The organism is Pelagerythrobacter aerophilus (genome assembly GCF_003581645.1).
In the GTDB taxonomy this organism is placed as follows: Bacteria; Pseudomonadota; Alphaproteobacteria; order Sphingomonadales; family Sphingomonadaceae; genus Pelagerythrobacter; species Pelagerythrobacter aerophilus.
On record NZ_QXFK01000018.1, the window covers coordinates 57,672 to 227,500 of the forward strand.

The 169,829-nt window shown below is 66.7% G+C and carries 152 protein-coding genes, 1 tRNA gene, 2 rRNA genes and 1 other RNA gene (1 of these 156 only partly in view); 83 read left to right on the top strand and 73 right to left on the bottom strand.

The genetic code is table 11. The features are described 5' to 3' along the window. The first annotated feature begins 64 nt into the window (after positions 1 to 64). The 8 genes from D2V04_RS11090 to D2V04_RS11125 all read left to right on the top strand — a co-directional run bounded on the left by D2V04_RS11090 (position 65) and on the right by D2V04_RS11125 (position 6,783). Positions 65 to 505 carry a MucR family transcriptional regulator gene (locus tag D2V04_RS11090; RefSeq protein ID WP_119513766.1) on the top strand — a complete coding sequence of 147 codons (441 nt, stop codon included), beginning with the start codon at positions 65 to 67 and terminating at the stop codon, positions 503 to 505. Positions 506 to 581: 76 nt separating this feature from the next. Beyond that, positions 582 to 1,013, top strand: a complete 432-nt coding sequence (locus D2V04_RS11095; protein ID WP_119513767.1) for a Fur family transcriptional regulator — start codon at positions 582 to 584, stop codon at positions 1,011 to 1,013. Then, positions 1,013 to 1,876, top strand: coding sequence for a lysophospholipid acyltransferase family protein (locus D2V04_RS11100; protein ID WP_119513768.1), 864 nt, complete (start codon positions 1,013 to 1,015; stop codon positions 1,874 to 1,876). The genes D2V04_RS11095 and D2V04_RS11100 overlap by 1 nt, the downstream gene beginning before the upstream one ends. Positions 1,877 to 1,914: 38 nt before the next feature. Continuing rightward, entirely contained in the window at positions 1,915 to 3,258 is a 1,344-nt protein-coding gene (miaB, locus tag D2V04_RS11105) for a tRNA (N6-isopentenyl adenosine(37)-C2)-methylthiotransferase MiaB (protein ID WP_119513769.1), read from the top strand. 117 nt (positions 3,259 to 3,375) lie between these two features. After that, positions 3,376 to 4,404: a PhoH family protein gene (locus D2V04_RS11110; protein WP_119513770.1), complete on the top strand. Its 1,029-nt coding sequence runs from the start codon at positions 3,376 to 3,378 to the stop codon at positions 4,402 to 4,404. A gap of 65 nt (positions 4,405 to 4,469) precedes the next feature. Then, positions 4,470 to 4,967, top strand: a complete 498-nt coding sequence (gene ybeY, locus D2V04_RS11115) for an rRNA maturation RNase YbeY (protein WP_119513771.1) — start codon at positions 4,470 to 4,472, stop codon at positions 4,965 to 4,967. Positions 4,968 to 4,978: 11 nt separating this feature from the next. Beyond that, on the top strand, positions 4,979 to 5,893 hold the full coding sequence (locus D2V04_RS11120; protein ID WP_119513772.1) for a hemolysin family protein: 915 nt from the start codon (positions 4,979 to 4,981) through the stop codon (positions 5,891 to 5,893). Then, a complete protein-coding gene (locus D2V04_RS11125) occupies positions 5,893 to 6,783 on the top strand; it encodes a LysR substrate-binding domain-containing protein (RefSeq protein WP_119513773.1) in 891 nt (296 codons plus the stop codon). Before D2V04_RS11120 ends, D2V04_RS11125 begins: the two co-directional genes overlap by 1 nt. Before the next feature lies 1 nt (position 6,784). Here the strand turns inward: D2V04_RS11125 and D2V04_RS11130 are convergent, their stop codons facing one another. Then, positions 6,785 to 7,681: an alpha/beta hydrolase family protein gene (locus tag D2V04_RS11130; RefSeq protein WP_147391816.1), complete on the bottom strand. Its 897-nt coding sequence runs from the start codon at positions 7,679 to 7,681 to the stop codon at positions 6,785 to 6,787. Positions 7,682 to 7,698: 17 nt separating this feature from the next. After that, positions 7,699 to 8,163 (bottom strand): peptidylprolyl isomerase, encoded by a 465-nt coding sequence (locus tag D2V04_RS11135; RefSeq protein ID WP_119513775.1) that lies wholly within the window; start codon positions 8,161 to 8,163, stop codon positions 7,699 to 7,701. 105 nt (positions 8,164 to 8,268) lie between these two features. On the opposite strand from D2V04_RS11135, the gene mgtE reads away from it, so the two are divergent. The 4 genes from mgtE (at position 8,269) to D2V04_RS11155 (ending at position 12,313) form a co-directional block, all read left to right on the top strand. Next, positions 8,269 to 9,717, top strand: coding sequence for a magnesium transporter (gene mgtE, locus D2V04_RS11140; protein ID WP_119513776.1), 1,449 nt, complete (start codon positions 8,269 to 8,271; stop codon positions 9,715 to 9,717). A 36-nt stretch (positions 9,718 to 9,753) separates the two neighbouring features. Beyond that, complete coding sequence (locus tag D2V04_RS11145) at positions 9,754 to 10,149, top strand: DUF1489 family protein (RefSeq protein ID WP_119513777.1); 396 nt, start codon at positions 9,754 to 9,756, stop codon at positions 10,147 to 10,149. Between the two features lie 148 nt (positions 10,150 to 10,297). After that, entirely contained in the window at positions 10,298 to 12,010 is a 1,713-nt protein-coding gene (locus D2V04_RS11150) for a methyl-accepting chemotaxis protein (RefSeq protein WP_119513778.1), read from the top strand. Between the two features lie 57 nt (positions 12,011 to 12,067). Continuing rightward, positions 12,068 to 12,313 carry a hypothetical protein gene (locus D2V04_RS11155; protein WP_119513779.1) on the top strand — a complete coding sequence of 82 codons (246 nt, stop codon included), beginning with the start codon at positions 12,068 to 12,070 and terminating at the stop codon, positions 12,311 to 12,313. Positions 12,314 to 12,325: 12 nt separating this feature from the next. On the opposite strand, the gene D2V04_RS11160 is transcribed toward D2V04_RS11155, so the two are convergent. From D2V04_RS11160 to D2V04_RS11170, 3 genes are read right to left on the bottom strand one after another with little or no spacing between them, the layout of a single operon-like run. Continuing rightward, positions 12,326 to 13,000, bottom strand: coding sequence for a DsbA family oxidoreductase (locus D2V04_RS11160; RefSeq protein ID WP_119513780.1), 675 nt, complete (start codon positions 12,998 to 13,000; stop codon positions 12,326 to 12,328). Beyond that, positions 12,997 to 13,872: an NAD(+) diphosphatase gene (nudC, locus tag D2V04_RS11165; RefSeq protein WP_119513781.1), complete on the bottom strand. Its 876-nt coding sequence runs from the start codon at positions 13,870 to 13,872 to the stop codon at positions 12,997 to 12,999. The genes D2V04_RS11160 and nudC overlap by 4 nt, the downstream gene beginning before the upstream one ends. Then, entirely contained in the window at positions 13,869 to 15,185 is a 1,317-nt protein-coding gene (locus D2V04_RS11170; RefSeq protein ID WP_228766389.1) for a serine hydrolase domain-containing protein, read from the bottom strand. Before D2V04_RS11170 ends, nudC begins: the two co-directional genes overlap by 4 nt. 100 nt (positions 15,186 to 15,285) lie before the next feature. Here D2V04_RS11170 and D2V04_RS11175 point away from each other — a divergent pair, with 100 nt between their 5' ends. Further along, complete coding sequence (locus D2V04_RS11175) at positions 15,286 to 15,507, top strand: hypothetical protein (RefSeq protein WP_119513783.1); 222 nt, start codon at positions 15,286 to 15,288, stop codon at positions 15,505 to 15,507. Here the strand turns inward: D2V04_RS11175 and D2V04_RS11180 are convergent. Further along, entirely contained in the window at positions 15,500 to 16,546 is a 1,047-nt protein-coding gene (locus D2V04_RS11180; RefSeq protein ID WP_119513784.1) for an A/G-specific adenine glycosylase, read from the bottom strand. The genes D2V04_RS11175 and D2V04_RS11180 overlap by 8 nt on opposite strands. A 29-nt stretch (positions 16,547 to 16,575) precedes the next feature. Between D2V04_RS11180 and D2V04_RS11185 the strand changes: the two genes are divergently transcribed. The 5 genes from D2V04_RS11185 to D2V04_RS11205 all read left to right on the top strand — a co-directional run bounded on the left by D2V04_RS11185 (position 16,576) and on the right by D2V04_RS11205 (position 22,679). Further along, positions 16,576 to 17,115 carry a DUF721 domain-containing protein gene (locus D2V04_RS11185; protein ID WP_119513785.1) on the top strand — a complete coding sequence of 180 codons (540 nt, stop codon included), beginning with the start codon at positions 16,576 to 16,578 and terminating at the stop codon, positions 17,113 to 17,115. Positions 17,116 to 17,120: 5 nt separating this feature from the next. Next, entirely contained in the window at positions 17,121 to 17,816 is a 696-nt protein-coding gene (locus tag D2V04_RS11190) for a thioredoxin domain-containing protein (protein WP_119513786.1), read from the top strand. A 113-nt stretch (positions 17,817 to 17,929) separates the two neighbouring features. After that, positions 17,930 to 18,682 carry a thioredoxin domain-containing protein gene (locus tag D2V04_RS11195; RefSeq protein WP_119513787.1) on the top strand — a complete coding sequence of 251 codons (753 nt, stop codon included), beginning with the start codon at positions 17,930 to 17,932 and terminating at the stop codon, positions 18,680 to 18,682. Between the two features lie 33 nt (positions 18,683 to 18,715). Beyond that, positions 18,716 to 22,135 (top strand): chromosome segregation SMC family protein, encoded by a 3,420-nt coding sequence (locus D2V04_RS11200; protein ID WP_119513788.1) that lies wholly within the window; start codon positions 18,716 to 18,718, stop codon positions 22,133 to 22,135. A 1-nt stretch (position 22,136) separates the two neighbouring features. Next, the gene (locus tag D2V04_RS11205; protein WP_228766390.1) at positions 22,137 to 22,679 is read left to right on the top strand and encodes a demethoxyubiquinone hydroxylase family protein; all 543 of its coding nucleotides are present in this window, start codon (positions 22,137 to 22,139) and stop codon (positions 22,677 to 22,679) included. Positions 22,680 to 22,730: 51 nt separating this feature from the next. On the opposite strand, the gene D2V04_RS11210 is transcribed toward D2V04_RS11205, so the two are convergent. The 5 genes from D2V04_RS11210 to rpmF all read right to left on the bottom strand — a co-directional run bounded on the left by D2V04_RS11210 (position 22,731) and on the right by rpmF (position 25,716). Next, on the bottom strand, positions 22,731 to 23,102 hold the full coding sequence (locus tag D2V04_RS11210) for a MerR family transcriptional regulator (RefSeq protein WP_119514245.1): 372 nt from the start codon (positions 23,100 to 23,102) through the stop codon (positions 22,731 to 22,733). 7 nt (positions 23,103 to 23,109) lie between these two features. After that, the gene (locus tag D2V04_RS11215; RefSeq protein ID WP_182849742.1) at positions 23,110 to 23,409 is read right to left on the bottom strand and encodes an integration host factor subunit alpha; all 300 of its coding nucleotides are present in this window, start codon (positions 23,407 to 23,409) and stop codon (positions 23,110 to 23,112) included. An 84-nt stretch (positions 23,410 to 23,493) separates the two neighbouring features. Then, positions 23,494 to 24,459 (bottom strand): beta-ketoacyl-ACP synthase III, encoded by a 966-nt coding sequence (locus tag D2V04_RS11220; protein ID WP_119513789.1) that lies wholly within the window; start codon positions 24,457 to 24,459, stop codon positions 23,494 to 23,496. Next, positions 24,456 to 25,514 (bottom strand): phosphate acyltransferase PlsX, encoded by a 1,059-nt coding sequence (gene plsX / locus D2V04_RS11225; RefSeq protein ID WP_119513790.1) that lies wholly within the window; start codon positions 25,512 to 25,514, stop codon positions 24,456 to 24,458. Before plsX ends, D2V04_RS11220 begins: the two co-directional genes overlap by 4 nt. Positions 25,515 to 25,536: 22 nt before the next feature. Next, complete coding sequence (gene rpmF / locus D2V04_RS11230) at positions 25,537 to 25,716, bottom strand: 50S ribosomal protein L32 (protein WP_119513791.1); 180 nt, start codon at positions 25,714 to 25,716, stop codon at positions 25,537 to 25,539. A 191-nt stretch (positions 25,717 to 25,907) separates the two neighbouring features. Here rpmF and D2V04_RS11235 point away from each other — a divergent pair, with 191 nt between their 5' ends. Then, complete coding sequence (locus D2V04_RS11235) at positions 25,908 to 26,300, top strand: MAPEG family protein (RefSeq protein ID WP_119513792.1); 393 nt, start codon at positions 25,908 to 25,910, stop codon at positions 26,298 to 26,300. Between the two features lie 10 nt (positions 26,301 to 26,310). On the opposite strand, the gene D2V04_RS11240 is transcribed toward D2V04_RS11235, so the two are convergent. Together D2V04_RS11240 and D2V04_RS11245 are read right to left on the bottom strand one after the other, a co-directional pair. Further along, entirely contained in the window at positions 26,311 to 26,976 is a 666-nt protein-coding gene (locus tag D2V04_RS11240) for an MBL fold metallo-hydrolase (protein ID WP_324186882.1), read from the bottom strand. A gap of 89 nt (positions 26,977 to 27,065) precedes the next feature. Further along, positions 27,066 to 27,695, bottom strand: coding sequence for a S24 family peptidase (locus D2V04_RS11245; protein WP_228766391.1), 630 nt, complete (start codon positions 27,693 to 27,695; stop codon positions 27,066 to 27,068). A gap of 130 nt (positions 27,696 to 27,825) precedes the next feature. Here D2V04_RS11245 and D2V04_RS11250 point away from each other — a divergent pair, with 130 nt between their 5' ends. Then, positions 27,826 to 28,023, top strand: coding sequence for a hypothetical protein (locus D2V04_RS11250; RefSeq protein WP_119513794.1), 198 nt, complete (start codon positions 27,826 to 27,828; stop codon positions 28,021 to 28,023). After that, positions 28,013 to 28,351: a hypothetical protein gene (locus D2V04_RS11255; protein WP_119513795.1), complete on the top strand. Its 339-nt coding sequence runs from the start codon at positions 28,013 to 28,015 to the stop codon at positions 28,349 to 28,351. Before D2V04_RS11250 ends, D2V04_RS11255 begins: the two co-directional genes overlap by 11 nt. Positions 28,352 to 28,467: 116 nt before the next feature. Here the strand turns inward: D2V04_RS11255 and D2V04_RS11260 are convergent, their stop codons facing one another. From D2V04_RS11260 to fsa, 7 genes are all read right to left on the bottom strand, one after another. Then, positions 28,468 to 29,913 carry an aldehyde dehydrogenase family protein gene (locus tag D2V04_RS11260; protein WP_119513796.1) on the bottom strand — a complete coding sequence of 482 codons (1,446 nt, stop codon included), beginning with the start codon at positions 29,911 to 29,913 and terminating at the stop codon, positions 28,468 to 28,470. Positions 29,914 to 29,961: 48 nt separating this feature from the next. Next, a complete protein-coding gene (locus D2V04_RS11265; RefSeq protein WP_119513797.1) occupies positions 29,962 to 30,900 on the bottom strand; it encodes a D-2-hydroxyacid dehydrogenase in 939 nt (312 codons plus the stop codon). A 13-nt stretch (positions 30,901 to 30,913) separates the two neighbouring features. After that, the gene (locus tag D2V04_RS18365) at positions 30,914 to 31,438 is read right to left on the bottom strand and encodes an endonuclease domain-containing protein (protein WP_324186883.1); all 525 of its coding nucleotides are present in this window, start codon (positions 31,436 to 31,438) and stop codon (positions 30,914 to 30,916) included. A 144-nt stretch (positions 31,439 to 31,582) separates the two neighbouring features. Next, a complete protein-coding gene (gene cysS / locus D2V04_RS11275; protein ID WP_119513799.1) occupies positions 31,583 to 33,058 on the bottom strand; it encodes a cysteine--tRNA ligase in 1,476 nt (491 codons plus the stop codon). 34 nt (positions 33,059 to 33,092) lie between these two features. Further along, the gene (locus D2V04_RS11280; protein WP_119513800.1) at positions 33,093 to 33,770 is read right to left on the bottom strand and encodes a nitroreductase; all 678 of its coding nucleotides are present in this window, start codon (positions 33,768 to 33,770) and stop codon (positions 33,093 to 33,095) included. Between the two features lie 7 nt (positions 33,771 to 33,777). After that, the gene (gene cobT, locus D2V04_RS11285) at positions 33,778 to 35,598 is read right to left on the bottom strand and encodes a cobaltochelatase subunit CobT (RefSeq protein ID WP_119513801.1); all 1,821 of its coding nucleotides are present in this window, start codon (positions 35,596 to 35,598) and stop codon (positions 33,778 to 33,780) included. A gap of 19 nt (positions 35,599 to 35,617) precedes the next feature. Beyond that, positions 35,618 to 36,274: a fructose-6-phosphate aldolase gene (fsa, locus tag D2V04_RS11290; RefSeq protein ID WP_119513802.1), complete on the bottom strand. Its 657-nt coding sequence runs from the start codon at positions 36,272 to 36,274 to the stop codon at positions 35,618 to 35,620. 154 nt (positions 36,275 to 36,428) lie between these two features. Here fsa and D2V04_RS11295 point away from each other — a divergent pair, with 154 nt between their 5' ends. Beyond that, positions 36,429 to 38,594, top strand: coding sequence for a primosomal protein N' (locus tag D2V04_RS11295; RefSeq protein WP_119513803.1), 2,166 nt, complete (start codon positions 36,429 to 36,431; stop codon positions 38,592 to 38,594). A gap of 1 nt (position 38,595) precedes the next feature. On the opposite strand, the gene D2V04_RS11300 is transcribed toward D2V04_RS11295, so the two are convergent. Genes D2V04_RS11300 through D2V04_RS11310 form a run of 3 tightly spaced genes read right to left on the bottom strand, consistent with a single transcriptional unit; the run spans position 38,596 to position 40,854 of the window. Then, entirely contained in the window at positions 38,596 to 39,345 is a 750-nt protein-coding gene (locus D2V04_RS11300; protein WP_119513804.1) for an isocitrate lyase/PEP mutase family protein, read from the bottom strand. Next, entirely contained in the window at positions 39,342 to 40,376 is a 1,035-nt protein-coding gene (gene ada / locus D2V04_RS11305; protein ID WP_119513805.1) for a bifunctional DNA-binding transcriptional regulator/O6-methylguanine-DNA methyltransferase Ada, read from the bottom strand. Before ada ends, D2V04_RS11300 begins: the two co-directional genes overlap by 4 nt. Position 40,377: 1 nt before the next feature. Further along, positions 40,378 to 40,854 (bottom strand): DUF1203 domain-containing protein, encoded by a 477-nt coding sequence (locus tag D2V04_RS11310; RefSeq protein ID WP_119513806.1) that lies wholly within the window; start codon positions 40,852 to 40,854, stop codon positions 40,378 to 40,380. A gap of 106 nt (positions 40,855 to 40,960) precedes the next feature. On the opposite strand from D2V04_RS11310, the gene D2V04_RS11315 reads away from it, so the two are divergent. From D2V04_RS11315 to D2V04_RS11350, 8 genes are all read left to right on the top strand, one after another. Continuing rightward, positions 40,961 to 42,502 carry a trypsin-like peptidase domain-containing protein gene (locus D2V04_RS11315; protein WP_119513807.1) on the top strand — a complete coding sequence of 514 codons (1,542 nt, stop codon included), beginning with the start codon at positions 40,961 to 40,963 and terminating at the stop codon, positions 42,500 to 42,502. A 145-nt stretch (positions 42,503 to 42,647) separates the two neighbouring features. Further along, entirely contained in the window at positions 42,648 to 43,202 is a 555-nt protein-coding gene (locus D2V04_RS11320; RefSeq protein ID WP_119513808.1) for a F0F1 ATP synthase subunit delta, read from the top strand. A gap of 30 nt (positions 43,203 to 43,232) precedes the next feature. Next, positions 43,233 to 44,762, top strand: a complete 1,530-nt coding sequence (gene atpA, locus D2V04_RS11325; protein WP_119513809.1) for a F0F1 ATP synthase subunit alpha — start codon at positions 43,233 to 43,235, stop codon at positions 44,760 to 44,762. A 99-nt stretch (positions 44,763 to 44,861) separates the two neighbouring features. After that, positions 44,862 to 45,743 (top strand): F0F1 ATP synthase subunit gamma, encoded by an 882-nt coding sequence (locus tag D2V04_RS11330; RefSeq protein ID WP_119513810.1) that lies wholly within the window; start codon positions 44,862 to 44,864, stop codon positions 45,741 to 45,743. A gap of 22 nt (positions 45,744 to 45,765) precedes the next feature. After that, a complete protein-coding gene (locus tag D2V04_RS11335; protein ID WP_228766392.1) occupies positions 45,766 to 46,101 on the top strand; it encodes a hypothetical protein in 336 nt (111 codons plus the stop codon). Between the two features lie 22 nt (positions 46,102 to 46,123). After that, entirely contained in the window at positions 46,124 to 47,581 is a 1,458-nt protein-coding gene (gene atpD, locus D2V04_RS11340; protein ID WP_119513812.1) for a F0F1 ATP synthase subunit beta, read from the top strand. Positions 47,582 to 47,702: 121 nt separating this feature from the next. Then, positions 47,703 to 47,960 (top strand): ATP synthase F1 subunit epsilon, encoded by a 258-nt coding sequence (locus tag D2V04_RS11345; RefSeq protein WP_119513813.1) that lies wholly within the window; start codon positions 47,703 to 47,705, stop codon positions 47,958 to 47,960. 152 nt (positions 47,961 to 48,112) lie between these two features. Continuing rightward, positions 48,113 to 48,670, top strand: coding sequence for an SAM-dependent methyltransferase (locus D2V04_RS11350; protein WP_228766393.1), 558 nt, complete (start codon positions 48,113 to 48,115; stop codon positions 48,668 to 48,670). On the opposite strand, the gene D2V04_RS11355 is transcribed toward D2V04_RS11350, so the two are convergent. Beyond that, a complete protein-coding gene (locus D2V04_RS11355) occupies positions 48,667 to 48,873 on the bottom strand; it encodes a hypothetical protein (protein WP_324186884.1) in 207 nt (68 codons plus the stop codon). The genes D2V04_RS11350 and D2V04_RS11355 overlap by 4 nt on opposite strands. Before the next feature lie 102 nt (positions 48,874 to 48,975). Beyond that, entirely contained in the window at positions 48,976 to 50,331 is a 1,356-nt protein-coding gene (gene glmU / locus D2V04_RS11360) for a bifunctional UDP-N-acetylglucosamine diphosphorylase/glucosamine-1-phosphate N-acetyltransferase GlmU (protein WP_119514248.1), read from the bottom strand. Between the two features lie 53 nt (positions 50,332 to 50,384). Between glmU and D2V04_RS11365 the strand changes: the two genes are divergently transcribed. From D2V04_RS11365 to D2V04_RS11375, 3 genes are all read left to right on the top strand, one after another. Beyond that, positions 50,385 to 51,044 (top strand): HAD family hydrolase, encoded by a 660-nt coding sequence (locus D2V04_RS11365; protein ID WP_228766394.1) that lies wholly within the window; start codon positions 50,385 to 50,387, stop codon positions 51,042 to 51,044. 124 nt (positions 51,045 to 51,168) lie between these two features. Then, a complete protein-coding gene (locus tag D2V04_RS11370; RefSeq protein ID WP_119513815.1) occupies positions 51,169 to 52,104 on the top strand; it encodes an SDR family NAD(P)-dependent oxidoreductase in 936 nt (311 codons plus the stop codon). A 69-nt stretch (positions 52,105 to 52,173) separates the two neighbouring features. Further along, positions 52,174 to 53,247 (top strand): hypothetical protein, encoded by a 1,074-nt coding sequence (locus D2V04_RS11375; protein ID WP_119513816.1) that lies wholly within the window; start codon positions 52,174 to 52,176, stop codon positions 53,245 to 53,247. Between the two features lie 18 nt (positions 53,248 to 53,265). Here the strand turns inward: D2V04_RS11375 and D2V04_RS11380 are convergent, their stop codons facing one another. From D2V04_RS11380 to D2V04_RS11395, 4 genes are read right to left on the bottom strand one after another with little or no spacing between them, the layout of a single operon-like run. Beyond that, complete coding sequence (locus tag D2V04_RS11380; protein ID WP_119513817.1) at positions 53,266 to 53,631, bottom strand: DUF2794 domain-containing protein; 366 nt, start codon at positions 53,629 to 53,631, stop codon at positions 53,266 to 53,268. Beyond that, on the bottom strand, positions 53,631 to 54,335 hold the full coding sequence (epsC, locus tag D2V04_RS11385; protein ID WP_119513818.1) for a serine O-acetyltransferase EpsC: 705 nt from the start codon (positions 54,333 to 54,335) through the stop codon (positions 53,631 to 53,633). The genes D2V04_RS11380 and epsC overlap by 1 nt, the downstream gene beginning before the upstream one ends. A gap of 44 nt (positions 54,336 to 54,379) precedes the next feature. Then, the gene (locus D2V04_RS11390; protein WP_119513819.1) at positions 54,380 to 55,006 is read right to left on the bottom strand and encodes an HdaA/DnaA family protein; all 627 of its coding nucleotides are present in this window, start codon (positions 55,004 to 55,006) and stop codon (positions 54,380 to 54,382) included. Between the two features lie 14 nt (positions 55,007 to 55,020). After that, positions 55,021 to 56,289: a heavy-metal-associated domain-containing protein gene (locus D2V04_RS11395; protein WP_119514249.1), complete on the bottom strand. Its 1,269-nt coding sequence runs from the start codon at positions 56,287 to 56,289 to the stop codon at positions 55,021 to 55,023. A 71-nt stretch (positions 56,290 to 56,360) separates the two neighbouring features. Here D2V04_RS11395 and purM point away from each other — a divergent pair, with 71 nt between their 5' ends. After that, on the top strand, positions 56,361 to 57,467 hold the full coding sequence (gene purM, locus D2V04_RS11400; protein WP_119513820.1) for a phosphoribosylformylglycinamidine cyclo-ligase: 1,107 nt from the start codon (positions 56,361 to 56,363) through the stop codon (positions 57,465 to 57,467). A 126-nt stretch (positions 57,468 to 57,593) separates the two neighbouring features. Next, positions 57,594 to 58,544 (top strand): phosphoribosylglycinamide formyltransferase, encoded by a 951-nt coding sequence (purN, locus tag D2V04_RS11405; protein WP_119513821.1) that lies wholly within the window; start codon positions 57,594 to 57,596, stop codon positions 58,542 to 58,544. A gap of 26 nt (positions 58,545 to 58,570) precedes the next feature. Here the strand turns inward: purN and D2V04_RS11410 are convergent, their stop codons facing one another. The 5 genes from D2V04_RS11410 to D2V04_RS11430 all read right to left on the bottom strand — a co-directional run bounded on the left by D2V04_RS11410 (position 58,571) and on the right by D2V04_RS11430 (position 62,105). After that, positions 58,571 to 59,005, bottom strand: a complete 435-nt coding sequence (locus D2V04_RS11410) for a nuclear transport factor 2 family protein (RefSeq protein ID WP_119513822.1) — start codon at positions 59,003 to 59,005, stop codon at positions 58,571 to 58,573. Between the two features lie 122 nt (positions 59,006 to 59,127). Continuing rightward, positions 59,128 to 59,550, bottom strand: a complete 423-nt coding sequence (gene ndk, locus D2V04_RS11415; protein ID WP_119513823.1) for a nucleoside-diphosphate kinase — start codon at positions 59,548 to 59,550, stop codon at positions 59,128 to 59,130. A 134-nt stretch (positions 59,551 to 59,684) separates the two neighbouring features. After that, complete coding sequence (locus D2V04_RS11420) at positions 59,685 to 60,185, bottom strand: hypothetical protein (protein ID WP_147391817.1); 501 nt, start codon at positions 60,183 to 60,185, stop codon at positions 59,685 to 59,687. An 11-nt stretch (positions 60,186 to 60,196) separates the two neighbouring features. Continuing rightward, positions 60,197 to 60,634: a DNA polymerase III subunit chi gene (locus D2V04_RS11425; protein WP_119513825.1), complete on the bottom strand. Its 438-nt coding sequence runs from the start codon at positions 60,632 to 60,634 to the stop codon at positions 60,197 to 60,199. Between the two features lie 13 nt (positions 60,635 to 60,647). After that, the gene (locus D2V04_RS11430; RefSeq protein ID WP_119513826.1) at positions 60,648 to 62,105 is read right to left on the bottom strand and encodes a leucyl aminopeptidase; all 1,458 of its coding nucleotides are present in this window, start codon (positions 62,103 to 62,105) and stop codon (positions 60,648 to 60,650) included. 104 nt (positions 62,106 to 62,209) lie between these two features. On the opposite strand from D2V04_RS11430, the gene D2V04_RS11435 reads away from it, so the two are divergent. The 4 genes from D2V04_RS11435 (at position 62,210) to rsmA (ending at position 68,069) form a co-directional block, all read left to right on the top strand. Further along, positions 62,210 to 64,564 (top strand): LPS-assembly protein LptD, encoded by a 2,355-nt coding sequence (locus D2V04_RS11435; RefSeq protein ID WP_407672097.1) that lies wholly within the window; start codon positions 62,210 to 62,212, stop codon positions 64,562 to 64,564. Positions 64,565 to 64,709: 145 nt separating this feature from the next. Next, positions 64,710 to 66,038, top strand: a complete 1,329-nt coding sequence (locus tag D2V04_RS11440; RefSeq protein WP_228766395.1) for a peptidylprolyl isomerase — start codon at positions 64,710 to 64,712, stop codon at positions 66,036 to 66,038. Between the two features lie 26 nt (positions 66,039 to 66,064). Next, a complete protein-coding gene (pdxA, locus tag D2V04_RS11445) occupies positions 66,065 to 67,084 on the top strand; it encodes a 4-hydroxythreonine-4-phosphate dehydrogenase PdxA (RefSeq protein ID WP_228766396.1) in 1,020 nt (339 codons plus the stop codon). 151 nt (positions 67,085 to 67,235) lie between these two features. Continuing rightward, positions 67,236 to 68,069: a 16S rRNA (adenine(1518)-N(6)/adenine(1519)-N(6))-dimethyltransferase RsmA gene (rsmA, locus tag D2V04_RS11450; RefSeq protein WP_119513829.1), complete on the top strand. Its 834-nt coding sequence runs from the start codon at positions 67,236 to 67,238 to the stop codon at positions 68,067 to 68,069. A 103-nt stretch (positions 68,070 to 68,172) separates the two neighbouring features. Here the strand turns inward: rsmA and D2V04_RS11455 are convergent, their stop codons facing one another. Beyond that, on the bottom strand, positions 68,173 to 69,054 hold the full coding sequence (locus tag D2V04_RS11455) for an OmpA family protein (protein WP_119513830.1): 882 nt from the start codon (positions 69,052 to 69,054) through the stop codon (positions 68,173 to 68,175). A gap of 304 nt (positions 69,055 to 69,358) precedes the next feature. Beyond that, positions 69,359 to 71,458 (bottom strand): malate synthase G, encoded by a 2,100-nt coding sequence (locus tag D2V04_RS11460; RefSeq protein WP_119513831.1) that lies wholly within the window; start codon positions 71,456 to 71,458, stop codon positions 69,359 to 69,361. A gap of 149 nt (positions 71,459 to 71,607) precedes the next feature. Between D2V04_RS11460 and D2V04_RS11465 the strand changes: the two genes are divergently transcribed. The 4 genes from D2V04_RS11465 to D2V04_RS11480 all read left to right on the top strand — a co-directional run bounded on the left by D2V04_RS11465 (position 71,608) and on the right by D2V04_RS11480 (position 75,464). Further along, a complete protein-coding gene (locus D2V04_RS11465; protein ID WP_119513832.1) occupies positions 71,608 to 72,816 on the top strand; it encodes a hydrolase in 1,209 nt (402 codons plus the stop codon). After that, a complete protein-coding gene (locus tag D2V04_RS11470) occupies positions 72,813 to 73,829 on the top strand; it encodes an arginine N-succinyltransferase (RefSeq protein ID WP_119513833.1) in 1,017 nt (338 codons plus the stop codon). The genes D2V04_RS11465 and D2V04_RS11470 overlap by 4 nt, the downstream gene beginning before the upstream one ends. A 37-nt stretch (positions 73,830 to 73,866) precedes the next feature. Then, entirely contained in the window at positions 73,867 to 75,114 is a 1,248-nt protein-coding gene (locus tag D2V04_RS11475) for an N-succinylarginine dihydrolase (protein WP_119513834.1), read from the top strand. 95 nt (positions 75,115 to 75,209) lie between these two features. Further along, on the top strand, positions 75,210 to 75,464 hold the full coding sequence (locus D2V04_RS11480; protein ID WP_119513835.1) for a hypothetical protein: 255 nt from the start codon (positions 75,210 to 75,212) through the stop codon (positions 75,462 to 75,464). Positions 75,465 to 75,585: 121 nt separating this feature from the next. Here the strand turns inward: D2V04_RS11480 and ssrA are convergent. Beyond that, positions 75,586 to 75,933: a transfer-messenger RNA gene (gene ssrA / locus D2V04_RS11485) on the bottom strand. Between the two features lie 63 nt (positions 75,934 to 75,996). Next, complete coding sequence (gene mscL / locus D2V04_RS11490; RefSeq protein ID WP_119513836.1) at positions 75,997 to 76,434, bottom strand: large conductance mechanosensitive channel protein MscL; 438 nt, start codon at positions 76,432 to 76,434, stop codon at positions 75,997 to 75,999. 166 nt (positions 76,435 to 76,600) lie between these two features. Between mscL and D2V04_RS11495 the strand changes: the two genes are divergently transcribed. From D2V04_RS11495 to D2V04_RS11515, 5 genes are read left to right on the top strand one after another with little or no spacing between them, the layout of a single operon-like run. Next, the gene (locus D2V04_RS11495) at positions 76,601 to 77,263 is read left to right on the top strand and encodes a LemA family protein (RefSeq protein WP_119514251.1); all 663 of its coding nucleotides are present in this window, start codon (positions 76,601 to 76,603) and stop codon (positions 77,261 to 77,263) included. 20 nt (positions 77,264 to 77,283) lie between these two features. After that, positions 77,284 to 78,120, top strand: a complete 837-nt coding sequence (locus tag D2V04_RS11500; protein WP_119513837.1) for a TPM domain-containing protein — start codon at positions 77,284 to 77,286, stop codon at positions 78,118 to 78,120. A gap of 3 nt (positions 78,121 to 78,123) precedes the next feature. Continuing rightward, a complete protein-coding gene (locus D2V04_RS11505) occupies positions 78,124 to 78,798 on the top strand; it encodes a TPM domain-containing protein (protein ID WP_119513838.1) in 675 nt (224 codons plus the stop codon). Continuing rightward, on the top strand, positions 78,798 to 79,337 hold the full coding sequence (locus tag D2V04_RS11510; RefSeq protein ID WP_119513839.1) for an NUDIX hydrolase: 540 nt from the start codon (positions 78,798 to 78,800) through the stop codon (positions 79,335 to 79,337). The genes D2V04_RS11505 and D2V04_RS11510 overlap by 1 nt, the downstream gene beginning before the upstream one ends. A gap of 1 nt (position 79,338) precedes the next feature. Further along, a complete protein-coding gene (locus D2V04_RS11515) occupies positions 79,339 to 80,121 on the top strand; it encodes an SDR family oxidoreductase (RefSeq protein WP_119513840.1) in 783 nt (260 codons plus the stop codon). Between the two features lie 26 nt (positions 80,122 to 80,147). On the opposite strand, the gene D2V04_RS11520 is transcribed toward D2V04_RS11515, so the two are convergent. Then, positions 80,148 to 80,363, bottom strand: coding sequence for a PspC domain-containing protein (locus D2V04_RS11520; RefSeq protein WP_119513841.1), 216 nt, complete (start codon positions 80,361 to 80,363; stop codon positions 80,148 to 80,150). Further along, positions 80,360 to 80,479: a recombination protein F gene (locus D2V04_RS18045; protein ID WP_194956659.1), complete on the bottom strand. Its 120-nt coding sequence runs from the start codon at positions 80,477 to 80,479 to the stop codon at positions 80,360 to 80,362. The genes D2V04_RS11520 and D2V04_RS18045 overlap by 4 nt, the downstream gene beginning before the upstream one ends. Positions 80,480 to 80,703: 224 nt before the next feature. Between D2V04_RS18045 and recF the strand changes: the two genes are divergently transcribed. Beyond that, positions 80,704 to 81,789 (top strand): DNA replication/repair protein RecF, encoded by a 1,086-nt coding sequence (recF, locus tag D2V04_RS11530; protein WP_119513843.1) that lies wholly within the window; start codon positions 80,704 to 80,706, stop codon positions 81,787 to 81,789. Between the two features lie 19 nt (positions 81,790 to 81,808). On the opposite strand, the gene D2V04_RS11535 is transcribed toward recF, so the two are convergent. Further along, positions 81,809 to 82,504: an arylesterase gene (locus tag D2V04_RS11535; protein ID WP_119513844.1), complete on the bottom strand. Its 696-nt coding sequence runs from the start codon at positions 82,502 to 82,504 to the stop codon at positions 81,809 to 81,811. A gap of 47 nt (positions 82,505 to 82,551) precedes the next feature. Between D2V04_RS11535 and D2V04_RS11540 the strand changes: the two genes are divergently transcribed. Together D2V04_RS11540 and D2V04_RS11545 are read left to right on the top strand one after the other, a co-directional pair. After that, positions 82,552 to 83,241 carry an ABC transporter ATP-binding protein gene (locus D2V04_RS11540; RefSeq protein ID WP_119513845.1) on the top strand — a complete coding sequence of 230 codons (690 nt, stop codon included), beginning with the start codon at positions 82,552 to 82,554 and terminating at the stop codon, positions 83,239 to 83,241. Positions 83,242 to 83,265: 24 nt separating this feature from the next. Then, entirely contained in the window at positions 83,266 to 85,773 is a 2,508-nt protein-coding gene (locus D2V04_RS11545; RefSeq protein ID WP_119513846.1) for an ABC transporter permease, read from the top strand. 70 nt (positions 85,774 to 85,843) lie between these two features. Here the strand turns inward: D2V04_RS11545 and D2V04_RS11550 are convergent, their stop codons facing one another. Both D2V04_RS11550 and D2V04_RS11555 read right to left on the bottom strand, forming a co-directional pair. After that, a complete protein-coding gene (locus D2V04_RS11550) occupies positions 85,844 to 88,513 on the bottom strand; it encodes a TonB-dependent receptor (protein WP_119513847.1) in 2,670 nt (889 codons plus the stop codon). 172 nt (positions 88,514 to 88,685) lie between these two features. Beyond that, positions 88,686 to 89,150, bottom strand: coding sequence for a DUF805 domain-containing protein (locus D2V04_RS11555; protein WP_147391818.1), 465 nt, complete (start codon positions 89,148 to 89,150; stop codon positions 88,686 to 88,688). Between the two features lie 455 nt (positions 89,151 to 89,605). On the opposite strand from D2V04_RS11555, the gene typA reads away from it, so the two are divergent. After that, a complete protein-coding gene (typA, locus tag D2V04_RS11560; protein ID WP_119513849.1) occupies positions 89,606 to 91,420 on the top strand; it encodes a translational GTPase TypA in 1,815 nt (604 codons plus the stop codon). A 19-nt stretch (positions 91,421 to 91,439) separates the two neighbouring features. Here typA and D2V04_RS11565 read toward each other — a convergent pair whose 3' ends face one another. Further along, positions 91,440 to 92,195, bottom strand: coding sequence for a hypothetical protein (locus tag D2V04_RS11565; protein WP_119513850.1), 756 nt, complete (start codon positions 92,193 to 92,195; stop codon positions 91,440 to 91,442). Between the two features lie 301 nt (positions 92,196 to 92,496). Between D2V04_RS11565 and putP the strand changes: the two genes are divergently transcribed. Together putP and D2V04_RS11575 are read left to right on the top strand one after the other, a co-directional pair. Continuing rightward, positions 92,497 to 93,975, top strand: a complete 1,479-nt coding sequence (gene putP / locus D2V04_RS11570) for a sodium/proline symporter PutP (RefSeq protein WP_119513851.1) — start codon at positions 92,497 to 92,499, stop codon at positions 93,973 to 93,975. Between the two features lie 67 nt (positions 93,976 to 94,042). Continuing rightward, positions 94,043 to 94,711 carry an extensin family protein gene (locus tag D2V04_RS11575; protein ID WP_119513852.1) on the top strand — a complete coding sequence of 223 codons (669 nt, stop codon included), beginning with the start codon at positions 94,043 to 94,045 and terminating at the stop codon, positions 94,709 to 94,711. Between the two features lie 12 nt (positions 94,712 to 94,723). Here D2V04_RS11575 and D2V04_RS11580 read toward each other — a convergent pair whose 3' ends face one another. From D2V04_RS11580 to D2V04_RS11610, 7 genes are all read right to left on the bottom strand, one after another. Next, a complete protein-coding gene (locus tag D2V04_RS11580) occupies positions 94,724 to 95,326 on the bottom strand; it encodes a response regulator transcription factor (protein ID WP_119513853.1) in 603 nt (200 codons plus the stop codon). A 176-nt stretch (positions 95,327 to 95,502) separates the two neighbouring features. Then, complete coding sequence (locus D2V04_RS11585) at positions 95,503 to 96,252, bottom strand: proteasome-type protease (protein WP_119513854.1); 750 nt, start codon at positions 96,250 to 96,252, stop codon at positions 95,503 to 95,505. Beyond that, positions 96,252 to 97,070, bottom strand: a complete 819-nt coding sequence (locus D2V04_RS11590; protein ID WP_119513855.1) for a transglutaminase family protein — start codon at positions 97,068 to 97,070, stop codon at positions 96,252 to 96,254. Before D2V04_RS11590 ends, D2V04_RS11585 begins: the two co-directional genes overlap by 1 nt. Before the next feature lie 3 nt (positions 97,071 to 97,073). After that, on the bottom strand, positions 97,074 to 98,018 hold the full coding sequence (locus D2V04_RS11595; protein ID WP_119513856.1) for an alpha-E domain-containing protein: 945 nt from the start codon (positions 98,016 to 98,018) through the stop codon (positions 97,074 to 97,076). 16 nt (positions 98,019 to 98,034) lie between these two features. After that, entirely contained in the window at positions 98,035 to 99,462 is a 1,428-nt protein-coding gene (locus D2V04_RS11600) for a circularly permuted type 2 ATP-grasp protein (protein ID WP_119513857.1), read from the bottom strand. Between the two features lie 71 nt (positions 99,463 to 99,533). After that, on the bottom strand, positions 99,534 to 100,307 hold the full coding sequence (locus D2V04_RS11605; RefSeq protein ID WP_119513858.1) for an esterase/lipase family protein: 774 nt from the start codon (positions 100,305 to 100,307) through the stop codon (positions 99,534 to 99,536). 71 nt (positions 100,308 to 100,378) lie between these two features. Then, positions 100,379 to 100,921, bottom strand: a complete 543-nt coding sequence (locus D2V04_RS11610) for a DUF3617 domain-containing protein (RefSeq protein WP_119513859.1) — start codon at positions 100,919 to 100,921, stop codon at positions 100,379 to 100,381. 102 nt (positions 100,922 to 101,023) lie between these two features. On the opposite strand from D2V04_RS11610, the gene uvrB reads away from it, so the two are divergent. From uvrB to D2V04_RS11625, 3 genes are all read left to right on the top strand, one after another. After that, positions 101,024 to 103,210, top strand: a complete 2,187-nt coding sequence (gene uvrB / locus D2V04_RS11615; RefSeq protein ID WP_119513860.1) for an excinuclease ABC subunit UvrB — start codon at positions 101,024 to 101,026, stop codon at positions 103,208 to 103,210. Between the two features lie 113 nt (positions 103,211 to 103,323). Continuing rightward, positions 103,324 to 104,820 carry a S10 family peptidase gene (locus tag D2V04_RS11620; RefSeq protein ID WP_119513861.1) on the top strand — a complete coding sequence of 499 codons (1,497 nt, stop codon included), beginning with the start codon at positions 103,324 to 103,326 and terminating at the stop codon, positions 104,818 to 104,820. Positions 104,821 to 104,852: 32 nt separating this feature from the next. Next, complete coding sequence (locus D2V04_RS11625; RefSeq protein WP_119513862.1) at positions 104,853 to 105,383, top strand: hypothetical protein; 531 nt, start codon at positions 104,853 to 104,855, stop codon at positions 105,381 to 105,383. Here D2V04_RS11625 and D2V04_RS11630 read toward each other — a convergent pair. Next, positions 105,295 to 107,448, bottom strand: a complete 2,154-nt coding sequence (locus D2V04_RS11630; RefSeq protein WP_324186886.1) for a protein-disulfide reductase DsbD family protein — start codon at positions 107,446 to 107,448, stop codon at positions 105,295 to 105,297. The two genes, D2V04_RS11625 and D2V04_RS11630, sit on opposite strands and share 89 nt — an antisense overlap. Positions 107,449 to 107,494: 46 nt before the next feature. Here D2V04_RS11630 and D2V04_RS11635 point away from each other — a divergent pair, with 46 nt between their 5' ends. Continuing rightward, positions 107,495 to 108,709 (top strand): FAD-dependent monooxygenase, encoded by a 1,215-nt coding sequence (locus tag D2V04_RS11635; protein WP_119513864.1) that lies wholly within the window; start codon positions 107,495 to 107,497, stop codon positions 108,707 to 108,709. Positions 108,710 to 108,718: 9 nt separating this feature from the next. Here D2V04_RS11635 and D2V04_RS11640 read toward each other — a convergent pair whose 3' ends face one another. The 3 genes from D2V04_RS11640 to hemC are packed head-to-tail and all read right to left on the bottom strand — an operon-like array spanning position 108,719 to position 111,297. Then, positions 108,719 to 109,630, bottom strand: coding sequence for an MICOS complex subunit MIC60 (locus tag D2V04_RS11640; RefSeq protein ID WP_119513865.1), 912 nt, complete (start codon positions 109,628 to 109,630; stop codon positions 108,719 to 108,721). A 51-nt stretch (positions 109,631 to 109,681) separates the two neighbouring features. Continuing rightward, complete coding sequence (locus tag D2V04_RS11645) at positions 109,682 to 110,365, bottom strand: uroporphyrinogen-III synthase (protein ID WP_119513866.1); 684 nt, start codon at positions 110,363 to 110,365, stop codon at positions 109,682 to 109,684. Next, on the bottom strand, positions 110,362 to 111,297 hold the full coding sequence (gene hemC / locus D2V04_RS11650) for a hydroxymethylbilane synthase (RefSeq protein ID WP_119513867.1): 936 nt from the start codon (positions 111,295 to 111,297) through the stop codon (positions 110,362 to 110,364). The genes D2V04_RS11645 and hemC overlap by 4 nt, the downstream gene beginning before the upstream one ends. 45 nt (positions 111,298 to 111,342) lie before the next feature. Between hemC and tsaD the strand changes: the two genes are divergently transcribed. The 9 genes from tsaD (at position 111,343) to D2V04_RS11695 (ending at position 119,791) form a co-directional block, all read left to right on the top strand. Next, positions 111,343 to 112,371, top strand: coding sequence for a tRNA (adenosine(37)-N6)-threonylcarbamoyltransferase complex transferase subunit TsaD (gene tsaD / locus D2V04_RS11655; RefSeq protein WP_119513868.1), 1,029 nt, complete (start codon positions 111,343 to 111,345; stop codon positions 112,369 to 112,371). Beyond that, positions 112,368 to 113,369 (top strand): NAD(P)H-dependent glycerol-3-phosphate dehydrogenase, encoded by a 1,002-nt coding sequence (locus tag D2V04_RS11660; RefSeq protein WP_119513869.1) that lies wholly within the window; start codon positions 112,368 to 112,370, stop codon positions 113,367 to 113,369. The genes tsaD and D2V04_RS11660 overlap by 4 nt, the downstream gene beginning before the upstream one ends. Then, positions 113,366 to 114,862 carry a lipopolysaccharide biosynthesis protein gene (locus D2V04_RS11665; protein WP_228766397.1) on the top strand — a complete coding sequence of 499 codons (1,497 nt, stop codon included), beginning with the start codon at positions 113,366 to 113,368 and terminating at the stop codon, positions 114,860 to 114,862. The genes D2V04_RS11660 and D2V04_RS11665 overlap by 4 nt, the downstream gene beginning before the upstream one ends. A 58-nt stretch (positions 114,863 to 114,920) precedes the next feature. After that, complete coding sequence (locus tag D2V04_RS11670) at positions 114,921 to 115,661, top strand: OmpA family protein (protein WP_119513870.1); 741 nt, start codon at positions 114,921 to 114,923, stop codon at positions 115,659 to 115,661. A gap of 113 nt (positions 115,662 to 115,774) precedes the next feature. Further along, positions 115,775 to 116,356: a hypothetical protein gene (locus D2V04_RS11675; RefSeq protein ID WP_119513871.1), complete on the top strand. Its 582-nt coding sequence runs from the start codon at positions 115,775 to 115,777 to the stop codon at positions 116,354 to 116,356. Between the two features lie 87 nt (positions 116,357 to 116,443). Further along, on the top strand, positions 116,444 to 116,803 hold the full coding sequence (locus D2V04_RS11680) for a response regulator (RefSeq protein ID WP_119514253.1): 360 nt from the start codon (positions 116,444 to 116,446) through the stop codon (positions 116,801 to 116,803). Between the two features lie 142 nt (positions 116,804 to 116,945). Further along, a complete protein-coding gene (locus D2V04_RS11685) occupies positions 116,946 to 118,121 on the top strand; it encodes an acyl-CoA dehydrogenase (protein WP_119514254.1) in 1,176 nt (391 codons plus the stop codon). Further along, entirely contained in the window at positions 118,121 to 118,777 is a 657-nt protein-coding gene (maiA, locus tag D2V04_RS11690; RefSeq protein ID WP_119513872.1) for a maleylacetoacetate isomerase, read from the top strand. Before D2V04_RS11685 ends, maiA begins: the two co-directional genes overlap by 1 nt. A 3-nt stretch (positions 118,778 to 118,780) precedes the next feature. After that, on the top strand, positions 118,781 to 119,791 hold the full coding sequence (locus D2V04_RS11695) for a fumarylacetoacetate hydrolase family protein (RefSeq protein WP_119513873.1): 1,011 nt from the start codon (positions 118,781 to 118,783) through the stop codon (positions 119,789 to 119,791). 28 nt (positions 119,792 to 119,819) lie between these two features. Here the strand turns inward: D2V04_RS11695 and D2V04_RS11700 are convergent, their stop codons facing one another. From D2V04_RS11700 to D2V04_RS11720, 5 genes are all read right to left on the bottom strand, one after another. Then, positions 119,820 to 121,658, bottom strand: a complete 1,839-nt coding sequence (locus tag D2V04_RS11700) for a sensor domain-containing diguanylate cyclase (RefSeq protein WP_119513874.1) — start codon at positions 121,656 to 121,658, stop codon at positions 119,820 to 119,822. 156 nt (positions 121,659 to 121,814) lie between these two features. After that, complete coding sequence (locus D2V04_RS11705) at positions 121,815 to 125,018, bottom strand: autotransporter outer membrane beta-barrel domain-containing protein (RefSeq protein WP_119513875.1); 3,204 nt, start codon at positions 125,016 to 125,018, stop codon at positions 121,815 to 121,817. A gap of 75 nt (positions 125,019 to 125,093) precedes the next feature. Then, a complete protein-coding gene (locus D2V04_RS11710; RefSeq protein WP_119513876.1) occupies positions 125,094 to 127,448 on the bottom strand; it encodes a TonB-dependent receptor in 2,355 nt (784 codons plus the stop codon). Between the two features lie 2 nt (positions 127,449 to 127,450). Beyond that, positions 127,451 to 128,350, bottom strand: a complete 900-nt coding sequence (locus D2V04_RS11715) for a FecR family protein (RefSeq protein ID WP_228766398.1) — start codon at positions 128,348 to 128,350, stop codon at positions 127,451 to 127,453. 57 nt (positions 128,351 to 128,407) lie between these two features. Then, positions 128,408 to 128,932: an RNA polymerase sigma factor gene (locus tag D2V04_RS11720; RefSeq protein ID WP_119513878.1), complete on the bottom strand. Its 525-nt coding sequence runs from the start codon at positions 128,930 to 128,932 to the stop codon at positions 128,408 to 128,410. Positions 128,933 to 129,136: 204 nt separating this feature from the next. Here D2V04_RS11720 and D2V04_RS11725 point away from each other — a divergent pair, with 204 nt between their 5' ends. The 5 genes from D2V04_RS11725 to D2V04_RS11745 are packed head-to-tail and all read left to right on the top strand — an operon-like array spanning position 129,137 to position 135,594. Beyond that, positions 129,137 to 130,441 carry an acyl-CoA dehydrogenase family protein gene (locus D2V04_RS11725; RefSeq protein ID WP_119513879.1) on the top strand — a complete coding sequence of 435 codons (1,305 nt, stop codon included), beginning with the start codon at positions 129,137 to 129,139 and terminating at the stop codon, positions 130,439 to 130,441. Beyond that, positions 130,438 to 131,967 carry an MFS transporter gene (locus tag D2V04_RS11730; RefSeq protein ID WP_228766399.1) on the top strand — a complete coding sequence of 510 codons (1,530 nt, stop codon included), beginning with the start codon at positions 130,438 to 130,440 and terminating at the stop codon, positions 131,965 to 131,967. Before D2V04_RS11725 ends, D2V04_RS11730 begins: the two co-directional genes overlap by 4 nt. Before the next feature lie 14 nt (positions 131,968 to 131,981). Then, a complete protein-coding gene (locus D2V04_RS11735) occupies positions 131,982 to 133,193 on the top strand; it encodes an acyl-CoA dehydrogenase family protein (RefSeq protein WP_119513880.1) in 1,212 nt (403 codons plus the stop codon). A gap of 15 nt (positions 133,194 to 133,208) precedes the next feature. Beyond that, positions 133,209 to 134,279, top strand: coding sequence for an acyl-CoA dehydrogenase family protein (locus D2V04_RS11740; RefSeq protein WP_119513881.1), 1,071 nt, complete (start codon positions 133,209 to 133,211; stop codon positions 134,277 to 134,279). Between the two features lie 4 nt (positions 134,280 to 134,283). Next, positions 134,284 to 135,594, top strand: coding sequence for an MFS transporter (locus tag D2V04_RS11745; protein WP_119513882.1), 1,311 nt, complete (start codon positions 134,284 to 134,286; stop codon positions 135,592 to 135,594). On the opposite strand, the gene D2V04_RS11750 is transcribed toward D2V04_RS11745, so the two are convergent. The 3 genes from D2V04_RS11750 to D2V04_RS11760 all read right to left on the bottom strand — a co-directional run bounded on the left by D2V04_RS11750 (position 135,595) and on the right by D2V04_RS11760 (position 139,829). Continuing rightward, entirely contained in the window at positions 135,595 to 136,833 is a 1,239-nt protein-coding gene (locus D2V04_RS11750; RefSeq protein ID WP_228766400.1) for a TetR/AcrR family transcriptional regulator, read from the bottom strand. A 69-nt stretch (positions 136,834 to 136,902) separates the two neighbouring features. Beyond that, positions 136,903 to 138,648, bottom strand: coding sequence for a class I adenylate-forming enzyme family protein (locus D2V04_RS11755; RefSeq protein WP_119513884.1), 1,746 nt, complete (start codon positions 138,646 to 138,648; stop codon positions 136,903 to 136,905). A gap of 2 nt (positions 138,649 to 138,650) precedes the next feature. Continuing rightward, on the bottom strand, positions 138,651 to 139,829 hold the full coding sequence (locus tag D2V04_RS11760; protein ID WP_119513885.1) for an acetyl-CoA C-acyltransferase: 1,179 nt from the start codon (positions 139,827 to 139,829) through the stop codon (positions 138,651 to 138,653). 195 nt (positions 139,830 to 140,024) lie between these two features. On the opposite strand from D2V04_RS11760, the gene D2V04_RS11765 reads away from it, so the two are divergent. The 7 genes from D2V04_RS11765 (at position 140,025) to D2V04_RS11795 (ending at position 150,320) form a co-directional block, all read left to right on the top strand. Next, on the top strand, positions 140,025 to 141,260 hold the full coding sequence (locus D2V04_RS11765; protein WP_182849743.1) for a serine hydrolase domain-containing protein: 1,236 nt from the start codon (positions 140,025 to 140,027) through the stop codon (positions 141,258 to 141,260). An 11-nt stretch (positions 141,261 to 141,271) separates the two neighbouring features. Further along, entirely contained in the window at positions 141,272 to 143,311 is a 2,040-nt protein-coding gene (locus D2V04_RS11770) for a 3-hydroxyacyl-CoA dehydrogenase NAD-binding domain-containing protein (RefSeq protein WP_119514257.1), read from the top strand. A gap of 449 nt (positions 143,312 to 143,760) precedes the next feature. Further along, positions 143,761 to 146,748 (top strand): TonB-dependent receptor domain-containing protein, encoded by a 2,988-nt coding sequence (locus D2V04_RS11775; protein ID WP_182849744.1) that lies wholly within the window; start codon positions 143,761 to 143,763, stop codon positions 146,746 to 146,748. Positions 146,749 to 146,790: 42 nt separating this feature from the next. Continuing rightward, positions 146,791 to 147,696: an acyl-CoA thioesterase gene (locus tag D2V04_RS11780; protein ID WP_228766401.1), complete on the top strand. Its 906-nt coding sequence runs from the start codon at positions 146,791 to 146,793 to the stop codon at positions 147,694 to 147,696. Further along, positions 147,693 to 148,727 carry a phosphotransferase family protein gene (locus D2V04_RS11785; RefSeq protein ID WP_119513887.1) on the top strand — a complete coding sequence of 345 codons (1,035 nt, stop codon included), beginning with the start codon at positions 147,693 to 147,695 and terminating at the stop codon, positions 148,725 to 148,727. Before D2V04_RS11780 ends, D2V04_RS11785 begins: the two co-directional genes overlap by 4 nt. A 19-nt stretch (positions 148,728 to 148,746) precedes the next feature. Continuing rightward, positions 148,747 to 149,511: an SDR family NAD(P)-dependent oxidoreductase gene (locus D2V04_RS11790; RefSeq protein ID WP_119513888.1), complete on the top strand. Its 765-nt coding sequence runs from the start codon at positions 148,747 to 148,749 to the stop codon at positions 149,509 to 149,511. Next, positions 149,508 to 150,320: an SDR family NAD(P)-dependent oxidoreductase gene (locus D2V04_RS11795; protein WP_119513889.1), complete on the top strand. Its 813-nt coding sequence runs from the start codon at positions 149,508 to 149,510 to the stop codon at positions 150,318 to 150,320. The genes D2V04_RS11790 and D2V04_RS11795 overlap by 4 nt, the downstream gene beginning before the upstream one ends. A 13-nt stretch (positions 150,321 to 150,333) precedes the next feature. Here the strand turns inward: D2V04_RS11795 and D2V04_RS11800 are convergent, their stop codons facing one another. Beyond that, on the bottom strand, positions 150,334 to 152,043 hold the full coding sequence (locus D2V04_RS11800) for a M61 family metallopeptidase (protein WP_228766402.1): 1,710 nt from the start codon (positions 152,041 to 152,043) through the stop codon (positions 150,334 to 150,336). 105 nt (positions 152,044 to 152,148) lie between these two features. Beyond that, the gene (locus tag D2V04_RS11805) at positions 152,149 to 152,622 is read right to left on the bottom strand and encodes an Lrp/AsnC family transcriptional regulator (RefSeq protein WP_119513891.1); all 474 of its coding nucleotides are present in this window, start codon (positions 152,620 to 152,622) and stop codon (positions 152,149 to 152,151) included. A gap of 115 nt (positions 152,623 to 152,737) precedes the next feature. On the opposite strand from D2V04_RS11805, the gene D2V04_RS11810 reads away from it, so the two are divergent. Both D2V04_RS11810 and D2V04_RS11815 read left to right on the top strand, forming a co-directional pair. Next, positions 152,738 to 153,691, top strand: a complete 954-nt coding sequence (locus tag D2V04_RS11810) for an ornithine cyclodeaminase family protein (protein ID WP_119513892.1) — start codon at positions 152,738 to 152,740, stop codon at positions 153,689 to 153,691. After that, positions 153,691 to 155,706, top strand: a complete 2,016-nt coding sequence (locus D2V04_RS11815; protein WP_119513893.1) for an amidohydrolase family protein — start codon at positions 153,691 to 153,693, stop codon at positions 155,704 to 155,706. Before D2V04_RS11810 ends, D2V04_RS11815 begins: the two co-directional genes overlap by 1 nt. A gap of 13 nt (positions 155,707 to 155,719) precedes the next feature. Here D2V04_RS11815 and D2V04_RS11820 read toward each other — a convergent pair whose 3' ends face one another. From D2V04_RS11820 to D2V04_RS11840, 5 genes are all read right to left on the bottom strand, one after another. Next, on the bottom strand, positions 155,720 to 157,021 hold the full coding sequence (locus D2V04_RS11820; RefSeq protein WP_228766403.1) for an APC family permease: 1,302 nt from the start codon (positions 157,019 to 157,021) through the stop codon (positions 155,720 to 155,722). After that, positions 157,018 to 158,484 (bottom strand): S10 family serine carboxypeptidase-like protein, encoded by a 1,467-nt coding sequence (locus D2V04_RS11825; protein WP_119513894.1) that lies wholly within the window; start codon positions 158,482 to 158,484, stop codon positions 157,018 to 157,020. Before D2V04_RS11825 ends, D2V04_RS11820 begins: the two co-directional genes overlap by 4 nt. A 2-nt stretch (positions 158,485 to 158,486) precedes the next feature. Next, positions 158,487 to 159,695, bottom strand: a complete 1,209-nt coding sequence (locus D2V04_RS11830) for a pyridoxal phosphate-dependent aminotransferase (protein ID WP_119513895.1) — start codon at positions 159,693 to 159,695, stop codon at positions 158,487 to 158,489. A 67-nt stretch (positions 159,696 to 159,762) separates the two neighbouring features. After that, entirely contained in the window at positions 159,763 to 162,810 is a 3,048-nt protein-coding gene (locus D2V04_RS11835; RefSeq protein ID WP_119513896.1) for a TonB-dependent receptor domain-containing protein, read from the bottom strand. Between the two features lie 148 nt (positions 162,811 to 162,958). After that, entirely contained in the window at positions 162,959 to 164,386 is a 1,428-nt protein-coding gene (locus D2V04_RS11840; RefSeq protein WP_228766404.1) for a S10 family serine carboxypeptidase-like protein, read from the bottom strand. A 314-nt stretch (positions 164,387 to 164,700) separates the two neighbouring features. Between D2V04_RS11840 and D2V04_RS11845 the strand changes: the two genes are divergently transcribed. Both D2V04_RS11845 and D2V04_RS11850 read left to right on the top strand, forming a co-directional pair. Continuing rightward, on the top strand, positions 164,701 to 165,774 hold the full coding sequence (locus D2V04_RS11845; protein ID WP_228766405.1) for an aminotransferase class V-fold PLP-dependent enzyme: 1,074 nt from the start codon (positions 164,701 to 164,703) through the stop codon (positions 165,772 to 165,774). A gap of 30 nt (positions 165,775 to 165,804) precedes the next feature. Further along, on the top strand, positions 165,805 to 167,313 hold the full coding sequence (locus D2V04_RS11850; protein ID WP_228766406.1) for a S10 family serine carboxypeptidase-like protein: 1,509 nt from the start codon (positions 165,805 to 165,807) through the stop codon (positions 167,311 to 167,313). A gap of 297 nt (positions 167,314 to 167,610) precedes the next feature. Here D2V04_RS11850 and D2V04_RS11855 read toward each other — a convergent pair. The 3 genes from D2V04_RS11855 to D2V04_RS11865 all read right to left on the bottom strand — a co-directional run. Continuing rightward, positions 167,611 to 167,687, bottom strand: a tRNA-Met gene (locus D2V04_RS11855). Positions 167,688 to 167,852: 165 nt separating this feature from the next. Further along, positions 167,853 to 167,967: ribosomal RNA gene (rrf, locus tag D2V04_RS11860) — 5S ribosomal RNA — on the bottom strand. Positions 167,968 to 168,084: 117 nt separating this feature from the next. After that, a 23S ribosomal RNA gene (locus D2V04_RS11865) occupies positions 168,085 to 169,829 on the bottom strand; it runs 1,048 nt beyond the window's last position.

Below are 169,829 nucleotides of genomic sequence, written 5' to 3' on the forward strand. Positions count from 1 at the left end.
GTGAGCAATGGCTTGCGATTCATCGAATTTACAACAATGACAAAATGTCGCCTCCGAGGTAATAATGGAACAGCAAGAATTTGACATGACCGAAACGTTAATCACGTTGACGTCGGACATCGTCGCGGCCCACGTAAGCAACAACAACGTGGCTGTCGACGAAGTCCCGATGCTGATCAGTAACGTTTACGGTGCGCTTGCAGGGCTCGGTACCGATACTGCGCAAGAAGAACCAACCCCGGAACCTGCGGTTTCGCTTCGCGCGTCGGTCAAGAAAGACCACATCGTCTGCCTCGACTGCGGCAAGAAGATGAAGATGCTCAAGCGTCACCTGATGACCGAGCACGGCATGACGGTGGACGAGTACCGCCAGCGCTGGAACCTCGGCGCCGACTATCCGATGGTCGCGCCCGATTACGCGGAAACCCGCCGTGATCTCGCCAAGAAGATCGGCCTCGGCCGCAAGCCCGGCCAGAAGCGCGGGCGCCGCAAGAAGGCCGACTGAGCGCGGCACCTCGCGCTTGAGCAGAACGCCCTGCCCCGTTAAGGGTGCGGGGCGTTTCTACTTTTAAGGTGCCCTCTTGTCCCAGCGGATCGATCTCGAGCAACTTTGCGCCGACCGCGGCCTGCGCATCACCGAGCAGCGGCGGGTGATCGCCCGTGTCCTGTCGGAAAGCGAAGATCATCCGGACGTCGAACAGCTTCATCATCGCGCCTCCGCGATCGATCCGAAGATTTCGATTGCCACGGTCTACCGCACCGTGCGCCTGTTCGAGGAAGCGGGCATTCTCGACCGCCACGACTTCGGCGACGGCCGCGCGCGTTACGAAGCCGCACCCGAGGCGCATCACGACCATCTGATCGACGTCGAGAGCGGCAACGTGGTCGAATTCGTCGACCCGGAGCTCGAGGCGCTGCAGAAAGTGATCGCAGAACGGCTCGGCTACCGTCTGGTCGACCACAGGATGGAACTCTACGGCGTCAGGCTCGATCGCGGCGACAAGCCCGACTGATGGACCCCGCGCTGCGTGAGGCCGTGGCGCGCGGGGAAAGTGCGCCGCTGTCCATCGCAGGTCATCTTCGGTTGGCCTTTCGTACTCTTGCGATCGTCCTGCTGCTCGCAGCCTTCCTGCCGCTGCACTTCCTCTATCGCCTCTTCGCCTACGGTTCGCCTTTCCCGATGTGGTTTCTCGGCCTGACCGCGCGGATTGCCGGCGCGCGTGTCGAGAAGATCGGCGTGCCGCTGCGGCGCGACGTATTCTTCATCGCCAACCACGTCTCGTGGCTCGACATCCTCTCGCTCGCGGGGGCGAGCGGCACCGCGTTCGTCGCCAAGCACGAGCTCAGCGAAGTGCCGGCGGTCGGCTGGCTGTGCCGGCTCAATCGCACGGTATTCGTCAAGCGCGAGAACCGGCTTGGCGTGGCAGAGCAGATCAACGCGCTGCGCGAGGCGCTGCAGGACAACTGGTCGGTCACGGTCTTCCCTGAAGGAACCACGACCGACGGCCAGTCGCTCCTTCCGTTCAAGACCAGCATGCTGAGCGTGCTCGAACCGCCGCCGCCGAGCGTGCTCGTCCAGCCGGTGCTGGTCGATTACGGCCCGGTAGCCGAGGAGATCGGCTGGATCGGTGACGAAAGCGGCGTGCACAACGCGCGCCGTATCCTCGCGCGCAAGGGCAGCTTCCGCGTGCGTCTGCATTTCCTCGAGCCGTTCAGCCCCGAGGAGTTCCGCGGCCGCAAGGCGATCGGTGCACGTGCCCGCGCCGCGATCGAGGCGGCGCTGCTGACCACGCTCGGCAAGCCGCTGCGCGAATTCCGGCACGACGTCGTGCCGGTGCGCTACAACGCACCGGCCGATAGCAGACCGGACTCATGAGTTTCAAACCGCGCCCGCGTCCGCTATAGGCGCGCGCCATGCGACAGAGTGCCCCTCCGAAGACCTACCGGGTCAAGAGCTTCGGCTGCCAGATGAACGTCTACGACGGCGAGCGTATGGCCGAGCTACTGGCCGACAAGGGCATCGCGCCTGCCCCCGAGGGGGAGGACGCCGATCTCGTCGTGCTCAACACCTGCCATATCCGCGAGAAGGCGGCGGAGAAGGTCTATTCGGACATCGGCCGGCTGGTGAAGTCGGGCGAACAGGCTGGCAAGAAGCCGCTGATCGCCGTCGCCGGCTGCGTCGCGCAGGCCGAAGGCGAAGAGATCATGGCCCGCGCCCCCGCAGTCTCGATGGTCGTCGGCCCGCAGGCCTATCACCGCCTGCCCGAAATGCTCGACAAGGCCGTGCGCGGCGAGCGAGCGACCGATACGGACATGCCGCCGATCGCCAAGTTCGACGCCCTGCCTCAGCGCCGCAAGAGCCCGCCGGCGGCCTTCCTCACGGTGCAGGAAGGATGCGACAAGTTCTGCACTTACTGCGTCGTGCCTTACACCCGCGGCGCGGAAATCTCGCGTCCTTACAGCGATCTGGTGACCGAGGCGCGCAAACTGGTCGAGGCCGGCGCGCGCGAGATCACGCTGCTCGGCCAGAACGTTTCGGCCTGGTCGGGCGAGGACGATCGTGGCCGCGCGATCGGGCTGGCCGGCCTGATCCGGGACCTCGCCGATATCGATGGGCTGGCCCGCATCCGCTATACCACCAGCCACCCGGCCGACATGGATGACGCGCTGATCGCGGCCCATGGCGAGATCGACAAGCTGATGCCGTTCCTGCACCTGCCGGTGCAGTCGGGCAGCGACCGCGTCCTCAAGGCGATGAACCGCAGCCACACGGCGGAAAGCTACCTCCGCCTGCTCGAGCGTTTCCGGCAGGCACGACCGGACATCGCGCTCTCGGGCGATTTCATCGTCGGCTTCCCGGGCGAGACCGAGGCAGAGTTCGAGGATACCCTCGCGCTCGTCGACGCGGTCGGTTACGCGCAGGCGTTCAGCTTCAAGTATTCCCCCCGCCCCGGTACGCCGGCCGCAACGATGGACGGCCAGATCCCGCGCGAGGTCATGGACGAACGCCTCCAGCGCCTCCAGGCCGCGCTCAACCGCCACCAGCTCGCATTCAATCAGGCCTCGGTGGGCCGGGCCTGCGAAGTGCTGGTGGAACGGAAGGGCAAGCACGCCGGTCAGTGGCTCGGCAAGTCCCCCTGGTTGCAATCGGTCTGGTTCGAAGGTGAGACGGCGATCGGAGACCTGGTCCAGGCCGAGCTCGTCGAAGCCGGCCCCAACTCGCTTGCGGGCAAGCTGCGCGAACCGGCACTTGCCTGATGCGCGCGGCGCCTCGCGCCGTTGCAGTTCGATAACAATCCACCGCCGTGTTCAGGCACCAAGCTTGCCTCCCGCGCGTTGCGTTCTAGATTCGGGCCCGCACCACGAAAGGATTGCATGGGACGCAGACCGAACAGCGCCGATCCGGCCATCTCGCCGCCGCCCAGCCCGCAGCGCGAGATCAGGCGCGCCAGGGCCGAGCTGAGCTTCGACGACCAATCGCTGCTCGTCCCGCTGTTCGGCCAGTTCGACGCGAACCTCGTGCAGGTGGAGAACCGTCTCGGCGTGTTCATCTCGGCGCGCGGTGACAAGGTGTTGATCGAAGGGCCGGAAGACTCGGTCGCCCGTGCGCGCGACGTGCTCCAGGCGATGTACGGCCGGCTCGCGCGCGGGGAAGAGCTCGATTCGGGCGCGATCGAATCGCTGATCGCGATGTCGAACGAGCCGACGCTGGAAGGGATCATCTCGGGAGAGAGCGACGGCCCGCCGGTCATGATCCGCACCCGGCGCAAGACGATCGTGCCGCGTAGTGCCGGGCAGATCCCCTATATGCGCCAGCTCGCCCGCGACGAGCTCATCTTCGCACTCGGCCCGGCGGGTACCGGCAAGACCTACCTCGCCGTCGCGCAGGCGGTGAGCCAGCTCATCACCGGCAGCGTCCAGCGCCTGATCCTCAGCCGCCCTGCGGTCGAGGCAGGGGAGAAGATCGGCTTTCTCCCGGGAGATATGAAAGAGAAGGTCGATCCCTACCTGCGCCCGCTCTACGACGCGCTCTACGACTGCATGCCGCCCGAGCAGGTCGAGCGGCACCTGATCTCCGGCGTGATCGAGGTTGCGCCGATCGCCTTCATGCGCGGCCGGACTCTGGCCGACGCCTTCGTAATCCTCGACGAAGCACAGAACACCACGCGCGAGCAGATGAAGATGTTCCTCACCCGCTTCGGCCAGAACAGCCGGATGGTCGTGTGCGGCGACCCGAAGCAAGTCGACATCCCCGGCGGCGATACGATGAGCGGCCTTGCCGATGCCGTAGGCCGGCTGGAAGGGCTGGAAGGCATCGCCGTCAGCCGCTTCACCTCCGCCGACGTCGTCCGTCACCCCATCGTCGGGCGGATCGTCGAGGCTTACGAGGGCAAACCTGAGTGAGCGCCATCGCCAACCCTTTGCCCATCGCTACTCGGCATCGCCTCAACCAATCGGACCTGACCCATATGGACCTCGACATCGAAATCGACGGCTGGCCGAGTTCCTACGACTGGGCAGACCTCGCCTACCGTGCGACCGAGGCGGCGGAGAAAGTCGCGCCCGAGCTTGCCAACGGGCGGCTGACGGCAAGCGTGCTGTTCACCGTCGACGAGGATGTCCGCACGCTCAACCGCGAGTGGCGCACGAAGGACAAGCCGACCAACGTGCTCTCGTTCCCCATGCTGACGCGCGAGGAACTGCTCGGGCTTACCCCGGAGGGTGGGCCGGAGATGCTCGGCGATCTCGCGCTCGCATGGGAAACGTGCATGCGGGAAGCGGCAGAGAAGGGAATACCGCTGGAGAACCATGCGCTCCATCTGCTGGTCCATGGCCTGCTCCATCTGGCCGGATACGATCACGAGATTTCGGAGCAGGATGCCGAGGCAATGGAGGGCATGGAGATAAAGGCGCTTGCGCTTCTCGGCCTGCCGGACCCATATGGCGATCGAGACAACCAGGAGTGACATCCAGGGCCATGCCCGATTCCGATAACTCTGCCGGAGACGCGGACAGTAGACGCGGGCTTTGGCTCGCCATTCGCAGATTCTTCGACGGCGAAAGTGACCGGTCGCTGCGCGAGCAGCTCGAGGAAGCGATCGACGAGCACGAGGACGAACAGTCCGCCAATGGCGAGGAGTCCGGGCCCGGCGACGACCTTTCGCCGGTCGAACGGCAGATGCTCCGCAACATTCTCCACTTCCGCGAGCATGACGCGGACGACATTGCGGTTCCCCGCGGCGAAATCATCGCGATCGATGCAGCGCGGAGCTGGGACGAACTCGTCTCCAGCTTCTCGGAGAACGGCCACTCGCGCATGCCGGTCTATCGCGACACGCTCGACGACGTGATCGGGATGATCCACATCAAGGACGTGTTTCCTTACCTGGCGCAGGGCAAGCCCCCGCCGGAGGACTGGACCGTGCTGATGCGCCAGCCGCTCTACGTGCCGCAGGCGCGCGGCGCTCTCGACGTGCTCGCGGACATGCGCGCACAGCGCACGCACCTTGCCGTCGTGCTGGACGAGTTCTCGGGCACCGACGGGATCATCACGATCGAGGATCTGGTGGAAGAGATCGTCGGCGATATCGAGGACGAGCACGACGAGATGCCCGAGCAATGGATCGTGCCGATCGGCGAAGGCATGTGGGACTGCGATGCCCGCGCCGAGCTCGAGGACGTGGCCGAGCAGGTCGACCCGCGCCTCGCCGAAGTCGCGGAATCGGTCGACACGCTGGGCGGTCTCGCATTCGTTCTGGCCGAGCGGGTACCGCCGGTGGGCGCGGTCCTGCGGCATCCGAGCGGCTGGTGCATCGAGGTGACCGCAGGCGACGCGACGCACGTCACACGGCTGCGGCTGCATCCGCCCGAGGAAGCACCGGCAGTCGACTGATGGCAAAACCGACCCGTCGCCTGCCGCCCCTGCGTGCGCTTGAGGCATTCATGCGTACCGTTCGTCTCGGCTCTGCCCGCGCGGCGGCCGACGAGATCGGCCTCAGCCCCTCCGCGCTCTCGCGCCGGATCGGCAATCTCGAGGAATTCGTCGGCAAGAAGCTGTTCACCCGCGCGCGGCAAGCGATGCAGCTTACCGACGAGGGACACCATTTTTACGAGGCGGTGAGCCCGCACTTCGAAGCGCTTGCGCGTGCAGTGGAGGGGCAGTCGGAAAACCTCTCGTTGCTGCGCCTCCACCTTGGGGTGCTGCCGCTGTTCGGCAGTCAGCGCCTGTTCCCACGCCTGGCGGAGCTGCGCGAATTGCACCCGCGGTTGCACATCGACATCGACACCGGGCCGCATCTGGAAACGCGCGTCGGCGATACGCTGGATGCGGCGATCATCCTCTCACGGGGTCCCGACAGGTCGCTCCATGCGGTCCGGCTCGACTACAACAAGGTCCATGCGATCTGCCGGGTCGAAGTGGCCGAGGCGCTCGGCGAGAAACCCGATGCGGAGCTGCTCGCGAAACAGACCTTCCTGATCCACACCGAACTGCCGGCCAGCTTCGAGGCCTGGAAACGCGCGCACGGACTCGACGATCTCGAACCCGCCGCGATCGACCATTTCGACTCGGGCCAGTTGATTCTCGAAGCCGCCGCGCAGGGTCTCGGCATCGCGATCATGCACGACGACCACTTCCGCCGCGCGTCCGACCGCCGCCTGACGAGCCTCTACGACGTCGAAGTCGAAAGCCCGTACAGCTACTGGTTCGTGTGCAAGCCCACCGCCCTGGAAGAACGCCCGGTGCGCCTGTTCCACGACTGGCTGGTGAAGGCGGAGCTTTAGATCAGTCTTCCTCGATATGCGTCTTGTGGCGGCAGATGTCTTCCGGCAGCGCGGCGCCGGGATGCGGCTTGTCGGCGGGGCCGCATTCGACCGCGGGCTTGGGAATGGCATTCTCGTGGACTGAATCGAGCGCCTCGGGATCGCCGTAGGCCGCGATCCAGGTGAGGCATTCGGCGAGCTTGCGGACCGAGTGGTCCTTCCATGGAGCACCATTCGGACGGCAATTGACGACCAGCCGGTCCTGCAGGAACACGCTGTTGCCAGTCGGCAGGCCGCGCAGCGCCTCGCCGCGTTCCGAAACGGTGACGCGCCGGCTGCGGGTCGGTTGCTCCGGAGTCGAGAAGCGCGGCGACTGGTTGAAGGCGTAGGACGTGGCGCGCGGCTCGCGCAGGGCCACGTAAGCCGCGATCGCACCGCCGAGCGAGTGGCCGGTCAGCCGGATCGGCACCTCGTCGAGTCCCTGCTCGTCCAGCATCTTGCGATGGGTGGCGTAGGTATCCCACCCGCGATCATTGTGAAGCTCGCCGATATTGCCGAGCACCCAGTCGGCGAGGCTGTCCATCTCGGTGCCGCGAAAAGCGATGACGCGTTCGGCCAGCTTCGGCTCACCGGCCTCGCCGGCCGGCTCGTAACGGTCGTAGACGACGTAGGCGTAGCCCGATTCGAGCTCATGCGGCTCGCCAGCCTGCACGAAGCCGCCCGGCGGATGGGCGAATCCCTCTTCGTCCTTGTAGCTGTTGTTGGCGAGCTGGGCGTATTGCCAGCTCTCCTCCGCCAGTTCGCGCGTGAAACCGCACCAGCCACCCGGCTCGTAGAGACAGGGGCTGCGCGCCTGCGTCAGATCGGTGGCGCAGGCGGAGAGCAGCAACGCTGCCCCCGCCCCGACACAGGCCCGCAAAGCACGGGCCACGGCAATCAGGCGACGGTCGCCTTGACGATCTTGCCCGGCTCGCGCGGCGGCTCGCCCTTGGGCAGCGCATCGATGTGCTCCATGCCGCTCTCGACCTGGCCCCAGACGGTGTACTGGTTGTCGAGGAAGCGCGCGTCGTCGAAGCAGATGAAGAACTGGCTGTTGGCGCTGTCGGGCACCTGGGTGCGCGCCATCGAGCAGGTGCCGCGCACGTGCGGCTCGGAATTGAACTCGGCCTTCAGGTCGGGCTTGTCGCTGCCGCCCATGCCGGTGCCGGTCGGATCGCCGCCCTGCGCCATGAAGCCGGGGATCACGCGGTGGAACACCACGCCGTCGTAGAACCCTTCCTTGGCGAGTTCCGTGATCCGCTCGACATGACCCGGCGCGAGATCGGGCCGCAGCTTGATCACGACGTCGCCACCCTCCCCATTGCCGGTATCGAGTGTGAGGGTGAGCGTCTGGTCGGCCATGGAATCGTGTCTCCTAATTCGTGTCGGCGCCGGTATAGGCACTCGCGGCGCAAAGTCACCCCGGCGCGCGCTTGCTTTTGCGCGCTCGGGCCGTAGAGCGGGCGCATGGCGGACGAGACGCGCGAGGACGAGATCAGGCCGGCAGATCCGCCGCTGGCGGAGGACGGTGCGCGCCCCGACGACCGTGTCGACGACGAGCGCCACGACGAGGAAAACCGGCTGAAACCCGATTACGTCCGCGCCGTGCGCGAGGCGCTGGAGGATGGCGACAAGGGCGCCGTCTACGATCTGGTCGAGCCGCTGCACCCCGCCGACATCGCCGACCTCCTCGAGCTGTTCGAGCGTGACGAACGGCGCGAGCTCGCGGCTGCGATCACCGACCTGATGAGCTCCGAAGTCATTGCCGAGCTCAACGATTACGTCCGCGACGACATGATGGAGGCGCTGCCGGCCGGTGCGGTCGCAGCGATTGCCGAACAGCTCGAGACCGACGACGCCGTCCAGTTGATCGAAGACCTCGGGCCGGAGGAACAGCGCGCCGTCCTCGCCGCGCTCGATGCGGAAAACCGCGCGGCGATCGAAAGCGCGCTCTCCTACCCGGAGGAAACCGCCGGGCGCCTGATGAGCCGCGAGTTCGTGGCCGTGCCCGAGCACATGACCGTCGGCGACCTGATCGATTTCCTCCGCGAGGAACGCGATCTCGCGAACGATTTCTGGGAAGTCTACGTGGTCGACCATGCGCACCATCCGGTCGGCACCTGCGCGCTGAGCTGGATTCTGCGCACCCCGCGCAGCGTCGCACTGACCGACGTGATGAAGCGCGACCAGACCCTGATCCCGGTCACGATGGACCAGGAAGAAGTCGCACTGATGTTCCAGAAGTACGCGCTGATATCGGCCGCCGTGGTCGACGGAAACGGACGGCTGGTCGGCCAGATGACGGTGGACGACGTGGTCCACATCATCTCGGAAGAAGCGGGCGAGGACGTGCTGCTGCTCTCAGGCGCGGGCGACGGCGACATCAACGAGCCGATCCGCGACGCCTATACGGCGCGCGTGCGCTGGCTGATCGCCAATCTCGGCACCGCGCTGGTGGCGAGCCTGATCATCGCCATGTTCGGCGCCGCGATCGAACAGCTCGTCGCACTGGCCATACTCATGCCGATCGTCGCCAGCATCGGCGGCAATGCGGGGACCCAGACGATGGCGGTGACGGTGCGCGCGATCGCGATGAACCAGCTCACCCAAGCCAACACGGGCCGTATCCTGTGGCGCGAGATGCGCGTCGCCCTGCTCAACGGGGCGACGATCGCGGTGCTGATCGGGATCGCGACCGGGATCGTCTTCACGCCCATGCTCGGCGCGGTGATCGCAGCGGCGATGGTGATCAACATCGTCGTGGCCGGCCTCGCCGGAGTGCTCGTCCCAGTGATCTTCGACCGGCTGAAGCAGGACCCGGCCGTGGCGAGTTCGGTCTTCGTCACGATGATCACCGACTCGATGGGCTTCTTCGCCTTCCTCGGCCTTGCGGTGTCGAGCGGGCTGGTCGGCTGAGTTGCGCGAGCGGCCATCGCGCCTATCTCCATTATCATGCCGCTCCACATGACCAAGATCGCCTATCGCTCGAAGAGCCTCGACAGCTTGCGCGAGTGGGTCGAGCGCGGGCCCGAGGCGCACATGACCACCCGCTATCTGCCCAAGCGGCACGAGGAGATGGTCGGCGGCTCGCTTTTCTGGATCATGGACCACGCGCTCGTTGCGCGTAGCGAGATCCTCGGCTTCGAGAAACGCGACGACGACGGGCGCTGGACGATCCGCCTTGCGCCGAAGCTGATCCGGGTCGAGCCGCGCCCCAAGCGGGCGCATCAGGGCTGGCGCTATCTCGCCGATGCCGATGCGCCGCGGGACCTGCCCAAAGGCGAGGAGGCGGGCGACGTGCTGCCGGGCAAGATGATGAACCGGCTGATCCGGCTCGGGCTAGTCTGACCGATTAGTTAACGCCGGCGTCACACTGCGGCAAAGAACGCCGTCCATCCGCCCCGCTCCGGCCGCATCGGCCGGTCGCATAGGGGGACGTCACTTGCTCGAAACCACCGGTCGTTGGCCTGCGGAAGCGGGCCGAAGGCGCCTGCCCATGTTCGATGGTTCGCGCACGCTGTGGGCCCGGGCCGCAGGCACGATTGCAGGGCGCATCCGTCTGTTCGCTCTGTTCTTCGTGGGACTACTGCTGGCGCTCGGCATGGTGCTCGGCGCGGCGTTCTATCAGCTCACGATCCGCAACGACGAGGCCTCGGTCTTCTCCGGGGGATCGCTCGCGGCATCGGAGCTGACCACCGCGATCGCGGAAAGCCGCTACTACTCGTCGCGCTACGCCGTGACCGGCGATGCGAACGAGATCGCCCGCGCGCGCGAAACGCTCGCCAGCGCGCGCCACCGCCTGGGGGAAACGCGCGACGGGGCGGCGGACATCGATCCCGAGAGCATGGAGGCAATCGCCTGGCTCGACGTGCAGGTCGACGGCTTCGAGGCCGAGCTCGACGCGCTGGAAAGCTCGATCGACGCATACGGTCCGTCGCCCAGCGCGGTCGCCCTCGCAGATGCGATCGACGTGAGCGGCGAACTGCTGGCGGGGCAGGCGCGCGCGGTCGAGGCGACGCTCGCCGCACGCACCCGCGACGCGCGCGCGGATCTGACCGACCTCAACCGCACCCTCTCGGCCGTGATCGTCGGCCTGATCGCCGGCTGCGTGATCCTCGCGCTGATCGGTGCGGGCTTCATGGTGCGGCAGGTCGCGGCCGCGATCCGCGAAATCACCGCTTCGATGACCGCACTTGCAGCCGGCGACCAGTCGGTCACCATCCCCGGCACCGCCCGGAGCGACGAGATCGGTGAGATGGCGCGCGCGCTCACGGTGTTCCGGCAGAGCGCCCGCGAACTCGCCAAGCTGCAGGAGGATGCGGCGCGCCGCTCGGAAGAGAAACTCGCCGCACGCGACCGCCAAGCGGCCCTGCTGCGCGACCTCGCGACGCGGTTCGAGCAGACCGTCGGCGAAGTCGTCGGCGGGATCGGCGCCGCGTCCAAGCAGCTCCAGACGACCGCCGGCGACATGGCGCAATCCGCCGAGCAGGCCGCCGCGCACGTGGACCAGGTCGCGGGTTCGATGGACGAGACCAACCGCGGCGTCGCCATGGCCGCGGCAACCGGTGACCAGTTCGCATCCTCGGTCCGCGAGATCGGCGATCAGGCCGCGAGTTCCGCCGAACGCGCGCGCCACTCGCTTGCCTCCGTCGAAGCGATCGACGCGACCACGGGTGAACTGGCGGGCGCCGCGACGCAGATAGGCGAGATCGTGAGCGTGATCGATGCGATCGCCGAGCAGACCAACATCCTCGCGCTCAATGCCACGATCGAGGCGAGCCGGGCCGGCCAGGTCGGCGCCGGGTTCGCGGTCGTCGCCAACGAGATCAAGGAACTCGCCAAGCGGACCCGCGAATCGACCGAGGAGATCGAGGGCCAGATCGCAGCCGTCCAGCGCGCCAGCCACGCCAACATCCTCGCCCTGCGCGGGATCGGCGAGCATGTGCGCAACGTGGAGAGCAACGCCCGAACGATCGCGGAAGCGGTCGACGAGCAGGGCGTCGCCAGCCGCGAGCTAGCGCAGAGCCTCGATCTCGCGGCGAACGGCACGAACCGCGTGCGGGTCAGCATCGATCGGGTGCGCGGCATGGTGCGGACCACCGATCAATCGGCCGAGCAGGTCCTGAGCTCGGCGGACGAGCTGCACCGGCAGGCGGAAACCCTGCGCGGTCAGGTGGAGGACTTCCTCGCCTACGTGCGGCAGACGTAGGACGGTTTGCGGAACGCAGGCCCAGTCTCCCCCGTTGATCGGGCGAGGAGAAGTCCCATGACGGAACGCCAATCGCGCCACCCCGACAACGACCTGATCGACGAGCTGACAGACGAGCCGACCCCGCCGCAGTCGAGTTCATCGGGCGGCGAAGTCAATCGCACCGTCGGCAAGCGCGCCGAACTCAACCGCGCGACCGACCCGGAAGACCGCGAGCGAGCGGTCGGCTCCGATAATCCCGAGCAGGACGAGGCCAAGGGTGCCAAGACGATGAACGCGATCAAGAAAGGGCAGCAGGGCTAAGCCTGCCCGAGGTCAGCGCTGCGCTCGCTCCGCGACCCGCCTGAGCGCCGCCACGTAGGTTTCCGGCTGCTGCGCGCCCGGGATCAGGAAGCGCCCCTCGACGACCATCGCCGGAACGCCGGTGATGTTCATGTCCAGGGCCTGCCGCTCCTCGGCGCGGACCCTCGCGGCGAGTACCTCGTCGTCGAGCGCGGCCGCGGCGCCGGCGCGGTCCTGCCCGCATTCCTCCGCGATATCGAGCAGCACCGGCCGCTCGCCGATCCGTCGCCGTTCATTGAAATGCGCGCGGAACAGCACGAGCTTGAGCGCGGTCTGCTTCGCCGGTCCTTCGCTGTCGAGCGCCCAGGCGAGCAGCCTGTGCGCCTCGAAGGTGTTCCACATCATCCCAGGCGGCGCTTCGCCCTCGCCGGCGTAGTCGAGCGAGACCCCCGCCTCGCGCGCGATCGCCCGCATCCGCTCGCGCGTGTCGCGCATCTCGGCTTCGCTGCGCCCGTACTTGCGGCGGAGATGCGCCTGCTGGTCCTCGCCTTCGGGCGGCATGTCGGGATTGAGTTCGAACGGTCGCCAACGCACCTCGGCCTCGATCTCTCCCTCCAGCTCGGCCAGTGCATGCGAGAGCTGGCCCCAGCCGATCAGGCACCAGGGGCACATGACATCGGACCAGATATCGATCGACAGGCGCGTCATTGCTCGAGCCACCACTGGATCAGGTGATGCGCGATCGCATGCGGCGGAGGCGCCGTGAACGAGGCTTCGTCGGAGCCCGCCAATGCTGCGGCCACGTCCTCGCGCGTGAACCAGCGAACTTCGGCCATCTCGGTCGCGTCGATCGCGAGCTCGTCGTCGTCCGCATGCGAATGACAGCCGATCATGAGCTGGCTCGGGAACGGCCAGGGCTGGCTGGCGACGTAGGTCACGTCGCGCACGCGCACGCCCGATTCCTCGAACACTTCGCGCGCCACCGCCTCCTCGATGCTCTCGCCCGGCTCCACGAACCCGGCGAGCGCGGAGAAGCGCCCTTCCGGCCACCCGAGGCCACGGCCGAGCATCAGCCGGCCCTCGTGCTCCACCAGCATGATGGTGACCGGATCGGTGCGCGGGAAATGCTGCGCGCCGCAACCTTCGCAGTTGCGCTGCCAGCCGCCCTTGGCGAGCTTGGTCTGCCCCCCACAAGTGGCGCAGAAGCGGCTTCGAGCGTGCCAGTCGATGAGGCTGCGTGCGCCGCCGTAGAGCGCCAGGTCCTCCGGTGCGAGCGTCGCCATCAACGACCAGAGCTGCGGGTTCGCCATGCGCGGCGAGGCGTCGCCCTGCGCGGGAACCGCGGCGAAGCAGCCACGCCCTTCGTGCAGGCCGAGGAACACGAGCTCCGCGTCCTCCGCCGCATCGGCGAGGGTCCGCCATGCGAGCCGCCCTTCCTCGTCGACGGCCGGCATCATGCCCTCCAGCGCGAGCAACCGCGCGCGCCAGGTCATGTGGCCGGCGAGTGCGTCCGGATCGGCGCGGACGTGATCTGCCCGCTCGATGCGGCATCCGGTAAAGGCCAGCTGTCGTGCGGTCATCCGGCCGCGGCCATCGCCTTGAGGTCGGCGGCGACCGCCAGCGGGAACTCGCTCTGGATCGGCAGGGCGTCGGCCGGCATGTACTGCGTGAACAGGCCGGCGCGCAGGCCGCGCTTCAGGTCGGCGAACGCGACCGTGCCTGCCGCGCCGCCCCAGCCATAGGTGCCCGCTTGCTCGCCCAGTCCGACGCGGCCGCCCGCGCCGAAGCCGGCTCCGGCCGCCAGCGTGCCGGCGGTGTTCACGCCTTCGGGGAGGAGATTGGAGGTTCCGAGGCGCACCGCGGCCTCGCTCATCACCCGCTTGCCGTCGAGCTCGCCGTATCCCACCAGCATCCGCAGGAAGCGGTCGTAATCGCGCGGGCTGCTGACTAGCCCGGCGCCGCCGAACGGAAACGCCGGCGGATCGAGATAGACCGAGGCGCGCGCCGGATCGAGCGGCAGCGGCCTGCCGTCGATCAGACCGTAGTTCGTCGTGAGGCGGCCCACCTCGCTTGCCGGCACCTGGAACCAGGTGCTCGTCATCCCGAGCGGGTCGAACAGCCGTTCCTTCAGGAAAGCGTCGAAAGGCCGGCCCGAGACGACTTCGATCACGCGGCCGAGCAGGTCGAGCGCGACCGAATAGCTCCAGCGCGTCCCCGGCTGCGCAACCAGCGGCAGCTTCGCGAGGTTGTCGGCAAAGACCTTCAGGCTCGGCGCGGGCGTACCGCGGCCGAACATCTCGCCCAGCGGCAGCTTGGTCACCTGCCCCGGTATCGCGCCGGCGCGCTCGTAGGCGGCCCTGATCGGCCCCTTCTGGATGATCGAGTAGCCGAGCCCGGCCGTGTGCGTGAGCAGGTGGCGAATCGTGATCGGCCGCTCGGCCGGCTCGAGATCGGTGATCGAGCCGTCGTAGGTCTTCTGCACCTGCATGTCCGCGAAGGCGGGCAGGATCTCGGCGAGCGGCTGGTCGAGGTCGAGCTTGTCATCCTCGATCAGCAGCATGGTCGCCATGCCGGTGATCGGCTTGGTCATCGAATAGATGCGGTAGAGACTGTCGATTCCGGCGGGCGCAGTCTGGCCGATGGCGAGCGTGCCGCGGGCGATCACGTCGGGCTCGCGCTGCGCCCAGCCGAGCGTCGCGACCATGTTGGCGACCTTGCGCCCACTCACGTAGCGCTCGGCAAGCGCGATCACGGAAGGCCAATGCCCCGCGTGCGCCAGCGCCGCGCGGCCCAGCGGGAGGGTTCCCAGCGCCGCGCCTGCCCCGAGAAGCGCCCCGCCCCGCAGAAGCGCACGGCGCGACATCGCCGCTCCCTCCATCGTCCTCGATCCCATGCGAATGGTCCTCTTTTGCAATGCGTTGCGGGTTTGGGGCATCGGCGATGAACGGTCAATTGCCCTTGCACGGCCTCGCTGTGTTATCCATATAGAACACATGCTCAACCTGCTTTCCATCCTCGCCGGGATCGTCGCGCTGGTGATCGTGATCCCTTCCACCATCCCCTTCCTCGGCTGGGGCAACTGGTTTGCCTTGCCCGTAGTGGTGATCGGCATCGGCCTCGGCGCGCTGTCGTCGTCGAACGGCGGGCGCAATTTCTGCCTGATCGTGTTCGCGATCGCCGTGATCCGGCTGATGCTCGGCGGCGGGTTTATCTGACGCCCCGAGCGGTTGCCATCGCCCTGCGCGCCGCTTTCGCGAACAGGGTCGGCAAGCCCGCTGCATCCAGCTCCCCGATCGGCCACCACTCCCCCTCGTCCGAGGGCCTGGCGACACCGGAGAGCGCCATCACCCGCAGATCGAGGTCGAAGTGCGTGAAGCCGTGGCGCACCGCGCCCATGTCCCGCCACTCACCCGCGACCGGCGGCTCGCCGCTCCCGTCGCCCTTTGCCGACCAGCCATCGTCGGGCAGCGCGCGCATGCCGCCGAGCATCCCGCTGCCAGGACGACGGACGAGCCACACGCGCTCCTCGTGGACGATCCACCAGACGGTGCCGGTGCGCTGCGGCTTGGCCTTCTTCGGCGCCTTGACGGGAAAGCGCGCGGGTTCGCCGCTTCTGCGTGCCTCGCACCGGGCGGAAAGCGGGCACAGCAGGCAGCGCGGATCGCGTGCGGTGCAGATCGTCGCGCCGAGGTCCATCATGGCCTGCGCGAAGTCGCCGGCGCGCTGCTGAGGCGTGATTGCGTCCGCGGCCGCCCGGATCGCCTTGCGGCCGCCGGGCAACGGCTCCGCGATCGCGAACAAGCGCGCCACCACACGCTCGACATTGGCATCGACCACCACGGCGCGCCGCCCGAAGGCGATCGCGGCGACCGCGGCGGCGGTGTAGTCGCCCAACCCCGGCAATCCGCGCAGCTCACTCTCGGTCTCGGGGAACCCACCCCGCTCCGCAACGGCCCACGCGCATTTCACCAGATTGCGCGCCCGCGAGTAGTATCCGAGGCCCGCCCAGGCAGCCATGACCTCCTCCTCGGGCGCGGCGGCAAGCGCCTCGACGGTCGGCCAGCGGCGCGTGAACGCGGCGAAATAGGGCTTCACTGCGGTGACCGTGGTCTGCTGCAGCATGACTTCCGACAGCCAGACGCGATACGGATCGGGCGCCGGATCGCCGGGCCGCGCGCGCCACGGCAGGTCGCGCGCATGGGCGTCGTACCAGGCGAGCAGCAGGCTCGCGACATTCTCCCCGCTGGCAGTCACGCGCGGCCTATGGCATGGCCTTTCGGGCAATGGAACGGGACACACCGCCGAAACCGAAGCGCAACACGAAGCGCCCTGCCGGCCGCGAATACGAGCGTCCGCGCGGCGGCCCCGCGCGCCAGATCGCCGACCTGATGCCGCAGATCGGACGCACGGCCTTCCGCCGCTTCGGCTTCGTGCAGTCGAGCGTCGTGATCCGCTGGCCGGAGATCGTCGGCGACCATCACGCGCGGGTCTGCGCGCCCGAAGCGATCCGCTTCCCGCCGGGCGAGAAGAGCGACGGCATCCTGCAACTCGTGGTCGTGCCCGCGCATGCGCCGCTCATCCAGCACGTGATTCCCGAGATCATGGACCGGGTGAACCGCTTCTTCGGCTACAAGGCGGTCGCGCGGGTCAAGCTGCGGCAAGGCGAGGTTAAGCCTCCTGCTGCTGAAACGCGTGCCAAGGCGCCGCCGTCGCTCAAGCCGATCCCGATGGAACTGGGCGACAGCTTGCGCGATATCGGCGATCCGGAATTGCGCACGGTGCTCGAATCGCTCGCGCGCAGCCTGGGAACGAAGGAAGGATAGGGGCAATGACACTCGCGCGTTTCGCGAAAGCCGGGGCACTCGCCATCGCGGCAACGTTCGCGCTCGGCAGTTCGGGGGCAGTCGGCAAGTCCGGCAACTGGAACACCACCGTGGTCGAGGCCGACGGTGCGCACCGCATCGGCAATCCGGACGCGAAAGTCGAGCTGATCGCTTTCGTCAGCTATACCTGCCCGCACTGCGCGCACTTCACCACCGAGGGCGAGGCGCCGCTACAGATCGCCTATGTCGGCCCGGGGCGGGTCGAGCTGCAGATCCAGCCGATGATCCGCAATTCGGCCGATCTCGTCGCGACGATGCTGGCGAGCTGCGGTGCACCATCGAAATTCCTGCGCAACCACACGCTGTTCATGAACGAACAGAGCAAATGGCTCGGCCGCTATGCAGAGGCCAACGCCGCACAGCGCGCACGGTGGGAAAACGGCAGCCAGGCGGAGCGCCGCCGCGCGATCGCGTCCGACCTCGGCTTCTATCGCCTGATGGAAAGCCGCGGCTACAGCCGGAGCGAGATCGACCGCTGCCTGGCGAGCGATGCCGAGGCCCGCGCGCTGATCGCCAGCAGCCAGGCAGCGAGCGAAAAGCATGACATCCACGGCACACCGAGCTTCGTGCTCAACGGGGTGACGCTGGCGGGCACGCACGACTGGTCGATGCTCTCCCCGCAGCTCGCCGCACGCTTTTAGGGGATTTGCGGGGGTTTTCTCGGCCGACAAGCTGTGGAAAGCCCCCTCCCGCGCTTCACCACCCGGCTGGCTTCGACTAGCCTCGACCAATTCCGCAAAGGACAGGACCTGCCATGACGTCGCTTCGCCAGATCGCCCTTGCCACTCTCGCCGCGCCGCTCGCGCTCGGCCTTGCTGCATGCGGCTCGGAACCCGCCGCCGAAGGTGAGGCGCCCGCCGGCGACCCCGTCGCCCCGGTCGAGGCGCCCGCGGGAACCGAATGGGTCGATATGGTGCAGGTGACCGAGCAGGATGGCTATCTGCTCGGCAACCCCGACGCGCCGATCAAGCTGCTCGAATACGCCTCTCTCACCTGCCCCCACTGCGCCACGTTCGCGCAGCAGGGAATGGAGCCGCTGAAGGAGAAGTACATCAGCACCGGCGTGGTCAGCTACGAGCTGCGCAACCAGATCCACGGCCCGCACGACCTGGTGCTGGCGCGGCTCGTGCGCTGCGGCGCCAAGGAAGCCTACCACCCGCTCTCGGAGCAGGTCTGGGCCAATCTGCAAGCCGTGCTCCAGCCGGTGTTCGACAATCAGGACGCGGTGCAGCAGGCGATGTCGCTGCCGCCCGAGCAGCGCTTCGTCGCCTTCGCCGACGTCGCCGGCTTCTACGACTTCTTCGCCGCGCGCGGGCTCAGCCGCGATCAGGCGCGCCAGTGCCTGTCCGATCCGAAGGCGATGGAGACGATCGCGACCAATTCGGAAACCCAGTCCGAAGAGCTGAACGTCACCGGCACGCCGACCTTCTTCATCAACGGCCGCAACGTCGGCACGCAAAGCTGGCCGACATTGGAGCCGATGCTCCAGGCCGCCGGCGCCAGATAAGGCGCTGAGCGGGAGGGGGCTCGGCAAGCGACGATGCAGATCAGGCGGCTCAAGCTCAGCGGTTTCAAGAGCTTCGTCGAGCCCGCGACCCTGAGCATCGAGCCCGGCCTGACCGGCGTGGTCGGCCCCAACGGCTGCGGCAAGTCCAACCTGCTCGAAGCGATCCGCTGGGTCATGGGCGAGAATTCGCCCAAATCCATGCGCTCGGGCGGGATGGAGGACGTGATCTTCGCCGGCACCGCCAGCCGGCCGCCGCGCGACTTCGCCGAAGTCGTGCTCCAGGCCGAGGCTGACGACGGGAGCGAACTGGAAGTCCTGCGCCGGATCGAGCGGGGCGCGGGCAGCGCCTACCGCGTCAACGGGCGCGACGTGCGGGCGAAGGACGTCTCGCTCACTTTCGCCGATGCCGCGACCGGCGCGCATAGCCCGGCGCTCGTCAGCCAGGGCAAGATCGCCCAGGTGATCGCCGCCAAGCCGACCGAGCGGCGCCAGATGCTGGAGGAAGCGGCGGGCATCGCGGGCCTCCACGTCCGCCGGCGCGATGCCGAGAGCAAGCTGCGGCAGACCGAAGCCAACCTCGCGCGGCTCGAGGACCTGATGGCGGGTCTCGACTCGCAGATCGCCTCGCTCCGGCGGCAGGCCAAGCAGGCCGAGCGCTACACCAAGCTGTCCGACGAGATCCGCGTTTCCGAGGCGCGGCTGCTCTTCGCGCGCTGGCGCGATGCGGCGGCGGCTGCCGAGGCGGCGCGCGATGAAGCCAAGGCGGCCGAGGAACGGGTCGCGGCGTCCAAGGAAGCGGCCGACTCGGCGCAGAAGGCGCAGCACGCGGCCGCCAAGGCGCTCGCCGAGGCGCGGGACGAGCTCGCCGACCGGCGCGACGACTCCAGCGCGCACGGCCACCGGATGGCGGCGCTGACCAGCCAGCTCGAAGCGGCCGAACAGCGGCTTGCCGATCTCGACCGCCAGAAGGCGCGGCTGGAGGAGGACCGCAGCGAAGCCGACCGGCTGACGCGCGACGCAGCAGAGGCGCTCGCCCGGCTGGAGAAGGAGCTGGAGGCGAACGAGAAGGCCCTGGCCGAGGACGAGGCGCAGCGCCCCGCCCTCGTCTCGCGCCTGGAGAACAGCGAGCGCGCGGGCCGCGCAGCGGAGCTGGCGCTGGCCAAGGCGACCGCGGATCACGCCGGGGTCGAGGCCGAATGGCGCGTGGCCGAAGCCGCGATCGAACAGGCCGAGGCACGGCTCGCGCGATTGGACGGCGAGGCGCGCCGGCAGGAAGAGACTCGCCGTGCGCTATCGGAGGCCGGTGACCCCGATCTCGCTGTCGCTGAGGCCAAGGCCGCCGCGGAGGACGCAGCGCGCGAACTGGCGCGGCTGCGCGAGGAACTGGAGAGCGAGCGCGCCCGCAAGGATACGCTCCAGACCGCGCGCGACGAGGCGGCGAGCGCCCTCGCCTCCGCGCGCGCCGAGCTGGCGGGCGTCGAGCGCGAATGGAGCGCGCTCAAGCGCGACCGGGAGGCGCGCGAGCGGCAGATGGCCGGACGCAAGGGCCGGCCCGCGGCGCTCGACAAGGTGCGCGCGGCAAAGGGCTACGAACGCGCGCTGGCGGCGGTTCTCGGGCGCGATGCCAAGGCTCCGCTGGGCGCGGCCGACGGCGAAGGGCGGTTCTGGACCGGCAGCACGGCGCCCGCGGCGGTGCCGGACAGCCTCGCCGCGCACGTGCCCGGCTGCCCCCCCGAACTCGCCGCCCGGCTCGCGCTGGTCCACGTCGCCGAGGAGGACGACAGACGCACCCTCGGCCCCGGCGAATGGCTGGTGACCACCGGCGGCCATTTGCGCCGGTGGGACGGTTTCGTCGCGCGCGGCGAAGGCGCGGCGGAAGCGGCGCGGCTGGAGGCGGAAAACCGCTTCGCCGATCTCGAAAGCGAGCTGCCCGCACTGCGCTCTGCCGTCGAAGGCGCCGAGGCCGCGCAGACCGCGGCGCAGGAGGAACTGGCGGAGCTTCAGCGCGCGCTCGTCGCCGCCGAACGCGGGATCGCCGCAGCGAACGAGACCGAGCGGCAGGCGCTGCGCGCGCTCGATCAGGCCGAGGCGGCGCGCGAGCGGCTGGCGGCCCGCCTGGCCGAGCTCGATCGTGCCGCAGACGACCTGGCCGAGCAGCGCTCCCAGGCCGAAGCGGAGCTGAACGCGGCTCGGGAACGCAAGGCCGCCCTTCCCGATCCCGCCACCGGCCGTGCCACGCTCGAAGCCGCGCAGGCGAAGAACGAAGCGGCGAAATCCGCGCAGCAGGCCGCCGCTGCGGAACTCGCTGCGCACGACCAGTCCCTCGCCGTGGCGCGCGAGCGGGCGGCGGCGCAGCGTAGCGACATGGCCAACTGGCAGGCGCGTTCGGGCGAGGCGGCACAGCGGCTCTCGGGAATGGAGCGACGGTTCGAGGAAATTGCAGAGGAGCGCGCAGTCGTCGCGGCCAAGCCCGAAGGGCTGATGCGCGAGATCGAGCAGGGCGATGCGGTGCGCGAACGGCTCGGCACGGCTCTGGCGGAAGCCGAGGCGGCGGTCGCCGGGGCGCAGAGCGCCTCCGACGCCGCCGACCGCGCCTTCGCCGAAACCAACGAGGCGCTTGCCACCGCACGCGAGACCCGTGCCGGTCTTGCCGCACGGGCGGAGAACGAGGAAGCCCGGCGCGGCGAGATGGCCCGGATATCGGGTGAACGTTTCCAGTGCCCGCCGCCCCTGCTGGCTGGCCGGTTCGAATTCGACGAAGGCGCGGTCGGCGATTCGGCCGCCGAATCCGACGAAATGGACCGCCTCGTTGCCAGCCGCGAACGGATCGGGCCGGTCAACCTCGTCGCCGCCGAAGAACTCGCGAAGATCGAGGAGGAGCATGGCAGCAGCGCCGCCGAGCAGGCCGAGCTCGCCGAAGCGGTCAACCGCCTGCGCGGCTCGATCGGCAATCTCAACCGCGAGGGCCGCGAGCGGCTGCGCGCCGCGTTCGAGCAGGTCGACACCCACTTCCGCCACCTGTTCACCCGGCTGTTCGAGGGCGGGCAGGCGCATCTCGCACTGGTCGACAGCGACGATCCGCTGGAAGCGGGCCTCGAGATCTACGCCCAGCCGCCGGGCAAGCGCCTGCAGTCGCTCACCCTGCTTTCCGGCGGCGAGCAGGCGCTGACCGCGATCGCGCTGATCTTCGCGCTGTTCCTGACCAATCCGGCCCCGATCTGCGTGCTCGACGAAGTCGACGCGCCGCTCGACGACGCCAACATCGACCGCTTCTGCGACCTGCTCGACGCGATGGTGAAGGAAACCGCCACCCGTTACCTCATCGTCACCCACAATGCCGTGACCATGAGCCGCATGCACCGCCTGTTCGGCGTCACCATGATCGAGAAAGGCATCAGCCGCCTGGTGAGCGTCGACCTCGGCGGCGCGGAAGAGCTGCTGGCGGCGGAGTAGAGTGACGCTCTCCGCACGACTGAGGCCCGGCGAGACCATCGGCGACCGCGTTGTAAAGGTCGATCATGCCGGCGAGCATGGCGCCGTATCGATCTACACCGCCCAACGCTGGCTTGCACGCTGGCGAGCGCCGGATCTGGTTGAAGAACTCGACCTCTTCCTTGCACACGAACGCAGACACAGAAGTATTTTTGAAGCCGAGCTCAAGTCCCGCGGCAAATTGCGATGCAGGAGTTTCCATCTTTGTGGCCTCGGCGGGCTCGTCCTGGGCATTCTCACGGGTCTGATTGGACGACAGGCAATCGCGGCAACGACGGTGGCCGTCGAGCGAGTGGTCCTGCGCCATATTCAAGAGCAGGTTTCGGAACTCGCTGCGATAGATGTTCCGGCGGTCCGCGCGATCCGTGAAATCATCGCGGATGAGGAACAACATCATGACCTGGCGCACAATCGGGTGCACCAACGCTCACTCGCTGCGCGTCTTATCGATCCAGTTGTCACAGTTTCGACAGAGGCGGTGATCCGACTCGGGATGAAGCTCTAAATTATCATTCCGGTGGCTTGCCTGCGCCAACAGGCGCCTCGCCCCAGCCTTTCAGGCCGCGAGCGCTTGCGCCAGTTTTTCGCGGATGGCCTTGAGGCGGGGGAGGACGTCGGCGGGAACGTCGGGCGCGCCGGCGTTCTGGGGCGAGGTTTCGGGCTTCGATGACGTCTCGGTTCCCTTGAGCGCCGCCAGGGCGCCTTTCAGGGTGTAGCCCTCACGGTTGACCAGACGGTCGATGCGTTCGACCAGTGCAATGTCGCCGGCGCGGTAATAGCGGCGGCCGCCGCTGCGCTTGAGCGGCTGGAGCATGGGGAACTGCTGCTCCCAGTATCGCAGCACGTGAGGCTTGATGCCGAGCGCCTGGCTGACCTCGCCGATGGTTCTCAGGGCGCCCTGCTCCTTGCCATCGTCGAATTCGGTCACCATCGTCTCAGCCTCTCGCGATCCGGTCCTTGAGGAGCTGGCTGGCGCGGAAGGTGATTACGCGGCGCGGCGTGATCGGCACTTCGACGCCGGTCTTGGGATTGCGGCCGACGCGTTCCTTCTTGTCGCGCAGCACGAAGCTGCCGAACCCGGAGATCTTCACATTCTGCCCGTCGGCCATCGCACCGCACATGTGCGCGAGGATCGACTCGACCATATCGAGCGACTCCGCTCGCGACAGACCCATCTTGCGGTTAATCGTTTCCGCAAGATCCGCGCGAGTCAGGGTGCCCACAGAACGCATCATGCGCCTTTCTCCTCAATCGCGACCCGACTTAGGATAAGTGTCCGGACCTTAACGATTGTCGCCCTGCTCCGCAACGTCTGCCGCTCACAGCCGCACGAGGCTTGCGCCCCAGGTGAAGCCGCCGCCCATCGCTTCGAACATCACCAAGTCGCCCGGCTTGATCCGCCCGTCGCGCACGCCGGCATCGAATGCCAGCGGGACCGAGGCGGCCGAGGTGTTCGCGTGCCGATCGACCGTGACGATCACTTTCTCCGCCGGAAGGCCGAGCTTGCGCGCGGTCGCGTCGAGGATGCGGGCATTGGCCTGGTGCGGCACGACCCAGTCGATGTCGTCGGGCTTGAACCCGGCCTCGGCCAGCGTCTCCTCCAGCACGGCGGCGAGATTGACCACCGCGTGGCGGAACACCTCGCGGCCCTTCATGCGGAGCTTGCCGACCGTCTGCGTGGTCGAGGGGCCGCCGTCGACGTAGAGCAGCTCGTTGTGCGCGCCATCGGCGTGGAGCTTGCTGGCGAGCACGCCCGGCCCGTCCTCGGCAACGTCCTGCGCCTCGAGCACGAGCGCGCCGGCACCGTCGCCGAACAGGACGCAGGTGGTGCGGTCCTCCCAGTCGAGAATGCGGCTGAAGGTTTCCGAGCCGATCACCAGCGCGCGTTTCGCCATGCCGGTGCGGAGCATCGAGTCGGCGCTCGCCATCGCGTAGAGGAAGCCCGAGCACACGGCGCCCACGTCGAACGCGATGCCGCCGTTGCAGCCGAGCGCGTGCTGGACGAGGGTGGCGGTGGCGGGGAACGTCTGGTCGGGCGTGGCGGTCGCCAGCACGATCAGGTCGATGTCCTTCGCCTCGAGCCCCGCGGCCTCCAGCGCCTTGCGCGATGCCTCGACGGCGAGCGACGAGGTCGTCTCGTCGTCCTCCGCGATATAGCGCTGGCGGATGCCGGTGCGTTCGACGATCCACTCGTCGCTGGTATCGACGCGCTCCGCCAGTTCGGCATTGCTCACCGCGGTGCGCGGGAGCGCCGAGCCGCTGCCGCGGACGACCGAGCGGATCATTTCGCCCCTCCGTTGCCATTGGTGACGCGCAGGCGCGCTTCGCCGAGCGCGGCGAGATCGGCGCTGATCCGGTGGGTCAGATCGTCCTCCAGCAGACGCGCGGCGACGGCGACCGCGTTGGCGACCCCGGCTGCGCTCGCGCTGCCGTGGCTCTTCACCACGACACCGTTGAGGCCGAGAAAGACCGCGCCATTGTGATTGTTCGGGTCGAGGTGGTGGCGCAGCAGCTCGGTCGCCGGGCGCGAGACCAGGAACCCGATCTTCGAGCGCAGCGAGCTGGTGAAGGCATTGCGCAACAGGTCGGTGACGAAGCGCGCTGCGCCCTCGATCGCCTTGAGCGCGATATTACCGGAAAAGCCGTCGGTGACGACCACGTCGACTTCGCCGCGGTTGATCTTGTCGCTTTCGACGAAGCCGTCGAACGACAGCGCGAGCCCGGTCGCGGCCTGGAGCTGGGCGGCCGCGATGCGCAGTGCATCGGTGCCCTTGGTCTCCTCGGTCCCGATGTTGAGCAGCCGCACGCGCGGCTCGGCGAGGCCGGTGACGATGCGCGAGTAAGCCGCGCCCATGATCGCGAACTGGACGAGATTGCGGGCGTCCGCCTCGGTATTGGCGCCGAGGTCGAGCATGATGACGTCGTTGTCGCCGAGAGTCGGCATCAGCGCAGCGAGCGCCGGGCGGTCGATGCCGGGCAGCGTGCGCAGCGCAAGCTTGCTCATTGCCATCAGCGCGCCGGTATTGCCCGCGCTGACCGCGGCGCCGGCTTCGCCCTGCTTCACGGCATTGACCGCGAGGCCCATCGATGTGGTCTTGGCCCGGCGGAGGGCCTGGGTCGGCTTCTCGTCGCCGCCGACGACATCCTCGCAGTGGAGGATCTCGGACGCGCCGCGCATGCCCGGATGGGTATCGAGCGCGGCGGCGATCCGCTTCTCGTCGCCGACGAGGAGGAACTTGAACTGGTCGTGGCGCCGGCGCGCAAGCGCGGCCCCTTCGACCATCACGCGCACGCCTTCATCGCCGCCCATCGCGTCGACGGCGATACGCGGCAAACTCATAGCGCTCTCCGAACTTCGGCCGTCAGAGGCCGACGGCGATGACTTCGCGGCCGTTGTAGTGCCCGCACTGCGTGCAGAGGTTGTGCGGACGCTTCAGCTCGCCGCAGTTCGAGCATTCGTGGAATGCCTCGACCTTCAGCGAATCATGCGCACGGCGATTGCCGCGGCGATGGGGCGATACTTTTCTCTTGGGGACAGCCATTGCGGCACCTGTTCCAGTAAAATCCGAGTGTTGCGCGCCGCTCTAGGCCAAGGCCCGGCAACGCACAAGTGCGCGCCTGGCAGTGGACCCGACCATGGCGGGAAGGCGCGCCCTATAGCGCATATTTCCGCCGTTGCAAGCCGTGCGACCTGCCCCTAGCACATGGCGTTCTCGGGGAAAGGGAAACCTGCATGATACTCGCCGTCACACTGACCGCCGCCGCGGCCGCCGCGATCGTCAACATCTGGCTCTCGCTGCGGATCGGCGCCCTGCGCCGCGCGCACGGGATCAGCGTGGGCGACGGCGGGAACGAGGCGCTGCAGCGCCGGATGCGCGCGCAGCTCAATTTCGCGGAGAACGTGCCGATCGTGCTGGTGCTGATCGCGGCGCTGGAGATCGCCGGGATCGGCGAGACCTGGCTGGCCTACGTCGCCGGCGCCTTCATCCTCGGCCGCGTGGCACACGCCTTCGGAATGGACGGCGGCAAGGCGGAGATCGGGCGGGTGATCGGCGTGCTGGTGACGCTCGCCACGCAGCTGTTCCTCGCCGGAGTGGCCGTCGGCGCGGTGCTGCGGCTGATCTGAGAACCGCCCTTTACGACAGTGCGTAATCGCTCACGAACGCGTTGGTCTTGCGTTCGTGGCCGAAAGTGCTGGTCGGGCCGTGGCCGGGAATGAAGGTCACGTCCTCGCCCAGCGGCCAGAGCTTCTGGGTGATCGCGTCGATCAGGTCCTGATGGTTGCCGCGCGGGAAGTCGGTGCGGCCGATCGAGCCCTGGAACAGCACGTCGCCGACGATCGCGAACTTGCTCGGGCGGTGAAAGAACACGACGTGGCCCGGGGTGTGGCCGGGGCAATGGATGACCTCGAGCGTGAGTTCGCCGACCGTCACCGTGTCGCCATCCTCGAGCCAGCGGTCGGGCTCGAAGCTGCGCGCGGCCATGCCCCACTGGCGCCCGTCATCGTCGAGGCGCGCAATCCAGAACCGGTCCTCCTCCTGCGGTCCCTCGATCGGCAGGCCGAGTTCCTCGGCCAGCACGCCCGCCTGCCCGCAGTGGTCGAGATGGCCGTGGGTGACGAGGATCTTCTCCAGCGTCACGCCCGCCTTGGCCACGCCGGCCTTGAGTTTGTCGAGATCGCCGCCGGGATCGACCAGCGCGCCCTTCATCGTCTTCGTGCACCAGATCAGCGAGCAGTTCTGCTGCAGCGGTGTCACCGGCATGATCGCGGCGCGCATCGGGGGCTGTGTGGCTTCGGTCATGGCGGGGAGATGGCGGGGAACGGAGCGGGTTGCAAGCAGGGCCTCGGTCCGATGCTACCCTGGCTCATCACAGGCGGTGGGGCGACCCCTCACACCCGCCCGCCCTTCCACACCACGCGGCCGATCACCTCGACCTCCTCGCGGGCGAGGTCGATCGGGGCGTAGGCCTTGTTCAGGCTGATGAGCGCGATGCGGCCCGGGGCGCTGGCCTGGAGCTGCTTGACGTGGAGCGCGTCGCCGATGCGGACCACGTGGATGCCCTCGTGCCCGCGCTTGTTGCGGTCGACGAAGATCTCGTCGCCGCTGCGCAGGAGCGGTTCCATCGAATCGCCCTCGACCCGGATGGCCGTGAGATCGGCGCCCTCGAGCCCCATCTCGCGCAGCCAGCGAGGGGAGAAGCGGAAGGCGTCGAAGGGGATTTCCTGCGCGCCGAGCGCGCCCGGTCCGGCGGAAGCGTCGAGCGAAAGGCGCGGCACCTCGACCCAATCCACCAGCGGACCGACATAGGATTTATCCGCCGGTGCGCCGAGCTCCGATTCGGCGACACCGAAGAACTCAGCGAGTGTGCGCCGATCCTCTTCCTCTAGCTTCCGAGGGCTGCCCTTGCGGACGAATTGCTGAAGATACGTGGGGTTACGCCCGATGAGCTGCGACAGCCCGGCAAGGCTCGCCCCGCGCTCGCGGGCAAGTTCGATCAGGCGTTCCCGGGCATCGGTCATGCGAATATCCATCCTCGCAACATTTTTCCCGCATAGACGATGTATTTTTCCTAGACAAGTAGGATTTCAGGTGGAACGAATCAGGAACACACCGTTCCGAGTCGCCCACCATCACCCGTCGGGGAGAGCCATGCTGATTCGATCCATCGAGAAATTCCTCCGCGCCTACGACGTCTCCGCGACCACGTTCGGCCGCCTGACCGTGAAGGACCCACGCTTCGTGTATGACCTGAGAAACGGCCGCGAGCCGCGCCCCGACACCGAGGCGCGCGTGCAGGCCTTTATCGCCGGCTACAAGGCCGGGCGGGAGACCACCCATGCCGCGTGATCCCCTGCCCCCTCGCCGCACCACGGCCGACCGGCTGCGCGAGGCGCTGCTCGAGTTGGCCGAGAACAGGGCCGCAGTACGGACCCATCGCGAGAAAGCCTGGGCGAGCGTAACCTTCGAAGGCTCCCGCCACACGGTGACACTGCGCTTCGACGGACACCATGCCGTCGCGGCGGGCGAGCAGTTCATCGCCGCCCTGCCCGAGCACGAGTTCGCGATTCTCGGCCAACTCGTCGCCGACGCGACCGTCACCCGGGTCGATCACACCCTGCTGCCTCAGCCGCAAATGACGGTCGAGTGCGAGCTTCTGCTGCTGGTAGACGCATGATCATTCACTATCCCCCGCCGCCCAAGCCGGGCTGGATTCCCGCACACGTCGCCCGCGCCGGAGGGTCAGAGCACTTTTCGACCAGGCACGGCGGTCCGGAGCGGTCGAGAAGCGCTCTAACCCGCGCTCTCCCGTCGGATGACGAGGTTACGGATCTCGCTCATGTCTTCCATCGAGAAGCGGATGCCTTCGCGCCCGAGACCGGAGTCCTTGACCCCGCCATAGGGCATGTTGTCGACGCGGTAGCTGGGGACGTCGTTGACGATCACCCCGCCGACTTCGAGCCGGTCCCAGGCGTCGAGGACCTTGTGGATGTCGCGGGCGAAGACTCCGGCCTGGAGGCCGAAGCGCGAGTCGTTGACCCGGGCGAGTGCCTCGCCGAAGTCGGTGAAGCGGGAGAGGTTGGCGAGCGGGCCGAACGCCTCCTGCCGGTTGGCGTCGCAGTCTTCGGGGACGTTCTCGAGCAGCGTGGCTTCGAGCATGTTGCCCTCGCACCCGCCCCCGCACAGCAGCGTGGCACCGGCCTCGACGGCCTCGTCGATCCAGCCCTTGAGTCGACTCGCCTCCTTCTCCGAGATCATCGGGCCGATGAAGGTTTTCGGGTCTTTCGGATCACCCGCGACAAGGGCCTTGGTCTTCTCGACCAGCATCGCCTTGAACCGATCGTACACGCTCTCGTGGATCAGGATCCGCTGCACGCCAATGCAGCTCTGGCCCGACTGATAGAAGGCGCCGAAGACGATCCGCTCGAGCGCGTGATCGAGATCGGCATCGCGGTCGACGATCGCCGCCGCGTTGCCGCCGAGTTCGAGCACGACCTTCTTCTTGCCCGCTCTGGCCTTGAGCGCCCAGCCAACCTCGTCCGACCCGGTGAAGCTCAGCAGCTTGAGCCGTTCGTCGGTGGTGAACAGGTCGGCCCCATCGCGCCGCGCGGGCAGGATCGAAAAAGCGCCCTCGGGCAGCGCGTCGCACTCGGCCAGCACGTCGCCGATGATCAGCGCGCCGAGCGGCGTAAGGCTGGCGGGCTTCATCACGAACGGACACCCCATCGCGATCGCCGGAGCGATCTTGTGCGCGGCGAGGTTGAGCGGGAAGTTGAATGGCGAGATGAAGCTGCACGGCCCGATCGGCACGCGCTTCCACATGCCGAGATAGCCCTTCGCCCGCGCCGAGATATCGAGCGGCTGGATCTCGCCGTAGTTCCTGACCGCTTCTTCCGCCGCGATGCGGAAGGTATCGATCAGCCGCGTGACCTCGCCCTCGGCATCGTTGATCGGCTTGCCGGCCTCGACGCACAGGGCATAGGCGAGCTCGTCGAACCGTTCGCGGAACCGCTCGACGCAGTGCTGGAGCACCGCCTGCTTCTCGTAGCTCGCCAACCGCGCCATCGGCTCGGCCGCGCGCACGGCCCCGGCAATCGCCTCATCAATCACATCGGGCGTGGCGAGCGCGGTGCGGAAGGCGACCTTGCCGGTATATTTGTCGGTCACCTCGAGATCGGTATTGGGCTGCGCCGGCCGGTTGTTGAGGTAGAGCGGGTAAGTGTCCTTGAGCTTCGGCATGCGGTCCTCCTGCCGGATCAATCCCCGCCGCGGCCGAAGGGTCCGCGGTCAGTATCCGCGTGCGGGATCGAAGATCGGTTCGAGCGGTTCCCCGGCGACATAGCGGCGGCAGTTGGCAAGGAAGCGCTCGGCCGAGCGGATAAACATCCTGTCTTGAGCACGACCGGAAAGGTGCATGGTTACATGCGCGTTATCGAGCGACCACAGTTTGTCCTCGGCCGGCAACGGCTCCGGTGTCGTGACGTCGAGGAATGCGCCGCCGATGCGCTTCTCCTCCAGCGCGGCGACGAGCGCGTCCTGATCGACCACCGCGCCGCGGGCGATGTTCACCAGCACCGCATCGGCCTTCATCGCGGCCAGTTCCTCGGCGCCGATCATGCCGTCGGTCTCGGGCGTCGCGGGGACGGCGAGGATCACCCAGTCGAACTCGCCGAGCCGCGCCCGCCACTCGTCCGGTCCGAGCACGCCTTCTCCGCCCGAACGGCGCACGACCGAGACCTCGACCTCGAACGCCTCCAGCCGCGGCTTGATGAGCTTGCCGATCGCGCCGTAGCCGAGCAGCAGCGCCTTGCTGCCGGCGAGCTCGCGCTTGCCCGGCGAATCGGTCAGCCACTCGCGCCGCTCCTGCGCGCGGACGACCTCGCGATAGCCCTTGGCCACCGTCAGCATGCCCATCACGACATACTCCGCGATGGTGATGGCGTTGATGCCGGCGCCGTTGGTGATGGTAACCCCGCGCTGTTGCAGCAGGTCGAGCGGCAGGAAATCGAGCCCGGCGTAGATCGAGTTGAGCCAGCGCAGCTTCTCCGCCCGCCGCACCGCCTCGGCCATCGGCTCCTTCGCATCGAGATCGAACCACCCGATCTCCGCCTCGGGCGCGAGCGCGTGCAGTTCCTCGATCGAAGTGTACCAGCGCGGCTCGATCCCGGCCGGCAACTGCGCCTCCACCAGCGGGCGGATGAGGCCGGAAAGAACGGCGACGGTCATTGGGTTTTCCCTTTCAATTCCCTGCGGCCCCTGCACCACCCGCTTCGCGGGCGGTCCCCCTCCCCATCGCAAGACGATGGGGAGGATTGGCGGCGGTCGAGTCCTCCCCAACGACTTGCGTTGGGGAGGTGGCTGCCGCGCCAGCGGCTGACGGAGAGGCCTTCTTTCCCATCATCACCAGCCGTTCCTCCGCCAACGCCAGAATCCCTTCGGCGACTGCCGTCGCATCCGCAAGCACGTCGCTCGCAAGAATGCGGAGGGTTCCGATCCGGCGCTCGCGCAGCCAGGCATCCCGCTCTTCGTCGCGCGCAGGCCGGTCGCCCATGTCGTGCGCGAGGCCATCTATCTCGATCGCGAGATTGGCCCGAGCGCAGAAGAAATCGAGCACATAGCGACCGGCCGGGTGCTGCTTGCGGAAGCGGAGGCCACGTGGCGAACTGCGTAGCTGTTGCCACAGCAGCACCTCCGGCAGCGACATTTCGCGCCGCAGGCGCTTGGCGCGCTTTACGGTGCGAGTCGGCTTTGCCGGTCGGCTCAAGGGGCCCCTCCACCACTCGCTGCGCGAGCGGTCCCCCTCCCCAACGCAAGTCGTTGGGGAGGATTGGCTGCGGCAGTCGATCCTCCCCAACGACTTGCGTTGGGGAGGTGGCATCGCGAAGCGATGACGGAGGGGCTTCCGCCCCTACCCAAGCTTCCATTCCCAGCCCAGCGGATCGCCGTCCATCACTTCGACTCCCTTCGCCGCCAGCTCCTCCCGGATCGCGTCGGAGCGGGAGAAGTCGCGTGCCGCACGGGCGTCGCGGCGGCGTTCGAGGGCGTCTTCGACATCGTCCTCGTCCAGTTCGGCGTCCTTGGGCCGCAGCCGCAGGTCGGCACGGGTGAGGTCGAGCAGGCCGAGGCCGAGGATCGAGTCCATCTCCGCGATCGCCGCGCGCCGGGCGGCCGGGTCGATCTTCTTCGCCGCCAGCGCTTCCTCGAAGGCGGTCAGCGCGAGCGGGGTGTTGAGATCGTCGGACATCGCGGCGTCGAACCGGTCGAGGAACGGCGCGAGGCGCGGGTGGCGCGGGTCGCCGCCTTCGTCCGCATCGGCGAAGCGCTCGGCGGCCAGCACCATGCGCTTGAGGCGCGTCAGCGCGGCGCCGAGGCCGTCCCACGAGAACTCCAGCTCGCTGCGATAATGCGCCTGGAGGCACATCAAGCGGTAGGCGAGCGGGTGGTAGCCCTTCTCCGCCAGCAGCGGCAGGCGCAGGAACTCGCCGGCGCTCTTGCTCATCTTGCCCGACCGCTCGACCAGGAAGTTGTTGTGCATCCAGATGCGCGCGCCGCTGGCGAGCGGATCGTCGAGGCCGTTGGTGCAGCAGCGTGCCTGATTCTGGGCGATTTCGTTCGGATGGTGGATCTCGCGGTGGTCGATCCCGCCGGTGTGGATGTCGAACGGGAAGCCGAGCAGTGCTTCGCCCATGACAGAGCATTCGAGGTGCCAGCCCGGCGCGCCGCGGCCCCAGGGACTGTCCCACTCCATCTGGCGCGTCTCGCCGGGCGGGGTCTTGCGCCAGATGGCGAAGTCGGCGGCGTTGCGCTTGCCTTCGACCGCCTCGATCCGGCCTTCCCCGTCCTCGGTCTTCGCGCGGGCGAGCCGGCCATAGTCGGCAACGGTCGAGACGTCGAAATAGAGGCCGCTGTCGAGTTCGTAGCAATGCTTGTCCGCGATCGACTTCGCGAATTCGATCATCTGCGGCACGTAGTCGGTGGCGATCGACCAGTGTGCCGGGTCGGGCTTGCCCGCCTTCATCGGCCCCCGGATGTTCAACGCCTTGACGTCGGCCCAGTATGCCTCGGTGTAATGCTTCGCGATGTCCCAGATCGACTGGGCTCGTTCCGCTGCGGCTTTCTCCAGCTTGTCCTCGCCCGCGTCGGCATCGTCCGTCAGGTGACCGACATCGGTGATGTTGACGACATGGGTGAGCGCGTAGCCCTTCCAGCTCAGCGTACGGCCGAGCACGTCGGCAAAGACGTAGGCGCGCATATTGCCGATGTGCGGGTAGTTGTAGACGGTCGGCCCGCAGGAGTAGAGGCGCGCCTCACCGGGATGGACGGGCTCGAAGGTTTCGAGCTGGCGGGTCAGCGAGTTGAAGAGCTGAAGGGGCGTGCCGGTCATCGCCGCAAGCCTTGGCCCGCGCGCGGGCTCGCGGTCAAGCGCCGAAACCCTGCCAGCGGATCGCCTCTCCCAGCGGCGCGCGGGCGACGGGGAAGCCGTTCACCGGCGCCTCCGGATCGCGCCAGCCGATTGCGAGGCCGCAGAAGAAGGTGTGATCCTCCGGGATCTCGACCACTTCGCGGATCTGCGGCGAATAGACCGCCCAGGCCTCCTGCGGGCACGAATCGAGCCCCTCTTCGCGCAGGAGCAGCATGATGGTCTGCAGCCACATGCCGATGTCGGACCACTGCGGCGGCCCCATGTATCTCGGCGTGTGGACCAGCATCAGCACCGGCGCGCCGAATGCGCGGAAGTTGTTGGCGAACCACTGGAGGCGCTGCGCCTTGTCTTCCCGCGCGACACCGAGCGCGCCGTACATGTCCTCGCCCACGCCGAACCGGCGCTGCTCGTAGGCGCCGTCGAGTTCCGGCGGGTAGATGTGATACTCCGGCGCATGCGCCGCGCGGCCCCTGGGGAACTCCTCCGCAATCCGCGCGAACAGGCGCTGCAGCGGCTCGCCGGTGAGAACGAGCCCGTGCCACGGCTGCGTGTTCCCGCCCGACGGCGCCCGCTGCGCCTGCTCCAGAACCCGCGCCAGAACCGCGCGATCGACGGGCTTGTCGAGGAAGGCGCGGATCGAACGGCGGCTGGCGACCGCTTGGGACACGTTCACGATCGGCTCACTCCGCCTCGAACAGCCCGGCGAGCTGTTCGATGATGGTGCCGCCCAGTTGCTCGACGTCCATGATCGTCACCGCGCGCTTGTAGTAGCGGGTGACGTCATGGCCGATGCCAATGGCGACGAGCTGGACCGGGGATTGCTTCTCGATCCACTCGATCACGCGGCGCAGGTGGCTTTCGAGATAGCCGGCGCTGTTCACGCTCAGGGTCGAATCGTCGACCGGCGCGCCGTCCGAAATCACCATCAGGATACGGCGATCCTCCGAGCGGCCGAGCAGGCGCTGGTGCGCCCAGAGCAGCGCCTCGCCGTCGATGTTCTCCTTCAACAGCCCCTCGCGCATCATCAGGCCGAGATTGCGGCGCGCCCGACGCCATGGCTCGTCGGCCTGCTTGTAGACGATGTGCCGCAGGTCGTTGAGGCGGCCGGGATGCGGCGGCTTGCCGTCGGCGAGCCAGGCTTCGCGGCTCTGCCCGCCCTTCCATGCACGGGTGGTGAAGCCGAGGATCTCGGTCTTCACGCCGCACCGCTCGAGCGTGCGCGCGAGAATGTCCGCGCTGATCGCCGCGATCGAGATCGGCCGCCCGCGCATCGAACCGGAATTGTCGATCAGCAGGGTGACGACGGTGTCCTTGAACTCGGTATCGCGCTCGACCTTGTAGCTCAGCGAATGACCGGGGCTGATGACGACGCGTGCGAGGCGCGCGGCATCGAGCAGCCCTTCTTCCTGGTCGAAGTCCCAACTCCGGTTCTGCTGCGCCATCAGGCGCCGCTGGAGGCGATTGGCAAGCTTGGTGACGACCGACTGGAGCCCGGCGAGCTGGCTGTCGAGATAGGCGCGAAGCCGGTCGAGTTCCTCGGCGTCGCACAGCTCGCCGGCCTCGACGATCTCGTCGAACTTGTCCGTGAAGTAGGTGTATTCGAAATCGTTCGGGATGTCGGTCCACGGGCGGTTGGGGCGGACGGGCAGCATGCCCTCGTCGCCTTCTTCCGAAGGCTCGCCGTCGGCCATTTCCTCGCTCGACTCGGTATCGCCGTCGGTCTCGCTGTCGCCTTCGCCCTCGCTCGGCTCGCCCGCGATCTCGGTCGTCTGCGGCTCGGCCTCACCGGTGTCCTCGCCCTCGTCCTGATCCTCGTCCTGATCGAGGCCGTCCTCTTCGTCGCCTTCCTCGTTGTCGCCGCTCTCGTTCTCCTCCGGCCGGGTGAGTTCGAGGTGGCGCAACATGTCCAGCGCAAGTGACTGGAATGCCTTCTGATCGTCCAGCGAGAGCGCGAGCGCTTCCAGATCGGGCTCGGCTCGCGCCTCGATGAACTCGCGCACCATTTCGACACCGGCGCGCGCGCGTTCGGGGATCGGCGCCCCGGTCAGCCGCTCGCGCAGGATCAGGCCCAGCGCGGTCTGCAGCGGAACGTCGTTCTCGCTCTGCGCCCGCGCAATCGGATCGCTCGCCGTGCGCAGCTCCACCGCGGCATCAAGGTTCTCGCGTATGCCGCTGAAATTGTTCGCTCCGAGCGCCTCGTAGCGGACCTGTTCGGCCACATCGTAGCAGGCGCGCGCGACCGGTTCCGACGGCGCCCCGCGCGCGTGCAGCGCGGCGTTGTGATGACGCAACTTGAGCGCGAAGCTGTCGGCGAAGCCGCGCGCCTCGCGGGCCTGCTCCGACGGCAGGGTACGTCCGGGGAGCGGGACGCGGAAATTCTTGCCGTTGGCCGCAGGCGCGTCGGCGCTCCAGGCGACCTCGACCTCGGGCTCGCGCGCGAGGGCGCGCGCCGTTCCGGTCAGCGCCTGCTTGAAGCGGTCGAGGGGAGTCTGGTCGGCCAAGATTACGTCCGCGTCCGTCTCACTTCAGGATCGTCTGCCCGGTCTTCGCCCAGTCGGCGAGGAACCCTTCGATGCCCTTGTCGGTCAGCACGTGCTTGAACAGCCCCCGGATCACGCTCGGCGGCATGGTCGCGACGTCGGCGCCGATCTTTGCGCTCTGGAGCACATGCGTCGCGTGCCGCACCGAGGCCACGAGTATCTCCGTATCGAACAGATAATTGTCATAGATCAGGCGGATATCGCTGATAAGCTCCATCCCGTCGAACCCGTTGTCGTCATGACGTCCGACGAACGGCGAAACGAAGGTCGCCCCGGCCTTGGCCGCGAGCAGCGCCTGGTTGGCCGAGAAGCACAGCGTGACGTTGACCATCGTTCCGTCACTGGTCAGCGCCTTGCAGGTCTTCAGGCCGTCGATCGTCAGCGGCACCTTGATGCAGACGTTGTCGGCGATCTTGCGGAGGACTTCGGCCTCCTTCATCATCGTCTCGTGGTCGAGGGCGACGACCTCGGCGCTCACCGGTCCGTCGACGAGGCTGGATATTTCCTTGGTCACTTCCATGAAGTCGCGACCCGACTTTGCGATCAGCGAGGGGTTGGTGGTGACGCCGTCGAGCAGGCCGGTCGTGGCCAGGTCCTCGATCTCGGCGGTGTCGGCGGTGTCGACGAAGAATTTCATGTTCGGCTCCGATTGGCGATTCCCGTCCGCCTTAGCCAAGCCACCCAATGACGGCTAGGCCTTCCGGGCCCCCTCCGGCGAGCAACAAACCGGACATTTCGCCCGGCCCCGTCTTGCCGCCGGCGCCCCGCCGCTCTCATATGGGCGCGATCCGATGAACCGCGTCCGTCTCCTCGTCTTCAATGCCGCGCTCGGCGCGCTCGACTACTCGGTGCCGCCGGGGATGACGGTCGGGCCGGGCTCGGTCGTGGCCGCGCCGCTCGGCCCGCGCCAGATCGTCGGGGTGGTATGGGACGAAGAGCGCCTGCCGGCCAATCCCGTTCCCGACGCCAAGCTGCGCCCGCTGATCGAAGTGCTGCCGGTCCCGCCGCTCAGCCCCGAGCTTCGCCGGCTGATCGAGTGGACGGCAGACTACTACTGCGCCCTCCTCTCCTCCGTTGCACGCATGGTGATCGCCAGCGGCGGGGCGCTGCGCGGACCTGCCACCGTCACCGAATACCGCCTCACCGGCGGCATGCCCGAACGCATGACGCCGCAGCGCGAGCGGGCGATGGAACTGCTCGAAGGCGAGCAGGCGACGATCCGCGAGCTGGCCGAACTCGCCGGCGTGTCGGACGGCGTGTTGCGCGGCCTGGTGAACCAGGGCGTGCTGGAACCGGTCGTCGTCGATTGCGACCGCCCCTACCCGCGCGGCGATCCCGACCACGCCCTGCCAGAGCTGACCGCGGACCAGCGCGCAGTCGCCGACCGGCTGGTCGAGGCCGTCGGCGCCGATGCGTTCGCGCCCTTCCTGCTCGACGGCGTGACCGGCTCCGGCAAGACCGAGACTTATTTCGAGCCGCTCGCCGCCGCGCTGCGCCTGGGCCGGCAGGTCCTCGTCCTCCTGCCCGAGATCGCGCTGACCGAGGCGTTCCTGCGCCGGTTCGAGGACCGGTTCGGTGCGCCGCCGGTGGTCTGGCATTCCTCACTCAAGTCGACCGAGCGCCGCCGCGCCTGGCGCGCGATCGCGAGCGGGGACGCGCAAGTCGTCGTCGGCGCGCGGTCGGCGCTGTTCCTTCCTTATGCGCGGCTGGGCCTGATCGTGGTCGACGAGGCGCACGAGGTCAGCTTCAAGCAGGACGAAGGGGTCCGCTACAACGCGCGCGACGTGGCGGTGATGCGCGGGCATTTCGAGCGCATTCCGGTGATCCTCGCCAGCGCCACACCGGCACTCGAGAGCCTGCAAATGGCCGAGAGCGGAACCTACGAACGCCTCGAACTGCCCAGCCGCTTCGGCGCGGCCGAGCTGCCGGCGATCGAGACCCTGAACCTGACGGAGGAACCGCCGGAGCGCGGCCGCTGGCTCGCCCCGCGGCTGGCGGAGGAACTGGCGATGCGGCTGGAGCGCGGTGAGCAGTCGCTGCTGTTTCTCAACCGCCGCGGCTATGCTCCGCTGACGCTATGCCGCAACTGCGGGTTCCGCTTCCAGTGCCCCAACTGCACCGCGTGGCTGGTCGAGCATCGTTTCAGCCGCCGGCTCGCCTGCCACCACTGCGGTCACGAGACCCCCCCGCCCGCGACCTGCCCCGAGTGCGGCGAGCCCGACTGCCTGGTCGCCTGCGGCCCGGGCGTCGAGCGGATCGCGGACGAAGTCGCCGAAATCCTGCCCGAGGCACGCGTCGCGGTCGCGACCAGCGACACGCTCAACTCACCGGAGAAAGCGGCGGAGTTCGTTTCGCAAGTCGAAGCCGGAGCGATCGACGTGATCGTCGGCACGCAGCTCGTGACCAAGGGCTTCCATTTTCCCGAGCTGACGCTGGTCGGTGTCGTCGACGCCGATCTCGGCCTCGAGGGCGGCGACTTGCGCGCGGCGGAGCGCACCTATCAGCAGATCGCGCAAGTGGCCGGCCGTGCCGGTCGCGGCGACAAGCCGGGGCAGGTCCTGATCCAGACGCGCCATCCCGAAGCCGCTGTCATCGCCGCTCTCGCGGCCGGCGACCGCGACGCCTTCTACGCAGCCGAGACCGAGGCGCGCCGCCACGCGGGCGCCCCGCCGTTCGGCCGCTGGGCCGCGATCATCGTTTCGAGCGAGGACGAGGCCGAAGCCAAGGAAGCCGCCCGCGCGATCGGCGGGACGCGCCCCGACCACCAGGACATCGCCATCCTCGGCCCAGCACCCGCGCCGCTGTCGCTGCTGCGCGGCCGCTACCGCTACCGCCTGCTCATCAACGCCCGCCGCAGCGCGCAAGTACAGGACGTGATCCGCCAGTGGCTCGGTGCCCTCGACTTCCCCCGCGGCGTGCGGGTGAGCGTGGATGTGGATCCATACAGCTTCGTGTAGCTCAGGCGTAGAGCGCCCGCGCTTCCTCGGTGAGGCGCGCCATGGCCTCGCTCCACGGGACGGGTCCCCAACTGACGCGAGCAACGCCAGCTTCGGTCAGCGTCGCGAGGTCGGGCATGCCGGCGCGCATCATCACGTTGACGGGCAGCGGAGCGCGCTGACAAGTCTCCGCGATGAGCTCCGGATCGCTCATGCCGGGGACGAAGAAGCATTGGGCGCCAGCTTCCTTGTAGGCAGCGGCCCGCTCGAGCGCTTCGCTCAACAGGGTGCGGTCGTTGGGGTTGCCGCCGGCGAACAGCGGCTTGAGGAACAGATCGGTGCGCGCGTTGACATAAAGCCCGCTGGCCGCGACGGCGGCCACCCGGCGGGCTTGCCCTTCCACGGAGTGCAGGCCTGCACCGCCGACCGTCTGATCCTCGAAGTTGCAACCGACGACGCCCGTTTCAGCTAGCAGCTTCGCATGCTCGGTGAGATGCACCGGATCGACCGCGAAGCCGCCTTCGAAATCGGCCGAAACCGGCACGTCTACCGCGCGAGCGATGCGGCGCAGGCAATCGAGGAACAAGTTGAACGGGATTCCCTCTCCGTCGGGAAAGCCGTTGGCTTCCGCGAGCGAATAGCTGCCGGTAGCGAGTGCGGGGGCGCCCCCTGCGGCCACGGCGCGCGCGCTGCCGGCGTCCCAGATGTTGTAAAGCAGCACCGGGGCGCCGGGGCGGTGGAGTGCTGCGAACTGGTCCTTCAAAGCATTCATCCTTGTTTCTCCCGCGCGAGAAGTTCTCGCTTGATGTCGAGGCCGTAGGCATAGCCGCCGAGGTCGCCGTCGCTGCGGATCACGCGGTGGCAGGGGATCAGCACGGCGACGTTGTTGCGCGCGTTGGCGCTGCCCGCGGCGCGAACCGCTTTGGGGTTGCCGGCAGCGGCTGCGATGTCGGCGTAGCTGCGGGTTTCGCCCGGCGGGATTTCCCGCAGCGCCTTCCAGCATGCTTCCTGAAAAGCCGTGCCCTTCACGTCGAGCGGGATGTGCGCGAAATCGCCCGGCGATTCGACCGAGGCGACGACCTCGGCCAACAGCTTCTCGAATTCGGCGCCGCCCTGAACCAGATCGGCCTTGGGGAAACGGCGGCGCAATTCGGCCTCGTCCTCGTCGAACGAGAGGCGGCATACGCCTTTATCCGTGGCAGCGACGAGCATCGGCCCGATCGTCGTCGGGACGACGGCCCAATGAATCGTGACTCCTTGGCCTCCATCGGCCCATGCGCTCGGCGCCATGCCCAGCCTCCCTCTCGCATCGTCGTAGAATCGCGACGGCCCCGAATAGCCCGCCTCGTAGATCGCTTCGGTTACGCTCGCCCCGCCGCTCAGCGCGTCGCGGGCACGCTCGGCGCGCAAAGCGCGGGCGTAGGCGGCGGGCGAGAGGCCCGTCGCGCGCTTGAACACGCGCTGGAAATGGCTCGGCGAATAGCCGGTGAGCTGCGCCAGCTCGTCGAGCGAGGGCGCGCTGTCGGCTCCGTCGACGCCCTGCTTGATCTCGTCGATCGCGGCGAGCACCGCCGCTTCATCGCGGGCGACGTCGTCGGGCAGGCAGCGCTTGCACGGTCGCAGCCCTGCGGCGCGCGCGTCGGCGCCGCTGGCGAAGAAGCGCACGTTCTCGCGGCTCGGATGGCGTGCCGCGCACGAAGGGCGGCAATAGATGCCGGTGGTGAGCACCCCGGTCACAAAACGGCCGTCGAAGCTGCGGTCGCGCCGCTGGACCGCGGCCCAGGCAAGATCGTCGTTAAGCATGTCAGTGCTCCTCATACCGTTCGATCCGCGCGGCGAAACAGCCATGCTTCGCGTTGTGCGCATCGATATAGGCAATGTCTTCCTCTTTCAGGAGGTCGCGGATGACAGTGTCCACGTCGTCCTCCAGCGCCAGCGAGGCGCGGTGCAGCAGGCCTGCCGCGGTGTAGCCGCGTAGCGCGATCGGCCTCGCGCGCAGCACCGGCGGCAGGCTGTCGACGAATTCGGCAGCACGATCCGCCGTCCGCCGCACATAAATGGCGAAAGTGTTGCGGTAGGGCGTGTCAGCCGCGTGATTGGTAAAGTTCGTGAGCAGGATTTCCTCGCCCGGCGCAGCGTCCTCGAGACTGACGCGGCAGGGGTAGTAACCGTCCGGCCCCACCGTCAGGCACTGCGAGAGCGAAGCGGCCAGTGCGCCGGGCTCCATCGCAAAACGGTCTGCGAACTGCGCGGGGTCGAGCCCGCGGATGCGATAGGTCATGACAAGCGATCCTTTCGTGCTGTCTGTCACTGACATGCGCGCACTTGAGGACGGCTGCATCCCGGACCTTGCGGTCAAAACGGAGACTCCCCTAGAAGCCGTGTAGATGATGCGTCTGCTCACCCTGGCCGCCGCGCTGCTTGCGCTGTTCCTTCCCGCCGCGGCACAGGCCGATCCGGCCGACGTCGACGCGGCCGCGCGCGGCGTGGTGCGGGTGGTGATCATCGGCACCGACGGGCAGGAAGTCTTCCCGGTCAGCCACGGGACCGGCTTTGCCGTGGCGCCAAAGAAGATCGTCACCAATGCGCATGTCGTGCGCGAAGCCCTGCAGGACGATACGCTGCGCATCGGCATCGTGCCGAGCGAAGGTGGCGAAGCGGCGGCCTATGCCCGGCCGGTCGCCGTCTCCCCCAGCAACGATCTGGCACTGGTTGAGATCACGGGCGAGTTGCGCCTGCCGCCGCTAACCGTCGCAGCCGGTCCGGTGCGCGACGGCGAGGTCTCGGCGGTCGGGTATCCGATGAACGTCGACCGCGCGCAGGGGCTCGACATGCGCGATATCTTCCAGTCGCAGCCGCCGGTTAAGAGCCGCGGGTTCATTTCCGGCCAGCGGCCGAGCCGCCTGTTCGACACCATCCTCCACACCGCGCCCATCGCGCGTGGCAACTCAGGCGGGCCGCTGCTCGACGGATGCGGGCGGGTAATCGGCGTCAACAGCTTCGGCACCGATTCGGACGGCTCCGACGGAGAGTTCTATTTCGCGGTCTCGACGCGCGAACTGCTGCCTTTCCTCCAGGCGAACGATGTCGAGCCGCGGGTGACCGAACTGCCCTGCCGCAGCCTCGACGACCTGAACGAGGCCGAGCGCGCGCGGGTCGAGCACGAACAGGCGGAAGCGCGCCAGCAGCTCGCGGCGCGCACCGCCGAAGCCCGCGAAGAGCGGCAACGTGTCGAGGACGAGGCGCGCGAATCGGTCCAGACCGACCGTGAGAACGCGATGGCCCTTGCCTTCCTTCTTACCCTGATCGCCACCGGCGCAGCCTTTGCCGCGTGGCAGGCGCGGCAGGAGGGCGAAGGCGGCGAGCGCAAGCTGATGATCGCCGGCACGATCTGCGCGATCGCGGCGATCGCGGCGCTGGCGCTCTGGTTCACCCGCCCCGGCCTCGAGGAGATCAACCGCCGCGTCGCCGCCGTGGCGAACGAGGGCGGCGACACGCCCGACGCCCCGGGCGCCAGCGCGACCGGTGACGGCATGCTGGTTTGCACCCTCGACCTTTCGCGCAGCCGTATCGTCGGCGCGCCCGATCGTGAGCTCGAATTCTCCTGGCGCGAGGACGGCTGCGTCAACGGCCGCACGCAATACGGCTTCTCCGGCGGGACCTGGTCGCGCGTGTTCGTGCCGGACGAGGAGGATACCGTTTCGGTCAATCAGTTCGATCCGGCGACCGGCACGTTCCGCAACGATCGCTATCTTCTTGGCCGCAGCGCAATGACAGAGGCTCGCACCGCGCGCGACGCCTATACGCCGCCCAAGTGCGGCGCGCCCGAAGCCGCGAGCAACGTCGCCGACCTGCAGTCGGGCGTGACCGGTCTGCTCCCCGCCGCGCCGAACGAACGGCTGGTCTATTCCTGCGAGGCAAAGCGATAGGGTACTGCGGCCGGTGGCCGAGTCGGGTTGCATCGCAGCAAGGCCGGTGCTAGGCGCGCGCCAGCTTTGCCGGGTGCGGTTCATCCGCTCATGTCGGCATGGCCATGCACCGCTATTTTCCGGACCTTCAAAGGACGAGAGACGCGTGGAGATTTCCGCCGGTATTCAGGCTAGCCTGTCAGGGCGTTATGCCTCGGCATTGTTCGACCTTGCCGCTGAGCAGGGCACGGTTACGGCCGTCGAATCGGACCTTGCCAAGCTGTCCGAGGCGCTCGCCGAATCGAGCGATCTGCGCGCCGCGACCACCAACCCCGAACTCAGCCGCAAGGCGCAGGGCGCGGCCATGGCCGGTGTTGCCAAGCTGCTCGGCCTCAGCGAACTGGCCGGCAACTTCCTCGGCGTGCTCGCCGCCAACCGCCGGCTCGGCGAACTGCCCGCGATTATCCGCGCCTTCCGCGCGATCGCCGCCGCGCAGCGCGGAGAGGTTTCGGCCGAAGTCACCAGTGCCCACGCGCTCACCGACGCGCAGCTCGCCGCGCTCAAGGACAAGCTGACCGCACGCGAAGGCCGCACCGTGAAGCTGGAAACGAGCGTCGACCCCGACCTCCTCGGCGGGCTCGTCGTCACCATCGGTTCGAAGCGGATCGACGGTTCGATCCGCACCCGCCTCAATTCTCTTGCCCACGCCATGAAGGGCTGACGCCACAAGGCTTCGAAGGAAGACACGAACATGGAAATCCGCGCCGCAGAAATCTCCAAGGTCATCAAGGACCAGATCGCCAACTTCGGCACCGAAGCCGAAGTGAGCGAAGTCGGCTCCGTCCTTTCGGTCGGTGACGGCATCGCCCGCATCCACGGCCTCGACAAAGTCCAGGCCGGCGAGATGGTCGAATTCGCCAACGGCATTCAGGGCATGGCGCTCAACCTCGAGGCCGACAACGTCGGCGTCGTGATCTTCGGCTCCGACGCCGAGATCAAGGAAGGCGACACCGTCAAGCGCACCGGCACGATCGTGGACGTTCCGGTCGGCAAGGGCCTGCTCGGCCGCGTGGTCGACGCGCTCGGCAACCCGATCGACGGCAAGGGCCCGATCGAGAGCACGGAGCGCCGCCGCGTCGAGGTCAAGGCCCCCGGCATCATCCCGCGCGAATCGGTTTCCGAACCCGTCCAGACCGGCCTCAAGGCGATCGACGCGCTCGTGCCCGTCGGCCGCGGCCAGCGCGAGCTGATCATCGGCGACCGCCAGACCGGCAAGTCCGCCGTCGCGATCGACACCTTCATCAACCAGAAGGAAGTCAATCAGGGCGACGACGAGGGCAAGAAGCTCTACTGCATCTACGTCGCCGTCGGCCAGAAGCGCTCGACCGTGGCGCAGATCGTCCGCCAGCTCGAAGAGAACGGCGCGATGGAATACTCCATCGTCGTCGCGGCGACCGCTTCCGAGCCGGCCCCGCTGCAGTACCTCGCGCCCTACACCGGCTGCGCGATGGGCGAGTTCTTCCGCGACAACGGCATGCACGCCGTGATCGTCTACGACGACCTTTCCAAGCAGGCCGTCGCCTACCGCCAGATGTCGCTGCTGCTGCGCCGCCCGCCGGGTCGCGAAGCCTATCCGGGCGACGTGTTCTACCTCCACAGCCGTCTGCTCGAGCGTGCGGCGAAGATGAGCACGGCCAACGGCGGCGGCTCACTGACCGCGCTGCCGATCATCGAGACGCAGGCGGGCGACGTGTCGGCCTACATCCCGACCAACGTGATCTCGATCACCGACGGGCAGATCTTCCTCGAGACCGGCCTGTTCTACCAGGGCATCCGTCCGGCGATTAACGTGGGCCTGTCCGTGAGCCGCGTCGGCGGCGCCGCGCAGACCAAGGCGATGAAGAAGGTGTCCGGCTCGATCAAGCTGGAGCTCGCGCAGTACCGCGAGATGGCCGCCTTCGCGCAGTTCGGCTCGGATCTCGATGCCGCGACGCAGAAGCTGCTCAACCGCGGTGCGCGCCTGACCGAGCTTCTCAAGCAGGCCCAGTTCAGCCCGATGCCGTTCGAGGAGCAGACCGTGTCGATCTTCGCCGGCACCAACGGCTATCTCGATGCGATCCCGACGAACCGGGTGACCGAGTACGAAGCGGCGATGCTCAGCTACATGCGCAGCGAACACGCCGACGTGCTCGAGGACATCCGCGAGAGCGGCAAGTTCGAAGACGATGTGAAGAGCCGCACGGTGAAAGCGCTCGATACCTTCGCCAAGCAGTTCGCTTAACGGCCGTCGCCCCGGCGAAAGCCGGGGTCTCGTGCCGCTAGGTACGACCTGGATGATAGCGACCCCGGCTTCCCGGGGTGACGAGAAAGAGAAACGAGAGTGGCTTCACTCAAGGAACTCAAGGGCCGGATCAACTCGGTCAAATCGACCCAGAAGATCACCAAGGCCAAGCAGATGGTCGCGGCGGCGAAGCTGCGCAAGGCGCAGGCCGCGGCGGAAGCTGCGCGTCCTTATGCCGAGCGGCTGTCCGCGGTCATGGCTTCGCTCGCCGCCAAGATCGGCGGCAGCGACAGCGCGCCTCGTCTGCTGGCCGGTACGGGCGGCGACAAGCGCCATCTGCTGGTGGTGGTCAACACCGACAAGGGCCTGTGTGGTGCGCTCAACGCCAACGTGGTCAAGGCCGCGAAGATCAAGGCGCGCGCACTGATCGCCGAGGGCAAGGACGTCACGTTCTACCTCGTCGGCAAGAAGGGCCGCGCGCCGATCAAGCGCGACTATGCCGACCGGATCGAGCAGAACTTCGACACCAGCACGGTTCGCGATCCGGGCTTCGGGGAAGCCGAAGCGATCGCCGACGAACTGATCGCGATGTACGAGGCGGGCAAGTTCGACGTCGCGCACCTCGTCTATCCGATCTTCAAGTCGGCGCTGGCGCAGGATCCCACCGTTCAGCAATTGATCCCCGTGCCCGCTCCGCAGGCCGAAGCCGAAGCCGGCGCCGCCGATGCAGTGGTCGAATACGAGCCTGACGAGGAAGCGATCCTCGAGGAGCTGCTGCCGCGCTACGTCAAGACACAGGTCTTCGGCGCGCTGCTGGAAATCGCCGCCTCCGAACAGGGTGCGTCGATGACCGCGATGGACAACGCGACGCGCAACGCGGGCGAGCTGATCAACAAGCTCACCATCCAGTACAACCGCAGCCGCCAGGCCGCGATCACCACCGAACTCATCGAAATCATCGCCGGCGCCGAAGCGCTCTAAGGCCAGCTACCGGAACATTATCGTGAAAAAGATCGCTCTCCTCCTTCCCGTCCTCGCCCTCGCCGCCTGCGGCCAGGAACCGGCGCCCGAGCCGGCACCGACGCAGACTCCCACTGCGCCCGCCACGCCCTCGCTGCCGGCGCCGGATCAAGAGCTTCTCACCGGCATACTGGCCGAGGCGTGCCCCGAACTTAAGCCGGTCAACACGGCCGTCTGCAAGCGCGCCGGGTTCGGCTCGACCGACGTGATCTGCGAATACGGTCTCGGCGAAGACGAATATCTCCGCAACAAGGCGACGCTGACCGCGGGCGAAGGCGAGTGGGTACTCGCCGACCCTGAAAACGTTTGCGCCCAATAACCCGCTAGGCAGGACAGACATCATGGCCACCGCACCTGTACTCAACCAGACCACGAATGGCACCATCAGCCAGGTCATCGGCGCCGTCGTCGACGTGACCTTCGAAGGCGAGCTGCCGGCAATCCTCACCGCGCTCGAGACGAAGAACGGCGACAACACGTTGGTGCTCGAGGTCGCACAGCACCTCGGCGAGAACACCGTCCGCACGATCGCGATGGACGGCACCGACGGTCTCGTCCGGGGCCAGGAAGTGGTCAGCACCGGTTCGCAGATCTCGGTTCCCGTTGGCCCGAAGACGCTCGGCCGCATCATGAACGTCGTCGGCGAGCCGATCGACGAGCGTGGCCCGATCGGTGCCGAACAGACCGCTCCGATCCACGCCGAAGCACCGCTGTTCATCGACCAGTCGACCGAAGCGGCGATCCTCGTCACCGGCATCAAGGTCATCGACCTGCTCGCGCCTTACGCGAAGGGCGGCAAGATCGGCCTGTTCGGCGGCGCCGGCGTGGGCAAGACCGTGCTCATTCAGGAGCTGATCAACAACATCGCCAAGGGCCACGGCGGCGTGTCCGTCTTCGCCGGCGTGGGTGAGCGTACCCGCGAGGGCAACGACCTCTACCACGAGTTCCTCGACGCCGGCGTCATCGCCAAGGATGCCGAGGGCAATGCGACCTCGGAAGGCTCCAAGGTGGCGCTCGTGTTTGGCCAGATGAACGAGCCCCCCGGCGCCCGTGCCCGCGTCGCGCTCTCGGGCCTGACCATGGCCGAGTACTTCCGCGACCAGGAAGGGCAGGACGTGCTGTTCTTCGTCGACAACATCTTCCGCTTCACGCAGGCGGGTTCGGAAGTGTCGGCGCTGCTCGGCCGTATTCCTTCGGCGGTGGGCTACCAGCCGACCCTGTCGACCGACATGGGCAACCTGCAGGAACGCATCACCTCGACCACCAAGGGCTCGATCACTTCGGTCCAGGCCATTTACGTGCCGGCGGACGACCTTACCGACCCCGCTCCGGCCACCTCGTTCGCCCACTTGGACGCAACCACCACGCTGAGCCGCGCGATCTCGGAGCTGGGCATCTACCCGGCCGTCGACCCGCTCGACTCGACCAGCCGCGTGCTGGAGCCGCGCGTCGTTGGCCAGGAGCACTACGAGACCGCGCGTAAGGTTCAGGAAACGCTGCAGAAGTACAAGTCGCTGCAGGACATCATCGCGATCCTGGGCATGGACGAGCTGTCGGAAGAGGACAAGCTGACCGTCGCCCGGGCGCGCAAGATCCAGCGCTTCCTGTCGCAGCCGTTCCACGTCGCCGAGGTGTTCACCAACATCCCGGGCGAGTTCGTGCAGCTCGAGGACACGATCAAGTCGTTCAAGGCCGTCGTCGAAGGCGAATACGACCACTTGCCGGAAGCTGCCTTCTACATGGTCGGCGGCATCGACCAGGTCGTCGCCAAGGCGAAGAAGCTGGCCGACGAGGCGTAAGCAAGATCCCCCCTCACCGCTTGCGGGAGGGGGTTAGGGGAGGGCCTGTTGGGCACCCCCTCCCCGAGAAGTAACAAGCCCTCCCCCGGCCCCTCCCGCAAGCGGGAGGGGGGAGAATGACATGGCACTGCATTTCGAACTCGTGACCCCGGCAAAGCTCGTCCGCAGCGAGGACGTCCACATGGTGGTCGTCCCCGGCGCGGAAGGCGAGTTCGGCGTGCTGGAAGGCCACGCGCCGTTCATGTCGACGATCCGCGACGGCGCCGTGCAGGTCTACAGGACCGAAGGCGCCGCGCCCGAGGAGATCCAGGTCCGCGGCGGCTTCGCCGAAGTGGGCGAGAACGGCCTCACCGTGCTGGCGGAGCATGTCGAGGGCTGACGCCCCCTGCCGGATCGGAAACAAAGGGGCGGCCGTGAGGCCGCCCTTTTTTGTGCCATCCTTCCGCTCCTCCTGCCCCGTACAGCCCGCGCGGCGAACGCTCCGCATCATCGTTAATGCGGGTGTCACAATTTCACGCTCATGCGAGCGACGTGATCTCCGCCCTTCCCTTTCGGCTGGCTCTGCTCGCCGCGTTCTTCCTTGCGCTTGCCGGGTGCGGCCCGCGGGTGGACATCCATTATATCCCGACGCCTGAGCCCGTGGTCGAGGCCATGCTGGAGATGGCCGAGATCGGCGAAGGCGACGTATTGTACGATCTCGGCTCCGGCGACGGGCGCATCCCGATCGCGGCGGCGAAGAAGTTCGGGGTCCGCGCGGTCGGGATCGAGATCGACCCGCAGCTCATCAAGGTTGCGCGCCGGAACGCCGAGGAAGCCGGTGTCTCCCACCTGGTCGAGTTCCGCGAGTCCGACCTGTTCGCGACCGACTTCTCCGATGCGGACGTGGTGACGCTCTACCTCGGCGACATGCTCAACCTGCGCTTGCGCCCGCAACTGCTCGAACAGCTCGAACCCGGCGCGCGCGTGGTGAGCCACGACTTCAATATGGGCGACTGGGCGCCCGAGGAACGCCGCGTGGTCGCGAACCGGCCGGTCTTCAAATGGACCGTGCCCGAGACCTTCATCCCAGGCTTCGGCGGCGTCGACTAGCGCCGCCCGCGCGTCGGCGCGTGGAAGTCGGGCGGCTTATCCGCGATCCAATCGAGAAACTTTCCTATCGCCTCGTCGGCGCGCAATCGCTCCGGATCGTCGCCGAGCCGCGCGAGTTGGGCGTTCGTGAAATTGGCATGGATCGCGCGGTGGCAGATCGGGTGAACGGGGACGGTGACGCGGCCCTTCTTGGCCTTGGGCACCGGATGGCCACTGCAGCCGCGTGACAATCGGACGGCAGCAAAGCCAGCAGGTGAGCGGCTTGCCGGCCGCGTCGTCTTCACCCCTCACCATCTTTCGAGGGGCTACTTCGCCTTCTCTGCCTTCTTCTTTTTCATCGCGTCGTGAAACCGGTCGGCCCAGCCCGGCTTCACCAGTTGCTCACCGCGGACCATGCGCAGTTCGCCGTCCGCGACATCGCGGCTGACCGCACTTCCGGCGGCCACGATCGCGTCGGCGCCGATCTTCACCGGAGCGATCAGCGCGCTGTTCGAGCCGATGAAGGCGCGCGGACCGATCACGGTCTTGTACTTGAAGTACCCGTCGTAGTTGCAGGTGATCGTGCCCGCGCCAATGTTCGCGCCCGGCCCGACCTCGGCGTCACCAAGGTAAGTCAGATGATTGGCCTTCGCGCCCTCGCCCAGCACGGCTTTCTTCATCTCGACGAAATTGCCGACTTTGCTGCCCTTCTCCATCACCGCGCCGGGGCGTAGGCGGGCGAACGGGCCGACCTCGCAGCCGGGCCCGATCTCGGCGCCTTCGATATGGCTGAAGGCGCGGATCGTCGCACCGTCGGCGACTTTCGCACCCGGGCCGAAGACGACGTTGGGCTCGACCGTCACATCCCGGCCGATCTCGGTATCCCAACTGAAGAACACCGTCTCCGGAGCGCGGAGCGAAGCGCCGTTCGTCATCGCCTCCTCGCGCTTCAACTCCTGCCATTGCGCCTCGGCCCGGGCGAGTTCGGCGCGGCTGTTGATGCCCGCGACCTCGTCCGAGTCGTCGGTCACGACCACCGCGCTGTGCCGCCCGTCGGCATTGGCGACATTGACCACGTCCACCAGGTAGTACTCGCCCTGGCTGTTGTCGTTGCCCACCCGCGCCAGCAGGTCGAACATATCCGCCGCCCGCGCCGCCATCAGCCCTGAATTGCACAGCCGGCAGGCGCGCTCGGCGTCGCTTGCGTCCTTGTGTTCGACCATCTTCGTGATCCGCCCGTCCGCATCGGCGACCACGCGACCGTACTGCAACGGATCGGCAGGCTCGAACCCGAGCACGACCACCGCGGGCTTGTCCTCGGCATGGAGACGGTCGAGCATCATCCCCATCGTCTGCGCGCGCACGAAGGGGACGTCGCCGTAGAGGACCAGCACGTCGCCTTCGAACCCTTCGAGGCTCGCCTGCGCCTGCTGCACTGCATGGCCGGTGCCGAGCTGCGGTTCCTGCAGGCAGGTCTCCGCACGGTCGCCCAGCGCTGCCTCAAGCTGTTCGCGCCCGCTGCCGACCACGACCACCGTCTTCGCGGGAGCCAACTCCGCAGCGGACGCCATCAGGTGGTCGAGCATCGGCCGTCCGGCGATCGGGTGGAGGACCTTGTGCAGGTCCGATTTCATGCGGGTGCCCTTGCCCGCGGCAAGGATGATCGTGGCAAACTCTCTCATGCGCGCGGCCATGCCAGCAAACGCTTGCGGTTTGAAGAACCATCCGTCAGGCCGTGCCGCATGGCGGATTTCCCCTTCGACATCGTCGGCTTCGATCTGGACGGCACGCTTCTCGAGACGCACCGCGATCTTGGCGCGGCAGTCAACCACGCGCTCGCGCTCGGCGGGTTCGACAGTGTTCCCGCGGACAGCGCCAAGGACCTGATCGGCGGCGGCGCGAAGATCATGCTCAAGCGCGCGGCTTGCCCGATGACGAGTTCCACAAGCTTTACAAGCAGATGCTCGCCTTCTACGGCGAGAACCACGCGGTTCACACGCGGCCCTATCCCGGCGCGGTCGAGATGCTCGACGAACTGGCGACGCGCGGCGTGCGGGTGGGCGTGGTGACCAACAAGTTTGAACAGTTCGCCCGCGCCATCCTCGGTACGCTAGAGCTGGTCGACCGGTTCGACTGCGTGATCGGTGGCGACACCATGGGCAAAGGGCGCGCCAAACCGGCGCCGGACCCGATCCTCCACGCCCGCGAATGCTGCGGCGGCGGGCGCATGATCTATGTCGGCGACAGCTCCTACGACGTGCGCGCCGCCCGCGCGGCGGAGGTGCCGGTAATCGCCGCCTGCTATGGCTATTGCGACAAGCCGCGCGATGAACTCGGCGCGGATGCCTCGATCGATTCGCTGAGCGAGCTTATTCCGGTGCTTCGGAAGCTCTGAACCTCGTGCCGCTACGGCATTGCGCTCTGTCACGCGACCGGTTGCATCGCCGGGCGGAACCTGTCACGCCGCGCTCGGATTGACGCACACGTAAGGCCGGAGCAGGCCGCGAGGAGGACATGCCATGACCGTTTCGTTCAAGGACAAGGTTGCCATCGTCACCGGAGCCGGCGGCGGCCTGGGCAAAGAATACGCGCTCGAGCTTGCCCGGCGCGGGGCGAAAGTCGTGGTCAACGACCTGGGCGGTTCGCGCGACGGCACCGGTTCGTCCGACGCGGCGTCGCAAGTGGTCGAGGAAATCGAGAAGGCCGGCGGCGAGGCGATCGCCAACGGGGCCTCGGTCACCGAATACGAGCAGATGGAAAAGATGGTCGCCGACGCCAAGCAGAAATGGGGCGGCGTGCACATCCTGATCAACAACGCCGGCGTGCTGCGCGACAAGACTTTCGCCAAGATGGAGCCGGCCGACTTCGAATTCGTGGTCAAGGTCCACCTGACCGGCTCCGCCTTCGCCACCAAGGCCTGCTGGGAAACTTTCCGCGAGCAGGCCTACGGCCGCGTGCTGATGACCGCGAGCTCGACCGGCTTGTTCGGCAACTTCGGCCAGGCGAACTACGGCGCGGCCAAGCTCGGCCTCGCCGGCCTGACCAAGACGCTCCAGCTCGAAGGCGCGAAGTACAACATCAAGGTCAACACGCTCAGCCCCGTCGCGGGCACGCGCATGACCGAGGATCTCTTCCCCGAAGAGGCGTTCAAGCTGTTCGATCCGGTCAACGTCGTCCCCGCCGCGCTCTTCCTGGTGAGCGAGGATGCCCCGACCAACGCCATCGTCGGCGCGGGCGCGGGCGGCTTCCACTCGGCCTGGGTCATGATGAACGACGCCGTCTGGCTGAAGGAAGAAGACCGCACGGTCGAAGGCTTCGCCGCCAATTGGGACAAGATCGGTGCGATGAGCAACCTCCACGCCCCGCAGTCGGGCGCCGAGCAATCCGCCGCGATCCTCAAGGCGATGCAGGGCGTTCTCGGCAGGGGCGCGGCGCCCTCGTCCGCGCGCGACTGACTACACGCTGTATTGACACAGTAATACACTAGGCATAACTTCTCCCCTTCACAGGGGAGGAGTATGCCGATGTACACCGAAGACGATCTGCGGGGTGCGGTTGCCAGCGGTGCGCTGAGCGCCGACGCGGCCGAGGCTCTGCGCAATCACGTGCGCGGCATGCGCAGCGCGCCTCAGGGCGACGAAGAGCACTTCCGCCTGCTCAACAGCTTCAACGACATCTTCGTGACTATAGCGGCGGTTCTGTTGCTCGTTGCGATGGCCGGGATCGGCCAGGCGATCACTCCGGCCCTCGATGGTCCGCCGCCTTTCTCCGGCGTTCTGATCGCCGGTGCGGCCTGGATGATGGCCGAGTTCTTCACCCGCAAGCGGCGCATGGCGCTGCCGAGCATCGTGCTGCTGCTCGCTTTCGTTGGCGGGGTGTTCGAGGCGATGGTCGGCTTCGTGGTTCTGGCTTTCCAAGCGAACGACGCGAACGAATCGCTGATCGCCGCCCTGATCGCAGGCTGCGCATTGATTACCGCCGGGGCGGCCTGGGTGCACTGGCGCCGGTTCATGGTCCCGATCACGGTCGCCGCGGGTGCGGGAGCGATCGCCGGCACCGTGATCGCTCTCGTCGTGGCGGTGATCGGCCCCGACAATGTCGAGCCCGAAACCGCCCTGATGCCGCTGGTCTTCGCCGCCGGCCTTGCCATCTTCCTGTTCGCCATGCGGTGGGACGCGAGCGACCGTGAGCGGCAGACCCGCCGCAGCGACGTGGCCTTCTGGCTCCACCTGCTCGCCGCCCCGATGATCGCGCATCCGCTGTTCTACTGGATCGGCGTGACCGAGGGGGTAAACATCGGCGCCGCGGCAGCGATTGCAGTGCTCGTCGTCTACGTCGCGATGGGTATCGTGGCACTCGCGGTCGACAGGCGCGCGCTGCTCGTATCCGCCCTGGCCTATGTGCTGGTGACGCTGACCTGGCTGTTCGACCGCTTCGGCGCGGTGGAGCTCAACGTGGCGCTCACGGCGCTCGTGATCGGATCGGCGCTGCTCACGCTCTCGGCGTTCTGGACACCGATCCGCAATGCGGTGGTCGACTGGCTGCCGGGCGCGCTCCAGGCGCGCCTGCCGGTGGCGGGAGCGGTCGCGCACGCCTGACGAGAGGGCTGGGTTCGCCTAGCCCTCCACCGCCTTCACCAGCTTGCGCTCCATTGGCGCGAGCACACCTGGAAGTTCGTGGCCGCGCTTGAGGACTTGCCCGTGCTCGCCGAACAGGGTCCACATGCCCTGGCGATTGCGGAGCGCAGGGCGCTTTTCGATCCGGGCTTGCGGGCGCTCGGCAGCGCGGCGGAAGGCAGCGAAAGTGGCGGCGTCGCGGGTGAAGTCCATCGCGTAGTCGCGCCATTCCCCCGCAGCGACCATGCGGCCGTAGAGGTCGAGAATCCGCTGCAGCTCGTCACGCGCGAACCCGATCTGGCCCGGCACGCGGCCGGGAAAAGGAACGATGGTCGGAGAGTCGCCGAGCCCCGTGCCGGCGCCCATCAGCTATCGGTCCCGTTGCGCCTGACCGGAGCGGGCGAGGCGGCCTTGAGCTCGGCCAGTTCCGTGCGGATCGCGGCAAGCTGCGCCTCGAGCTCCTCGATCCGCCGCGTGCCGTTGCTCGCGATTTCCTCGCACGGCTCGTCGCAAGGCGTGCCGTAGGGGATGAATTCCTTGAGCCACTCTTCTGCCGGAACGAGCGTGGAGCGGGCCTTGAGGCCGATCATCGTCGCTCCGTCGGGCACATCGTCTGTGACGACGGCATTGGCGCCGATACGCGCGCGCTCGCCAAGCACGATCGGGCCGATGACTTGTGCGCCCGAACCGATGATCACGCCGTCGCGCACGGTCGGGTGGCGCTTGCCGCCCTGCCCGTTGGTCGGGTTCGTGCCGCCGAGAGTGACGCACTGGTAGATCGTCACGTCATCGCCGATCTCGGCGGTCTCGCCGATCACCGTGAAGCCGTGGTCGATGAACAGGTTACGCCCAATCCGGGCGCCCGGATGGATGTCGATCGCCGTCAGCCAGCGCGACAGGTGATTGACGAAGCGGGCGAGGAAAAAGAGCCGTGCCTGGAACAACCAGTGCGCGAAGCGATGGAGGCCGACCGCCCAGACGCCGGGATAGAGCAGGATTTCCCAGCGCGAACGCGGCGCGGGGTCGCGGGCGCGGATCGAGTCGAGATAGGCGACGAGATTGTCCAGCATCCCTGCATTTGTCCCACTTGTCGCCCGGCCAGGCAAGCCGGGAGCTATTTCGCGGGGTCCAAGCCAAGCTTTCCCTGCTCCGGCCCCTGCACCGCCGCCAGCGCATCGCGCCAGACCGACAGCGTCGCCGCCGCCTTGCGCTCCAGGCTCAGCCGGTCGATCGCTGCAACCAGCCGCTCGACGCCTGCAAAGCTGCGCTCGGCACGCGGCACGAGGTAGGTAAGCGCACCGTCGCCCAGTGCAAGGCCGCGCCGGGCCGCGTGGCTTTCGATCAGCGCGGCGAGCATCTCGTCGTCGGGTGCCCCGATCTCGACATGCAGCGCCGCGCCGAGGCGGCTGCGCAAGTCGGGCAGCGCGACCTCCCACCCTTCCGCCTTGCCGACGAGCAGCAGAGGGCGCCCGCTCTCCTGCGCCCGGTTCCAGCGGTGGAACAGCTCCGTCTCGTCGAGCGTATCGGCATCGTCGACCGCCTCCCCCTTCCCCGCGCCTTCGAACCAGCGCGCCAGCAGCGACTTGCCCGAGCGCGAGGGTCCGGTGAGGACGGCGGTGCGGAACGGCCAGCGCTCCGGCTCTTGCAGCGCCTCGGCGACGTGGCGGTTGGCGGCGCCGAGCACGATCCGCTCGGGATCGTCCTTGCTCCGCGGAGCCAGCGGAAGAGCGATCTGCGACATCGCGCCGGCCGGCCCTAGCGGCTGATGGAGATGACGTTGCCCGACTGGCGCACGGTGAACCCGCGAGCGCGCAGGGCTTCGGCGAGCTGCTCGATGCTGCCTGCGAAACCGACCGACATCACCGAATGGCCGCCGATGGCGGTGCTCGTCACCGCCGCGCTGCGCACCCCGGGGGCCGCGCGGACGGCGGAGATCGAGGCATCGAACGCTCCGGCGTCGGGTGTCGCGAACTGAACGAGGTAGCTCGCGACCTGCGCGGCACCAGGCGGCGGTGTGGCGCCATTGGCGGGGGCCAGCCCGTCCGTCAGCGCCGCCTCGCGCGCGGCCGCCTCCGCCTGATCGCGCGCCTGCGCGGAGCGGCCGAGCTCGATCAGGCGCTGGAGCGCCGAATCGGCTTCGACCGTGCCGAGATCGAGGGTCGGGTCGGGCCGCAGCTTGCCCTCGGCATAGGCACGTTCGAAGATCGTGTTCATCCGCAGCACCGCCTGGTCGAGCATCGGCTGCAATTGCTCGGGGCCCTCGGCAGTCATCGTGAAGCTGCCGAGATAGGTGTTGTCGGGACCGTAGCGCGCGGTGAAGCGCCCCTCGATCGGGCCGCCCGGCCACTTGTAGTCGAGATGGGCAATCGGCACGAGCACGTCGGACGCGCTGAACTGGTCGAGCACGTTGCGCCACCAGGTGCGGCTGCGCCGATTCGCCTGGCCGTATGTGATGAGCAGCGAATCGCCGCCCGCGCCCGAGGGGCGCACGTAGTTTATCCGGCTCGACCCGGTCTGGTATTCGGCCCACGCCCGCTGCCAGGGGTTGCGCGCCTCGTAGACCATGTAGGTGCCTGCGGAGCGGGTCACCGGGACCAGCAGCATCGGCGCCGAGTTCGGCCCGCGTCCGCTGGCGCCGAGCAGCGCACCGGCGCGGCCGCGATCGAAGGTGACGCCCAGCCGCGCGACGTAGCGGCGCGGGCCGATGCTCTCGTGCTCGATCACCACCGCGACGACGAGGCCCTGGAGCTGGCCGTCGGGAATATCGGGGCCGCCGAGCTTCTCCCACGCCTTGCGCTGCGCCTCGCGCCAGCCTTTCTCGCGCGCATCTTCGGCGTTATCGCCGCGCACGTCGACTTCGATGCCGCCGACGTCGATATCGCCGCTGCTGGCGATCGGCGCGATACCGCGGTCACCCTCCACCTGCGCCCACAGCGCCGCCCCCGCTGCAAGCAGCGCGAGCGCGGCGACAGTCGCGATAGTGGCCTTGCGAGGAAGGCGGGGGAGCGAAAGGGGCTGGGCCATCGGGGAAAACTCGCGGCCTTTTGCCGAAACGGGCATGGAATTCCAAGCGTGAATGACTAAGGACCGAAACCATGTCCGCAAACAACCCGCCACCCGGGCGCTACACCTACGAACAGGCCGGAGTCTCGATCGACGCCGGCAACGCATTGGTCAAGGCCATCGGGCCGCTTGTCAAGGCGACCGCGCGCGCCGGGGCCGACGGCGAGATCGGGGGATTCGGCGGGTTCTTCGATCCCAAGGCAGCCGGTTATTCGGACCCGCTGCTGGTCGCCGCGAACGACGGCGTGGGGACGAAGCTTAAGCTCGCGATCGATCACGACCGGCACGACACCGTCGGCATCGATCTCGTCGCGATGTGCGTCAACGATCTGATCGTGCAGGGTGCGGAACCGCTGTTCTTCCTCGACTATTTCGCCACCGGCAAGCTCGAGACGGGCGTCGCCGAACGCGTGATCGCGGGCATTGCCGAAGGCTGCAAGCAGGCCGGCTGCGCGCTGATCGGGGGCGAGACGGCCGAAATGCCGGGGATGTACGCCGCGGGCGACTACGACCTCGCGGGCTTCTGCGTCGGCGCCGTGGAGCGCGGCGAGCAGCTTACCGGCGAGCGGGTGCGCCCCGGGCAGGTCCTGCTCGGCCTCGCCAGTTCGGGCGTCCACTCGAACGGCTATTCGCTCGTCCGCCGGTTGGCCGAGGACATGGGCTGGCGGCTGAACCGCCCCGCCCTGTTCGATCAGGACCGGCTGTTGATCGAGGCGCTGATCGAGCCCACCCGCATCTACGTGAAGAGCCTGCTGCCCGAGATTCGCGCAGGGCGCATCGCAGCCCTCGCGCACATCACCGGCGGCGGGTTGCTTGAGAACATCCCGCGCGTCCTGCCCGAAGACGCGCACGCCGTGGTCGATGCCGACGCGTGGGAGCAGCCGCGGCTGATGGCCTTCCTTCAGGCGCAGGGCAATATCGAGCCGGGCGAGATGGCGCGCACCTTCAACTGCGGCGTCGGCATGGTTCTCGCCGTGGATGAAGGGGAAGCCGAGTCGCTCACGCACGACCTCGAACGGGCCGGCGAAACCGTGCTGCGTGTGGGCCGGATCGAGTCCGGCACGCGCGGCTGCACTGTCCGCGGTTCGGCCGGAACCTGGTCGGCGAAGGAGGACTGGGAAGCCCGCCATGTCTCCTGACCCTCTCCCCTCCCGCCTGCGGGAGAGGCCGGGGGCGGGCATCGCGAGGCATTCCCACCCTGCTGCGACCAGGCGCCGCTACGCGCCACCAGATCTCTCCCCCCTTCCGCCAGCGGGAGGGGCTGCATGAAGCGCGCCAAGGTCGCGGTGCTTATCTCGGGCAAAGGCACCAATATGGCCGCCCTGCTTTACGCCAGCCGGCAGGCCGGCGCGGCTTACAATATCGTCCTCGTCGCCAGCAACGATCCCGAGGCCGAGGGGCTGCGGTTGGCCGAAGCGGAAGGCGTGGAGACGTTTGCGCTGAGCCACCGCGGCATCTCGCGCGCCGATCACGACGCCGCGATGGACTGCGCCGTGCGCGAGGCTGGCGCGGAATATATAGCGCTTGCCGGCTATATGCGCATCCTCGGCACCGAATTCGTGTCTCGCTGGGAAGGCCGGATGCTCAACGTCCACCCCTCGCTGCTGCCGAAGTACCCGGGGCTCGACACCCATGCCCGCGCGATCGAGGCAGGCGACGCGCACGCCGGCGCCTCGGTCCATCTCGTCACCGACGATCTCGACATGGGCGAAGTTCTCGGCCGGGCGGAAGTCGCGATCCTGCCGGGCGACACGGCGGAGACGCTCGCCGAGCGGGTGAAGCTCGCCGAGCACCAGCTCTACCCCCGCGTCCTGTCGGAATATGCCGCGCGGCCGTTCGACCCCACCTGGCTCGTCGCGCGCGTACGCGAACGCGCCATGGCACTGCCGGAGGCAGAGGAAACGCTCAGCCACGGCATGCCTTGCTTCGGCATCGTCAAGGGCAAGAAGTTTGCCTGGGTCAGCGTCGACCATCACGGCGACGGGATCACGGCGCTGCTCGCAAAGATCAGCGGCGCTGACGAACAGGCGCAACTGATCGAGAACGATCCCGCACGCTATTATCGCCCGCCCTATTTCGGCGACGGGTGGATCGGCATTCGACTCGATCTCGGCGATACCGACTGGGCCTCGGTCGAGGATTGGTTGTCGAGGAGTTGGCGCGCGGTCGCGCCGAAGCGGCTGACTTCGCTGATGGATGCCGCGGATCAGTTCTGACAGCGTCCCCGCACGGGGTACGCCGGTCAGTTCGCTTCGCCGCCCCGCACTGCTTCGGGCATGAGAATCCTGGCGAGCGCCGGCGAATCCTCACCGTAACTCTGCCAGTGGACGAGCTTGCCGCGCCGGGTCCGGGCACGCCACAATGTGTCGTGTGCAAGCCGTTCCTCGCGAGCGGACGCGTGCCCTTTGAGCAGGACATCCCCTTCGTGCATGACGATCTTCATGTCGTGCAGCTTGTAGTCGGGCTCGAGGTCGAAGAATCTGCGGGTCGCAGTGGCGACGTTCTCGCGCCCCTCGATCCATTCGCCACGGCTATCGACGTAGCGGATGCGTTCGTCAAGCAGCGCTTCGATCTGCTCCGCATCGCGCGCGTTCATCGCCGCGAGGTATCGCCTCACGATCTTGATCGGTTCGGGCGTGGGCCAGTCGAACATCGTTACGCTTTCTGCGCCGCCCATTCCCGGACCGGATCCCGTAAGCGCATGATTGCGCACGATCCTGCGGCGGCACGGAGGCGAGCATATCACCCGCCCCCGAGTCGCACACAATGTTAATTTTCGTGTACTTCGCCGTCGGGCAATCAGCCGACGATCTCGTCCTCGTCGAAGAAGAAATCGATCTCGATCTTGGCGTTCTCTTCGCTGTCCGAACCGTGGACCGTGTTGGCCTCGATGCTCTCGGCATGGGTCTTGCGGATCGTGCCTTCGGCCGCGTCGGCCGGGTTGGTCGCACCCATCACGTCACGGTTGCGCTTCACGGCGTCGACACCTTCGAGCACCTGCACGACCACCGGGCCGCTGGTCATGAACTCGACCAGTTCGCCGAAGAAGGGGCGTTCCTTGTGAACCGCGTAGAAGCCCTCGGCCTGCTCGCGGGTCATGCGGATGCGCTTGGAGGCGACGACGCGCAGGCCGGCTTCCTCAAGCATCTTGGTGACCGCGCCGGTTAGGTTGCGGCGGGTGGCGTCGGGCTTGATGATCGAAAACGTGCGGGTGACCGCCATCGGTTGTTCCTTCAAAGTCGTGCAAGTGTGCGGGAGAATGCGGCGCGCAACTAGCGCTGCCCCGCCTTGGCTGCAAGCCCTGCTCTCCTTCGTTTGACGCAATCCCCTCGTCCCCGCGAAAGCTGGGATGACGATTACCGGAAAGCCTCGCCCACCATCAGTTGCGCCGTCGTCCCGTCATCCTTCCGGGTCGAGGTGAAGCTGAAGGTCGCGCCGTCGGGGGCGTCGCCGCCGATCATCTGCATCGTGTCGGTGTTCATATTCAGGCTGATCTCAACGCCCGCCGCCTCGGCCTGCTTGCGGTAGAAGGCGACCATCTCCTCGGGCGAGGCCTCGGCCTTCATCGTCACGAGCGCGCCGTTCGCGTCCGCCTGCTCGAATACGGTGTTGGTCGTGACCTCGGCACCGGGATAGATCGTGAACCCGCGCGGTAGCTCGACCGGCACGTCCGCGCCCGAGCGCATCGTCGCGGTACCGTCCGCCGTTTCGAGCGTCGCGTTCACCTCGCCGCTCGACTCGTCGACTTTGTAGTGCGCGACCTCGCCGTTCTCGCCTTCGACCGTGCCCGACCCTTCGGAACCGCACCCGGCCAGCAGCAGTGCCGCCATGCCTGCCATTGCCAGTCGAACCATCATCGTCCTCTCCTTCAGCGCCTGCGTTGCCACTTGCCGCCGTCGAGCTCGTAAAACTCGCGCTCGACATCCTCGCGGCTGTCGAACCGGCGCCAGACTTCGCGCGCAGCTTCGCGGCCGCTTTCGTCGAAGAACAGCAGGGCTCGCTCGAAGCCTTCGGCTTCCTCGCGCCAGATGCCGTCGGCCAGCGCCACGAGCTTCGCGTCGTTCTCCGCGGCGCAGGTGCGGGAGAGGAGCACCGGCTGGTGCGCCGCGTGCGGATCGCCCGCGCGGCCGTTGGCGAGGAACTCGGCCGGGGCAAATTCCCACAGCGCGCCACCGATCCGGTCGAGCAGGTCGTCGCTCTCCGCGACCACCAGCATGCGCTGCCCGGCCTTTGCCGCCGCGCGGGCGATCAGCGGCAGGACGCGTTCGACGGGCTGGCCCGGCGCGAGGTAGAACCCGACGCGCACGGCCCGCCCCTCCTCAGCCTTCCAGCGTGTCGCGCACGAAGCGGTCGATCAGGCGCGCGCCGTAGCCGGTTGCGCCCTTGTCCCAAGTCGCGCCGGGCTTGTCCGCCCAGACCATGCCCGCGATGTCGCAGTGGGCCCAGGCGGTGCCCTTCTCGACGAAGCGCTGGAGGAACTGCGCCGCGGTGATGGAGCCTGCGGGCCGCGGGCCAACGTTCTTCATGTCGGCGATCTGGCTGTCGATCAGCTTGTCGTAGGCCGGATCGAGCGGGAAGCGCCACAAGCGGTCGCCGCTGGTCTTGCCGGCCTGAAGCAGGTCGTCGGCGAGGCCGTCGTCATTGGCGAAAACCCCGGCATATTCGTGGCCGAGCGAGATGACCATCGCGCCCGTCAGCGTCGCGAAATCGACGATCCGCTTGGGCGAGAACTCCTTCTGCGCCCAGTACAGCGCGTCGCCCAGCACCAGCCGCCCTTCGGCGTCGGTGTTGAGCACTTCGATCGTCTGCCCTGACATCGAAGTGAGGATGTCGCTCGGGCGGATAGCGTTGCCGTCGGGCATGTTCTCAACCAGGCCGACGACGCCGACCACGTTGGCCTTCGCCTTGCGCTTGACGGCCGCCAGCATCGCCCCGGCGACCGCGCCCGCGCCGCCCATGTCCCACTTCATGTCTTCCATGCCTGCGCCGGGCTTGAGCGAGATGCCGCCCGTGTCGAACGTGACGCCCTTGCCGACGAACACGGTCGGCGCCTCGCTGCCGCCGCCGCTCCACTTGATCGCGAGCAGACGTGAAGGCTGCGCAGAACCCTGCCCGACGCCGAGCAACGCGCCCATGCCAAGCCGGGCCATTTCGTCCTCGTCGAGCACCGTAAGCTCCGCTCCGGTGTCTTTGAAGGCTTCTCTGCACTTCTCGACGAAGCTGATCGGATAGACCTTGTTCGGCGGCTCGGTCACGAGTTCGCGAGTGAACTCGACACCCTCGGCCAGCCCCGCCTCGACGGCCCAAGCCGCCTCCGCACCGTCGGGCGCGCCGACCACAACGACGGTCTCCAGCGAGCGCTTCTGCTCGTCCTTCAGCTTCGTGCGATAGGCGTCGTGGCGCCACGCGCGCAGGCGCAGACCGAGCAGCACTGTTGCCACCGCCTCAGGCGAAAGGCCGCTGCCGGTGAAGTCGACCGCGAGGCTTTTTTCTCCCGAAGTCAGATACTTGGCTGCAAGCGCTGCGCCGGCTTTCTCGAGGTTGCCCGAACGCGCCTCGGCGCCGCTTTCGCCCGCACCCGCGATCGCGACGCGAACCACGGCGCCGCCGCGTTCCACGAACCCTTCGAACAGCTCTCCCGCGCGCCCCTTGAACCGCGCCGCCTTCGCGCCTTCGGCCAGGGCCGGCTCGATCCCACCAGGCAGTTTATCCTGGTCGGCGACATACGCGACAAGCCGCGTTCCTTCGGGGAGAGCGGGGGAAAATTCGATCTTCATGGAAACTCCGCAGAATTTGCTCAGACGGGGCGCTCGGGCGCGTGGTTGCGCCGGGCCGTTCGATGGCGATTGCGATTAGGCTCGACCGATGCGATAGGCAACCCATGCTCCCCGCCCCGCCGAATGCGTTGCAAGCCGATTGTCTCCGCGTGGATCAGGCGGTTTGGAAAGCTGGCGTCGCGGGCCTCGCGCTGATGATCGCGCTCGCCCCCGCACAGGCCGCGGCGCAGGATGGCGATGCTGCGATCGACGCCGATCTCGAACAGCCGGAGGAAGAGCGCGAGCCGCCCGATCTCACCACACCCTTCCCTCCGCTCGACCCCGATGGCACGCCCGACGCGCCCGCCAGCGAGGACGAGATCGCGTTCGAGGCGGACACGCTGTCCTACGATTCGAATGGCGACACCGTTACCGCGAGCGGCAATGTCGTGCTGCGCAGCGCCGATCGTTCGGTGCGTGCCGATCAGGTCATCTGGAACAGCAGCACCGGGCAGATCGTCGGCACCGGCAACGTCCGCTTCGTCGACGAGGAGGGCAACCAGCTCTACACCTCGCGGATCGAGTTGACCGACGAGTTCGAGGCTGGCGCGATGGAGGACCTCCTGCTCGCCCTGCGCGAAGGCGGCCGGCTCGCCGCGCGCGAAGGGCAGCGGGGGGAGGACGGCACCGTCACCTTGTCCAGCGCCGCCTATACCGCCTGCGCGGTGACCGATGCCGAGGGATGCCCGAAGAACCCGAGCTGGCGCATCACCGCCGACCGCGTGGTCTACGACCCGGACGAGAACCGCGTCCGTTTCTCCGGTGCATTCCTTGAGATCTTTGGCGCGCGCATCCTGCCGCTGCCCGGCCTCGCGATACGTACCGACGGCAAGGCGGTTTCGGGTTTCCTCGTGCCGGACTTGCGCTTTTCGGAATCGAACGGCGTCGAGATCAGCGGCAGTTATCTGTGGCGCATCGCCGACAACAAGGACCTGACGCTCGGCGCCCATGTCTTCACGGAGGCCCCGCCGATGGTCTCGGCGCAATGGCGTCACCTGACGGGCAAGGGCGCCTATCAGATCACTGGCTACGCCACGCACAGCAGCCGCATCTCCGACATTACCGGCGACCCGATCACCGAAAAGGACCCGCGCGGTTATCTTTTCGCCAACGGCAAGTTCCAGTTCGATCCGCACTGGAGCCTGACCGGCTCGATCCGCGTGGCGAGCGACCGCACCTTCCTGCGCCGCTACGACATCAGCCGCGACGACCGGCTGCGCTCGACCGTCAATCTCGAGCGGATCGACGACGATTCCTACCTCTCCATCGCCGGCTGGGCGACGCAGACGCTGCGCCTCGGGGAGGAGCAGGGCCAGGTGCCGGTGGCTCTGCCGGTGATCGATTACCGGCGGCGCTTCTCCGATCCCCTCGGCATCGGCGGCAAGCTGGAGCTTCAGTTCAATTCGCTGGCGATCTCGCGCGACGAGGGGCAGGACACGCAGCGCGCCTTTGCCGGCGCACGATGGGACCTGCAGCGGATTACGTCGCTCGGCCAGGTCGTGACGCTGACCGGCCTCGTGCGCGGCGACGTCTACCACAGTGACGAGAACGGGCTGACGGAGACCGCAGTCTATCGGGGAAATCCGGGCTGGGAGACGCGCGGCATCGCAGTCGCCGCGATCGACGTCGAATGGCCATTCGTGGGCGAGGCGTTCGGCGGAACGCAGGTCTTCACCCCGCGCGTCCAGTTCGCCGCCAGTCCGCCGATCCGCAACCTCGCCGTCCCCAACGAGGACGCGCGCGCGATCGACCTGGAGGATTCCAACCTCTTCGCGCTCAACCGCTTCCCGGGCTACGACCGGGTGGAGGACGGCGCGCGGGTAACCTACGGCTTCGACTGGGAGTTGCAGGTGCCCGACTGGCGGATAAATACGACCGTCGGCCAGAGCTACCGCTTCGACAAGGATCCGGGCGTATTCGTCAACGGCACCGGCCTCAGCGAACGCGTTTCTGACTTCGTGGGCCGTACCGAGGTGCGCTATCGCGATTTCATCAAGTTCACCCACCGCTTCCGGCTCGACAAGGACAGCCTCGCCGTGCGCCGCAACGAGCTCGATGCAACGGTCGGCAGCAGGCGAACTTATGCCGAGATCGGCTATCTCCGGCTCGACCGCGACATCGCCGAGGGGATCGAGGACCTGCAGGACCGCGAAGAATTGCGCGTCGCCACACGCGTGGCTTTCGCACGCTACTGGTCGGTGTTCGGCGCGGGTGTGTTCAACCTGACCGACCGGGAGGAGGATCCGACTTTGGCCTCCGACGGCTTCGATCCGGTCCGCACCCGCCTCGGCGTCGCCTATCAGGACGATTGCCTCGAATTCGGCGTCACCTGGCGGCGCGACTATACCGATGCGGGCGACGCGCAGCGCGGCGATACTTTCCAGCTCTACTTCGCGCTGCGCAATCTGGGTTTCCGCTGAGGCCAAGCGGCGGAGAACCATCGCGATTGGCAGCGCGGCGCAAGTGCGCTATCCGCGCCTCACTCAGCTTCGGTTAAGCCGTCGCCGGCCAATGCGCCGCAAGCGATGGCGGGCGCCGTGGATAGCGCCGGAATGGGATTTGCAGGTGATCGAATACAAGTTTTCCAAGCTGCTCGCGGCCATCGCCGCGTTGGGTCTCGCAGGGGGCCCGGTCGCGCTGCAGGCGCAGGCTGCCAATCCGCTCAACATCCCCGACGACGTCGCGCTGCTCGGTGAAGGCGATCCCAACGTCCGCACCGCGACCGCCGTGGTGAACGGCTCGGTGATAACCGGGACCGATATCGAGCAGCGGGTGGCCCTGCTTCTCGGCGCGAGCGGAAATCAGCTTACGCCGGAACAGCTCCAGGCCGCGCGCATGCAGATCCTGCGCAATCTGATCGACGAGACGCTGCAGATCCAGGCCGCGACCGCGCAGGAAATGCCGGTCACCGAGCAGGAGGTCGAGGCGCAGTATGCCGAAATCGCACAGCGCAACGGCCAGAGCGTCGAGGGAATGGACAAGGCGTTGACCGCGATGGGCTCCTCGCCCGCTTCGCTCAAGCGCCAGCTCCGCGCCGAAATCGCCTGGCAGCGCCTCCTCAGCCGCAACATCGCGCCTTTCATCAACGTATCGCGCGAAGAAGTGACCGACGTGCTCGCCCGCATGGAGGCGGATCGCGGCACGGTCGAATACCGTATCGGCGAGATCTTCCTGTCCGCCACGCCGGCGAACCGCGAGGCGGTGCTCCAGAACGCGCAGCGCATCGTCGAGCAGCTTCAGAGGGGCGCCGACTTCTCGGTCTATGCGCGCCAGTTCTCCGAAGCGTCGACCGCCGCGGCGGGCGGCGATCTCGGCTTCGTCCGGCTCGACACGCTGCCTACCGAGATGGCGACGGTCGCGCGCGACATGGAACCCGGCCAACTCGTCGGCCCGTTCGAAATTCCCGGCGGCTTCGAGATTCTCTATCTGATCGACCGGCGCCAGGTCGGCATGCCTGACCCGCGCAATGCGATCCTCAGCCTCAAGCAGATCTCGATCGCTTTCGCGCCGGGCACGACCGAGGCGCAGGCCGCTGCCCGGGTTGAGCAGTTCAACACTGCGATCCAGGGCATGCGGGGATGCGGAGACGCCGAACGCGTCGCATCGGAGATCGGCGCGGAAGTGGTGACGAACAACGGCATGCGCGTCGCGCAGCTTCCCGAGCAGTTGCAGCCGACCATCCTCGGCCTGCAGGTGGGCCAGTCTACGCCGCCCTTCGGCTCGCTGGAGGACGGCGTGCGCGTGCTGCTGCTCTGCGGGCGCGACGATCCGCAGACCGAAGGCGGGCCGAACTTCGACCGGATCATGAACCAGATCGAGGACGACCGCATCGCCAAGCGCGCCCAGCGCTATCTGCGCGACCTGCGCAACGACGCCTACATCGAGTACAATTGACGCACGCGCCGCTCGCGCTTTCGCCCTTGGCGGTTTCCTTGGGCGATCCGGCGGGTATCGGGCCCGAGCTGATCGCCGAAGCCTGGGCCCGGCGTGATACGGCGCAGCTTCCGGCATTCCTGGTGACCGGCGGCGCAAGCCTGTTGCGCGCCGCCGCAGCGTCGCGCGGGATCGATCTCCCGATAGAGACGATCGCCGATTCCCGGGAAGCCGCCGGCGTCTTCCCTCGCGCGCTGCCGGTGCTCGGCACCAACGATGGGGACTGGGCACCCGGAACGCCCGGCCTCGACGGCGCACGGCTGGCCCTCGCCTCACTCGACGCCGCGACGCAGCTCGCCGTTTCGCAGCGCACGGCCGCCCTCGTTACCGGGCCGATCGCGAAAGCGCGGCTGGCGGAGGTGGGCTTCGCACATCCGGGGCAAACCGAATATGTCGCGGCTGCTTGCGGCGTGACCGCGCAGGACGCGGTGATGATGCTCGCCGGGCCGCAGCTCCGCGCCGTTCCGCTGACCGTCCATGTCGCGCTGGCCGACGTGCCGCGCCTGCTCACCTGCGATCTCATCGTCCGTCGCGCGCGCGTGGTCGCCGCTGCGCTGGAACGCGACTTCGGCCTCGCGCGGCCGCGACTGGCCCTCGCCGGGCTCAACCCCCACGCAGGCGAGGACGGGAAGTTCGGCGACGAGGAGGCGCGGATTATCGCCCCCGCGGTCGAACGCTTGCGGGCCGACGGCATCGACGTCACCGGTCCGCAGCCGGCCGATGCGCTGTTCACCCCGCGCGGCCGCGCGCGTTTCGACGTGGCGCTGGCGATGTATCACGATCAGGCGCTGATCCCGTTGAAGGCGCTCGACTTCGACAACGGCGTGAACGTTACGCTGGGCCTGCCGATCGTCCGCACCAGCCCCGATCACGGGACCGCGTTCGACATTGCCGGTAAGGGTCTTGCCGACCCGGGCGCAACCATCGCCGCGATCCGCATGGCCGGCGAATGCGCCGCGCGCCGGGCGGCGGGATCGGAACCCGCAGGCGCTGGGATCAATTGTTGACGCCCTCGGCATCCCAGCGAAAGCTGGGATCGGGTGCAGCAAACTACGACCGGGCGGCCAGCGATCCCGGCTTTCGCTGGAATGACGGGTAACACGCCGACCAAATCCCCCTTCGACAATCTCGGGCCAAACGGTCTAGGGAACCCGCCACATGCCCGACCTCCCACCCTTACGCGAAGTGATCGCGAAGCACGGGCTCAGCGCGTCCAAGGCGCTCGGGCAGAACTTCCTGTTCGATGCGCAGTTGCTCGACCGCATCGCCGCGGTTCCGGGCGATCTGCACGACAAGGCGGTCCTCGAGATCGGCCCCGGCCCGGGCGGCCTGACTCGCGCGTTGCTCAAGGCTGGCGCGCGGGTCACGGCGATCGAAATGGACCGCCGCTGCCTCCCCGCCCTGGCCGAACTCGAAGCGGCCTTCCCCGGCCGCCTGCGGGTGATCGAGGGCGATGCGATGAAGCTCGATCACGACGCGACGATGGGGGAGCCTTACGCCGTCGTCGCCAATCTGCCCTACAACGTCGGCACCGCGCTGTTCGTGCGCTGGCTCGGCGGCCCGAAGGCAAACGAGAACGCATGGCCCCCACAGTGGACCAGCCTGACGCTGATGTTCCAGCAGGAGGTCGCGCAGCGGATCGTCGCCCAGCCCGGCACCGGCGCCTACGGCCGCCTGGCCGTGCTCGCCCAGTGGCGCTCGACGGCGCGGCTCGCAATGAAGGTCCACCGCAGCGCCTTCACCCCGCCGCCCAAGGTGATGAGCGCGATCGTCCATCTCGAACCCGCCGCCATGCCGGAAGGGGTTTCCGCGCCGACGCTGGAGCGCATCACGGAAGCCGCCTTCGGTCAGCGGAGAAAGATGCTCCGCCAGAGCCTCAAGGGTATGCCGGGGGCGCTGGCAGCGCTGGAGAGGCTCGGCATCGACCCGCAGCGCCGAGCAGAGACGCTGAGCGTACAGGAGTTCGTGGCAATCGCGCGGGAGCTGTCCTGACGGCTACACCCCGCCGGCGGACATCTCTGCGAATGTCCGCCAGCGGGGCGCTTCAAGTCAGGCCGGTCGTTGCGGGGCGGGCACGGCCCACCCCACTCGCAGCTTAGAGGCCTTCGACGCTCTTGCTGACCAGGATATTCACCGCGACGCGGCGGTTCTGCGCCTTGCCGTCGGGAGTGCTGTTGTCCGCCAGCGGATCGGCTTCGGCCATCCCGGTCGGGGTAAGCATGCGATACGGCGCCCAGCCGCAGGCCTGCTGCAGATAATTGACGACGCGGCTGGCCCGCTTCTCGCTGAGCTGCTGATTGAACTCCTGGCTGCCGGTCGAATCGGTGTAGCCGACGACCAGCATCAGGGCGTTCTCGGTCGCGTCGGCCTGGGCCGCGGCGGCACAGAGATCCGCCTTGGCCTGTTCGGACAGGACCGCCTTGCCCACGTCGAAGTGCACGTTCGTCGTGCCCTTGATGTTGTACTTGTCGATGTCGCCCATGCGGCCGCGCAGCGCCTCGGTCGCCGCGGTCTGTTCGGCGAAGCCCTGGGCAGTGCCGTTGCGAATCATCGACGCGGTGCGGAGATCCTTGTTCTTGAGATCGATCTTGCTTGCGATCAGACCGCCGCCCCATTCCACGGTTTCGACCGAAACCGGCAGACCGTTGAGCAACGCATCGGCGGCGAGCTTGTCGCGGTCGAGGCCCAGGAAGCCGCCGCTGGACTTGATCTCGGTGACCTGACCCACGGCGATGACCGTGTTGGTGCCGTCGGCACCGGTGACCTGCACCTTGTCCCCTTCGCGCGCGGAGATGATGCCTTCGATCTCGGGACCTTCGGGCAGCCCGGTCAGATCGTCCGGAAGCGAGCCATACACGGTCGTCACGTACTCACCCTCCGGCGCTTCCTGCTGCTGGGCATAGGCGCTGCCCGAAGCCGAGACAGAAAGCATTGCTAGCAGGAAGAGACCCTTCGGCCTGTTGGAAATGAAACTCATTACGTTACTCCTTGATCTACATCAGCCGGCCCTGCGTGCCCGGCTGTCGAGACCCCCCTCTTCACGCAGCATGTCACGCGGCGCACACGCGCCGTATCAACTCTGCGGAGGCCCCGGCTGTTCAGGTTACCCTTTCCCGCAGATGAACATTCGGGACGGAACCGCTCGTTGTGCGGGTAATCCGGGCGCATCCTGCGATGAACCGAGGCAACGCGGCGTAGGACATCCGGACCGCAAGGCCCGTAACATAGGTAAAAACCGGCGCGGGTTGCCTCCGCCCCTCTGTGAACGACTCAGCGAAAAGCTATCCCCGTTTCTTCGCCGCGCGCCATTCGTGCAGCAGCGGTTCGGTATAGCCGCTCGGCTGCTCGACGCCCTTGAACACGAGGTCGCAGGCGGCGCGAAACGCCGGGCCTTCCTCGTTGCCGGCGAGCGGGATGTAAGCCGGATCTCCCGCGTTCTGCGCGTCGACCTTGGCGGCCATCCGACGCAGGCTATCCATCACCTGCTCTCGCGTGCAGACGCCGTGGAGCAGCCAGTTGGCCATGTGCTGGCTGGAGATGCGCAGCGTCGCGCGGTCTTCCATCAGGCCGACGTCGTGGATATCGGGCACCTTGGAGCAGCCGACGCCCTGGTCGATCCAGCGTACCACGTAACCGAGCAGCCCTTGTGCGTTATTGTCGAGCTCCTCGCGCACCTCACCGTCGGACCAGTTCGTCCCGTCCGCGAGCGGGATTGTCAGCAGAGCGTCCAGCCCCGGCGCTTCGCCCAGTTCCCGCTGCGCCGCGAAGACATCGAATTGGTGGTAATGCAGCGCATGGAGCGTCGCGGCGGTCGGGCTCGGCACCCAGGCAGTGTTCGCTCCGGCCTTCAGATGGTCGATCTTCTGCTCCAGCATGTCGCGCATCATATCGGGCGCGGCCCACATGCCCTTGCCGATCTGCGCCTTCCCCGAGAGCCCGCAGGCAAGCCCGATGGCGACGTTGCGCTTCTCGTAGGCATCGAGCCAGGCGCTCGACTTCATCGCACCCTTGCGGATCATCGGCCCCGCCTGCATCGAGGTGTGGATCTCGTCCCCCGTGCGGTCGAGGAAGCCGGTGTTGATGAACACGATCCGGTCCTTCACCGCGCGGATGCAGGCGGCGAGATTGGCGCTGGTGCGCCGCTCCTCGTCCATAACACCGACCTTGATCGTGTGGCGCGGCAGGCCGAGCAGGTCCTCCACCCGGTCGAACAAGTCGTTGGTGAAGGCGCATTCCTCCGGCCCGTGCATCTTCGGCTTGACGATATAGATGCTACCCGTGCGGCTGTTGCGGCAGGTCGCATGGCCCCCGACGTCGAGCGCGCCGATCGCCGAGGTGAACACCGCGTCGATCACCCCTTCGGGCGCCTCCGCGCCGCTCGCGAGGCGGACCGCCGGGGTGGTCATCAGATGGCCGACATTGCGCACGAACAGCAGGCTGCGGCCCGGCAGGCCCCCATCGCTGCCGTCGTGCGCGGTGTAGCGCTTGTCGGGCGCGAGCTTGCGGGTGAGGCGCTGTCCGCCCTTTTCGAAGCTCTCCTCCAGATCGCCGCGGATCACCCCGAGCCAGTTGCGGTAGGCGAGCGCCTTGTCCTCACCATCGACAGCCGCGACCGAATCCTCGCAATCGCAGATCGTCGTCAGCGCGGATTCGAGCACGACATCGGCGATGCCCGCCGGGTCATCTCTGCCCACCGGGTGTTCGCGGTCGACGACGATTTCGATATGCAGCCCGTTATTGACCAGCAGCGGCCCCCGCTCGGTCCGTCCCGCGAACTGCGACGGATCGGCGAGCGGGATGTCGCCCGAAAGATCGGTCAGATCGGCCCAGCTTCCCTCGGTCAGCGGCACGGCATCGTCGAGGAACGCTCGCACCCGCGCGACCACCGCGGCGCCCCGTGCCGGATCGTACCCGCCCGGCTTCGCCGGCGGCGCATCGAGCGCGTCGGTGCCATAGAATGCGTCGTAGAGGCTCCCCCAGCGGGCATTGGCCGCGTTGAGCAGGAAACGCGCGTTGAGCACGGGAACCACGAGCTGCGGGCCGGCCATGGTCGCGATCTCAGGATCGACGTTCTCGGTCCCGATCGCGAACGGCGCCGGCTCCGGGACAAGATAGCCGATTTCCTCCAGGAACGCCCGATAGGCCTCCGCATCGTGCGGTTTCTCCCGCCGCTCCCGGTGCCAGGCGTCGATTCTGGCCTGCAGATCCTCGCGCTTCGCCAGCAACGCCCGGTTGCGCGGAGCAAGGTCCGCCAGCAACTCGGCGAACCCGCGCCAGAACGCGTCCACATCGCGCCCGAGCACAGGCAGAACTTCGCGCTCCAGCAGGTCGGCCAGAGCAAAGTGGACCTTCAATCCGGCCCGTTCGATCACTTCGGTCATTCGTCCTCACACAGTGCGTAGCGCGCGAAAAATTCCCGCGCATTCCTGACAGCATCCCGGGGAGGAGGACGAAACGCGCTATGGCCAAGCGGCGCGCGGATTGCAACGGGGTTGGACTGGCCGCGCGGCCAAGCTAGAGGCAGTTGCGGATGAAACCGGATAATGACAGCGCAGCCATTCTCGAGGCGATTGACCAGCAGGCGATGCTGGACCAGGTGCAGGCCTGGAGCACAATCAACACCGGCACCGACAATCTCGAGGGGCTGACACGGCAGGCCGATGCGCTGGCGGAGGCGTTCTCCGCGCTGCCGGGCGAGATCGCGCTGGTCGATCCCGCGCCCGTCACCGCCATCGCCGCCGACGGACACGAGGTCGAGCGGCGGTTCGGTCAGCACTTTGTGCTCCGCGTCCGGCCCACGGCCGAACGGCGCCTGCTGCTGACCGGGCATATGGACACCGTGTTCCCCGTCGACCACCCGTTCCAGCAGCAACGCTGGATCGACGACGAGACTCTCAACGGTCCCGGCCTCGCCGACATGAAGGGCGGCATCGCGGTGATCCTCCACGCGCTCAAGGCGTTCGAGGCGAGCGGCGACGCACACAAGCTCGGCTACGACGTGATGATCAATTCGGACGAGGAGACCGGCTCGCTCGCCTCCGCGCCCCTGATCGAGGAGCTGGCGCGCGGCAAGTACGCTGCGCTGACTTACGAACCCTCTGCCCTGCCCGACGGGACGCTGGCGCATGCGCGCGGCGGCAGCGGCAACTACTCGCTCACCGTCACCGGCCGCTCGGCTCACGCCGGGCGCAACCCGGAGGACGGACGCAACGCGATCGTCGCGGCGGCGGCGTTGGTGCTCGGCCTCAAGCGGCTCCAGAATGCCGAATGCCCGGTCAATCCCGCGAAGATCGAGGGCGGATCGGCCAACAACGTCGTGCCCGACCACGCGGTGCTGCGGTTCAACATCCGGCCCAAGAGCCCCGATGCCGCCCAGGCCTTCGAAACCGGCCTCGCCGCGCTGATCGGCGAAGTGCAGCAGGCCCACGAAGTCGCGGTCCACCGCCACGGCGGCATCACCCGGCCGCCCAAGCCGGTCGACCGCCGGGCGCAGAAGCTGTTCGACCTCGTGCGCGACTGCGGCGCCGCACTCGGGCAGGAGATCGGCTGGAAGTCGACCGGCGGCGTGTGCGACGGCAACAATATCGCCGCCACCGGCGTGCCCGTGGTCGACACCATGGGCGTGCGCGGCGGCGCGATCCATTCGCCCGACGAGTTCCTGATCGTGTCCTCACTCGCCGAACGCGCCGCGCTCAGCGCGCTCGTGCTTCGCAAGCTTGCCAACGGAGACCCGCTTTGACTTTCGCCTTGCGCGCCGCGCGCACCGACGACCTCGAGCCGATCTACGAAATGGCCAAGCTCACCGGCGGCGGGTTCACCAACCTGCCGCCCGATCGCGACGCGCTCTCCGCCAAGCTCGACCGCGCAGCCAAGGCCTTCGCGCGCACCGACGACGCGCTCGGCGACGATCAGTTCGTGCTCGTGCTCGAAAATACCGCGACCGGCGAGGTCCGCGGCACCTGCCAGCTCTTCACTCAGGTCGGTCAGCAATGGCCGTTCTATTCCTACCGCCTGACGACCCTGACGCAGCACTCGCAGGAGCTGAACCGCACGGTGCGCGCGGAACTGCTCAGCCTCGTGACTGACCTGGAGGGATGCAGCGAAGTCGGCGGCCTGTTCCTCCACCCGGGCGAGCGCGCCGGCGGCCTCGGCCTGCTGCTCGCGCGTAGTCGCTATCTGTTCATCGCCATGCATCGCCGGCGCTTCGCCGACCGCGTGCTGGCGGAGCTGCGCGGGATCATCGACGAGCGCGGCGGATCGCCGTTCTGGGATGGCGTCGCGGGGCGCTTCTTCGGAATGAGCTTCCAAGAAGCCGACTATTTCAACGCGATCAACGGCAACCAGTTTATCGCCGACCTGATGCCCAAGCATCCGGTCTATGTCGCGATGCTCGACGACGATGCGCGCAGCGTGATCGGCTTGCCGCATCCATCGGGCCGGGCGGCGATGAAGATGCTGGAGAACGAGGGCTTCGCCTATGAAGGCTATGTCGATATCTTCGACGGCGGCCCGACGATGACCGCACGCACCGATCAGGTGAAGAGCGTGGTCGAGGCACGCCGGCACCGGGTCGAGCGGTGCGATCTCGAATATGGCGAGCGCGCGATCATCGCCACCGGATCGCTGGATGGCTTCCGCTCTGCCTATGGCATACGCGAAATCACCCCCGAAGGTGCGCTGGCGATCGACGAGACGGCAGCGAAGGCGCTGGGTGTAAGCGCGGGCGACGAAGTGTGGAGCGTGGCGCGGTGATGCTTCGATCTCACTCCTCATCGGTGCGAATCATCTCATGACCCACGTCGAGATCAACTTCGATGGCATCGTCGGCCCGAACCACAACTACGCCGGACTCAGCCTCGGCAATATCGCCAGCGCAAGTCACCGGGGTGACCCGTCGTACCCGCGGGCGGCGGCGCTTCAGGGGCTGGCGAAGATGCGCGGCAACATGGCGCGCGGCCTGACGCAAGGGTTCCTGCTTCCTCTGCCCCGCCCAAACGACGGTCTATTGGCGCGCCTCGCGGTGGACGAGACGGCGGACCGCGCGTTGCTCGCTGCCGCATGGTCGGCGAGTTCGATGTGGACCGCCAATGCCGCGACCGTCAGCCCGGCACCCGATACGGCCGACGGGCGATGCCATCTGACGCCCGCCAATCTTTCGACCATGCTGCACCGCGCGCAGGAGTGGCCCGACACGAAGCGTCAGCTCGACATCGCCTTTGCCGATACAGCGTACTTCGCCATCCACGAAGCCATCCCGCCGAGCTTCGGCGACGAAGGCGCCGCCAACCACATGCGCTTCTGCGAAGGGCACGGCGCGCCGGGAGTGGAGGTGTTCGTCTATGGCCGTCCGGGCGGCAAGTTCCCCGCGCGCCAGCACGAGCAGGCGAGCCGTGCGGTGGCGCGCCTCCACGGACTCGATCCCGAACGCACCGTCTTCATCGAGCAGAACCCTGCGGCGATCGAAGCGGGCGCGTTTCACAACGACGTGGTCGCCGTTGCGAACGAACGGGTGCTGTTCACCCACGAACAGGCTTTCGCCGATCAAACCGGCGCCTGCGACGCGATCCGCGCGAAGTTTCCCGCGCTCGAGGTGGTCGAGGTCCCGGCAAGCGCGGTCAGCCTTGAAGAAGCCATCGGCACCTATCTGTTCAACGCGCAGCTTCTGACCCTTCCCGCTGGTGAGATGGCGCTCGTGGTGCCGGAGGAATGCCGCGAAAGCCCGGCCGTGTGGGGCTGGTGCGAAAGCATGCTGGCGAGCAACGGCCCGATCCGGCAGGTCATTCCCGTCGACGTGCGTCAGTCGATGGCCAACGGCGGGGGACCGGCCTGCCTGCGTCTGCGGGTAGTCGCCGACCCGGCAACAATCGATCCGCGCTTCCTGCTCGACGAGGCAAAGGCCGAGCGGATCGAGAGGGCGATCGCAGCCACCTGGCCCGAGCAGATCGATCCAGCCGATATCGGCAACGTTGCGCTGGCCCGCGACGTGCGTTCTGCGCGCGCGTCCCTCCTTGAAACACTCGGATTATCGGACCTCTAGGGCGCTTGGACGGCGCGCGGGGAACTCTTACTCTCGCAATCCTGTTGGCCGTTGTGGGGCGATGGACGCCGCCCGCAGCAGATGAGAGGGTGCGAATGTTCAGGAAGATCGGCCGGCTGTTCGTCATCAAGACGCGCACCGAAGCCTATCTTATCATCTACGCGCTCGCGCTCGGCGCCACTGCGCGCGGTTCGGCGTATCTCACGCAATACCCTGGCTGGGGCGGCAAGCTGCTGTTCCTCGCCTGCACGGGCGCGGTGTTCCTTGCCGGCGCGAAGATCCTCGATGCCCTGCGCTACGAGCGCGAGCGGCGGGAAGCTGCACCCTCTTCGCGATCCCCTACCTCCTGACGCCAGGCGGCGACATCCGACCCGGCGGGAAGCGATCGCGGCTTTCGCTGGGATGACGGCAAACGGGAATTGACGGAAAGAATGGGTGGGGGATTCTGTTGCTAGGCTCCCCCGGGCCCCCGGTTTCCGATTCTGTTACCCGGTTCGGTCCGAACCGTGCTCTTAGCTTTGTAAATTCAGGCCGTTAGGCCGTCACATTACGCAGCGAGAGCAAGTGCTTCGTTGTCGTTGGCACTTGTGAGTTTTGAGCCTTTAACGGGTTACTCAGCCCGGGCGAAAACAGTGCTTTTCAACACACGTCGATCCTGGTTCGGCCCCATCATCAACGGCGTTGCGTACGCCTCTGGTGGTGGAGCCGCCGGGTACTGCCCCCGGGTCCGTTGTGCCTATTGCACACCGCAATTTATCGCCATAGCCGGCCGAAACCGGCGAGACCCTATATAAGGGTTCGCGGATTAATGTGAAGTGGACGAAGATCGCCTCGATCCCCCGCCTCCCCCGCGGTGGCAGGGTGGCGGGAGGATTCGGCCGCTCAGCCGCGCTTCTTCAGCTCGTCGCGGATTTCCTTGAGCAGGTCGAGTTCGGTCGGGCCAGCCGGCTTTTCCTCGGGCGGCTTGTTCTCGAACTCGGCCAGCACCTTCTTGGTGTAACGCACCAGCAGGAAGATGATGAAAGCCAGGATAACGAAGTTGATCGCCGCAGTGACGAACGCGCCGTAGCCGATCATCGCCGCGCCCGCTTCCTTCAACGCCACGTAGTCGCTCGGCGACCCGGTATAGCTTTCGGGCGTGCTGAGCAGGATGAAATAGTTCGAAAAGTCCGCCCCGCCGAAAATCCAGCCGACAATCGGCATGATTACGTCGTCGGTCAGCGAGCTGACGATCTTGCCGAAGGCCGCACCGATAATCACGGCGACCGCCAGGTCCATCACGTTGCCTTTGGCGATGAACGCCTTGAAATCCGCCATCATGTCCGATGCGCCTCCTCGTTTGCCAACCTCGGCCAGATCAATGTTTCTTACATTATCGGCGCACACTGCCAAGCCCGCGGCGCCGCTTGAAAAGCCGCATCGGTGTGCTATCTCCACAATACAGATGCTCGCGGGCGCAACGCGCTCGCACAAGGGGAGCCTTTCGATGAATTGGAAGTCCGTCCGCCGTTTTTCGCTCGTCGCACTCGCGTCGCTGGGTTTGGCCGCCTGCGGGATCAACTCGGTGCCTGCCGCCCAAGAGAACGCCAAGGCCAAGTGGGCCGACGTGGAGGCGGCGTTCCAGGAGCGCGCGAACCTGATTCCAAACCTGGAGCAGATCGTGCTTTCGTCCGCCGAGCAGGAGCGGGAGACGCTCAACCAGGTGATCGAGGCCCGTGCGTCCGCCACGCGGCCGGAAATCCAGGTCGACGGTGATGATCTGTCGGATCCGGCCGCCATGGCCCAGTATCAGCAGGCGCAGAACACGCTCGGCGGCGCACTCAGCCGCCTGCTCGTCTCGGTCGAACGTTACCCGGAGCTACGCAGCCAGGAGAACTTCGGCCGCTTCATGACGCAGATCGAAGGACAGGAGAACCGCATCCGCGTGGCCATCCGCGACTACAACGAGGCGGTGCGCCAGTATAACACCACGATCCGCACTTTCCCCGATACGATCGGCGCGAACATCATCCACGGCGCCGAACCGATGGTCCCCTACGAAGCCGTGACGGAAGGTGCCGAAGTCGCCCCGACTCTCAACATGCGCACCGGTAACGGCGGCTCCAACGACAACACCGCCGAACAACCCGCCGCCGCGGCGAACAATTGATCGCCCACCGGACAGGCGCGATGCGCGAGCTGGTTCGCGTGCTCCTGGTGGTCGCTGCGGCGGTGGGGCTTGCCTTCCCCGCCGCGGCGCAGGAGTTCCCCGAGCGCGGAACGGCGCCGGTTGTCGACGCGGCGAACATCATCGACGATGCGACCCAAGCGGCGCTGACGCAGAAGCTCGACGCATTCGAGGAGCGTAGCCAGCGGCAGTTTGCGATCGCGACGATTCCCGATCTGCAGGGCTACGACATCGCCGATTACGGCTACCGCCTCGGCCGTGCCTGGGGCCTCGGCGATGCAGAGAACAACGACGGCATCATCCTGATCGTCGCGCCTAACGAGAAGCGGATGCGGATCGAGGTCGGCTACGGTCTCGAAGGCGTGATCCCCGACGGGCTCGCGTTCGAATATATCGAGGCGATGAAGCCCTATTTCCGCGAGGGCGACTATTCGGGCGGCATTGCGATGGCCGCGGACAGGATCATCAATCAGCTCGAGCTCCCTCCCGAGGAAGCGGCACAGGTCGCCGCGCAGGCGGAGCAGGCGCGCGAGAGCGACGGCGGCTTCCCGTTCGGCGCGCTGATCTGGATCGCCTTCATGTTCTTCTTCTTCATCCTCCCGATGTTCGGGCGCGGACGCAGGCGGCGCTATCGCCGCGGCGGCGGTGTCGGCGACGCAGTCGGCAACATCATCTTGTGGGAAGCGGGCCAGGCCGTCGCTCGCGGATTGATGGACAATGACGACTGGGGCGGCGGTGGCGGCTTCGGAGGTTTCGGTGGCGGCGGAGGCGGCGGGTTCGGCGGCTTCTCCGGCGGCGGCGGCAGTTTCGGGGGCGGCGGCGCCTCCGGGGGATGGTAGGCGATGAAGTATCTGACGGCCGATCAGCACCGGATCGTCACCGACGCGGTTGCCGGGGCAGAACTCGAGACCTCGGGCGAGATCGTCACCGTGCTCGCCGACCGGTCCGACGACTACAACGATATCGCGCTGCTCTGGGCGATCGCCACCGCCTTCACCGCGATGAGCATAGTGGCGCTATTCCCCGACTTCTTCCTCGGCAAGGTCGACTGGCTGATGGGTGGCTGGACCCACGAATGGACGGCAGGGGAGCTGTTCGGCATGCTCACCGCGCTCGGCCTCATAAAGTTCGCCGCCGTCTGGGCGATCCAGCTATGGCAGCCGCTCAAGTTCTGGCTCGTGCCAGGCCCGGTGAAGGACGCACGCGTGCACGCCAAGGCGGTGAAGCTGTTCAAAGTCGGGGCCGAGCGGCGCACCCATGGACGCACGGGCGTGCTGATCTATCTCTCGATGCGCGAGCACCGGGCGGAGATCGTCGCCGACCAGCCGATCGCCGAGAAAGTCCCGGCCGAGGTCTGGGGCGAGGCGATGGCCGACATGCTCGCCGAGATCAAACAGAGCCGTCTGGCCGAAGGCATGGCCGCGGGCGTGCGCGACGTCGGCAAGGTCCTCGCCGGTCACTTCCCGCGCGCCGACGACGACACCAACGAATTGCCGGACCGGCTGATCGAAGTCTGATGGCGGCGGATCGCGACGCGCCCGAGCAGATCGTCTGGCAGGGCAAGTATCTCACCACCAAGAAGCGCGGCCGCTGGGAATACGTCGGCAGGGCGCGCGGCATTCGCGCGGCGGCCATTCTCGCGGTGGAGGATGGGCACGTGCTGCTGGTCGAGCAGTACCGCGTGCCGCTGGGCAAGGTCTGCCTCGAACTGCCTGCCGGCCTGATCGGAGATGACGAGGGCCTTGAAGGCGAGGAAGCCGAAGCCGCCGCGACCCGCGAACTGGAGGAAGAAACCGGCTACCGCGCCGATCGGATGGAGAGCTGCGGCGAGTTCTTCTCCTCCCCCGGCATGGTCAGTGAGAGCTTCACGTTGATGCGCGCCCGAGGCCTGACCAAGGTGGGCGACGGCGGCGGCACCGACAGCGAGGACATCACGGTCCACCGCGTACCCCTCGCCGATCTGCCGCGGTTCGTTGCCGAACGCCGCACGCTGGGGCATGGCATCGACGTGCGCATTGCCATGCTGCTGGCGGCGGGCTTCATCGGGGAGGATTGATATGGCGGGCAGATGTGCGGGCAAGCTGGCTCTGGTGACCGGCGCGGCTCAGGGCCTGGGCGCGGCGCACGCGGGGCGGCTGGCGGAAGAAGGCGCCCGCGTGCTGTGCACCGATCTCAACGGCGATGGCGCGGCGGAAACGGCCGACGTGATTAACGAAAGCTGCGGCAGCGGCACGGCTTTCGCGATCGCGCACGATGTCACGGATCCGGATCATTGGGCCGCAGCGATCGAGGCTGCGCGCGAGCAGCTTGGCGGGCTCAACGTGCTGGTCAACAACGCCGGGATCGGCGTCGGCGGCAATATCGAGGCGTGCGATTTCGAGGACTGGAAGCGCTGCTTCGCGGTCAACGTCGACTCGATCTTTCACGGCTGTCAGAAGGCCCTGCCCCTGATGCGCGAGCATGCGCCGGGGTCTATCGTCAATATCTCGAGTATCGCCGGGCTGATCGCGAGCGACACGATGCCCGCCTATAATTCGAGCAAGGCAGCAGTGTGGATGCTGACCAAGTCGATCGCGCTGCACTGTGCGAAGAACAACATGGGCATCCGCTGTAACTCGGTGCATCCGACATTCGTCGATACGCCGATTCTCGATGGAACGGCGCGGCACCACAATCTCGATAAGGGCGTGCTGCTGGAGAAGCTAGCGCGGCAGATTCCGCTGAAATTCGTCGGAGAGCCGGACGATATCGCCAACGCCGTGGTCTATCTGGCAAGCGACGAGAGTCGCTTCATGACCGGGGCGGAGCTCAAGCTCGACGGCGGTATCTCGGCGATGTGATGTGACGGGCCCCCGCCGGGGACCCGTCAATCGGCGATCAGTGCGATCGCGAGGTAGACCAGGATCAGCGATCCGAACCCGATCAGCGTGCCGGCGACGAAGCCGATGCGGACCCAGGTGGCGTTGACCCCGAAGTAGTCGGCGATCCCGCTGCAGACGCCGAAGAGCTTGCCATTCCGCTTGTCGAGATGGAAGCTGCGCTCCGGCGCCACGGCGGGGCGGTTGCGCTCGGGCCGGCTCATACCAGGATGCCGGCCGGGCTGGCGGGGACGATCGCGGCGGCGAAGAACACGGCCGAGACTGCGAAAGCGGAAACCGCGGCGAGGACCCGGTTGCTCATGTCGTTGAACGATTGCATCGAAACTTTCCCTTCCTTGCTGTTCGAGGGCCAATCCCGCGAACGTTCCATGCTTTGCACGGGGCGTGCCAATTCGTGAAAACCGCAGAATTCCGCCATTTCCGTGATATGCGCACGAAATTCACCAGTTGTTCATTGCCGAGGATTGGGAAATTTCACCACATGTCGGGATCAGGAAAATCCGATAGTCTTGCCAACGCTGCCCGGCTATCGCCCACGCCTCGATGGCGCTCGACCTGATCTCCCTCTCCGACTTCCGCAATCACGCGCGCAGCGAGCTGTCGGAGACCGCGCAGTTCAATCTGCTCACGGGGGAGAACGGCGCCGGCAAGACCAACGTGCTGGAGGCGCTGTCGCTCCTCGCTCCCGGACGCGGCCTGCGCCGGGCGCCGCTTACGGAGATGGCACGCGGCGGCGGCACGGGCGGCTTCGCAATCGGTGCCTCGCTCGCAGCAGGCGATGGCGAGCCAGTGCGGCTTGGCACGTTCGCCCGGCCCGATCGGCCCAACAGACGGCTGGTCCAGGTCAACGGGGCTGACGCAAGCGCGGCCAGCCTCGGCGAATGGCTCGCCGTAAGCTGGCTGACGCCGGCCATGGACCGCCTCTTCACCGACAGCGCGGGCGGGCGGCGGCGCTTCGTCGACCGCATGGCGCTCGCGCTCGATCCGTCGCATGCCCGACACGCGACCCGCTATGAGGCCGCGCTGCGCGAGCGCAATCGGCTGCTGTCCGACGACACCCCGCCGGACCCGGTCTGGCTCGACGGCGTCGAACGCCATCTCGCCGAGCATGGCAGCGCACTGGCTCAGGGCCGCGCACGCACGATCGCCGCCGTGGCCGAGGCGCTGGCCCGACTACCCGAGGAACCGTTCGCCCGCCCCGCCCTTTCCTATGCCGCGAGCGGCCCGCTCGATCGGGTGCAGCTTGCCGTCGCCCTGCACGAGAGCCGCCGCCGCGACCGCCAGGCCGCGCGCACGCTGACCGGCCCGCACCGCGACGATCTCGACGTCGCCATGGCCGGCAAGGACGTCCCTGCCGCGATCTGTTCGACCGGCGAGCAGAAGGCGATGCTGATCGCGATCACCCTCGCGCACGCCGAGTTGGCGGCCAAGGGGCGGCCGGGCCTCCTGCTGCTCGACGAGGTGGCCGCCCATCTGGACCCTTTGCGGCGCGAAGCCCTGTTCGCCCGGCTGCGCACAGGCGGCGCACAAGTATGGCTGACCGGGACCGAGCGCGCGCCGTTCGCGGATATTCAGGGCGAAGCCGCGATGTGGGACGTCTCGGGTGGAGCGGTCGCCCGCGCTTCCTGATTTGGAAGCCGTGGCCTACCTACGGAGCTTCCTCTTCCGGCAGTGCCTTCGCGACCTCGTCCACCGTAGTACTTACCAGCGTCTCGATTCCCTCTGCTGTCGGGTGGATCCGGTCCGGCTGGATCAGTCGCGGCTGGTCGTAGACCCCCTCCAGGAAGAAGGGCACCAACTCCACGCCATACTCCTCCGCCAGCGCAGGGTAGAGCGCGTCGAAGGCCTGCTGGAACTCCGGCCCGTAGTTCGGCGGCGCGCGCATGCCCATTAGCAGGACGGGAATCTCTCGCTGCTTAAGGATGTCGAGCATGTTCGCAAGGTGGGCCTTCGTCTCCTCCGGCGAGAGACCACGCAGGAGATCGTTGCCGCCAAGCTCGAGGATCACGAGATCGGGCGCCTCTTGCTGCGCGTCGAGGGTGAATGCGAGGCGCTGGAGCCCCGCCGCCGTCGTATCGCCGGAAACCCCCGCATTGGCCACCTGCGCGTCGATCCCCTGCGCCCGGAGCGCCGCCTCCAGGCGTGCTGGGTAGCTCTCCTCCTTCGCGACGTTGTACCCGGCGAAGAGGCTGTCCCCGAAGGCGAGGATGTGCCGCTCCTGCCCCATCACGGGCATCGGATCCGCCGTCTGCTCCGCCGCAGGCGCGGGCTCGCGCTGCGGCGCTTCGCCACCACAGGCGGCCAGCGCGAAGGCGGTGACAATCGACAGACGGCTGAGACGCATCGGCAAGGCTCCTTGTTCGTGGCGTCTGCCTATGCCATCGCCGCGCAGTGACAAACCCCTCTCTCGCGATTTCCGCGCGCAACCTCACCCTCACTCTCGGCCAGACGGGCGCTCCGGTCGATATCCTGCGCGGCGTCGACCTCGACGTGGCACAGGGAGAGATTCTCGCGCTGCTCGGCCCGTCCGGCTCGGGCAAGAGTTCGCTCATGGCGGTCCTCTCCGGACTGGAGCGGGCGAGCGGCGGCAGCCTGACGGTGGCGGGGCAGGATTTCGCTGCGATGGACGAGGACGCGCTGGCCCTTGCCCGGCGCGGGCATATCGGGATCGTGCTCCAGGCCTTTCATCTTCTTCCGACCATGACCGCGCTCGAAAACGTTGCGACGCCGATGGAGCTTACCGGCGCCAGCGATGTGCAGGCCCGCGCGCGTGCCGAACTCGAGGCGGTCGGCCTCGGCCACCGGCTCGACCATTTCCCGACCCAGCTTTCGGGCGGCGAGCAGCAGCGCGTCGCCATCGCCCGGGCGACCGCTCTTCGGCCATCGCTGATCTTCGCCGACGAGCCGACCGGTAACCTCGACGTCGCGACCGGCCACGGGATCATCGACCTCCTCTTCGCCCGCCGCGCCGAGACGGGTGCGACCTTGCTCGTCATCACGCACGATCCAGAGCTGGCAGAGCGCTGCGACCGGGTGGTGACGATTGAAGACGGCCGGATCGCGAGCGATCGCCGTGGGTGAGCCAAGCTCACGCGGAGGCGCCGCATGACCTGGTCCACAGCCTGGCGGATCGCGCGGCGCGATCTCAATGCGCGGTTCAAGGGGCTGCGGCTTCTGCTCGTATGCCTGTTCCTCGGCACCGGCGCGCTCGCCGCGATCGGAACGCTCACCGGCGCGATCGAGGGGGAACTGGCGAACCGGGGCCAGGTGCTGCTCGGCGGCGATCTCGAGATCGAGGTCTGGCAGCGTGACTTGCTGCCGGAGGAGAAGACGGCGCTCGCGGAGTACGGCCATATATCGGGGGGCACGCGGCTGCAGGCGATGGCCACGGCGGGCGAGAACGCCGCACCGGTGGAGCTGAAAGCAGTCGACGACGCCTGGCCGCTCTACGGCACTCTGACGCTGGCTGGCGGCCGCACTGTGGGCGCTCCCGCGCCCGGCGAAGCATGGCTGGCGCAGGGTGCGATCGACCGGCTCGGGATCGGCGTTGGCGAGCGCTTCCGCATTGGCACGCAGGAACTGACCGCCGCGGGGATCATAGCCGACGAACCCGATCGGCTCTCCGAAGGCTTCCAGCTCGGCCCGACGGTGATCGTGGATGACGCCCTGCCCCACCGCGCGGGCCTGATCGCGCCGGGCGCGATGTACCAGAGCAAGTACCGGGTCGCCTTCACGCCCGACCGCGATCCGGAAGTGGTGGAGGAAACGCTGCAGGAGCGCTTTCCCGAGGCCGGCTTCGACTTCCGCACGCGCGACCGCGCTTCGCCCGGCGCTGACCGCTTCGTCGGCCGTATGGGCGAGTTTCTCACGCTCGTCGGCCTTGCCGCGCTGGTGATCGCCGGAATCGGCATCGGCGGCGGCGTGACTTCCTATCTCGAAGCCCGGCGGACCAGCATTGCCACGCTCAAGGTGCTCGGCGCCACGAGCGGCGACATCGCGCGCATCTACGCGCTGCAGATCGCGGCTGCGGCGGTGGTCGGCAGCGTACTCGGGCTTGCCGCGGGCCTGCTGGTCGCCCCCCTCCTCTCCGCGGCATTGCAAGACCTGCTGCCCGTCGAGGGCGGTTTCGTCTTCGCGCCGGGCGCGCTGCTGCTCGCGGCCGGTTACGGCCTGCTGGTGGCGCTGGTCTTCGCCGCGACGCCGCTGCTGCGCGCGCGCCGCTTCCCGGCCATGGCGCTGATGCGTGCACGGGTGGCGCCGCTGATGCGCGACCGCACCGCGCTCGGTTGGGTACTCGGCGGGCTCGCGGGGATCGTCGCGCTAGTCCTGCTGACCTCGCGCCAGCCGGACCTGGCGGCGCTGTTTCTGCTCGGCGCGGCTGCGACGCTGGGGCTGCTGGCCATGCTCGGGCACGGCATCCGCTACGCGGCGGCGCGGCTGCCCCGCCCGACCAGCCCGCTGCTGCGCAATGCGATTGCCAATCTCCACCGCCCCGGCTCCTCGACCGGCGCGCTGGTGACGGCGCTTGGCTTCGGCCTCTCGGCCTTCGTGCTCCTGGCTGGCATCCAGACCGCGATCGGCGGCAATATCGAGCGGCGCGTGCCGCAGCAGGCGCCCGATTACTTCGTGCTCGACATTCCGCGCGACCGCGTCACCGCGTTCGAGGCGCTGATCCGCGACGACCAGCCGGAGGCAGATATCCGCACCGTGCCCGCGCTCCGCGGCGCCGTCCTCGCCTATGGGCCGAAGGACGCCATGACGCGCGTGGCGGACCTCGAGGAAATTCCCGACGGCGCCTGGGGCCTGCGCGGCGAGCGCGGGCTGACCTATGCCGAGACCGTGCCGCCCGGCAACACGATCGTCGAAGGCCAGTGGTGGGGCCCGATGTGGGCCGGCGAACCGCTGGTCTCGGTCGACGAGGAGCTGGCAGCCGCTGCCGGCATCGCGGTCGGCGACTACATCACTGTCGGCGTGCTCGGCGTCGAGCGCACCGCGCGGGTCGCCAACCTGCGGCGGATCGACTGGGAGAGCATGGGCTTCAACTACGTCTTCGTGTTCAGCCCCAACGTGCTCGCCGACGCCCCGCACAATCTCGCCGCAACGATCGACCTCCCCGAGGGCACGCCAACCGGCCCGCTGCTCCGCCGGCTGGTCCGCGAGTTTCCCTCAAGCTCGATGATCGAGGTCGGGCAGATCCTGACCGAGGCGCGCACGATCCTAGGCCAGGTGGGACTGGCCACATTTGCCGCCGCCTCGGTCGCGGTGCTCGCCGGGCTCGCCGTGCTGATCGGCGCGATCGCAGCCGCACGCGCTGCGCGGACTTATGACACGGTGGTCCTGCGCGTGCTCGGCGCAAGCCGGCGGCAGATACTGGCGATGCAACTGGCCGAATACGGCGTGCTCGCCTCGGCCCTCGCCGTGGTCGCCTTTGCGCTCGGTAGCGCGCTCGCCTGGCTGGTGATCACCCAGCTCTTCGAATTCGACTGGCTGCCCGACTGGGGCGCGATGCTGGCGGTACTCGGGGCTGGGCTGGCCGTGGTGTTGATCTTCGCGCTGGCAGGCTCGCTGCCGCTGCTGAGGGCCAAGCCCGCGCAGGCGCTACGGGCGCTTTAGGGCAATCCATCCTGAGCAAAAGAAAAGGGGAGCCGAAGCCCCCCTTCCCTTTTCACAAAGGCAGCCCGCCTCAGAAGCGGAACTTGACCGTGCCGCCGTACGTGCGCGGCTGGTTCGGGTAGCTCGAAATCGAGCCTGCCTGCGCCACGGAATCGAACAGCGATAGCAGATAGCGGTCGTTGAGCAGATTGCGGCCCCACAGGGTGAACTCCAGCCCCATGTCCATCGCGTAGGTGATCGAGGCATTGAGGTCGTCCACCTCGCGGCGGAACGGACGCGCGGCGGCAATCGCCGCTTCCTGGTCGCCGTCGCCGTAGTAGCCGGGCAGGCCCTGTGAGATCTGCGTGGCGGATTCGTAGTGGTAGTCGCCGCGCAGGATCAGGCGGTCGCCGTTGGCGTTGATTTCCTTGTCCCACTGTGCGCCGAACGTGGCCGAAAGCTCGGGCACGCCCGCCACCTGGAAGCCCGACAGATCGCCGATCGAGCTGTTGGTGAAGCTGTTGTACTTCGCATCGAGGTAGGTGAAGGCGACGTTGAGCGACAACGAGTCGGTCGGGCGAACGAGACCATCGAACTCGACCCCGAAGGTCTCCTGCTCACCAGCATTCGCCAGCGCGAAGCCCGTGCCGGTGAAGATGTTCGACTGGAAGCCGTCGATCGTTTGTTGGAACACCGTCAGGTTCGCCGACGCATAACGCCAGTTGCCCTTGATGCCGAGCTCGTAGACCGTCGATTCCTCCGGTCCCGCGAAGCGCGAACCCGTGGTGAGGTTCGGCGTGATCAGCCCCGACTGGCCGAGCGCCGGAATGTCGCTCGCCAGGGGACGGCTGTCGCGCGAGAGGTTGAAGCTGCTCGCCTTGAAGCCCGTCGCATAAGACGCATAGACGTTCAGCGTCGGCGTCAGATCGTAGGCCAGCCGCGCGGTGTAGCTCCAGTCGCTGTCGTTCGTCTTTCCGTCCTCGACCGAGTTGGGCAGGTTCAGGAACGGCGGCAGGAACTGTAGCGGGCTCAGCGCCAGCAGCGGGTTTACCGCCGGGTTGGCCGCATTCGCCTCGGCGTAGGCTTGGACACCCGATTGAACCGCCGCGAAGCCGGCCGGGTTGGCGCCGGCGAAGGCGCCGATCTCCGCTGCCGTCGCCGGACGGCCAAGACTAAGCAGGCCACCCACCTGCGTCGCCAGCCCCTGCTGGAAGATCGCCACCTGGCCGATTTCCTGCAAGTCGAGGCCGGAGAACACGTCAGTCGAGGTGACGTTGGTGGTGATCGCCTTCTTGTCCTTGGTGTAGTTCGCACCCAGCGTCAGCGTCAGACCCTCGACGATGTCGATATCCACCTGGCCGAACAGGCTGTAGGCTTCGTTGTCGAGCCCGTACGCCTCATCGAGGCCCTGACCGGGAAGGAAGAACTGGCCGACGTAGTTCTCGCCGGTCAGCCCACTGATCGTGGCTTCGACCAGATCTACGTTGAAGGCGCCGCCGCTCGCGCCGCGGATGAGCAGGTCGGCATAGGGGCGGAAATCCTCACCGAAGAAGATTTCGCTCTTCTGGTCGACCGTCTCGTCGAAATAGTAGCCGCCGACGAGGAACCCGATGCGGTCGCCGATCTCGCCCGAGACACGCAGTTCCTGCGTGAAGGTCTCGAGCCCGATGTCGTCGAACTTGCGACCGATCAGGTCGGCGCTGGTGAAGTCCGAATCCTGGTTGGTGATCGCGTGCGATTCGCGATAGCTGGTGATCGAGGTCAGCGTCACCGCGCCCAGTTCGTAGTCGACCTGGCCCGAAACGCCCCAGTTCTCGATGTCGTTGGTCGAATCGAAGTTCGAATAAACGATCCCGTCGTAGATCTGCTCGGGCGTGTTGACCTCGCCGCCCACCGCGCGAACTGCGGCGGTCGCGGCCGAGGGCTGGACGTTGATCACGCCGCAGCAGATCTCGTCGATCTTGTCGTAGTCGCCGATCAGGCGGACCGAGAGCGGGCCGCCGTTTTCGAACAGCGCCTGCCCGCGCACGAACCAGCGGTCACGGTCGTTGGTGCGGTTGCCAGTGCCGAGATCGCGCAGATAGCCGTGGCGCTTGTTGATGCCCGCGGCGAGGCTCATCGCGATGCTATCGCTCACCGGCCCGGTGACGAGCGCCTTGCCGACCATCGCGTCGAAGTTGCCGTACGACGCCTCGACCGATCCGCCGAAGTCGAATTCCGGCTTTTTGGTGACGATCGAGATCACGCCCGCGCTGGCGTTCTTGCCGAACAGCGTCGATTGCGGCCCGCGCAGGACCTCGACCCGCTGCACGTCGGGCAGGTCGGAGATCTGCGCCGCAGTACGGCTGCGATAGACGCCGTCGACGAACACGCCGACCGATGGCTCGATCCCGGCGTTGTTCGCCCCGTTGCCGAAGCCGCGGATGATGAAATTGGTGTTGGCCGAGCTCTGCAGCGTCGTCACGCGCAGGCTGGGAACAAGGCTCGACAGATCCTTGATATCGCGGATTTGCGCCCGCTCGATCGTTTCGGCAGTCGTCACGCTCACAGCGACCGGCACGTCCTGCAGCGTCTGCTCGCGCTTGGTCGCCGTAACAACGATCGTGTTGCCCGTGGCGCTGTCGGCCTGCTGCTCGAAACTGTCCTGATCGCTGTTGGGCTCGCCCGGATCGGCCGCGGCCTGCGCGAACGCCGATGTGGGAAGAGCAATGCCGGCGACGCCTGCGAGCAGCGCCGTGCGAACGGAAGCGGTAAAACGCATGAATTTCCTCTCCAATGGTGAAACTGCGACAGGCCGAGATTCGGAGGTCGCGATCCCTCTCTCGTGATTAGGTTCCGGAAAGAAACCTCTCAAGTTGTTGTGACTTTTTCATTTCACCGGCGCCTGGGCTGTGCCTTTCGAGTCACACTGTGGGGCGCCCCCACCGGCGAGCTCAACTGAACACACCCGCAATATCCTTGCCGTAGACCGGGGGCCCGAACCGGTTCTCGGCCCTTTGTCCGGGAATGCTCATAACCACGAGATAGGCAAGCCAAGCGATCAGATTGAGCACGATAAGAGCGCCGCAAACGGCCCAGACCCAGTGCCCGGAGAACCCCAGATCGTGCAACCGCCGCGCGGTCAGCGAAAGGCCGGGAACAAAGTTCCCGAGGAAGAAGATTCCCCAGCAGCCGGCGACTATCATCCCAATCTTCTCTCCGACGAACGCGGAGTTTCCGATAAGCGCCAAGGCGACACCGATCATGAAGATCGTCAGATAGCCCGCAAGTAGGAAAAGCGAGTACATCCAGAATTCCAGCGGGGCGGAACGCCCGTCGAAACGAGCGTAACGCCGCAGCGGAACGACTGCCCACTTCCACCATTGCCCACGCGTCGGCAGCTTTGCGCCGGTTCTCACCGTCTTGCCCTTTCAGCCTGGGGCGAAATTAAGCTCGAGAAATGGCAGCAGGCCAGCGATTATCCGGCACGCTCGCCGTTCAGGCGGGCTTATTCGAACACGTCCGGCGTGGCGGCTCCCTTCGGGTCCTTGAGCAGCAAGAACATCCAGTGCATCGGGAACCCCCTCTTTCCTCAACGACCCTCATCCGCAAGGCATCACAAAGCGCGCGGGGCGGCAAGCAAAAAGCGCGGCCGAATGTAACACCATCCACCGCTCATGCTGTGTCCAGACGATCGTTCCGTCATTCAGCGCAGCCTCCGCCAAGCAGGCGACACTCACCACAAACGAGGCACCTTGCCGCATTGCAGCATATCCGCTAGGGCGCGCGCCAGTTTGGGTCGGGCTCGCGGAGTCCACGGACTCGCACAGAACCAACGACCCGCCCCGTACCTCAATTCTTAAGGCTTCCGCCCATGTCCCGCGCCCTTCGCAACGTGGCCATCATCGCCCACGTCGACCACGGCAAGACCACGCTTGTCGATCAGCTTTTCCGCCAGTCCGGCACTTTCCGCGAGAACCAGCGCGTGGAAGAACGCGCGATGGATTCCAACGATCTGGAGAAGGAACGCGGGATCACGATCCTCGCGAAGTGCACCAGCGTCGAGTGGAATGGCACGCACGTCAATATCGTGGACACACCCGGCCACGCCGACTTCGGCGCCGAGGTGGAACGCATCCTCAGCATGGTCGACGGGGTGATCCTGCTGGTCGACAGCGCCGAGGGCGCAATGCCGCAGACCAAGTTCGTCACCGGCAAGGCGCTCGCGCTCGGCCTCAGGCCCATCGTGGTGGTCAACAAGATCGACCGGCCCGACGGACGCCCCCAGGAAGTGCTCGACGAGGTATTCGACCTCTTCGTCAGCCTCGACGCGACCGACGAGCAGCTCGACTTCCCGGTCCTCTACGCGAGCGGCCGTGACGGCTATGCGAGCAACGATCAGGAGGCGCGCTCCGGCACGCTCGATCCGCTGTTCGAACGGATCGTCAACCACGTCCCCGCCCCGGGCCTGGACGAAGATGGGCCGTTCACCTTCCTCGCCACGCTGCTCGACCGCGACAACTTCATGGGCCGCGTGCTCACCGGCCGCGTCCAGTCGGGCACGGTAAATGTCAACGATCCGATCCATGCGCTCGACATGGACGGCAACGTGATCGAGACCGGGCGTGCGACCAAGCTGCTCGCCTTCCGCGGGCTCGAGCGGGTGCCGGTCGATAGCGCGCGTGCGGGCGATATCGTGGCACTCGCGGGGCTGGAGAAGGCGACCGTCGCCAACACCATCGCCGACCCTGCCGTGAAGGAGCCGATCGCGGCACAGCCGATCGATCCGCCGACGTTGGCGATGCGCTTCTCGGTCAACGACAGCCCGCTTGCCGGGCGCGAGGGGAGCAAGGTCACCAGCCGCATGATCCGCGACCGCCTGCTGCGCGAAGCGGAAAGCAATGTCGCGATCCGCGTGACCGAGAGCGCCGACAAGGACAGCTTCGAAGTGGCCGGCCGCGGCGAGCTCCAGCTCGGCGTGCTGATCGAGACGATGCGGCGCGAAGGGTACGAGCTCGGCATCAGCCGCCCGCGCGTGCTGTTCCGCGAGGAGAACGGCCAGCGGCAGGAGCCGTACGAGACGGTCGTGATCGACGTCGATGACGAATACTCGGGCACCGTCGTGGAGAAGATGCAGCGCCGCAAGGCGGATCTCGTCGAGATGCGCCCCTCCGGCCTCGGCAAGACCCGCATCACCTTCTCCGCGCCAAGCCGCGGCCTGATCGGCTATCACGGCGAATTCCTGTCCGACACGCGCGGCACCGGGATCATGAACCGCCTGTTCGAGAAATACGACGCCTACAAGGGTCCGATCGAGGGCCGCCAGAACGGCGTGCTGATCTCGATGGTCGCGGGCGAGGCGGTGCCCTATGCGCTGAACGCGCTCGAGGAGCGGGGCGAGCTGTTCATCGGCGGCGGTGCCAAGATCTACGAAGGCATGGTGATCGGCGAGAACGCCAAGCCCGACGATCTCGAAGTCAACCCGATGAAGTCGAAGCAGCTCACCAACTTCCGCTCCACCGGCAAGGACGATGCGATCCGCCTCACTCCGCCGCGCCGGATGAGCCTGGAGCAAGCGATCGCCTATATCGACGACGACGAGATGGTCGAGGTCACCCCCTCCAGCATCCGTTTCCGCAAGGCGATCCTCGATCCGCACGAGCGCAAGAAGGCCAAGCGGAAAGCCTAACCGGGCCGAGCCCGTTGGGTCAGGTCACGAGATACAGCTCGCCGATCGCCAGGGCGGCATAGAGCGCTGCGCCACCGAGGAACGGCAGGAAATAGCTCCTCCGTTCCTCGGGCAGTTCTTCCTTGAGCACGACGAGCACGATTCCGCCGCCGACGAAGGCGAACAGACTGCCGACCACGAGGGCCGGCAGGGCAAACATCAGGCCCGCCGCCCAGCCGGCCAGCGTCGCCGCGGCCAGAATCCAGCGCCCTTGTCTGTGATAGAGCTCGGGGTGATGGTTGCGGGTGCCGTAGTCGGCCGTCGCGAAATGCAGGACCATCGCACCGAAGTAGAGCGCGAGGCCGGGCAGACTCTCATCCTCCCGATGGTTGAGAAGGTAGGCGATGATGAAGATCAGCAGCGCGCTCGCGCCGATGTGCAGCCGGAACATCCCATGCGCCGGTCTGTCGCGGCCCTCCGTCGTCCGCCGTTCGCCTCGCGAGACGACGATCGCCCGTTCGGTCCCGTAGAATAGCGCCAGTCCGGCCAGCGCAAGCGCATAGACCATTGCCTCGGCCACCGGTGGTGCAAAGCCTGTCGACGCTGCGAAGGCGGCCCCGTGCGCGCCGAGTTCGGGCATTATGTGGAGAAAGACGTAGCCGACCGCCACTCCGCCCGCAAAACTGAGCCAGCGGCTTCGCGGCACGACGTCGAGAAAGGCCAAATTCCCAACGAACAAGTGCACCGCGGCGAAGCCGAGCGCCATTGCGAACGTCAGGACGACGATCGGGTTCATCGGGTGCGAACGGACCTGGAGGCGTGTCGAGGCGGAAATGCAGGCGAAATCGGCATGCGCAAAGGTCTCCCGATCGAGTGCAGCGAAGCGAGGTCTGCGTTCCTATACCCGATCCCGTGAGCCCGGACCCTTTTTCCGGTAAATTTCCCGTCCCGCCGAGAATTCACATCGCCCTAGCATTCTTTCGATGTGCCCGGCCGCAGGGAAACAATGCTCGCTCGACAAAGCTCAAGCATTCGGTTCCTTCCAAATTTCCGCACGCCGGTGGCAATCCGTCTGCAACGTTGTTACGTCGACGTCCATGCAGACGGGAACACTCATTTCACTCGCACTCTATTTCATCCTGATGCTCGGCATCGGACTCTATGCCTGGAAGAAGTCGACCGACACTTCCGAAGGCTATTTGCTCGGCGGACGGCAGCTTCATCCGGCGGTCGCAGCACTCAGCGCGGGTGCGTCGGACATGTCGGGCTGGCTGCTGCTGGGGCTCCCCGGTGCGCTTTACGTGGCGGGACTGGTCGAAGCGTGGATCGGCATCGGCCTGTTTGTCGGCGCCCTGGTCAACTGGATCGTCGTCGCACCGCGTCTACGCCAGCAGACCATCGATTACGGCAATGCGCTGACGATTCCTGAATTCCTCGCTAACCGTTTTCCCGACCGGGCAATCACCCTGCGCGTGATCTCGGCGATCATCATCGTCGTGTTCTTTACCGTCTACACCGCGGCCGGGCTGGTCGGCGGCGGCAAGCTGTTCATGACCAGCTTCGCCAGCGCATTCGGCGATATGGGCATGAGCGATTACATGTTCGGTGTCCTGCTGACCGCAGGCGTGGTGCTTGCCTACACCATGGTCGGCGGTTTTCTCGCCGTCAGCCTGACCGACTTCGTGCAAGGCTGCATCATGGTCGTGGCGCTGGTGATCATGCCGCTGGTGGTGATGTTCGGGCCTGGGGGAAGCGCCGGCGAATCTCTGACCCTTGTGCAGCCCGGGTTCCTCGATATCGGCTACGGCCTTACGTTCATCGGCTTCCTGTCGGCAGTGACCTGGGGCCTCGGCTACTTCGGCCAGCCGCACATCATCGTCCGCTTCATGGCGATCCGCAGCAAGAAGGACGTCGCCGTCGCGCGCAACATCGGCATGACCTGGATGTTCATCTGCCTCATCGGCGCGCTCGGCGTCGGCTTGGCAGGCCGGGCCTACGTCGCGCGCAACGGCCTCGCGATCGACGATCCGGAGACGATCTTCATCGTCCTCGCCAACCTGCTGTTCCACCCGCTCGTCACCGGCTTTCTGCTGGCAGCCCTGCTGGCGGCAATCATGAGCACGATCAGTTCGCAGCTCCTGGTCTCGTCGAGTTCACTGACTGAGGACTTCTACCGTCTGTTCCTGCGCAAGAATGCGAGCGAGCGGGAGATCGTCAACATCGGGCGGCTCGCCGTGCTACTGGTCTCCGTCGCCGCCATCATTCTTGCATCGGATCCCGAAAGCCAGGTCCTCGGTCTCGTCTCAAACGCCTGGGCCGGCTTCGGCGCCGCGTTCGGGCCGCTGATCGTCCTGTCGCTCACCTGGAACCGGATGACAGGCACAGGTGCCGCCGCAGGGCTCGTCACCGGTGCGGTGGTGGTGATCGCGTGGATCGCGCTCGGCTGGAACACGAGCTTTCTGGGCGGGGAAGGCGTTTACGAGATCATCCCGGGCTTCATCGCATCGTGGCTGGCAATCTGGGGCGTGAGCCTCGCCACGGCGGCCTCCGTACCGCGTCCGGTATCGGCAAGCTGATCAGCGACGGCGGAGCACCTATGCCGGCAAGGCTGGATTAACCATCGGGGCGGCAGGGATTTCGGCAATGCGTCGCGCGATCCTTTCCTGCCTTGCCCTGCTGGCCCTCGGCGCCTGCCAGGTCCTGCCCGAAAGCCGCAGCCCGCAGCGGCCGCGCCAGCCATCGAGCGGCACGACGGTCTCGCCCAGCCCCGCCGCACGGCAATGCCTGGCCGATCTCGGCGCGACCGGTGCGGGCTTCAGCCCGCTGCCCGACCGCTATGCCGACCAGGGCTGCTCATTGCTCAACACCGTGGATCTCACCCGGTTGCCGGGGGACCGCGGCACGTTCGCTGTCTCCAACCTCGGCCCCGTAGCTTGCCCGACCGCGACGGCCTTCACCGCCTGGGTGCGCTACGGCGTCGACCGCGCCGCGCGTATTTATCTGGGCAGCCCCATCGTGCAAGTGGAGACGATGGGCAGCTACGCTTGCCGCAACGTCGCCGGCAGCTCGCGGCGCTCCGCCCACTCCCAGGCCCAGGCGATCGACGTCTCCGCGTTCGTGCTCGCCGACGGCCGGAGAGTGAGCGTACTCGACGACTGGGACGAGGGAACGTCTGCCGAGCGGGAGTTCCTGCGCATCGTCCAGCGCAGCGCGTGCAAGCGGTTCGAAACCGTCCTTGGCCCCGAATACAACGCCGCGCACCGCAATCATTTCCATCTCGAGCGAGGCGGCGACGGCGGATTCTGCCGCTGAGCGGCGGCGCGGTCATTTTCTCGCGTCGAGTCTGATCCGCACCGCATCGGCCGGATGCCTGGCTCCGAGCTTGGCCATCATATTCGCGCGGTGGATCTCGACCGTACGCGGGCTGATGGCGAGCTCACGGGCGATGGCCTTGTTGCTCAGGCCGTCGGTCAGCAGATCGAGAACTTCCCGTTCGCGCCGGGTCAGCCCGCCGATATGGCGGCGCGCTTCGGCAAGCCGCCGCTGCGTCGCCGCATGATCCGGCGCTCCGGCTGCCGCCCGGTCGATCGCGTCGGCCAGCGTTTCGCGTGTCACGGGCAGATCGAGGTAGTCGAACGCCCCACCCCGGATGGCAGCGACGACCCGTGCGGTTTCGGGCTCCACCGCGGTCGCGATCACCGGCAGCCAGACGGATTGCCGGGTGAGCCGCCGAATACCTTCCGCGATGCCGCCCCACCGGTCGCAATCGCGGACCAGCAGGAGCCCGCGATCGGGCTGTAGATCCGCCACCTCGTCGATCGCGGCATAGACTTCCGGACGATGGTCCAGCGCCGCGGCGGCGCGGGCGATCTGCGCGCGCAGATCGTCTTCCGGTTCGACGATGTGAATGATCTGCTGCCCGGCCATGCGGCGCAGCGATGCACCGAAGTACCGCCCTGGGCGGCATCACAGTCGCTCTGTTTTCAAGATTTTAGATAGCTACGATCACGTAGGCCGGTCGCCGGGCAGGTGGCACGCCGTACCGCCGGCTTCAATCCAGAATGGATGTATCAACTACGTGCTGCCACGATCCGTGGCAGCGCCTATTCGTCGCCCCCATAGAAGCTGTAGTCCGGCAAGGCGTGGAACGCCTTGCGCAACTCGTCGCCCCAGCTCGAGGAAATCGCCTCGAAATAAGGATCATCATGCGTGATGCGGCGCGCATGCGTGGCTTCGAATCCGTCGCGCGCGATCACCAGCAGATCGAGCGGCAGGCCGACCGAAAGATTGGCCTTGAGAGTGGAATCGAACGAAACCATCAGCAGCTTCACCGCATCCTCGAAGCTCATCGCGCGGTCGTAGCCGCGGATCAGGATCGGACGGCCGTACTTCGTCTCGCCGATCTGGAAGAAAGGCGTGTCGAAACTCGCTTCGATGAAGTTGCCCTCGGGGTAGATCAGGAACAGGCGCGGCTCCATGCCCTTGATCTGCCCCGCGAGAACGACCGACGCGGTGAAGCGGCCCCGTCCGCGATCGCCATTCGCCTCCTGCCGTTCCTCGATCGTGGCGCGCAGCAGCCGGCCGATCTCGGTCGCCACCTGAAACATCGTCGGCGCTTCGAGCAGCGAGTTGTGCCGTTCCCCCGGGACCTTGATGCGTTCCTCGAGGTAACTGATCACCGCCTGCGTCGTGGCGAGATTGCCGGCAGTCATGACCGCGAGCATCCGCTCGCCCGGTTTCTGCCAGTGGAACATCTTTCGAAACACGGAGATGTTGTCGACGCCCGAATTGGTGCGCGTGTCGCTCATCAGGACGAGCCCTTTGTCGAGCACCATTCCGACGCAATAGGTCATTACTGCTGTTCCATCTGCTGCTGTTCGACCGCCACATCGACGTGGAGATCCTCGCTGGCAACCCCGAAGCTGACGCCCGTGACCGGAGCAGCATCGCGGTAGTCGAGGCCCGTGGCAACGCGAACGTAGCGTGAATCCGGACTGATCCCGTTGGAGATGTCGAACCCGACCCACCCCAGTCCTTCGACGTGCGCTTCGGCCCAGGCGTGGGTCGCTTCCTGATGGATGCGGTCGTTCATCATCAGATAGCCGCTGACGTAGCGCACCGGAATATCGAGGGTGCGGGCGGCGCCGATGAAGATGTGCGCGTGATCCTGACACACGCCGCAGCCGGCCTCCGCAGCTTCCTCGGCGGTAGTGGTGACGCCGGTCGATCCCGCGCGATATTTGACCGTCTCGCGGATGCGGTCCGAAAGGGCATGGAGGAAGTCCAGCTTACGATCGGGCGCGCATTCGAGGTCGCGCAGCAAAGCGCGCACTTTCGCACCCGGCTGCGTCAGGCGGGTCTGCGCCGAGAAGCTCCACAGCGGCAGATGGCCGGAATGCTGGCCGATGACGCCGGCCTGGTCCTGCGTATCGACCACACCGCTGCAACTGACGACGACTTCCCGCGCGCCCTGTTCGATGGAGATCAGCGTCACTGCGTTGCAATGCTGGTCCTCGTAGGTGAGTTCCGGGCGAGCATTCTCGTACTCCATGTTCCACGACAGAACCGCCTGGCCCTGAGTCGCCTTGGGCATCATGCGCAGCCGCTGGAGCGCATGCACCACCGGTTCGGCGAAGGCGTAGCGGGTTCTATGGCGGATCGAGAGGCGCATCGGTCAGCTCAGGAACCGGTAGTCTTCGGCGATCGCGTCGGCGATGGCGCGATTGCAGGTGATGAATTCCAGCAGGAAGTCGTGCAGGCCCGTCTCGAAGATGCTGTCGATCGTGAGATCGGCAATGCGCGTGGCGCTTTCCCGCATCAAGGCATTGCTCTCCCCCTCGGCACCATGAAGCCGCGCCAGTGCCGCCAGCTCGTCGCGCAGGGCCGAATGGCAAAAGGCGATGCTGCGCGGGAAACGGTCGTCGAGCACGAGAAATTCGACGATCCCGCGCGCGTCGATCTGTCCGGCGTTGAGCCAGCGAAACGCGCGGTCGCCGGAGACGGAACGGAGCACCTGATCCCACTGCCCGGTGTCGAGGCTCGACCCGACGTAGGACAGCGAGGGCAGCAGCAGGTAGTACTTCATGTCGAGAATGCGGGCGACGCAGTCGGCGCGTTCGGCGAAGGTGCCCGCGCGGGCGAAGTGGAACCCTTCGTTGCGCAGCATCGATCCATTCATGGCGCCGTGCACCGCGGTGCCAGCACGGCGGATGATCTGCACGGCCTCCCCCACGCTGCCCTGCGCTACCGGGCGGGCGAGGAGCCCCGAGATCTCCATCCAGCTCTCGTTGATCGCTTCCCATAGCTCGCCGCTGATCGCGTTGCGTACCGCGCGCGCGTTGGTCCGTACCGCGCCGACCAGGGCGAGCACGCTCATTGCGTTGTCGGGGTCGCGCAGGAGGTAATTCCATGCCTGGTGCCCGGTGTAGGTGCCGTGCTTCGCCTCGTAGCCGCTACGCTGCCCGAAAGCCTCCACCACGGAGCGCCATTCCTCTTCGGCCGTGGCAACATCGCGGGTGAGCGCCATGTGAAAGCCCGCCTCCAGCAAGCGCGCGGTATTCTCCGCCCGTTCGAGGTAGCGGAACATCCAGAAGAGGCCGTGTGCGGTGCGGCCTAGCAAGGCGGGGCCCTCCGCATCAGTCCTTGAGCACCCAAGTGTCTTTCGTGCCCCCGCCCTGGCTCGAATTGACCACCAGCGAGCCCTTGCGCATCGCCACGCGGCTGAGTCCGCCGGGGACGATATCGATGCCTTCGGGCGAGACGAGCACGAAAGGCCTGAGATCGACGTGCCGCGGGGCAAGACCGCGCCGGGTGTAGATCGGGCAGGTCGATAGCGAGAGGGTGGGCTGCGCGATGTAGTTCTGCGGGCTCGCCTTCAGCTTGCGGCGAAAAGCGGCCAGTTCGCGCTTCGAAGCGGCCGGGCCGACTAGCATGCCATAGCCACCCGAACCGTGGACTTCCTTGACCACCAGTTCCTCGAGATTGTCGAGCACGTGGGCAAGGCCCTCCCGATCGGCGCAGCGCCAGGTCTGGACGTTGGGCAGCAGCGGCTTCTCGCCGGTATAGAACTCCACGATCTCCGGCATGAAGCTGTAGATCGCCTTGTCGTCCGCCACGCCCGTGCCGGGGGCATTGGCAATGGTAATTCCGCCCGCGCGATAGACGTCCATGATGCCCGGCACGCCAAGCACGCTGTCCGGATTGAAGGTCAGCGGATCGAGGAAATCGTCGTCCACCCGGCGGTAGAGCACGTCGATCGGCTCATATCCACGCGTCGTACGCATGGCGACGCGGCCGTCGGTCACGCGCAGGTCGCTGCCCTCGACCAGTTCGGCGCCCATCTGATCGGCAAGGAAAGCATGCTCGAAATAGGCGCTGTTGTAGATGCCCGGGGTCAGAACCGCGACCGTCGGCTTGCATTTCGCCGCCGCCGGCGTGCAGGCCGCGAGGCTCTTGGCCAGCCGCCGCGGATAGTCCGACACGGTACGCACCGGCACCCGCGTGAAGAGCTCGGGGAACATCGCCATCATGGTTTCGCGGTTCTGCAGCATGTAGCTGACCCCCGACGGCGTGCGCGCGTTGTCCTCCAGCACGAAGAACTCGTCCGGGCCGGTACGCACGAGATCGATGCCGACCACGTGCGTGTATATCTCGCCGGGTGGTGTGAACCCGACCATGTTCTGCAGCCAGGCGGGATTGTCGCGCAGCAGCCTCTCGGGCAGCACGCCGGCGCTGACGATCTCCTGGCCGTGATAGAGATCGTGGATGAACGCATTGATCGCGCGCACGCGCTGCTCGATCCCACGCGTCAGACGGCTCCACTCGGCCGCCGTGATGATGCGCGGTACCATGTCGAATGGGATCAGCCGCTCCTCGGCCTCGTTCTCCCCGTAGACGTTGAACGTGATCCCGGTGCGACGGAACGCGATCTCGGCTTCGCGGTGCTTGCGCGAGAGGAAGGCCGATTCCTGCTGATCGTACCAGTGGCGATATTCCTGGTAAGCCGGCCGAACCGCGCCGTCGCTGGTCCGCATCTCGTCGAATCTGCCATCGGCCTCGTACATGAACCTCCTGGATCGATGTCCGGTGCGGTTCACGTCCCACGACAGGCCGCCCCCATCGTTTAGGAAAAGGCTCAGTCGGCTTCGAGTTCCCGCAGGACGGCGTGAATGGCCTGGGGCGACGAGGTAAAGCCCAGGTGGGTACAGCGCAGCGCCACGGCCCGGTCGCGCTCGCTCTCGCGGCCGCGCGCGCTGCGCGGGCTGACGATGCCGTCGCGCGGGCTCCACAGGGCGACGGTCGGCACCGGCGGCTTCTCGCGCAGGTTGGCTTCGATCGGCGGCTGATCGACGCGGTGTCCGGTCACGAACTGATAAGCGCGCCAGGCGTTGTTGGCGCGCGGATTGCCCGAGAAGGGGGATCCCATGGTGATCACCTTCGCCACCAGCTCCGGGTGACGCTTGGCGATCTCGCGTGCGAAGAGACCGCCGAGGCTCCAGCCGACGAGATAGACCTCCCGGCCGTAGCGCTCGTGCACCTCGATCAACCGCCGCTCGAGGTACTGAACGTTCTCTTCGGTCGGCCCGAAGTTGAAGCCCAGGCCCCAGCGCTTGACCTTGTGCCCCGCCTGTTCGAGCAATCGCGCCATGTAGCGCATGCGGACCGGGTGCGTGGCAAAGCCCGGCAGCAACATGACCGTGCGGCAGGCAGAGGCATTGGGGATATCTACGCGCCGGAACGGCCGGACGACCGGCTCCGCCAGATGGGAGAGCTCGCCGACAAGATACAGGAGCTTCGGGCCGCCGTTCGCCTCGGGGTCCGGCTCGCGCGCCAGCTCCCAGCGCAGGGCCAGTTCCTCCCGCGTAGTGGGGAGCTGTGCGAACGAGGAAGGGGCCGGTAGCGTTGCCATCAAAATGTAACTTATGCTCATTTGGCTAACGCTGGCTGAACGGCGGCGTTCCACCCCCGACTTTGCGTTACCTAGGGACAGTCGCCGATCCGCTCGGACACGACTTCCATCGTCATGCGCATCTCGCCGCCTGGAATCGCTCCCGATTGCTGGCTCATGGCCATCCGCATGCGGCTCCGTTCTTCCTCAACGGTGCCGTTGATCGTCATCTCCGCATCGACCCCGCCGGGCCCGCCGCAGGTGAGCGCCGCGTCGAGGTCCTTACCCGCCGCTTCGAAGCGCGAAAAAGAGCAGGTTATGCCGTCCTGCCCCTCGCCAAGCTGCTTGACCACGCGCCGGAAGCCTTCCTCGGCCTCGGCTTCGGTCAGGCATTGGGTCCGCGGCTCGCCCTGAAGGCCGGCAGCCATGTCGCGCATCCGGGCCGCCTGTTCCGGCGGAATGCCGGGAATTTCGAAATCGATGACTTCGGCGCTGCTGTGATAGAGCCCCGGGCGCGGCTTCACCAGATTGTCGGCCGCCTTGATGACATCCTCGGCCGTCTTCGGCTGATCGGGCTCGCTGCCGCAGGCCGCAAGCGCAAGCGCACTGCCGGCAACCATGACCATTGCACGCATTCGATCGCTCCTTGCTGGATCCCCTTGTTCCCCAAGCTATCAAGCAGGACGCAGCCTGCCAAGCGCTTGCCGTCCGCCCCTTGCTCGCCCATATCCCGGACCATGGCCGAACTCGTTATTCGTAGAGGACTGGAAGAGCCCGACACCTCGGGAGGCTTCACACCGCACAAGCCGCAGCGGCCTGAAAAGAGCATGGGCGGCCGCAGGTTCGAACTGGTATCCGATTACCAGCCATCGGGCGACCAGCCGACCGCCATCCAGGAACTGGTAGGGGCCGCGAAGGAGGGGGAGCAGACGCAGGTTCTGCTCGGCGTTACCGGCTCCGGCAAGACCTTCACGATGGCCAAAGTGATCGAGGAGTTGCAGCGCCCGGCCCTGGTGCTCGCGCCGAACAAGATCCTCGCGGCCCAACTCTACGGCGAGTTCAAGAGCTTCTTCCCGAACAACGCGGTCGAGTATTTCGTCAGCTACTACGACTACTACCAGCCCGAGGCCTACGTGCCCCGGTCTGACACCTACATCGAGAAGGAAAGCTCGGTGAACGAGGCGATCGATCGGATGCGCCACTCGGCCACGCGCGCGCTGCTCGAACGTGACGACGTGATCATCGTCGCCTCGGTCTCGTGCCTCTACGGCATCGGTTCGGTGGAAACTTATTCGGCAATGATCTTCGACCTCAAGAAGGGCGAAACGCAGGATCAGCGCGAGATCATCCGCAAGCTCGTCGCGCTGCAGTACAAGCGCAACGACGCCGCCTTCGCCCGCGGCAACTTCCGCGTGCGCGGCGACAATCTCGAGATATTCCCCAGCCACTACGAAGACATGGCCTGGCGGGTGAGCTTCTTCGGCGACGAGATCGAGGAGATCAGCGAATTCGACCCGCTCACAGGCACCAAGGGCGCGAGTCTCGACAAAGTGCGGGTCTACGCCAACTCGCACTATGTCACGCCCGGCCCGACGATGAAGCAGGCGATGGAGGCGATCCGCTTCGAGCTTGAGGAACGCCTGAAGGAGCTTCACGCCGAAGGCCGGCTGCTCGAAGCGCAGCGGCTGGAGCAGCGGACCAACTTCGACCTCGAGATGATCGCCGCCACCGGAAGCTGCGCCGGTATCGAGAACTACAGCCGCTTCCTGACCGGCCGCCTCCCCGGCGAGCCCCCGCCGACGCTGTTCGAGTATCTGCCGGACAACGCGCTGCTGTTCGTCGACGAGAGCCACCAGACGGTGCCGCAGATCGGCGCGATGTCGAAAGGCGACCACCGGCGCAAGATCACGCTGGCCGAATACGGCTTCCGGCTGCCAAGCTGCATCGACAACCGTCCGCTGCGCTTCAACGAGTGGGACGCGATGCGCCCGCAGACCTTTGCCGTTTCGGCCACCCCGGGCGGTTGGGAAATGGAGCAGACCGGCGGCGTGTTCGCCGAGCAGGTCATCCGCCCGACCGGCCTGATCGACCCCCCGGTGGAAGTGCGCCCGGTGGAGGATCAGGTGCAGGATTGCATCGCCGAAGCCAAGGCAGTCGCGGCCAAAGGGTACCGTACGCTCGTCACCACCCTCACCAAGCGCATGGCGGAGGACCTGACCGAGTTCATGCACGAGCAGGGGGTCAAGGTGCGCTACATGCACTCGGACGTCGAGACGCTCGAACGCATCGAGCTGATCCGCGACCTGCGCCTGGGCGTCTATGACGTGTTGATCGGCATCAATCTCCTGCGCGAAGGGCTCGACATTCCCGAATGCGGGCTGGTGTGCATCCTCGACGCGGACAAGGAAGGCTTCCTCCGTTCGGAGACCAGCCTGATTCAGACCATCGGCCGCGCCGCGCGCAATGTGGACGGCAAGGTCATCCTCTACGCCGACCGGATCACGGGTTCGATGGAGCGCGCCATGGCGGAAACCGAACGCCGCCGGGAGAAGCAGCGCGCCTACAACGAGGAACACGGGATCACCCCCCAGACGATCCGCCGCCAGATCGCGGACATCGTCGCGCATACGGCGGCGCAGGACGGGGTGACGATCGATACCGGCGACGCGGAACGCAACAATCTCGTGGGCCACAACTTGCGCGCCTATATCGAGGATCTGGAGAAGCGCATGCGCGAGGCAGCCGCCAACCTCGAATTCGAGGAAGCCGGCCGCCTGCGCGACGAGATCCGCCGCCTGGAGCAGGACGAACTCGGGCTGCCGGACAGCGAGAAGAAGGCGCCCCTCGTCGGCCGCAGCAACGAGGGCAAGCCGGGCACACGCAAGCTCCGCTACGGCAAGACGCAGCGGAAGTGGGGGCGGTAGCAGCCCCGGGGCGATAGCGGGATCGGCGAGCAGAGCAGTTCGTTCGTCGATCCCTGTCGATGATCCATCACGAATTATTGCATCTTGCGGGTCGGCTGCCCTAGTAGCCCCCGATGATTTTCCGAACCTTGCTTGCGGCAACCGCCGTTCTCGCCCTTTCCTCTCCCGCCGTCGCCCAGACGGATGAAGCCGAACCGGCCCCGAAGGCAGAAACGGCGTACGAAGCGAATTCCGCTTCGGAGACGCTCAGCGGTACCTTTGGCGGACGCTCGATCCACTATACCGCGACGGTCGAGGAACAGCTGCTCAAGGGAGACGACGGCACGCCCAAGGCGGCAATCGTCACGACTTCCTACATTGCGGAGCCACGCGATCCGTCGCGGCCCGTGACGTTCCTGTTCAACGGCGGCCCCGGTTCCGGCTCGGTCTGGCTGCAGATGGGCGCGTTCGGGCCCAAGCGGGTCGCCATTCCGTCCGATGCGCGCGACGATGGCGCCCCGCCCTATCCGATCCTCGACAATCCCGATTCACTGCTCGACGTGACCGATCTGGTCTTCATCGATCCGGTCGGCACCGGCTTCAGCCACACGATCGGTGATACCAAGGGCGAGGATTACTGGGGCGTCACCAAGGACGCCAAGTCGGTCGCCCGGGTGATCCGGGACTGGCTGAGCAAGAACGGCCGCTGGAACAGCCCGAAGTTCCTCGGCGGCGAGAGCTACGGCACGACGCGGTCCGCAGCGGTCGTCCACGAGCTCGAGGGCGCCTATAACGACGTCTCGCTCAACGGCGTGATCCTGATTTCCACCGTGCTCGACTTCGGGGCGGGCGCCGAAACCGAAGGCGCCGAGCTGGGCTATATCACCACGCTGCCATCGATGGCTGCGACGGCGCTCTATCACGGCAAGGCGACGGCGCCATCCGTCGAGCAGTTCGTCGAGGAAGCGCGCCAGTTCGCGATCGGCCCCTACGCCGCCTTCCTGCTCAAGGGTCAGAATGCGAGCGCTCAGGAGCGCGCTGCGGTTCGCGCCGAACTCGCACGCTTCACCGGGCTTTCCGAAGAATTTCTCGAGCGGGCGGACCTGCGCGTGTCATCCGGCCGGTTCTACAAGGAACTGCTGCGAGATCGCGGCCTCACCGTGGGCCGCCTCGACAGCCGCTACACCGGCGTCGATTACGACAATGCCGGCGAGCATCCGGACAATGATCCGAGCTTCTACGGTATCGATGGGGGCTATACCGCCGCAGTCAATCACTTCATGCGCGACACGCTGGGTTACCAGACCGAGCGCGATTACGTGACGATCGGCTACGTCGGGCCGTGGGACTGGCGGCTCGAGGGCGGACGCGACACCAACGCCTATCTCAACGTCGCCCCCTATCTCGGCAAGGCGCTGCGCGAGAATTCGGGCATGCGCATCTTCGTCGGCCAGGGCTGGTACGATTTCGCAACCCCCTTCTTCGCGGCCGAATATGCGCTGACCCGCACCGGTTTCCCGCAGGATCGGATCGTGTGGCACTACTACGATTCCGGCCACATGATGTACGTGCGTGACGAGGACCGCCGCAAGCTGTCGGAAGACGTTCGCGCCTTCATCCGCGCGCGCTGAAGCCGTTGCTCGGCCGCTTTACCACTTCTGCCGTGCTGATCGCGCTGGCCGCGTGCAAACCGCCTGCGACCGAAGACTACGTGGCCCGCGTCGAGCTCGACAAGGCACGCCCCTTTGCGAGCGAGCCGATCCCCTCCCCCGACACCGACGGGGCTCTTTGGGCGGAAAGCGACCGGCCGGGCCGCATCCTGTACGGCAAGCCCGGGGAGGCCCCGCTGATGGCACTCGCCTGCGAGCAGGGCGAGCAAGGCCAGCGTGTCCACATCACCCGCTTCGCTGCGGCCGATCCGGAAGCCAAGGGGATTCTCGCGCTTATCGGCAACGGTCACGTTACACGGCTGCCGGTCGACGCGACGTGGAACGGGCGGGCGTGGCTGTGGGAGGGTTATGCCGCGGCCGACGATCCCGATCTCGAGGTGTTGACGGGCCGGCGCAAGGTCGAGGCGACCGTGCCCGGCGCGGGATCGGTTGATCTCAATCCGAGCGAACGCCCGCGGCACCTGATTGAGACGTGTCGTGGAGAACGTTCGCCGGACGAGCCGGTACCGCCTGAGCCAGAGTGACGAGCGCATCGGGCCCAAGGACCTGCGGTAGCTGCCGCCCTTCTTCTCCCGGCGCATACCAGAGATAGAGCGGCACGCCCGCCGCGCCGTGATCCGCGAGGAACTGGGTGATCGCCGGATCCCGGCGTGTCCAGTCGCCTCGCAGCGTTATCACACGCGCCTTGACGAAAGCGTCGCGCGTGGCTTCGCGCTCGATCGCGACACTTTCGTTCACCTTGCAACTGACGCACCAGTCGGCGGTGAACCAGACAAACACCGGCCTGCCGCTGGCGCGGGCTTCGGCGAGCGCATCCTCGCTGAATTCGACCGGATCGAGAAGGCTCTGGGCCACTTCCACTTCCTCGCTTGCGAGGTTCGGCAGGAAACCGATGCCGAGCGTGGCGACAAATAGTATCGCGACAAACGCTGCCTGGCGTATCGCCCCGGTCCGGCGGCCCGCGACGAGCAGGATGGCGAGGACGATCGCCATCAGCCCGGCCGCGCCCCAGCCAAGCTCATCACCGCCGAGACGGAAGCAGAGCCACAGCAGCGCGAGTGCGGTGAGCCCCATTGGCACCGCCATGACCTTCCGGAAGGTCTCCATCCACGCACCCGGCCGGGGCAGCATTCGCCGCAGGGCCGGAATCAGGCCGATGGCGAGGAACGGCAGCGCCAGCCCAAGACCAAGCGCAGCGAACAGCAGCAGCGCTTCCAGCGGCGGCAGGATCAGTGCCGCTCCCAGCGCGGCGGCCATGAAAGGTCCGGTGCAGGGCGTCGCAACGAAAGCGGCAAGCAGGCCGGTAGCGAAAGCTCCCGCAGGCTCGCCGCCGCGGGTCAGCGCGATCGAGGGCAACTCGAACAGTCCGGCAAGATTGGCGGTGATAGCCGTCGCAAGCACGAGCAGCCCGATCACCACGGCCGGTTCCTGCAACTGGAAGGCCCAGCCGACCGCTTCGCCTGCCGACCGCAGCGCCAGCAGCAGTGCCCCAAGTCCGACGCAGGCAACCAGGACCCCGGCAGTATAGGCAAAGCCTTCGCGCCGTGCGTTGGCCTGGCTTTCGCCTGCCCGGGCGAGACTCAGCGCCTTGAGGCTGAGGATCGGGAATACGCACGGCATCACGTTGAGGAACAGTCCGCCGGCAAGCGCTCCCAGGACCAGCAGCCACAGCGCCGGTGTATCGGGCGCAGCAACCGGCTTACCCGCGCTCGGGACCGCGCCAGGAACCGCGGTGAAGCGCACCCCCACGTCACGCGAAAAGGCGAGAATGCCCTCGATTCGCTGCGGCGTGGGTTCACGCACGATCTCCGACGGGAGATTGAGCTGATCGAGCGGTACTTCCGCGACGAGCAGATCGCCATCGCGGAAGAATGTCTGTTCGTCCGCATAGGCTAGTCGCCTGCCCTTGCCGAACTCCCGCTCTTCCACGAAGACGTGCGGATCGGATAGCTCCATGTCGGCCGGCAGTGGAATGCCGATGCGCAGTCGCTCGTCCTCGACGGCGAAGTTCGCCCGGCTGTCGAGCATCGGCGCGATCTGCGCGCGCCAGCGGATGAAGCGCGGATCCTCTTCGGCCGCCGTCGGATCCAGCTCCAGCACCGCCCGCTGCGGCACGCAAATCTTGTCGGTGCAGGCGAGATAGTCGGCTGTCACCGAAATCGGTTCGAGTTCCTCGAGATTCGCGCCGCGCGGCACCCGGATCGGCACGAGGACAGCGTAGCGGCCCTCGTAGACATGGTTCATCAACCCGCCGAGCACCAGGCGGTGCGGCACGGGGTAGAGCGGCTCCCCCGCCGACCAGCCGCGCGGCAGTTCCCACGCGAGCTCCATCCCCAGCCCGGCATCCCCGGGATTCGACCAGTAGCCGTGCCATTCGTCCGAGCGGGGTGTGAAGCGTAGCGCAACGAGCCACTCGCCACCCGCCTCCGGCGGACCATCGGCGAAGATTTCCGCGGCGATGTTATCGTCGGTCACCTGCGGCTGGGCGTCCGCCCGGCCGGCTACGAGAAGCGCGAATACGGCGAGGAGCGCCAGCGCGATGGATGCGAGCCAGGTTCGCGCTCCGCCCATTGTCCTTGCCTCGGTCACGGGCGCCGTCCTAGGACGGCGCGGAGATTCCTGCAATGAGAAGGCGATGGACGACAAGCGCGATCTGCTGATCCTGGGCGGTGGCCTGGTGGGAATGACGCTGGCTCTTGCCGCTGCGCGCAAGGGCTTGTCGAGTCATGTCGTCGACCGCGCCGACCCTGCGGAGCTCACCGCCGAAGGGTTCGACGGCCGTGCGAGCGCGATCTCGACCGCGAGCTGGAACCTGTTCACCAACATCGGTCTCGCCTCCGCGCTCGAACCGCACGGCTGCCGGATCGAATCGATCGCGGTGAGCGACCAGCTCAAGCCCGGACGGATCGATTTCCAGCCCGAGACTTACGAAGGATCGCTCGGGCGCATGTTCGCCAACCGCACGCTGCGCCTCGCCCTGTTCGAAGCCGCGGCCGCGCAACCGCTGATTGCCTGGCGCGCGAAGACCGAAGTCATCGCCCGCGACCGCGGGGAGCATGCGGTCTCTGCCACGCTGGCCGACGGGCGCACCTTGCACGCCGCCCTGATGGTCGGTGCCGAAGGCCGCATGTCCCCCACCCGGGAAGAGGCTGGCGTGAAGGTCGCGAAGTGGCAATACGGCCACCGCGCGATCATCGCCGGGCTCGAACACGCCAAGGCTCATGGCGGGGTCGCGTGGGAGATATTCTACCCGGCCGGCCCCTTCGCGCTGCTGCCGATGCGCGACGGCGACGATGGCGCGCACCGCAGCGCGCTGGTCTGGACGGTCGACGAGAAAGATGCCGCCGGTACCCTCAAGCTATCCAACCGGGCCTTCCTGGCCGAAGTGGAAAAGCGCATGGGCGATCTGTTCGGCGAAATTCGCAGCGTCGGCCCGCGCTCGTCGTTCCCGCTCGGCTTCCACCATACCGCCCGGGTGGCGGACCGCCGCCTGGCGCTGGTCGGCGACGCGGCGCACGGCATCCATCCGATCGCAGGACAGGGGCTCAACCTGGGCCTGCGCGACGTCGGGGCGCTCGTCGAAGTGCTGGTCGAAGGAATGCGGCTCGGGCTCGATCCCGGCGATGCGCAACTGCTGGCGCGTTACGAACGCTGGCGAGGGCTGGACTCGTTCATGGTCGCGCTGGCGACCGACGGGCTCACGCGCCTGTTCGGCATTCCGGGACGGACGGCCTCGGCAGTGCGCCGCTTCGGCATGGCGGGAGTGCAGCGCGTGCCCGCGCTCAAGCACTGGTTCATGGACGAAGCGCGCGGCGTGTCAGGAGACGTGCCCGAGCTGATGCGCGCCTGATCGCAGCGGTTACTGCTCCTCGGCGGCGCTGCTCGCCGGGCTCGGCTGTGTGATCGTGTTGCCCGCCCCATCGCGCAGGCGCCGAGGCTCAAGCACCGCCGAGGTCTCAATCAGGTCGAGCGCACGCTGCGCCGCCACGTACCGCTCGGCATCTGCAATCCAGCGTTTCGCCTGTTCGGCACCGGGCAGGTTGCGGACTTCCTCGATCGCCTTGTTCACACGCCCGCTTTCAAGGAAGAACCGCGCGCGCTCTATGCGCCGTTCGGGGCGCGGCGAGGGCGTGGTCTCACGGCGGATGACGAAAAGCTGGCTCAATTCGTTCCCGAGGCGCTCGATCAGCGGATCGTCCGTGGCCTCGGTCAATTCCGGCGCGAGACCTTCGAGGCGGGCCACGAGCACGTCGACCGTTATCGGATTGCGGGAGAAGGCGATGATGGTCTCGACCGAATTGGGCTTCGCGTCGCCGAAACGCAGGCGAAGCTGGTCGGCGAGATAGCCGAGATCGGCCCCGCGATCGAGCGAGCGGCGCGCCGCGAATGCGATCAGCAGCCCTTCCGCGCGCGCCGCATTGCCCGCTGCCGCCTGCGCCTGGAGATCCAGGCGTGACAGGCGCTGCTCCGCCGCAGCCAGGCGCTGGTCAATCCCGCCCTGCTGTTCCGCCACCCGTTCGGCCGTATCGCTCGCAGCAGCAGACGCGGTCGGCGAGGGAGTGGGCGTGGGGGCGAGTATCGGCTGCGGTTCGGGAGTAGCCTCCGCGGGCTGCTCCACGACATCGGATGCATCTCCCCATCCGAAGCGGAAGCCGGAAGTCCACGCGAAATAACCGACGACCAGCGCCCCGAGCAGGAAGGCCGCGATCGCCACGACCAGGATCGGCTTCAAAGAACCGCTCGCGCGGCTTGGGGGCGAATATCTATCCATCGAATTCCGTTCTGCGACCCGCGCGCTTTCAAGGGTGCCAGCGCGCACTCGTCAATGGCATATGTCGCGGACCAAGGCCAGCAGCGCGCTGTCCGTCGGCTGGTCGGCTGTCTCCACCCGCTGCCACCCGGAGCCTGCGGCCTGGCCTATACGGGGTGCGAGGGCTGCCAGCGAGATCGCCTCGCGCGCGATGCCCACGCGGTCGCATTCGGCCGAGAAGTGGCGAGCGGCCTCGCCCGAATGGAGCAGGACGATCCCGCCCTGTGCAAGGCGTGCCGCAAATTCGGGCGGGACCGGAAGGTGGACCACATGGTAGATCACACGGGTGTCGATCGAGACGTTTTCCGGCGGCGTGACAGGCACATGCGCCTCGCCCGTCAGCCGCAGCAACCGCAGGGGGGCTTCTTGCGCGAGATCGTCGAGCATCGGCTGCAGATGCCCCCGTCCTACCGAAACGACCGAGAGCCCTGCTGTCCGCGCCGCCTGCGCCGTCGCCTCGCCCACAACATGCGCCGCGCGCCCGCGCCATCGTGCGAGCTGAGGGCCGGCGTGCCGCACCGCATTGGCGCTACCGAGCAGAAGCGCATCGAATTCCGCCTCATCCGGCGCTTGCCAAGGCAGCGGGTGAATTTCGGCGAGCGGACAGCCCTCGATCCGGATTCCCATCGTCAGCCCAGCCTCGACAGTGGCCGAAAGCCCCGGCTCGGGCCGGATTGCGAAGATCGTACCGCTCACGTTGCTCCGCCGAAATGGGCTGCAATACCGGCGCTTGCGCGTGCGAGAAGATCGGCAGCCAGCCGCGCAGGCGCTCCCGCATCGCCACCGGCGGCGGCGAACCTACATTCGCCGTTCACTCGCTCCGCGCCGTCCGGACTGAACAGGGCTGCACGCAGAACGATATCTTCTCCCCGCAGCGTCGAATGTGCGGCGACCGGGCTATGACACGTGCCGCCGAGGGCGGCGAGCAGCGCACGCTCGGCCATGACCGTCGCGCGCGACGGCGCGTCGTCGACGGCAGCAACTAGCGCGCGGGTCGCCGCGTCGTCGGCGCGGCACTCGATTCCGATCGCACCCTGTGCGGGGGCGGGCAGCCATTCGCTCGGATCGAGCAACGTGCCGACGCCGCGCTTGCCCAGCCGCGCGAGGCCCGCTGCGGCGAGCAGCGTCACATCGGCTTCGCCCGCCGCCAGTTTCGCCAAGCGGGTCGCGACGTTGCCGCGGAACATCACCACTTCGCAGTCGGGCCGGTGATGGAACATCTGTGCCGCCCGGCGCGGGGCGCTCGTCCCCACGCGCGCACCGCGCGGGATCTGCGCCACGCTCGCCGCGCCGATCAGCACATCGCGCACGTCCGCGCGGGGGAGGACCGCGGCGATGGCGAGACTGGCGGGGCGGATCGTCTCGACATCCTTCATCGAGTGGACCGCCGCGTCGATACGCCCTTCGGCGATCCATTCGTCGAGTTCCTTGGTCCACAGCGCCTTGCCGCCGATCTCGGCCAGAGGGCGATCCTGCACCTTGTCGCCGCTGGCGCGTACCGGCACGAGCTCAACGGCGCTTTCCGGCCATCCGTGGGCCGCGCACAAGCGGTCCCGCGCCTCGCCTGCCTGTGCCATGGCAAGCGGCGATTGACGGGTTCCGAGGCGAAGCTTTGGCTGGTCGGTCATGGGCGGCGCTTGCCCTAGCGAGGCAATTTGTTCAGGGGAAGCATCATGGGGATCGTGCTTGGCATCGAATCGAGCTGCGACGAGACAGCGGCGGCCCTCGTCACCACCGACAGGCGGATCGTCGCGCAGCGCATTGCGTCGCAGGACGAGAGTCACGCGCCCTACGGCGGCGTGGTGCCCGAGATCGCGGCGCGCGCGCATGCCGAACGGCTCGCGCCGATGATCGAAGCGGTGATGGACGAGGCAGGCCTGTCGCTGGCCGAGCTGGACGCGATCGCCGCGACCGCCGGCCCAGGGTTGATCGGCGGCGTTATGGTTGGGCTGGTGAGCGCGAAAGCGCTTGCCATGGCCGGCGACGTGCCGCTGATCGCGGTCAACCATCTCGAAGGCCATGCGCTCTCGCCGCGTCTCGCCGATCCCGATCTCGAATTTCCCTATGCGCTGCTGCTCGTCTCGGGCGGGCACTGCCAGATCCTGCGCGTGGAGGGCGTCGGGCACTACCGTCGCCTCGCGACGACGATCGACGACGCCTTGGGCGAGGCGTTCGACAAGACCGCCAAGATCCTCGGCCTCGGCTTCCCGGGCGGACCCGCGGTCGAGCGGCTCGCCCACGAAGGCGATCCGCGCGCCGTCCCCCTTCCCCGCCCGCTCGTCGACAGCGGAGAGCCGCATTTCAGCTTCGCCGGACTCAAGAGCGCCGTCCTGCGCGCGAAGGAGAGCGGGCAGCATCGCGATGCCGATCTCGCCGCGAGCTTCCAGCAGGCCGCGCTCGATTGCGTGCTCGACCGGCTGCGGGTCGCACTCGATGCCATGGAGCCCGTGCCCGCGCTCGTCGTCGCCGGCGGTGTCGCCGCCAACCAGACGATCCGCGAAGCGCTCGAACGGTTCGCTTCGGAACGCGGCATGCGCTTCGTCGCCCCGCCGATGGCGCTATGCACCGACAATGCGGCGATGATCGCGTGGGCCGGCTGCGAGCGGCTCGGTCAGTCGGATCCGCTCGATATCGCTGCGCGGCCGCGCTGGCCGCTCGATCCCGAGGCCGAACCGGTGCGCGGCGCGGGATACAAGGCATGAGCGGCCAGACCCCGGTCGGGGTGATCGGTGCGGGGGCATGGGGCACCGCGCTGGCGCAGATGCTCGCATCGGACGGGCGGGACGTGCTGCTCTGGGCGCGAGAGGCCGCGCTGGTCGAAGAGATCAATGCGACTCGCCGCAATTCCCTCTATCTGCCGTCGGCCGAGCTGGCATCCTCGATCCGGGCTACCGATACGTTGAGCGATCTGTTGGCGTGCTCGGTCGTTCTCGCCGTCACGCCCGCACAGCATCTCGGCAAAGTGCTCAAAAGCTTGCCACAACCACCACGTGATCTGGTGCTCTGCAGCAAGGGTATCGAGGCCGGGACCGGCCGCCTGATGAACGAAGTGGCCGTAGCCGCCGCGCCTGAAAGCGAGACCGCAATCCTGTCCGGCCCGACATTCGCGCACGAGGTTGCCGCCGGCTTGCCGACCGCCGTGACGCTCGCATGCAGCGGCGGCGAGGCGCAGTGGGACCGAATCGCTCCGGTCATCGCCCGCCCCTCGTTCCGTCCCTACTACACCGACGATGTGACGGGAGCCGAGATCGGCGGCGCGGTGAAGAATGTGCTCGCGATCGCCTGCGGCGTGGTCGATGGCCTGCAGCTCGGCCAGAACGCCCGCGCGGCGCTGATCGCGCGCGGCTATGCGGAGATGCTGCGCTTCGGCGAGGCCCTCGGCGCACGGGCCGAGACGCTGGCCGGCCTGTGCGGCCTGGGCGATCTCGTGCTCACTTGCTCCTCTACCTCGAGCCGCAACTTCTCGCTCGGCAAGGCGCTGGGCGAAGGGCAGTCGGCCGAAGCGCTGATGGCCGACCGGCGCACGGTGGCCGAAGGCGCACATACCGCGCCGGTGCTGACCGAACTCGCCGCCCGCCACGGCATCGCCATGCCGATCGCCGCGGCCGTTTATCGCCTGCTGGGCGGCGCGCCCGCGCGGGATATCGTCAGCGAACTGCTATCCCGCCCGTTGCGCGCCGAACAGGAAGGTCTTGCGTGACCGAGGCCGCGCAGCAGGGCGACATCGCCGCGCTCGCGAAAGGCGGGCGAACGAACTTCATCGGCTTCCTGCTGCGGCTCGCCGCGCGGGTGCCGTTCCTGTTCATTGCAGGGCGGCTCTACGGCGCGGCCGAACTGGGCCGCTTCGCCTCCGCCCTGGTGGTGGTCGAGCTGCTCGCGCTGGTCTGTTCGATGGGCGAGAAGCGCGGTCTGGCGCAGCGCTTGTCCGAAGGCGAAGGGATCCGCCCGGCGAACCTTGTGTTCGACAGCATGTTGCTGGCCGTTCTCCTGTCGTCCGTCGCCGGCGTGTTCCTGTGGTTCGTTCCCGCACCGATGTTCCCGGCTGGACAGTACAGCACACTCGACAAGCTGCTCGTCACCGCGATTCCCGCTTATGCCCTGACCGAAATTCTGCTCGCCGCACAGGCCTATCGCTACGACATTGGGGCCACCGTGCGTGCGCGGGCGGTCGTCGAGCCGTGGACCATCTCGATCATGGCAGGGGTGTTCTTCTACCTGATCCCGCAGTCGGGCCTGTCGCTGGCCTATATCGCCTCGATCTACGCCGGGATGTTCACGGCGGCATGGCCGTTCCTCAAGACCTACGGCCTGCCACGCCAATGGCGGCCCAGCCCCGGCGGCATGTGGCGAATGTCCGCCCGCGCGTTTCCGCTCGCAACCGCGGACGCCATCGAATGGGGCACGCGGCGGCTCGACATCTTCATCCTCGGCCTGTTTGCAACGCCGTCCGCGGTCGGCATCTACTATATCGCGCAGCAGGTTGCGAGCCTGCCGCAGAAGCTCAAGACCAGCTTCGAGCCGATCCTCGGCCCCGTCATCACGCGCAATCTCAAAGAGAAGAACTACCCGGCGATCGCCCGGCAGGTGTGCCAGGTGGGCTTCTGGATCGTCGCGGCGCAAGCGGGGATCGCGCTGGCGCTCGGCGTCCCGGGCGAAGCGGTGATGGGGCTCGTCGGCCCCAACTTCGTCGGCGGCACAGGGGCGCTCGCCTTCCTGCTGGCCGCGGAAGTCGTCGCAGCAACTGCCGTCGTTTCGGAGGCAGCGCTGGTCTATGTCGCCCGCAAGCGCAATCTGGCGATCTCGGTCGGCACGATCGTCCTCCAGGGCATTCTGACAGTGACCGCGATCCTGCTGATGGAGCGGCTGGAACTCGGCGAACCCTACAAGGCGGCAGGCGCGGCGATCGCGCTGATGACGGCGCTCGGCGCCGCTTCGCTGGTCAAGGCCTGGGTGCTTTCGCGTATTCTGGGCGAGCGGGTGAACAACTGGCGCTGGGCGCTCGTGTGGGCCGCGGTCCCAGCCATCGCGGTGGGCTACCTCGCAACGCGCATGCCCGAATGGGCGGAGCTTATCTTCGGCATTCCGCTGATCCTGCTCACCTACGGCTGGATCATCTGGCGCAAGGGCTTCGGCCCGGAAGACCGGGTGCTCTTTCGCAAGAATCTCGGCGGAGAAGATGCCGCGGAGGCGTGAGGCAAGGCTTCTTGACCTCGCCCTTTCCCCTTGCGCCGCCGCCCGCTAAAGCGCCGGCATGCCTGTCCGCCCCTCCATCGCCATCGTGGCCGGCGCCCTCGCCACGGGCGCGCTCGCGATGGCCGGAGCGGCGATGTCGGCCAAAGAACTGCAAGCCGAACTCGCGGAACAAGCCGCGCAAGCGATCGAGGAGACGGGCGCGGATGGCGTAGAAGCGCGGTTCGTCTCCCCGTCCAGCTGGCCGTCGCGGCATCCGATACTCGAGGGCGGCGAAGAGCTGGACGAGAATATGCGCACCAGAATTGCGCGCGCCGTCGCCGCGGTGCCGGGAGTGGGCGGAGTCAGGTGGGCCGACGGCGAAGTGCGCGCTCATTCAGGCGGTACGGAGTACACGCCCACCCATTGCCAGGACGATGTCGATGCCCTGCTTCGCGCGCGGACCATCCGGTTCGAAGAATCGCGCAGCACGATCGACAGCGCCAGCCAGGAACTGCTCGACGAGGTCGCAAGGGCCCTGCGTCCCTGCCTCGGCAGCATCATCGCCATTACGGGACACACCGACAGCTCGGGGCCCGAGCCAGGCAATCTCGCGCTATCGATGGAGCGCGCCCAAGCCGTCCGCCAGGCCCTGATCGCGCGCGGAATACCGGGAGACGGGCTTCGCACCCGCGGCGTGGGATCGAGCGAACCCGTCGAGGGTCTGGCTCCGACGGACCCCGCCAACCGCCGGATCGAATTTTCCGTAGTCGCGACAGAGCCGATCGCAATCTCGCCCATCGATTTGCCGGGCGCGCGCTGACATGGCGATCTGGTTCGAATTGATGGTAATGCTGCTCGCAGCCTATGCGGCCGGCCTCGGGCTGGGCTGGCTGATCTGGGGGCGCGCTTCGGACGATCTGGGAGAATGAGGGCATGATGCAGATGGTGGAAACCTGGTGGCCGCTATTCGTGGTGGCGCTGTTGCTGGGCATTGCGATCGCGTGGTGGATATTCGCCTCGTCCCGCAAAACGCAGGTGCGCGACCGCAGCGGTGCGGATGTACTCGAGGAAGGCGCAGCGCCCGCGGCGCGCAATCAGGCGCTGATCGACGCGCCGCCCGCAGCATCGATGCAGCCGCCGGCGGTACCGCCTGGCGTGGCCGGCGCCGGGACGGCGGTTGCTGCTGCAGTGGAAGCGCAGCAGGTCAAGGCGGCAGAGGAGGTCGCGGCTGCGGAGGCGGAAGCCCGTGCTGCGCCTTCCGTGCCCGAGCCCGCAGCGGGCGATGATCTCACGCGGATCAAGGGAGTCGGCGGCAAGCTCAACGAACTGCTCGTCTCGCTCGGCGTCACGAGCTTTGCGCAGATCGCCGCCTGGAACGATGCGGACATCGACCGGGTCGATGCCCAACTCGGCCGCTTCCAGGGACGCATCAGGCGCGATAACTGGGTCGAGCAGGCGCGCCTTCTGGCCGAGGGGAATACGACCGGATACGAAGAGAAATTCGGCAAGCTCTGAGAAAACGCGATCGACCGATATGGGAACGATCGGGTCCGTGACAGGTTAGTTCGATCAAATCCGATCGATTACCTGCAGGAAACCATGATGAATCATCCGCGTATTCTGGTTGCCGAGGACGAGTTCATCGTCGCGTTCGACTTGTGCGACACGGTCGAGGAGGCCGGCTTCGAGGTCGAGGGCCCGCATTCGGAAATTTCCACGGCGATGCTGGCCGTACAGAAGTCCCGGCCCGACCTGGCCATTCTCGACGTCGAGCTCGAGGACGGCGACGCCTTTCCGCTGGCAGAAGCCCTGATGGCGGAGGACGTCCCTGTCATCTTCCACTCCGGCCAGTTCACGCCCGAAGAAGTCCGCAGGCGCTACCCCGCTGCGATCGCCTGCTCCAAGCCCTGCCCGCCCAGCGTCATGCTCGCCAAGGTGCAGAAGGCGCTCAGCGCGCACTGAATTTCCCGGGACGCCCGGCTGCCGGACACGGCGTCAGCCGCATTTCTCCGCTCGGTGCGCACCGCCGCTCGCGCCGGGCTTGCCGCTGCCGCGCAACCCTGCAAAGGGGAATGCGACAGTTACAGGAGAAACCATGGCCGGGATGGTGCCGTTCAGCTGGGAAGACCCGTTCGATCTCGAAGGGCAGTTGACCGAAGACGAGCGGATGATCCGCGATGCCGCGCGCGCCTTCGCCCAGAGCGAATTGCAGCCGCGCGTGCAGCAGGCTTTCCGCGACGAGGCGGATGCGCCCGAGCTGTTTCCGCTGATGGGCCGAGCCGGTCTGCTCGGTGCGACGATCCCCGAGGAATACGGCGGCGCCGGTGCCGGTTACGTCGCCTACGGCCTGATCGCGCGCGAGATCGAGCGGGTCGATTCGGGTTATCGCTCGATGGCCTCCGTGCAGTCGAGCCTGGTGATGTATCCGATCCATGCCTACGGTTCGGACGAGCAGCGGCGGAAGTATCTGCCGGGACTCGCCAGCGGCGAGCTGATCGGCTGTTTCGGCCTGACCGAGCCCGACGCCGGCTCCGACCCCGGCGCGATGAAGACTTACGCGAAAAAGGACGGCGACGGCTATTCGCTGTCCGGTTCGAAGACGTGGATTTCCAACGCGCCTTTCGCCGACGTTTTCGTGATCTGGGCCAAGAGCGAGGCGCATGGCGGCGCGATCCGCGGCTTCGTGCTCGAGAAGGGCATGACGGGACTTTCGGCGCCGAAGATCGAGGGCAAGCTCTCGCTCCGTGCCTCGACCACCGGCATGGTCATGATGGACGAGGTCAAGGTCGGTGCTGACGCGCTCCTGCCCGAAGTACAAGGCCTGAAGGGACCGTTCGGCTGCCTCAACCGCGCGCGCTACGGCATTTCGTGGGGCAGCATGGGCGCGGCCGAGTTCTGCTTCCACGCCGCGCGCCAGTACGGGCTCGACCGGCAGCAGTTCGGCGTTCCGCTGGCCTCCAAGCAACTTTACCAGCTCAAGCTCGCCAATATGATGAGCGAGATCGCGCTGGGCCTGCAGTCCAGCCTGCAAGTCGGCCGGCTGATGGACGAGGGCCGGTTCGCGCCCGAGATGATCTCGATCGTCAAGCGCAACAATGTCGGCAAGGCGCTCGACATCGCCCGCGCCGCGCGCGACATGCACGGCGGCAACGGGATTTCCGACGAATATCGGGTGATCCGCCACATGGTGAACCTCGAAACGGTCAACACGTACGAGGGCACGCACGACGTCCACGCGCTGATCCTCGGCCGCGCGATCACGGGAATTCCGGCGTTCTGATGAAGCTCTTCGGATACTATCGCAGCTCGACGAGCTATCGCCTTCGGATCGCGCTGAACCTGAAGCAGCTCGATTACGACTACGTGCCGGTCAACCTGGTGACCTCCGAGCAGAAGGGGGAAGCCTACACCGCCCGCAACCCCTTCGGCAGCGTCCCGCTGCTGGAGGCGGACGGGCGCGAGCGGGCGCAATCGATGGCCCAGCTCGAATGGCTCGATGAAGCCTACCCCGAACGTCCGCTGCTGCCCGACGGCATCGAACAGCGCTTCACCGCACGCGAGCTCGCCTACGCCATCGCCACCGAGACCCATGCACCCAACAACCTGCAGGTCCTCAAGTACCTGAAGGAGCATTTCGGCGCCTCTCAGGACCAGATCGATACCTGGTACCGGCACTGGCTCACGCGCACCTTTACCCCGATCGAGGCGCGCCTGGCGCAGCTCGGCACGGGCGATTACCTGTTCGACCAGCCCGGCCTATTCGAGGTCGTGCTGCTGCCCCAGGTCTACAATGCGCGCCGGTTCGCCCTCGACTTGAGCGCCACGCCCCACATCGCGCGGATCGAAGCGGCGTGCCTCGCGCTGCCGGAATTCCAGCGCGCCCACCCCGACAATCAGCCGGACAACCCCGAGTTTTCCGGCCCGGAAAAGGATTGAGAGATGAAGCTCGCGACCCTCAACGACGGAACCCGCGACGGCAAGCTGATCGTCGTCTCGAAGGACATCACCCGCTACTGCGCGGCGGACAATATCGCGCCGACCCTGCAATACGCGCTCGACAACTGGGCCGAGGTGGCGCCGAAGCTCGAAGTCCTCTACCGCGATGTCGAACATCAGGCGGTGCCCTGCGAGCGCTTCCACGAGCGCGAGGCGCATTCGCCGCTGCCGCGCGCATATCAGTGGGCCGACGGTTCCGCCTACATCAATCACGTGGAACTGGTGCGCAAGGCGCGCGGCGCCGAGGTGCCCGAAAGTTTCTACCACGATCCGCTGATGTATCAGGGCGGGTCGGACGACTTCCTGCCCCCGCGCGCCGATATTCCGCTGAAGGACACCGCCTGGGGCTGCGACATGGAAGGCGAGGTGGCCTGCATCGTCGACGATGTGCCGATGGGCACTACTCCCGAGCAGGCGGCGGAGCACATCAAGCTGCTGATGCTGGTCAATGACGTCAGCCTGCGTGGCCTGATCCCGGGCGAGCTCGCCAAGGGCTTCGGGTTCTTCCAGTCCAAGCCCGCAACCGCGTTCAGCCCCGTGGCGGTCACGCCGGATGAGCTGGGCGATGCATGGAAGGATAGCGTGATCCACCGCCCGCTGATGGTCGACTACAACGGCGAACCGTTCGGACGCGCCAATGTCGGCCAGGACGCGACTTTCAGTCTCGCCGACCTCGTCGCGCATGCTGCGAAGACGCGCAACCTAGGCGCGGGCGCGATCATCGGCTCGGGCACGATTTCAAACCAGGATGCGGACGGCGGCCCGGGCAAGCCCGTCGCAGAAGGGGGCGCGGGTTATTCCTGCATCGCCGAAATCCGCATGATCGAGACGATCGCCCAGGGCGAAGCGAAGACCCGCTTCATGGCGCCCGGCGACAGCGTGGCGATCTGGATGGAGGACGAAGAGGGTCACTCGATCTTCGGCAAGATCGAGCAGCAGGTCGTCCAGATCTAGGCCGCCGTCGGCCGGGCGACAGGTCGGTTCACACGCACTGAAGCAGCCGATGGCGGTCGCGCGTACCCTCGGCCCGGTATTTCCAGCCGAGCGGTCCCTGCGCCACATGGACCCGGTTCCGCCCCGCCGCCTTGGCCGAATAGAGGGGCGAATCCGCAGTCTGGAGCGCCAGGGTCGCGCTGCACGGCTCGCGCAAGTGCGCCAGGCCGATGCTCGCGGAAACGCCGAACATGCCGCCATCGGCGTCGCGGATCTGGTTCTCGTTGATCGCTTCGCGCAGCCGTTCGCACACCTCGGCCGAGGCTGTAATGGCCTCGTGCCGTCCAATCATCCCGAACTCCTCGCCGCCCAGCCGCGCGAAGAAGCACTCGTCGTTCGACAGGCGCTTCATGATTCTAGCGACGTGCTTGAGCACGAGATCGCCGACATCATGGCCGTAGCGGTCGTTGACGGTCTTGAAATGATCGAGATCGATGATTGCGAGTGAGAATGGGCGCTCGTCCGCCCCCGCCAATGCTGGCTCCAGTTCCTTCAGGAACGCCCGGCGGTTGGGCAGACCCGTCAAAGGGTCGGTGCAGGCATCGCGCATGGCCTGCAGTTCTTCTTCCTTGCGGACCGTCACATCGCGCACGGTAATGACGTAACTGCCAGGAACCGTCTGTCCCCCTTCGACCGCGCGGACTTTCGCCTCCAGCCAAACCGTCTCTCCTCCCTTCGCGACGGGGCGCTCGACGACTTTGGTCACTCCCGGAGCTGCCCTCGCCTGCGCGAGCGCATCAGCGATCAGCGACGCGTCGGCATCATCGAAGAATATGGACAGGTGCAGCCCTTCGAGATCGTCCGCTCCGCTGAGGCGCATGCTGGCGGGGGAAGCAAAGCGGATCCGCCCTGCTTCGTCCAGGCTCAGCAGCGCGTCGTCGGAGTGATCGGAGATCATCCGCTGCAGCGCTTCGCGATGCAGGATGTTCGCGTGCAGTATTTCCCGGTGCTTGAGCGCAGTCGCGACCGGCAACGAGGCAAGCAAGACGACCACGAGATAAAACTGCAGGAACAGGGCCTTTTCCGCCAGCGCGACCGGAAGGGCCGCGAACGGGCCGGCGTCGGCGATCAGCGAGGCCGAGGCGACCAGAGCGGTCAGCAGGACCGCGACCGATGCCCCGATCCGCCCGAACCGGAAGCAGGCGACCATCAGCGGCAGGATTGGCAGGAACAGGGCCGGATAGGTCGTCTGGTAGAACGCAAGAAACGCGACACCGACACAGGCCAGCGAAAGGCCGGCAAACTCCCACCAGCCGCGCGGTGTGCGCAACCTCATGAGCCCGCCAGGGCGTCCGCGTGCAAGCAGGAGCGCTAGCGGCAAAGCCAACAAGGTGCCGAGGCCGTGGCCGGCAAACCATTCAACCGAATGATATCGCCATGCGCCCCCTACTTCGGCCGCGACGAGCCCTCCGCCCGGCAGCGACGCCAACGCCGGACCGACGATTCCGCCGATCAGGATCAGCTTCACGAAGCCGGACCAGTTCTCGAAATAATCCCGCTCCGGCCGCAGCCGCACGAGCAACGCGGCGATGAGCGTCGCCTCGCACATGTTGACCAGCGCCAGCGGAATCGCTGCATGCGGACCAAAGCCGAACAGCGTGGTCGCGCAAATGCTGAGGCTCGCGAAGAAGATCACCGTGCGCGGCCAGGCGCGCGGGGGCACGTTGACGAGCAGCGCCGCGAGGATCGCAGTGCCGAACCAGACCAGCGCGAGGCCGCCGCTGAAACGGGTCGAATAGATGGTGAGCGAGGTTACCGCGAAGAACGCGAGCGCGAACCCGAAAGTCCGCAAACCCGACTCTTCAACACTGCGCTTTGCCCCGGCCATTCCCCCTTCATGACCGAAAGCGGTTAAGAATTCGCAAGAGAGGGGCACGCTGGGTGCGAGGGGCTGCACGAGGCGGATCTGCCGGAAATCGTGCCGCCCGGCTGGACGGGAGCCGGGCGGCACGACCTGCCCACAGCGAGCTGCGGGCTAGGGGGCTCAGAAACCCATGCGGATGGTGCCGCGCAGGGTGAAGCCGACGTCGTCGTGACGTTCCTCGGCACCGGCTTCGCCGGAGATCGTGAACGCCTCGTCACCGCCGATCGCACGCAGGCGCGCATACCAGCCGTTGACGCTCTGCTCCGCCTGAAGGGTGAACGGATCGCCGCCTTCGAACTGCGCGGTAGTGTCACCCAATCCGCCGCCGAGGATCTCGCGCCAGCCGCCCTCGCCTTCGACGCGGAACCAGCTTGTGTCGCGTGCGCGCATGCCCTTGAGATCGACCCCGAGCGTCAGGCCGCCGTTGACGGCAAACTCGTCGCTCGTTCGCTCCGCAACGGTGAGATTCAGGCCTGCACCGCCGCCAGTATCGGTGTAGCCGTCTTCCTTCAGCCGAACGTAGTCGACCACGACCGAGGGACGGAAGAAGAAGAACTGTCCGCCACCTTCGAATGAAGCGCCGCCCATGAAGCTGGTGACGGTACCGTCCCACTCGCGCTCGACATCGCGCGAAATGGTGTCCTCGCCAACAGTCGCGTCGAAATAACGCGTCCCTTCGAAGTTCACCATGCCGATGCCGGCGCGGGCAAACGTTTGCAGACCGCCCCACTTGCCGACCCAGTGTGCGGCCAGCTCATAAGTGCCGGAGTGGACCGAACTGGTGTCGCCGATATCGTGGCGATTCCACAGATAGGTGATGGTGCCGCCGAAGCGACCGAGGCCGGTTGCGATCTCCGCGCCGGCAGCGAAGCCGAGGCCGCTCTGATCGTAAGCGGCGGTATCGCCTTCGTCCTTGTTCGAGCCCCAGCCGCCAGCGTCGAAGATCAGGTGGATCTTGGACGACGGTTCGATCGGACCCTGGGGATCGGTAAGAAAGCGCGCCATGGTCCGCGTGCCCAGGCTGACCCCTTCGAACGCGCCGCCGGCGTGGTCCGGCAGCATTAGCGTGACGGTGTCACGGAAGGCATTTTCGTCGGTGATGTTGAGGAAGACGTCGGCGATCTCGTCGTCCTCGCCGAGCGCGTCGAGAATCGCATCGTAGGCGCTCGCCTGCGACCGGTTCAGGCCGAGTTCCGTGGTGGTTTTGCGCCCGATTTCGACCGCCAGTTCGTTGGCGGTTTCGTCGGCATCGATGGTGGCCTTGTACATGAACGGAAGCAGCGTGTTATCGCCCGTCAGTTCGTCCCCCACCTGCAGATCGCCTGCGGTGAGCACGACGTAGCGCCCTTCCGCGCTATCGATATCGGCGAGGCGGAAGCGCAGCTTGGAGTCCTCATCGAATGTCGCGGTACCGGCGACATCGATCAGAGTGCCCTCGCCCGCATCCTTGTCGAGCGTGACATTGAGGATCGCGCCCGAGCCCACCTCGAGCGAGCCGATGGATGTCGGGCGAGACAGGTCGAGCACACCGCCCGATACGGTGACGGCAAGGTTCCCGGCGTTCGTCAGCGTGCCAGAGAAGCGCGCCGAGCCTGCCAGCGTCAGCACGTCCGCGCCGCCGCCGAAGTCGGCCGTCCCGTCGAATACCGAGGAGCCCGCAAGGCTCATCGTATCGGCGCCACCGCCGAAGGTGACGGTGCCGGTCTGCTTGGCGTCGCCGGAGAGCGCGAGTTCGTTGCTGCCGGCCCCGAACGTCACGTTGCCGCTGACGGTCCCATCGGCAATCTCGAACACGTCGTCGCCGGCACCGAAGCGCACGTCGCCCTTGATCGAGGGCGCATCCTTGCCAGAGGCGACCGCAGTCTGTCGAACGGTCGCGCCGGTTGCATTCGCGGTCAGATCGATCGCGACGTTGCGGTCGGAGTCCTCGTCGGCTCCGCCTGCGGAAATCGCGCCGCTGTTCTCGACCAGTTCGACTCCGCCGCTGCGGTCGAGGATCGCGGTCGCCGTGCCGTCCTTGCCGGACACGGCCGCCTTGATCGTGCCGCTGTTGCGAATGGTGGCCACGTTGGCCCCCTCGTCGATCACCACCGCGGTTGCGACCGAATCCTCGGTCTTGCCGCTGCTGGCGCCGATCGTGCCGGAGTTGCGGATCTCGGGCACCGTTGCATCGGCGCCGATCCGCAGCGCGGTGGCACTCGCATCGACCGACTTGGCACCGATCGTGCCCGAGTTCGCAATGCCGCCCGCGATGCTTACCGCACCGCCGCGGCCGCCGATCACGAGGCCGTTGCCGTCGACGCCGGCATAGACGCCGTCACCGGTGATCGCACCTTCGACGATTACACCGAAGTTGTTACCGCTACCGGCAACCGCACCGATCGCGATGTCGCGATCCGCGGCGCCGATCACCATGGCCGGGGCTGCGCCGGCGGAGACGACCGCGGCCGTGCCTTCGTTGGCATCGGGGATGCCGTCCTTGTCCTCGTCGGCGTCGTCTTTGTCGGCGTCCTTCGGTGCGGCTGCCAGCACGATTCCACCGGTCACGTTGCCCTCGATGACCAGCGCCGACCCGCCCTGGAGCTTGTCGTCGGCATCGAGTTTCGAAGCATCCGACGGCGGCGTCGGATAGCGATAACCAGTCGAGGAGACCTGCCCCTGAACCACCATCGCGCCGTCGACGTCGCCTGCGAAGCGGGCGCCAACCGCGCCTTCGCCCTGCGCGATCACCTTGCCCGCCAGGCGTACGTCGCCGGTGATGTCTTGGGCGCTGACGGCAACCGAGTTGCTGCCAAGCACGCTGGTCTCGCCGTTGTGCGTGAAATCGCCCGTCAGCGGCCCACCCAGCGCAATGCCCGCGGAATCATTGCCTTCCACCACGATCTTGCCGCTGTTGGAGAGATCGCCCGTGTGTGCACCAAGCGTACGGATGCCCGCGCGTCCGGTGCCGACCGCGAACGGCCCATCGAGGTCGCCGTCCTTGTCGATATCCTCGGGGGTGTAGGTCTCGTCGATCGTGATCGTGCCGGAATTGACGATGTTGCCGGTCGCGCCTGCCGCGGCCGCAATGCCGGTCGCGCCGTTGGCATTGGTGATCTTGATCTCGCCTTCGTTGGTGACCCCGTGGTTGCTGTCCATCGTCACCGCGGTGCCGCTGCTGACGACGACGGAGCCATTCTTGTCGATGCGGATCGAGTCGGGCGAACCGCTCTTGATCGTCGAAGTCCGCACCGGCTGAGTGCGGTCGTCGGAAATCACGGTCTGGGCGGAAAGCGGCGTGGCAAGTGCGGCGATCGCAGTCGTCGCAAGCAGGTAGCGGTGCATGAGTCCTCCGGTCCTTTGTTGACCAGCAGGACGGAGCCGTCACACGCCAACCTTGGGGTCGGCGCAAAAAAATCGTTAGAACGCGAAATCGAGCCCGAGACGGAAGGTTCGTGGGCGCAGCGGTGTGATCTGCTCGCGCCCGATCTCGAACGGAGTGCCCAGCGCGAAGCGGTTGCCTTCGGTGTCGAAGATGTTGGTCACGCTGAACGTCAGCCCCATCCGTTCGCGCCCGACGCGCGCGGTCAGGCCGCTGTCGAGGTAATCACCCTGCGGATCGCCAAGCTCGGGTCCGATTCCGAGGCGCGATTCGCCGACGTAGCGTGCCCACCCTCGCGCAGTGAGGACGAGATCGCGGCCGATCGCACGTTGGTAGTCGAACCCCGCTCGCGCGTTGACGTTGGCGATGTTCGGCACCTGGCCGATCCTGGTGAATAGAAAATTGCGCGGGCTCTCGATCCGGCTGCGATTCCACGAGAACCCCGCCTCGAGGCGCAGGTCGGGCGTCATCGCCACACCGCCGGAGAAGCTCGCCGTCCAGACCTGTCCGTCGCCGATGTTGGCGGTAGTCGGCAGTCCGAAAGGATCGATGAAATCGGCCTGGATGTCGCGCCAGCGGGTGAACGACAGGCTGCCGGAAAGATCGAATGGCCCCGCCCCGGGCCGGCCATGCCTCGCACCGATCTCCAGCGTGGCTGTCCGGTCGCTGCGGAAGCGGCGGACGAACTCGCCATCGATCGCGAGCCCGCCGGGCCGGAAACCCTCCTGATACTTGATGTAGAGCGCGGTCTCGGAAAGGAGGTTCGCAGTGACCGAGGCGGAGGGCAGGAACACCGTTTCGTGCCGCTGCGCCGTCACTTCGGAGCGGGCGAGCGCGATCATCGGATTGACGTCCTCGCCCGCGCCCCCGAGCTCCGATCGCGTGACGCGACCCCCGGCGGTCGCCACCAGCCCATCGCGCAGGCGGTAGCTCGCCTCCCCATAGAGCGTCGCTTCGTCTACCCCGTTGCGCACGCCGGTGCTGGCGCGCATGACTTCCGCCGCATCGAAGCTGCGCGTCAGGCGTGTGCGGTTGTGCGTGAAGCTCGCGCCAACCACCCAGCCGAAGCGGTCCTCCATCGGCTGCCACAGCCGCGTTTCGTTGGCGATCATCTGCGAATCGTTGTTCTGGATGAACACGCGCGTGGGTTCGTCGGGCTCGGTCGCGTCGTATCGCTCCTGCAGCTCCTGATCGACCACGCCGGTAGACGACCGGAAGCGGATCGCGCCGAAGTGGCCGCTGACGACGAGCTGGCCGTGCAGGTAGTCGGCGTCGAACCCTTCGATCACGCGCGCGGACCGCGTCAATGGCGGGCCGTTGCGGTCGGCGTACTGGCTGTCCTCGCCGTCGATCCGCTGAGCGAGCCCGATCACGTCGACGGTCCAGCCACTGCCCAAGTCGGCGCGGGCAAAGGCACGCCCACCGTAGATACGCGTGCGGTTGACATCGTCGCGCCCGAGCAGCGGCTTGTCGATATAACCGCCCTGGCTCTCGGCATCGACGACCAGTCGCAGCGTCGCCGCCTCGCCCGCGAGCGGCAGGTTCATCACCGCCCCCGCATCGGCCCCGAGCGCCCCGTGGGTGGTCGCCGAGCCGCCGAAACTGGCGGAAGCAGACACGACGCCGGGCTCGGGCACATTGGGCACGAGCCGGATGATCCCACCGAGCGATCCCGCCCCGTAGAGCGTGCCTTGCGGCCCCTCCAGCACCTCGACTTTCTCCATGTCGGACAGGCGGAGATCGGGATCGGGCGAGTTGTAGCTCAGCCGCAGGTCGCCGAAATACTGCCCGACGGTCGCCTGCGTGGGCCCGGTGAAGCTCGAATCCGCGATGCCGCGGATGAACAGCTTGTTGCGTCCGCTGCCGAGGTAGGTGGAGGTCACGCTGGCGACCTGGTTGGCGATACGCTCGCTGCCCCCGGGACCGCCGAACGCCAGATCGTCGCCCTGGATGATCGTGATCTGCCCGGCGTAGTCGCGCAAGCGCACATCGCGTTTACTGGCGGAGACCACAATGGGCGGACCCACGGCGGGCGGCGGGGGTGCCGGCGCTTCGGCGTGTTGTGACTGACGGCGAGAGGTTTGCTTACGCGCCTGAGGCTGTTTCTCGGCGACCAGTCGCCAGCCCATCGCACCCGCGCTGACTGGCCGTGCGCCGAGCGCGCGGGCAAGCCGATGGACCGCCTCACGCGTAGTGAAAGTCCCCCGGATCGCCGGCACCCGGCGGGCGGCCAGCTCGGGGTCGGAGATGACGATGCTGGTGCCGGTCTGCCGCGCGATCGCGGCTGCTGCTTCACCGCCGCGCCCGGCCGGTACGTTCACCCGCACTTCCTCCGCCTGCGCGGGGACCGCGGCCACCAGGGCAATCAGGGCTATCGGCAGGGGTGCGCGCATCGTCAGGGTCGGTCGATGATCCAGCTATCTCCTTCGCGGCGCACGGCGACGCCGAACAGCGGGCCGATGGCCTGCGGATTCTGCTCTACCGGCGCCAGGGCGACGCTGCCCGTCACGCGCCGTTCCGCAACCGCGGGAGCGGCGGAGAACGCAATGCCGGTGCTGCTTGAAAGCTCATGCGCGATCTCCCCCAGCGTCGCATCGTCGAAGGTGAGCCGGCCATCGCGCCATTCGCCGATTCGCGCAACCGGCGCGGTCCCGAGACGATAGGCGTCGCTGCCGTCGGTAACGCTCAGTGTATCGCCCGGCTCCAGCCGCGCGAGCTTGCGCTCGGGGTTCACCAGAACCACGCCTTCAGACACTGCCACACTTGTGACAGTGTCGGCGCGCACGACATCGAACACCGTACCGGCATCGACCAGCGTCTGCTCGCCGACCCTGACGACGAACGGGTCCGCCTCGTGGTGCCGCACGCTGAAAAGCGCCCTGCCCCGTTCCAGCGTCGCGACGCGCGGGTCGTCACGGTCGAGCACGATCCGCGCTCCGCCCCCGAGTGTGACGTCGCTGCCATCCGCGAGCGCCACCGTGCGCGTCTCGCCCGCTGCCGTCGCGACGACATAGCTCGCATCTCGCAACTGAATGAAGCTGAGCATTACCACCAGCACGATGCACGCCGCCAGCGCCAGCCAGCGCCAGCCGCCACGAGCGGGCGCTTCTGAGGGAACGTCGTCGTTGGCCGGCGCGACGAAGCCATCCTCGGCCGCATCCATCACCGCGGCCACCGCACGATCGTATTCGCGCGCATGCGCCGGATCGGCTTCGAGCCAGGCGGTGAATGCGTCCCAATCCTCGAACGAGGGATCTCCCGTTCGCACGGCCCAGGCAATTGCTTCGTCGGTCATCCGTTCATCTTGCCTCATCGGGGGCCCTCTTCGCCAAAGAAGACGGAGCCGAGCGTCTCAAGCCTCATCGATCCGCTCCTTCACCTCGAGGATGGCGCGGTAGGCACGGCGCAAATCACTCTCGACCGTGCTCAGGCTGACACCGAATTCCTCCGCGACCTGCCGCTGCTGGACACCGTCGATGCGGTGGCGGTGGAAGATCGCGGCGGGCCGTGGACCGAGAGCGTCGAGCGCCTCAGCCACCAGACGCGCATGGTCGCGGGCGATCAGCACACGTTCGCCCGAAGGTGCGTCCGACACGCCCGGCACCGTCGCGGCCGCCTCGCTCCAATCCTTGTCGCGCCGGCGCGCCTGGCGTTCGGACCGATAACGGTCGATCATCAGTAGGTCGGCGGTGCGGTAGAGATAGGCCATCGGCGCGGCGACTGGGCCCACCGCCGCGGTAGTAATCTTGAGCCAGACTTCGTGCAGCAGGTCTTCTGCGGCATCGCCTGCGCCGCGCGCGCGCAGGAAACGCAGCAGCCGCTCGCGGTTCGCGAGGAAGGCGGCTTCGAGACCGTTGGGCGCGCGGTTGCTGGACACGGACAAAACCAATGACGGCCGCGCGCGATAAGTCAAAATCCGCGTCGGGGAAACAAAATCCGCGTGGGGGAAGGTGTGCGTCCACGCACGCCAGCTCCGGGAGGGGGCTCTCGCCGACGATTCGACCTACGCTTGTAGTGTTTCAAAAAACGGGTATGCTGATTCGCAACAGACCCCAAAGGGGCGGCGACAACGGGAAGAGCGATGGCCTGGGATTTCGAAACCGAGACCGAGTTTCAGGAGAAACTCGACTGGATGGAAGAGTTCGTCCGGGAAAAGGTCGAACCTCTGGGAATGCTCGGCATCCACCCCTACGACGTGAAAAATCCGCGACGCAACGAGCTTGTCCGCCCGCTGCAGGCGGAGGTCAAGGCGAAAGGCCTGTGGGCCTGTCATCTCGGACCGGAGCTTGGCGGACAAGGCTATGGCCAGGTCAAGCTCGGCCTGATGAACGAGATTCTGGGCGGCGCGAACTTTGCGCCGATCGTGTTCGGCTGCCAGGCTCCCGACACCGGCAATGCGGAGATCATTGCGCATTATGGAACTCCGGAACAGAAGGAGCGGTATCTCCGACCACTGCTCGAGAACGAGATCGTTTCGGCCTTCTCGATGACCGAGCCGCAGGGCGGCTCCGATCCGACCAACTTCGTCACGCGCGCCGAGCTCGACGGCAATCACTGGAAGATCAACGGCGAGAAGTGGTTCTCGACCAACGGCAAGTGGGCGGACTTCCTGATCGTCATGGCGGTGACCGACCCCGAGGCACCACGGCATGAGCGGATGAGCATGTTCATTGTGCCCGTCGACACGCCCGGCGTCGAAATCGTCCGCAACGTGGGCGTTTACGGCCAGCAGGACGGTTCGGAGAGCTACATCCGCTACACCGACGTTCGTGTCCCCGCCGATCATCTGCTCGGTGAGCGCGGCGGCGCCTTCGCGATCTCGCAGACGCGCCTCGGCGGCGGGCGGGTGCACCATGCCATGCGCACGGTCGGCAATTGCCGACGCCTGCTCGACATGATGAGCCGGCGGGCGGTTAGCCGCAAGACGCGCACCGGAACGATCGCCGACTATCAGGCGGTCCAGATGCAAATCGCCGACAGCTACATCGAGCTCGAACAGTTCAAGCTGTTCGTGCTCAAGACCGCCTGGATGATCGACAAGTATCAGGATTACCGCAAAGTCCGGAAGGACATCGCGGCAATCAAGGCGCTGATGCCCAAGGTCTATCATGACATCGCCGCGCGCTGCGTCCACATCCACGGCTCGCTCGGCGTGTCGAACGAGATGCCATTCGTCGGCAGTCTCGTCGCCTCGATGGTTATGGGCATCGCCGACGGCCCGACCGAGGTTCACAAGGTCACGGTCGCGAAGCAGCATCTGCGCCAGTACCGCGACGTGGCCGACCCGATCTTCCCCGACTACTCCCTGATCCACCGCCGCGCCGCCGCGCAGGCCCTCTACGATCCGCTGGAGGAAATCACCGAAGCGGCAGAGGCCGCGGCGTGAACGCGACACGGGCAGCGCAAGGGGACGCCCCTGCGGCAGAGACCGCGGCGGTTCCCCCGGTCACGCTGGGTACCCGCCTGAGTTACGGCGCGGGCGCGATGGCCAACGGCATCAAAGGGGCGGCGTTTTCGAGCTACCTGATGCTTTACTTCAATCAGGTGATCGGGGTGCCTGCGGCAATCGTCGGCACTGCACTCGCCTGCACGCTGCTGGTCGATGCCATCGTCGACCCCTTCCTCGGCCGCTGGGCGGATGTCACTCGCTCGCGCTGGGGTCGGCGGCATCCGTTCATGTACGCGGCAGCGGTCCCGACGACGATCTTCTTCTTTCTCACCTGGTTTCCGCCCGATGGGCTCAGCCATGTTCAGCTCGGCTTCTGGATTTTCGCCTTCGCCGCCACGACCCGGGCCGCGATCAGCGCGTTCGAGATCAATGCGTCAGCGATGGCACCCGAACTGACTGGAGACTACAACGAGCGCACGCGGCTGTTCTCGCTCCGTTACTGGTTCGGCTATGCCGGCGTGTACGGCTTCACCGCCTTCTCGCTCGCGTTCATCTTCATCGAATCGCCGGAGTATCCTCGTGGGCAGCTCAACCCGGCAAGCTACGCCAACTTCGCAGCGCTCGGGGCAGTACTGATTTTCATCGCGATCCTGATCTGCGCGGCCGGAACGCACAACCGCATCCCTTACCTGCGACAGGCCGCCCCCGCGGGCAGTACTCCCAAGCTGCGTCTGCGCGATCACCTGGCGGAAATGTTCGCGGCCTTCCGCAACCGCGCTTTCCTCGCCATCTTCGGCTTCGGCGTGTTCAAGTACACCGCGATCGGGCTCTACAGCGCAACCACGCTTTATTTCAGCACGTTCCTGTTCAAACTCGACACCACGCAGCTCGCGCTGCTCACGCTCGACAGCTTCGTGGCCGCGACGATCGCCGCGCCGCTCGCGCCGATCTTCTCCCGTTGGCTGGGCAAGCGGACGAGTTCGATGGTCTTCGCCGTGCTCGGCGTGGCCATCGGGCTGAGTCCGCTGCTGCTGAGTCTGCTCGGCCTGTTCTTCGTGCCGGGCGATCCGTTGCTGGTGCCCACGCTCTTCGTAATCGGAGCGGTTTACGGGGCCATGGTTGCCGTTTCGCTCATCAACACCAGCTCGATGCTGGCGGACGTGGTGGAGGAAAGCGCGGTCGAGACTGGGCGGCATACCGCAGGCACGTTCTTTGCAGCTTCGAGCTTCATGCAGCAGTGCTCCAACGCCCTCGGTATCTTCGTCGCGGGGCTGGTCCTCGCCTGGTCCGAATTCCCCGAGCAGGCGGACCCCGCGACGATCGCGCGCCCGGTGGTCGACAGTCTGCTGCTGCACTATATTCCGACGTCGATCTCGCTCTGGACGATCGGCGCGCTTATCCTGGTATTCTACCCCATCACGCGCGCCCGGCATGAGCGGAACATGGAGATCCTTCGCGCCCGGGAAGCCGAGGCGCGCGAACAGGAACAACGCGATGCGGCCTTGGGCGGCCCCGCGAGATAATCGAGGAGAAAAGCATGGCCACCCAGCCCGACTTGCAACCGCCAAATGAGAACGACGCCTTCCGTGAGGAAGTGCGCGAATTCCTGGCCGCGAATTTCCCGTCCGAGCTCAGGGGCAAGGGCAGCGCGCTTGCCGGGGTCGACGGGCCGACCGAGGAGAGCGAGGCGCAGCGCAAGTGGCGCGAGGCGATGGGCAGCCGCGGCTGGGGCACGCCGACATGGCCCAAGGAATACGGCGGCGGCGGGCTGTCGCGCAGGCAAGCCGCGATCTTGAACGAGGAAATGGCCAAGGCCGGCGCCTATAATCCGATCGGCGGCATGGGGGTGATGATGTTCGGCCCCACTCTGCTCGAATACGGCAGCGAAGCACAGAAGAAGGAACACATACCGCCGATCTGCCGCGGTGAGATCCGCTGGTGCCAGGGCTATTCGGAACCGAACGCCGGCTCCGACCTCGCGAACCTGCAAACCACAGCGGAGGACAAGGGCGACCATTACCTCGTCAACGGACAGAAGACATGGACCAGCGGCGGGCAATGGGCGGACAAGTGCTTCTGCCTCGTGCGCACCGACAAGAGCGACAAGCACAAGGGCATTTCCTTCCTGCTGATCGACATGGATTCGCCGGGCGTCGAAGTCCGCCCGATCCAGATGATCAGCGGCATGAGCCCGTTCTGCGAAACCTTCTTCACCGACGTGAAGGTGCCCAAGGAAAACCTCGTCGGCGAGGAAGGCCAGGGCTGGACGATCGGCAAGCGCCTGCTGCAGCACGAACGGACCAACCTGTCGGGCGGTGGCAGCCTGGCCCGGATGATGGGCGCGAGCCTGGCCGACATCGCCAAGAAGTACGTCGAAACCGACGAGACCGGCGCCATCGCCGACAAGGTCCTGCGCGACCGGATCGCCGATTTCGAGATCCGCTGGAACGCCTTTCTCCTCACCGCACGCCGTGCGACCGAGGAAAGCAAGGCACAGGGCGGCGTCTCCGAAATCAGCTCGGTGCTCAAGAAGCTCGGCACCAAGCTCGGACAGGAGCGCGCCGAACTGACGATCGAGATCATGGGCCTCCAGGGCCTCGGCTGGGAGGGCGAAGGCTTCACCGAAGCCGAGCTAGCCGGTGTGCGCGCCTGGCTCTTCGGCAAGGCGACCACGATCTACGGCGGTTCGACCGAGATCCAGAACAACATCATCGCCAAGCGCGTGCTTGGCATGCTCGATCACCAGTAAGAGGGCGCGAAGAACATGGCGGTTCTCAACGAAGAACAGGAAATGCTGCGCGACATGGCGCGCGATTGGGCGACGAACGAAAGCCCGGTTGCCGCCTTTCGCAAGGTTCGCGCGAGCGGCGCGCCCGAAGCGTTCGATCGCGACGCATATACGGCAATGGGCCAGATGGGCTGGACCGGCATCATCGTGCCCGAAGCGCACGGCGGATCGGATTTCGGCTGGCTCTCCGCCGGTCTGGTGGTCGAGGAACTGGGCAAGACGCTGACGGCGAGCCCGCTCGTCGCCACTACGCTCGCAGCGACGGCGATCGTGCTCGGCGGGAGCGAGGAGCAGAAGGCGAAATGGCTGCCGAAGCTCGCAAGCGGCGAAGCGATCGGTACGCTTGCGATCGACGAGGGGCCGCACCACAACCCGGCGAAGGTCGCCGCGAGCGTGTCGGGCGGGAAGCTCTCTGGGACTAAAGCGTTCGTCCACGAAGCGCACGGCGCCGACCTGTTCGTGGTCGCGGCGACGGACGGACTGTACCTCGTCGAGAAAGGCGACGGCGTATCGCTCTCGACGCGCAAGCTGACCGACCAGCGCAGCCATGCCGAGGTGACGTTCGACGGCGCAGCGGCGGACAAGCTCGCCGGCGGCGGCGACAGCTTGGTCGAAGACGTACTCGACCGCGCGCGCATCCTGACCGCCTGCGAAATGCTCGGCATGGCGCAGGCGGTGTTCGACACTACGCTCGAGTATCTGAAGCAGCGCGTGCAGTTCAACCAAGTGCTCGCCACCTTCCAGGCGCTGCAGCACCGCATGGCGGACCTGTTCGGCGATCTCGCGATGATGCGTTCGGCGGTCGAAGGCGGGTTGCAGGCGCTCGACAGCGGGTTCGGCGTCCCTCGCGCGGCGACGATCGCCAAGGCCGAGGCCAACCGCGTGCTTCACGCGATCAGCCGCGAGGGCGTCCAGCTCCACGGCGGCATCGGCATGACCGACGAGTACGACATCGGCTTCTATCTGAAGCGCGCCCGCGTGGTCGAGGCGAGCTGGGGCAGCAGCGCATACCTGCGCGACCGGTTCGCGCGGATCGGCGGCTATTGAGGCATTGGATCCGCTTGAGGATCCCGAAGGCCTAGGTGACACGGCCAGCGCCCAACAGCGGGCGCTGGCCGATCACGCGCGGTTCGTCGACGAAAACCTGACGCGCAACTACCGGGCGAACTTCATCCACGGCGTGCTGGGGATGACGGGCTTTCGCCTGATCTACGCCCCCACGATCATCCCGGCCTATCTGATGCTGCTGACCGGCAGCGCGGCCGCCGTGGGGCTCGGCACCGCGCTGCTGCAACTCGGCGCGACCATCAGCCCGATCGCCAGCGGCGCGCGGATCGAGCATCGCAGCCATATCCTGCCCTACGCGATCCGGGTCGGCTCGCTGATGCGGCTGATGATCCTCGGCCTCGCGCTCGCGGGGTGGCTGCTGACTGGTGAGGCGCTGCTGCTGGCGACCTTCGCTTTCTTCCTCCTGCTCGGTTTCTTCACCGGGGCGCAGCGCGTCGCTTTCCAGATGCTGATGAGCAAGCTGATCCCGATCCGCAAGCGCGGGCGGCTGCAAGGCTATCGCAATTTCGCCGGCGGCCTGATCGCGGCGGTACTCGCCTGGGTGGCAGGCAACTGGTTCATCGCGGGAAACTGGCTCGGTAACGGCTACGCGACAACGTTCCTCTTCGCCTTCTTGCTCACCAGCGCCGGGCTAGTCGTGCTCAAGACGATGATCCGCGAGCCGCCCGCCCCAGTGTCGCGCCCGCAGATCCCTCTGCGCGATCGCATTCGCGAATTTCCCGAGCTGCTCGCCGATCGGGATTTCGCGAATTTCCTCGGCGCGCAGAGCTTCTCCACCATGGCCCGGGTTGGTGCTCCATTCTGGACCGTCTATGCCGGCGGTCTGCTCGGGCTCGACGGTGCGCTGATCGGCGGGCTGAGCTTCGTGTTCCTGGGTTCGGACACGGTATCGAACATCGTCTGGGGTCCGATGGGAGACCGCTTCGGATTCCGCATCGTCTATGCGCTGTCGCTGCTCTGTTCGATCGCGGGCGTGGTGCTGCTGATCTTCGCCGAAGCCGCGGCGCCTGTTTACGGCTCGTTCGTTCTGCTCGGCTTCGGCGGGTCGGGCTGGCTGCTTGCGGCGAGCACGATGGTGCTCGAATTCGGCCGCACCGAAGACACGCCCATGCGGCTCGCGCTGGTGACCACGGTGGAAGGCATCATCGCCGCGTCCGGGCCGGTGCTCGCCGGTGTGGTGGTCGCGGCCTGGGGATTCACGCCGCTCTTCGCGCTCGTGCTCGGCGCGCTGGCGATCGCCTTGCTGCTGCTGGTCTTTCGAGTGCGCGAACCGCGCAACCTCGCGAAAGATTGATCAGTCGAGCGCCGGCGCGGCGAGAAGGCCGGAGGACAGAGCCGAGACGTAAGTGCGAATGGCCAGGTCGGGGTCGCCGAACCGTTCGGCCCAGTTGCGCGCCTCGTAGGCGCTGTTGAGCGTCGACATGATGATCTGGCTGGCGACCAGCGGATCGATCGGCCGCACCGACCCATCGGCGATTCCGTCGATGAGCATACCCGCGAACCGGCGCGCCAGCCGGTTGGAGCGCGTGACCACGTCCACGCGCTGCTCGCTGTCGAGCGATTGGAGCGCCGTCGTGCGCAGCAGCGGCATGGCATCGAAGAACTGCACGTCGACCAGCTCGCGCAGCACACTCGACAGCCGCGTCCAGTAATCCGTCTCGATCTCCTGCCCGGCCATCTGCACGGCGGAGAGGCGGTCGTAGCTGCGCTGGAAGCACGCCAGTACGAGATCGTCCTTCGCGTCGTGATGGTGGTAGAAGCTGCCCTTGGTCACGTTGAGCGACTTCGCGATCCGGTTGACCGAGGCCCCGCGATAGCCGCGCTGGTTGATCATGACCGTCGCGGCGCGCAGGAACTCGTCGTTCTGCGTCGGCTTGGCCACTTTCTCCGTGCGCCAGCCGCCATCGCGCAGAGGCCGGGGCGACCAGCGGTCCGGCTCGGCCGGAATGCCGTGCGCGAGAATGTCGAACATCCGCTCCTCGACGCGCGGGAAATCGAGCGATGAATAGCGCAGCGACCACACCGGCCACCACATCATCGCTTCCAGCAGGATGTGCGCGCGGGCGGAAAACAGCGCGTGGTCACGGTCCGACCGCGCCTCGCCGAAGAAGCCGCGCACCAGCTTCACCACCGTGCGGTAGCGCGCGAGCAGCGGCGCCTGGGTGTCGGGGTCGAGCGTGCGGATCTCCGACAGCGCCGTCACCAGCCCCTTCTCGCCCCCCCGGATACGCCTGCGGAGCGCGACGTGGTCGGCAATGTAACGGCGCAGGCGCGATGCGGGATCGGGCTCGGCCAGCGCGTCGGCCGCCATCTGCTCCATCAGGTCGAGCGTCGCCTCGTAAACCGCGACGACGAGCTGTTCCTTACGCGAGAAGTAGTAGGTGATGCTGGTTGCGTTGAGCCCGATCGCGCGCGCGACATCGGACAAGGTCGTCGCCTTGACCCCGGTTTCGTTGATCAGGACCGAGGCGGCATGGATGATGGCCTGGCGCTTCTCGCCAAACCGCCTCGTCTCCGCACTCTTGCTCGCCATCGGGTCCCCCATGTCAGGCCCGTTACAACAGCGCGGCGGAAAGTGCCAACCGCGCCGCCGGTCCTTCCGCTAGAACAGCGCGGCCAGATCCTTCTTGAGAATCTTGCCATTCGCATTGCGTGGCAAGGTCTCTTCGGTGAACACCACCCGCACCGGCACCTTGAATTTCGCCAGCCTGTCGGCAACCCAGGCCTGAAGCTCCTCCTCGCTCGCCGTCATCCCGGGGGCGAGGTGGACCACGGCGGCCGGTTCTTCCCCGAGCTGCGGGTGCGGAAGGCCGATCAGCGCGGCATCGGTCACCGCCGGGTGATCGTAGAGCACGTTCTCCACCTCCGACGAGTAGATGTTCTCGCCTCCGCGGATGATCATGTCCTTCGCGCGGTCGACGATATAGCAGAAACCTTCTTCGTCGAGCCGCGCGAGATCGCCTGTTTTGACCCAGCCGTCCACGAACGTTTCGGCGGTCGCTTCCGGATTGTTCCAGTAGCCCTTCACCACCATCGGCCCGCGCGCCCAGAGTTCGCCGACCTCGCCGGCAGGCATCTCCTGCGTGCCGTCCTCGTTCATGATCTTGAGGTCGGCGACGGCGACCGGCGGGCCGCAGCTGTCGGGGCGGTTGAGGTAGTCCTCGCTCGAATGGCCGGTAACGGTCGCCATCGTCTCGGTCATGCCCCAGCCATTGCCGGGAAGCGCGCCGAAGACCTCGCGGATCTTGCGCACGAGCTCCGGCGCGGAAGGCGCGCCGCCGTAGCCGATCGCCTCGATGCTGGAGAGGTCGTAGTTCTTGCGTTCGGGGTGCTCGATGAGCTGCCAGGCGATCGTCGGCACACCTCCGGTCGAGTTCACCTTCTCGCGCTCGATGATCTCGAAGGCCTTGATCGGGTCCCACTTGTGCATGAAGATCATCGTGTGGCCGGCCGCAAGGTTGCCCATCAAGCCCGCGGAACACGCAGTGACATGGAACAGCGGGATCACCGTCAGCCCGACCTTGTGCGCCGGTTCGGGGATCTCCTCTCCCCGGCGCAGCACTGCGCAGGCGGCGTTGTAGCCGCTCGACATGATGTTGGTGCACAAGTTGCGGTGCGTGCCGAGCGCGCCCTTGGGATTGCCGGTGGTGCCGCTGGTGTAGAAGATAGTCGCGTCGTCCTCCGGCGCGATCTCAACCTCGGGAAGCTCCATCTGCGGCAGATCGGCGTAGTCCTTGGGCGTGCCGATTACGCTTTCCAGCCGCTCCGCACCTTCGGGTTCACTCTCGCAGCGCGAGACGAACACCGTCTCCAGTTCGGGGCATTCTGCACGGTGCGGTGCTATTCGCTCCCAGCGCTCGTCATCGCAGACGAGCAGCTTCGTGCCCGAATTGCTCAGGCCATAGGCGAGTTCCGGCCCCGTCCACCAGGCGTTGAGCGGCACACAGATCGCCCCGATCGTCACCGCCGCGAAGAAAGCTACCGGCCATTCGGGCAGGTTTCGCATCGCCACGGCGACGCGGTCGCCCTTTGCCACACCGCGCGCCTGAAACTCGTGCGCGAGCTTCGCGACCGCCCGGAACCAGGCATCGTAGGTGACTCGCTCGTCCTCGTAGATCGTGAACTCGCGGCCGCCATGCATGCGCCCGACCATGGCGATCGCACGCAGGTTCGGTGGAGCGTTCTTCCACACACGCGTCGGCACACCGCGAATGTCGATCGTCTCCATCTCGAAGCGTTGCCCGGGTGCGGTGAGGATCGCCTTGCATTCCTCCCGCGTCCGCGCGGGCCAGCCCGCGGGCGGCGTCCAGCCGATGGCGGAGGCGAGGTCCTTTGCTTGTGTCGCCATCGTCAGAGCACCTCGAACAGGCCGGCCGCGCCCATGCCGCCGCCCACGCACATAGTGACGACGACATGCTTCACGCCGCGGCGCCTGCCTTCGATCAGCGCATGTCCAACGCAGCGCGCGCCGGTCATGCCGAAGGGGTGACCGATCGAGATGGACCCGCCGTTGACGTTGAGCCGATCGTCTGGAATGCCGAGCTTGTCGCGGCAGTAGAGTACCTGCACCGCGAAGGCCTCGTTCAATTCCCACAGGCCGATGTCGTCGATTCCGAGCCCGAACCGGTCGAGCAGCTTGGGGATGGCGAAGACCGGCCCGATGCCCATTTCGTCAGGCTTGGCGCCTGCGACCGCCATTCCGACATAGCGGCCAAGCGGTTCGAGCCCGCGCGCCCTGGCGACCTCCGCCTCCATCAGCACCGAAGCGGCCGAACCGTCCGAGAGCTGGCTGGCGTTGCCGGCCGTGATGCAGTGCCCCTCGCCCATGACCGGCTGGAGCTTCGCCAGGCCTTCCAGCGTGGTGTCAGGCCGATTGCAATCGTCCATCGCGATGGTGACTTCGCGCTGGCTCACATCGCCCGTCTCCTTGTCGGTCACGTTCATCGTCGTGGTGATCGGCACGATCTCGTCGTCGAACCTACCAGCGGTTTGCGCTGCTGCGGTGCGCTGCTGCGACTGGAGCGAATATTCATCCTGCGCGTCCCGGCCGATGCCGTAGCGCTTGGCCACGACTTCGGCCGTGCCGATCATCGGCATGTAGATGTCGGGATGCATCTTGAGCAATTCGTCGTCCCGTTGTGTGTTCGGCTTGCTCGATCGGAAGGACGTGATCGACTCGACCCCGCCCGCGACACAAATGTCCATGCGGTCGACGATGATCTGCTTGGCGGCCGTCGCGATGGCCATCAGACCGGACGAGCACTGCCGGTCGATCGTCATACCCGCGACCTCGACCGGCAGCCCGGCGCGCAATGCGACCTGCCGCCCCATGTTGAAGCCCTGCTGCCCCTGCTGGTTGGCGGCGCCCATGATCACGTCGTCGACCTCGCCGCCGTCGAGGCCGGCCCGTTCGACTGCGGCGGCCACCGACCATGCGCCGAGCTGCACGGCATGAGTCGCGTTGAAGGCGCCGCGCATCGCCTTGGCGAGCGGAGTACGGGCGGTGGATACGATGACGGCGTCGCGCATTCGGGCAATCCTCTTTTCCGGTTTCGTCTTGTGCGATTCTTTGCGAGGGATTTATGCAGAAGGGACGCTGCGTGGCAAGGTGCAACTGGTCCTTTTCTGAATTTCAGGTATGAGGCTTCAAAAGAGCGGAAAATCGTCTATCAGCAGCAGTCAGAAAATGAGGTATGCCGAAAACGGCGCGATACGGGAGAGGTCATGATTGAATTGGCGGATGCGGCAACGCTCGGCTTCGACGCGGCACGACTGACAAGGATCGATGCCTTTCTGGAGGCCCAGTACATCGAAACGGGCCGCCTGAAGAACGCCCAGTTGCTCGTCGCGCGCGAGGGACAGCCGGTGCATCATGCGCATTTCGGATCCCTACGCGACGACGACACGCCGATGCGCGAGGATGCGCTGTTCCGCATCGCCAGCATGACGAAGCCGATCACCTCGATCGCCTTCATGCAACTCGTCGAGCAGTGCAAGGTCGCGCTGGACGATCCCGTGGCACGTGTAATTCCCGAATTCGCGAATCTCGGCGCCTACGCAGGCGGTGGCGGTGCCCTTCCCTTCGCGCCCATGCAGCGCGGCAGGCCCATACGCTTCGTCGACCTGATGACGCACATGTCCGGGCTGACCTACGGGTTCCAGAACCGCAGCAGCGTCGATGCCGCCTACCGCGCGGCCGAACTCGACCTCTCGCGCGGCAAGTTCACTGCGGACGAATATATCGCCGCGCTGGCCGAGATTCCACTCGAGTTCGAACCCGGCACCCGCTGGAACTACTCGGTCTCTACCGACGTGCTCGGTATCGCTGTCGAACGCGTTTCGGGCATGCGCCTGGGCGATTACTTCCGGAACCATATCTTCGAACCGCTCGGCATGGGCGACACCGCCTTCCGCGTTGCGGAAGGGCAGGCGGATCGCCTCGCGGACGCCTACGGCTACCGTCCGGGGAAAGCACCGCGGCTGGTCGATCGCGCCGCCGAGAGCCGCCTGCTCGACGATGGCAAGTTCGACAGCGGCGGCGGCGGCCTGATCGGCACGGCGGCGGACTACCACCGCTTCTGCGCCATGCTGCTAAACAAGGGTGAACTCGACGGCGCGCGGATCGTCGCGCCCAAGACGCTCGACCTGATGGCCGCCAACCATCTGCCCGGCGGCGCGGACCTCACGCAGATGAGCCAGAGCCTGTTTTCCGAAGCGAACAACGCCGGCACCGGCTTCGGCCTCGGCTTCGCCATGGTAATCGACCCCGCGCAGACGCTCATGCCCGCGAGCAAGGGCGAATTCTACTGGGGCGGCGCCTACTCGACCGCCTTCTTCGTCGATCCGGTCGAGAAGATCACCATGGTCTTCATGACCCAGCTCTACCCCTCATCCACTTATCCCATCCGCCGCCAGCTCAAGACGCTGATCTACTCGGCACTGGCGGAAAGCTACGCATGAAGGAGCGCACAATGACCTCGCCGATCCGTACCGAACGCCACGACAACGTGCTCGTCATCATCTCCGACAATCCGCCGGTAAACGCCCTCGGTCAGGCCGTACGTGCGGGCCTCGCCGCAGGGATCGAGGAGGCGCTGTCCGATGACGCGATCGAGGCGGTCGTGATCCGCTGCGATGGACGCACCTTCTTCGCAGGCGCGGACATCACCGAGTTCGGGAAAGCGCCGCAAGGGCCGAGCCTGCCGGAAGCGCTCGACAAGCTGGAGGCGAGCGACAAACCGGTGGTCGCCGCGATCCACGGCACAGCGCTCGGCGGCGGGTGCGAGGTCGCGCTGGCCTGTCACTACCGCGTGGCGGTGCCGAGCGCGAAGATCGGCCTGCCCGAAGTGAAGCTCGGCCTCATCCCCGGCGCAGCGGGCACCCAGCGCCTGCCGCGCCTCGTCGGCGCCGAAGCCGCGCTGCCGCTGGTCGCGATCGGAAATCCGATTCCGGCGAAGAAGGCACAGGCGATCGGCCTGGTGGACGAGATCGTGGGCGAGGACAGCCTCGAGGCGGACGCGATCGCCTTCGCGAAATCGAAGATCGGCCAGCCGGTGCTGCGCGCCTCGGAAGGAACGGCCAACCAGGACGGCGTGAAAAACCCCGCCATCTTCGACGACTTCCGCCAGAAGAACGGCCGCAAGATGCGTGGCTTCGATGCCCCCAACGCCGCGATCGAGGCGGTCAAGGCGGCTGGCGAGTTGCCCTATGCCGAGGGTGTGAAGAAGGAGCGTGAGCTCTTCGCCAAGCTGATGGGCGGCACGCAGTCCAAGGCGATGCGCCACTACTTCTTCGCCGAGCGCGCCGCGAACAAGATCGACGACGTGCCTGCCGATACGCCGCTGATCCCGATCAAGAAGGTCGGCGTGATCGGCGCCGGCACGATGGGCGGCGGGATCGCGATGAACTTCCTCAGCGCGGGCATCCCGGTGACGATCCTGGAGATGAAGCAGGACGCGCTCGACCGCGGCACCGGCGTCATGCGCAAGAACTACGAGAACACCGCCAAGCGCGGCCGCATGACCATGGAGCAGGTCGATCAGGTGATGGGTCTGCTGACCCCCACCCTTGAGTACGGCGACCTTGCCGACTGCGATCTCGTGATCGAGGCGGTCTATGAGAACATGGACGTGAAGAAGGAGGTGTTCGGAACGCTCGACGGAGTCGTGAAGCAGGGCGCAATCCTCGCCTCCAACACCAGCTACCTCAACATCGACGAGATCGCGACCGCCACCCAGCGTCCGGGCTACGTGCTCGGCCTGCACTTCTTCTCGCCCGCGAACGTGATGAAGCTGCTGGAAGTCGTGCGCGGCGCGAAGACGCGGGGCGACGTGCTCGCTACCTCGATGAAGCTCGCGAAGACAATCGGCAAGGTCGCAGCCGTCTCGGGCGTGTGCCCGGGCTTCATCGGCAACCGCATGCTCTCCAAGCGGCAGGAGCAGGCCAACCAGCTCATCATGGAAGGCGCGAACTACTGGGACGTCGACGACGTGCTGCTCGAGTTCGGCTTCCCGATGGGTCCGTTCCAGATGGGCGACCTCGCGGGCATCGACATCGGGTGGCACCGCGACCCGAGCAAGGTGACCACAGTGCGCGAAGCGCTCTGCGCCGTGGGACGCTTCGGCCAGAAGGCCGGCAAGGGTTTCTATGACTATGACGAGGCGCGCAATCGGACACCTTCCGACGAGGTCAAGAAAATCATCGCCGACTTCGCCGCCAAGGAAGGCCACGAACGGCGCGAAATCTCCAAGGACGAGATCCGTGAGCGGCTGCTCTATCCGATGATCAATGAAGGCGCGAAGATCCTCGACGAGAAGATGGCGCAGCGCGCGAGCGATATCGATGTGGTGTGGATCAACGGCTACGGCTGGCCGATCTACACCGGCGGTCCGATGTTCTGGGCCGATACGATCGGGCTCGACACTGTCGTCGCCGGGCTGGAAAAGCATGACCTTCCCGTGAGCGACTACCTGCGCGGCAAGGCCGCGAAGGGTGAAAGCTTCAATCGCTGAAGCCAAGTTCCTGAAGCAACCGCCCGCCCATCTGCCGTCGGCGCAAATGGGCGGGCGACCGCGAGCCAGAACGCGGTTCTCGGCGAAGGCGCATGCCTGACGGATAACCTCGCACCCTCGTTAAAATTACATTGTTCGAATTCAGGGTACGAGTAGCAAGTCGAAACTCATCAACTACCCGCCGAACCCTTCCGCACTTCGGCCACAAAACGACGCTCGCAAGCGAGGTATGCCACGTGCGAGCCACCGCTTTCCTCGACACCCAACTCGTATATGACGCCGGCATCAGGCGTTTTCGCAGGAATGGTCTGGGCATTTATTCCGAAATCTCGGCGAGCCATGGAGGCACGTTCATTTCACAAATAGCTTGACAGGAGGGTCTCGAAATACTCCACTTTCGATGAGTGGGTATGTGCCTGAGAGCACAACGCACAGGAGAGGAGAGGAAGATGAGAAAACACGGTCTTCGGTACACGTGCGCCCTGTCGGCTCTCGTTCTGGGACTCGCCGGCGCCAGTCAGGCCATGGCGCAAGCCGAGTCACAGGACGCCCCGCAAAGCAGCCCGCCTGAAAATCCGGTCATCGTCGTCACCGGCTCGCTTATCCGGGGGACGCCTGAGGACGCGGCCCTGCCGGTCGACGTGATCTCGCAGGAAGAGCTGATAAATCAGGGCTCGCCCACTGCGGTCGACCTCCTCAAGAATCTTCCTGGATCGAGCGGCGTGCTCGGCGATTCGAACCAGTTCGACTCGCGCTCCCAAGGGTCGGAGGGTGTGTCCACGGTGAACTTGCGCGGCCTCGGCCCCTCGCGCACTCTCGTCCTGCTCAACGGTCAGCGGCTCGCCAATACGCCGATCGGGGTGCCTTCCGTCGATGCCAACCTGCTGCCCGCCGCAGCGATCGGGCGGATCGAAGTGCTCAAGGACGGCGCGGCCGCGACTTACGGCTCCGACGCGATCGGCGGCGTGGTCAACTTCATCACCAACAAGCAGCTCGACGGGTTGGTCCTCAGCGGCGACTACCGGTTCATCGACGGCTCCGACGGAGACTGGACCGCTTCGGGCGCGTTCGGCCACGATGGCGATGGGCTGCGCGTGCTGGCAAGCTTCGGCTATCAGCATCGCTCTCCGCTCGCGGCGAGTGAACGCGATTTCGCGGTCCGCCCCTATACCGAGAACCCCGCAGGCGGCTTCACCGAAGGGGGGAACCCCGGTGCCTTCCTGCCTTTCGCCTTCTATCCCGGAACCTTCATTGGCCTGACTGGTGGCTTCCAGGTCGACCGCGGGTGCGATGACCTGGGCGGCATTCCGGTCAACAATTCGACCCCTACGGACATCGACAGCGCGACCCGCTGCGCCAGTCAATACACGCCGTTCGATCTGCTGGTGGAGAAGGAAGACCGCTGGCAGGCCTATCTGGAAACCGAGATCGACCTGACGGACCAGATCGTGGCAGAGTTTTCCGGCTTGCTCGGACACACGTCGATCTCGGCCAACTCCTCGCCGACCTACCTTATTCTCAACACGCCAACGCCGGGCCTGGCAAACCCGATCGGCTCCCAGTTCTGGGTTCCGCCCAACAATCCGGGCCTGATCGCCTACCGGGCGGCCAATCCGGACCAGTTTCCTTCGGGAGCAAACAGCGCGCTCCTCGCGGCGGGCGTGTTCCGCGCGGCCTTGCTCGGCGGCAATCCGCTGTTCCAGGACCAGAACGGGATCGACGGTGCCGCACCCGCAACCCGCGACAGCGAATCGATGCGCTTTACCGGTGCGGTGCGCGGGAGCCATTCGGACGCGTTCAACTGGGAACTGAGCGGCACCTGGCACAAGTACATCCGCGAATCGACAGGCTACGACACGGTCATCGACAGGGTGCAGCTCGCGCTGCGAGGCCTCGGCGGCGAGGATTGCGACCCCTTGACCGGTACGCCCGGCGTCGGTCCGTGCATGTTCTACAACCCGTTCTCGAACGCGATCGAGGCAAATGCGGTCACCGGCGAGACCAACCCGGGTTACAATGCGGCGGTCGCCAACGATCCTGCGGTCTTCGACTACTTCACGAAGAAATCGTCCAGCCGCATTTCCAACGAACTCAAAGTCGCGAGCCTGGTGTTCAGCGGCAACACCGGGATCAGCCTCGGCGGGGGCAACGGGATCGGCTACGCTCTGGGCGCCCAGTATCGCCGTAACGACTACGACGCGACCTACGGCCCGTACAACAATCTCGACATCTACCCCTGCCCCGGATCGCTCGATTTCGGCGTGGAGGACTGCGCACGCCCGATCGGGCTGTTCGGTTTCCTCGGCTCCGACCAGGCCAATTCCAGTACGCAGGACGTCTACGCCTTCTTCGGCGAGCTGCAGATCCCGATCGGGGATCGGATCGATATCCAGCTCGCCGCCCGCTACGAGGACTACGGCGGGTCCGTCGGCTCCACCTTCGATCCGAAGGCAAGCGCTCGCGTCCAGGTGACGGACTGGCTGGCGCTGCGAGGGTCTTACCAGACGACGTTCCGCGCACCGCCGTCGACCTATCTCACTGCCGGCGATTATCTCACCTCGCTGCAGTTCGTCGGTGGCTCGTTCCGCGCAGTGCGGGTGAACGACGACCCGTCGCTCATTCCCGAGAGCGCGGAAAGCTATGGAGGCGGCGTGCTGCTGGAACTCGGCGGCTTCCGCGCGAGCGTCGACTACTGGCACTACGACTTCTCGGACGACATCGTCGCCGAGCCGCTATCGGGCCTCCTCAATTCCGTGTTCAACAGCACGGACGGATCGAGCACCCCCGGCACGGCGGTGGCCGATTGCTCAAATCCGCTGGCGAGCCGCTTCACGTTCTCCGGCGGACCGGCGAACGGTGGCTGCGGTACGCTTACGCCGACGCTGGCGGACGTGACGACGATCGACACCTTCTACACCAACGGGGCAGGCCTCTCGACCTCCGGACTCGACTTCATGGCGAGCTATCGTGACGAGTTCGGCTCTCGCGGGACTTGGGGCCTGGGCGTCACCGGCAGTTACGTGATCGATTTCCAGACCAACGACTTCTTCATTGGGGAGGACCTTATCCAGCCGGGCTTCTCGGCGGTCGGCAAACTCAACTACCAGACCACCGCCTATCCGCTGCCGGAAGTGAAGCTGAACGGATACGTGGACGTAGGTTGGGACCGCCACAACGCGCGGCTGACGGTCACCCATATCGAGGGATATACCGATCAGCGGCTTGCGCCGGGCACCCCGGGCCATGACATCCCGAGCTTCACGACGCTCGATTTCACGGTGCGGATCGGGCTGCCGGCGGAGACCGATCTGACGCTCTCGGTCCTCAACCTGCTCGACAAGGACCCGGGGTTCGCCGCGCTCGACTACAGTTACGACCCTTTCACCGCGAACCCGCTGGGCCGCAACTTCAAGATCGGAATCCGCAAGGCGTTCTGAGACCCGCTCGCTCGAACAAGCGGATGAAATGCCGGAGACTACGTGAACGACCAGATTGCGATTGATCTCGCCTCCCTCCTCGCCCCGCGCGAGGCGGGGGGCGATGGACGCTGGACCGGTGCGCCTGGCCCGGCGATGGGACCGCGCCTGTTCGGCGGGCAGGCGATTGCCCAGGCGCTGATGGCCGCGTCGCAAGAGGAGGACGCGGATCGGCTCGCGCATTCGCTGCACTGCTACTTCCTGAAGCCGGGCATGGCGGACGAGCCGGTCGATTATCAGGTGACGCACCTTACGGCAGGTCGCAGCTTCGCCACCCGGCGGGTCGAAGCGTCGCAGGGAGACCTGCTGATCTTCTCGATGATCGCCTCGTTCCACCGGCCGGAGCCGGGCTTCCGTCATGCGCTGGACTGCCCCTTTCCGCTTGATGTCGAGGGCGCGCTCGCCAGCCTGGGTGAGTGGAAGGAACGCCGCGCCGATCCCGACGATCATCCGATTGCCGATCGGCTGCAGCGGCGGCCGATCGAGATCGTCCCGCTCGATCCGTCGGCGGTATTCGGCCGGCGCCCGCGCGAGCCGCGGACGGCCTCGTGGATGCGAATGCGTGTGCCGGCTCGCGCTGGGCCCGCCATGCAGCGCGCGTTGCTCGCCTATGCCTCGGACATGATGTTCCTCCGGACCGCGATGTTGCCGCACGGTATCCGGCCTGGAGGATACGAAGTTCAGGCGACGAGCCTCGATCATGCGGTCTGGTTTCACGAGACGCCGGACTTCGACCGGTGGCACCTGTTCGTCGCCGACAGCCCCTGGGCCGGCGCCGCGCGGGGTCTCAGCCGCGGACACTTCTTCGCGGAGGACGGCCGGATGATCGCGACAGTGCAACAGGAGAGCCTGATGCGGCCTCGTGGCGAAGCGCTGGAGCGGGTGATGCAGCAGGATGGCGAAGCATGAGCGATGAGCCGTTCGCCGATCTCGACGGGGCCGCGCTCGAGCGCTGGCTGGGCGAGGCCGCGCCAGGGTTTGGTGCGGTGCGCAGCATCGAGAAGTTTCCCGGCGGCCAGTCGAACCCGACCTACCGCGTCGAGACCGAGAGGGGGCCACTGGTCCTCAGGCGCAAGCCTTTCGGCAAGCTGCTCCCCTCCGCGCACGCGGTCGAGCGCGAGCATCGCCTGATTTCAGCTCTCCATCCCACCGGGGTGCCGGTCGCCGCGCCGGTGGCACTGTGCGAGAATCCGGAGATCATCGGCGCCCCGTTCTATTTGATGGAACTGGTCGAAGGCCGCACCTTCTGGAGCGGCGCCCTGCCCGACTGCACGCCCGAAGAGCGCGGCGCGATCTACCGCGCGATGATCGACACGCTGGCGAAGCTCCATGCGGTCGATCCGGTCGCGGTCGGCCTCGGCGACTACGGTGCGCCGGGCAATTACTTCGCACGTCAGGTCGGCCGCTGGACCAAGCAGTACCGCATGGCGCAAACCGACGATATTGCCGAGGTCGAACGCCTGATCGAGTGGCTTCCGGCGACCCTGCCGCAGCAGGATCGCACGTCGATCATCCACGGCGACTACCGCATCGACAACATGATCTACGCGCCCGACCGGCCCGAAATTCTCGCAGTGATCGACTGGGAGCTCTCGACGCTCGGCGATCCACTGGCCGACTTCGCCTACCTTGCGATGAACTGGGCGATGCCCCACGGTGAGCGCGGCGCGCAGCTCGGCGGGCTCGATCTGCCGGCGCTCGGCATTCCCACGCTGGAGGAGGCGACCGAACGCTATTGCGAGGCGACGGGCCGCACTTCGGTGCCCGACCTCAACTGGTTTTTCGCCTACAACCTGTTTCGGCTGGTAGGGATCATCCAGGGAATCAAGAAGCGCGCGATCGACGGCAATGCCTCAAGCGCCAATGCCGAAGCCGCGGCTGCGCGCATCGTCCCGCTCGCCCGGCAGGCCTGGGGCTTTGCCGAGCGCGCGGCCGTATGACAATCGAAGGGAGTTCTGGATGTCGCTATTCGATCTGACCGGCAAGGTCGCCATCGTCACCGGGTCCAGCCGCGGCATAGGGCGGGCGATCGCCGAAGAACTGGCTACGCAAGGCGCCCGGGTGGTGATCTCGAGCCGCAAGCAGGAAGCCTGTGACGAGGTCGCAGCGGAGATCAATGCCGCACATGGCGACGGCTCGGCCGTGGCGATTGCCGCCAGCATCTCCGACAAAGTGCAATTGCAGGACCTGTTCGCGCGCGCGAAGGAGCAACTCGGCCCGGTCGACATCCTCGTCTGCAATGCGGCCAGCAATCCCTACTACGGCTCGATGGACGGGATTGAGGACGAGCAGTTCCGCAAGGTGCTCGACAACAACATCCTCTCGAACCACTGGCTGATACAGCTGGCCCTGCCCGACATGCGCGCAAAGGGCGACGGTGCGATCATCGTCGTCAGCTCGATCGGCGGCCTGCGCGGTTCGCCGACGATCGGGGCCTACAACGTTTCGAAGGCGGCAGACTTCCAGCTCGTGCGCAACTATGCGGTCGAGAACGGCGAGCATGGCATACGCGTCAACGCCATCGCGCCAGGTCTGGTAAAGACCGACTTCGCCCGCGCCCTGTGGGAGAACCCCAAGGCACTCGCCGCGACCGAGGCGCGCCTGCCCATGCGCCGCATCGGTGAGCCGCGCGACATCGCCGGCGCCGCGGTCTATCTCTCCTCGCCTGCCGCCAAGTGGACCACGGGCCAGATGATCGTGGTCGACGGAGGCGCGACGATATGAGCGCGCGGCTCGCCGGCAAGGTGGCGGTCGTGACCGGTGCCGCTTCGGGCATCGGTCGGGCGAGCGCGCTACTGTTCGCGCAGGAAGGCGCGCAGGTTGTCGCGTTCGATCGCTCCGAAGCCGTGCATGAGACCGCGGACGCCGTGCGCGATCACGGCGGCCTGGCAGTGGCCATAACGGGCGACGCGGGCGCGGAAGACGACGTCGAGTCGCTCGTTGAGACCGCCCGCAGGGAGTTCGGCGCGCTCCACCTGTTTTTCGCCAATGCGGGCATCACCGGCGGCATACGGGGCGGCTTCTTCGACGCCAGCCCCGAGGACTGGACCGAGGTTCTGCGCGTCAACCTCATCGGACCCTTCCTCGCGGTAAAGCACGCCGCGCCCGCCATCCGCGACTGTGGTGGCGGGGCGATCCTGTGCACGGCCTCGGTTGCCGGGCTGCGCTCGGGTGCCGGACCGGCGCAGTATTCGGCGAGCAAGGCGGGCGTGATCAATCTGGTGCAGACAGCCGCCCAGCAGCTTGCCGGCACCGGTGTGCGGATCAACGCCGTGCTTCCTGGCCTCACCGAAACGGGCATGACCCGGCCGCTCTACGAAGGTGCACGGGCGGCGGGCAAGGAAGACCGGATCGGGCAGTTGAACCCGCTGCTGCGCGGCGGACAGCCGGAGGAGATCGCGGCCGCGGCGCTGTTCCTGCTGTCGGACGAAGCCAGCTACGTCAACGGACAAGCGCTGGCGGTCGATGGCGGGCTGTCGAGCTCCCACCCGACCTCGCGCCCGCCGGGCGATTCGAACCGTCCCAGTTCCTAGGGCCCTCAGCCGATCAGGAGTTGCAGGAGCCGGCCCCTGTCTTCTCCCATTGGTAGGCATCGACCGTTTCGCCGCGCGGCTGGTAGCGGATCGTCAGCTTCTCGCTGCCTCGCTGCACCTCGAGTGTGAGAAACGCCTCCTGGTCCGCCTGGAGGCCGTCCTGCGAAAACGTGTTCGTGATCACGTCGCCTTCACGCAGGCCCGCCTTTTGCGCTTCGGAACCCGCCTTCAGGCCCCGCACTGCCCGCGGATCGCTCAGCAGCGACGCCGGATCGAAGCCGAGATCGAAACGCCGCAGCGGCTCTGTGGTGCGCTGGAAGCACGGACCGAACGCGTCCGTGGGGGGGAGAACCGTCCTGCCGGCCAGCATGGCCTCGAAATCGTCGATCCCCGCCTGACCGAGTTCTTCCCGGAGCAGGCGGCGCCACAGCGCCTCGTCCATCGGCCGTCCGGCCCGGCGCTCCGCCAGCATCGCGCGCACCATGTCGTCGAGCGACCGCTTGCCGCCCGACGCTTCGCGCACTTTCGCATCGAGACTGGCGAAGTAGAGCGAGCCGCGGTCATAGGGCAGGACCCGGATACGGGTGTCGCGCCAGAAGCCGGCCGGAATCTCGGCGTTGGGCGTCGCGATCATCACGTTGGTGTAGTAGCGCCCGGCCGTCTTGTTCAGGTCGTCGAGAAAGGCATCGGCATCGATCAGCCCTGCGCGATAGGGCAGCATCCGCTGATAGTGGACCGCCAGTCCTTCGCCGAACCAGCTCTGGTCGAGGCCGCCAGGGCGATCCATCGACTCGTCGAGCGAACGGACCCAGGCATGCAGCATCTCGTGCGCCAGGAGCCCGCGCAGGTCGTCGATCTCGGACTTGGGGCCGTAGGTGAAAGCGAAGCTGTCGGTCAGGCCGATGCCGCTGCCGGGATTGTCCGGATTCGGGCGGGCGAAGACGCCGAAACTCGATGCGGCTTCGCCGAAGAACTCGCCATAGAAGCCGTGGAGTCCTGCTGCCCACTTCATAAGCTCGTCGGTCGGGAATGGCGGATCGCCGGCCCAGCCGGCAAAGAACCCGCCGCTGTCCGACCGGTACGTGCCCGCGCGCCCTCCGATGTAGTAAGTCGACGCGATCCGTGCGGGCGTCAGCGGTGTGGTGCTCTGCACATCGCCGATCCCGAAGCTCGAGACCCCGGTCGCCCCGGGGGCCATGGCCGAGAGGTCCCAGTCGACCGTTACCCGCCGAGCAGTCTCGTCGGCGGGCAGCATAAGGAAAGCATTCCCGGCCCCCGAGAAGCTTTCGTGGCCCGTCCGCAGTTCGTATTGCGGACGGCTGATGAACGGGCGGGCGGCATCGATCGTGACGCGATAGCGCAGGGTGAGCGGCCCTTCGATCGCGCGATCGGCATGCCACAACCGGGTGCGGTTGGAATCGTCCGTCGCTTCGTCGGTCGGCGTCAGAATGACGACGCCGCGTGCGTCGCGCGCGGTCAGCCCCTCGATATCGTCCGCACTGGTCACCACGGTATTCGCCTCGATCGGCAACTCGACGACCGGCGTTCCGGGCCCACCCTCGATACCCTCGGCAAGGATGGTCAGGTCGAGTGCAGGAATGGCCCCTTCGGCATTCGCGGCCTCGGGACGGATCGTGATCGTGATAGCGGGCGCTTCGACGGGCGTCGCCGCGAAGACCGGTGCTGCGCCGAGCGCGCAGATCGTCAGCAGAATTCCCCTCACCGCATTCTTCTCCCACTCATTGTGCGGCGAATCTACGGCACTGCGGGCGCATGATCGCAGTCGTTCTCCGTTCGGGCCGGCCGAACCCGGCATAGACTATGCGAACTACAACGATGGCAGCGGCAAGCGGTGGGTGCACTTGATCTCGGACAAGGTCGCTGTCGAACGAACGTCCTGGACCCCCGGAAGGCGCAGGAGGGTGCGGAAGGTGAAGGCCTGATACCACCCCATGCTGGGAGCGAGCACCTTCAGCATCACGTCCATCTCGCCGAACAGGGTATAAGCTTCGGTAATCTCGGGAATATCCTCGATCGCCTGCGTGAACCGATCACGCTCTTCGTCGGTCAGCCGGCCCATCTGGAGCTGCGCGAAGATATACATGCTTTCGCCCAGCTTTTCCCGGTCGAGCACGGCGACCTGCGCTTTGACATATCCCTTCGCCTTGAGGCGCTGCATTCGGCGCCAGCAGGGGGATTGCGACAGGCCCACCCGCTCGGCGATTTCGCTGGACGATTCCGACGCGTCGAGCTGCAGGCGGTCGAGTATCTTGAGATCGAGACGGTCGAGTTCATCGGCCATGGTTATGCTCCGGTTTCGTGGAGAGCGCATCATTCATGCGCCAGCTTTAGAAAGCGAGGAACCTTCGGGCAAGTTTTGCCGCAGTTGAAGAAATAGGTTCGGCGAGGGAGGATCAATGGACCGCAACGACCTGACTGTCATCGACGCCGCCGAAGTGCGGCGACGGCTGGACTATCCCTCTTGCATCGAGGCGATGCGCGGCGCGATGCGCGCGCTCTCCGCCGGGACGACGCGCCAGCTATTGCGGACGATGATTTCGCTGGGCGAAGCGCGCACGTTCGCTCAGATGCCCGGAGCGCTCGGCCCGCGCGAGATGTTCGGCGCCAAGCTGGTCAGCGTGTTCGGCGATCCTGCAGCGCCGGGACGGCGGCGCCACCGCGGCGTGATCGTGCTGTTCGAGCCCGAGGAAGGAAAGCCGGTCGCGATCGTCGATGCCGAAGAGATCACGCATATCCGCACCGCCGCGGCAACCGCGATGGCGACCGACGCGCTCGCCCGCGGGGATGCGAGCACGCTGCTGATCGTCGGTACGGGCGGACAGGCGCGGACGCACCTCGAAGCGATGCCGCAAGTCCGACCCTTCCGCCGGGTCCTGATCTGGGGGCGCGATCCCGCTAAGGCCGCAGCTCTCGCTGCCGACTACTCGTGCATCGAAGCGCAGGCTGTCGAGGATCTCCCCGGCGCCGCGGCGGAGGCAGATGTGATCTGCACGCTGACGGCGGCGTCCCAGCCCGTGCTGCGAGGCGAATGGGTCCGACCGGGTACGCACGTCAACCTCGTCGGTTCGAGCGGCCCTGGCCCCGTGGAATGCGATCACGAGATGGTCGTACGTGCGCGCTATATCGCAGACAGTCGCGCGTCCGCCCTCGACGCCGCGGCCGAATTCCTCGACGCCCGCGCCGCGGGCCTGGTCGACGATAGCCACATCGTCGGCGAAATCGGCGAGGTCCTGCTCGGCACGGTCGCCGGCCGGACCAGTGCCGATGATATCACCCTTTACAAGTCGCTCGGCCATGCGGTGCAGGACCTTGCCGCCGCCGCCTACGTCTATCGGAGCCTGAACACCTGATGCACCATTACCCCCTCCGCGCCCTCCTCGCGGCATCCACTCTCCTCGCCGCCCTGCCGGCTCATGCGGAAACAGTGCGCTGGTCGGTTATCGCCAGTGGCGAGAAAGTCGGCTTCGTCGAAGCGGACGAGCAGGGCTCCACCGTCAGCATCAGCTATGACGTGAAGAACAACGGGCGCGGGCCGACTACGACCGAGGAGATCGAACTCGGCGCCGACGGCCTGCCTGTGCGCTGGGCGATCGATGGAACCTCCACCTTCGGCAGCGAGGTGCGCGAACGGTTCGCACGCGACGGGCAGACCGTCCGCTGGACCGACTCCACGGGCACGCAAGAGAAGGGCCAGGCCAATACCGCGCTCTATATCGCGCAGAACGGCAGCCCATGGGCGCTCGGCCTCTATGCCCGCGCGCTTCTGAAGGACGACGATCGGCGCATGGCGGCGCTGCCCGGCGGCGAGCTGCAGCTCGAAGCGCTGGGCGAGACCGGGGTGGGAGGCACGACCTACCGGGCCTTCTCCATCAGCGGAATTGATCTGTCGCCCGAACTGATCCTCCTGGACGAGCAGGGGCGCCTCTTCGCCCGCATCGACACCGACGGCGCGACCGTGCGCGAAGGTGCCGAAGCGACCGTGCCGGAGCTTACCGAGCTGGCGACGCGGCTGACCGACGAGCGCTTCGCCGCGCTCCAGAAGCGGTTCGCACACACTCTCGATCGGCCGATGCGCATCCGCAACGTTCGCGTGTTCGATCCGAAAGCCGGCAAGCTCGGCGATCCCGTATCGATCGTCGTATCGGGTGAGCGGATCGCGGGCATTCAGCCGCTCGACGCGCCGGCCACCCCCGGCGAGATCGTCGTCGACGGCGAAGGCGGAACGATCCTTCCCGGCCTGCATGATATGCACGCCCACGTCTCGCCGCAATCGGCCCTGCTCTATCTCGCGGCCGGGGTGACCTCGATCCGCGACATGGGGAACGACAACGCCGTTCTCGATGGTTTGATGGAGCAGATCGAGAACGGGACCGTCGCCGGGCCACGCATCGTGCGCAACGGCTTCCTCGAAGGGCGCAGCAGCTACTCCGCCCGCAACGGCATCATCGCCGAGAGCGAGGCCGAAGCGGTCGAGGCCGTGCGGTGGTACGCCGCGCGCGGCTATTGGCAGATCAAGATCTACAACTCGATGAATCCCGACTGGATTCCCGCGGTCGTCCGCGAAGCGCGCCGGCTGGGCATGGGCGTGACCGGGCATATCCCGGCCTTCACCAATGCCGATGCGATGATCGCTGCGGGCTACGATGAGGTGACGCACATCAACCAGCTTATGCTGGGCTGGGTGCTCGATCCGAAGGAAGACACCCGCACCCCGCTGCGCTTGACCGCCATGAGGCGGACGGCCGATCTGGACCTCGCCTCACCCCGCGTGCAGCAGACGATCGAAGCGATGGCGACGCACGACATCGCGCTCGACCCGACCGCCGTGACGCTCGAACTGCTGATGCTGAGCCGCGACGGGAAGCCGAGCCCGGCAGTCGCGAACTACATCGATCATCTGCCGATCGCGCTCCAGCGCCGCCGGCGCCAGGGTATCGCACCGATCGAGACGCCTGCCGATGCGGCCGCTTACGAAGGCGCGTTCGTCAAGATCAAGGAACTGATCATGCGTCTGCACGATCGCGGCGTGCGCCTTCTGCCCGGCACCGACGACGCCACGGGCCTGTCCCTCCACCGCGAACTGCAAATCTACGGCGAGGCCGGGATCGCGCCAGCGGAAGTGCTGCGGCTCGGCACGCTGGCGCCGGAGGTCTACATGGGCCGCGACCAGAACCTCGGCTCGGTCGAGCGCGGCAAGTATGCGGACTTCCTGCTGCTGCCGGGCAATCCGCTCGAGGACCTGCGCGAGTTGCACCGAATCGCGATGGTGGTGAAAGGAGGAACGATCTACTTCCCGTCGGAGATTCACGCCGCGTTCGGGGTGAAGCCTTTCGCCGAAGCGCCGGTTATCCCCGAACTGAAGTGAACGGCGAGGGCGATTAACGCCCCCGCTGCTTCACCAGATAGTAGACCACGCCCACGGCGAGCCAGCCGCCGAGCAGCGCGTAAGGCCGCCAGTCGGCTTCGAAGCCGACCGCGATCAACGCCAGCGCACAGAGCGCACCGGCAATCGCCATCACGCGCATCCGCGCCGCGGGCGGGCGAAAGCCGGCCTGCACATGAAGTTCTGGATGGTGGCTGGCCACACGCGCGGCGGACAGGCAGATGCTCGCATACTTGAGCAGGTTCGGAATGTTCACTGCGAGGAACAGGAAGGTCAGCTCCATCGGCAGGAACAGCCCCACGCACCCGATTGCGAACACAGCGAGCAGTGCGACGTGCGGCGTGCGCCAACGTGGATGGATGCGACCGAGTGCCGCAGGCAGCACGCCCGCCTCGCCCATGGCGAACAGGCTGCGGCTGAACATGGCGAAGATCGCATTGAGCGACTTGCCGATCGACAGCACCGCAGCAAGGGCGATGACCGGCACGGCCAACGGCCCCATGAACACCCGCGCGGCGTCGAGGATCGGCGCCTCGCTTGCCGCCAGCGCGGGGCCGCCGAGCAGGCCGAGCGCGACGAAGCCGACCGCCAGATAGAGCAGGGTCGCCGACCCGATCGAGAGGGCGATCCCGAGGGGAATGTTGCGGCGGCTGTTGGACACTTCGGCCCCGGCCTCGGTCGCGGCTTCGATCCCGAAGAACAGGCCCATCAGCAGCGGCGCTGCGGCGATCACCCCTCCCCATCCATCGGGCATCAGGGGCTGAAGCCGGTCGAGCGACACTTCGGTTGCCCCGCCCCACACCACGAATACCGCGAACAGCACGAGCATGGCGGAAAGCAGGATTTTCTGCACACGCGCAGCGACGTCGATGCCGAACCAGTTGGCCGCGAGCACCAGGACCATCACGGCGAACATCGTCGGCTTGGTCGGCAGCGGCACCAGCATCGATCCGTAGCGGACCAGCACCAGCGCCAGCACCACGATCGCGCCCATGTTGGCGACAATCCGGGCCCAGGCGATGAAGAACCCGACCGCCGGGTGCAAAAACCGCGCGGGCCAGGCGAACGATGCGCCCGAAACCGGCAGGGCCGACCCGAGATAGGCATAGCTGACCGCGATCAGGTACATCGGCAGCGCCGCCACCAGGACCGACAGCAGCATGCCTGGCCCCGCGATCGCCGCCGCCGGCGCGATGGCCGAGAAGATCGAGACGCCGACCGCCGTGCCCAGCCCGAGCGCGACAACCCCCCAGAGGTCGATCCGCGCGGCAAGCCCCTTCTCGCCGGCATCCGTCACTGCGCAGTATCTCCTTCGATAAAGGCGCGTATGTCGCCGATCATCTGGCGCCAGCTCTCGTCGCCGGAATAGGCGACATGACCGGCGCGGTAGACGTGGTCGACGATCCGCTCACGATCGGCATCCGATTGCGCGATCAGATAATCGGCCGCACCCACGGTGGTCGTCAGATCGTAGAGACCAGTGCCGATGAACAGGCGGAAGCGCGGGTCGCGCTCCATCGCCTGCTCGACGGTTGTCATGAACGGCCAGTCGTTGAACGGCGAATCTCCGGACCCATAGGCCCAGTCGCCCTCGATGCGGGCGATGACACGATAGTCCTCGGCGCCTGGGACGCCTCGGCTAGTCAGCTCGGCAACCATCGCCGCGCCATATAGACCCGACACGGAGGAGAACGCGTCGGGGCCGACCGTGAGTCCGGCGTCCGGAGCACGCGGCGCGGTGTAGCGCGCATCATAACGGCCGAGAACCACGCCCTCCTCGCGCAGCAGCTCGACGCGGAACCGCTCCTTGGAGAGCTTCAGGTCCCACTCCAGCCAGTGGTCCTCCCCGATGCCCGTCAGCTCCCCCAGCCGTCCAGCGATCGCCCGACGCGTCTCGCTGTCGAGCCCACGCCCGCAATAGAGCGCCGCAAGATACTCAGGCCCGAACGCGCTCGCCGCCTTGGCCGATGTGACCGGATCGCACGTGCCGACCTGTCCGTGATAGCAAGCAATCGCAGCAAGCGTGGGCAACGCCACCGGATAGGTCACCACGTTGTCGGGCCGCTGCGAGGTCTCGATCATGTTGAGCGCCTGCCCGATCAGCAACACGCCGGCGAGCCGCACTTCTGGTGCACGCTTGTGAAGCGCTTCGATCATCGCGGTTGCGCGGATCGTGCCGTAGCTTTCGCCGAGGACATAGATCGGCGCCTCCAGTCGGCCGTTGGCGCGCAACCATTCGAGGACCGCCTGCGCCACGGCGTCGGCGTCCCCGTCGACCGAGCGGTACCAATCCATGTCTGCGCCGGCACCGAACGCGGAGAAGCCGGTGCCCGGCGGGTCCAGCATAACCAAGTCGGCCGCGTCGAGCAGCATGTCCGGATTGGCGCCGACCTCAGCCGTCGCTGGCAGGGGCACGGCAGGGTCCTGCGGCACACGGGCGCGCACAGGCCCCAGCGCGCCCATGTGCAGGAACGAGGACGAAGCGCCCGGCCCACCATTGAACGCGAAGAGCACCGCACGATCCGCTACCCCTTGCGCGACATAGGCCATGTACCCGACGCTCGCGTCCTGCTGACGATCCGGGCTCGAGACAGCGATCTCCCCGACATCGGCAGTATAGACGATCGTCCGTCCGGCGACTGTCGTCTCGCCTTGCGCACGGTGGCGGACGTCCTGAGCGACCGCGGCGGAGGAGAGCGTCACCGCCGCAGCCAGCGCGGCGAAGCCTAGTGCTTTCCTGCAGGCGCGTAGCACGTCCATTGTCAGCCTCTCCCGCGTCGATGCTCGCCGTGCGCTCGATAGCGCTTGAGACCGTCGGTCAATGCCTGCAGCCCGTAATCCACATCAGCCGACGCCTGGGCGAAGCCGATCCGGATGTGACCGGGCGCCCCGAAATGCTCGCCCGGCACAACCACGACTCCGCATCGGTCCGCCAGCCATTCGGAGAAATGCTCGGTATTGTCGATCCCGACCGCGCGCGGGAAGGCGATGCATCCGTGCGGTGGCAGGCGCCCGGCCATCAGCCCTTCGGCAAGCCAGTGCGCGTGGTAGGACTCGATGATCGGCCGCGCCTGCTGCAGCACGTCCTCGCGATAGCTCTCGAACCGGTTGCGCTGCTCGAGCACGAGCGCCGCTACGGCATGTGCGAGATTGGAGATGCCGAATTCGACCTCACGGTTCAGCGCGCGGACCGGCTCCATCACGCTCGGATGCGCGACGATCCAGCCGCACCTCAGCGTGCTGAGGCCCCAGATCTTGGTCAGGCTGCTGACGCTGACTAACGCCGGCGACCAGGTACCCGCTGCGGCAGGATTGAATTCGGAGCCGGCATATTCGCCGTACACCTCGTCCACCACCACGACGGCGCCGCGTGCTTCGGCCATCCGAGCGATCGCGGCGAGCGCTTCCGGTGCGATCGCCATGCCGGAAGGATTGTGCAGGTTGGATAGCAGGATGAGCCGCGTCTGCGGTGTCATCGCATGCTCCACCTCGTCCGGATCGATCGTGAAATCGTCGCCGCGGCGGCGGAAACGGTCGACCGGCTTGTTCAGCGACCGGGCGACGGTGTCGAAGAGATCGAAGCCCGGCGTTTCGACGAGAATGCGGTCACCCGGCGCGAGCAACGCCCGGTACAGCAGCGACAGCGCGCCGGTCGCACCGGTCGTGCACAGCACCCGCTCGCGCTCGACTTTGTAACGCGCCGCGAGTTGGTCGATCACGTAGGGATTTCCGCCGGCAAACGCGCTGGCGTAGCGCGTCGTCACTGTCTCGCCGAAAGCTTCGCGAATGATCTCGTGGAGCAGCTCGACCGGTTCGGGCACCGAGCTCTCAAAGAGGCTGATGAGCAGGTTCCGCTCCGACCGGACCTTGCGGATCACGTCGCGTACCCATTGGCTGTACGAGCCGAAGCGTGGAGCGGGCAACGCTTCGCCCGGACCACCGCCTGGCGCGTCTTGATCGAACCGGATCATGCCTCGCCTTCTTCCTGTTCGAGACGCGCCGGGCGCGCTGAGCCCGGCCGGATGCAGGTCGCAGCGGTCACTTGAGGCGGATCTTCACCCCGACGAAGAACCGCCGGCCGAGGATGTCGCCATAGGCGATCTGCGGATAGGACGGCGCCTTGTCCGTCAGGTTGTCGATGCCGCCGCGAAGGACGAAATCCCCGAGATCGAGTTGCGCCGAGACATTGTGCACGGTGTTGCCTTCGAGGATCGGATTGGGATTGTTCTCGATCGTCGCGTCGGGCGCGGCGCGCGTCTCCCCGCGATAGTACGCCTGATAGGTCAGTCGCAGCGGCCCCTTGTCGTATACGACGTTGAATCGCCCGACCCATTCGGGGGTGGTGTGCGTGTCGTCTTCCCGCACGAAGGTCGTGCCGGTAACCGACCGCTCCAGCAGGGTGTTGTGCGTGGCGTTGATCCCCACCCGCACGCGGCCGAGATCGTCCCCGCCGAACCATTCCCCCGGGCGGAAGGCATATTCGACCGCATAGACCTCGCCCCGATACCGAATCTTGCCCGCGTTGATCGTCGTCGTAGTGCCAGTGACGATGGTTCCGCCCGAACTGACACCATTGGGTGCGGCGAGACGGGTGAACGCCGAGCAGATCCCCGCGTCAGGCGTCGCGTCGTCGAAGCAGGTCGCCGCGAAGTCCTCGGTCGTGAATAGCGACAGCCCGTCCTCGAGATCGATCTCGACCCGGTCGGCCGTGATCGTCAGGCCGGGAACGAAGCTTGGCGCCAGGACGATGCCGTATGTGAAGGTGTCGGAAATCTCGTTGCGCAGATCGGGATTGCCGCGCGAGGTGATGAGCGCGCGCTGGAAGTTCTCCGAACCGCTCTGGAAACGGGCCAACCGCTGTTCGGCTGACAGCCCCGCCCCGGTACCATCGGCATCGACGCCGTAGCCCGGATTGGCCTCGAACAGCGCGAGGCAGTTCGCGCGGCGAATGTCGGGATTGGGTCCGCCGACGATACGATCGGCATCGCACGGATCCACGCCCGCGGCATCAAGCCCTTCGCTCGTGGGAACGAGCAACTGGGTCAGCGTCGGCGCACGGAAGTTGCGGCTGCGCGAGGCGCGCAGCGTCACGTCGCGGACCGGCTGCCAGCGCACCCCGAGATCCCACACGTTCTCTTTCCCGGCGAGCGAGTTGTCGACGTAGCGGAACGCGCCCTTGGCCTCGAGCGAGTGAACCAGCGGAAGCGTGAAGCCTTCGCCGACCAGCGGGATCAGCAGTTCGCCCGACAGTTCGTCGGTGTTGTAGCTGCCCGACTGCGGAACCTGCTGAGCGCCCGAACCGAACGAGCCCTCGCGGTTCGCCTGCAGGGGATCGAAACGGGCGCTCTCGTCGCGGTGCTCGTAGGCGGCGCTGAACTGCACGTCGCCTGCCGGCAGCGTGAACAGCGCGCCGCCCAGGGTGGCGAGGAAATCGACCTGTTCGTTGGTCCAGTCGATCCCGGCGATGGTGCTGACGTAGTCGCGCGCCTCGGCGCTGACATTACCATTGCCGAATGGGTTGATCGGCGCGCACGAGGGATCATCGTTCGACGGATCGGCATCGGCATTGATCGCGCAGACGATCTCGCCGCCAGAACGGACCGCATTGATTGCATTGTCGAAGCGGCTGTTGACGACCTGCCAACCGCGGCGCTGGCCGTCGACGCGCGAGTAGCTGCCCGAGATGTCCCAGTAGAATTCCCGGTCACCCACGTCGAAGGTTCCGTCGAGGCCGAGGACCGCGCGGTAGGTTTCGGTCTTGGTGCGCTGCGACGGGTCGGGCACCAGGTCGAGGAACAGCTTCGACAGGAACAGCGGCCGGCCGCCGGCGAAGGCCGGGTTGGCCTCGATCAGGGCGGCGCGCGCCTGGTCGGTCAGGAACGGATTGTTCACTATGAACGCGATCGGCCCCGCGTAGCTGCCGGCGTTGAGCACCGTGCGGCTATTGCCTTGCGGGATCTCGGTCCCCTCGGTCTTGGCGTAGAGCAGCTCGGTCGAGATGCGGACGCGATCGGTGATGTCGTAGTGCCCGATCATCGACCCCGTCAGCCGCTCCACACCCGTGCGCAGGCCGGCGAGCTGCTGGTAGGGGAAACCGTCTCCGCCGCTGGCAAAGGGAATACCCGCCAGCGCGCCAGTGTCGTAAGGCACGATCGATCCGTCCGGTGCAAACTGGATCGGATGACCGTCGAGCTGGGTCAGGAAGCTCGGCGGCGGCGCCGGGTTGGTGAAGACAACACCGTTGGCGTTGAACGGCCAGAAGCGGGCGTTGAAGATTTCCTGGACCGAGGGAATGCCGTCATCCGGCCCTGTGTCGTCGGGATTGTTGACCGTCAATCGCCCGAGGTTCGACAGCTGGCGATCTGTGAAGCGCAGCATCGGCGAACTCGACCAGCCCACGTCGACCGCGACGTTGCCGCGGCCATCGGCGAAGTTGGTTCCAGCCGTGCCGCGCAGAGCGTAAGTTTCGTAGTCGCCCCGGCCGCTAATGCCGGTCTGAGCATCGAGTTCGACACCAGTGAAATCGTCGCGGAGGATATAGTTGACGACACCCGCAATGGCGTCCGAGCCATAGACCGCCGCGCCGCCGCCCTGGTAGACTTCCACCTGCTTGAGCAAGCCGAGCGGAATGATATTGGAATCGACTTGCGCATCGCCCACGCCACCACCGCCGATGCCGGACGTCGACGTCACCATGCGGCGGCCGTTGATCAGCGTAAGCGTCCGCCCCGTCCCGAGCCCGAAGAGGTTGGGAAACTGCTGCCCCGAACCGCTCGACTCGCCGCTGCCGTCGGCCTGGTTGAGCTGCGGGACGACGGAGGGCAGATCGTTCAGAGCCTCGGCGGCGCTGACGTAGCCCCGATCCTCGACTTCCTGCTGTCCCAGGTCGATGATCGGCGAGGCTGTGGTCACGTTCTTGCTGCGGATCCGGGAGCCGGTGACGACGATCACTTCAGCTTCGCCCGCCGCTTCGCCTACGACCGGGCCTCCAATCTCGTCGGCTTCCTGCGCATGAGCGGCCCCGCCCGCCAGTATTGCGGCGGATGCGAGCAGCCGCGCCATGGTGATCGTCATCCTCGTACGCATCCTGCTTCCCCTTCGAATTCGATCTTGTTCCGTTCCGGAAATCGCACCGAAGGATATGCCGAGAGACTGGATTATGGCTGTCGTTCTCTACCCACGCGAGCTCTTCCAAGCATTGAGATCAGCGAGAAGGGCCGCAGCGACGTGAAAATTATTCCTGCTTCTCGGCTCCGAGGAATGCGGCAATGTCGTGTCCGAACGCGACCGCTACGGCAGGCTCATCGTACATCATGTGCCCGCCCGGATAGCAGTGGAGCGCAAACCGCGCGGCCACCGGTGTGGGAAGCGCCGCCACCGTCGCCTCGTTTGCCGCACAACTGTTGAGCGAATCGTAGAGCCCCGCAGCCACGAAGGTGCGCATATCCGGCATCTTCGCCATCGCGCGCAGGGTCCACGGCTGCGAGGGACTGGGCGGCCCTTCCCCCGCCATCGCACGGGCCAGCGATTCGGGCGTGATCGGTGCCTGATCGTACTGCCACTCCGCGCCGACGGGCAGTTCGTCGACCTCGATCCCGGCATACCTCCCCTCGGCATAACGCAGGTGCTCGCGATAATAACGCAGGACTGCCTTGCCTGATGGCGTCGGATCGGCGCCATCGGTGGAGCGCATGTCGAAGACGTCGAGCATCTGCCCAGCCTCCCCCAGCAGTTCGGTGCGGAAAGTGCGCGGCGACACCCAGAGCGTCTCCGGATCGACCGCCTCGGGCGAGAGGCCCTGAAATGCCGCGATACGTCCACGAACCGCTGCCCGCTCCTTGGGCGAAAGCGCAGCCGGATCAACCAACGCGGGAGCATAGACCGCACGTGCAAATCGCTCTGCGCGCTGCAGCACCTGCGGGAGATCGCCCCGCATTTCGGGCGCCAACTTGCCGTGCGCCAGCGCAGTCGCGGCGCGATTGGGAAGCGAAAGCGCGCGCATCAGGTGGCGATCGGGCATGTCGCCCAGCGGAATGCCACCCGAGATCAGGGCGATTCCGGCGACTGGTCGCCCCTGGTCCGCCAGAGCTTCCGCAACGCCGGCCGCTCGCCACGTCCCGAAGCTTTCCCCGACGAGGAATATGGGCGCGTCCGCGCGACCGCTGGTTTCCAGCCACGAGAGAATAAAATCGGTCGTGGCGGCGATGTCCGCGGTCGTCGAGTAGAAGCCGGCGGCCTCGCCTTCACTCTCGGCCCGGCTGAAACCGGTGCCGACCGGGTCGACGAACACCAGATCGCTGACGGCAAGCGGGCTGTCGGGGTTCGCCTCGGCCCGACTATCGCGGATGCGCACCGGTCCGAGCGCGGCAAAATGGAGTAGCCGCGAATCCGCTCCGGGGCCGCCGTTCCACACGAACGCGACCGGGCGCTGCTCGACATCCGAGGAAGCGAGGTAGGCGGTATAGAATATGCGCCCTTGCGCATCGTCGCCATTGTCGACCGCGATCGTTCCTGCGCATGCGAGATAGGGAAGCGTGCCGTCGCGCAGCGTCGCCTCGTGGCCGGTTTCCACCGCATCCGGCGGGCAAGCGGCGGCAGTGGCGACCGAGAGCCATGAGCACACGAGCAGCAGCAGGACTCGCGAAATCGATGTAATGCGCACGATGTAGCTCTCCCGCAGCGATCGCCCCGATCCTACGGCGGAAGGCGCGAATAGATTATTCGCAATCCCCCGCCTGCAAGACGGCTGTGCGTCACCGTCACCGATTTCCGGGCAATGGGAACGCCGTGTTCTATGCGCGCCGCACAGCGTACACTCCGGACATGACGCAATCGGGGAACGGGCTGGAGATGTCGCGCCGTGCGGTGCTCACGGCAGCGGCCGCGCTTCCTGTGGCGGCGAGCGCCAGCGTAGCTGCAAGATTGCCGGACAGATCCGCCTTCGAGGTCGAAGGGGTCTACCTTAATTCTGGGACCATGCATCCGCCAGCGCGCGGCGCCCGGGCGGCCGTGACCGACTACTTCGCGCACCGGGGCACAGCGGCCGATTACCCGATGAGTGCGGTGGAAGAGCGCGTGAAGGAGCGCTTCGCTCGCCTCATCGGCGCGTCGCCGGCCGAGCTCGCCTTCGTCCAGAGCACGACCGCAGGCGAGCAGATGGTGATCGACGCGCTCGACTTGCCGCGTGCGGGTGGGCGCATCGTTACCGACACGCTCCATTTCTTCGGATCGTTCTATCTCTACGAGGAACTGGCGCGCCGCGGAATGGACGTCGCCTGGTTGCGGCCGCGCGAAGGCCGGATCCCCATCGAGGACTACGAACGCGCCATCACCCCCGGAACCCGACTGGTCTCGCTATCGCTGGTCTCGACCTACAACGGCTTCGAGCACGACCTGAAGCGCGTGTGCGAGATCGCCCATGCACGGGGGGCGCTGGTCTATGCCGACATCATTCACGCCGCCGGCGCGGTGCCGGTCGATCTCCACGGCAGCGGCGTCGATTTCGCTGCTACCGCCAGCTACAAGTGGCTGATGGGGGATTTCGGGATCGGCTTCCTCTACGCACGCGCCGACCGGATGGACCTGCTGACGCGCAAGCGCTTCGGCTACTACGGTCTCTCGCGCTTCACCCCGCACGTCTATCCGCTCGACCCGCCGGGCGAGACGATCGCGGACGTTGCCGCGCGCGACGATGCCGAGGGCATGTTCGCCATGGGCACGCGGTCGCACGCCGGCATCGTGCAGCTCGACTGGTCGCTCGGCTATCTGCTCGACCTCGGCGTCGATCGCCTGACCGCGTGGCGCCAGCCCCTGCTGGATCGCCTGCGTAGCGGGTTCGAGGCGAAGGGTTACTCCGTAGTTACGCCGCCGGGCACCCGTGCGCCGCTGATGACCTGCGTTCTGGCCGATGCGCACGCCCGGCTAAGCAATCGGCTGAAGCGCGCCGGAGTGCAGATAACGCTGTCGAAGAACCGCTTCCGCGTGTGCCCTTCGGTGTTCAATGACGCGCAGGACATCGATCGCCTGCTCGACGCTTTACCGCGCGAATAAGAACGCGCGGCCGTTTCCGGGGAGAAAACGATGCCGTTCCGCCGCTGCCTCTTGTCCATCCTGCTCGCCACCGCCGCCGCGCCGGCACTGGCGCAGGACGCTGATGCGCCCATGTCGCCGGCCTTCCTGCGCGCGATGGAGCCGATGGTTCCGCGCGAAGAGGCCACGAGCCGTGTGATCGCGACTGATCATGCTATTGTTCTGGGCGGCAAGCGGATCGGCTACCGCGCCATCGTCAGCGAGCAGCCGCTGCCGGACCCGCAGGGCAAGCCTGCCGTAGTCGCCGTCACCTACGCCTATGTTGCCGAGGGCCTGGGCGATGCCGACACACGGCCGGTGCTGTTCGTGTTCAACGGCGGCCCCGGCGCATCCTCCTCGCCGCTCCATATGCATGCCTTCGGCCCTCGTCGGATCGTCGGAGGGGGAGCCGATATGCGCTTGGCCGACAACCCGTACAGCCTGCTTGATGTCGCGGACCTAGTGTTTATCGACCCACCCGGGACCGGTGCGAGCATGCCAGTGGACGGAGCGGACGCCACTTCGTTCTGGGGCGTCAAGGGCGATGCGCAGGCCGCCATCCGCATCATCGACGAGTGGAAGCGCGCCAACGGCCGCCTTGCTTCCCCGACCGTGCTGGTAGGTGAGAGCTACGGCACCGCGCGCGCGGCCGCTATGCTGAACGAGTTGCAGAGCGAGGAGCGCCCGCTTCCCGATGCGGTCGTGCTGCTGTCCCCCTCGCTGGGCTGGACGGATGGTCCGATCCTCTCGCAGGTGACCACCTTGCCGACGTTTGCGGCGGTGGCCTGGTATCACGACGCCATCGACCGCAGGGGACGCGATGTCGCGGCGCATTTCGCGGCCGCACGGCACTTCGCCGAAACCGACTATGTGAGTGCACTGGCGCAGGGATCGCGCCTTCCCGCGGACGAGCGGCGCCGTGTGGCCGAGAAGCTTTCGACCCTGATCGGATTGCCCGCGAACCAGATCGAAGAGGAGCGGCTACGTATCGGCAAGCTCGACTTCATGCTCTCGCTCCTGGGCAAGAGGGGGCTGCGCACGGGTCAGCTCGATGCGCGGGTCACACGATCGATCGAGGAATCCAAACTACGTCCGCCGTTCGACGATCCGTCGATGTCGCTCGGCAGCGATGGGCCCAACGTGATCGAGCGCTATCTGACCGAGGAGCTCGGCTATTCGCTTCCGAGCGCCTATCGCAGCCTCAATCTCGGCATCAACTTCCAGTGGAATTGGGGCGAAGGCTACGGCGGGAGCTACCACGCAGCTACTTTCGCGCCCTATCTGGCCACCGCGCTCGAGGCGGATCCGTCGATGCGGCTGTTCGTCGCGGGCGGCTACTACGACATCACCACGCCAGTCCACGCCGGACCGTTCGCGCTCGATCAGGCCGGGGTTCCGCGGGATCGGTATGTCCAACGGGGCTATCCGGCCGGGCACTCGATCTTCGAAGACGAGACGCAGCTCGCCGAGTTGGCCGCAGACCTGCGCACCTTCGTTAGCGGGGAGACGCGGTCGAACTGACGGGCGAGGGGGGAGCCGCATCCGGCTCAGGCCGGTAATGCGATCTCGCCGCCGAGAGGCGGATCTAGAACCTCGGGTATTCCACTCGAGACCCCGAAGGAAGCCGCTCACCTTCGAGGCCGGAGATCGGCATCTGACCGCCGGTTCAGCGATGACCACGCGGTCGGAGCTCTGCAATAGCCAGTCGAACGTCGCGTCGGCGTCTGTTCCTCGACCGTGCGAGCGTGCCCCGACCTGCATTCTCGCCGGCGCAGGCATAAAAAAAGCCGCCTCTTTCGAGACGGCTGCTACTTCGGTTGGTTGCGGGGGTTGGATTTGAACCAACGACCTTCAGGTTATGAGCCTGACGAGCTACCGGACTGCTCCACCCCGCGGCACCTGTATGTCGCCTCTGGCGACGGTCTGGCCGGGACAACCCTTGTGAGGTCGATCGGCACGACGTCGATGGTCGAAACCAAAGACGCCAAAAGGGCCTCCCCCCGGACGGGGTGGCCCTCTGACTTGTGAATGGGTTTTTACCGCGCTCCGCCGGCTACAATGCCTGGCGACGACCTACTCTCCCAGCGCTTGAGCGCTAGTACCATCGGCGCTGCCCGGTTTCACGGCCGAGTTCGAGATGGGATCGGGTGGGTCACAGGCGCTAAGGTCACCAAGCAATGAAGCTGGCGGACGCGGTTTTTAAATCGATGCAATCTTTCGGGGCGTATCTGGCCTGACAAGTCCTCCATATCGAGGACAATCCATTCAGGACTGTCGTTGATGGTGGGATTCAACAAGCGCGAACAGAACTATTAGGACCGGTTAGCTCCACGCATTACTGCGCTTCCACACCCGGCCTATCAACGTCATGGTCTATGACGGTTCGATGATTGCTTATCTTGAGGGAGGCTTCCCGCTTAGATGCTTTCAGCGGTTATCCCGTCCATACATAGCTACCCTGCTGCACCGCTGGCGCGATGACAGGTACACCAGAGGTATGTTCACCCCGGTCCTCTCGTACTAGGGGCAACTCCTCTCAACAATCGACGCCCACGGCAGATAGGGACCAAACTGTCTCGCGACGTTCTGAACCCAGCTCACGTACCACTTTAATTGGCGAACAGCCAAACCCTTGGGACCTGCTCCAGCCCCAGGATGTGATGAGCCGACATCGAGGTGCCAAACGATTCCGTCGATATGAGCTCTTGGGAATCATCAGCCTGTTATCCCCGGCGTACCTTTTATCCGTTGAGCGATGGCCCTTCCACGAGGGACCACCGGATCACTATGACCGACTTTCGTCTCTGCTCGACCTGTCGGTCTCGCAGTCAGGCAGGCTTATGCCATTGCACTCTCGCAGCCGGTTTCCAACCGGCCTGAGCCTACCATCGCGCGCCTCCGTTACTCTTTAGGAGGCGACCGCCCCAGTCAAACTACCCGCCACAGAGGGTCCCTGAACCGGATAACGGTTCTAGGTTAGACAGTAGAAAACAACAGGGTGGTATTTCACAGGTTGGCTCCACCCCAGCTGGCGCCGGGGTTTCAAAGCCTCCCACCTATTCTACACAGTTGTTTTCCACTGCCACTCTGAAGCTGCAGTAAAGGTGCACGGGGTCTTTCCGTCTAACCGCGGGTACTCCGCATCTTCACGGAGAATTCAATTTCGCTGAGCATATCCTGGAGACAGTGGGGAAGTCGTTACGCCATTCGTGCAGGTCGGAACTTACCCGACAAGGAATTTCGCTACCTTAGGACCGTTATAGTTACGGCCGCCGTTTACTCGGGCTTCAATTCGGAGCTTGCACTCCTCCTCTTAACCTTCGAGCACCGGGCAGGCGTCACACCCTATACGTCGTCTTGAAGCCGACTTAGCAGAGTGCTGTGTTTTTGCTAAACAGTCGCTACCCCCTGGCCTGTGCCCCCTGCTACTGCTTGCGCAATAACAGGGCCTCCTTCTTCCGAAGGTACGGAGGCAATTTGCCGAGTTCCTTCAGGATACTTCTCTCAAGCGCCTTGGTATACTCTACCTGACCACCTGTGTCGGTTTCGGGTACGGTCTATACGGAGAGGCTATTTCCTGGAACCGCTTGGCTGCCCGACCAATCCAATAAGGTCGAACAACTTCCACGATCCGTCACACATCTCCAGGCCCACGAATATTAACGTGGTTCCCATCGACTACCCCCTTCGGGCTCGTCTTAGGGGCCGGCTCACCCTGCGCCGATTAGCGTTGCGCAGGAACCCTTGGTCTTTCGGCGAGAGGGCATCTCACCCTCTTTGTCGCTACTCATGTCAGCATTCGCACTTCCGATACGTCCACGGTCGGTTACCCTCCCGCTTCACTCGCTTACGGAACGCTCCGCTACCGCTCATAGTAAACTATGAACCCTAAGCTTCGGTGCGTATCTTGAGCCCCGTTACATCTTCGCCGCAGGAACCCTTATTTAGACCAGTGAGCTGTTACGCTTTCTTTAAAGGATGGCTGCTTCTAAGCCAACCTCCTGGTTGTTTTGGGATTCCCACATGCTTTCCCACTT

Coding starts and splice junctions, on each gene's coding strand:
- D2V04_RS11090 (WP_119513766.1), top strand. CDS start 65: ATGGAACAGCAAGAATTTGACATGACCGAAACGTTAATCACGTTGACG.
- D2V04_RS11100 (WP_119513768.1), top strand. CDS start 1,013: ATGGACCCCGCGCTGCGTGAGGCCGTGGCGCGCGGGGAAAGTGCGCCG.
- miaB (WP_119513769.1), top strand. CDS start 1,915: ATGCGACAGAGTGCCCCTCCGAAGACCTACCGGGTCAAGAGCTTCGGC.
- D2V04_RS11110 (WP_119513770.1), top strand. CDS start 3,376: ATGGGACGCAGACCGAACAGCGCCGATCCGGCCATCTCGCCGCCGCCC.
- ybeY (WP_119513771.1), top strand. CDS start 4,470: ATGGACCTCGACATCGAAATCGACGGCTGGCCGAGTTCCTACGACTGG.
- D2V04_RS11120 (WP_119513772.1), top strand. CDS start 4,979: ATGCCCGATTCCGATAACTCTGCCGGAGACGCGGACAGTAGACGCGGG.
- D2V04_RS11125 (WP_119513773.1), top strand. CDS start 5,893: ATGGCAAAACCGACCCGTCGCCTGCCGCCCCTGCGTGCGCTTGAGGCA.
- D2V04_RS11135 (WP_119513775.1), bottom strand. CDS start 8,163: ATGGCCGACCAGACGCTCACCCTCACACTCGATACCGGCAATGGGGAG.
- mgtE (WP_119513776.1), top strand. CDS start 8,269: ATGGCGGACGAGACGCGCGAGGACGAGATCAGGCCGGCAGATCCGCCG.
- D2V04_RS11145 (WP_119513777.1), top strand. CDS start 9,754: ATGCCGCTCCACATGACCAAGATCGCCTATCGCTCGAAGAGCCTCGAC.
- D2V04_RS11150 (WP_119513778.1), top strand. CDS start 10,298: ATGTTCGATGGTTCGCGCACGCTGTGGGCCCGGGCCGCAGGCACGATT.
- D2V04_RS11155 (WP_119513779.1), top strand. CDS start 12,068: ATGACGGAACGCCAATCGCGCCACCCCGACAACGACCTGATCGACGAG.
- D2V04_RS11160 (WP_119513780.1), bottom strand. CDS start 13,000: ATGACGCGCCTGTCGATCGATATCTGGTCCGATGTCATGTGCCCCTGG.
- nudC (WP_119513781.1), bottom strand. CDS start 13,872: ATGACCGCACGACAGCTGGCCTTTACCGGATGCCGCATCGAGCGGGCA.
- D2V04_RS11170 (WP_228766389.1), bottom strand. CDS start 15,185: ATGGGATCGAGGACGATGGAGGGAGCGGCGATGTCGCGCCGTGCGCTT.
- D2V04_RS11175 (WP_119513783.1), top strand. CDS start 15,286: ATGCTCAACCTGCTTTCCATCCTCGCCGGGATCGTCGCGCTGGTGATC.
- D2V04_RS11185 (WP_119513785.1), top strand. CDS start 16,576: ATGGAACGGGACACACCGCCGAAACCGAAGCGCAACACGAAGCGCCCT.
- D2V04_RS11190 (WP_119513786.1), top strand. CDS start 17,121: ATGACACTCGCGCGTTTCGCGAAAGCCGGGGCACTCGCCATCGCGGCA.
- D2V04_RS11195 (WP_119513787.1), top strand. CDS start 17,930: ATGACGTCGCTTCGCCAGATCGCCCTTGCCACTCTCGCCGCGCCGCTC.
- D2V04_RS11200 (WP_119513788.1), top strand. CDS start 18,716: ATGCAGATCAGGCGGCTCAAGCTCAGCGGTTTCAAGAGCTTCGTCGAG.
- D2V04_RS11215 (WP_182849742.1), bottom strand. CDS start 23,409: ATGATGCGTTCTGTGGGCACCCTGACTCGCGCGGATCTTGCGGAAACG.
- D2V04_RS11220 (WP_119513789.1), bottom strand. CDS start 24,459: ATGATCCGCTCGGTCGTCCGCGGCAGCGGCTCGGCGCTCCCGCGCACC.
- plsX (WP_119513790.1), bottom strand. CDS start 25,514: ATGAGTTTGCCGCGTATCGCCGTCGACGCGATGGGCGGCGATGAAGGC.
- rpmF (WP_119513791.1), bottom strand. CDS start 25,716: ATGGCTGTCCCCAAGAGAAAAGTATCGCCCCATCGCCGCGGCAATCGC.
- D2V04_RS11235 (WP_119513792.1), top strand. CDS start 25,908: ATGATACTCGCCGTCACACTGACCGCCGCCGCGGCCGCCGCGATCGTC.
- D2V04_RS11240 (WP_324186882.1), bottom strand. CDS start 26,976: ATGACCGAAGCCACACAGCCCCCGATGCGCGCCGCGATCATGCCGGTG.
- D2V04_RS11245 (WP_228766391.1), bottom strand. CDS start 27,695: ATGACCGATGCCCGGGAACGCCTGATCGAACTTGCCCGCGAGCGCGGG.
- D2V04_RS11250 (WP_119513794.1), top strand. CDS start 27,826: ATGCTGATTCGATCCATCGAGAAATTCCTCCGCGCCTACGACGTCTCC.
- D2V04_RS11255 (WP_119513795.1), top strand. CDS start 28,013: ATGCCGCGTGATCCCCTGCCCCCTCGCCGCACCACGGCCGACCGGCTG.
- D2V04_RS11260 (WP_119513796.1), bottom strand. CDS start 29,913: ATGCCGAAGCTCAAGGACACTTACCCGCTCTACCTCAACAACCGGCCG.
- D2V04_RS11265 (WP_119513797.1), bottom strand. CDS start 30,900: ATGACCGTCGCCGTTCTTTCCGGCCTCATCCGCCCGCTGGTGGAGGCG.
- cysS (WP_119513799.1), bottom strand. CDS start 33,058: ATGACCGGCACGCCCCTTCAGCTCTTCAACTCGCTGACCCGCCAGCTC.
- fsa (WP_119513802.1), bottom strand. CDS start 36,274: ATGAAATTCTTCGTCGACACCGCCGACACCGCCGAGATCGAGGACCTG.
- D2V04_RS11295 (WP_119513803.1), top strand. CDS start 36,429: ATGAACCGCGTCCGTCTCCTCGTCTTCAATGCCGCGCTCGGCGCGCTC.
- D2V04_RS11300 (WP_119513804.1), bottom strand. CDS start 39,345: ATGAATGCTTTGAAGGACCAGTTCGCAGCACTCCACCGCCCCGGCGCC.
- ada (WP_119513805.1), bottom strand. CDS start 40,376: ATGCTTAACGACGATCTTGCCTGGGCCGCGGTCCAGCGGCGCGACCGC.
- D2V04_RS11310 (WP_119513806.1), bottom strand. CDS start 40,854: ATGACCTATCGCATCCGCGGGCTCGACCCCGCGCAGTTCGCAGACCGT.
- D2V04_RS11315 (WP_119513807.1), top strand. CDS start 40,961: ATGATGCGTCTGCTCACCCTGGCCGCCGCGCTGCTTGCGCTGTTCCTT.
- atpA (WP_119513809.1), top strand. CDS start 43,233: ATGGAAATCCGCGCCGCAGAAATCTCCAAGGTCATCAAGGACCAGATC.
- atpD (WP_119513812.1), top strand. CDS start 46,124: ATGGCCACCGCACCTGTACTCAACCAGACCACGAATGGCACCATCAGC.
- D2V04_RS11345 (WP_119513813.1), top strand. CDS start 47,703: ATGGCACTGCATTTCGAACTCGTGACCCCGGCAAAGCTCGTCCGCAGC.
- glmU (WP_119514248.1), bottom strand. CDS start 50,331: ATGAGAGAGTTTGCCACGATCATCCTTGCCGCGGGCAAGGGCACCCGC.
- D2V04_RS11370 (WP_119513815.1), top strand. CDS start 51,169: ATGACCGTTTCGTTCAAGGACAAGGTTGCCATCGTCACCGGAGCCGGC.
- D2V04_RS11375 (WP_119513816.1), top strand. CDS start 52,174: ATGTACACCGAAGACGATCTGCGGGGTGCGGTTGCCAGCGGTGCGCTG.
- D2V04_RS11380 (WP_119513817.1), bottom strand. CDS start 53,631: ATGGGCGCCGGCACGGGGCTCGGCGACTCTCCGACCATCGTTCCTTTT.
- epsC (WP_119513818.1), bottom strand. CDS start 54,335: ATGCTGGACAATCTCGTCGCCTATCTCGACTCGATCCGCGCCCGCGAC.
- D2V04_RS11390 (WP_119513819.1), bottom strand. CDS start 55,006: ATGTCGCAGATCGCTCTTCCGCTGGCTCCGCGGAGCAAGGACGATCCC.
- D2V04_RS11395 (WP_119514249.1), bottom strand. CDS start 56,289: ATGGCCCAGCCCCTTTCGCTCCCCCGCCTTCCTCGCAAGGCCACTATC.
- purM (WP_119513820.1), top strand. CDS start 56,361: ATGTCCGCAAACAACCCGCCACCCGGGCGCTACACCTACGAACAGGCC.
- purN (WP_119513821.1), top strand. CDS start 57,594: ATGAAGCGCGCCAAGGTCGCGGTGCTTATCTCGGGCAAAGGCACCAAT.
- D2V04_RS11410 (WP_119513822.1), bottom strand. CDS start 59,005: ATGGGCGGCGCAGAAAGCGTAACGATGTTCGACTGGCCCACGCCCGAA.
- ndk (WP_119513823.1), bottom strand. CDS start 59,550: ATGGCGGTCACCCGCACGTTTTCGATCATCAAGCCCGACGCCACCCGC.
- D2V04_RS11420 (WP_147391817.1), bottom strand. CDS start 60,185: ATGATGGTTCGACTGGCAATGGCAGGCATGGCGGCACTGCTGCTGGCC.
- D2V04_RS11430 (WP_119513826.1), bottom strand. CDS start 62,105: ATGAAGATCGAATTTTCCCCCGCTCTCCCCGAAGGAACGCGGCTTGTC.
- D2V04_RS11435 (WP_407672097.1), top strand. CDS start 62,210: ATGCTCCCCGCCCCGCCGAATGCGTTGCAAGCCGATTGTCTCCGCGTG.
- rsmA (WP_119513829.1), top strand. CDS start 67,236: ATGCCCGACCTCCCACCCTTACGCGAAGTGATCGCGAAGCACGGGCTC.
- D2V04_RS11455 (WP_119513830.1), bottom strand. CDS start 69,054: ATGAGTTTCATTTCCAACAGGCCGAAGGGTCTCTTCCTGCTAGCAATG.
- D2V04_RS11460 (WP_119513831.1), bottom strand. CDS start 71,458: ATGACCGAAGTGATCGAACGGGCCGGATTGAAGGTCCACTTTGCTCTG.
- D2V04_RS11465 (WP_119513832.1), top strand. CDS start 71,608: ATGAAACCGGATAATGACAGCGCAGCCATTCTCGAGGCGATTGACCAG.
- D2V04_RS11475 (WP_119513834.1), top strand. CDS start 73,867: ATGACCCACGTCGAGATCAACTTCGATGGCATCGTCGGCCCGAACCAC.
- D2V04_RS11480 (WP_119513835.1), top strand. CDS start 75,210: ATGTTCAGGAAGATCGGCCGGCTGTTCGTCATCAAGACGCGCACCGAA.
- mscL (WP_119513836.1), bottom strand. CDS start 76,434: ATGATGGCGGATTTCAAGGCGTTCATCGCCAAAGGCAACGTGATGGAC.
- D2V04_RS11495 (WP_119514251.1), top strand. CDS start 76,601: ATGAATTGGAAGTCCGTCCGCCGTTTTTCGCTCGTCGCACTCGCGTCG.
- D2V04_RS11500 (WP_119513837.1), top strand. CDS start 77,284: ATGCGCGAGCTGGTTCGCGTGCTCCTGGTGGTCGCTGCGGCGGTGGGG.
- D2V04_RS11505 (WP_119513838.1), top strand. CDS start 78,124: ATGAAGTATCTGACGGCCGATCAGCACCGGATCGTCACCGACGCGGTT.
- D2V04_RS11510 (WP_119513839.1), top strand. CDS start 78,798: ATGGCGGCGGATCGCGACGCGCCCGAGCAGATCGTCTGGCAGGGCAAG.
- D2V04_RS11515 (WP_119513840.1), top strand. CDS start 79,339: ATGGCGGGCAGATGTGCGGGCAAGCTGGCTCTGGTGACCGGCGCGGCT.
- D2V04_RS11520 (WP_119513841.1), bottom strand. CDS start 80,363: ATGAGCCGGCCCGAGCGCAACCGCCCCGCCGTGGCGCCGGAGCGCAGC.
- D2V04_RS18045 (WP_194956659.1), bottom strand. CDS start 80,479: ATGCAATCGTTCAACGACATGAGCAACCGGGTCCTCGCCGCGGTTTCC.
- recF (WP_119513843.1), top strand. CDS start 80,704: ATGGCGCTCGACCTGATCTCCCTCTCCGACTTCCGCAATCACGCGCGC.
- D2V04_RS11535 (WP_119513844.1), bottom strand. CDS start 82,504: ATGCGTCTCAGCCGTCTGTCGATTGTCACCGCCTTCGCGCTGGCCGCC.
- D2V04_RS11545 (WP_119513846.1), top strand. CDS start 83,266: ATGACCTGGTCCACAGCCTGGCGGATCGCGCGGCGCGATCTCAATGCG.
- D2V04_RS11550 (WP_119513847.1), bottom strand. CDS start 88,513: ATGCGTTTTACCGCTTCCGTTCGCACGGCGCTGCTCGCAGGCGTCGCC.
- typA (WP_119513849.1), top strand. CDS start 89,606: ATGTCCCGCGCCCTTCGCAACGTGGCCATCATCGCCCACGTCGACCAC.
- D2V04_RS11565 (WP_119513850.1), bottom strand. CDS start 92,195: ATGAACCCGATCGTCGTCCTGACGTTCGCAATGGCGCTCGGCTTCGCC.
- putP (WP_119513851.1), top strand. CDS start 92,497: ATGCAGACGGGAACACTCATTTCACTCGCACTCTATTTCATCCTGATG.
- D2V04_RS11575 (WP_119513852.1), top strand. CDS start 94,043: ATGCGTCGCGCGATCCTTTCCTGCCTTGCCCTGCTGGCCCTCGGCGCC.
- D2V04_RS11580 (WP_119513853.1), bottom strand. CDS start 95,326: ATGGCCGGGCAGCAGATCATTCACATCGTCGAACCGGAAGACGATCTG.
- D2V04_RS11585 (WP_119513854.1), bottom strand. CDS start 96,252: ATGACCTATTGCGTCGGAATGGTGCTCGACAAAGGGCTCGTCCTGATG.
- D2V04_RS11590 (WP_119513855.1), bottom strand. CDS start 97,070: ATGCGCCTCTCGATCCGCCATAGAACCCGCTACGCCTTCGCCGAACCG.
- D2V04_RS11600 (WP_119513857.1), bottom strand. CDS start 99,462: ATGTACGAGGCCGATGGCAGATTCGACGAGATGCGGACCAGCGACGGC.
- D2V04_RS11605 (WP_119513858.1), bottom strand. CDS start 100,307: ATGGCAACGCTACCGGCCCCTTCCTCGTTCGCACAGCTCCCCACTACG.
- D2V04_RS11610 (WP_119513859.1), bottom strand. CDS start 100,921: ATGCGTGCAATGGTCATGGTTGCCGGCAGTGCGCTTGCGCTTGCGGCC.
- uvrB (WP_119513860.1), top strand. CDS start 101,024: ATGGCCGAACTCGTTATTCGTAGAGGACTGGAAGAGCCCGACACCTCG.
- D2V04_RS11620 (WP_119513861.1), top strand. CDS start 103,324: ATGATTTTCCGAACCTTGCTTGCGGCAACCGCCGTTCTCGCCCTTTCC.
- D2V04_RS11635 (WP_119513864.1), top strand. CDS start 107,495: ATGGACGACAAGCGCGATCTGCTGATCCTGGGCGGTGGCCTGGTGGGA.
- D2V04_RS11640 (WP_119513865.1), bottom strand. CDS start 109,630: ATGGATAGATATTCGCCCCCAAGCCGCGCGAGCGGTTCTTTGAAGCCG.
- hemC (WP_119513867.1), bottom strand. CDS start 111,297: ATGACCGACCAGCCAAAGCTTCGCCTCGGAACCCGTCAATCGCCGCTT.
- tsaD (WP_119513868.1), top strand. CDS start 111,343: ATGGGGATCGTGCTTGGCATCGAATCGAGCTGCGACGAGACAGCGGCG.
- D2V04_RS11660 (WP_119513869.1), top strand. CDS start 112,368: ATGAGCGGCCAGACCCCGGTCGGGGTGATCGGTGCGGGGGCATGGGGC.
- D2V04_RS11670 (WP_119513870.1), top strand. CDS start 114,921: ATGCCTGTCCGCCCCTCCATCGCCATCGTGGCCGGCGCCCTCGCCACG.
- D2V04_RS11675 (WP_119513871.1), top strand. CDS start 115,775: ATGATGCAGATGGTGGAAACCTGGTGGCCGCTATTCGTGGTGGCGCTG.
- D2V04_RS11680 (WP_119514253.1), top strand. CDS start 116,444: ATGAATCATCCGCGTATTCTGGTTGCCGAGGACGAGTTCATCGTCGCG.
- D2V04_RS11685 (WP_119514254.1), top strand. CDS start 116,946: ATGGTGCCGTTCAGCTGGGAAGACCCGTTCGATCTCGAAGGGCAGTTG.
- maiA (WP_119513872.1), top strand. CDS start 118,121: ATGAAGCTCTTCGGATACTATCGCAGCTCGACGAGCTATCGCCTTCGG.
- D2V04_RS11695 (WP_119513873.1), top strand. CDS start 118,781: ATGAAGCTCGCGACCCTCAACGACGGAACCCGCGACGGCAAGCTGATC.
- D2V04_RS11700 (WP_119513874.1), bottom strand. CDS start 121,658: ATGGCCGGGGCAAAGCGCAGTGTTGAAGAGTCGGGTTTGCGGACTTTC.
- D2V04_RS11705 (WP_119513875.1), bottom strand. CDS start 125,018: ATGCACCGCTACCTGCTTGCGACGACTGCGATCGCCGCACTTGCCACG.
- D2V04_RS11710 (WP_119513876.1), bottom strand. CDS start 127,448: ATGCGCGCACCCCTGCCGATAGCCCTGATTGCCCTGGTGGCCGCGGTC.
- D2V04_RS11715 (WP_228766398.1), bottom strand. CDS start 128,350: ATGACCGACGAAGCAATTGCCTGGGCCGTGCGAACGGGAGATCCCTCG.
- D2V04_RS11725 (WP_119513879.1), top strand. CDS start 129,137: ATGGCCTGGGATTTCGAAACCGAGACCGAGTTTCAGGAGAAACTCGAC.
- D2V04_RS11735 (WP_119513880.1), top strand. CDS start 131,982: ATGGCCACCCAGCCCGACTTGCAACCGCCAAATGAGAACGACGCCTTC.
- D2V04_RS11740 (WP_119513881.1), top strand. CDS start 133,209: ATGGCGGTTCTCAACGAAGAACAGGAAATGCTGCGCGACATGGCGCGC.
- D2V04_RS11750 (WP_228766400.1), bottom strand. CDS start 136,833: ATGGCGAGCAAGAGTGCGGAGACGAGGCGGTTTGGCGAGAAGCGCCAG.
- D2V04_RS11755 (WP_119513884.1), bottom strand. CDS start 138,648: ATGGCGACACAAGCAAAGGACCTCGCCTCCGCCATCGGCTGGACGCCG.
- D2V04_RS11760 (WP_119513885.1), bottom strand. CDS start 139,829: ATGCGCGACGCCGTCATCGTATCCACCGCCCGTACTCCGCTCGCCAAG.
- D2V04_RS11765 (WP_182849743.1), top strand. CDS start 140,025: ATGATTGAATTGGCGGATGCGGCAACGCTCGGCTTCGACGCGGCACGA.
- D2V04_RS11770 (WP_119514257.1), top strand. CDS start 141,272: ATGACCTCGCCGATCCGTACCGAACGCCACGACAACGTGCTCGTCATC.
- D2V04_RS11775 (WP_182849744.1), top strand. CDS start 143,761: ATGAGAAAACACGGTCTTCGGTACACGTGCGCCCTGTCGGCTCTCGTT.
- D2V04_RS11785 (WP_119513887.1), top strand. CDS start 147,693: ATGAGCGATGAGCCGTTCGCCGATCTCGACGGGGCCGCGCTCGAGCGC.
- D2V04_RS11790 (WP_119513888.1), top strand. CDS start 148,747: ATGTCGCTATTCGATCTGACCGGCAAGGTCGCCATCGTCACCGGGTCC.
- D2V04_RS11795 (WP_119513889.1), top strand. CDS start 149,508: ATGAGCGCGCGGCTCGCCGGCAAGGTGGCGGTCGTGACCGGTGCCGCT.
- D2V04_RS11805 (WP_119513891.1), bottom strand. CDS start 152,622: ATGGCCGATGAACTCGACCGTCTCGATCTCAAGATACTCGACCGCCTG.
- D2V04_RS11810 (WP_119513892.1), top strand. CDS start 152,738: ATGGACCGCAACGACCTGACTGTCATCGACGCCGCCGAAGTGCGGCGA.
- D2V04_RS11815 (WP_119513893.1), top strand. CDS start 153,691: ATGCACCATTACCCCCTCCGCGCCCTCCTCGCGGCATCCACTCTCCTC.
- D2V04_RS11825 (WP_119513894.1), bottom strand. CDS start 158,484: ATGGACGTGCTACGCGCCTGCAGGAAAGCACTAGGCTTCGCCGCGCTG.
- D2V04_RS11830 (WP_119513895.1), bottom strand. CDS start 159,695: ATGATCCGGTTCGATCAAGACGCGCCAGGCGGTGGTCCGGGCGAAGCG.
- D2V04_RS11835 (WP_119513896.1), bottom strand. CDS start 162,810: ATGCGTACGAGGATGACGATCACCATGGCGCGGCTGCTCGCATCCGCC.
- D2V04_RS11845 (WP_228766405.1), top strand. CDS start 164,701: ATGCATCCGCCAGCGCGCGGCGCCCGGGCGGCCGTGACCGACTACTTC.
- D2V04_RS11850 (WP_228766406.1), top strand. CDS start 165,805: ATGCCGTTCCGCCGCTGCCTCTTGTCCATCCTGCTCGCCACCGCCGCC.